Here is a 230,686-nt window from a genome sequence, read left to right as displayed (position 1 = left end):
ATTATTCAACAAAAAAGTAGTAACATAACGCTGGGCAAACTTTGGCCCACAATTGCATTAACAACCTTCCAAAAGTGGATAAATCAATTTGACTTTCACTTTCATTAAAATCCTTCCAGTATTAGATAAACCACTTTAGCTTTGAAGGATTGAAACGGAAGCAACTACTGGCATTATTCAACAAAGAAGTAGAAACATAACGCTGGGCAAACTTTGGATCACAAATACGTTAACAACCTTCCAAAAGTGGATAAATCAATTTGACTTTCACTTTCATTAAAATCCTTCCAGTATTAGATAAACCACTTTGGCTTTGAAGGATTGAAACGGAAGCAACTACTGGCATTATTCAACAAAAAAGTAGTAACATAACGCTGGGCAAACTTTGGCCCACAATTGCATTAACAACCTTCCAAAAGTGGATAAATCAATTTGACTTTCACTTTCATTAAAATCCTTCCAGTATTAGATAAACCACTTTAGCTTTGAAGGATTGAAACGGAAGCAACTTCTGGCATTATTCAACAAAGAAGTAGAAACATAACGCTGGGCAAACTTTGGCTCACAAATACGTTAACAACCTTCCAAAAGTGGATAAATCAATTTGACTTTCACTTTCATTAAAATCCTTCCAGTATTAGATAAACCACTTTGGCTTTGAAGGATTGAAACGGAAGCAACTACTGGCATTATTCAACAAAGAAGTAGAAACATAACGCTGGGCAAACTTTGGCTCACAAATACGTTAACAACCTTCCAAAAGTGGATAAATCAATTTGACTTTCACTTTCATTAAAATCCTTCCAGTATTAGATAAACCACTTTGGCTTTGAAGGATTGAAACGGAAGCAACTACTGGCATTATTCAACAAAGAAGTAGAAACATAACGCTGGGCAAACTTTGGATCACAATTGCATTAACAACATACCGAACTCAATAAATCAATTTGGCTTTGAAGGATTGAAACGGAAGCAACTACTGGCACTATTCAACAAAGAACTTGAAATGCAAAGCTGGGCAAACTTTGGATCACAATTGCGTTAACAACCTTCCAAAAGTGGATAAATCAATTTGACTTTGAAGGATTGAAACGGAAGCAACTACTGGCATTATTCAACAAAAAAGTAGTAACATAACGCTGGGCAAACTTTGGCCCACAATTGCATTAACAACCTTCCAAAAGTGGATAAATCAATTTGACTTTCACTTTCATTAAAATCCTTCCAGTATTAGATAAACCACTTTAGCTTTGAAGGATTGAAACGGAAGCAACTACTGGCATTATTCAACAAAGAAGTAGAAACATAACGCTGGGCAAACTTTGGATCACAAATACGTTAACAACCTTCCAAAAGTGGATAAATCAATTTGACTTTCACTTTCATTAAAATCCTTCCAGTATTAGATAAACCACTTTGGCTTTGAAGGATTGAAACGGAAGCAACTACTGGCATTATTCAACAAAGAAGTAGAAACATAACGCTGGGCAAACTTTGGATCACAATTGCATTAACAACATACCGAACTCAATAAATCAATTTGGCTTTGAAGGATTGAAACGGAAGCAACTACTGGCACTATTCAACAAAGAACTTGAAATGCAAAGCTGGGCAAACTTTGGATCACAATTGCGTTAACAACCTTCCAAAAGTGGATAAATCAATTTGGCTTTGAAGGATTGAAACGGAAGCAACTACTGGTATTATTCAGCAAAGAAGTTGAAATGCAAAGCTGGGCAAACTTTGGATCACAATTGCGTTAACAACCTTCCAAAAGTGGATAAATCAATTTGACTTTGAAGGATTGAAACGGAAGCAACTACTGGCATTATTCAACAAAGAACTTGAAATGCAAAGCTGGGCAAACTTTGGATCACAATTGCGTTAACAACCTTCCAAAAGTGGATAAATCAATTTGACTTTGAAGGATTGAAACGGAAGCAACTACTGGCATTATTCAACAAAAAAGTAGTAACATAACGCTGGGCAAACTTTGGCCCACAATTGCATTAACAACCTTCCAAAAGTGGATAAATCAATTTGGCTTTCACTTTCATTAAAATACTTCCAAAACTGGATAAATCATATTGTTAGCAAATCAAACAAATATAAAATAACTCTAAATATACTTTTGGCATAGTTAGAATAACGTTGTTTTATGTTTTGATTTTTTAAAATATAGCTTAAATCTAATTGTATAAAATGTAATTGCTAACGATTGTAAACAAAGTAAACAATTGTAAAAGCATTTCAGTAATAATATTACAGAAATTTTAAAAGAATTAAGATATAAAAAATAGTTAAGTAGTTGTTTTTATTAGTGTTATGAATTATTTGTACATAATTAATTAAACCTACCTACTTTTTTTATAAAGGCAAAAGAATAAAATAATAATCTAAAATAAATAATTATGAAAACAACAATGTTACACGAAATTACTCCAGACGAATTAACCGAAAAAATTTTAAATGGTGTGAAAATTCAAATTGATGAATTTAAAAAAGACTTTGAAACTGGCTCAAAAACTGATTTTTTCACAAGGGATGAATTGGCAGCTTTTTTAAATATCAGCCTTTTTACAGTGCACAATTGGACGAACAAAAAAATTATTACGGCCTTAAAAATTGGTAATAGAACTTATTTTGAACGCCGAGCAATTGAAGAAATTTTACTTAAATCAAACACTACAACAAAATGAAAAACATCGTAATAAACAAAGGGAACATTCAAAAATATGGATTAAATTTTAATTGTAATATGGCTTCAATTTTAGGTGCGGTTAATCATCTTATTCAAAATAAATCGTTTTCACCTTTTGACTGTATTACTGATGATAAAGGGGTTTGGTATGGTGTAAGTCATAATGAAATTTTAAAAGAAATACCAATATTAAAATTAACAAAAGGCACGTGTCAAAAGTATATTTTAGACTTAATTAATATGGGTTTTATCGAAAGGCATTGGAATTGTGAGAGGTTATCAAAAACGTATTTAAAACCTTCACAAAATTTTAGATTGTATTTTGAAACCGATAAAAACGAAATCGTAATTAATCAAAATAATTGTGTAGATTTTGATATGAAATTAAGTTTAATTGATTGGATTGTTTTAAAAGTAATTGATAAAAACACATTAGGTAAATTTAATTCAAATTTTGTTTTTATTAATGAAACTGAAATTTTGAAAGAACTGAATATGTTTTTTAAAAGTAGAATAACACTAAATAAATATTTAGATAAATTTTTAGACTATGGATATATTGAACGGTCCGCAAATTACAGAATTGAAAAAGTATACTATTATAAAGCTGGTCCAAAGTATTTGGAATTTAAGGATCAGATGAAATAAAATCAATTAATTAATGGAAACAAATAAGGGATTTACAAAAATAAATAATGATATACTTAATTGGGAATGGTATACAGATGTGAACACAAAAGTTTTATATTTCCATTTATTATTAAGGGCAAACTTTGAAGTTAAAAACTGGAAGAGTATCGTTATTGAAAGAGGACAAACGGTTATTAGTCCCGAAGGTTTAGCGTATGAAACGGGGTTGACTATTAGTAAGATTAGGACCGCATTAGGCAAGTTAGAACGCACTAACTACATCATAAAACAATCGACAAACAAATATACTATGTTAACCCTTTTAAAATATGATGCTCATACGTGTAAAGATATAGTAATTGACAAACAAAGTACCAGTCAAAATAGCAATCAAATAGCAATAACTAAAGAATCTAAAGATAATAAGATAAAAAAGATAAAAGATATAGAGAGTATAAACAAAATTCCTCTCTCAAATTTTTTAAAGTTTTCTTTTCCTGAAAAATATTTAGAACTTGAAAATGAATTTAAAACTAAAATTCATAATTATGACGACTGCCTTGCTAAGTATTATGATACAAAACAACAATATCAAATTAATATTTCGAGTTTAAAATGGTGGTTTAAAAGCTGGATTGAAAACCAACCTAACAATAATAAAAGTAAGGTTTTAATTAATAATAACGAATGGATAAATACTGATCCAAGTAATTTTTTTTAATAAAATAAAAATTTAAAGAAGGTTAAATGTATTTTGATAATCTTTAAAAATAAAAATTTAAATTGTATTAAGGGGTATGGGGTAAAATCTCGATTAAAAAAGATATTCCTACATCGCTGTTTAGACAAGATTTTACTATTAGGCTTTTTTTTGGGGGGGGCTTTCACAACTCTACAAGATGCTTATAATTAACACTTTATATAAATAAAGATATTTATGTTAACAACACAATCTTTACGCCAAACTTTGGCTCACAATTGCGTTAACAATATACCGAACTGAATAAATCAGTTTGGCTTTGAAGGATTGAAACGGAAGCAACTACTGGCATTATTCAGCAAAGAAGTTGAAATGCAAAGCTGGGCAAAATTTGGCTCACAAGTACGTTAACAACCTTCCAAAAGTGGATAAATCAATTTGACTTTCACTTTCATTAAAATCCTTCCAAAAGTAGGTGAATCAATTTGGCTTTGAAGGATTGAAACGGAAGCAACTACTGGCATTATTCAACAAAGAAGTAGAAACATAACGCTGGGCAAACTTTGGCCCACAAATACGTTAACAACCTTCCAAAAGTGGATAAATCAATTTGGCTTTGAAGGATTGAAACGGAAGCAACTACTGGTATTATTCAGCAAAGAAGTTGAAATGCAAAGCTGGGCAAACTTTGGATCACAAATACGTTAACAACCTTCCAAAAGTGGATAAATCAATTTGACTTTCACTTTCATTAAAATCCTTCCAGTATTAGATAAACCACTTTGGCTTTGAAGGATTGAAACGGAAGCAACTACTGGCATTATTCAACAAAAAAGTAGTAACATAACGCTGGGCAAACTTTGGCTCACAAATACGTTAACAACCTTCCAAAAGTGGATAAATCAATTTGACTTTCACTTTCATTAAAATCCTTCCAGTATTAGATAAACCACTTTGGCTTTGAAGGATTGAAACGGAAGCAACTACTGGCATTATTCAACAAAGAAGTAGAAACATAACGCTGGGCAAACTTTGGATCACAATTGCATTAACAACATACCGAACTCAATAAATCAATTTGGCTTTGAAGGATTGAAACGGAAGCAACTACTGGCACTATTCAACAAAGAACTTGAAATGCAAAGCTGGGCAAACTTTGGATCACAATTGCGTTAACAACCTTCCAAAAGTGGATAAATCAATTTGACTTTGAAGGATTGAAACGGAAGCAACTACTGGCATTATTCAACAAAAAAGTAGTAACATAACGCTGGGCAAACTTTGGCCCACAATTGCATTAACAACCTTCCAAAAGTGGATAAATCAATTTGACTTTCACTTTCATTAAAATCCTTCCAGTATTAGATAAACCACTTTAGCTTTGAAGGATTGAAACGGAAGCAACTACTGGCATTATTCAACAAAGAAGTAGAAACATAACGCTGGGCAAACTTTGGATCACAAATACGTTAACAACCTTCCAAAAGTGGATAAATCAATTTGACTTTCACTTTCATTAAAATCCTTCCAGTATTAGATAAACCACTTTAGCTTTGAAGGATTGAAACGGAAGCAACTACTGGCATTATTCAACAAAGAAGTAGAAACATAACGCTGGGCAAACTTTGGATCACAAATACGTTAACAACCTTCCAAAAGTGGATAAATCAATTTGACTTTCACTTTCATTAAAATCCTTCCAGTATTAGATAAACCACTTTGGCTTTGAAGGATTGAAACGGAAGCAACTACTGGCATTATTCAACAAAGAAGTAGAAACATAACGCTGGGCAAACTTTGGATCACAATTGCATTAACAACATACCGAACTCAATAAATCAATTTGGCTTTGAAGGATTGAAACGGAAGCAACTACTGGCACTATTCAACAAAGAACTTGAAATGCAAAGCTGGGCAAACTTTGGATCACAATTGCGTTAACAACCTTCCAAAAGTGGATAAATCAATTTGACTTTGAAGGATTGAAACGGAAGCAACTACTGGCATTATTCAACAAAAAAGTAGTAACATAACGCTGGGCAAACTTTGGCCCACAATTGCATTAACAACCTTCCAAAAGTGGATAAATCAATTTGACTTTCACTTTCATTAAAATCCTTCCAGTATTAGATAAACCACTTTAGCTTTGAAGGATTGAAACGGAAGCAACTACTGGCATTATTCAACAAAGAAGTAGAAACATAACGCTGGGCAAACTTTGGATCACAAATACGTTAACAACCTTCCAAAAGTGGATAAATCAATTTGACTTTCACTTTCATTAAAATCCTTCCAGTATTAGATAAACCACTTTGGCTTTGAAGGATTGAAACGGAAGCAACTACTGGCACTATTCAACAAAGAACTTGAAATGCAAAGCTGGGCAAACTTTGGATCACAATTGCGTTAACAACCTTCCAAAAGTGGATAAATCAATTTGGCTTTGAAGGATTGAAACGGAAGCAACTACTGGCATTATTCAACAAAGAAGTAGAAACATAACGCTGGGCAAACTTTGGCTCACAAGTACGTTAACAACCTTCCAAAAGTGGATAAATCAATTTGACTTTCACTTTCATTAAAATCCTTCCAAAAGTAGGTAAATCAATTTGGCTTTGAAGGATTGAAACGGAAGCAACTACTGGCATTATTCAACAAAGAAGTAGAAACATAACGCTGGGCAAACTTTGGATCACAATTGCATTAACAACATACCGAACTGAATAAATCAATTTGGCTTTGAAGGATTGAAACGGAAGCAATTACTGGCACTATTCAACAAAGAAGTTGAAATGCAAAGCTGGGCAAACTTTGGCCCACAATTGCATTAACAACCTTCCAAAAGTGGATAAATCAATTTGGCTTTCACTTTCATTAAAATACTTCCAAAACTGAATAAATCAGTTTGGCTTTGAAGGATTGAAACGGAAGCAACTACTGGTATTATTCAACAAAGAAGTAGAAATATAACGATGGGCAAACTTTAGCTCACAATTACAACTTTTAAAAATAATACTACATTTATATAGAAATATTAATTTTTTTTGAAATGTTGATACTATGTTGTCACTCCTTATAACAAAAAAATCGTAACGTATTGTTTATCAATACCGTTACGATTGTCAATTGCAGAGAGGATGGGATTCGAACCCACGATGCAGTTACCCACATACTAGCTTTCCAGGCTAGCTCCTTCAGCCACTCGGACACCTCTCTATTTTGGTTTGCAAAGAACACGAAAAAAAATGAGGTAGAAAAGTAAAATCTAATTATTATACCATTTCTCCACGCAAAGATGTTTCGAAAATCTCTTTGAACTCTTTCGGAGCTATTTTTTGACCTAATAAATACATTAATTTGGAGATTGCTGCTTCGGTAGTGATATCTTTTCCGGAAATAACGCCAATTTCTTTCAAAGAGGTACTGGTTTCATATTGTCCCATACTCACACTTCCAGCAGAACATTGAGTAACATTAATGATGTGCAATCCTTTAGCAATGGCTTTTTTCAAAAGATTGATAAACCAATCTTCTGTAGGAGCATTTCCGGCTCCATAGGTCTCTAAAATAACACCTTTTAGACTTGGAACATTAAAAATAGCAGATAAAACTGCTTCGTTAATGCCCGGAAACATTTTAATAATAGCTACGTTGTTATCCAAATTTTTATGGACTTTCAATTGCAAATTGCTATTCAAAGGCAAAAACAATTCAGAATTCAGTTTTAGATGCACACCAGATTCTACCAAATCAGGATAATTTGGCGACGTAAATGCCTTGAAATGTTCGGCATTTATTTTTGTGGTTCTGTTGCCTCTATATAATTTGTATTCAAAATAAAGACACACTTCATTGATGACTGGTTTGCCATTCTCCCGCAAAGAAGCAATTTGAATCGCAGTTATCAGATTTTCTTTCGCATCAGTACGTAAATCTCCAATAGGCAATTGAGAACCCGTGAAAATTACCGGTTTTGATAAATTCTCTAACATGAAACTCAAAGCAGAAGCGGAGTAAGACATTGTATCTGAACCATGAAGCACAACAAATCCATCAAATGAAGTATACTTATCTTCAATGATTGTCGCAATTTTCGCCCATTTTTCGGGGTTCATATTCGAAGAGTCAATAGGAGTTTCAAAAGAAATCGTTTCTATCTCGCAGTCCAATTGTTTCAATTCCGGTATTCTTTGCAGCAATTTACTGAAATTGAAAGCTCTAAGAGCACCGGTCTCAAAGTCTTTTTTCATACCAATAGTACCACCGGTATAAATTAAAAGTATTTTGGCTTTAGACAACATTATGGTATTTCAATTTATTGACAACAGGATTCGCATACATTGCTAAAAATCCATCCAGAGCTACCGGATTGTCATGATCTATTCTCATTTCTAACCTACGCATAAAAAGTGATTTCTCATTTTCAGTGTGCAAATGGGCGTAGGTATTGGTTTTATTTACAATATCGTAAGCAATAAAATTCGTTGGCCATAATTTATAATTGCTCAAAATTGCATCATCAATTACTTGTGCTAAAGCTTGTATTTGCTTATTGGTACTGTCATTTTCTGCTGCAATTATATCAATTTCTTTATCTAAAACTTCACCAACATGAATATGAATTCTTTTCTTTTGCCCTAAGGCACCGCTAAGAATGGTCATGAAATCCTCATTTTTTTCCTTGATGTAAATTTCATTATTGGCTTCTGCCATCAATTGAGGCATTTTCAAAGCATCCGTTGGATCGTACTCATAGGAGATCGAAACGGGTACAATTTTGATTTTCTTAAAATAATCCATCAAATTTTTCTCATCAGAACCCATGCCAAGCATTTTTAAAACACCCGGATTGGTGGCATCATTCCCGTCTTTGGTTCTTCCTTCGCGTTGTGCGATCCATACCGAACGATTTTCATGTGTCAATAAATTACCAATATATTCCGATAATAATTTAGAGCTTTGAAGCATTTCTCTTGGACTTAAGCCACGAAGCACCAAGAAATTACGATTTAATTTAGCGAGAGTACTTAAGAATGCTTTTTTAACTAAATTATCTCCAATTGCCGAAGCTGTCATCCCTAACCCATGTTCAAATAAAGCTGTATTCAACAAAGTGGTATCTAAAAGAATATCCCGATGGTTTGAAATAAACAAATAAGAAGTATTTTTTTCTAAATTTTCGAAACCTGAAGTCGTTAAACCTTCAGAGCTTTTCTCTAGTACTTTTTGAACCGAATTATAAATGAAATTACATTGAAAATCACGGATAGAATGCGTTTTTCGGAGTTGTTCTTTCCAAACTTCGTCTTCTACCTCTGGAAAAGTAAAGTTCATTAATGCCTTCATCATAGGATGATGGACAACATTTTTAAGAGCCTCGTTTACTTCGGAATCGTAAAATGGCCGAATAGCGTCAAATTTTTGCATTTTGGTTCTCAATTTTATGTGCGCAAATGAACAAAAAAAATATTAAAATATTGTCAATTCTGTTTTAAATCCCAAAAACAGCTTTCGAATTCTGCGTTGTAACTTCCGCAATCTCATTTGCTGAAAGGCTATAAATCTGTGCCAACTTATCGACCACATGAACCAGATAACCGCTCTCATTGCGTTTTCCTCGAAAAGGGATCGGCGCCAGATACGGAGAATCCGTTTCCAAAACGATATGTTTTAACTCAATTTGATTCAGAAATTGGTCGATTTTTCCATTTTTAAAAGTTACTACACCCCCAATTCCAAGTTTCATATTATAAGAAATAACCCTCAAAGCTTGCTCATATGTTCCAGAAAAACAGTGAAAAATACCAAATAAGTCAGCTGATTGTTCATCTTCCAAAATTTGAAAAATTTCATCGAATGCTTCTCTACAATGTATTACAATGGGTAATTTATATTTTTTTGCCAATCGGATTTGGCTTCTAAAAGCAATTTGTTGCTCTTCTAAATGTGTTTTATCCCAATATAAGTCAATCCCAATTTCGCCAATAGCGTAGAACTTTCTTTTCTTTAATTCATTTTCGACATGCATTAACTCTTCCAAATAATTCTCTTTTACATACGTTGGGTGCAAACCCATCATTAAAAAGACGTTATCAGGATAATTTTTCTCTAAATCGTACATCGCTTTCGTGCAAGTAGAATCAATTGCTGGAATAAAAAAACGTGATACGCCATCATTTATCGCACGTTGTATCATTTCGTCTCTGTCTTGGTCAAATTCTTCGCTGTAAAGATGCGTATGTGTATCTGTGATTGTCATTTGTTTTATTTGAAAGATACAAAGTTACTGTTTTGATTGCTCAATTTTTAGAATCTTGGATTTTTAGATTACATTTGAATTTCATTTTTGATTTATGAAAAACCTGCACAATATTCTTAAAAAAGAAAATTACAGAAAAGTAAAGTTTAAAATTACCAAAACACAGCATCTTTTGATAAAGGCGAAAATAAATGGTGTAATTGGCAATTTTATTCTGGATACTGGGGCTTCAAACAGTTGTGTAGGATTTGAAAGTGTGGATTTATTTTTATTGGAAGCCAAAAAATCAAAAACTAAAGCTTCAGGGGCGGGCGCAACGGGAATGTTTACTCAACTGGCTTTAAAAAATCATTTACAATTAGGGAGTTGGAAAGACATTTCCTTTGATCTCGTAATTTTTGATTTATCCCATGTAAATGAAGCGTTAAAGCAACATAAATCAAAACCCGTGCATGGAATTATCGGTGCCGATGTTTTGATGAAAGGAAAAGCAATTGTGGATTACTATAACCATTATTTGTATTTATTGAAATAACAAAAAAAAAGCGTATCGAAAAACGATACGCTCTGATCCTACTACAAACTCAAAAAATTTACTCTTTAACTATTTTAGTGGTAATTACTTTTCCGTCAACATTCGTTCTAACGATATAAACTCCTTTTGAAAGTTCATTAGTTTGAATGGTTGCAGAATTGCTTTTTGGATTTTTAACCAAAATTTCCTGGCCTAAAACACTATATATACTCACTTTTTCAATTGTACTATTAGCTTCAATTGTTAAAACGTTTGAAACTGGATTTGGATACATTCTTACAGATGAATTGGCCTTGAAATTCGCAACTGAGAGATTTTTAGCACCAAATTTCATATCATCAAAATAATATGTTTTTTCGCCTGCTGTAGCTCCAGTAGTGCCGAAATTAAAGAAAATAGAGGCTTTGTTAAAAGCATATGCCAAATTTAATGCAGCTGTTCCAGTGGCTTGATTTGCAAAATTAAATTCTAATGTTTGCCATCCTGAAGCGGTTGTTACTTGTACCTCTGTTTCACAAGAATGTGTTGGATCATTTTTATCTTCTACCTTTAAACGGACTGCAATACCAGCATCTGGCGACCAAACACGAACATTCATTTTTGTCTCTGTTGCTGAAAAAGGAATATTTGTAGAAAATCCAACTGGGGCAGCAGCAGTAATGGTGGTTCCCGCCCATAATTCTGCTGTTCCGGATTTTATGACCTTAGCCACTTTATTTGATGAAAGTGTTGGATCAACTACTATTGAGGATGCCTCTGCTCCTCCAAAACCAACTAGACCATAATTTATGGTAGCATCATCAAAAGTTACTGGTAAAGTCATTTGCGTTAATGCTGAACCAACTGCGGCAGATTGCTTAACATCATCAAACAAATAAGTTGAGTTAACGCTTCCATCGCCTTGAGTTCCCAAGTCAAATATAAAGACAATATTGTTATTTAAATTATTGATACCGGCTACACCAGTAAAATCAAAAGTTAATTCCTCCCATACGTTGGCAGCAGCAATAGGCGACGATTCTTTTTCAAAAGCAGCACCAGCTCCTTCAAACTTCAACAAAAGCTTTTTACCAGCGACTGGCGAAAATACTTTAACTTTAAAAACTTTATTGGTCGAGAAATCAACTGCGCTTCCCATCAAAATTTTGCTTCCAGCCCATGGTTGACCTGCACCTTTTACCATTTTGGCAACTTTAGCGCTTGTATTAATTCCTGCCATTTGGGGATTTGTCACTACTGTTGCAGCACCTCCATCAAAATCAGTGAATGCATAAGTTACAGTTGACGACTCAAAATCAATTGGTAAAACAACGGCAGTTGAAGTAGGTGTGGTAACAGCAGCACCAAATTTCAAATCATCAAAATAATATGTTTTTTCGCCTGCTGTAGCTCCAGTAGTGCCGAAATTAAAGAAAATAGAGGCTTTGTTAAAAGCATATGCCAAATTTAATGCAGCTGTACCAGTGGCTTGATTTGCAAAATTAAATTCTAATGTCTGCCATCCTGAAGCGGTTGTTACTTGTACCTCTGTTTCACAAGAATGTGTTGGATCATTTTTATCTTCTACCTTTAAACGGACTGCAATACCAGCATCTGGCGACCAAACACGAACATTCATTTTTGTCTCTGTTGCTGAAAAAGGAATATTTGTAGAAAATCCAACTGGGGCAGCAGCAGTAATGGTGGTTCCCGCCCATAATTCTGCTGTTCCGGATTTTATGACCTTAGCCACTTTATTTGATGAAAGTGTTGGATCAACTACTATTGAGGATGCCTCTGCTCCTCCAAAACCAACCAAACCATAATTTATGGTAGCATCATCAAAAGTTACTGGTAAAGTCATTTGCGTTAATGCTGAACCAACTGCGGCAGATTGCTTAACATCATCAAACAAATAAGTTGAGTTAACGCTACCATCGCCTTGAGTTCCCAAGTCAAATATAAAGACAATATTGTTATTTAAATTATTGACACCAGCTACACCAGTAAAATCAAAAGTTAATTCCTCCCATACGTTGGCAGCAGCAATAGACGACGATTCTTTTTCAAAAGCAGCACCAGCTCCTTCAAACTTCAACAAAAGCTTTTTACCAGCGACTGGCGAAAATACTTTAACTTTAAAAACTTTATTAGTCGAGAAATCAACTGCGTTTCCCATCAAAATTTTGCTTCCGGCCCATGGTTGACCTGCACCTTTTACCATTTTGGCAACTTTAGAACTTGTATTAATTCCTGACATTTGTGGATTTGCAACTACTGTTGCAACACCTCCATCGAAATCAGTGAATGCATAAGTCACAGTTGACGATTCAAAATCTAAAGGCAGTGTTTGTGAAAATCCTATCGAATAAACCAACAGGAAAATGATTAGAGTAATTTTCTTCATAATTTTGAGTAAAAAGTTATTCTCAAATTTATGAATGTATTATGATGTAAGTTAAAATGTTACCTATCTAAAAACTATACAACATCCTAAAGAAATACCACAGTTAAAAATAGCCCTAAATCCTGCTATAACTGCTACTTACTTTTATTAAATGAGCTGCAAAGAAAGATTTGTACATCTGTTTAACGCGACAATGTTGTGGTAATGTTATGGTAAATCCTCGCTATAAGACCATTATTTTTAAACAAAATCTAATTTATTATAAAATAAAAAATCATAATCATAAAAAAAAGTAAAAATAATTACATATTTCTAAGTCAAGAATTGACCAAAAAAAATCCCGCAATGTTTCTGAACAAGGCGGGATTAAAATATTTCTCAGTAGGTTTGATAAATATCAATATTACAACTCTAATGCTTTTTTAGGATTGTTATCCATCAATAATTCTAATGGATTTTCTAACGCTTCTTTTACTGCAACTAAAAAACCAACAGACTCACGACCATCAATAATTCTGTGGTCGTATGAAAGTGCCACATACATCATAGGATGAATTTCCACTTTTCCGTTTACGGCAATAGGACGCTCGATAATGTTGTGCATTCCAAGAATTCCAGATTGTGGAGGATTGATAATCGGCGTACTTAACATACTACCAAAAACACCACCATTAGTAATCGTGAAAGTTCCACCAGTCATATCATCAACCGTGATTTGTCCGTCACGTGCTTTGATAGCTAATCTTTTAATATCAGATTCTACACCACGGAAAGTCAAGTTCTCCGCATTACGAACTACAGGAACCATTAAACCTTTAGGTCCGGAAACTGCAATTGAAATGTCGCAAAAATCGAAAGCAATCTTGTGATCACCATCCATCATTGAGTTTACATCCGGGAATAATTTTAAAGCTCTAGTTACGGCTTTAGTAAAGAACGACATGTATCCTAAACCAATTCCGCCATGTTTCGCTTTGAACGCATCTTTGTATTCATTACGCAAGTTGTTGATTGGCGTCATGTTCACTTCATTGAACGTAGTCAACATAGCTGTTTCATTTTTGGCAGCGACCAATCTTTCCGCTACTTTACGACGCAACATAGATAATTTAGTACGTTCAGTCCCACGAGATCCTCCTGTAGGAGTTCCCATAGATGGAACCGCATTTACGGCATCATCTTTAGTGATTCTTCCGTCTTTTCCTGTCCCTGACATGGAAGCAGGCGCTATATTTTTTTCGTCTAATATTTTTCTTGCTGCTGGAGATGGTGTTCCAGAAGCGTAAGTTGTTGCTGCAACTGGAGTTGCTTTTGGTTCCGAAGTCTCGGGAGCTGTTTTAACTTCCGGTTTAACTTCCGCCTTTGGTCCCGAAGTCTCGGGATCAACTGCTTTTGTAACCTCTGCAGCTGGCGCATCACCAGATGGTTTAGCAGCATCTGTATCGATAAGACAAACCACTGCCCCAACTGCTACTGCATCACCTTCTTCTGCTTTTAGTGTAATAATCCCACTAGCTTCAGCTGGCAATTCCAGTGTTGCTTTGTCAGAATCAACCTCAGCAATTGCTTGGTCTTTTTCTACATAATCTCCGTCTTTCACTAACCATGTTGCAATTTCAACTTCTTTTATTGATTCCCCTGGTGATGGAACTTTCATTTCTAAAATCATCTTTTATAATTTTATTTGTGTGTTATTTTATTCTAATAAATTTTCAATTGAAATATCTTCATCAATCTCTTCCCAATGAACGCCTTCTCCTTTGCCGATGAATCTCCATTTTTTTAGTTGCTCTTCGGTTGCTTTTCTTAATCTTGGAAACCATTCTAACGGCACAGCTAATTCACGTCCATCTTCTAAAAAAACAATCATTTTAGATTCTGAAAAAACAATGTCTATTGCATTTTTTGATTTGCTAATTACTGAAAAACTCATCCCATTTATATATTAAAAGTTCTTGATTTCGTTCTACTAAATTACGTATTGTTTTTAATTGAGTGGAATTAAATCCTGATGATTTTACTAATTCTATATTTTCTAAATTAAATTTTGCTATTTTTTCGGCGTTTTCAACATGAATATGCTTTGGCAAATGTTCATTACTGTAAAAGAAAAAACGGAACCCATCAGTTATTAATACAGTTGGCACTACCTAAATAAATTTTTATCAAAAACCATTCGTATTGCATCCGCCTGACGACGTTTTGCTCTTGTATAACTTCCTGCAGCTGGAGCAGCATATGCTTTTAGCGAAGCCAATCTCCATTTTACTAAATTGAAGTTCATCAACATAAAACTGTAGGCTCCCATGTTTTTTGGTTCTTCCTGTGCCCAAACGTAATCATCGGCATTTGGATATTTCGCAATAATGGCGCTTAATTGTTCTACTGGTAGAGGGAACAATTGTTCAATTCTCACCACAGCAACATCTTTACGACCATTGATTTCTCTTTCGGCAGTAATATCATAATAGAATTTACCGGTACAAAAAACCAATGTTTTTACATCCGCTTTATTCACCGTTTCATCATCGAATGTTTCTTGGAAAGTTCCATTTGCAAATTCTTCAACAGTAGAAACTACTCTTGGATCACGCAACAAACTCTTTGGAGTAAACACAATAAGTGGTTTACGGAAAGTCGTTTTCATTTGTCTTCTAAGCAAATGGTAAAAATTCGCTGGCGTTGTACAATCGGCGACAAACATATTTTGTCTGGCGCAAAGTTGTAAATAACGTTCCATTCTGGCAGAGGAATGTTCCGCTCCCTGTCCTTCATATCCGTGAGGCAATAATAAAACAATTCCGTTTTGATTGTTCCATTTATCTTCCCCACAAGAAATATATTGGTCAATCATAATTTGGGCTCCATTACTGAAATCCCCAAACTGTGCTTCCCAAATTGTCAATGCATTTGGATTTGTCAAGGCATATCCATAATCAAAACCTAAAACACCATATTCTGATAAAAGGGAGTTGAAAATATTAAATTTTCCTACTTTACCTTCTAAATTGTTTATCAAGACTACTTCCTCTTCGGAGTCTTCTACCTTAACTACAGCATGACGATGGGAGAAAGTACCACGTTCTACGTCTTGTCCGGAAATACGAACATCATATCCTTCTTGTAATAATGATCCATAAGCTAAATGTTCGGCCATTGCCCAATCCAACTTATTAGTTTCGAAAAACATTGTTTTTCTATCGTTGATTAGTTTTTGAATTTTACTAATAAACTTTTTATCCGCAGGCAAGTTACAAATCGCATTGGCCACTTGTGTAAGTCCTTCAATTGAATAAGTTGTATCTACTTTTTCAAGCATTTGTACGTCTGTAACCTGTTCAAAACCTCTCCATTCATTTTTCATAAATGGTGTGATAATTGTCAGGTCTTTTTTACGAGATTCTTCAAGGTTCACTTCTAAATTAGATTTGTATTCTTTCTCTAATCCATTTACATAAGTAACGTCGATTACTCCTTCTGACAACAATTTTTCAGCATAAATATCTCTAGGATTTTGATGCTTTGCTATCAGTTTGTAAAGTACAGGCTGTGTAAAACGAGGTTCATCTCCTTCATTATGCCCGTATTTTCTATATCCTAATAAATCTATAAACACATCACGGCCAAATTGCATTCTAAAGTCTAATGCAAATGACATCGCATGCACCACAGCTTCCGCATCATCTGCATTCACGTGCAATACCGGTGAAAGTGTTACTTTGGCAACATCCGTACAATACGTTGATGAACGAGCGTCAAGATAATTAGTGGTAAATCCTACTTGATTATTTATTACAATATGAATCGTACCTCCCGTTTTGTATCCATCCAACTGAGCCATTTGAACAATTTCATAAAGAATTCCCTGACCAGCGATCGCTGCATCTCCGTGAACGGCAATTGGCAATACTTTTGAAAAGTCATTAGGGAAATATTTATCTTGTTTTGCTCTTGTAATTCCTTCGATTACAGCACCTACTGTTTCAAGGTGTGAAGGGTTTGGAGCCAAATTAATATTTATATTTTTTCCTGACCTGGTTACTTTTTCAGCGGTAAGTCCTAAGTGGTATTTTACGTCACCATCAAAATATTCCTGATCGTAATCTTTACCGTCAAATTCTCCAAAAATATCTTGAGTAGATTTTCCGAAAATATTTGCTAAAACATTCAAACGACCACGGTGAGCCATTCCCATAACAAATTGTTCCACTCCTTTTTCAGCTGCTTTTTCAATTAAAGCATCAAGTGCAGGAATTATTGATTCTCCACCTTCAAGCGAAAATCTTTTTTGACCTACATATTTAGTGTGTAAGAAATTTTCGAAAGAAACGGCTTGATTTAATTTACCTAGAATTATTTTCTTTTCATCAGCAGAGAAGTTAGGTAGGTTGTCATTTATCCCTAATTTATCTTGCATCCATTGAATAACTTCCGGCTTTCTTATATACATGTACTCCACCCCAATATGTTGACAATAAATATTATCAAGGTGAACAATAATTTCTTTAAGCGTACATGGTTGAATTCCAATTACTTTTGCTGCGTCAAAAACAGTATTTAAATCTGCTGACGAAAGTCCGAAATTTACAATATCCAACGTTGGTGATGAAGTTCTTCTTTCTCTAACGGGATTTGTTTTTGTAAACAAATGTCCGCGCGATCGGTAGCTATCAATTAATTTCAATACGTTAAACTCTTTTTGAAGTTTATCAGAAACAGGAGCATGTTCAACATTACCAGCGGCAACATTTGCTATATAAGCAACTGGATTTTCATCATTATAGGTGGTCATTCCAAAGTCGAAACCTTGAAAAAAACTTCTCCAACTTGGCTCGACGCTATCTGGATTTTCTAAATATTGATCGTATAATTGTGCGAAGAATTCGGTGTGTGCTGCGTTTAAAAATGAAAACCTATCCATAATATTTGTGAATGTTTTTTTTTGTCAAATCGAGGGACAAAAGTACAATAAACCAATATATTTAATTCAGTTTTTTACGTACTTTTACGTTAATATTTGTTAAATTAACAACATAATCATGGAAAAGAATCAATTTCAGACTATTTATAAATATATTTTGATTTCTACAACCTTATTGTTTTCGAGTTTATTATTTGCACAGCAACAAACAGCATCTCCAAAAATGCAAAGTGATTTCTGGCGAAAAGTACAATTTGGTGGTGGAATTGGTTTGAGCTTTGGTTCTGGCTACACCGACATTTCTTTAGCACCAAGTGCCATTTATAATTTCAATCAGTATGTCGCTTTAGGCCTTGGTGCACAATATACCTACATAAAGCAAAAAAATTATTACGCGTCAAACTTATATGGTGGAAGTGTTATAGCACTGTTTAATCCAATAGAAGAAATCCAACTTTCGGCGGAACTGGAAGAACTGAGAGTTAATATAAATTTGATTGGCTCCAATAGCAATTCTCAAGATTACTGGAATACCGGTTTATTTCTTGGTGCAGGTTACAGAACTGGAAATGTGACTATTGGCGCACGCTACAATGTATTACGAGACACTAATGATGTTTATGGCAATGCATTCATGCCTTTTGTACGGGTTTATTTTTAAAAAACAAGGAAATTGGAGAAATGAAAAAAAATTCTCAATTGCTACTTCTAATATTATAACAGTTAATACTTATTGCGAAACCAAACTTTCTGCCATTCTCTTTTTAAAATTAAAAAAGCAACTTGCTCAGCCAAAACCACTAAATCCGAACCATCCAGCTTTTTTATTTGTTCTTCAGAAACATCAATTATATATAGCAGATTAAGATATTCGGCAAATTTATACTCAATCAGGCGATATATTTTGTCGTGTAATTGCAGTTTCAATTCAGCGGGAGAAATGCTTAAAGGAAAATCAATCGCTTCGTTGGCGAGGTTAAAATCCTTATTAAGTTGTTCAACTAACTTTAGATATAAGGTTTCTTTTCCGGCTTCCGATAGTAGTGAATCTGTATTTATTGGCGCTATGAACATTAGATTTCAGATTTTTGATTAACGAATTTAGATTTTTGATTTTAAGAAATTGCTCTAAATGTTTGATTTTTTTTTAAATTATACTGATTTTTGAAATTAACCATTATATATCCGAAGTAAAATTTCTGCAATCAAAAAATCTCTAATTTGAAATCAAAAATCTACACTTTTCGTCCCATTAAATTCTCCCCGAAGGCTCTCAATATTACTTTTTTATCTTCGTCAATATTCATTTTATCCACTATTTCAAATGCTTTAAAAGTGAATTCCTGTATAGCATCTTGCGTTGCTTTTGAGGCTCCAGAACTATTAAAAATTTCTTTTACTGCATTAATTTTATTTGAATTTTCGATAGGTTGATTGGAGAATAAATCTAATAATTGTTGGGCTTGCTCTTTTTTCGAAAATTCCAATGCTTTTAAATACAAATAGGTTTTTTTATTTTCAATAATATCTCCACCTACTTGTTTTCCAAAAGTTTCAGGATCACCAAAGGCGTCCAAATAATCATCTTGCAATTGAAAAGCCAAGCCTAAATTCAACCCAAAATCATAAATTAAATTAGCATTTTCTTTAGAAGTTTCGGCAATTATCGCACCCATTTTCATTGCTGCCGCTACCAAAACTGCCGTTTTATATTCAATCATTTTTAGATAATCGGCAATTGTAACATCGTCACGCGTTTCAAAATCAACGTCCCATTGCTGTCCTTCACAAACTTGAAGAGCCGTTTTGCTAAACAATTTTGCTAGTTTTCGAAATATCTTTGGTTGATATTGTTCAAAATACTGATAAGCCAGAATGAGCATCGCATCGCCAGATAAAATCCCAGTGTTTATATTCCACTTTTCATGAACGGTCGCCTGCCCTCTTCGTAGGGGTGCATCATCCATAATGTCATCATGAACCAACGAGAAATTATGAAAAACTTCAACGGCCAAAGCAGCCGGCAAGGCTTTTTTATAATCTGCACCAAAAATTTCAGTGGTCATCAAAGTAAGCACCGGACGGATTCTTTTTCCTCCAAGATCTAAAATATAATGTATTGGTTCATACAAATTTTTTGGCTCTTTAATTTCATATTGGGATTGCAAATAAGCTGAAATGAATTCCTGATACTGGTAAATGGTATGCATCATTTTTTTGTTTAAAGTTTAAAGTTTAAAAAGTTTTCATGAAAGTTCTGGCTTTTCGGACTTTATATACCACAAAGAAACTCAAAAAACTTTAAACTTTAAACTTTAAACTTTCTCAAATGTTAAATAAAAATAAAAACATTGGAAACTATTTTGGTATTCAAAGTTTCCGCTTTACATTTGCACTGAAAATTTTAACATCCTCTAACATATAATTATGACATTTCGAATCAATGCGAAATGAAATAATAATTACAAAATAATACTTAACCCATTATGAAAACAAAATGGACAATTGATTCAAGCCAATCCGATGTATTAATTAAAAACAGACACTCCACAATTGCGTTTATGGACGGTACAATCAACAAATTTACAGGTCACGTAGATATTGAGGATAATGAACTTGAAGATGCCTCGATCGAATTTGCTTTGGACGTAAATATTAAGCCAACAAAACTGGATCAAATTGACAGCTACTTGAAATTGAATGATTTTTTCAATACAAATGAATATCCAGTTATTAGTTTCAAGTCGACCTCATTTCAAAAAGTAAATAGAAACATTAATTTTTTGAAAGGGAATCTAACTATTAGAAACATCACCAAAGTTGTTGAATTAGATGCTGCATTTATTGGGATTAACACAGAAAATGGCGTTCAAAAAGCTGCTTTCGAAATAATTGGAAAGATAAATCGCAAAGATTTTGACTTACCGTTCAATTCCTATACACAAACCGGAGGTTTAGCAAAGGGACAAGATATCAACCTGATTGCTAATTTAGAATTCACCGCTTAAAAGACAAGGTTACAGAATTGTTAAATTTATGTCAATAATTTGGAAACTATTTTGGTGTTCAAAGTTTCCAAGTTATATTTGCATTCATAATTTTACTTATTTCTATAATTAACAGCAACTTACAAATCCCGGAATATTGGGAAAAGCACAAAAAAATGAAAGAAAAAATTATATCAAAAGCAAGCGACATGTTTTTAAAACTTGGTTTTAAAAGCATTACCATGGATGATATTGCAGGAGAAATGTGCATTTCTAAAAAAACAATTTATAAATATTTCTGTAATAAAGAAATCCTTATTGAAGAAAGTACAGAAGCAATTCACAAAGAAATTCATCAAATTATTGATAATATCATAGTTAAAAATTACAATGCCATTGAGGAAAATTTCGAGATAAGAAAAATGTTCAAAGAGATGTTTCAATCCTCTGATAATTCCCCTATTTATCAATTAAGAAAACATTATCCTGAAATATATGATAAGGTAATGGCACGAGAAATAAGCGAATGCAACAGTGTTTTTAGAATTAATATTGAAAAAGGAATTGAACAAGGACTGTACCGAGAAAGCATTCATATTGATCGCTACACCAATTTTTATTATCATCTTATTTTTAGCATTAAAGAAAGCACCAGTTCCGAAAAAGAATCACAAAAAATAGAACTTGAAGCTTTAGAATATCACACTAGAGCCATGGCTACACCAAATGGAATTATTGAATTGGAAAAAAATTTACTAAACCTTAATATATCATAATGAACAGATTAATATTAATAACCATCTTAGCTTTTGCGATTACAGCAAAATCTCAAGAAGCAAAGCCGTTGACATTGAAAGATGCAATCACCTATGCTTTAGAAAATAAATCAGATGCGAAAAAAGCGAAACTGAAAGTAGAAAACGGAGAATACCAAATACAAGAGGTACGATCTAGAGCATTACCTCAAATTTCGGCAAACGGAACATTAACGTACAACCCGATTTTGCAAACGACTTTTCTGGATGCAGGTTCTTTTGGTGGTGAAAAAGGAAAAACAATTCAGGCTACTTTTGGACAAAAATGGACTTCAACCGCCGGATTATCATTGACTCAAGCACTTTTTGATCAATCTGTTTTTACCGGTTTAAAAGCGGCAAAATCAACGAGGGAGTTTTATCAAATAAACGAACAGTTGACGGAAGAACAAGTAATTGAAAGAGTGGCGAATAACTATTATCAAGTATATGTTCAAAGACAAAAATTGACTGTTCTTGACAGTAATTATGTTAACACCAATAAAGTTAAGAACATTATTAAAGGACAATTTGATAATGGTCTGGCTAAAAAAATAGACTTAGACCGAATTTTAGTAAAAATATCGAACATCAGCACCCAACGCCAACAGGTTTTGAATGCCGTTCAGTTACAAGAAAATGCTTTGAAATTTTACATGGGAATGCCAATTGAAACAAAAATCATAATTCCCGTATCTCAATTTGAAGTTTCACCTCAAGCCTTATCTCAAGCCCCAAATACAGAGACTAGAACAGAGTATTTGCTTTTGAAAAAACAAGAACAGTTATTAACCTATCAGAAAAAAGCAGATCAAGCGGCTTATTACCCATCGCTTAACCTTTCTGCTGGTTACAATTACATAGGTCAAGGTCCAAAAATGCCTTGGGGTGCAAAACCAGCTGATGGCGTTTATTGGTCTGATTTCTCTTCGATTGGTTTGAACTTAAAAGTGCCGATTTTTTCAGGATTTGCAACACGAGCAAAAGTGAGACAAGCAGATGTAACTTTGAGATCTTTGAAAGAAGACATCGACGACACAAAATTAGGTCTTGATTTGGCTTATGAAAATGCCAAAATACAAATTGACAATAGCATAACTATCATTGCAAACCAAAAAGGTAATGCTCAATTGGCTCAAGATGTTTTAAACAATACCCGAAATAATTACGTGCAAGGATTGGCTTCTTTAACTGATTTATTGGATGCCGAAAACTCATTGACAGAAGCACAAAACAATTACACGTCTGCAATATTAGATTACAAACTAGCCGAAATTCAATTAATCAAATCAAAAGGAGAATTAAGATCACTTATAAATAACTAAGAAAATGAAAAAAAATATACTAACCGGAATAATCATATTAGGAGTACTGGCAATTATTGCTTTTACTTTAATGAATAATAAAAACGAGAATGAAGCAAAAACAGCCATTGTAGCAGAGAAAAACGCTACTGTTTCAGTTAAAACCGAAACCGTTAAAACGGAAGAAGTATCTCTGGATTTTACTGCTAATGGGAATTTTGAGCCACTACAGGAATTAAATTTTTCCGCAGAAAAACCAGGGAGAGTGGTTCGCGTTTTGGTTAAAGAAGGTGACAATGTTAGAATTGGACAAACTTTGGCAATTGTAAGAAGTGAACAAATTTCATCGGATTTGCAAACTGCTCAAGCTTCTTATCAAAATGCAGTAGCGGATTACAACCGTTTTGAAAATGCATATAAAACAGGTGGAGTTACAAAACAACAAGTAGATCAAGCCAGATTAGGCTTAGTGACTTCAAAATCAAGATTGCAACAAGCTAAAGTTAACATTGGCGATACAAACATTAAATCTACAATTAATGGGGTTGTAAATAAAAAATATATTGAGCCTGGTTCTGTACTGGGTGCTGCAACCCAAATGTTTGACATCGTTAATGTTTCAAAATTAAAATTGAAAGTTACCGTTAATGAAAATCAGGTTGCTCGTTTGAAAATAGGAAACAACACAAAAGTTACTGCCAGTGTCTATCCTGACCAAATATTTTCAGGTAAAATTACTTTCATCGCTCCAAAGGCGGATACTAGCTTGAACTTTCCTGTAGAAATAGAAATTGCAAATAATTCATCTAATGATTTAAAAGCCGGAATGTACGGGACAGCTAAATTTGCATCCAATCAACAAAAACAATCTTTGATGATTGTTCCTAGAAATGCATTTATAGGAAGTGTAAGCAGCAACCAAATTTTTGTAATTGAAAATGGAACTGCAAAACTGAAAACGGTAACAGCAGGTAGAATTCTTGGTGACAAAGTAGAAATTTTAAGTGGACTTTCTGAAGGGGAAACGGTTATTATTACAGGACAAATCAACTTGACTGACGGTACAAAAGTGGATGTTATTAAATAAGTCTTAAAGTCGAAAGTCTTAAAGTCATAAAGAAACAGCTTAGAGCTTAAAGCTTGAAGCCTAAAGCCAGATAAAAATATGAAATTAGCAGAAATATCCATAAAACGCCCTTCATTAGTTATCGTATTATTTACGATTCTAACATTGGGGGGACTGTTCAGTTACAGCCAATTAGGCTATGAGTTGATACCGAAATTTGAAACAAACGTAATTTCGATTGCAACTGTTTATCCAGGTGCATCGCCTAGTGAAGTTGAAAACACGGTTACTAAAAAAATTGAAGACGCGATTTCCTCCTTAGAAAACATCAAGAAAATCGACTCTAAGTCATTTGAAAGTTTATCCTCGGTTTCTATAACATTAACATCGAATGCTGATGTTAATATTTCGATGAACGATGCGCAGCGAAAAATAAATGCAATCATAAACGACTTGCCAGATGATGCGCAAGCCCCTTCCTTAAACAAATTTTCCTTAAGCGATTTACCAATTATGACAATTGGTGCCAATGGAAAAATGGACGAAGTTGAATTTTACGACTTAGTTGATAAAAAATTAGCACCAGTACTATCACGAGTGCCAGGAGTAGCACAAGTAAACATTACGGGGGGACAAGAAAGAGAAATACAAGTTAATCTCGATGCGGTAAAAATGCAAGCCTACGGACTTTCGGTCCCACAAGTACAGCAAAATATTTTATCCTCAAACTTGGATTTTCCAACAGGAAATATTCAAACCCGTGAGCAAAAAATATTAATCCGATTAGCCGGAAAATACAAGAATGTTGAAGAACTGAGAAACTTAATTGTTTCTTCTAGAAACGGTATTCAGATTCGTTTACGCGATATTGCTGATGTTCAGGATACTCAAAAGCTTACTGAAAAAGTAGCACGTGTCAATCAGAAAAGTGCCATTATTTTACAAATTATAAAGCAATCTGATGCCAATGCGGTTGCAGTAAGTGAAGAGTTAGTTAAGACAATTGCTAAATTAGAAGCGGAGTACAAAACGGAGGAATTAAAACTAAAAATTGCTAAAGACAGTACCATTTTCACCCTTGAAGCTGCTGATGCTGTAGTGCACGATTTGCTTATTGCCGTTCTTTTAGTGGCTTTTGTGATGTTATTTTTCTTGCACAGTATTCGAAACTCCTTGATTGTAATGGTTTCTATTCCTGCATCGTTAATTGCCACTTTTATTGGGATTTACTTAATGGGTTATACCTTGAACTTAATGAGTTTATTAGGATTGTCACTCGTTGTAGGTATTCTTGTGGATGATGCGATTGTGGTTCTTGAAAATATTTACAGGCACATGGAAATGGGCAAAAACAAAGTTCGAGCTGCCTATGATGGTACAGCCGAAATTGGTGGAACTGTAGTATCGATTACGCTTGTAATTGTGGTTGTATTTTTACCAATTGCATTGAGTTCTGGTCTGGTTTCTAATATTATTACGCAATTTTGTGTAACTGTAATTATATCTACTTTATTGTCATTAGTTGCTTCGTTTACTATTATTCCTTGGTTATCATCCAGATACGGAAAATTAGAACACATTGAAGGTAAAAACCTTTTTGGAAGAATCATTCTTGGTTTTGAAAGTTATTTAACCCGTTTCATCAACTGGATCTCTGGATTACTGACATGGTCTTTGGATCATTATAAAACAACACTTGCCATTGTTTTAGTTTTATTCTTCAGTTCAATTGCATTGGTACCAGCAGGATTTATTGGGGGTGAGTTCTTTGCAGCATCGGATAGTGGTGAGTTTTTAGTTCAAATCGAAATGCCAAAAGATGCTTCGCTAGAACAAACCAACTTCATGACGCAAAAAGCAGAAGCCTTTTTAGAGAAAGAAGATTTTGTTCACAGTCAATTTACTATTGTGGGTCAAACTAGTGGTGGTATGGGGGCTTCACAATCAACTGCATATAAATCAGAGATTAACGTAAAAATGGTTGAATTAGACCAGCGCGATGAACCTGCAAATGTGTATGCCGCAAAAACAAAGCGCAAATTACAAAAAATATTAGTTGGAGCCAAAGTAAAAACGGTTCCAGTAGGTATTTTAGGAACAGCTGAAGATGCTACTTTAGGACTTATTGTAACGGGTCCAGATGTAGAAAGTGCTATGAAATTTGCTATTGCTGCCGAAAAGGAATTGCGCACAATTCCCGGTGCAACAGAAATTGAACTATCGGTAGAGGACGGAAATCCTGAAGTAAGCGTAAAAGTAGACAGAGATAAAATGGCCGCACTTGGTTTGAGTTTACAAACCGTAGGTATGACTATGCAAACTGCTTTTAGTGGAAACACAGACGGGCGTTTTAGAGCTGGAGAATACGAATACGACATCAATATTAAGTATAATGCTTTCGACAGAAAAAGTATTGCTGATGTAAGCAACTTGATATTCATAAACGACTCTGGTCAACAAATCGAGTTAAATCAATTTGCAACTGTAACTGAAGGTTCTGGTCCAAGCCAATTAGAGCGAAGAGACAAAACAGCATCAGTAACGGTTAAAGGCCAAAATGTAGGTATTTCTTCTGGAACGATTGTATCACAATGGGAAGAAAAAATTAAAAAACTTAAAAAACCAGTTGGTGTAGACTATATCTGGGGTGGACAAAAAGAGAATGAAACCGAAGGTTTTGGAACATTAGGAATTGCTTTATTGGCTGCTATTATCTTGGTTTACCTAGTAATGGTTTCGTTGTACGATAGTTTTGTACACCCATTCGTAGTATTATTTGCTATACCGCTTTCGTTTATTGGAGCATTATTAGCCTTGGCATTGACGAATAATACGTTGAATATATTTACTATTCTTGGGGTGATTATGTTAATTGGTCTGGTTTGTAAAAATGCGATTATGCTTGTGGATTATACCAATCAGCGAAGAGCCGCCGGGGAAACAATACGAACTGCTTTGATTCAAGCGAATCACGCTCGTTTACGTCCAATTCTTATGACAACTATTGCGATGGTATTTGGTATGTTCCCAATTGCGTTAGCTTCAGGAGCCGGGGCCGAATGGAAAAATGGTTTGGCGTGGGTAATCATTGGAGGATTGATCAGTTCACTATTCCTTACCTTGATCATTGTTCCTGTGATTTATGAAATCATGGAGAAATTAATTTACAAATTCACAAAAGGAGAAAAAACAGATTACGAAGCTGAAATGGTAGCTGATTATGACCATAAAGAATTGAGCGAAGATGGATTTAATCCAAAACACACGATTTAAAAACTGAATTTATTATCAAAGACAAAACCTGTTCATTAATTTGAACAGGTTTTTTTGTTTTAACGTAATGCAGAAAAGGAATTAGAGCTAATAAACAAGATACTATAATTTTTTAAAACCGACGTTAAGCATCTTCTTTTTCCTTTCATATTAAAGCGAAAATCTAATTTTAATCAAAACTTGTCTTGGTCTTAGATCAAAGTTAGTTGCTACAAAACTAAAATCATTTGCGTTTACGGTTCTAAAATTCTTGGTGTCAAAAATATTAGAAACTTGCATTTCAAGATCAATCTTTTTCTTCTGAATTGTGTACCTGTATATCAAATCTGCAAATACGTTTTCATTTTTAACATTGAGCAGACTACTACTAATGAATTCTGATTTTAAACCAAGATATTGTTTGCTTTTCAGGTTAAAATTTAGATTCAAATGATGATTTTGTTGCGTAATATTAGCTTGTTTTTGGCTTTGAATTTGGTTGTGAGATAACGTCCAAGAACTCTCGTATTCTACATTGAACCAATCGGTAATATCGGTGTCTATTTTATTCCCAAAAACCCAATTTTGATTGGTGATAGTCGTTAGTTGGGAATTAATAATTTGCTGAAACTCTTGCATAGCAAAACTACCATTGAGCGTCACATTAGTCTTTATTTCAGAAATGTATTTGCCCATACGCGTAGAGAAATTATCTGATTTTCTGGTATTAGTTTGTTCAATTGCCTCTAGTGTGGTTGCTCCGTTTGCCATAATCGAGCTTTGATAAAGCAAATTATACTCACTTTGTACACGACCGTAACTCGCATTAAAAAAGAGCGCTTTTACAGGATTTCTATACGATAATCCAATGGAGTAATTCGCGACAGTTGATTGTGGAAGCGGAGAATTTACTCGCTTGATACTGCGGTAATTTTGCAAAATGTAACCATAATGCAATTGATTTATGGTGCCAAATTGATTCGAAATTCCTGCGGAAGTAGTAATTTTCCAATACGCACTCCAATCATACACTACTAATAAACGAGGTTCGAAAGTGGTTTTGTTGACATTTTCAGCTTCTTGCAATGGGCTGTCTTTTATTTTGTACGAATGCAAATTTATTGGGGTCGAAAGTTCGATACGCCAATCGTCTTTTTTAAACTGCGTTTGTAAATCAACATATCCTTTAGAACGCATCCAATTTAAGGTATTTGAAAATTCAGTACTTAAATCCCTATTCTCTGAGGTGAAAATGTCACTTTCTAGCTTTTGATTTTCTAATTGCAACCCCACTTTTGACTCGAATGTAAAATGTTTTACCGCCTTGGCCACCGAAAAAAAGTTGTTACTGTAATAAGTTAGTAAATCTATGTTTTGCGTTACAGCTTCGTACGGTATATTAGAATTGAGTAAATCTTCAAACTGTCCCGGATTTACCTGAAGTACTTGTGGTGTTTTGTTGAGTCCAACATACGAATTTAGTGTAACCATTTGTTTGCCAACAGGAAAAACCGATTTTAAGGTATTCGACAATCGAAAGAATTCATTGCTTAATTCTTGCTGAATCCCTTGGCTGTTTAAAACTATATTTCCGCGCTGACTATCCCAAAAACCTTGAAATTCGATACTATTCTTGAAGTAATTTTTAGAAACGTTTTTTTGTACAGTAAAATTGGTTTGCACCGAATTAAAAAAGGTTTGATTGTACTTTTCTTCCAATAAATCAATCCTGCCAGTTGGCGTTACAAACTGCGTATTGGTAAATCCTTTTTGTTGCTGATAATCATTTAAATAAGAGGTATTAATTCGCAGTTCATAGTCTTTTTTCAACCGCTGTAAATAGTTTGAAGACAGCAAATGAATGGAATTATCCAACCATCTTTTTTCATAAAATTTAGGATTCGTTATTTCTTGAATGGCAAGCCAATCTATTTTTTCGGAATTATTTTCAAATTGGTTTAGTACATCTTCAAGTGTTAATTTTTTGAGTTGCACAGCCACATTATCTCCCATATTATTCGTTTGATAGGTGCTTAACATCTGCCTTTTTTTTGTAAAAAGCATTGGCGTAACATTGACATCCCAAAGCAACGGATTAAAGCCACTACCCACACGTGCTTGACCTGTAAAAGTATAGGCTTTCCTAAGTTTGATATTAAGCGCCGTTCGATCCGAAAACTGCAAACTATCTAATGCTTTTATTGGTTGATGATTTTCTAGAATTTGCACTTGACTTACGGCCTGCAAAGGCAAGTTATCATTGGCTAGATTGTATTTGCCTTCTAACAAATCTAAACCCTCGATATAATATTTGTTGATGGCTTTGCCTTGATATAAAATTTTACCATCAGGAAGCACTTCAATTCCAGGCATTCTTTTTAACACATCACCAATACTTCTGTCCTGCACTTTCGAAAATGCATTTACGGAGTATTGCAGCGTGTCGCCTTTTTGAGTTATGGGCGCCGCTTTTACGGTAACTTCCTTAAGAATAAATGACTTTTCAGCAAGAACAAAATTCTTGGTTTGCGATGTATTTGTAATGGTATTCAAAGCAGTTTCGTAACCCATACAGCGTATCTGTAAATCCAGTTCAGCTTCGGGACTGTTGAACGAAATAGTGTAGAACCCATTACCATTCGTTATGGAATAAGCAATAATTGAAGTTGATGATTTTTTTTGAATCGAGACACTGGCGTTAGCAATTACTTTACCTCGCACATCTGCAACTTGTCCTTTGACAATAGATTGAGCATAAATACTTTTGCCAAGAAATAAAAGCAGCCAAATGATATTTCTCATTAATCAATCAGTTCCATCGGATTGTTCTCAAACTTCATTTTTTCTTTCGCTCGTTGATCGGCTAAATCAAGCATTTCCTTTGGAAAAGTCATTCCACCCGAATTAATCAAGGTCGATGGTTTTTCTTTATATCTCTTTCTTAGTTGTTTATACTCCTCGTAAGTTATTTGAGTAGGTTTTGGTAATTGTTCCCCTATATTACAAAAACTGGAACTATTTTTTATACTCGAAACAGTAAACTGAAAATGTTTATTGGTATCATAAATTGACAAAATTAAACCCGGTAAACCATGAAATTTGTATGGCCCATCGGCTATACTAATTTCTGTGGTATACCATGCCACATAGGTTCTGCCGGCAAACTCAGTAGTTGCTTTTTTACAGTTATAACCCAATATTTCTTTTTGCTCTTCTGTAAGTTTCCAGTCAAACTTATCTAAATTTTGATTGTATCTGTAAGTAATTTGTCCTATTTTATCACAAAAAATAATTTGGTCCTTAACATACTCTTTTACAATAGTATAATACAGTTTTGTTTTAGGTAACGATTTTCTATCAGGAAGACCATCGGACTCTTTCCAATTTTTCTCCAAATCCATTAATTTCATGCTATTCAAACTAACGTAAAAAGAAAAATTTTTAGCAACTTTCAATACCATTTGCTCCTTTTGTTTGCTGAGAGTATCCTCCTTGTTAACTTGATATGAATAATCATAGGTAATTTCATAGCGTAAAGTATCTTTTGGGAAATTTTGAGCGAACATTAAGTTTCCTATACCCAGATAAATAATTACTAGCAAAAGTGATTTTATCTTCATTTTTTTATTTTTTAAAAAATATGGCTGAAAAACAGCCATATTTCATCTTCTTTTCTTAACAACCTGAGATTTCAAAAATTAACTCTGACGCAGCACGGAACGCTGTGTATGGGGTATAATAAGTACTGTCATAACTTACTATCCACTCATTTCCGCAATCGTCAATAAACAAAAAAGATTTATCAAGTCTTACTAGAGAAACAATTTTTAATTTGCCCCTGTTTACCATTTCTGTAAATGTTATGTAATCAATTTTTGTAGAAGTTTTAGAATCTAAACTTTTTTCATTTTGTAAACTACTAACTAGTTTTTCATTGATTGTGCCATTATTTGCAAAAGCAAATGATCCGATCATAGCAAATGCTAATGTAAAAATTAATTTTTTCATAATGTATAGTTAAATAGATGCTCCATTAAGGACTTGAGCGGTTAGTTTGCGTCCTCGTAGGCAGTTTTTCGTGCTTTCCTCTCACTATTTTATTTTTATTTTCTTTGGAGAAACAAACAAACCTCCGCAATTCGTAGCTACTGAATATTTTTAAAACACTATAATTTAATATAATAGCGCCTTATTTGTCAGACAAATATGAAAAAAAAAAAACGATTTAAAAGATTAATGTAAAAATTAACAAATATTTAACAAGTTTAATACTTCTTTATATGTAATTGCCTTTTATAGAAAAGCCTACTATTTTAGTTTATGTGGAGGGGACTGATCCTGAAATAACATTACACAAAAAGCTTTTTAAAGAATAAGTGATTTCTCTTCTCTTGGAACTTTTTCTTGGTCAAAACCAAAAGAAAAACCATAAAACAAAACAGCAATCGTTTTAAAAAAATCTTACTATTAGCTGCTCAAAAAAATATTTTTTTTCTTTTTTTAATGAAATAAAATATTGGTTTTTAGCACTTTGAAAACAAAAAATCATTCCGTAATCCAAAAACCTAAAACCACACTATAAAACTTTGGCATACTACTTGAATATACCTAATCAAATAAGTAAAAAAGCGTAAGCCGAAAAGCTAAAGAGTAGGCAAAAAACACAAAATACATTTATCATGAAAAAAATTACCTTTTTAGTAGCTAGTATCCTTTTATTTGGAGGTGGTGTAGCGAATGCAACAGAGAAAAATAATTTTTCTCACGAGAGAAGATCTCCTGTTGATGTTAGAAATGCTGAGCCAATTGTGTTTACTGAAAGAGGAGTCGAATTCTTCGTGTTTCCTGACGGACAATTTGATTTTAATACGCGCCCTTCAACCGGCAACATGTACTACAAACAAAGTAGAACAAGTAATGTAAACAAGACCTATGGTGCGCCTTCCTCTTTTCGAGACCGAAATTATGGTGTGAAAGTAGAGCACGATAATATGGGTAAAGTAAGACGAATTGGAAATGTGTTTATCAACTATGATTCGGATGATAGGATTAAGCGAGTTGGTTCTGTATACATGACTTACAACCGTTACGCCTTGGAACAAGTTGGTGGATTGCAAATTATCTACAACCGTCGTGGTCAAATTATTGATATGATTGGAAATGTAAAAGGTGGAAGAGGTTATGAAAACGGCCCAAACAACAACTACAATAACGATTGTGATGATGATCATAACCACAATTCAAACAATCACAATAGTGATTATGATAGCGATCACAACTCAAACGACAAGGATCAATACTATTATAAAAACAACGGTGCTAAAGACCAAAAAGAAGAGGTTAAAGTAGTAGGAAGTTTAGATACACGAATAGATAGAAGAAATTAGTTTGTTATAAATGGTTGGTTAGAAAAAATCCCGTTGGTATTCGTATTAACGGGATTTTTGTATGCCAATAACAACTTTTATTTCATTTTAGTCACAACCATTAATGTCGCAACTATTCCCGGATGTAGTATCCAGCAAAGTCACTTTCGAATCAAATTTTCCTTCTTGCCATACTTTTTCTAAAGTTTCTAAAAAGGAAGTTGCCGGTTGCGCTCCGGAAATTGCATATTTATTATCGAAAACAAAAAACGGAACACCTTGAACGCCGATGGCATTTGCTTCTTCTTGGTCTTCTTTTACTTCTTCAGCATACTTATCAGAATTTAATACCTGCGCAATAGCTTCTGAATCTAATCCTACTTGTATCCCCAGTTCCGTTAAAGTATTGATATCATTAACATTTTTCCCTTCTGTCAGATAAGCTTTGAAAAGTAATTCTTCTAGATCATTAGCCAGACTGTGCTTTTTCGCCAAATGCAACAATCGGTGTGCGTTCAAAGAATTGGCAAGAACGGATTTTTCAAAATGAAAATCCAATCCAGCAGTTTTTGCGTTTTGGGTCATATTATCAAGCATATTTTGAGCCCAGTCATTATCTTTTCTGTATTTCGCTGCTAAATGTTCGACCATATTATCGTCCGTAGAGGCGATAAAGCTGGCATCCAGTTGATAACTTTTCCATTCAATTTCGACAGCCTCCTTATGTTCAAAAAGGTTCAGTGCTTCTTCAATTCTTCTTTTTCCTATATAACAAAACGGACACATAATATCCGACCAGATTTGTACTTTTAATTTATTATCCATTTTTAGTATTTATTTTGAAATTCTCAGTTGATTCTGTGATGCAAAAATAATCAATTCGGTTTTTAGCTGTTTTGGATTTAGGTTTTTATTGGGAATCCATTGAAACATCATTTAAGAACAGAACGGAATTCCTTACGATATAGTGAAGCGCTTTTTCCAGTAAATTCTTTGAATGATTTATTGAAATAGCTAAAGTTGTTGAAACCGCTTTCAAAGCAAATTTCAGTTATACTCACGGGTTTTTCTGCCAATAGTTTTGAAGCATGCACTAAACGATACTCATTTACGAACTTTGTGAATGTTTTATGAGTTATCTTTTTGAAATACCTGCAAAAAGAAGGCACCGTCATACTTACCAAAACGGCTACTTCATCTAGAGTTATTTGTTCTTGAAAATTATCTTTTACATAATTAAAAACCATGTTGATGCGGTCATTATCCTGCATTTGCATTTCCAAAGAAAACCCTACAGCATTTAACACTTTGAATTCCTCGGATAGTTCTAATTCATTAAGAATATCTAACATAGTCAGCAACCTTTCGAATGGAGACTGTTTGTCCATGATTTCTATTTTACTGCCTATTCTCTTTTTTGTTTCGCCTTCAAAGGCAATTCCTGCTTTGGCTTGACTAAAAAGATTATTAATATTTTTCATTTCAGCAATATCAAAAAACCCATCTCCTAGGAAATCAGGTCTCATCTGGATAACCGTTTCGTTTTTATTTCCAGTTTGTTCATTGGTAAACCCGCAGTGCGGCAGATTACTTCCTATTAATATCAAATCACCCTCCGTGTAATAAGAAATATGACTTCCTACTTGACGTTTTCCAGACCCGTCGTTTACATATACCAACTCTATCTCAGGATGGTAGTGCCATAAATGAGATTTACTATTAGCATTCTCTACATATTTAGAAAAAGAGAAAGAACTTCCGAAAGAAGGTTTTATAATTTCAAACGTAGGAAGTATCGTTTTCATAACAACATGCTTTATAATTAGCACAAAATTAACCTATTTAGACACTTAATTATCTTTTTTAACCTCTATCGATTTCGTAAAAGGTAATATAGAACACAAATTGGAAAATCCTGTGCCGTCCAACAACAGTGTGTTAGCGTAAATTTACCACAGATAAATATTATTATAAATCTAAAAACTACAATTATGAAAAAGATTTTAAAAGTAAGTTTAATACTAGCAGGAGTATTAGCTGCAATGAATGTAAGTGCAGGTGAAATAGATTTTTCACTTAATGTAAAAAAAGAACAAGGAAAGACTGTAACTTTTGTTTTAAATGACATAAATAAAATCGATTTATCTATTTATGATGCAAATGAAAAATTAATTCATACTGAAAAGGTAACTTCAAACGGCACAATCAATAGAACATATGATCTAAATGCCTTACCCGAAGGAACTTATTTCCTAGACGCTGAATCAGAAATGAAAATTGCGAGATATGAAATTTCAGTTGTTGGTAAAACGGCTACTTTAACCTCTAAAGCAATTTCCGAAGTGTACAAGCCAGTATTTTTGAACAAAAACGGTTTAGTATCAATAAGTGTATTAAATTTAGATAAGTCTCCAGTGAGCATTAAAATTTATACTGAAGACGGAACGGAGGTCTATGCTACTACTGTGTTACAAGAACAGAATGTGGCTAAGTTTTTTGATATTAAAAACTTTCCAAATGATAAATACGCTTTTATAATGACGTATGACAATAAAGTATTTGAAAAAATCGCTGCGGCCAAATAACAATTAAGCAAACCTAATAGTTTAAGCCAGTTCCACTTTTTGGAGCTGGTTTTTTTTTGCTTTCCTTTTAACAAAAAAAATATACCAATTAAAAAAAGAAAGCACGACTCACATTAATTTCATGAATTCCATTGATAAATGATCAAATCTTCTGTTTCTTACTATCTTTCCAAAAAATTAGGACTAATAAATTACCAATGATAAAGAAGAAATTCACAGAATGGTTTCATCGCTATAAATATCCCGAATTAGCTGCTAGTTCTACGATTATTTTCATGGCTTTTCTCACCGGATTCTTACACATCAACAAGGTTGTAGAAGCTTTTATGATAACCTGGTCTGAATACCTGGCTTTTTACGCTACCGTTTTATATTTTAGATTGAAAGAAAGTAAAACAAAAAATCTAATCTTAACTCTCAAAATTTTACAACAGGAAATAACGGGTCTATTGATTGAATTTGGTCCTTCGGCTATCACTGATGCTTTGTTTATTCGTCCATTTTTTATGTATTCGGCTCCTATATGGATTGGAAGTCCAATTTTGGGAGTTATAGTTGGTAAACTCTGTGCAGATTTTTTCTTTTATGCCCAAACTATTATGAGTTATGAATGGTTGAAAAGACGAAGAGCTAAGAAGAAAGCAATAGAAAAAGAAAATAACGAATAGCAACTTTCAATTTAGATAGAAAAAATTCCTTACTCCAACCTGATTATTAAAATTTTGAATGGAGTAAGGAACAATATCCAATAATTAATTATTGTGAGAACCGTCGCAATATGGCGGGTTTTTTGTTTGCTTGCAGGCACATAAATAAACCTCTTTGGTTTCTTCTTCTGAAAATCTCAATGGAGATCCTCCTTCAGTTTTGTGAGCTCCATTGCACATCGGTTGGTTTTCTGCATGCCCACAAGTGCACCAGCCGTATGTTTTCCCTCCTTCTAATGTCATTTTTATTGGCGCGTCGCCTGCTCTTTTTGGTGTACTCATTGAATCAGTTTTAAAATTAACTCCAAATGTAAAGACAATTTTCTTCTAAATAATAAAAACGAACATCTGTAAATTAAAAAACCATCAAGATTGCTCTTGCTGGTTCTTCTATAAATTACTGAAAAGATATTATGCTAATAAATCCAATACTAAGGACGGAAACAAACCTAATGCGATATTCAAAACAATCGCTAGAATTGCAACCGCGTAAATTAAAAATGGTGTTCCTTTTCTTTCTTCATTTGGTTCTTTAGAATACATCGCCAAAATCAATTTAAAATAGTATCCAACGCTTATAATTGAGTTGATAACCGCAACAATTACTAGTGCTAAATAACCTGCCTGAATCGTTTGATTGAACAAAACCAATTTAGCGAAGAATCCAGCGAAAATTGGAATACCAGCCATTGAAAGTAAAGCTGCAGTAAGAATAGCTGCTAACAATGGATTAGTTTTTCCCAGTCCATGGAAGTTAGTAATATCTTCGTTATTTCTATTTTTGCAAACGTATAAAATCACACAAAAGGCAGCAATTCCAGATAAGGAATATGCCGAAGCATAATACAATAAACTTCCTGCAGATGTGGAAAGACTTAACAAAGTCATCAACATAAATCCAGCATGAGAAATACCTGAAAAAGCAAGCATACGTTTCACGTTAGTTTGTCGCAATGCCATAATATTACCAACCGTCATTGAAGCCATAGATATCACAACTACAATTATTTTAAATGCTTCTGAAACATCAGCATTCATAACTGATAGCAGTTTGTATAATGTCGCCATTGCCACTACTTTTGCAAGAGTACTCATCAATGCTGTTGTCAATGCAGGAGAACCTTCGTAAACGTCCGGTGCCCAGAAATGAAAAGGAACTGCAGCAATTTTAAATAACATTCCAATGGTTACCAAAACAACCCCGATAGGAAACCAAACCGGCAATTCAGCGGATTGTGATAATGCGCTAATTTCGGAAACATCAAAACTTCCCATGGCACCATAAATCATACAAATACCAAACAAAATAATTCCTGAAGCAAAAGATCCCATAAGGAAATACTTCATTCCCGCCTCGTTACTTTTTAAGTTCATTCGATCGCTTGCTGCAAGAATGTACAGTGAAATCGACAATACTTCTATTCCTAAAAAGAACATCGCTAAGTTTCCGAAGGAAACCATTGCAACAGCTCCTGACAATAGGAAAATTTTTATGGCGATGAAATCAGAAATTTTAGATTGATGATTTTCGTAAAAATTATGACCTAAAGCAACCAAGAATATAGTAAGTACAATAAACAAACAGGAAAACGTACTTGAAAATTTACTCACAACAATCATATTGTTATAGTAACTTTCTGTTGAATTAAATTCAGATATGGTTAGACCAAGAACCCCCAACAACCCAATGATTGTTATAGGCACAATGGCTTTTCTTAAATTAAATATTTCAAATAAAAGGCATAAAACACCTAATCCTATTATAGCTATTAATGTATTCATTGTTTTATTTGACTAGTTAATTCTATTAATTTGAGTTAAAATTTCTTGAAGACTTGGTGTTATCAAATCTGTAATTGGTTTTGGATACATCCCAAAAAAGAATAAAACAGAAATGACAATTACCAAAGTTATTCCTTCGTTGATGGTTACATCTGCGAATATTTTCGAATTAGTTTCACCTAACATCGCATGTTGAAACATTTTCAACATATAATAAGCTCCCAAGATTATTGTGGTACCCCCTAAAATGGCAAACCATATATTGATTTGAGAAAGGCTGTATAAAACGGTAAATTCTCCAACAAAGTTAAAAGTAGAAGGCAACGCAACCGACGCCAAAACCAAGATTAAAAACATCGAAGTGAACTTTGGTGTCTGAGAACGAATCCCTCCCATTTCAGCAATTACTCTAGTTTCATATCTTCTGAAAATAATTTCAGCAACAAAAAACAAACCAACCACTACAAAACCGTGCGCAATCATTTGTAAAACAGCTCCACGAAATCCGTCTAATGTTAATGTATACGTTCCTGCAGCAATTAATCCTACGTGAGCAAGAGAAGAATAGGCTAATAATTTCTTTAAATCCTTTTGTCTCAATGCCACGATTGAACCGTAGATTACTCCCGCAATTCCAATGGCAATAAAAATAAACATATATTCTTTCGCTGCAAGTGGAGCAAGCGGTAATTGCCAACGAATAACGCTGTACAATCCCATTTTTAACATGATACCTGATAAAAGCATGGTTCCAACAGTAGGTGCTTTTTGATACACATTTGCCTGCCAAGTATGGAAAGGAATTAATGGAATTTTGATGGCATACGCCAAGAAGAAAGCCAAAAATATCCATAATTGTTCAGTTGCAGATAAATTTACTTTATATAAATCTTCAATTAAAAAGCTTCCTGCTTTTTGATACAAATAAACAAAAGCCACAAGCATGAACAAAGAACCTGCAAGCGTATAAATAAAGAATTTAACAACTGCTTTTTTACGTTCTTCCGCATCTCCATTTCCCCAAATTAACGCAATGAAGTAAATAGGTATAAGAGATAATTCCCAGAAAATATAATATAAAAGACCATCCGATGCTAAAAAGGTTCCCGCCATAGCAAATGACATGAAGAGGATTAACGCATAAAATGATTTAGAATTTTTATAGTCATTTCCAAAAGAAGAGAAAATGATGATAGGAGTCAATACCGTAGTCAATAAAAGCATTGCCATAGAAAGCCCGTCAGCTTTTAACGCAAACGAAATATTTGGCTTTGAAATCCATTGGCAAACGAAACTAATGTTTTCACCTAAATTATAATGATTCAACAAAACAATCGAACAGCCTGCAGCAGCCAAGCCAAAGAACAACGCTACTTTTGAAGCTAGTTTATCGCCTGAAAGAAAAGTGGCAAAGGCACCAACAAAAAGTATAATTAATATTAGAGATACATTCATAGTATATGATTATTGAGCTAAAAATAAATAAGAAACAATGGCACAAAGTCCTAAAACGAAAGCTAAAAAGTAAAGACCAATACTTCCATTTTGTATTTTTTTCCCTTGAAAACTTATTTCGTTGGTTACTTTTCCAAATCCAAAAACCAAAGCTGACAATGCAGTTTCAACATCATCCCTGAAAAATTTGGACAATTCATTAACTGATTTTACGAATAAGTAATTGTAGAATTCATCTACATAATATTTGTTGTAAAGTACTTTAGAAAGGCCTGTAATTGCAGCATCTTCACTCGGAACTGTATTTTGCTTGATGTATTTGGCATAAGCCAGACCAATTCCCACTAATCCGCCAACAACAGCAATAGCCATCAAGATATATTCAGTAGTACCTAAATGATGTTCTGCATTCGCTAAACTTGGTAAAATTGGAGTTAAATAGTCATTCAACCAACTGTTCCCCGGTAAACTAATCAAACCACCAATAGTTGCCAAAATAGCTAAAACTATTAAAGGAAAAGTGATTAATGATGGGCTTTCATGCAAATGATGTTTTTGTTCGTCTGTTCCTCTAAAGTCATTGAAGAAAGTTAAAAACATTAATCTAAACATATAGAAAGCAGTCATTATAGAAGCTATAGAACCAATAGCCCAAAGCGGAATTGAATGTTCAAAAGCCACTAACAAAATTTCATCTTTCGAGAAAAATCCAGAAAATAATGGAACTCCAGAAATTGCTAATGAAGCGATTAACATCGTGATAAAAGTAATTGGCATTGCTTTTTTCAAACCGCCCATTTTTCGCATGTCTTGTTCTCCGTCCAAAGCGTGAATTACAGATCCCGAACCCAAGAACAAACAAGCTTTAAAGAAAGCGTGTGTGATTACATGGAAAACGGCAACTTCGTAAGCTCCTAAACCTAAAGCTAAGAACATTAATCCCAATTGTGAAACAGTAGAATAAGCCAATACTTTTTTAATGTCATTTTGAACCAATCCAATTGTAGCGGCTACCAAAGCAGTAACTGCCCCGACAATGGCGATAATAGTATTCACCAAATGCATACTTGGCAAATCAAGGCTGTATAAAAAGTTTAATCTCGTAATCATGAATATACCCGCAGTAACCATTGTCGCAGCGTGAATCAATGCTGAAACAGGTGTTGGACCCGCCATTGCATCCGGTAACCAAGTGTACAAAGGTATTTGTGCTGATTTTCCACAAGCTCCTATAAATAAAGCAAAAGCAGCTAATCCAATCCAATAATTATTTAAAGAAGTTGTACCGGCAATCGCTGTTTTTAATGTAGCAAAATCTAAAGTCGAGAATAACATTCCCAAAATAAAAATCCCAATCAACAAACCTAAATCACCAATTCTGTTCATGATGAATGCTTTCTTTGCTGCATCATTAAATTCTTGGTTTTTATACCAAAATCCAATTAACAAATACGAACAAAGACCAACGCCTTCCCAACCAATGAACATTACTAGTAAGTTACTTCCAATTACCAAAGTGATCATGAAAAACACAAACAGATTAAGATAAGCAAAAAAGGAATGCACTTTCTTATCATCATGCATATAGCTGATCGAATATAAGTGAATCAAAGATCCAATCCCAGTTACAAATAGCAACCATAAAATCGATAATTGATCTAAAAGAAAACCGAAACTTACTTTGAAATTGCTGATTTGAATCCAATCAAACAAATCAATACTGATGGCTTGTTTGGTTTGGTTTATTTGAAAGAAAAAATAAAGTGTTACAACAAAAGAAACCGCAACAGAAAGGGTTCCAATAATGCCAGACAGCGATTTTCCTAAAGTCTTTCCGAAGAAAACATTTAGTAAAAATCCTAAAAAAGGAGCAAATAATAAGACTAAAGCTAAATTGGTATCCATTGAAATTTATCCTTTTAAGTTTTTTAGATTATCGATAGTAATTGAGCCTAAATTTCTAAATATTGAAACTAATATGGCTAATCCAACAGCAACTTCAGCAGCGGCCACTGCCATCGAGAAAAACACAAAAACTTGTCCTTGCGCATCTTGATGATAAGTAGAAAATGCTACGAACAAAAGATTCACTGCATTCAGCATTATTTCGATTGACATAAATACGATAATCGCATTTCGTCTGTATAACACCCCAAAAACGCCAATACAAAAAAGTATTACGCTAAGGAATATATAATTTTCAATACCAATTTGGTTTAAAATATTGTTCATATTACTTTTCTAATTTTTCTTTTTTAGACAATAAAACAGTACCAATCATTGCAACCAAAAGTAATATAGAAGCAAATTCAAAAGGAACCATATATTCGTTTAGGAGTATTTTTCCCAATACTTTTATAGATTGGTAATCTTCGCCCGTTGAAGTGTATTCACCAACAATAGGTTTTGAGTTGATAAAAATCGTGATCAAAACTAAACAGATCAAACAAAAAGAAACAATGGCACCCAGTCTTGTAATCCTAGGTCTGTGAACTTCTTTTTGCTCATTTAAATTCATCAACATAATGGTGAATAAAAACAGAATCATAATCGCACCGGAGTAAACAATAATGTGAACTATTGCCAGGAATTGCGCATTCAACAATAGATAATGACCCGCAATCGAGAAAAAACAGATCACTAAATAAATGGCGCTATGGATTGGGTTTTTACTAAAAATGGTCAAAAATGCCGTTATTAATGTTATAAATGCTAAAACACAAAATATAATTTGTATCGTTGTTGCATTTGCAAAATCAGGTATGTGTATCATTAATTAGCGTTTTTTAATTGAGCATTTTTCATTGCGATATCTAAAGGCATGACCAATTTATCTTTTCCAAAAATAAAATCTTCTCTTTCATAACTGGAAGGAACCAATACTTTCGATGTAGTTAAATAAATCGCATCTTTCGGACACGCTTCTTCACACAATCCACAGAAGATACAACGCAACATATTAATCTCATATATCGAAGCATATTTTTCTTCTCTATATAAATGTTTTTCATCTGCTCTGCGTTCTTCAGCCGTCATGGTAATAGCTTCTGCAGGGCAAGACAAGGCACATAAACCACAGGCGGTACAGTTTTCACGACCTTGTTCATCCCGTTTCAACTGGTGTTGACCGCGATAAACAGGACTCATCTCCCGCACTTGTTCTGGATATTGAATCGTAACTTTTCTGGTGAATAAATGCTGAATCGTAATTATCAAACCTTTGACAATCGCAACAAGATACATTCTTTCCCAAAAAGTCATCTCCTTGTTAGAGACTTGCTTTTTTCTTCCCGATAAGGATATACTTTCTATTGACATTTTTTATTTTTATTTTAAGCTTAATCCTGCTATCCGTTTCAATCTTATATGTTTTTAAAGAAAAAACATATAAGGATTTCCACTGCTATCAGGGCTAGGCATTCGGGTATTTATTGAATTTTATGTTGAACTCGAATTTTAATTTTTATAACCAATCTTTATTCTTTCCACCTTGCTGTCTTGTTTTTCAATTAATTCATCCACATAATTAAAAACCAATTCAATATTCTTATCGTGATTGATTAACTTTTTCTTTATCTCCTCAATCTCTAATTTTGTACTCAAATTATCATTCAGAAACTCTCGCAAACTAACGAATATTTCAATAATTTTAATGCTCATTTGGGTTGCTCTTTCACTTTTCACCACATTTGCTAATTGCAAAACACCGTGTTCTGTAAAAACATATGGTAATTTTCGTGTTCCTCCCCAACTTGAAGTCGCAATTTGCGACTTCAAGTTTTGAAATTCATTTTCAGTTAATTGAAACATAAAATTTTCAGGAAACCTTGAAATATTTCTTTTAATCTGTTCATTAACCCTCTTTGTCTCAACACCATAAAGTTCAGCTATATCTTTATCAAGCATCACTTTTTGCTCTCTAATAAAATAGATTTTATTTGTTATTACTTCATTTGGAATAATAATTTTATTCATCTTGTTTACTTATTTAAGGTATCGCATTTTGCAATATCTCTATTTTTAAATGTAAATCTATTTTTATTTTGAGGTGGTCGCAAATTGCGACCACTTATTTTTTATTCCTATTCCTAATTCCCCCTTTGGGGGTTAGGGGGCTAGAACCCTAAATAAGTAGCAATATCTGCTCGCAAAATTACAATTCCGGTAATTATGATATTAATGATTGACAATGGAATTAATATTCTCCAACCCAAATGCATCAACTGATCGTATCTGAATCTTGGAATGGTCCAACGAACCCACATGTAGAAAAATATAAACCCGCATAATTTGATAAACAAAGCACCAAATCCCATAACATTAGCAATATTTACACCCCAATTTTCAACTACCCAACTCATTCCAGGATAATTATATCCTCCAAAGAATAAAACAGCTAAAATTGTGGATGAGATAAACATATTCGCATATTCAGCAAATAAATAGAATCCCATTTTCATCGATGAATATTCCGTGTGATACCCTCCAATCAATTCACTTTCGCATTCCGCTAAGTCGAAAGGAGTTCTATTCGTTTCTGCAAAAGCACAAATTAAAAATATAATAAAAGATAATGGCTGATAAAAAACATTCCAATTCATCCCTGATTGTTGTGCCGAAATCTCTCTTAAACTCAAAGTTCCGGTCATCATCAACAAAGCAATCATAGAAAGTCCCATGGCAACTTCATAAGATACCATTTGCGAAGCAGCACGAACCGCTCCCATCAAAGAGAACTTATTATTTGATGCCCAACCACCAATCATGATTCCGTAAACACCCACTGAAACAACTCCAAAAAAGTATAACAATCCAATATTTAAGTCGGTAGCTTGCAATAAAATATCTCTTCCAAACAAGTGTAACCTGTCTCCCCAAGGAATCACGGCGCTAGTCATTAATGCCGTACTCATTGCAATTGCCGGACCTACAAAAAACAAAAATCTGTTTGGTGTATTCGGTTCAAATTCCTCTTTCGAGAATAATTTTAAACCATCGGCAAGCGGTTGAAACAATCCAAAAGGACCCGCTCTGTTAGGACCAACACGATCTTGAAGCCAAGCGGCAACTTTTCGTTCAGCCCAAGTGGAATACATTGCCATCAACATTGTCAAAGCAAAAACTGCTACAATAATGATGCTTTTCTCTATTATAATAGTACTATCCATTATTGCCCAAACTTTTTTGATTTATAATATCTTCTTCGGTCAATGGAATTTCGGCCATACTAATTTTCTTACGGTCTTCCTCTCTACCAAGAAGAATATGTTCTTCGGTAGCGATTTCAACTTTCTCTAATTTTCTGTTGTATTTATTTTGGTTGATAACCGAATCTTTTTCGAATGCTCTCGGTCCTTCAATGGTCCAATCTGAAATTTCTTTGTGATCAAAACGACATCCATTACAAATAAATTCATCTACTTCATGGTATTCGTCTTTTCTTCCGGTAACACGCTGGATTTCATCACCAAACATCCAAACTGTAGTTTTTCCAGAACAAGTAGGACAATTTCTGTGTGCATTATAAGGCTTGCTGAACCAAACTCTAGATTTAAATCTAAACGTTTTATCCGTCAATGCTCCTACAGGGCATACGTCAATCATATTTCCAGAGAACTCGTTGTCGATTGCCTTAGAAATACAAGTCGATATATTTGAATGATCTCCTCTATCCATTACACCGTGCACGCGATCGTCAGTCAATTGATCTGCAACCATAACGCAACGATAGCAAAGGATACAACGATTCATGTGTAATTGAATGTTATCACCAATGTTTTCAGGCTCAAATGTTCTTTTTTCTTCTATAAAACGAGTTTCTGATTTCCCGTGTTCAAAGCTTAAATTTTGCAAATCACATTCACCAGCTTGGTCACAAACAGGACAATCTAATGGGTGATTGATCAATAAAAACTCTGTTACAGATTTTCTTGCTTCGGTTACCCTTGGCGAAGATTTGCTGTTCACTTCCATTCCGTCCATACAACCCGTTACACAAGATGCCATTAATTTTGGCATTGGTCTTGGGTCGGCTTCACTTCCTTTTGCAACTTCCACTAAACAACAACGGCATTTTCCACCGCTTCCTTTTAGTTTAGAATAATAGCACATCGCAGGGGGAACTACTTCTCCACCTATCATACGTGCTGCCTGTAGGATTGTTGTTCCTGGTTCTACTTCTATTGACTGTCCGTCTATTGTTACTTTCATTTTCTGAAATTCTTGACTTTATACGATTACTTTAGAAACCAAATGCTTTACTTTTTCAAAAGGTTCCGCAACGAAATGATCTCTATTTTTTATTTTTTCCGGGAAACGAATGTGGTATTCAAACTCATCTCTAAAATGACGAATTGCTGCTGCTACTGGCCAAGCTGCCGCGTCACCTAATGGACAAATGGTATTTCCTTCAATTTTACTTTGAATACTCAACAACAAATCGATATCTTCTTCACGACCGTGACCGTTTTCTATTCGGTGTAATACTTTTTCCATCCAGCCTGTACCTTCACGACATGGAGAACATTGTCCACAGCTTTCATGATGGTAAAAACGAGAGAAATTCCAAGTATTACGAACAATACAAGACGTATCATTATAAACGATAAATCCACCTGATCCCAACATAGAACCCGTTGCAAATCCACCGTCACTTAACGATTCGTATGACATTAAACGATCTTCACCGTTTGCCGTTTTATAAATTAAATGCGCAGGTAAAACGGGAACAGAACTTCCTCCCGGTACAAAAGCTTTCAAAGGTCTGTCAGAACTCATCCCACCTAAATATTCATCAGAATTCATGAATTCATAAACACTCAAACCCAATTCAATTTCGTAAACACCAGGGTTTTTGATATGCCCTGAAGCCGAAATCAATTTGGTTCCTGTTGAACGACCAATACCAATTTTAGCATATTCCGCACCCGAATTGTTTACAATCCAAGGCACAGCGGCAATAGTCTCTACGTTATTCACAACCGTTGGATTTGCCCAAAGTCCTGAAATCGCAGGAAATGGTGGCTTGATACGAGGATTTCCTCTTTTTCCTTCCAATGATTCAATCAAGGCTGTTTCTTCACCACAAATGTAAGCTCCGGCACCACAATGAACATAAAGTTCTAAATCGTAACCTGAACCCAATATATTTTTACCCAAAAATCCGGCAGCTTTTGCTTCATTTATGGCTCTTTCTAATATTTTATAAACCCACATGTACTCTCCACGAATGTAGATGTAGGATAGGTTTGCACCCAAAGCATAACTGGAAGTAATCATTCCTTCAATCAATAAATGAGGAATAAATTCCATCAAATAACGGTCTTTGAAAGTTCCTGGTTCTGATTCATCGGCGTTACAAACTAAATGTCTTGGTTTTCCTGATTTTTTATCAATAAAACTCCATTTCATTCCTGCCGGGAAACCTGCACCACCACGACCACGCAATCCTGAAGTTTTCACTTCTTCGACCACTTCGTCCGGTGTTAATGTTTTTAGGGCTTTTTCTACTGAAGCATAACCACCGTTTTGACGGTATACTTCGTAGGTTTTAATTCCTGGAATATTTATTTTGTCTAATAATATTTTTTGTGACATATTATTTATCGTGTAATAGTATTGTATCGTTTTTGCAATCTTCAATTAACTGGTCGATTTTTGCAGCCGTCAAATGTTCTTTATAAAAATCGCCTAATTGCATCATTGGAGCGTAACCACAAGCGCCTAAACATTCAACTCCTCTCACTTCAAATAAACCATCGGGAGTAGGTTCACCCACTTTTACACCTAATTTCTCACAGGTATAAACCATTAAATCCTCCACTCCATTCAAACAACATGGGGAAGTTTGGCAAAATTCGAACATGTATTTCCCAATTGGTCTTTGGTTGTACATCGTATAAAACGAAACAACTTCATATACCTCGATTGGCTTAATTTGAATAATTTCGGCTACTTTATCCATCAATTCGATACTCAACCAATTCTCGTGAGCATCTTGAACTTCATGTAAAACAGGCAACAAAGCCGATTTTCTTTTATCTTCAGGATAATGACTGATTAACTCATTGATGCGACTCATCAATGCTTCGGTTATATTTATTTCTTGTTTGTGATAGGTTCTTTCCATTCTTTAATTTTAGATTTTAGATTTTGGATTTTGGATTTTTCAATCCGCCTTCTTAAATCTGTATTCTGCAATCTTAATTTTTATGCGTCCAATTCTCCGGCTATAACATTTAAACTCGACAAGATAACAATCGCATCCGAGAGCAATGATCCTTTTATCATTTCTGGATACGCTTGGTAATAAATAAAACAAGGTCTACGGAAATGCAATCTGTAAGGAGTACGGCTTCCGTCAGTAACTAAATAAAAACCTAGTTCTCCGTTTCCACCTTCAACAGGATGATATATTTCAGCAACTGGAACAGGAACTTCTCCCATTACAATTTTGAAGTGATAAATTAAGGATTCCATATTATGGTAAACATCTTCTTTTGGAGGAAGATAATAATCAGGAACATCAGCATGAAAGTCATTTCCTTCCGGCATTTTTTCCAATGCTTGACGAATGATACTCAAACTCTCCCAAACTTCGGCATTACGAACACAAAAACGGTCGTACGTATCGCCTGATTTTCCAACAGGAATAATAAAGTCAAAATCTTCGTAAGAGGAATACGGTTGCGCAACACGAACATCATAATCAACACCGGCCGCGCGTAAATTTGGACCTGTAAACCCGTAAGCCATTGCTTGTTCAGCAGTGATAGCACCAACATTTACAGTTCTGTCAATAAAAATTCTGTTTCTTTCGAATAAGTTTTCAAATTCTTTCCAAGCAGCAGGAAAATCTGTTAAAAATGTGTTTAATAATTCAAATGCTTTAGGTGACCAATCTCTTTCGAAACCACCAATTCTTCCCATATTAGTAGTCAAGCGCGCTCCACAAATTTCTTCGTAAATCTCGTACACTTTTTCTCTAAATTGGAACACATATAAAAATCCGGTATAAGCTCCGGTATCCACACCAAGAATGGAATTACAGATGATATGATCTGTGATTCTCGCCAACTCCATTACAATTACTCTTAAATATTGCGCTCTTTTTGGAACTTCAATATCTAACAATTTTTCTAATGTCATCCACCAACCCATATTGTTTATAGGTGATGAACAGTAGTTCATTCTATCAGTAAGAGGTGTGATTTGGTAAAAAGGACGGTTTTCAGCGATTTTTTCGAAAGCTCTGTGAATGTAACCAATGGTTGGCTCCGCTTCTAGAATTCTTTCTCCATCCATCAACAAAATATTTTGGAAAATACCATGAGTCGCTGGGTGCGTAGGCCCTAAATTAAGAATCGAAAGCTCGCTTCCGTCTTCGTTTAGTTGGGCTGCAATTCTTTTAGCATATCGATGCTCTGGTGGTAATAATAGTTCTGACATTTATTTAATGTGAAAAATTATAATAGTTTTTATTTAATAATTGTCGGTCGTTCTTCCAAAGAAACGGTCATCTTTATCCGTTCTTCCGCTGTCTTCCATTGGAAATTCTTTTCGCATTGGAAAAGAAATCATTTCATCCATATTCAAAATACGTTTCAATTGTGGATGTCCAATAAAATCTATACCATAAAAATCAAATGTTTCTCTTTCCATCCAATTCGAACTTAAGAAAATATTAGATATGGTTCTAATTTGAGGCTTTTCGCCATCAATAAACGCTTTGATTTTTATACGTTTGTTTTCATACCAATTGTGCAAATGATAAACCACCGCAAATTGTCTATTTACTTCATTATCTGGATAATGAACACCACATAAATCAGTTAAAAAATGAAAACGCAATTCTGGATCGTTTTTCAAAAAAAGAATTACCGCAGTGATGTTATCAGCTGCCACTTCAAATGAAAAAATGTCTTTTTCTTGATTGTAATGAGAAACATTTTCTCCAAATGTTTCCGTTAGTTTATCTTGAATTTGTATCGTTTCTAAAGCCATTATTTATTTGATATTATAAGACGCTAATAATTCTTGATATTCAGGAGAACTTCTTCTTCGCACAGATTCGCTTCTTACTAATTCTTGCAATTTCATAACGCCATCAACTATTTGTTCTGGTCTAGGAGGACATCCAGGAACATAAACATCTACCGGAATTACTTTATCTATCCCTTGTAAAACAGAATAGGTATCAAAAATACCACCTGAACAAGCACAAGCACCAACAGCGATAACCCAGCGAGGTTCTGACATTTGCTCATAAACCTGACGTAAAATTGGCGCCATTTTTTTCGAAATTGTTCCCATTACCATTAACATATCCGCTTGACGAGGAGAAAAACTCACTCGCTCAGAACCAAAACGTGCCAAATCGTAATGCGAAGCCATTGTTGCCATAAATTCAATTCCACAACAAGAGGTTGCAAAAGGCAATGGCCATAATGAATTAGCACGAGCCATTCCCACAACATCATTCAGTTTTGTAGCGAAGAAACCTTCCCCAACAACACCTTCTGGCGGCTCAACCATTTTTATATTTGAATCACTCATTTTAATTTTAGATTTTAGAATTAGAATTTCAAACTTTTAAAGTCTAAAAAATTAATTCAATTTTAAAAATCAATATTTATCAATTTGAGAAATCGTAAATCATAAATCTCAAATCGTAAATCCTTTTATTCCCACTCTAAGGCTTTCTTTTTGATAATGTAGAAAAAACCTACCAAAAGCAATAGCATAAAAATCACCATCTTAACCATTCCTTCCATTCCTAACTCCTTGAAATTGATTGCCCAAGGATAAAGAAAGATTACCTCAACATCGAACAAAACAAATAATATAGCTACAAGAAAATATTTTACTGAAAATGGAATTCTAGCGTTTCCAACAGATTCTATACCGCATTCGAAGTTTTTATCTTTGATTTCCGACGATCTTTTAGGACCTAATTTTCCAGAAACTATAATTGTACCAACTACAAATCCCACAGCCAAAATGAACTGCATTAAAATTGGGATATAATTAAATTGATCGGATTGCATATTACGTATATTTATGAATGAGAATAAGCCACAAAGATAGGTTTCAAGTATTTAAAACACAAGTTTAAAACAATTTTTAGTTTAAACGAAAATACAATTGTTAACTAATTTTTATTGATTATAAATAAGGCAATTTGTTGTTAAATTCTCCTCAGCTACTTCCCAAACTAGTAAAAATAAAAAAAACGTTTCGAAATAAATCGAAACGTTTTAAACATTCTTAACAAAAAAATAAATTTTTCTGCTTAGATAACTGCTACTTTCGCAGCAACTTTTCCTTTTCTTCCTTCTTCTTCTTCATAGCTAACTCTGTCACCTTCGCGCAATTCTTCCGCGTTGATTCCTGATGCATGAACAAAAATGTCTTTTCCTGTTTCTTCGTCTGTAATGAATCCGTAACCTTTAGATTCATTGAAAAATTTAACTGTACCTGTACGCATTGTAATAGTAATAATAATTTATAATGGAGCAAATGTAATCTTTAATGTAATACGAAAGATACTATTCTATTTTTTTTTTGTAAAAATATTGATATTCAACGTTTTCTAACAAATTTTATCGACAAACTACAGAATGTCTAATTTAATATGCAGCTCATTTAATTGTGATTCATCAATTATTGATGGCGCGTCAATCATTACATCTCTTCCGGAATTATTTTTTGGAAAAGCAATAAAATCACGAATAGTCTCTTGTCCCCCAAGAATAGCTACCAATCTATCCAATCCAAAAGCTAATCCTCCATGTGGTGGCGCACCAAACTGGAAAGCATCCATCAGGAATCCAAATTGTGCTTTAGCTCCCTCTTCGGTGAAACCTAAATATTTAAACATCAATTGTTGTGTTGCTTTATCGTGAATACGAATAGAACCACCACCAATTTCATTACCATTCAAAACCATATCGTAGGCATTGGCCCGAACTTTTCCTGGATCAGTCTCCAATAAATGCATGTCTTCTGGTTTTGGAGAAGTAAAAGGATGATGCATCGCATGATAACGACCACTTTCTTCATCAAATTCCAATAACGGAAAATCAACAACCCAAAGTGGTGCAAATTCCGTTGGTTTTCTCAAACCTAATCGTGTCGCCACTTCCATACGCAAAGCACTTAACTGAGAACGGGTTTTGTCAGCCGGTCCCGAAAGAACAAAAATCATATCTCCCGGCAAAGCTCCAGTTGTTTTTGCCCAATTGCTTAAATCAGCCTGGTCGTAAAATTTATCTACGGATGATTTATAGGTCCCGTCTTCATTACATTTCACGTACACCATTCCTGATGCACCCACTTGAGGACGCTTAACCCAGTCAATTAATCCATCTATTTCTTTACGAGTGTAGTTACCAACTCCTGGAACAGCAATTCCCACCACTAATTCAGCCGCATTAAATACAGGGAAATCTTTGCTTTTTGCTACTTCATTCAACTCTCCGAATTCCATTCCGAAACGAATATCTGGTTTGTCATTACCGTATGTTTTCATCGCATGCTCATAGGTCATTCTTGGGAATTTATCTAATTCGATACCTTTTATTTCTTTTAGTAAATGTCTTGTCAAGCCTTCAAAAATATTTAATATATCTTCTTGTTCCACGAAAGCCATTTCACAATCGATTTGTGTGAATTCAGGCTGTCTGTCTGCACGTAAATCTTCATCACGGAAACATTTCACGATTTGGAAATATTTATCCATTCCACCTACCATCAATAATTGTTTGAAAGTTTGTGGTGATTGCGGTAAAGCATAAAACTGTCCTTCATTCATTCGAGAAGGAACAACAAAATCTCTGGCTCCTTCCGGAGTAGATTTTATCAAGTAAGGCGTTTCCACTTCACAAAAATCTAAATCCGAAAGATATTTTCTAACTTCCATAGCTACTTTGTGACGAAAAAGCAAACTGTTTTTTACAGGATTTCTTCTAATGTCAAGGTAACGGTATTTCATTCTGATATCTTCACCACCATCGGTCTCGTCCTCAATTGTAAAAGGAGGCGTAAGCGATGCATTAAGAATATTCAATTCAGTAACTAAAATTTCGATATCACCCGTGGCCATGTTTTTGTTTTTGGCTTCACGCTCAATAACAGTTCCTTTTACCTGAATAACGAATTCACGACCCAAAGTTTTTGCTAATTCAAATACTTCTTTTTTTGAACGCCCTTCGTCAAATATTAATTGTGTAATTCCATATCGATCACGTAAATCGACCCAATTCATAAATCCCTTATCGCGAGATTTCTGAACCCAACCGGCAAGTGTAACTTCTGTATTAATATGTGAGGCATTCAATTCGCCACAGTTATGACTTCTATACATGATCCAAATTTTAGATTATTTAGCCCTTTGGGGGCGGGTGCAAATTTAAGACTAATTATGAATAATGAATTGAGAATAGTAAATATTTAGTACATATATATAGTTTCCGTTTCTTTCCAATGTTAAGTTTTTATTCAATGTTATTAAATTGTTATGTAAATGTGTTGTAATTGTAAAATATTTTATAATTTTGAAGAATAAATATGTAAAACATTAAAAACTAACGATATGAAAAATTATGTAATTTTAGTTGCAATATTATTCACAGGAATACTATTTGCTCAAGAATCAAAACCAGTTCTTGAACCTTTCGGTAAAAAAGTAAAAGCGACTTATTTTTATGAAAATGGTCAAATGCAACAAGAAGGTTTCTTTGAAAACGGAAAACTAGAAGGATTTTGGGTTTCTTACAATGAGGATGGAAGTAAAAAATCATCGGGGTTTTATGATAAAGGAATTAAAACTGGGAAATGGTTTTTTTGGAATGATAACAATTTAAGCGAAGTAGATTATTCCAAAAGCCAAATTGCTTCCGTAAAAACTTGGAAACGAGAAAGCATTGCGAATGTTGATTAACACATATCCAATAATAAACGCAAAGAAAACATACCTTTAAGTTATTCGCATTTATAAATACAATCCACAAAAGCAGAGCCACTAATAAAAATTAGTGGCTCTGCTTTTTTAAAATCAAGAAATTAATAGCTATTAAAGCAATAGAATCAACCAATACGATTTATGTTAAACCAAAAAAAACCGCTTCTTTCGAAGCGGTTTTTGTACCCGGAGCCGGAGTCGAACCGGCACGGTTTCCCACAGGTGTTTGAGACCAGCGCGTCTACCAATTCCGCCATCCGGGCTTAGCAGACATGAAATAACGACAGTTATTTCAACGCAATAAAAGATGTGATTATGTTTAAATCAACCATCAATTCCTTTAACACGGTGCAAATGTAAAAAATAATATTAAATGTTCAACTAAAAATACTTAATTTTTTCCTTTCAGAGTTGAATAAATTTTATAAATTTGCACCTCGTTAAAAACACAACACACAACTAACTACAAAACAACAAATTAAATGTCACACCTAGAACCAGAAGCTAAAATTTTTGCTTGTTCACAAAGTGTATATCTTGCTGAAAAAATAGCGGAACAATACGGAATTCCGTTAGGGAAAATAAGCATGTCGAAATACAGCGACGGTGAATTTCAACCTTCTTATGAAGAGTCAATCAGAGGATTACGGGTTTTTATTGTTTGTTCAACTTTTCCTACCGCAGATAATTTGATGGAATTGTTACTTATGATTGATGCAGCAAAACGCGCTTCGGCTCGACACATAACTGCAGTAATACCTTACTTTGGTTGGGCGCGACAAGATAGAAAAGACAAGCCAAGAGTGCCGATAGGAGCAAAATTAGTAGCTAATTTATTGGACGCTGCTGGAGCTACTAGAGTAATGACAATGGATTTGCACGCAGATCAAATTCAAGGCTTCTTTGAAAAACCAGTAGATCATCTTTTTGCATCGACTATCTTTTTACCTTATGTAAAAAGTTTAGGATTAGATAATTTAACGATTGCTTCTCCAGATATGGGTGGTTCCAAAAGAGCGTATGCCTATTCTAAATTTTTAGAATCTGATGTGGTTATTTGTTACAAACAAAGAAAAGAAGCCAATATTATCGACACCATGGAATTGATTGGTGAGGTAAGAGGTAAAAACGTGATCTTAGTAGATGACATGATTGATACCGGAGGAACTTTGGCGAAAGCCGCTGACTTAATGATCGAAAAAGGAGCATTAAGCGTAAGAGCAATTTGCACCCACGCTATTTTATCAGGAGATGCCTACGAAAAAATAGAGAATTCTAAATTATTAGAATTAATAGTTACCGATTCTATTCCGTTGAAGAAAGAATCAAACAAAATAAGAGTGTTGAGTTGTGCACCACTTTTTGCAGAAGTTATGCACATGGTACACCACAACAATTCCATTAGTGGGAAGTTTATAATGTAATACACAAGTCTTAAAGTTGTAAGTCATAAAGTCGAAAGCCTTCATGTCCTAACGCTTAAAGCAATTAACAAGTAATATTATTTAATAACTATATTTTTTTTACAATGAAATCGATTACAATTAAAGGATCAGAAAGAGAAAGCGTGGGTAAAGTTGCGACTAAAGCCCTACGTAATGCTGGATTGGTTCCTTGCGTATTATACGGAGGAAATCAGGCAGTTCATTTCTCAGCAGAAGTTATGGCTTTCAAAAACTTGGTTTACACTCCAAACGCTCACACAGTTGAGATCGATCTTGGAAAAGGAAAATCATTTAACGCAATTTTACAAGACATCCAGGTTCACCCGGTGTCTGACAAGATTTTACACATTGACTTCTTTCAATTATTTGATGACAAGGAAATCACTATGGAAGTTCCTGTTAAAGTTGTTGGAACCTCTAAAGGTGTTCTTGCAGGTGGTGTTTTACGTTTGAACACTCGTAAACTTAAAGTAAAAGCTTTACCAAAAAATCTTCCAGATTTTATTGAAGCTGACATTACTCCACTTGAAATGGGGAACAAATTGTACGTTACTAAATTAGCAAACGACAACTACAAATTGATTCACCCTGACAACACTGTTGTTGCTCAAGTAAGAATCTCTCGTGCCGCTATGAAAGCAGCTCAAGAAGCAGCCAAAGCAGCGAAAGCTCCAGTAAAAGGAAAGAAAAAATAATCTTTTTTCCATCAAATTTAAAAGCATCAGTTGTAAAACTGGTGCTTTTTTTATTTAATCTGTCCCGAAAGCAATCGGGATTTTTCCCCATTCTTGAACTCGTTTCGCATTCTTGAATTTATTTCCCATCCTTAATAATTAGGAGCACAAACCCTCGTTTTACCACAGCAGTTGTCCCGCTTTCCATTGCAATCTTTTCATCTCGTTTTGACAACGAGATAAAAAGGATTTCCATTTCAATCACGGCTAGTTTAGAACATTTAGTTTGGTCAAGACAATTTCAAATATCGTAGCGACACAAAAAAAGGCATCTTTGTCAAAGTTTCGAACTTTGACAAAGATTAAAAAACCAAAACCTTTTATGAAAAACAAGGAAGAAATACATTTTAGGCAAAAACATAAAATATTTCACTAATACCAAATTATCTAATTGACTAATTATCTAATTAAGTTTACTTTTGCAGCATGATAAAATGGATATACAACCTGTTTTCATCAAAGAAAATAGAAGACAATACAGATTATATGAAACCGGAGGTTCACGAACACCAAAAAAACAATATAAAAAACGTGAGTAATAAATTTTTAATAGTTGGACTCGGCAACATTGGTGCCGAATATGTAAACACCCGACACAACATCGGTTTTAAAGTAGTCGATTTCCTAGCCCGAAAAGAAGGAGTCAATTTCGAAACCGTAAAACTGGGTTCCCTTGCCGAATACAAATTTAAAGGAAGAACACTTCTACTCCTCAAACCCAACACTTATATGAATTTGAGCGGTAAAGCGGTACAATATTGGATGGAGAAAGAGAAAATTCCGCTGGAAAACATCTTAATCATTGCCGATGATTTGAATCTTTCTTTTGGAAGTATTCGCATTAGATCTAAAGGAAGCGACGGCGGTCACAACGGACTCAAAAATATCAATTTGGTTTTAAATACTCAAAACTATGCTCGATTTCGTTTTGGAATTAGCGACGAATTCAAAAAAGGAAAACAAATCGATTACGTACTTGGAGAGTGGGATGATGCTGAAAAAACTGCACTTCCGGAAAGACTGGAAGTAGCTTCGGAGATTATAAAATCTTTCGGGACTGCCGGATTAGAAAATACCATGACGGCATTTAACGGGAAATAAAAAAAGGGAAACATGAACTCATGTTTCCCTTTTTGGTTATGTACTGTTTTTATTTATTCGACCACTATTTTCTTAATTTGTTTTCGTTCTCCATCCAAAACTGTCAATAAATAAATACCCGCTTGCGCATTTTTTAATTGAATATTTTCGTTGAAATTAGCGTTGTTTTCAAACTCTTTTTCAAATATTTTTCTGCCCAACAAATCATTAACAAGGACTTTTATTCCAGTAGAAGATTTACTTGTAAACTGTACATTAAAATTTCCTTTGTTGGGATTTGGATATAAAACAAAATCATTGATTTCAAATTCAGGCGCCGCAAGCGTATAGGTTTGCGTGCAAATAGTTATCGATGCTGAATTTAAGGTTCCGACATCCCCTTTGAACGCATCACGAATTCTGAAAGTCCAAACTCCCGCGGGGTTTTGTCCATTAAAAACTGCTAAAGGCTCGTAGGGAGTTACATTTTGAACTGCAGTTTCGCTACAAGAAAGTGCGTTGCCTTGATCATCATAATTCAATAGTAATGTATTACTAGTGGTTCCACAACTTCTTTCAAACAATTTTACGGTTGGACCTTGTGGGCCGACAACATCAATTTGTACATCTGACAAATAGGAGTGAGTAAAACCAACAGCCAAACTTACGTTAGCTATTGCGCCAGTGGAAGCAGGAACAGTAATCGCTCTTGTTGTGTAACTTGCAGATTCCGGTATTGCAAAAGGAGCATTGAAAGTATATGTATTACAAGAAGAAGTTACCGAATATCCAATAGCAAAAGCTTTGCTGTTTAAAGCATAAAATATATTCCCCGTTGGCTCAATCAAAATTCTACAATTTTTTTCTGTAATATTTGGTACGGTGATCGTTTGAGAACCATCATTGGGCGTGGCCCCAACCAAAGTAGTTGGAAAAGTCAAACCACCATCAGTAGAAAGTTTGATATTTACCGTAGAAGATCCGGTCAAAGCAGCTGAACCGTTTACACTCCAAGTTACCGTTTGTGAGGCACCTTGAAACCAACTTAAATTATCGGTGTTTTGTGAAGTAACGGCAAATGGACCTACCGTTCCACTAACATTTACGATCATTTCATCGGTATTGGTTTGTGCATTGCCTTGTGCAGCATTGTCTCTTCCGGTCAAAGTAAAATGTAATGTTCTTGCTACTGTAGCAACCGATTCCCATATTGTGGTTAATTTATTAGACAATACGGAACTGTAGGCAGGCATGTATCTAATTTTAGAGCTGCTAGGCAAGATTGACCTAAATAATGGACCGTTAGGTTTAGTAGGTATTGCTGTACTGTTCGCTCCACTTTGCGTAGTAGCAGAATCATTTTCTTCCCAGCAATAAGTCAATACATCACCATTAATGTCAGACCCAGTACCTTTTAAAATAAATGGAGTGCCATAAGGAATTGTCCAATCAAGGCCTGCATCAATAACAGGAGGACTATTTGTCGTTATTGTACTTACTGGACATGTTTTGGTTAAAAGATTCGTCTGGATTTGATTAATACTGGCATATGCAAAATAATCATCTGAATTAGGTTGAACATCATAATCAGTGGTAATTCCGGCATAACCCATAATAGTTGATCCACTTCCGGGTTCTACACTTACCCCAGTGTCTTCAATACTATAAGAAAAAGTATGATTTGCACCTAATTGATGTCCCATTTCATGAGCTACAAAATCAATATCAAAGGTATCTCCTTCCGGTTTTGAATCACTTGGCGATGTAAAAGCACTTCCTTTACCTAAGGGCACGTCCAATGTAGGATTAACACAAACGCAACCAATACAACCCGCGTTACCGCCCCCGCCAGCTGCGCCAAATAAATGACCTATATCGTACCCACCATTGCCTATAACGTTGCTTAAATTATCTTGCAATTCTTGATTCCAAGCCCCTCCAACACCTGCAGCTGAATCAGAATATGGATCTGTAACTGCATTTGTATACATTATGGAAGCATTATTGGAAATGATTTCTAATTTTACAGCTAAGTCTTTATTTAAGATTCCGTTTACTCTAGTCATGGTTTTATTCATACCAGCCAAAGCACCAGTGACAGTTCCTCCAAAATATGTAGCATACTCTCCAGTGCAGGACAAAGCAAGTCTTAAGGTTTTAAAAACTCTATTATTGGCTGATATTTTGCTCGCTTTATTTAGCAGTTCCTTGCTCAAAGCCTTATCTTCAGTTGTACAACTAAAAGGCAAATCTCCTCTATTTCTGTTTTTAGAATCAAAAAGCACGTACATACTCTTGTTCTCAGGATATGGTTCTATAAATTCAGAACCTTCATCAGCTCTTAAAACCATGGTTTGAATCCCATTTGGAGAGAAACTAAAATTTATCGAGGCTTTTTTGTCTGTGATACCAACTCCCGCATACGCTCTAATATCGGGATATTTAGCTTGCAATTCTGGTGCAAAATTAGAAGATTCCCACACTAAGAACTGTTCTAAGACTCCTTTTTTGTTCGGAATTAGTATCGTAATTCTATTTCCTTTCGCTATTTTATCCTGCAACGGAAGCAATGACTGCTTCATCGCCACCTCATCTAAAGAAAATAACAATTTATTATCGAGATTTGGCTTAACACCATTTCGATTTGAGATGGACAGCTTGTTCTGGTCCACTTTTTTCCAAGGAGAGTCGTTTTGAGCGTGGATTGTTGAACTAACAACTACAATCATCAGTAATAGTATAGTTTTTTTCATGGCCAAAAAATATTTAAACGTCAAAATTAAACCATTTATGTTAATGTATTAGTCCAAAGCTTAATAATTTAAAAGAATTAATACATTCGAACCGATGATTTTTTGTTTTTAAAGACTTTTTTGAAAATTCTATGCCAAATTCTATCGAAAATCAATTCCATTAGCGGTTGCATTTAAAATAGATAGTATAAATTTGCAGCATTATAAAAACAATTGCTTTGAAGATTTTTCATTCCATAAACGATTTCGCTTCCACAAAAAAAACAATCTTAACTTTAGGAACTTTTGATGGAGTTCATATTGGGCATAGAAAAATTCTGGAAAAAATAATTCAAAAATCACAAAACGGTACTTATGAAAGTCTGGTTCTTACTTTCTTTCCTCATCCCAGAATGGTTTTACAGGAACATTCCGATATAAAATTACTCAACACCATTGACGAAAAAATAGATTTGTTAAACCAAATTGGAATTGAGAACCTTGTTATCCATCCTTTTGACGAACAATTTTCCAGACTGACAGCAGAGGAATTTGTCAGTACTATTTTAGTTGATCGATTTCACATTCAAAAAATAATTATTGGTCATGACCATCGTTTTGGAAGAAATCGCACTGCAGATATTCAAGATTTGATCGCTTTTGGAGAACAATATGGTTTCGAAGTGGAACAAATATCAGTTCAGGAAATAAATGAGATTTCCGTAAGTTCGACCAAGATTAGAAAGGCATTATTACAAGGAGACATGGTTTTGGCAAATGAATATTTAGGATATGAGTATTTCTTGACCGGAATCATTGTTAAAGGAAAACAATTAGGCAGAACGATAGGTTTTCCAACTGCCAACTTAAAAGTTGAAGAAGATTACAAACTTATTCCACAAAATGGAGTTTATATTGTGAAAAGCCTAATCAATAATAAAACTGTTTTCGGAATGATGAACATTGGTTTCAATCCCACTGTTAATGGTCAAAATCAAACGATAGAAGTCAATTATTTTGACTTTAATGAAGATTTGTATGGTCAAGAAATCACCGTTTCTATTTTAAAAAGAATTCGTTCAGAACAAAAATTTGAATCTGTTTCTCTTTTACGAGAACAATTGCAAAAAGATGCAACAACCGCAAACACTTATTTGAACCAGCTATAATTTTAGTGAAAATTCTTTTAACACATTTTACGAAATATTACTATATTTTCTGTAAATTTGACATAATGTGATGTTTATCATACAGATATTTTTTTAATTGCTTAAAATCTAATCATATGAAACTACCAAAAGAAATTTCCAATGGCTTAATTATCTTCATCGGAATCGGAGCTTATTTTTTATTAATGGAGCTTTTGGGTTTAGCAGATCTGATTTTCTTACGATTATTTAATGTTTTATTTGTTATTTATGGTACCAATAGGACTTTACAATCCAATTTTATGGAAGGTGAAATAGCTTTGGTTTCCAATGGTGTTGCAGCACTTCTCACCTCTCTATCCGGAGTTTTTTTAAGCATCCTTGGACTCATTGGCTATAGTTATGCAAAAGGTGGCGACGCCTATGTGCAATCCTTATCTAAGACTTTTTTATTTGGTGGTAACCCGTCCGTTATGACGTATTCTATTTCTTTATTTTTTGAAGGAATCGTATCTGCGGTAATTGTTACCTTTATTTTGCTGTTAATCTGGGAGACCAAATACTCTTCTGATAAACATAAAATTTAAATATAAAATTCTTGTCTTTTTGGTCACTTTAAAAAAACAAGACGTTATTTTCTTGAAAATTTTCTTCATAAAATAAAAAAAGCACCATCTATGAAACTACCAAAAGAAGTATTAAACGGAAGCATTATTTTTATTGGAATTGGAATCTTTTTTTTACTAATGAACGTTTTAGGACTCGCTAATTTGTTTTATCTACGTTTGTTAAACGTTGTCTTCATTTTTTACGGTGTCAACAAAACCATCGAAATGAATATTGTTGAAGGCAAAAAAGAATTTGTTGCTAACGCTGTATCGGCTATGAAGACTTCTCTTGTCGGCGTGTTTTTAAGCATTTTGGCATTAATTATTTATAGCTACTCAAAAGGAGGTGATGCCTATGTTCAATCACTTTCAAAAACTTTTTTGTTTGGAGGAAACCCATCGGTAACTACATATTCCATTTGCTTGCTTTTTGAAGGAATGGCATCGTCAGTAATTGTCACCATGTTATTAATGTTATACTGGAACAATAAGCTTTCAACTGACTAATTTCCTCTTATAAAATTATTTTACATTGTCTTTTAAAAACTATTAAATTGATTCTTGGAACAATTTAACTACTTTTGGCGCATTAAAAAATTTGTATCAATGAGCATTACAAAACACAACTGGACGAAAGACGAAATTATCGCAATATATAAGAAACCTATGATGGATTTGCTTTTTGAAGCAGCTTCTATACACAGGGAACATCATGATCCTAATGTAGTTCAAGTATCTACCTTATTATCTATAAAAACTGGAGGATGCCCGGAAGATTGTGGCTATTGTCCGCAAGCAGCACGATATCATACTTCAGTTGAAGGGAATGACCTAATGTCTGTGAGTCAAGTAAAAGCTCAGGCTTTGCGCGCGAAATCAAGTGGTTCATCACGTGTATGCATGGGAGCGGCTTGGAGAAATGTAAAAGACGGACCTGAATTTGATCAAGTCCTTGAGATGGTTCGTACCATCAACAAACTGGACATGGAAGTGTGTTGCACGCTTGGAATGATTACCGAAAACCAAGCTCACCGTTTGGCAGAAGCTGGTTTATACGCTTATAATCACAATTTAGACACTTCGGAAGAATATTATAAAGAAGTAATCTCAACACGTGGATTTGAAGACCGTCTACAAACTATTGAGAATGTTCGTAAAACGAATGTTACGGTGTGTAGTGGTGGAATCATTGGGATGGGAGAAAGCATCGAAGACAGAGCAGGAATGCTAGTGGCACTTTCTACCTTAAACCCTCAACCGGAATCAGTACCAATTAATGCTTTGGTTGCAGTAGAAGGAACCCCAATGGAAGAAGAAAAACCAGTGGAAATTTGGGAAATGATTCGAATGGTAGCGACTACCCGAATTATCATGCCCGAAACGCAAGTACGATTATCAGCTGGAAGAATGAATATGAGCCGTGAAGGTCAAGCGATGTGCTTCTTTGCTGGTGCCAATTCAATTTTTGCTGGAGATAAATTATTAACTACCCCTAATCCTGATGTAAATGAAGACATGAAAATGTTTGAAATGCTAGGTTTAAATCCTCAAAAAGCATTTACAAAGGTTTCTCAACCGCAAACAATCGAAGCGGCAGATTCACAATTTGCACCACTTGGCGAAAAACCAAAATGGTCAAGACCAGGGCATGAAATAGAACGAAATGTGGAAGCATCAATAAAAGGAAAGTCATTATAAAAACTAATCCTGAATATTTCTTTACATTAACGTAAAGCTTTATTAACTTTGCTCCCAGTTTAAATACTGGGAGCAATTTTTTTTTAATACATATAATTTTAATTATGCCATTACAACTGAAAGAAATTGAACGTGTTAAAACTATTTCAAAAAAAGATTTCTACACCAATTTCGTCAAAAAACAAAAACCTGTTGTGGTAGAGCAGTTAACATCTGATTGGCCTGCTTACGAAAAATGGAATTTAGATTATATTAAAAAAATGGCTGGGGATAAAACCGTCCCGTTATATGACGACCGTCCCGTTTCCTTCAAAGATGGATTCAATGAAGCGCATGCCAATATGAAAATGGCAGATTACATTGACCTTCTCAAGTCTAAACCGACAAATTTTCGAATTTTTCTTTATAATTTAATGAAAGAAGTTCCTTTATTAAAAAAAGACTTCAAATGGCCGGAACTTGGATTAAAACTTGTCAAACAGCTGCCAATGTTGTTCTTTGGAGGCGAAAATTCAAGAGTTTTCATGCATTATGATATTGATTATTCTAATATTCTACATTTTCAATTCAATGGAAAAAAGAGATGTGTTTTATTTGCACCAGATCAAACACCTTATTTATATAAAGTTCCATTCTCTTTAATTTCAAGAGAAGACATCGATTTTGACAATCCTGACTTCGATAAATTTCCCGCTCTGAAGCAATCCCAAGGATATGTTACTGAGTTAAAACACGGAGAAATGCTTTATATGCCACAAGGCTATTGGCATTACATGAAATACCTTACTCCTGGTTTTTCTATGAGTTTAAGGGCTTTTCCAAGAAGCATTGTTAAACTGTCAAAAGCCGCTTATAATGTGTTTATTATGCGCCATTTTGATAATTTCATGAAAAAAAGAAAAGGACAAGAATGGATTGATTACAAAAATGAAAAAGCTTTAATTACAACCAATAAGAATCTTTCTTAAGAGTTTATCTACTTTTATAAATATCATTAAACACTAAAAAATCCCATCCTGTTATAAACAAAATGGGATTTTTTAATGCATTATTAAATTTTCAATTATTTTTAATAAATAACTTTTTTTGAAATCACCTTACCATTGTTCAAAGTTACTTTTACTACTACTGTTTGATTATTCAAAGCAATACTTGAGGTATGAAACTCATTACTATTTATAACATCTTTCTCAAATATTTTTCTACCCAGAATATCAAAAACAGTGATTCGTTTTATTGTTTCCAGTTCTGATTTTATTTTTAATTCATTTTTATCTTTCGAAATAACAATTTGGTTATCCAGTTTGTCAAAATTATTCGTTCCTAAAGTTTTATTGGTGTAACGCAATACAAAACGGTCGTTGAATGTTCCTGCAACGGTAGAAAAAGTGTAGTCTCCGCTTTTCAAATCAAAAAGGGTATTATTTAATTTATCTTCAATAAAAACAGCCTGATCGTAAAGAAAACCATCAGCTTGACTAATTCTTATGGTAAAATCTCCATCAATAATAGTGCGATAACCTAAAGGAACCGCATCTGTTTCATCAAATGGCAAAGCCCTACCTTGAATCACTAAGTTTTTATCTTGGTTGATACTATAAAAATCGACATACTTATTACCATCAAAACTTTCACCATCAAAATTGTTATCATAATTATTTGTGGCATCAGAAATATAGCCAATTAAAGCTTGCTTAAAAGCGCCTTGCTCATTGAAAAAATCCAACCAAATCCGATTTTTCTCCATATCAATGGATGTTTTTGCTTTGGTATTGTTAAGTTTAAAAAACTGAGAGTTATTTAATGTCCCATCTGGCCCTGTCCCAAACACTCGCATATCATTAGTGAATCGAACTGTCCCATTATCAATTGCTGTTGCAAAAAAACCTTGCCCTGCCGCAATTATACCAGAAGGAACAGCACCTATTGGCCCAATTCCAACTGATCCAGTCGTGTTATACGACGCATAATCAGCATCCGTATAAATATTATTAGCAATAGCGGGACTATGGGTCCAAAAGTAAAGAGTTCCATCTAAAATGGTATTTGCAGCTAAAAACAAATCTGCATCAATGGCAGATGGATAAGGGTTCCCTAGAAGATATAATTTTCCTGCATTTGGATCAGTTACAGGTAAAGGTGGTACACCTGTAATTGCGATAGGATAAGATCCATTATTTGGCGTCCCGATAAATGAGGCCTGGAAGAGACTTGGCGCCGAATTACTTTTAGGTCCAAGAATACTATAGCCCACACCTATGTCCATTAGCTTTGTTGGTGATTCTTGTTTCCAATTTTCTGTGGTATCAAAAGAGTAAAAAAGATTTGTATTAGGGGATACATCAGATAATTTTGGGCCTGAAAAGCCCGAAACTGTAACTGGTGAAGACCAAAAGACAGAATCACTATTAAGGATAGCGGTATTAGTTAGTCTTTTGTAGGTTATATTTCCCGTATTTGCTCCCGTATAAGTTGTTTGCACTAAACTGGCACTGTTTTCGAACGTAAGGCTTCCAGGAACCGTTACAGTGATTACATCATCTGCTGTAGTTACAACACCATCTTTTACTGTAACAGCACCATTAGTCACCGTAAGTTTGGTAACATTTATATCGTTAGCAATACTATAACTACCTCCAAGGCCCGAGAACAAAAGATTATTATAATCACCCCCAGCAACTGTTTGCGCTGCACCATAATAGTCAACCGTACCTGTAGGAACATAAAGTCCGTTTGTTGCACCAGAAAAGCGTACTGTTCCATTCATAGTAGATGCAGATAATACACTATTATCATATAGTAAATTTCCTGATTGCATGTCCAATACCGCATTTGTGGGCGTCATATTTAAAATCCCCGCAGCTAGATTAAATCCATTCATATTAAAAATAGGAGCACCTCCATTATCTATATTCAATTGATTGCCAACTGTTATATGGCCGGAAGCGGTTTGGGTCCCAGAAATATTATTGAGTTGCAGAGAAGGAATGGCATTATAAATTCCACCTACGATGGTTTGTCCTCCTGTTGAACTAGCATAATTGATGGTATTGGTCCAAATTTTACCTGAAGGAATTGGATTAGTTGAAAGGTTCGATGATATAATTTGTCCTGAACCTGAATTAGTAAAAGCAGCTCCTCCTGTCAATGCAAAAGTGGAGAGGTCAAATACAGAAGTGGCAGAACTGTTATTGAGTATGCCATTTACTATTATATCCTTTGTTGTATAAAGAGTAGAAAGAACATTGGAGTTACTAAGATTATTGAATGTATTGGTTGACAAACCTCCAATTGATTGATCTGCAGTCCCTGTAAAATTTACTGTACCAATACCTGCTGTAAAAATCCCATTGTTAATCCAGTTCCCGCTTACAGCTAGTGTAAAATTAGCTAAAAAGCTTAAAGACGCCCCATTATCAATAGTGATAGTTTGACACAAAGCATCGGCAAGAGTTATTATTGGCTTTCTAGTAGGTGCGGCTGGTATAATTACATCAGTCGTAGCGTTTGGAATGCTTAGTCCACACCAGTTATTAGCAACATTCCAATCAGAACTAATAAGACCAGTCCATGTGCCTGGAACACAAATTACACCAACATTTAACACACCAGTTGTTGTGTTGCCAAAGTAAGTCACGTTTTTATTGCTAGCTGAAGATAATGCTCCTCCATAAGAACCTAAAGGTTGAGAAACTGCTATAAAAGTAAGCGCTGTGGAAGTCGAAACAGACCCACCAGACAAAATCGCTACTGTGCCAGTACCTAAAGACAAATTACCCGAAATAACAGTTGCCCCTGCAAAAGTCTTATTGCCAATACCACTAAGTGCAAGATTCCCATAATTTTGGATGGCGACTGTTTGTCCTGTACCACTATACTTAACCGTACTCGTTGCGCCTAATGCATTTGTTGCAAAACCTGAGGGAAAAGTACTTGTTCCACTCAAATTTAAGGTTCCTCCATTAGCAAGGCTAAAAGTTCCTACTCCAGATAGTAAAAAACCACCATTATCTAAACTTCCGTTTGTGCCATTTCCAACAGTGAGAGGTACTGAAGCATTAAAAATTTTAGCACTATTAGCTGTGATTGTTCCTGTACTGATGACACGAACCCCACCAGTTGCTGTAAATGGAGTAATCCATTCAAAGCTTGATAATCTAGGTGTAGTTGTATTGTATTGTAGTTTAGCGGCAGGTCCATAAGTAGGCGCTGCAGAAACCGTAGCAGTTCCCTCCATAGAGAGCGTGCCATTAACTAAAGGGACTTTTGTTAAAGATTTAAGCCCTGATGCGGAAACGGTTAAGTTATTAAAGGATGTAACTAATGTCCCTGTAAGGAACTGGGCTCCTGCTCCCCCAAAATTTACTGTTCCTGTACCGGGAACAAATACTCCTGCCGTGTTCGTCCACGCTGGGTTAGCTACTAGATTTGCGTTGATAGTGCTTGAACCGGCATTCAGTGTTCCAGCAATAAGTGTGACAAGTCCTGAAAAAGTATGTGTTAATCCTATTCCTAAATTTAATGTACCTACAGATCCGTTAATGGTCAATAGACCTCCCGTTACATTACCTGTTAAAGTAGCAATACCTGCAGTTTTTGTCATACTGACAGTTCCTGCGGTATTAAAAGCACCAATACTTTGAGTTGCCAAAACATCCGTAATTGTTATAGGTGAAGCATTAGCAGTGAGGATACCTCCATTATTTATAAAATTACCTCCAAAAGTCAAGCCCCAATTACTTCCACTTGTATTTAATTTAGCATTCAGACCTATTGTTAATGGCGCTGTAGGATTAAAAACTTTAGCCTCATTCAATGTTATTATACCTGTATTAGCAATAACCACTCCGCCAGTTGAAGCAAATGGAGTAATCCATTCTTCTGAAGTAGCTGCATAAGCTGCGGCTTTGTTATATTGTAATGTCGCATTTGCTCCATAAGTCACAGCTCCTGTGGTAACAATAACTGCAGCAGTAGTACCTGCCATATAGAGAGTACCATTTACAGTTGGTGGCGTTGAAAATGTCTTGTTTTTTGTGCCAGAAATAATTAAATTATTATAGTTTACAACAGCTGCCGTTTGCGCAGCTCCATAATATTCTACTGTTCCAGTACCTGGGCTAAATGTTCCAACGCCAGTACCTGCTATGCTAGCTCCAATTCTTAACAAACTAGAACCACAATTAAGCGTTCCATTGGTTCTCGTCCAAGTTCCATTAAAGGTATGCGTCCCTGATACTAAATCTAAAGTCCCTCCAGCTCCACTTATAGTTAATCCACCGGCGCTGACATTTCCCGTTAAAGTAGCCGCCCCTCCTGTTTTTAGCATACTTACTAATCCTGTGGTGGTAAATCCCTGAATCGATTGATTGGCAGAACCTGTAAACTGAACTTGTGCTATGAATAGCGTAAAAATTCCTGAATAAGTGAAATTTCCTCCTAATTTTAAAAAACCTGCATTAGTAAATATAAATGAACTGGTACTATTAAAATTCCCTGTGGAAACAGCTACTTGACCTGTGGAAAGTGTAAACGTTCCGGTATTACTAAAATTACCTGTCGATAGATTTACTTGTGCCGTTGTTCCTGAGACCTTTCCATTATTGGTGAAATTACCGTTAACCGCAATTACCCTATTCATAGTACTCAATGTTGCGCCTACATTAACGGTCACATCAGTAACTATTGTATTTGCTCCAACAGTTATCGTATTTGTACTGACCCCATTACCAATTATAATAGAAGGCGGCACCCCAGTTAGTGTTAAAATTCCAAAGCTAGTTGTGCCGGTAAACAAAATCGTTCCAGGCCCGTTAACTCCATTAGTGGTAGTTCCACTATTTGCAAAAGTTCCGATAACGGTAAATGTCTGACTGCTGTTAATAATTAATTTACTAGTGGTTGTACTTAAATTAAGATTAGTAATACTCGCAGAAACTGTAACCGTAACGGCATGACCAGCGCCAATAGTTACATTATCTGAAGCCAAAGGAACAACACCTCCAACCCAAGTTGATGGCGTTGACCAAGAACCACTTCCTGCACTTATTATTGTAGCCGCATTAGTTAGAGAGAAAGAAAATAGGGCTATTAAAACAAAAATTACTTTAAATTCATTTAATTTACGAACCGAAAATGATTGGACTAATTTTAAATACGAATTTAAAAGCGTAGACGAATTCCTTTTTGATGATCCTTTATAAATGGCTTTTTGTGCCGTAATCCCAAATTGAAACAAAATTAGAAAAAAAGGAGTGAGTAGTTTTTTTATCATAATTTTTGGGATGTTAAAGAAAATTAGTAGGCATTAATCTGCAAAAACATCTAAAAACAACTAGAAAACAAAATAAAACCGTTTAAATGCATTTATATCTGTTTAAATACATCTTTTATTGATTTTAATTTTAAAATTTGTGGAGAATAACAAAAATTCTAAAAAACGAAAAGACACATACAAATGAAGGAATGCATAATTTGATGTTTTAAAGTCTTTTAATAAGCAATTTTATCAGTGAACGTCTGTCCATTTTGCAATAGAATCTTAACCAGTAAAGTTTGATGAGCAGAAGCTAAATTTAGAATGATGAATTCATTTGTATTCACGTTCGTTTTTTGATAAATGGATCTACCCCATAAGTCGTACACTTGAACTTTGTTAATCATTTCGACCGATGAGTTTATCTTTATTTGTTTATTTTTATTCGAGACTAAAACTGTATTGTCGAGTTTATCAAAATTATTGGTTCCTAAAGTTTTATTGGTATAACGCAACACAAAACGGTCGTTGAATGTTCCTGCTTCAGTACTGAAATTATAAGCTCCTTCTTTTAAATTTTTAATAATCTTGGCGTTTTTATCTTCAATAAATACATCTTGATTTACAAATAACCCATCTGTTTGATCAATCGCAATTGTAAAATCACCAACAATAGTAGATCTATAACCGATAGAAACAACATCAGTTTCATTAAAGGGTAAAGATCTACCTTGAATCACCAGGTTTTTATCTTGGTTGATACTATAAAAATCTAAAAACTCATTCCCATCAAATGTCTCTCCATCATATCCATTATCATAGTCATTTGTGGCTCCGTCCACATAGCCTACCAAAGCTTGTTTGAATACACCTTGATTATTGTATAAATTTAGCCATACTCTATTTTTTTCAAAGGAGTCAGCCATTTTTGATTTTGCGCTAAATTTAAAAAACTGCGAGTTGTTTCCCGTAATACCTCCTACTCCTACTCTCATATTATTATTGAATACTACAGTTCCAGCGGCAATACTAGTTGCAAAAAATGCCTGCCCTGATCCAATTTTCCCCGACGGAGCATCGATATTAACTCCTGTATTTACGGCACTAGTTTTAACTCCACCAACAAGGTTATAAGAAGCGTAATCACCCTGCGAATACAAATTACCAGTAATAGGTGTATTATGCGTCCAAAAATAAATAGTCCCATCTAATACCCCGCTATTTGCTATTAAAAACGCATTGGCATCTAAAGCGGAAGGATATGGATTCCCTAAAAGATAAGATGCTTCGACAGAGGGAATGATGGATACTGTTATATTTCCATTATTTGGCACTCCACTAAAAGACGCTTGATAAGGACCTGGAGGTAAAGGTGCCGTAAAATTCTGCGGTCCCCTAATGATATAACCAATCCCTTTCCCCATAACAGTACTTGAACTTTCCTGTTTCCAAGCATCGGCCACTGCATCAAAAGAAAAAAACTTGTCTGCGGCTGTATTCGAAGAAACATTGTATAATGTTTGTGGCGAAACTGGCGAAGACCAATAAGTATAATCAAATTTACTTATCGGCGTAGTTAATCGCTTGTAAGTAATATTGTCTGCATTGGCGACATTGTTTAGCTGTACCAAACTAGCGGTATCCTCAAAAGTTAAAGACCCTGAACTGGCAACAGTAACTTCATTTGCGACAGTCAGCGTATGACCAGAATTAATAATTACATTTGCACCACCCGAAACATAGCATGAACAACTCGAAAGGTCACCAGTTGAATTATAACTACTGTTAAAAATAATTTTTTGATTAATGGTTGGTACTCCATCTGACCAAGACCCACTCCAAGTTGTTGTCGCAGAAGATAAATTAACTGCGGTTGATGATGATATGCATCCCGCAATATTTTTTATTAGCACAATGTAATTTCCTGCCGCTAATCCTGATTTAGTATTACTTGATTGATAAGTCCCGCCATTATCAAAACTATAAATATCACTTGCGCTTTGAACTGTAATATCAATTGTTCCTGTCGGTGTTACACAATTAGGTTGCGTTATTGAAGTAATTGTCGGGGCTGTTAACAGCGGGAGAAAAGTGATTTGACGTTCTCTGGTTGAACTATCTACCGAGCATTGAGTCGTTGAATTATTAAAAGTGATGTATACACGGTATGCAGCAGATTCTGAAGGCGTTCCTCCCGTAATGTTTAATGAGGCTGTTGTCGCTCCAGAGTATTTTCCAACATTATCTACGACTGTCCAGACACCTGACGTAATAGATTTTTTCCACTGATAAGAAACAACATTTGGTATGGCAGTAACCGAAACTGAAGCCGTTAAAGCATAATTTGTTCCATAACATTGAGTAACTAATGGACTACCTGTTATTCCTGTTATTTCATTTACAGAAAGAGTCGCAATACTCGAACTAACACTACATGTGCCATTAAAAACAATTACTTGAAATTGTGTACCATCAGGAAATTGTGCACTACCCACTTTTGCTACTGTAATTTTGCTAATTGTAGGGTAAGTTACATTGGTAACCGGCATAGTAGCAAAACTTCCTCCAGGTAATTTGTACTTCCAAGTATAAGTCGTTGCTCCAGAGGCTACAACATTAAAACTAACAGAAGCCCCCTCGCAATCTAACTGACTTACCGGTTGTGAAGCAATAACTGGTAAAGAATTTACAGTGATTGTAATTTGAGAAGTAATTACGGTACATGTACTTTTTACTTTCAATCGATAATAAGTAGTTTGAGATAATGGGGCAGAGAAAGAATATGTTGGACTCGTTGCTCCGTTAATATCTGCAAATCCACCGCCAGAAATTATTGATGATTGCCATTGATACTCTGGGGAACTTGCATTCGTTGTACTAGATAATGTAGAAGGTGTTACATTTGAACAAACGGTTTGATTACTTGATATACTCGTTGTAAACCCACAAAGACTACCTCCACTACATGGTCCGGTAGAACAATTACCATCTGAGCCAAAAATGGCACCACTATTGTCTGTTATAATTGTACCAGTTGCTTCTAACGTCCCTGTACCAACAATTGTTGATCCATTCCCTCCAGTTACATTTCCAAAAATCTTAACCGTACCATTAAATGAAATACCAGTACTATTATTACTGTTGTTCAATAGACCATAAACAATTAACGTAGCTCCAGCATTAATAGTAACAATACTATTATTCGCGAAGTCAACTACTTGGTTTGAAAAAGCATTAGTTGAGATACCAACTGTTAATATATAAGGAGAATTAACGATTAAAGTGCCAGATCCCTTTACTGTAATTGTATTTAATTGAGCGTCACTATTTATAGTAAAAGTACCCCCACTTGCAATTATAATATCATCTCCAGCATAAATTGCATTATAAATCACCGCTGAGTTAATGGTGACCTGGGCTGCATCCATATTTCCGGAAATAGAAAAAAACATCAATGTGAAAACAAAATAATTAAATTTGTGTAAAAGTATTTTCATATTTATCTCGTAGGAATCTAATATAGGTTTTAGCCTACAAATAAAAATATAAAAAACCAAGATGCCAGCCAAATTAAGTCGATTAAGTACGCATATTTCAGTTATAATGCAGCAATCATATACTTCAAATCCTGTTTTTAGAAAAAATCATATGTTTTAGAAAATTTATACAGTGATGATTGGGTACTATTGTAAGTTAATTTCATTATTTACGCAATACTCTATGAATGGAAAATCTGCCGAAAAACATTAATTCCCACAATCAAATTTTAAACGTAATCTTTAAGCACCAAAAATTTTATGTCATCACATATTATCCAATGGATTCAAAAACAACAACTGGAAGATTATAAAAGCCATTGCGTTGCAACATACCGGCTTTTTAAAAACATAAATGTTTAAATTAACTTTAATAAACAATTTTATTTGCGACGATCTGCCCATCATGTAATAAAATCTTAATCAACAGAACTTGGTGCGTTAACCCTAAATTTTGAACAATAAAGTCATTGTTATTTACATTTGTTTTTTGAAATAGTACTCTTCCAAATAAATCATAAACTTGAATTTTATAAATCATTTCATTTGGCGAGTTTATTGTTATTTCTTTATTTGTATTATACACTAAAACTGTATTTTCGAGTTTTTTAAAGCTTTTAGTTTCTAGAGTTTTATCTGTATATCGCAATACAAAACGATCATCATATGTTCCCGATTTGGTGGTAAAACTATATGGAGATTCTTTCAGATTATGAATAACGCCAGTCAATTTATCTTCGAGCAAAACAGCATTGTTGATACTGCTAAACACTCCCTCTTTAGAGTCGATGTTTATATTGAAAATCCCATCAACGGCGCTAGAATAACCAAGACGGACCTCATCACTACTTTTGTAAGCTTCCCTCCCTTGTATTTTGTAGGCACTATCACCTATTAAAGAGTAAAAATTAACATAATTACCCCCATCATTTAGCATCCCGTCATAGCCATTATCAAAGTCATTTGTAGCATTCTTAAAATACCCAACGAGCTGTTGACTAAACATCCCATCTTTATTCTCTAAATTTAGCCAAATCCGATCTTTGACTTCGGTTATTTCTTTAACAGGCATCGTTCTGAAAAATTGTGTGTTCGATGTTGGTGTTGTAGAACCGACACGCATATCGTTATTAAAAAGTAAATTAACATTACCATTTTTTGCCTCGACAAAAAAACCTTGGCAAGACAAAATATATCCAAGCGGTACTGAATTTACGGATGAATCTGAACTTCCGGTTGTTGAAATCGTTTTAGCTGCCATTGTTGAAACGGTAGCCGTGCCTCCTGTCAAATTGTATATCGCGTAATCAGATTGAGAATAATTATATGCATCGGGACCAAGATTTGCACCACCTCCTAGATTAGCCTTATGAGTCCAAAAATATAAGGTACCGTCAATGTTTGCACTATTTGCATTAATGAATTTATTTGCATCGATTGCGCAAGGATACGGGTTACCTACCAAATTCCAATCATCATCTGCAATTGTTCCCGGAGTTAATTGTATTGGAACATTTATACTACCTGTGTTTACTTTATTTACGGTAGAACTAGCATTAAAAACTACAGATTCTACTGCAGGGTAAGAAGTTAACCAAGTTGGACCCATGATGATGTATCCCTTTCCTGGAACATCCATATTGCTAGCCCTTACCCAATCATCATGATTATCGTCAAAACCATCATCGTCTGAATCTAAAAAATTAGCAGGATTAAAATAGTAAGCATGATCAGTTCGCCAGTTTGCAAACGTAGTCCCTGCAGTATAAGAGATTGGTGTACTCGTAATTGGACTTGACCAATACGTATAGTCCGACTTTTCAAAAGGAGTGGTCGTTTTATTTACCCTCATGGTCCCGTTATTTATCACCGTGCCTGAATCACTTATCATTACTAAAGATCCTTGGTTTGCGATATTTAAGGTCCCATTAACAACTAAATTATTCTGAATAGTTACAAATTTTTGATCACTAATAGTAAGAACTTTTCCAGAATTTACCGTTAAGCTACACGCAGTAATATTAGGCAACAAATTGGTATCGTAGTCTGCTGCAATAATTACATTGGTGGTGATATCAGGAATACCGTTGCTCCAACTTCCAGACCATGTAGAAGACGATTTATCAGTAATTACAATACTCCCGGTTGTTGCTGGTGAAACACAACCAAATTGATTCGTCACAGAAAAAGAATAGGAATTGCCAACCATTAATCCAGTTACTGTTCCTGTAGAACCGGAACCCGTAATGTTTCCAGGATTAATTGTCCAAGTGCCTGATGGCAAACCACTGAGAACGACACTACCGGCTGAATTACAATCAATTGGCTTTATCGCACCTATTATAGGAACTGTTGGTGTGGGGTTCACTACTACATTAATGGTTTCGGAATTAGTATAGGAATTACTGCTATACGTGGACGTACATTTAAGTGTCGCCTTATAATTCCCAACAATAGGTGAATTGATAATTGGATTTCGTGCCGTAACTCCTGCAGTAACTATATTATTATTAGGATCAACAATTGTCCATAAATACGTGATGGCATTATTTCGCCCAAGCCCAGCATAATTTCCAAATAAATTAATAGGACTGCCTTGACAAACGGGAGTATTTGACGTAGGCACAGCATTAGGGGTACCTCCGTCAGCTTCTACATAGGCAAATTTTAAATTTCCTGAACAATCAATAGTTATAGGAGTAGTGTATCCCAGAATGATAGTCTGATTATTACTGCAATTACCACCATTCATTCCTGCGTTAGATGTTTCGATAACAGAATTATCGATCGGCACGTACAAGGTAACTTTATTTACCATTGATATTAAGCCGGCACCCAGAGTAACGACAATAAGAGGCGTTTTAATTGTACTGACGACCCCGCTAGTATCTCCTAAAAAATATAATGTACCAGTAATTGTTATAGTACCAAGTAATTGAGTTGAAATACCCGTCAAGCCAACTGAAATGGTATGACCTGATTGTATTAAAACAGACCCGGCCGTGACAGCATATTGACCGGGATATCCTTGCGGTGATGTAGTTAAAGGAGTAACCCAAGCAGTTCCATTGTAGTACTCCCAGCTTACCACACTATTCCATGGGCCAGAAGTTGTAGATCGGTAGTCTCCAGTAGTTTGCGAATACACCAAAGTTTGAGACAACACTAATAAAAGCGTAGGTAGTAATTTTATTTTCATAACATTTAAGATTTGGGGGAAATCATTTAAATATGTTACTCTAAGTAAATAATAATAAAAAACATACAAAAATTAAATCGATAACAAGCATCTATATCTGTTAAAATACTGTTTTTAAGCAATTTGCACATTCATTTTCGCAATAAACTAAAATATTAGGTAAAAAGTGGTCTTGAATCCATTACATTCATTTTCAATAATAAAATCCCTCTATAACTAATAATAATTACCTAAATTTCCAACTTTTAAAAAATAATAAATGAATCCAGTTTATTCCGTCAAAGAAGCTATTAGAAAAATCGAACATTTTTGCGCCTATCAAGAACGCTGTCACGAAGAAGTAGTGGCTAAATTGCGAACCATGAAAATGGACTCTGATGAAATTGATCAAATTTTAGTAAAACTTATCGCTGATAATTTTCTAAACGAAGAACGTTTTGCCTGCAGTTTCGCCCGAGGCAAACACCGTATCAAACAATGGGGGAAAATCAGAATTGTAAACGAGCTGAAGTCAAAAAGAATAAACCAAACATTAATTAATATTGCTTTAAAAGAAATTACTGCAGAAGAATATGCCACAACATTTCACAAGCTCGCCGAAAGACATTGGGAATCCATACGAGAAACAAATTCGCTAAAAAAGAGAAAAAAATTTTGTGATTATTTACTCCGTAGAGGTTTTGAGAGTAATTTGGTTTACGAAAAAGTAAAGGAATTGGAAGTTTTATAGAGGAACTATTTTAGAGGGACAACAAAACACTAACCGCATTTCCTCCAAAACCAACTGCATTTATCAACACTTTTTTGATAGGTTTTGTTTGAGTTTGTGCTTTTGCAAAAGGAACTCCAATGAAGGTATTGTGTTGCATCATCATCACGGCCAATTCTAAACTCAATATTCCAGAGGCGCCAAAAGTGTGTCCTATTTTCCATTTATTGGTAGTTAGCAAAGGAAGATTCGAACCAAAGACTTTTTCAATTGCGCGATATTCGGTTAAATCACCTTTTATAGTTCCGGGAGCATGCATAACGATTGCATCCACTTCAGAAGGATCTACATCTTGCAAAGCCATCTTCATTGATTTCTGGAAACAAGTCGCTTCTGCAGAAATCGAAATATTATGTTCCAGAATTTCTGTGGCATATCCTATCCCTTCGATATAAGCCAAAACGTTTTCACTTGCGCCTATTTCGAGACAACAAACTCCAGCACCTTCACCAAGAATCATAGTGCTTTGTTTTTTTTCTAAATCTAATGCGCGATTTGGGTACTTTTCCTCACTAGTGGAATAAATCTTTAGCGCTCGCATTTGAGCAATTGTAAAATCGGTTAACGGAGCCTCACTCCCTCCTACCAAAAATTTATCAGACATTCCGGCTTTGAGCCAAGCCACTCCATTTAATACAGCATGTAAAGCAGTCGAACAAGTAATAGAATGTGAAATTTCCGGACCTGAACTTTGTAAATCATGCGAAACCCAAGAAGAAATATTCCCCAAGGTTGTTGTAGGCGAAGCTAAAGTATGTGCTTTTCCATTTTCTAAATATTCCTGATGGTGTTTTTCGAATAAGTCAGTTGCACCGCGAGACGAACCAATATTGATTCCAAAAACATCATTTTGAGTCCAGCCCGCATTTTCTATAGCTTTACGCGAAGCTGCCATAGCATATAAAACCGATTTATCTAACGATTTATATTTATTATCTGATTGTCGCAAGGCTTCAATTATTTGTCCCGAATCAGTATCGAGCACAGCTACTAGTGTTTTTTTATGGTCTAAATTGTGTTCGGTAAAACAATGCTCGTTATTCAGATAATTTTCCCAAATAGTTTCTGGCGAATTACCTAATGGCGAAATGGAAGCAATAGCTGTTATTGAAATTTTTTTGGACAAGATGTTTTTTTATTTTACCGCAAAGGTCGCAAAGTTTTTCGTGAAATTGGCACACAGATATCACCGATAATACGGATAAAAACGAATTTTTATTCTTTTAAGCTGCGAAAAACCGTTTTGACCTGTGTTATCTACGGGCAATAACTAAACTACATCAAGCGCTTTTTCGACCACTTGATACACTTTTTGCAACTGCTCATCACTAATAACATACGGTGGCAAAATGTAGACAATATTACCAACCGGACGCAAAATCACTCCGTTTTCAATAAAGAAATCGTAGAGTTTATTGCGTAAGGTTCCATAATAACTGGCCGAACTTTCAGTTTTTATTTCTAATGCAAAAATAACTCCTAGCACTCGTGTTGTAGTAACTTTGGGATGTTTCTTTATTCTTTTTTGAAAGGCCAAATGGCTTTTATTTACCCGAGAAATATTTTCTTGCATTTCATTGGTTTGTAACAATGCTAAACTTGCTAGTGCTGCTGCACAACCTGTTGGATTCGCGGTAAAAGTATGTCCGTGAAATAATGCTTTATTAATATCATCATCATAAAAAGCATCGAATAAATCCTGAGTAAAAGTTGTAATTGCCATAGGAATTGTTCCTCCGGTCAACGCTTTGGACAGGCACATCATATCTGGTTTTTCCACCAAATAATCCGTTGCAAACGTTTTTCCCGTTTTTCCAAAGCCCGTCATAACTTCATCGGCAATGGTAAGGACATTATTCTCCTGACAAATTCTTATTAATTCATCCAAAGCTTCCGGTTCGTACATCACCATTCCTGCGGCTCCTTGAACCAAAGGCTCAAAAATAAAACCAGCACAATTGTTGTTTTTTATAACCGATTGTAACGTGTCATAACTTTCTTGCTCCATTCCTTTAACCGGAACCGGAATCCGCACCACTTCAATAAACATTCCCTGAAAAGCCTGGGTATAAAATGAAATTCCGCTTGCTGCCATCGCTGCAAAAGTATCACCATGAAAAGCATTTTCAAAAGCAATAATGGTAGTCTTCTTTTCTCCTTTATTGAAAAAATACTGCAATGCTACTTTTATCGCTACTTCAACTGCGGTAGAGCCATTGTCCGAAAAAAATATTTTTTGTTGGTTTTCTGGCAAAATTTCAATCAGCTTTTCAGCCAAAATAACAGCAGGTTCATGTGTAAATCCGCCAAATAAAACGTGCTCTAAAGTAGTGAGTTGCTTATAAATCGCATCGGCAATAAATTTATTCGAATGTCCGTACGGATTAACCCACCAAGAAGCAATTGCATCAATATATTCTTTATCATTTTCATCCCAAAGCAAAGCGCCTTTTCCTTTTTTGATGGCAATTGGTAAAGCTGCCGTTTTATGTTGGGTATACGGATGCCAAAGATATTGGCTGTCTCTTTCTATAAGCCCCCTAGCCCCCGAAGGGGGAATATTTGTACTACTCATAATTATAAACTCAAAAGATTTTCACGAAAATTGTCTGCATATTCTTTGATTACATTTGGATCAATATACGGCTCTTCTTCAATTCTACCGATGCATTTTACGCCGGTTTTACTCAAAATAATGCTTTCTGTAGCTTTATTTTCATCACCATTAAAAATAATTCCTGCGATTTTAATATTTCGGTTTCGCATGGCTTCTATCGTAAGCAATGTATGATTGATACTTCCCAAATAATGTCTGGAAACCACAATCACTTTATAATCGGGCTGTATCAGATCAATAACACAATCATTCTCATTTAATGGCACAAAAATACCTCCCGCACCTTCGATCACTAAATGATTAGCTGTTTTCGGTTCTACAATTTTCTTCAAATCGATGGTAATCCCGTCTAATTCTGCCGCGAGATGTGGACTAGCCGGTGTGTTCAAAGCATAGCTATTCGGATGAATCACCGTCTTTTTATTAGACAAAAACGATTTGACTTTATGACTGTCAGAATTTTCTAAATCACCCGCTTGTATGGGTTTCCAATAATCAGCTTCTAAAGCCTCTGTTATAATGGCCGAAGCAATGGTCTTGCCCACGTCGGTTCCAATTCCTGTAATAAATAGTTTCATAGTATTAGCCACGGATAAAACGGATTGAACGGATTATCGCTGATTTTTTATATTAATTTTTCTATCGTTTGTAAAGATTAGTCTTTTAAACTCCGGTTCTTCTCCAAAATTTAATAACAATCCAACTTCAATTGATGTTGCCTTTAAATAATTCATTATTTGAGCAATATGAATATTCATCAGTAATTCTGTTAGTTTCAATTCTACAATTACTTTGTCTTCAACAAGTAAATCAGAATAATATTCTCCAACCAATTGATTTTTAAAATATACTTTAATTTGTTTTTGAGCTTCAACTTTATATCTTAAAGATATTAATTCAAAATACATGGCATTTTGATATACTTTTTCGAGAAATCCGGAACCCAATTCATTATAAACTTCATAATAAACTTTTAAAATTACATTTGTAATTGATTCGTGAAGCAAATTTGCCATATTAGACATGTGTTAATCCGTTAAAATCCGTTTCATCTGTGGCTAAAAAACAAAAGTAATCAACAAAGCTAAGACTTCCGAAATTTCCTTCTTTGAATTATAGCTATGCAAACAAAAGCGCAGACGTTCTTGACCTTCTGGAACAGTAGGCGAAAGTATGGCTTTTACATCAAATCCTTTTTCTTGGAACTGGCTAGCAATTACTTTTACTTTTTCATTTCCAGGAATAATAGCTGATTGTATTGTTGATTTGCTTCTGACAAACAATGGCTTTAATCCAAATAAATTCTTCTCCTGATTGAAATGAATAATATTTTCTCTAAGCGTTTGAATATTTTTTTTATCTTTTTCTAAAATTTGATAAGCAACCAAAATCGTGGCAACCGAATGTGGCGACAGCCCTGTGGTATAAATAAAACTTCGGGCAAAATTTACTAAATAATCCCTCAATTCAACCGAGCCTAAAATCGCGGCTCCATGACATCCCAATCCTTTCCCGAAAGTCATAATTCGGGCAAAAACGTGATCGTGCAATCCCAGCATTTGAACGAATCCTTCGCCTGACGAACCAAAAACTCCCAAAGCATGCGCTTCATCAACAACTAGATAACATTTGTGTTTAGTTGAAACCGAAACCAATTCTTGTAGATTTGGACAATCACCATCCATCGAAAAAACAGACTCGGTGACGATATAAATAGTGGTGTCTGGATTCCTAGAAATCAATTTTTCTAAATCCTCAAAATCGTTATGATTGAACTTATACGCTTTCGCATTCGACAGTAAGATTCCGTCCCTAATAGAGGCATGACACAATTCATCGTATAGAATCAAATCTCCTTTTTGCGGAAGCGAACTAAAAAAACCAACATTGGCATCATAGCCAGAATTAAAAATTAAAGCCGATTCTGATTTGTGAAACTGAGCAATATAGCTTTCTGTCTCTTGATATAGGCGGTGATTTCCGGAAAGCAAACGCGAACCTGTCGCCCCATTTATTTTTAAATTCTTACCTAACAAATAGTGATGCGTTTCATCAAAAATGGCTTCCGACTTGGACAATCCCAAATAATCATTCGAAGCAAAATCAATTAAATCCGAAGTCAAAGACAATTGCCTCAAAGATTTATTTTCTTTTCGAGTTGCAAGTTTAGCGGATAGATTTTTTGGAAATTGTTTCATACGCATCAAAAATAAGCATCTTTTTCGGTTTATAAATTTTATCAATATTCTTTGCTGATTTTGGCAAATAATCAGCGATAAAGAATCATTTTAATTCTAAAAACAAAATTACACTTATAAAAACAAAATTCTCCAAAAATTAACAATCAAACCAATAGTAATCAAAATAATACTGATAAATTTTTACGAAAACGGTTTCGATTTTAACCATTGTTAAACTTATGTTAAAATCATCTTAATTTTTCAATTAAACCCATTTGAGTACAAAATAGTTTTCTACTTTCGGCACATATGAAACGAATTGCATCACTTTTCTTATTAGCTACGTTGTTTTACAATGTGCTTGGATACTATGCGATGTTTGCCTACCAAAAAGAGCAAACGTGGGTATCCAATATGGAAAAAATGCCCAGTTCAGAGCTTCAAGTAATTCAATTAAATGCCTCTTTATATTCGTTTGTTGAAGACACCGATTTTGAATACGTAAATGAAAATGTAATTATAAATAACAAAAGCTATCACATTTTTAAGAAAAGAATTCAAAACAACATACTGAGTTTATATTATTTACGTAATTCTTACGGCGACGTAATCGGCAAAGATTTAAAAGAAATTGTTGACAATCAATTATTCAATAGCGCACCTTCAAAAGAAGGGCCTTCAAAAAAACTACTCAAATCTTTTCTTCCAGATTATATCCCGAACAGCACGATTTGTGTCGATTTTTCAGCAAAAACAGATTTGAATTCAATTGCACTTATCATTACACCAAATAAGGCTTTGGATTCCGGATACCTTTCTTTATCGTATACTCCACCGGACGTCGCTTAATTCCACTTATTGTTTACGCAAAATCAAAACTTTTAGAAAACTGCAAATTCACGATAATTCATGAATTTTGTGAAGCTAAAACAAACGATTTATTCTAAAAATTTATTGAAATTTTTACTTTTAGAAATACAAAATAATATTTTGTGTTTATTTCCCAATCCATTATTTTAATGGAGGAAACGAAAGTGTATTTTTATATTTTTAATTAGATTATTGACCTTTAGCTTTTAAAATCAAGACTTATTTTGATTATACCTTTAAAATAGATTTTAAAAAGTAATATTTCAAATTCTATTTGTCTTGTAAAAATCATGATTCCCATTTTACGGCTTGCGCCAAAAAAAGCTCTGCCTTTTACAACAGTAAGATCTACAACTCACTTAATTTGATTGTGCACATCACCTTCTCTATCTTGAAGAAGTTGAGGTCATCCTTCTTTACATTCCATTTAACTATTAAAACAAAACCTTTGAAAACTTCATTCTCATTATATTCGGCATTCATTTTTATAGCATTCATTTTAATTACTCTTCAAACTGAAAAAATAACCGCCCAGGGTTGCGTCGCTGTTCGCCAAATGGGAGGCCAAAATATGAACTCCTCTAATTCTTATAATTTAGATAAAGGAGAATTCCAAGTAGGGGTAAATTATCGTTATTTTCACTCATGGAGACATTTTGTTGGGAAGGAAGAACAACCGCAACGCCAGTTAACCGGTGGCGGTTTTGATGAAAACGGAAAAGAGCGTGGTAATGCCGTAAATATATATTCCCACGCGGTCGATTTAAACATCTCCTATGGATTAACGGACCGCATTCAATTAAACGCCACATTACCATACGTAAACAATGAACGTTCACAAGTCTTAAAGCAAACAACGCCTGTAAAAAACACATTCCGTTATAGTGTATACGCGCAAGGTATTGCCGATGCTAGATTGAGCGTCAATTACTGGGTTTTTGACCCTAAAAAAAAAGAAAAAGGAAATATAATGGTTGGCCTAGGTGTAAAATTAAACACCGGTAATCATGACAAAACAGATGACGCTCCACAAGCAGACGGAACTACTAAAAATGTGGTTATGGACCAAGCCATTCAGCCCGGTGACGGAGGAATTGGTATCTCAGTAGAATTACAAGCATTCCGAAAATTAACAGGCTCTTTATATGGATTTGCAAATGGGTATTATTTATTTAATCCACGAGAATCCAATGGCAGTTTTAAATCGGCTCCAACAGTTGTTAAGGATAAAAACGGAAATACACTTGGGGTTTTAAATGGCTATAATATTTATGCTTCTCCAGATCAGTATTTTGGCCGTGCAGGATTAATGACCACAGTAGATAAGCAACAGAACTTAACCGTTTCGTTAGCAGGTCGTTTTGAAGGAATTCCTGCTTACGATGCATTTGGAGGACAAGTGGCTTATCGCCGTCCCGGATATGTAATTGCCGTTGAATATGGTTTTTCATATCGATTAGGCAATCATGGTTTCAGTTTGTTCATTCCTTACAATGTTGTTAAAAACCGCGTTCAAAGTGCTGCAGATATTGCAAGCCAGGATTTACAAAATTCCGTAATCACGGACCCAGCTAAATATGTTCATGTACAAGGTGATGCCGCTTTTGCTGATTATTCTCTAAATTTTGGATACACGTATCGATTTAGTTTAGCTAAAAAAATGAAAGTTACAATGCATCCAAAAATATAAATTAATTACTGAATTCTTTCAATTAATCCAAAAAGACAAAGGCAAAAATATTACAATACTAAATTTCAAGTAATTGCATTAAAATAGTCTAGTTTCTGTCACGGCGACGAAATACGATACGGAATAAAGTTAATTAATACGTTGATAATTTGTTCAAATGGTTTGTTTTAATTTATCAACAATAAACCTAACAGACGTTGGAAACCTGTTAGGTTTACTATTTAAAAAATGTCAATTATTAAATACAATAACTACTTTCATTTTTGATAAAAAATTTAATATGAAAATTTCTTTCCATTCTCTATATTTTCTATTTAGTAAAAAAATGGAAAAGCACAGCGTAAATTTTATGCGCATCGCACTGGCAGTAGTTTACATCTGGTTTGGCGGTCTAAAAATCTTCGGAATGAGTCCTGCCGGTGAACTTGTCGAACAAACCGTCTATTGGTTTCGACCAGAAATATTTATTCCAATACTTGGGGTGTGTGAAGTAATAATCGGACTTGGTTTACTCATAAAAAAATTCATCCCCTATGCTATTGTATTGCTATTGCTACATATGACAGTTACTCTTTTTCCAATCTTTATTTTAAAAACAATTTGTTTTGACACCTTTCCTTTTTGCCCCACTTTGATTGGACAGTATATCATCAAAAATCTCGTTTTAATTTCTGGAGCGCTCGTAGTTGCAGGAAAATACAATGAAAATTATTATGCTGAAACCAATTTAAAAATGGAAAGAGACTAAAAAAATTGCATTTTTTAGTATTTTCAATATTGCAATCTGACGAAAATTAACTAGTATGAAATCTATAATTTATAAAAGAGCCGCAAATCTAAACGAGTTGCAACAAATCAGAAGTTTACAATTAAACAACAGCTCGCAGATTATCACTACCGAAGAAAAGCTACGAGAAGGATTTGTTACCGTTCAACATACCGTTGCATTATTAGAACAAATGAATACTGCTTGCGCTCATATTATTGCCAAAGAAGAGGAGAAAGTGGTGGGTTTCGCATTAGTTATGCTTTCCAGTTTTAGAAATGAAATTCCAGTTCTTATTCCAATGTTTGAAAGAATTGATTCTTTATTACCAAGTGACAAATCATACGTAATAATGGGACAAGTTTGCGTAGATAAAAACTATAGGAAACAAGGAATATTTCGAGGATTATATGACTTTTACAGAACGCAACTTCAACATGAATTTGATTATTTAATCACAGAAGTTGCCGAGATAAATCAACGCTCCATGAAAGCCCATGAATCTATAGGTTTCAAAACGATAGAAAGTTATGAAGAAGAAGGTGTTATTTGGAATATTATGCTTTGGGATTGGACATAAAAAAAGCCCAACAGTAACGTTAGGCTTTAAATTTAAATTATCGAAATTATTTTAGTCGGCTAAAATAATAACTTTATTGTCTTTCATTTCAATTGTTCCTGAAACAATAGCCAGTGTGTAATTTTGCTCATCTATTTTAGTAAACTTACTAGCTACATCTTTGCCAAAATGAAAGCTTGAAGCTGCAATTTTAACTACTCCTTTTCCTAATATAGAAACAATTGGAGCATGATGATTCAATATTTGGAAACTTCCGTCGATCCCAGGTAAGGTAACTGAAGTTACTTCTCCTGAAAATAATTTTGCTTCTGGTGATACTATTTCTAATAACATAATTATGAGTTTTGAATTATGAGTTATGAGTTTTCAAAAATTGAAATAACTCATAACTCATAACTTATAATTTTTAAGCTTCCGCTAACATTTTTTCTCCAGCTTCGATAGCTTCTTCAATAGTTCCTTTAAGGTTGAAAGCTGATTCTGGCAAGTGATCTAATTCACCATCAATAATCATGTTAAATCCTTTGATAGTGTCTTTAATATCAACTAACACCCCTTTCAATCCTGTAAATTGCTCAGCAACGTGGAAAGGTTGAGATAAGAAACGTTGTACACGACGCGCTCTTGAAACGGCTAATTTATCCTCTTCTGATAACTCTTCCATACCAAGGATCGCAATGATATCTTGTAATTGTTTGTATTTTTGCAAAATTTCTTTTACTCTTTGAGCACAGTCATAGTGCTCATCACCTAAAATTTGAGGAGTAAGGATTCTTGAAGTTGAATCCAATGGATCAACTGCAGGATAAATACCTAACTCAGCAATTTTACGAGACAATACAGTAGTAGCATCAAGGTGAGCAAAAGTTGTAGCCGGAGCCGGATCCGTTAAATCATCCGCAGGAACGTAAACCGCTTGTACAGATGTAATAGAACCTTTGTTTGTTGATGTAATACGTTCTTGCATTGCACCCATTTCAGTAGCCAATGTTGGTTGGTAACCTACCGCAGATGGCATACGACCTAAAAGTGCTGATACCTCAGAACCTGCTTGTGTAAAACGGAAGATATTGTCCACGAAAAACAAAACGTCTTTCCCTTGATCAGTTCCTGCTCCATCACGGAAATATTCAGCGATAGACAATCCAGAAAGTGCTACACGAGCACGAGCTCCTGGTGGCTCATTCATTTGTCCGAAAACGAAAGTAGCTTTAGACTCTCTCATTCCTGGCATATCCACTTTAGATAAATCCCATCCTCCATTTTCCATAGAGTGCATGAATTCATCTCCGTATTTTATAATTCCTGACTCTAACATCTCACGAAGCAAGTCATTTCCTTCACGTGTTCTTTCTCCTACTCCTGCGAATACGGAAAGTCCACCGTGACCTTTTGCAATATTGTTAATCAACTCCTGAATCAATACTGTTTTACCAACTCCAGCACCACCGAACAATCCAATTTTACCCCCTTTTGAGTAAGGCTCAATTAAATCGATTACTTTAATACCTGTAAATAAAACTTCAGATGAAGTTGACAAATCTTCGAATTTTGGCGCTTGTCTGTGAATAGACATACCGTTTTCTCCTGTTTTTGGTAAATTACCTAAACCATCAATGGCATCTCCAATTACGTTAAACAAACGACCGTAAACATCGGCACCGATTGGCATTTGGATAGGATTTCCTGTTCCAACTACTTCATAACCTCTACTCAAACCATCTGTTGAGTCCATCGAAATGGTACGAACGGTATTTTCACCGATGTGAGATTGTACTTCAAGTACTAATAATGTACCATCTTTTTTTGTGATTTCTAATGAATCATAAATTTTTGGAAGTTCAACATCCTTACCGTTGAAAACAACGTCAACTACTGGGCCAATGATCTGGGCAACTTTTCCTATTACTTTTGACATTACTTATGTATTTATTAAATAGCTATTTAGGTTTATGAAATATAACCAATCGAAACTTATCGATTAGACGCTTTTTTCAGTTTGCAAAGATAATTTTTTAAAATAAAAAATCAACACCTTTTGCTATAAAAAACATGAAAAAATTAAAGGATTGTTTAAAAACCTATTCGAAACAAATAAAAGCAACGAATCAACACTAAAAATAAAAAACCACCACGTTTTAAAAACGGGTGGTTTCATTTAATTTAACAAAGCTTTTTTTATAAAGAAGCAGGATATAATATTGCGTATAACCCTAAATCCACTTTTGGTAATGTTGAAGAATATTTGGCATTAATGGCAGCACTAAAAGCATTTGCAATTAAAGCATATCCTCTTGGACTAGGATGTACCCCGTCAAGTGAAAATGATCCTCCAGTAACGTAGGTAGAAGTCAAAGTAAAACTGTTACTAACTATTCCAACAGTTGACAATTGCGTCATGATTGTTTTTGTGTCTACGAAAGCCAATCCTTTTGCATCTGCAATTGCTTTTATAGTTACATTATACGCATCCGTCGCTACTTTTATTTCCGCAACCTCAGTTGGTATTAAAACATGTTTGTCTTGAAGCGGGAAAGTAATTCCAAATTTATTTAACGGAGATGGCGGCGCAAAACCCACTCCTGAATCAGTAGCAGTTGGAGCAGCACCAATTGCAGATTGTGCTGGCAAAACCACTAAGTCAGTAGCGGTAGCTTGTCTAGCTTGACCGAAAACCGCTCCGTAAAACGCTGCTGTTTGAGCTCCAAGGGAAGGAGTAAAAGCAGCAGTCAATTGGGCTGATAAATTAGTTAATGATTCATCTTTAATCAACAAAGGATTCGCAGCAGTTGTTGAAAGTAAATTAATTCTAGTACCGGCACCAAAAGCGGTTAAGGCAGCTTTCAATGGCCCGTATAGTTGTGCATTAAGCGCATTTATAGTTGCATCTCCAACAGCAATACTACCACCACCTAAAACTTTTGATGTTAAAGGATTAAAAGGGACAGTAGTAAAGTAAGGAAGAGTATTCACATAAGGAAGATTAGCTACTACTCCTTTTGCACCATTCGCCGTTAAATTAGTAACCATTCCCGAGTAAACACTTGCAAAAACATTAGGATCTGTGATGTCATTTGCTCCATAAGTAGCCGGATTCAAATTTCCCGTTTGATTTACACCAATACCTCCTGAGGTAGCATAACCCAAAACATCATTCCCACCGATCCACAAGGAAAAGAAAGTAGGAGCTTGCACCAAAGCATCCGCAAGGACTGTTGTCCCGGAAGTTGTTGCAAATCTAGCAAAATATGGATTTGCAGCACCAGTCGCCACACCAGCAACATTTCCATAACCTGGCGCTACTAAATGATAACTTTTTGCGCCTGGAACTCCTAAATTATTAAAAGGTCCCGTAATGCGTGTTGTTACTTCAGTTGTTGGAGTACCGCTAACAGCAACTGGTCCAACACCATTAAAATACAAGCGTGTTCCTGCAATTACATTCCCGCCAAGAAGCAACCCTCCTTTATTATCCGACGTAAGAGGAGTTTTAAAGTCTCCTCCTCCTGCCAATGCAAATTGTTGCGACAATATATTAGCATAAGAGCCTTGTTGCCCTTTGATAAAGAGTGCTCCATCGCTGTATCCCGCAGCAAATGAATCTCCTAATGCAACATATTTAGTAAAACTTGCTGTACCGGATGTTACAGCTACCTCTGCAGGCGCCATGTTTTCATCATTATTACATGCTACAAAGCTTAAAGAAACTAATAGTAGCCATTTGAAATTTTTTATCATCGTTATATGTGTTTTTTATTAATGACTCTATTTATTAAGGGTTGATAGTCCAAGAAGCAAAAAATTGCTGTCCAATTAATCCAGCTCCTAATACTTGAGTATACTCTTTACCACCAATGTTTGAAGCTCCTAACTTAATTGTTGATTTCAATTTTAAAATATTATAATTGATTTGAGCATCAATAACCGTTGCAGCAGCTATCATACCATCAACCATTGTAGATTGCCATAAATATTCGCTATTCCATCTTCCGCTTACATTAAATCCAAAGTTGTCAAATAATTTTTCGTTTCCGAATGACGCTTTTACTCTATGTTTTGGAGTGTTGAAACCTGCTTCAAAACTTGGATCTTTTTCTTGATCAAATTTAAATTCAGCAAAATTATAATTCACACCTACTTCAAAATCTTTATATACTTTTTTAGAAAGCCCAACACCAAAACCAAGAGATTTAATTTCTAGGTTAGTATTTGTATATAGTTGAAAAGCTCTAAAATTTCCAGTAGAAAGTGCATGTACAGTTTGAAAGCCAGGATCAGCACTAGGAGTCATACTTGGAGAATCTTGTGCTGTACCATATAAAGGGGCTACTACATTTAAATTTCCAATAAAATCATTATAAATGTTATAATAGCCGTTCAAATCAACTGAAAAACCATCAATAAAAGAACGGTATCCTAATTCAAATGCTTTTACTTGCTCTGGTTTAACATAGTCAATGTTTGTTTTTCTTAAAACCGAAGCGTTTCCAGTGGCTGAAAAAGCGCCAACTGATGTAGCCGTATAGGAGTTATTGTAAGCATTCAAACCATTTATTGTTACGGAAGTTCCTCCTGCAAAAGCCTGCCCAACAGCAGTAGAAACAGGCAAAACTTCAGTATATCGAGTTAAATTATCAGGAGCTGATCCTAATAATATTGCACTCCCTACATTAAATCCAATGTATTGATCTTGAGTTGAAGGATTTCTGAAACCAGTTTGATAAGATGCTCTGAAATTATGATTTTTTCTTTCTCCTCCTGAATACACAAATGATACTCTTGGCGAAATATTACCGTCGAAATTTTTTGATTTATCGTAACGAACAGAACCTGTAAATTTCAATCTGTCATCCAATAATTTTTTTGTTATTTGAGTATATGCTCCATAGTCATTGTAATGTATAGGACCATTGGCATCAGTATAAATTCTTCCATGAGAATTCAATTCATATTCTCTAAATGAACCTCCAACTTGAATTTCAGCAAATTTTATAAGATCTCTAAAATTATAATTCACATCTGAATGGTATATTTTAGAATTATCAACCAATTTCGAACCCGAAAGTACACTTTCTTCATCAATCACTTTATTAAATGCCGATGTAAATCCTGGAGTTCCCGGAATCAATCTACCAGTATCAGCTACATTTCTAGCAGCAATATGTGCTTGCTCTGGAGTTGCTCCTCCTAATGTAGATGAAATGTATTGACCCGCATATTGACCAAACCATGTTTTGTCATCTTTCCATGCTCTGTTAATGTTGATACCAGTAAAAAGCATGTCATACGATTTTCCGCCATCTTCGTTTGTTGTATAGCCTCTAACGAAAAAGTTCTTTCCTTTAATTTCTAATTTATGCTGTTGCATAAAAAAATTGTTCAGGTAATATCTGTTGGCACCTTGATAAACTGCGTTTCCAAAACCAAATTTACTTTGCCAAATAATTTCGAAATCATTTACAAAAGGCTTGAAATGAAGCGAGAAGTCAATTTTTGTATTACTAGCTTTATTATCCGTCAAATTCACTTCATTATATCCCGTTCTACTTACGTTATAGTTAGGTAATAAATTTACAGCTCCAGCTGGTATTAAACCTAAAGAAGCCAAAGATTGCCCAACTCCCTTAATGTTTGTAGATACTTCATCGCCATAAACATTTATCCCATCATAATTTGGGTTACTTCTATCCCTTCCTTGAACAGTTTTATCATTATAGTTTGTTGCAAACCAATCTGTTCCGTGCATGTAAGTAAAGTTTGCTTTCCCAGCGAACCAAGGAGCAAATGCATGCGCAACTCTTACGCCATAATCAACAAAATCATTTGTTCCTGCTGCTTCTTGGCTAGTTTTACCATACTTTGCATAAGCCGTAATTCCCTGACTAGTAAATGGACTTTTACTATTCATAAATAAAATACCATTGAATGCATTTGCGCCATACAAAGCCGAAGATGCACCTGGCAATAGCTCCACACTTTGAACATCAATTTCTGAAACTCCAATCAAGTTTCCTAACACAAAGTTTAACAGTGGAGAAGAATTGTCCATTCCATCAACTAATTGCATAAAACGAGTATTCGCAACAGTAGCGAATCCACGAGTATTAATAGATTTGAAAGACAAACTACTGGTGTTCATTTGTACCTCTTTCAAATTTTCTAAACCATCATAAAAGGAAGGAGAAGCTGTCTTTTTAATCTCAGCGATACCCATTCTTTCAATAGTTACTGGCGATTCTAAAACTCGCTCAGGAGTTCTTGAAGCCGAAACCACTATTTCATTTAATTTAGTTTCTTCGTCAACAAGTTTAACCGATACTTTCTGGTTATTCGATGAAACGGTTACTTTTTGCGATCCATACCCCACACTAGTGACATTGATAGCATAAGGAGGTTTTTTTGATGATTGTAAAGTAAACGCACCATCGACACCAGTAATTGTACTAGCGGTTTCACCAACAATTTTTATGTTGGCCCCAGGAATAGGTTGATTGTTACTATCTGTAACAATACCTGAAATTGTATTTTGAGCAAATGTTAGGCTACAAAAAAACAATGACAAAAAAAGTAAATACATTCTCATTTGGTTAAAATTTTTTGATTTATGTTGCCAAAGTACAATTAATTTTAATATTATTAAAAAATGGCGTTAAATTTTTCATAATTATCAATGAATCCGCATCAATCAGTGCAATTCCTTATTTAATATTTATCATATTGTGTTAAATTTTAAGTCTAAATAACAAAAATTCACTATGCATGCATATTAAAATTGCATTAATCTCAGAATTTTTATTAATTTTTAGATATTTAATAAAAGTTAATAAAATCCAAATTTTTAAATGAATTTCTTATTAAATCTAGCAATTTTTAAAGCAAAACTTGTCCAAAACAAAAAACCCCGAAAGAAAAATCTTTCGGGGTTGTACTATATCTTTTCGTTCAATTATTCCACAGTAACAGACTTAGCCAAATTACGGGGTTGATCAACATTACACTCTCTCATGACAGCAATATGATAAGACAAAAGCTGCAAAGGTATAGTAGTAATTAGCGGAGACAAAGCGTCTGAGGTTTCAGGAATTTCAATCACATAGTCTGCCAGATCACGAACTTGAGTATCCCCTTTAGTAACTACTGCAATAATTCTTCCGCTTCTGGACTTAATTTCTTGAATATTACTAACTATTTTATCATAATGACCTTGTTTTGGAGCAATAACCACAACTGGCATATGTTCATCTATCAAGGCGATTGGACCATGTTTCATTTCAGCAGCTGGATAACCCTCTGCGTGAATATAGGATATTTCTTTAAGTTTCAAGGCGCCTTCTAATGCTACAGGGAAATTATAACCTCTTCCAAGATACAAACAATTAGGAGCATCTTTAAATGTAGCAGCAATTTCTTTTGCTCTATCGTTCGTTTCCAAAGCTTCTTTAACTTTCTCGGGAATTAACTCCAACTCTTGCAAATACATATGAAAATCAGAAAGAGATAATGTTCCTTTGGCTTTAGCCAAACGCAAAGCAATCATTGTCAACACGGTAATTTGAGTAGTAAATGCCTTTGTTGATGCAACACCAATTTCTGGTCCTGCATGAGTATATGCCCCTGCGTGAGTTTCTCTTGAAATAGAGGATCCAACTACATTACAAACACCAAACACAAATGCACCATTTTCTTTGGCCAACTTAATAGCTGCCATAGTATCAGCAGTTTCACCAGATTGCGAAATCGCTATTACTACATCTTTACTGTTTATAATTGGATTTCTATATCTAAACTCAGAAGCATATTCTACTTCAACCGGAATTCTCGCAAATTCTTCAAATATATATTCAGCAACTAAACCAGCATGCCATGAAGTCCCACAAGCCACAATAATAATCCTATCTGCGTTCAGAAATTTCTCTAAATTATCTTCAACACCAGCCATTTGGATTATTCCTTCGTTTGCATGAAGTCTTCCACGATAAGTATCTTTTATAACACTTGGTTGTTCGTAAATTTCCTTAAGCATAAAATGGTCATATCCTCCCTTTTCAATTTGCTCTAAGTTCATTTGAAGTTCCTGAATAGTAGGATTAACTAAAGTATCATCTTTAATCTTACGAACTTTCATTTGTTTATGCAATCTAATAATTGCCATTTCACCATCTTCTAAATAAATGGCATTAGACGTATATTCTATAAATGGAGATGCATCAGATGCTATAAAAAATTCTCCTTCACCAACACCAATTGCCAACGGACTTCCCAAACGGGCTGCCACAATTTCGTCTGGATTATTTTTATCGAAAACTGCTATAGCATAAGCACCTACCACTTGGTTTAATGCAATTTGAACCGCCTTCCCTAATTTTAGTTTTTCTTTTTTCTGTACTTCTTCAATAAGATTGACTAAAACTTCCGTATCTGTGTCAGAATAAAAGACATATCCTCTTTTAATCAACTCTTCCTTCAAGGGTGCATAATTTTCAATAATTCCATTATGAATTATTGCCAAATTCCCTGAATTGGAAAGATGGGGATGAGAATTTACATCGTTTGGAACTCCGTGTGTAGCCCAACGTGTATGTCCTATTCCGATAGTTCCATTTGTAGTAATATCCTTGGCTGCTTTCTCTTCAAGATCAGAAACCTTCCCTTTGGTTTTGCAAAGTTTTATGTTCTCACCATCATACAACATCACCCCAGCACTATCATAACCTCTGTACTCAAGTCTCTTCAGACCTTTAATAACTATAGGGTACGCTTCTCTATAACCTATGTATCCAACAATTCCACACATAATTTCTACTTAATTAGGTTTTGTATAAAAAATTTCAAGCTTCAATCTTTTGTCCTCAGGAACTGTAGATTTTCCTCCATAAAGAATAGTCCCTAAAGGATTCATAACACTAGCTTTTGGTACTTGAGAGCTAAAAGAATTTGGAGTTTTCAAATAATGCGAAGTGCTTGTATTTATATCTTCTGTAACTACAAGACCTAACTTTACATTTGTTGAATCTGCATTTTTTATCAAATTTCTGATCTGATTCGTAATTCTGATTTTATAAGTCAATCCCTTACCGCTAGTTTGTTTATTTATATAACCGCCGTAAATAGTTTTTCCATTTTTTGCATTGGTACCAGTCGTCGCATCATTAAAATAATCAACAACCGGTCTATTATTAGTCAAGTCATACAAATAAATCCGGTTAGGTTCAAAACTATTCGCCATTGCAGCGGCATCAATATGAAACACAAGATTTGCTTCATTAATTAACCAATTGTTGGCTCTTATGGTTGCAAGTTCCCCTGGAGTACTAAATAAATTTAAAATTGCCATTGAACCTTCTCCTCCTTTTAAATATAACTTTTCGTCACCAAGAGTAGCATCCGGAGTAGCTGTCGCGTTAGCATATGCTGTATTTGTATTACTTTGCTCCAGCAGACTTACTGAATTTCCAGTCATGTTAAGCACAATTGACTTATCCACTCTTGTAGGTGCTCCGCCTACAGTTGTTGATGCTAAATCTTCCTTGTATTTAATGGTAATTTTTCCTAATTTAAAATTAAGCATCGCTAAGTTACCAGTACTTCCCGAGTTTTCTACTTTAAAATACAAACCTCTAAAATAATTTTTAAAAACATCATTGGTAGCTAACTTGTCAGCTGATGCATGTATAATTTTTGCGTCAAAAAAACTTTTATTTAAGCTCAATCGCATTCCAGGAGCCGTACGCGTAGTAGTTTCTACATTTGTAGTTGCATCTTTAGTGGTCTCTGTAAATTCATTAGCATCAAAAGAAAAAGCATCGTTTTGACCAACACTGCTATCATCGTTCAAGCGATTTCCAACTTTTACATCGTTAAAATCAGTACTTTGATTGGTGTAATATCTTTGTGCTTGTTGAAATCCACCGGCAGGATCTAAATCCCTCATATAATATCCAGATTCGTAAACACTTAATTTAATTTTTGCATCACTAGGTCCGTAGATAGAATCTAACTCATAAACATGGCTGCCATCAGTATTAGTAGTTTTTATAGTGCTATAATACGGAACTGTCAAAACAACACTTTCAATTACCGGATTAGCTCCAATTACAGGGCTTAAAGTTCCCAAACCTAATTGGGTCACAAAACTAGCAGTTGTTGTACCAAAAGCAGGATTTGCATATATTCCCAACCCGTTTACAGCAAGATTATTAGACTGAACAGCGGTGATTTTCTGATTGAAAGCTGTTACATTTGATGTGTAAGTGCTAAGATCAAAATGATTATCCCCAATTAAATCTCCACCAATCGTATTGTAATCTTTATCACACGAATACAAAAAAATTACGCTTGTTAAAACTAGCATTTTCTTAAAAAAAGAAGTATTGTACATATTTATTAATAAAAGTTGAATTTAAAGAACCTCGTTTTTGTAGAAATTAGTATACGCTTCCGCGAATTTATCTTTCGGGGCGAAAGGTAAAAAAGGTTTCCCTGAAGATTCTATAAATTTTGTTAAACTTGAAGATAGGTTTTCTGAGGCAATAATTACAGCATCAGAATGCAAAATCGTCGCCTTCATAATGTGTTCGTAATCTGGAACTTCTAACTCAACGACTGCTTCATTGGGAATGCCGTCAAATTTCACTTTATTGATCATTTCAACATCCAAGACTCCTTCAAAAGACTGACTATAAACTGAAGTAACTATCTTAGTTTCGGAAAACAAAGCTTCATTTTTATAATAATGTTTCAAATAAATAGGCAACATAGCTGCCATCCATCCGTGAACATGAATAATATCAGGAACCCAATTCAGTTTCTTAACGGTTTCCACAACTCCTTTTGCAAAGAAAATCGCACGTTCGTCATTATCCGGGTACATCACACCTTCTTCATCAGCAAAGGTTGCTTTTCGCTTGAAATATTCGTCATTATCGATAAAATAAACTTGAATTCTTTCTTTTGGAATCGAAGCCACTTTAATAATCAACGGCATATCCAAGTCGTTCACTACCAAATTCATCCCTGAAAGTCTAATTACTTCGTGTAATTGGTGTCTTCTTTCATTAATATTCCCATATCTCGGCATAAAAATTCTTATCTGTCCTCCTTGATCATTGATCATTTTCGGAACGTCATAAGACATTAAAGAAACCTCATTTTCAGCGAGATAAGGCACCACTTCAGATGATACATATAATATCCTCTTATCTTTCATATTATAATTTACTTAGTTTATTGGTAATAAAAACCACGCAAAATTACAAAAATTTATGCAGTTATTAACTAAAATATTATGTTTGCATTTAATTTTAATAATACCATCATGCATATATTCTACGGAAAAGCAGCTTTGATAGACTTTTTGGAATCTATTAAAACTACTCATTCCACTATTGGGTTTGTTCCAACAATGGGCGCTCTGCATCAAGGTCATCTGGCATTAATGCAAAAATCATTATTGGAAAATGAAAATACCGTTGTAAGTATTTTTGTAAATCCAACCCAATTTAACAATCCGGAAGATTTAGCAAAATATCCAAGGACATTAGAAGAAGATGTAAAAAAACTTACAGCTTTAAGTCCAAAAATTATTTTATATGCTCCAACGGTGGAAGATATTTATGATGGACAACCCGTTTCTCACTCTTTTGATTTTGATGGATTAGAAAACCAAATGGAAGGAAAATTCAGACCTGGTCATTTCAATGGTGTTGGCACCATCGTAAAACGTCTTTTTGAGATTGTAGAACCTACTAACGCTTATTTTGGCGAAAAAGATTTTCAACAATTGCAAATTGTAAAAAAAATGGTGGCTAAAAACAACTTAAATGTCAATGTTGTTGGTTGTCCAATTTATAGAGAATCCAATAATTTGGCCATGAGTTCCAGAAACGAGCGCTTATCAATCCAAGAAAGACATGAAGCCGCCATTATCTTTCAAACATTAAATATTGCTAACGAAAAATTTAAAAAGAATAGCGCCACTTCAGTAAGTGAATGGGTACAAAAATCATTCGAAAAAAATCCAATTTTTACTTTAGAATATTTTGTAATTGCGGATGAGGCCACGCTATTGCCTTGTGTAAGAAAAAATAAAAATAAAAAATACCGTGCTTTTATCGCTGTGCTTGTCAATAACATTCGTTTGATTGACACCATATCATTAATTTAATTTACTTTTGTCGCATGCAAATTCAAGTCGTAAAATCAAAAATTCATCGAGTAAAAGTAACTGGGGCCGATTTAAATTATATCGGAAGCATTACCATCGATGAAGCCTTATTAGATGCTTCTAATATAATTGAAGGTGAAAAAGTTTCTATCGTAAACATTAACAACGGAGAACGTTTTGACACCTACGCCATCAAAGGCGAAAAAAATTCTGGCGTAATAACCCTAAATGGTCCGGCAGCAAGAAAAGTTCAAAAAGATGACATCATCATCATCATTTCGTACGCTACCTTAGAATTTGAAGAAGCAAAAACCTTCAAACCTTGGATTATTTTCCCTAATGAAAACGACAATTCTTTAACGTAATATTTTAGAAATAAAATTTTACATTAAGAATCTCATTCCATATTTTTAGAAGAATTCGATTGAATCACTTTATAAAATTTAGCGCTTTCGGCATAAATTTCATAATGCGTGTTTTTATGTGTCCTGTTTTTAATAAAAGTAAATAAAGTATTATATTGGTACTCCCTTTAGAATTAATATAATTCCTAAAACAACTAAAATTATGAAACAGATACTACTCTTGTTATTCTTTTCTATTTCAGTATTTTCACAAAAAACCGTAGAAGCATTCGATTCAAAAAAATTAGGCGAAAGTCGGGAAATCACAATTGGATTGCCCGCATCCTATGAAAAGAATCCAAACAAAAGATATCCAATTCTCATTTTACTAGACGGAGATTACCTTTTTGATCCTTTTTATGGCGCTTTGAGTTACGGCGCTTATTGGGACGATTTACCGGAAACTATAATCGTTGGGATCAATCAAAATAAAAAAGACGAACGAGTAAATGACAGTAATTATGATGAAACCGATGCGATTCCCTCTGGAAAAGGCGCGCAGTTTTTCGAATTTATAGGAGGTGAACTACTGCCATATTTAGAGAAAAAATATCGGGTGGCACCTTTTCGAATTATCGCTGGACACGACACTACTGCAGGTTACTTAAACTTTTTTCTTTACAAAGATTCGCCACTATTTAACGCCTATATTTCATTGAGTCCTGAACTTGCCCCAGAAATGGAAAACCGTATTCCGGAAAAACTTTCTAAACTTAAACAACCTATTTTTTATTACCAATCCACATCGGATGGTGATGTAAAAAAGCTGCAAGAACCTATAAAAAAACTAGACGAAAACATAAAACTGGCAAACAATCCTTTACTCAATTATAAATTTGATTACTTCAAAGGAGCTTCCCATTATTCTTTAGTTTTATACTCCATTCCGAGCGCATTGTATCAGTTTTTTGATTCTTACAAACCAATTTCATCAACTGAATATACCGATAAAATTGCAATACTCCCATCTGGACATGTTGATTATCTGACTACTAAATACGATTTAATAGCAAAGAATTTAGGGCTAAAAATCCCCATTCGAATAAATGATTTCAAAGCAATTGAAGCTGCTATTTTAAAAAATAAAGACTATCAGGAATTAGATAAATTAGCTGCTATTGCCAAAAAAAACTATCCTAAATCGATGTTAAGTGATTATGAATTAGGCTTGATGTATGAAAAAACAGGCGATGCTAAAAAAGCAGCAAAAATGTATCAAAACGCCACCCAATTGGAAGAAATTGGAAATTTAACCAAAGACATGATGTTTCAAAAACTTGATGACATGAAAAGTCTAACACCAAAAAAATAATGTCAAAAGTAAAAACTACTTTTTTTTGTCAGAATTGTGGAGCTCAATATTCCAAATGGCAAGGACAGTGCAATTCCTGTAAAGAATGGAATACTATAGCGGAGGAAATTATTCAAAAACAAGAAAAAGTGGCTTGGAAGAGCGAATCCGTTTCTAGCAGCAAAGCACCGAAGCCTTTACGAATAAACGAAATTGATTCGGCTCAAGAAATCCGGATGGACACAACAGATGGCGAATTGAATCGTGTGCTTGGCGGAGGAATTGTTCCCGGTTCCCTAATCCTTTTGGGCGGTGAACCCGGCATTGGAAAAAGCACCCTTTTGCTTCAAATTTCTTTAAAATTACCCTATAAAACCTTATACGTTTCCGGTGAAGAAAGCCAGAAACAAATAAAAATGCGTGCCGAAAGAATCACTCCCAGCGGAGACAATTGTTACATCCTTACCGAAACCAAAACTCAGAATATCTTCAAACAAATTGAAGCTATCGAACCTGAAATCGTCATTATCGATTCAATTCAGACACTTCACACGGATTATATTGAATCCACACCCGGAAGTATTTCACAAATACGTGAAACCACTGCCGAACTGATAAAATTTGCCAAAGAAACTAATATTCCCGTAATTCTTATTGGGCATATTACCAAAGACGGAACTATTGCCGGTCCCAAAATATTGGAACACATGGTTGATACCGTTCTGCAATTTGAAGGTGACCGAAATCATGTGTACCGGATTTTAAGGTCTTTGAAAAATCGTTTTGGCTCTACTGCCGAAATAGGAATTTATGAAATGCTAGGAAGCGGATTGCGAGAAGTTTCGAATCCTTCGGAAATATTAATTTCACATAAAGACGAGGAATTATCCGGAACTGCCATTGCTTCCACACTAGAAGGAATGCGACCACTGATGATTGAAATCCAATCGCTGGTAAGTACCGCCGTTTATGGAACTCCACAACGCAGCACAACGGGTTATAATGCCAAACGATTGAATATGATTTTGGCGGTTTTGGAGAAGCGCGCCGGTTTTCGCTTGGGAGCAAAAGACGTTTTTCTAAACGTAACTGGAGGAATTTCCGTAGACGATCCCGCAATAGACTTAGCGGTTGTAGCGGCCATTTTATCCTCTAATGAAGATATTCCGGTGAATAAAGATTTCTGTTTTGCAGGCGAAGTTGGACTATCAGGCGAGATTCGTCCGGTAAATCGCGTGGACCAGCGTATTCAGGAAGCAGAAAAATTAGGTTTCTCTACCATTTTCGTTTCAAAATACAATAAAATCTCGTTAAAAAACACAGGAATTAAAATACGATTAGTTGCAAAAATTGAAGATGTAGTCAGCGAACTGTTTGGATAGCGTAATTAGAACCAAACTACGCAAACGAATCTCTAATCATTTGTAATGAGCACTTTATATTCAAAAGTCCGACCAGATTTATAACTTAATCTGCTCGGGCTTTCATTATTTTTTTGTAAATTTATAAAACTCAAAAATTATCTATAAAAATGAAAAAATGAAGCCATCCGATCAAACAATGATTCATTTCTACCAACTACTCGGTAAACTGTTTTATAGCATTGCATCCATAGATAAGACTGTCCGAAAAGAAGAAATTGAACAGCTTAAAAAAATTGTCAAAACCGAATGGATTCCGCTTGAAAATGCTTTGAATGAATTTGGCGATGATGCTGCTTATCAAATCGAGATTATTTTTGACTGGTTATTAGAAAACGAATGGGATTTTGAACAAGCGATTCCCGACTTTAAAATTTTTAGAAAAGAACATGAGCGTCTGTTTACTCCAGAAGTACGGATTTTAATTCTAAAAACAGCAATTGCTATTATTGCCGCATTCTCGGGGGAAAACAAATCGGAACACATTATAATAAGTCAACTAAAAAGTATTCTGCAACCATTAAATTAATAGCTTATTCTAATTCAAAAATCAAGGTTCTTTAAAATAATTTATTTACTATAAAAATATAAAAACATGAAAAGACAAACCGGCATTTGGATAGACACCTCAAAGGCAATTATTGTAACTCTTGAAGGTGGTAAAGATGAAAAAATTTCCGAAATAGACTCTGACGTTGAAAACCGTGTTTACCACGACAAGGAAGGCAACAAAGGAACCTTTTCTGGCGTTCATCATGGCAGCAGCGAAACAAAATTTGACAACCGAAAAAAACAAGAAATCGATTTTTTTGTCAAATCAGTGCTAGACTATGTGAAAGGAGCGGATGAACTCTTCGTCTTTGGTCCAGCAGAAACAAAAATAAGACTCGAACAAAAAATTCAAGATGAAAAATTATTTGCTCATAAACTAAAAGCAGTTGAAACAGCAGACAAAATGACCTTAAATGAGATTGTTGCCAAGGTTAAGAAATTCTATGTGACTCCAAAATAAATTTCAGTACTTTGGGTTACTTAATGAGAGTATTATTAATTTACAAAACCATAATTCAAACATTATGGTTTTTTTATGCTTAAAATAGTACGAAACACTTAAAAAAGTGATAAATAATAACGGATAAAGATTCGACTGCTCCTTTTTTCCTTTCCTTTACCGATAAAACAACAAAGAGATTACTATCAAATGACCCACTATTCATGAGGACTGGAAAACAAAAAATAATTCTAGCAGTAAAAGTTCTTGCTGTGCTTTTTGTAATTATGGTTATTACTTTTTTTGTTTTTAGGAAGTCTCTCTTACAACAGGTAATCACAAAAACGACCACCAAATTAAGCCGAGATTACGATAGTGATTTTTCGGTAAAAAAAGCTTCTTTTGACGGGTTTTCGGGTGTGAATATGTCTGAAATAGCATTAGTTCCAAGAAATGCCGACACGCTTTTTAAAATACAAAAATTGAAAACTAGTATCAATTTCTGGCGTTTATTAGTTGGTGATGTTCAATTAGGAACTTTAGAAATTAAAAATGGATATGTTCAGTTGGTAAAAAAAGGCGAAGTAAAAAATTTCGAAGCTTTTCTAAAAAAAGATAAGAACTTAAAAACATCCAACGACAAACGAGATTATGCCGAGTTTGCCTATCGAATTATCTCAAAAGCACTGAATTTAGTACCGACAGACATGAGTCTGGAAAATCTTTCTTTCCGCTTGGATGATAACGGGAAAAAAGCGACCATCAATTTTCAAAAACTGCGATTGGTCGATAAAGAACTCGAAACTTCAATAAAGGTTCAAACTAATACTTTTACCCAAAGATGGAAAATAAAAGGTTTTGCTGATCCAAGAAATAAAAAAGCGGACATTCGGTTCTTCAATATTGATACCGGCGCCATCAAAGTCCCTTATTTTGATGAACGTTATAACCTGAAATCGAGCTTTGACTCCATTCGATTGAATATTCAAAACATAGATCGAGATGGGGATAAACTGCATATCGATGGTTTCACTTCCATTAAAAATTTAAAAATCAACCATCCAAAAATTGCCAGTAAAGATGTAGTAATTAAGAACGCTCGTTTTGACTACCGATTCTTGCTGGGTTCTGATTTTATTTCGATTGACAGTAGCTCAACCGTTCAATTTAACAAAATAAAATTCCATCCTTATGTGGCTTATGAAACCGAAAAAGATACGGTTTACAAGCTCAAAGTAGCTATTCCAAAGATGAAAGCACAGGATTTCATCTCTTCGCTTCCTGACGGTTTGTTTACCCATTTTCAAGGAATGGAAGCCGAAGGTAATTTTGATTACAATTTGAACTTTTCTTTCAACAAAAACAAACCTGATCAACTCGTTTTTGACAGCAAAATAAACAAAGAAAATCTAAAAATTATTAAATATGGCGAAGCCAATCTCAACAAGCTAAATGGCGAATTTATTTATCGCGCTCTAATAAAAGATGTGTTGCAACGTCCTATTTTAGTTGGCTCAGCCAATTCAAACTATACTCCTTTAAACCAAATTTCGCCTTATTTAAGAAAATGTGTTTTGACGACAGAGGATCCTTCGTTCTTTTCGCATCACGGTTTTATCAATGAAGCGTTCAAGCAATCCATTATAAAAAATATCAAAACCAAAAAATTCTCTCGCGGTGCCAGTACCATAAGTATGCAGTTAGTGAAAAATGTTTTTCTGACCAGAGAAAAAACTTTGTCGCGCAAACTCGAAGAAATACTGCTGGTTTACATCCTTGAAAACAACAGAATCGCAAGTAAAGAACGCATGCTTGAAGTGTATTTTAATATTATTGAATGGGGTCCAAACGTTTATGGAATAGGCGAAGCAAGTCGGTTTTACTTCCAGAAAAGCCCATCTGAATTATCGCTAAATGAGTGCTTATATCTTGCCCGAATTATCCCAAGTCCAAAGAAATTCATGTATCAGTTTAATGATCAGGGAATGCTAAAAGAATTTGCTACAAGACAAGAATCTTTTTTAACGAATATCATGTTTCGAAGAGGACTTCTGAGCACTGATGACACTATTTATAAATCACAACGCATCATTATTTCTGGGCCGGCAAGATCTTTTATTAGAATAAGAGCACACTAACTACAGAATTAAAAATAGATTCAACAGCAGTTGATGAAGAATTTGATCTTTAACCCAATAAATCACCAAGTCAATTTTTGAAATTCACAGCACTATATTTTCATTCCGACGAATGAGGAATCTATTGCTGAGATTCCTCATTCGTCGGAATGACAAATAGTATGGTTAGTTTTCCTTATGGTGCCGGATCTGGAATTATAGCCTGCACTTCGTCAATTGCTTTTAGAATTTCCTCCGAAAGTGATACCGTAGTAGTATCAATATTTTCAATTAATTGCTCCATTGTTGTTGCTCCAATAATTGTGCTGGTCACAAACTGCTGTTGCTCTATAAATGCTAATGACAATTGGGTTAAAGTCAATCCGTTTTTCTTTGCGATTTCCTGATACAATCTTGTTGCTTCCGTACATTGCTCGCTATTGTATCGCGAGAACTGCGGAAACAATTTAATCCTGGCATCTGGATGACTTTCACCCGTTAGAAATTTGCCGGACAAAACACCAAAAGCCATTGGAGAATACGCCAATAAACCCACGTTTTCTCTTAAACAAGCTTCGGCAGAACCGTTTTCAAAAAGTCTATTCAATAAGGAATAAGGATTTTGAACCGTTTTAATTCTTGGCAAATTATTGTACTTACTTTCTTCCAGAAAACGCATGATTCCCCATGGAGTTTCATTTGAAAGTCCAATGTGATTTATTTTTCCTTCTTTCACGAAACCATCTAAAGTCTCCAGAACGTTATGAATATTATCTTCCCAGGCATCGTCTTGCACTTTGAAACCGCGTTGTCCAAAAAAATTAGTTTTGCGCTCCGGCCAATGCAATTGATACAAATCGATATAATCTGTTTGCAGTCGTTGCAAACTTTGGTCTAAAGCAAATTTGATACTTGCAGGCGAGAAATCATTTTTTTCACGCATGTAGGTGAAATTGGGATTTGGTCCGGCAATTTTTGAAGCCAAAACTATTTCCTCTCTTTTTCCTGATTTTTTGAACCAAGTTCCAAGAATTTTCTCGGTACTTCCGTAAGTTTCTTGACGTGCAGGAACAGAATACATCTCGGCAGTGTCAAAAAAATTGATTCCATTTTCGAATGCATAATCCATTTGCGCATGACCTTCAGCTTCTGAATTTTGTTGTCCAAAAGTCATCGTGCCAAGGCAAATTTTACTCACTTTTATAGCGGTATTCGGTAAAGTCGTGTATTTCATATTTAAGGAAATTGTATTTTATTTTTTCGAAAACAAAGATAAAACTTGTTTGCTGTTTAGATTTACTGTTAACAGAAAATTGAGAAACGTTTACAGAATGTTAAAGAAAAATATAACCGCTAATTCGCGAATTAAAAACCCCTCAATTGAAAGATAGAATTAGCGTATTAGCGGTTAAAAAAAGGTTTTTTAAAACCATTAAGAAATTAAGCTTTTTAAGAATCAATACTTAATTTGATGGTGAAACTTATAATTACTGGATATTTTAACCTTAATTAATCTCATTCAACATTTTAGAAATTTCATCTAATCTTGGGGTGAGAATAATCTCGATTCTACGATTTTTTGCTTTTCCTTCGGCAGTTGCATTACTTACTAAAGGGGAGAATTCCCCTCTTCCGGCAGCGGTAAGATTTTGTTTGTTGATTTTCTTGTTTTCACTTAAAATAGCAACAATTGCAGTAGCTCTTTTAGTAGATAAATCCCAGTTGTCAGTAATAGGACCAGCAGCTGCAAAAGCATCATCATCAGTATGTCCTTCTATTAGTACTGAAATATCAGGGTTGTCACCCAATACTTTTCCTACTTCAATAACCGCTTTTTTCCCTTCAGAACCTACTGCCCAACTTCCTGAATTGAAAAGTAATTTGTTTTCCATGGAAACATACACTTTTCCGTTTTTTTGTTCGACTGTCAACCCTTTACCTTCAAAACTATTCAAGGCTTTTGACAGCGTTTCTTTTAGTTTTTTCATGCTGGCTTCTTTGGCGGCAATCAAATTTTCTAATTCTTGCAAACGTTGTGCGCTTTTATTCAAACTTTCTTGTTCTAATGCCAATGCTTTGCCTTTCTCTTCTAACTGTTCCAATAAATCACGGTTTTTCTTCATGTTGCTTTGCAAAGCATCGCTACTGTTCTTCTCTAATGCAACGTAAGAATCTTGTAAAACCTTAAATTTATTTTGAGCGGACGCATAGTCCATTTTCTGTTTATCCAGTTCTGATTTTGATTTATTTAAATCTGATTTTAAAGCTTCGCGGTCTAATTCCAACTGACTTTTTGCTTTTAACAAATCGGTATTTTCATCCGATATGCTTCTGTTTTCTTTCTTTAAATCGGCGAATTTACTTTCTAAATCATTGTATATTTTTTTAGATACACAAGAAGTTGAAAGTGCTACTACTAACAATCCGATGGAAATTCTTTTTATCATTTTTGTTTCTATTTATTGTTATTTCTATTTTCTATTTTTAATTCAAAACTTGAATTAGAATGGGATTACCTAGCCCTGATAGAAGCGACATCCTTTTCTTGTCTCGTCTCGTCTTTTGGGACGAGACGAGACAAGAAAAGATATAGCGAATAGCAGGAAAAAGCTCCAAATACCGCTATAAATTCAGCATAAACTACTACTCGATTTCTACCAAAATAGGGCAGTGATCCGAGTGCACGGCATCTGATAAAATAACGGCTCTTTTGAGTTTATGTTTTAACGAATCGCTGACTAAATTGTAATCAATACGCCATCCTTTGTTGTTGCCTCTTGCTCCGGCGCGGTAACTCCACCAGGAATACTGATGTGGCTCGCTGTTGAAATGACGGAAACTATCTACAAATCCAGACTTCATAAATCCATCGAGCCACGCTCTTTCCTGTGGCAAAAATCCGGAAACGGTTTTGTTTCGGACTGGATCGTGAATATCGATTGCTTCGTGGCAAATGTTGTAATCCCCGCAGATAACAAGATTTGGGATTTCTTTTTTCAATTCGGTAATATAATTTTGAAAATCATCCATGAACATGAATTTATGATCCAATCGATCAATATTTGTTCCGGACGGTAAGTACAAACTCATTACAGAAAACGCATCAAAATCAGCCCGGAGGTTTCTTCCTTCAAAATCCATGTGGTGAATTCCAGTTCCCTGAACCACATTGTTGGGTTTAATTTTAGAAAGTATAGCCACGCCGCTATATCCTTTTTTGGTCGCTGAGTAATAATACTGATACGGATAGCCTGCTTTTGTAATAGCATCTACCGGGATTTGGTCTTCGGTCGCTTTGATTTCCTGCAGACAAATAATATCTGGATTTGCTAGTTGCAACCAGTCGATAAACCCTTTTGAAATGGCGGCTCTGATTCCGTTGACGTTATAGGAAATAATTCTCATTAATTTTATTTTTGTGTTCCAAAAGTAATAAAAAAGTATAAGTTTGATTCAGAAAAACAAAGAAAATGGAGTTTTTTGCTATCTTTGTTTCTTGCTCTAAAAACAATAAATTACATGGGTCTAGTTACCGCTAAAGAAGTTGCGAAGGCAATAAATACTGACAAGTACGGAGTTTTAGGTACTTTTTCAGGCTGGTTGCTTATGAAGGTTCTAAAAATTTCTACGTTAAACACCGTATACGACCGAAATAAACACTTGAAGGATGTTGCCTTTTTAAATGGCATATTAGATGATTTACAAATAAAATTCGAAATTCCGGAAGAAGACCTAAAACGTTTACCCAAAGAAGGTGCTTATATTACCATTTCTAACCACCCTTTGGGAGGGATTGATGGTGTTTTGTTGTTGAAATTAATGCTCGAAAGAGAACCTAATTTCAAGATTATTGCTAATTTTCTTTTACATCGAATTGAGCCACTGAAGAAATACATCATGCCGGTAAATCCATTCGAAAACCACAAAGATGCAAAATCGAGTGTCGTTGGGATCAAAGAAACATTGCGTCATTTAAGTGACGGAAAACCTTTGGGGATGTTTCCTGCAGGAGAAGTTTCTACCTATAAAGACGGAAAATTAGTTGTAGACAAAGCATGGGAAGAAGGCGCCATTAAAGTAATCCGCAAAGCACAAGTGCCCGTTGTCCCTATTTATTTTCATGCCAAAAACAGCAGGTTGTTTTATTTGCTTTCGAAAATCAGTGGAACTTTGCGAACTGCCAAATTACCTTCGGAAGTATTCAGTCAAAAGCGACGCGTAATAAAAGTTCGTATAGGAAAACCAATTTCAGTAAACGAACAAAACGAATATAAAACTATAGAGGAATACTCTGAATTTTTGAGGAAGAAAACCTACATGTTAGCGAATCCTTTCGAAAAAGAAAGTAAACTATTGAATACTCCAACTTTAAAAATTCCGAAAAGTCCAAAGACAATCGCAACACCGGCTAATCAACAAAAAATGATTTCCGAAGTGGACTTTTTAAGAGACCATGATTGCCGACTTTTACAGAGTAAAAATTATGAAGTCTTTTTTACCGAAGCCAATAAAATTCCAAATGTACTGCACGAAATTGGTCGATTACGAGAAATTACTTTTAGAGAAGTAGGAGAAGGAACCAATGAATCTATAGATCTTGACAAATTTGACAAGTACTATCACCATATGTTTTTATGGGATGATGATGCCAAAAAAGTTGCCGGCGCTTATAGAATGGGGTTGGGTTCTGAAATTTATCCAAAATATGGAATGGACGGTTTTTACCTGAACGACCTTTTCCGATTTGAACCAGAATTGCACGATATGATGCACAAATCGATTGAAATGGGTCGTGCCTTCATCGTTAAAGAGTACCAACAAAAACCAATGCCCCTTTTCTTGTTGTGGAAAGGAATCATTCACACCACACTTCGGTATCCTGAGCATAAATTCCTGCTCGGCGGCGTGAGTATTAGCAATCAATTCTCTGATTTTTCGAAATCGCTGATGATTGAATTTATGAAATCAAATTATTACGATCCATATATCGCACAATACATCCATCCCAAAAAAGCATTTAAGGTAAAACTGAAAGATGCCGATAAAGATTTTATTTTTGATGAGGCCGAATCTGATTTGAATAAATTTGACAAAATCATTGATGAACTGGAGCCAGGAAGTTTACGTTTGCCGGTTTTGATTAAAAAATACATTAAACAAAACGCGAGAGTAGTCGCTTTCAATGTGGATCCTTTATTCAACAATGCCGTTGATGGTTTGATGTATATTCGGATTGCCGATATTCCGGAAAGCACCATGAAACCTGTTATGGAAGAATTTCAAGCAGAACTGGAGCGAAAATTAAATGAAAAAGAAGAAGCCGAAAATGAAGAATTGGAATAATATCCAAATTTTATAAAAGACAAAAATCCCGTTTGCTGGGCAAACGGGATTTTTTTTATGTTTTAAAACCAGCCTTTTTTACCAACCTGATAGGTCTGGTAAAACTCTTCGTCTGATTTTGTTAAATATATTACTCCTTCAATAAGACCTAATATAGCGGTTACCGTTCCACAGGTACAAAGACTGATGATTAACCATATTATTCCTTCCGACGTATAGCCTAAAAGAAATTTATGAATACCGAATGGACCTAAAAGTATGGCCAAAATACCGGCTGGTAATTTTTTATTATCCCGGTAAACTGGCTGGGGATTATTCCATGCTTCTTGTTTTGAATTTTCCATTAGTTGATAGTTATATAGTTGGTTTAGTTAATAACAGTTGATTTAAATTATTATAATGCATTGTCAATTGGCTCCCAAAGTTCGATTTTGTTTCCTTCGATATCCAAAATCATAAGACTCTATTTCAACAAAAATGTTACATTGACTGTAAATAAATTTAATCCTACACAACTTATATTTTGGCTTGACCAAAATAAACAGATTTAATTTTGTCGACAATTACCTGTGCCAATCTTTCATGGCTTTCGAATGTCCAACCGGCAATATGTGGCGTCAGAATCACATTCTTGGCATGCAACAAATATTGAAATGCTTCCGGAGTATTCCCATCATGGAACAGCGTTTCAAAAGATAATTTCTCGTATTCCAATACATCCAAACCAGCGCCAAGAATTTTCCCGGATTGCATTGCCGCAACTAAATCAGCCGTCACAATGTTTTTGCCTCGAGACGTATTTATAATCCAAAATGATTTTGCAAAAGCGTTGATAAATTCCTCATTTACCATTTTATCAGTTTGTGGTGTCCAAGGAATATGTAAACTCAGCACTTCCGCTTTTAATTGCAATTCTTCTAAAGAAACCTGCTTGGCATTGTTATCGCCCACATTTTCCAAAATATCATAAAATAATACCTCAACATCAAAACCGCGAAGTTTTTTGGCAAACCATTTTCCCATATTTCCGTAGCCAATAATCCCAACGATTTTACCGTCCAGCTCATGACCCCGATTACTTTCTCTATTCCAGTGGCCGGATCGTATCTCCTGATCTGCTTGGTTCAATTTATTAAAAAGCGACAAAATCATACCCAAAGTATGTTCAGCAACTGCATTTCTATTGCCTTCGGGTGCGGCAATAAGTTCAACGTTTTTTGACAATGCATAGTCACAATCAATACTTTCCAGTCCTGCTCCAACACGTGCTATGAATTTCAAATTTGTCGCTTTATCTAGAAATGTTTTATCAATATTAAATCGGCTCCGAATGACAATTCCCTGATAATCCTGAATTTTAGCTTCGATTTCTTCTTTTGAGGATGAAAAATCTTCGTGGTTTGTAAACCCCGCTTGTTGCAATTGTTCCATAAGAATAGGATGATTGCTATCGATATGAAGTATTTTGATATCCATAAATAATTATTGTTTTTGCTATCCAAAATTAACAAAAAAAGATGGTATTTTATTTTAAGAAAAAAGATTCCATCAAAAAGTTGTAAATTTGCATCCTTAAGAATTTGCTACTTACTGAAGCAATTTATTACAAATGAAATCCAAAATGAAATTATCGAAACCTTTTAAGGCCTTTTTCAATAGTGAGAAAGCAGGAGGACTCCTTTTGCTCTTTGCGACCATTCTCTCTTTATATCTCGCCAATTCCCCAATGCAAACACAATATATTGCCTTTTGGGAAACCCAAGTTAGCCACCACTCGATTACCCATTGGATTAATGACGGGCTAATGACGATCTTTTTTCTATTAATAGGTTTAGAATTAGAGCGCGAAATTTACAATGGGGAGTTATCCAGTATTAAAAATGCGGCCTTACCCATTTTTGGTGCCGTAGGCGGAATGATTGTTCCAGCTGGAATCTTTTTATTATTAAATTTTGGGACGAATACACAAAATGGAGCAGGAATTCCCATGGCAACAGATATTGCATTTGCTATTGGGATTTTATCTCTCTTAGGAAATAGGGTTCCTAAATCTTTAAAAATATTTTTGACTGCGCTAGCAGTAATTGATGACTTGGGTGCCATCATTGTCATTGCTATATTTTACACCTCAACTATAGCATTTGTGAATTTATTCATTGCTTTAGGTATTCTTGGTGGTTTATTTATTTTGAATCGAATGAAAGTCCATAGCTTATTTCCTTACCTGATTGGCGGAGTTCTGATGTGGTATTTCATGCTTAATTCTGGCGTTCATGCTACTATAACTGGCGTACTATTGGCTTTTGTTATTCCGTTTGGTGACGGAGGTAAAAAAACATCGTCCTATAAAATTCAACATTTTTTACACAATCCCGTTGCATTCTTTATTCTGCCTGTCTTTGCGATGGCCAATACTTGTATCGCTATCAGTTCAGACTGGCAAGACGGACTGAATCATCCCAATACCATCGGTATTATACTAGGATTAGTTATAGGGAAACCATTAGGGATTTGGCTTTTTTCATTCTTAGCTGTTAGTGTAAGAATTTGTGCATTACCTGATGAATTGAAATGGAAAAACATTCTAGGCGCAGGAATGCTAGGTGGAATTGGTTTTACCATGTCAATTTTCATAACCTTACTTGCTTTCAAAAATGATGGAGAAGAAGTAATTATCTATTCAAAAATTGCCATTCTTATTGCTTCTGTAATTGCTGGACTAGTTGGTTTCATTTGGCTAAAATTCACTTTTAGACGATCAAAAAAAGTAAAGAAAGAGATTGCGTAATATAAAAAACTTATGTTTTTTTTGAAATTTCACCTATTGTAATTCGCTACAGAAGGGGTCAAAATGTAAAAACAATATGCCTCTTTTAACTTCTATATGGTGGAAAATAAAAAAACCCATTTCTAGATTAAAAAATTAGAAATGGGTTTCTTATTAAACAATTTGTGTAAAGTAGTGTTTTTTCATACGTTTTTTTTAAAAATTACAGTTTTCAGTTAAAACGGCAACACCTTTTTGCCTCCGAATAAAAAAATTGAAATTTTGTCGTAAAAATTGTAAAATAGCTTTTTCATAATAATGTTTATTAATCGTTAGACTTAATTTAACACATTACTAGGTAAAAACAGTAGAATTGGATTGCTATACAAAATTACGTATAATCGGTCTTAATATACAAAAAAAATCCATTTTTTTTTTCGACTAACTACATATAAATCAGTGTCCTTGTACAAAATAGACTACGTAAATTATTTTTAAATAAACTTCTTAATAGGTTTCGAAAAATAAAACATTTCAATGATTCAGAATTTGAAACTATCCTTTTATTTGCTTCAAAGAAGTTTTGATTCCTCGTATCAAGGATGAACTGAAGCCGTGCATTTCCATTTCGTTCAATCCCGCGATGGTGCAGCCTTGTGGCGTGGTGACACGATCAATTAATTGTTCTGGGTGAATTTGTTCTTCCATAATCATTTCAGCAGCACCTTTTACGGTTTGTGCTGAAATGGCTAGTGCAGTTTGCCAGTCAAATCCTATTTCGATTCCGGCTTGCATCGACGCCCGAATGTAACGCAAGGCAAAAGCCGTTCCGCTGGCCGCAAGAACCGTTGCCGCATCCATCAATTTCTCGTCAATAATAGGAGCGGTTCCTAAATCTTGGAAAAGAGCTACCACGTTTTGCACTTTCTCTTTGTCTTTTTCATGAAAAGCAATACAGGTTGCCGATGCGCCAAATTGTGATGCGATATTCGGCATGATTCGGATAGCGCTATTCGAAGCACCTATCTTATTTTGTAAATTTTCAATAGACAATCCACTCACCGCCGAAGCGATTACTTTATTAGAAATCACAGGAAGGATTTCGGTTAAAACGGTCTCTACCTGATACGGTTTTATGGTAAGAATAATAATATCTGCATCTTGAATTTCATGTTTATTATCTGTGGAAACCGTTACGCCTAATTCCTCTAAATAAAGAATGCTCGTTGTATTTCTTCGGGTTATGGTGATTTGATTTCCTTGCGAAAATTTCGACAATCCTTTTGCAATAGCGACACCTAGGTTACCTCCGCCAATTATGTGAATTTTCATTTTATTTTTAGTTGTTGTGGTTATTTAATAGCTCGAATGGTGGTTATTCATTCGGTTTTTTCTAAAATTAAATTCCTAAAATCAGATTTGCAATTCCAAAATAAATCATAATTCCAAATACATCATTTGTTGTTGTGATAAATGGCCCTGTGGCAATAGCGGGATCAATGTTATTTTTATGCAGAAAAAGAGGCACCAAGGTTCCTAAAATTGCTGCAAATAAAATGACTACCACTATCGATATTGATATTGCCATTCCTACTTGAAACTGCCCGTACATAAACGTATGATAGCCCAAAACCATCATAGCGATTATAGTTCCGGAAATCATGGCAACGGCTATTTCCTTACTAAAATAACTACGACTAAATTCTTTCAATGTACCATTAGCCAACCCTTGAACAATAATTGCCGATGCTTGAACCCCAATATTTCCAGCCGTTGCCGATAGCAAAGGCATAAAAATAATAAGTGTGTAAAATTTTTGAGAAGTAGCTTCATTACCTTTTATAACATAAGATGCTATCAGCTCAATTAACATACCCATCAACAACCAAGGCAAACGCGCTTTAGTATGCTCATAAATACTGTCATTCGTTTCAACATCCTGGGTAATACCCGCGGCCAATTGGTAATCTTTATCGGCTTCGTCCTTGATTACATCTATAATATCATCAATCGTAATTCGACCAACAAGTCGCCCCAATTCATCAACCACAGGAATCGCCTCTAAATCGTATTTCTGCATGATTCGGGCAACCTCTATATCTTCAGTATCTACATTTACTGAGTTTAGTTTTCGAATATAAATATCATTAATAGGCGTTTTTGTTGACGTCGTCAATAAATCCTTGAGCGACAAACGTCCTTTTAACCTATTTTCATCATCTATCACATATATAGAATGTACTCTGGAAATATTTTCTGCTTGAATACGCATTTCTTTTACACAAGTAAGGACATTCCAATTTTCATTGACCTTAACCATTTCCTTGTGCATGATTCCACCAGCGGTGTCTTCTTTATAACGAAGCAAATCAACAATATCCTTGGCATGCTCAACATCTAGAAGTTCTGATATTACCTCGGCTTTCAAATCTTTCGAAAGCTCTGCGATAATATCTGCCGCATCATTCGTCTCTAATTCATCCAGCTCTTCAGCGATTTCCTTTGGCGAAAGCCTGCTTAGGATATTTTCACGCAAATCATCTTCTAATTCAAGAAGAATTTCGGCGGTTTTATCACTGTCTAATACTTTAAAAATATAAGTTGCTTCGTCAAAATCAAGCTCGTCCAGAATTTCGGCAATATCAGCGTGGTGCATATCATTCAGTAAAACCTCCAATTGCTTGTCGTTTTTACTTACAATAAGTTGCTCCAATTCATGGATTAGTTCTTTGCTGATTTTAAACTCCATCGGCTTCTATTTTTTGGGTAAGTTCTATGAACTGTTCTACATTAAGTTGTTCTGGTCGAAGATCAAAAACAGGGTCTTCTCTCAGTTTATCTGACAAATTTAAGGTTTTTAAACTGTTACGCAAAGTCTTTCTGCGTTGTTGAAAAGCAGTTTTAACCACCGTGAAAAATAATTTTTCGCCACAAGGTAAACTGTAATCCTTCTTTCTACGCAAACGCAAAACCCCTGATTTTACTTTTGGTGGCGGTATAAAAACATTTTCATCCACCGTAAATAAATATTCAGCGTCATAAAATGCCTGAACTAAAACCGATAAAATCCCATACGCTTTAGTTCCCTTTTTTTCACAAATACGCTGCGCCACTTCTTTCTGGAACATTCCGGCAAATTCCGGAATTTGATTGCGATATTCCAACGCTCTAAATACAATTTGAGTCGAAATGTTATAAGGGAAATTCCCAATTATTGCGAATTGCTTTCCTTCAAAAATTTCGTTGATGTTGTATTTCAAGAAATCTTTAGAAATGATTTTATCCTTTAATTTTGGATAATTTTCATCTAAATAAGTCACTGATTCCGGATCGATTTCTATAACGTAAGTATTGATTGGCTTGTCCAATAAATATTTCGTCAAAACACCCATTCCCGGTCCTATTTCCAATATATCATCGTATCCTTCTAGATTCAAAGTGTCGGCAATATCCTTAGCGATGCTTTCATCTTTCAAGAAATGTTGTCCGAGGTGTTTTTTGGCTTTTACTTTTTCCATTTTTATGCTGAATTTATTTCAGTATCTTTTTATTTTGCCATGAATTCCGAAGTTTCGGAAACAAAGGCGCAAAGTATTTTTTATATTTTGTTTTGCCAAGAAGGCGCACAGACACAAAGTCTGTTTATATATTTTTTAAATTGGAACTTGAAATCGCAAATTGTGATTTCAAGATTGTGATTCAAAATGGTAACCTGAATGTGATTGCTTCGTTCCTCGCAATGACTCTAATAATCCGAAATCAATTCCAATTCCGTTCTAAAAGCAAGCATTTTGTCTCCAAATAATCGCGAACCTTCTTCACGAAAACCTGGTGCATCTTCCAGATAATATTTCTCCAAAGTTTCCTTACTGTCCGTGGTATACTGAACTGAATAGGTTACTCCTCCCATTTCTTCTTCAATTAAAACCCTAACCATTCTTGCCGATGAGAATTTCCCCGTAGCCAGAATTTCAGGAATGTGTTTGTGTTGCATCCAAATCATCCATTGATCGTGAACGCTTTCATGTATGTTTGTGGTAACATTGTATATTATCATTATTGTTAATTTGGTTATTCGTCTTTTCGGTTAATCGGTTAAACATTTAACCGATTAAACATTTACTTATAAATTCGTATCGCCTCGTAATTGCCTGAATGTCTTTCTGGCATCAACAAAATAAATACTGTCCTGATGACTGAAAATTATCTTTTCGTATAATGGTTTTGCCTTTTCAGGTAACTTCAATTGCTTGTTATAAATTTCTGCCGAAAAAAACAATGCTTCATCAATATAAATTCCGTCGCTGTGATGGTCTATAATATTTTGGTATTGGCTTAAAGCCAAATTAAAATCTCCCAGTTTTTCATAAACCTTTCCTAAACGCAACAAGGTTACCGCCTCAATTTCCTGTCCCTTATAATTCTTCAATATCAACTGGAATTGAGTCACCGCTTCCTGATTTCTATTTTGATATAAAAGATAATCGCCTTTTGCAAATTGTTTCAATGCCGTTTGTGTTGAATCGGCAACCGTATTGTCATTTATTAGAAGAAAATATTCCAAAGCATCATTGGCAATCAACTGTGTATTCGCCGATTTTAATTCCTTGAATTGTTTCAATGCCCAGGCAAAATCAGTTTTGAAATAACTCGTTTTAGCCGATTTCAAACTTGCTTCATGAGCCACCACATCATTTTTTAAATCCAATTCTATCTGCGAATAATAAATCAACGCTTGATTAAATTTTTCTTCGTAAAGCAAAATATCCGCCAATTCCATTTTGGCTTCAGCCACTTGATAATCGTCCAATTGCAATTCGAGGGCTTTTTTAACTATTGCCTTCCCATCTTCCGGTTTTTTTAAATTAAAAGCAACAAAATGGGCTTGAATTAGCTGCAAAGATAAGGTAAAAGGACTTATTTCATATTGTTTCAACAAACCGACTAATTCTGTATTGATGGTGGCAAAATCTTTTTCCTTAGCTTTCTCTATTTTCATCTTCATCAAATAGGAATTTGCTTGCACCAGAAGTTCCAATTCTTTGGTGTTTTCCAGAACAAAACCCAGTATTTCCTTAGCGGCTTCTTGATTGTCTTCCTCAATGGCAAGCTGTCCCAAATTCACGATGTTAGAAAGTGATTCCGGATCGCGTTTATAAATGGCTTTTTCTTGAATAAAGGCTTTTTCAAATTCTTTTTGCTGCACATAATACCAACTCAAATAACGATTCCAAAAAATATCTTGGTTTTTTTGAGCCCTTATAATTAGTGCCTTTCGCAAGGTTTCATTAAAGTTGGCGTCTCCCTCATCAACCATAAAACGAGCCAATTGATTCTGGATCATTATCGAATTCTGAGGATTTGCAGACGCTTCATTCAAAAATGTCGCAATCATCATTTCAGTATTACCCAATTGTCCGTAGAGCAGTGCTACTTGATAATTAAAATTAAAATTTGGGTCTAATTGAGAAGCGCTTTGATAGGATTTCAAAGCATATTCCAGCAACACTTTTCTCTCAAAAGAGCTCGCAATACCATAAACCTCGTTTGGATTTCCCTTGATGCGTTCCAGTGCCTGATCGTAGTAATTTTTGGCTTTGGCCTCATTTTTTTGCAATTGAAAATTATAGCCTAATTCCACCAGAAGATTTCCTTGCTTGTATTTATCAAATCTCGACTGAATTGCTCTCTCGGCAACATCAAATTGTTGTAACTGCTGATAACAGTCGACCGTTCTGAGAAAATATTGGGTGTTTTGAGGAACATTTTGCAGTAATTCCTCATAGCTAATTTTAGCTTTTTCAAAATCACCTTTGTCATAATAATATTGCGCCAATTGCTCGTTTTGGGCGAAAGCAAATAGCGAGAAAAACAAATTGATATAGAGAAAAAAGTGCTTCATGTTAAAAGTGTTCAGTATTCAGTGTTCAGTTTGCCAAACGGTGTGTTGTCCAAAAAGCTAACTGAACACCGATCACTGAGGACTGAACACTAGTTAGTCTATAATATCAAACCCACAATACGGACGTAAAACCTCAGGAATTACAATCCCTTCTGGAGTTTGGTAATTTTCTAAAATTCCCGCCAAAACTCTTGGCAAAGCCAATGCACTTCCGTTAAGGGTGTGTGCCAATTGGTTTTTTCCGTCCTTATCTTTGAAACGCAATTTCAAACGATTCGCTTGAAAAGTCTCAAAGTTAGAAACCGAACTGATTTCTAACCAACGATCTTGCGCCGTAGAAAAAACTTCGAAATCATAAGTCAAAGCAGAAGTGAATCCCATATCTCCGCCACAAAGACGCAAAATACGGTACGGTAATTTCAGTTCCTGCAAAATACTTTTTACATGTTCTACCATTCCGTCTAAAGCTTCATACGATTTATCAGGATGTTCTACACGAACGATTTCGACTTTATCAAATTGATGCAAACGGTTTAATCCACGTACATGCGCACCGTACGAACCCGCTTCACGACGGAAACATGGTGTGTAAGCCGTAGTTAAAACCGGCAATTCATTTTCGTTTAAAATGACATCACGAAATAAGTTGGTTACTGGAACCTCAGCCGTTGGGATTAAGTATAAATCATCGGTTTTATCATGGTACATTTGCCCTTCTTTGTCCGGCAATTGTCCCGTTCCATAAGCAGAGGCTTCGTTTACCATGTGCGGAACCTGAACTTCATTGTAACCGGCTGCCGTGTTTTTATCCAAGAAATAATTGATCAAGGCGCGTTGTAATCTCGCCCCTTTCCCTTTGTAAACCGGAAATCCTGCACCAGTGATTTTTACACCCAATTCAAAATCGATGATGTCGTACTTTTTTACCAATTCCCAATGCGGTTGCGCGCCTTCATGCAAAACTGGAATTTCACCTTCTTCAAAAACATTCAGGTTTTCCTCTGGTGTTTTTCCAACAGGAACAATATCAGCAGGAAGATTGGGTAATGTATATAATTTTTCTAAAAGTTCTGCGGCAAGCACATCAGCAGTTTCGGCTAATTTCTTGCTTTTCTCTTTTAGTAAAACTGTTTTTTCTTTTAGAATTGCGGCTTTCGATTTCTCTCCTGCTTTCATCAATTCGCCAATATCTTTGGATAATTTATTAGATTCGGATAAAATTCCGTCTAACTCCACTTGCGTAGCGCGACGTTTTTCATCCAGTTGTACCACTTCTTCAACAACACTTGTAGCATCGATGTTTCTCTTTGCTAAAGCGGTGATTACTTTTTCTTGATTCTCTCTAATAAATGCGATTTGTAACATAGTTGATTTTTTTAACGCTAACTTATATAATTATGGAAGCAAATTTAAGGAAATGTTTGGGACTTATAAGACAAAGTTTTAAGGAAAAGGAGAATATCCTAATTCAAATGCATTGGGCTTTTTTTAAACACATAGAATCATAGAAAAATTAAGAGTGAGAAGAATTTGATAGCATTTCATTTTCACATAGCTATGCATTCTAGCTAAAATGAAATGCCTTTTTAATAAACTCAAAACTATGATTCTATGCGTTTAAAAAATAAATTTGCTATTCTCTTTTGATTTCATGCCCCACAAACTCTTCTAAGACAGCAAACATATCGTCTACGGAAAGAGCTTCGAAATCTGGATGTGATTTTAAGAAATCAGCGTTCAAGGTAACTAGATTTTCTTCAATTTCAAAAAAAGTATCGTTGTTGAGCAAATCTCGCGTTGGATTTACGCCATCTAATTTTCCTTTCAAAAACTTATTCAGCTTTACGCTGCTCATTAATTTAATTTTTTTGGATTGCTGTTGGAACAATTCCAGATGCTTTTCTGCACCAACTAATGCCAAAGCTTCTTCTAATAATTCATTTAATTCTTTATCCCAACCAGAATTATATACAAACTGCGCAAAATTGCCTTCCGTATATTGAGAAGTATAATAATCTAAATAATAACTCATCAAGGCATCCTCGTGAATCAAATCATCGTCAATTTTTTCCTCGCGCATTAAGTTAATCACCGAAATATTAGAGTTGATTACATCTTGCGGGTTTTCGCTAATCATCGCGGTTTCTGAAATAATTATTCTACCAAATTCCATGGGTTTTGTGTTTAAGGAGTTTGAGGCAAATTTCGGGGAAAATAATGAGAGATAAATGTTTTTAAACACGGATTTCACAGATTAGCACAAATTATTTTTGTGTTACAGATAACGGTTTACGAGTCACATAGGAATAATGAAACCCGAATAATTTATTCTCAAAAAAATAAGTAACTTAGCAATATGAAAATGAAAGAGGCAATACAAATGAAATATGCTGAGTTTTTAACCTTATGCAAAAGCCATAATGTTAAAAATATTTATGCTTTTGGCTCTGCTGTGACGGAAAATTTCAATGATGAATCCAGCGATATTGATTTATTAATCGAAATTGACACTGAAGACCCTATTGAGCGTGGCGAAAACCTAATGAATCTATGGGACAAACTGGAAGATTTTTTCCAAAGAAAAGTTGATTTATTGACCAATTCATCCATTAAAAATCCAATTCTCAGAAAAAATATAGACTCTACAAAAATTTTACTTTATGACGGAAAAGAGCAAAAAGTATCTTTCTGATGTCTTGATGGCGATAACCTTAATTCGCGAATTTACTGCTGACATTACTGATTTCAATGCGTATGATAAAGACCGAAAAACTCAAAGTGCCGTTGAAAGACAGCTTGTAATTATTGGAGAAGCGCTCAATAAATTAAGATTGATTGAGAATGAATTTGTAATTAAAAATGACAATCAAATTATCGGTTTTCGTAATCATTTGGTTCATGCTTATGACAGTATTGATAATTCGATAGTTTGGGCTATTTTAAAGCGTCACTTAGAAAATTTAAAAATTGAAATCGAAAATTTAGAATACTAAAATTGTAACGGCAGCCAATCAAAACAAGGTCAAGCTTTTATTACCCAAAAATTTCACTAATTATCAAAAAAATTTTGTGATTTCTGTAGCCTCAGATTAGTCATTATTCTTTTTCTGATTCATTTTTGTAACCAAAGCTTTCAAACGTGCTGCTTTTTCTTTTTTCTCTTCTTGTAGTTTAGACTTTTTTCTATTGAGCAATTTGGTATGTAAAGCCTTGTTTTTAGTGTTTTTTTCGGGTCCTTTTGCCATAATATACAATCTTCTTTAATTAGGTTTATAGTTTGAGACTGAAATCACATCTTCAACGTTGGAAACTTTGCGGAGGAAACCATTCTTTCTCGCTTTATATTCCGAAGAATGAGGAATCTCATCAAGTTGCTCACGTAATGGAGATTCTTCCTTCGTCAGAATGACACGTTTGGGGATAAATATTTTGGAAATAATGAATCCCTTATAATCGATAAAAGTGAAAATCCTCTTTCGTACAGTTCTATTTTTTTTCTGACAGAAAAGAGCGACCAAAGGAAGCTCCTTTTATGCCTTGAAAAAAAAGGGTTGCGGGTGAGAGATTGCAATGAATAGCGGGATTAGCTCCCTATAAAAGCCCTAAATAAACTTACGAAGACTCATTATAATCCCGATATGTAGCCCTTCATGAAAATAGTTAAAAGCCATAGCGTCAGCAGCACTTTTTAAAACAAAACCGGTCGATGTGGGATATTCACTGTAATTTTTGAAGTATTCATTACTGAAATCCGCTTCGGTCTGGTCGATTGTTTGAGAAAGCAACGATAGAATTTCATCTACCTCGGCTTGAGTAGCGATGTGTTCCGGTTTGGTTCCTTTTTTGTATTTTTCTACCATTTCGTCCGAAATCATCATTGGCAAACCCGATAATTTGTACGTCAACATTTGCTGCACGACAACGACGTGGGCGATATTCCAGATGAGATTATTGTTATATCCTTCCGGTATTTTATTTAATTGTTCCAAAGTGTAATTTTGCAACATTTGGGACAAGATTTTTCTACTTGTTCTGGTAATATCGAATGTTTGATTCATTTTTATATGATTTGGAATTTTTTGATAAAAATAATCATTTTCCGCATCAAATGATTTTTCTTTGCACAAAGAAATCATACTCTATTATGGATAAAATATATTATCTCGCTTCCTGCGATACGTGTCGAAAAATTATAAAATCATTACCGAAAGAACATGAATTTAAGTTTCACGACATCAAACAAGATCCAATTACTGTGGAAGAGCTGGAACAAATGCGTGAGCTTTCTGGAAGTTATGAAGCGCTTTTCAGTAAAAAAGCAGTCCTTTATAAATCGATGGATTTAAAAAATAAATCCTTGACCGAAGATGATTACAAAAAATACATTCTGGAACATTATACGTTTTTGAGTCGTCCCGTTTTCATCATCAACGATAAAATCTACATTGGAAATACCCAGCAAAATATGCTTCAGGTAACGAAAGCTTTGAGTTAATGTCAAGAAGAAATCTCGCGCTGCTTGGCGCCACATTAGTTTCCTTGATTTATGGCGTTACGTTTACTATCGCCAAAGATGTGATGCCATTGTATATTGACGCCTACGGCTTTATCCTATTACGTGCTGGTGGTTCCATGATTTTGTTTTGGCTGGTTTGGCTTTTTATGCCAAAAGAAAAAATAACACTCAATGATTTTCCTCGAATTATTGCCGCTGCATTCTTTGGTGTGGCTTTTAATATGCTTACTTTTTTCAAAGGGTTAAGCCTTACTTCTCCTATTAGCGCTGCGGTAATTATGGTTTCAACACCAATGATTGTTTTAGCGCTTTCGGCAATTATCATGAAAGAACGCATGAAAAACCGTATGGTTTTGGGAATCGTTCTTGGCTTAATAGGAACGGCTTTTCTTATTCTTTATGGAAAATCCATCGGCAGCGCCACCAATGCAGGTTTGGGAAATTTCCTGGTTTTGGTCAACGCTATTTCCTATGGATTTTACCTGATTATCGTCAAGAAATTAATGGATAAATACAATGCATTTACCTTTGTGAAATGGATTTATTTATTCGGATTTATTATGGTTTTACCTTTTGGCTGGAGCCAATTTGATGCTGTAGATTGGGCAATAGTCCCAACAGTTATTGGCTGGAAAATAGCATTCGTAGTAGTTTTTTCTACCTTTCTGACCTATCTGCTCAATTTGCTTTCGATGAAAGAATTAAAACCAACGACTGTTGCCGTTTTTATTTATTTACAACCGCTCTTCGCAACTATTTTTGCGATAAGCTTGGGCAAAGACGAATTGAGTTGGGTGAAAATTGTTTCGGCTGTTTTAATATTCGCGGGAGTTTATCTGGTATCCTCCCCACAGTCCCCTGCGAACGAGGGGAGACTGGACGTGAAAACTGAGACTGCGACTGAAAACTGAGTACTGAACACTGAATACTTTTCATTATCTTTGACCTCTTTTAGAAAATTATATGATACAATCAATGACGGGTTTTGGGAAAGCAACTTTGCAATTACCAACCAAAAAAATCACAGTAGAAGTAAAATCCTTAAACAGTAAAGGTTTGGATTTGAATGTGCGAATGCCTTCACTGTACCGCGAAATGGAATTGGGTTTAAGAAACCAAATAGCCTTAAAACTGGAAAGAGGAAAAGTAGATTTTTCTATTTTTATCGAAAGTACCGCGGAACAAACTTCTACGAAAGTGAATGTGCCTATTGTAAAAGGCTATATCAATCAGTTGAGAGAGGTATATGCTGACGCTGATGAAACCGAATTGATGAAAATGGCAATTCGCATGCCGGATACCATGAAAATAGAACGTGATGAAATCGATGAAAACGATTGGATACAAATCCAAACCGTTATCGAAGAAGCGTTGCAAAACATCTTGACTTTTAGAAGAGATGAAGGAATGTCATTAGAAAAAGAATTTCAATTGCGAATTGGCAACATTCGTCAATATATGACGGAAGCTTTAGCTCTTGATCCAGAACGCGTTCAAGCGATAAAAGACCGTTTGCAAACTGCAATCTCAGAACTTAAAGTGAATGTAGATGAAAATCGTTTCGAACAAGAACTGATTTATTATTTAGAAAAATTAGACATCACTGAGGAAAAAGTGCGTTTGACGAATCACTTGGATTATTTCTTGGAAACCATCAATGGAACCGAAGCCAATGGTAGAAAATTAGGTTTTATAACCCAAGAAATGGGACGTGAAATCAACACTATGGGTTCTAAATCCAACCATGCACAAATGCAGAAGTTAGTCGTTCAGATGAAAGACGAATTGGAAAAAATCAAAGAACAGGTTTTGAATGTTTTATAAAAATAGTAAGTAGAGACGCGATTCATCGCGTCTTTTTGCATAAAAATTAGAAGTGATTGATCACATCTAAAAAAATAACAACAATGAGCACAGGAGGAAAATTAATAGTGTTTTCGGCACCTTCGGGGTCTGGAAAAACGACCATCGTTAGGCATTTATTAGAAAAAGAAGATTTGAATCTGGAATTTTCGATTTCGGCAGCATCGCGCGAATCGCGAGGTGAAGAGGTAAACGGAAAAGATTATTATTTCATGTCTACCGAAGAGTTCAAAAAACACATCAAGAACGAAGACTTTCTGGAATGGGAAGAAGTGTACCGCGATAACTTTTACGGAACGCTAAAAAGTGAAGTGGAACGCATCTGGGCCAAAGGAAAAAATGTAATTTTTGATATTGATGTATCTGGCGGATTGCGAATTAAACACAAATTTCCTGATGAAACGTTAGCCGTTTTCGTTAAACCACCAAGCATTGATGAATTGAAAATTCGTTTGAAAAAACGCTCTACTGAAAGTGACGATAAAATCAACATGCGAATTGCTAAAGCCTCTGTTGAATTGGCAACTGCCCCTCAGTTTGATGTTGTCATAAAAAACTACGATTTGGACATTGCTTTAGAAGAAGCCTATCAATTGGTGAAAAACTTTGTGAAAGAATAAACACGACTTTCACCAGTTAACACCGTTTTCTTTAATTTGTGGAGATCTGTGATATTTCAAATAAGGATTGTTTATGAAAATAGGACTTTATTTCGGAACGTTTAACCCCATTCATGTTGGGCATCTCATTATTGCCAATCACATGGCAGAGCATGCGGATTTAGACCAAGTCTGGATGGTGGTTACGCCGCACAATCCTTTGAAGAAAAAAAGTACTTTGCTCGACGATTACCACCGTTTACAAATGGTCTATCTTGCCACAGAAGATTTCCCGAAAATTAAACCTTCGGACATTGAATTTAAGTTATCGCAACCTAATTATACGGTGAATACATTAGTTCATTTGCAGGAGAAATATCCCAATTATGAATTTTCCTTGATCATGGGCGAAGACAATCTGAGGTCGTTGCACAAATGGAAAAACTACGAAGCTATTTTAGCCAATTACGATATTTATGTTTATCCTAGACTCGACGCCAAAGTACGAAAAGGTGAAGCAATATCATTGGAAACAGAAAATTTGGAATTCAGAAACCATAAGAGAGTTCACATGATTGATGCTCCTGTTGTAGAGATATCATCCACTTTCATTAGAGAAAACATTAAAAACGGGAAAAATATTCAGCCGCTTTTACCTAATAAAGTTTGGGAATATATTGACCATAATAATTTTTACAGGAGGTAACTATTTCAAAGTATCTTTTAATTCCACTTCAATTTTTTCGAAAATCGCACTTAAATTATCATTTTTACCAGATAATAGGAAAACTTCCGTGGTAGGCATTTGCTTGCTGTTCCACAACAATTGTATTTTTTTATCTCGAATAAAAGGTTGTGCATTAATATCCCAAACAACTGCAATTCCTGTATTTTCAGCAAGTATGTTTATCATTTCGTATTCAGAAGGAATAATATAATTTGGAACCATCGAAGGTCTTTTTTTGTTAAACACATGCAGCCAAAATAATTTGATATGCGGAATTCTGGCATCATAACTAAACCATTTTTGTTCGTTTAACCATTGTTCGATGGCTACAAAATCTTTACTTCTGATTTTTGTTTTTAATTCCGAAGCATCAATATTGCTAGAACCCACGATAATTTGTTTGATTTCACCGACTTTTTTTTGAATGGTGTCAAAAGTGTCGTATTGTTTAGTAACTATGGCAAAATCGAGTTTTTTAGAATCGACCAATTCAAAAAGCGTATCGTTTTCATGAAAACTGAAATCTATAAATTCAAATTTTGAAAGCAAGGCACTTCCTAAGCTAATCATGAAATGTTTGGAGATTCCGATAGAAATTAATCTGTTGGCATTGAACGCTTTGGCCCGAAAACCGTTTTCTACATTTTCTAATCGGTCTAATGCCTCAATGATTAAATTATTTAGTAACTTAGCGTATTCCGTTGGTTCAACGCCTTTAGACTTTCGATTGAAAAGTTTATAACCTACATGCGCTTCCAACATTGATATTTGCTGACTAACAGCAGGTTGACTAATAAAAAGTTCTTTGGCTGCCAAAGAAAAATTTCCATTTTTATAAACTGATTTAAATGTTCTGTACCATTCCAAATTGACCATGATATAAATATATTTATCACAAACATAATTTAAATTATTTTTACTAATAACATATTCGCCGTAAATTTGTATAAACATAATAAGAAATGAAAAAAATTGCATTATTTACCATTATAACATTAACCGTAAGTTGTATCACTGCAACTGCACAGAAACAAAATAAAAAAGTTATGAAAAAAGTATTATTTGTTCTTACCAGTCACGATAAACTAGGTAACACAGGGGAAAAAACAGGATATTGGACAGAAGAATTTGCAGCTCCATATTACGAACTAGCCGATAAAGGAGTTTTGATTGATATTGCAACTCCACTAGGAGGACAACCTCCAATCGATCCAAAAAGCGAAGATCCATCTGCAGCAACAGAAGACACAAAAAGATTGGATAAAGACACAGCAGTTCTTGCTAAACTGAAAGACACAAAAAAATTAGCTGATGTCAATCAAGCTGATTACGATGCTGTTTTTTATCCTGGAGGTCATGGACCACTTTGGGATTTAGCCGAGGATAAAAACTCAATCGCATTAATTGAATCTTTTTATACTAACAAAAAACCAGTGGCTTTTGTTTGTCATTCCCCAGGAGCGCTTAAAAATGTAAAAGTAAATGGCGAATTCTTAGTAAAAGGTAAAAAAGTAACTGGTTTTTCTAATACAGAAGAAGAAGCAGTTGGATTAACTAAAGTTGTTCCGTTTTTATTAGAAGATGCATTACAATCGAATGGGGCGACTTATTCAAAAATAGGAGATTGGCAGCCTTATGCAGTTGAAGATGGTTTATTGATCACCGGTCAAAATCCAGCTTCCTCTAAATTAGTAGCTGAGAAATTATTACTACAATTAAATTCAAAAAAATAATACCATGTTAAATTTCGAATTATACAATCCTACCAACTTGGTTTTTGGGAAAGGGCAGATTGAAAAATTATCGACTTTAGTTCCAAAAGGAGCAAAAATATTATTGGCGTATGGTGGTGGAAGCATTTTTAAAAATGGAATCCACGAACAAGTACTTAATAATTTAAAAGGTTTTGAAATCGTGGAATTTAGCGGAATCGAAGCAAATCCTCATTTTGAAACATTAATGAAAGCGGTAGCAATTGTTAAGGAACAAAAAATTGATTTTATCCTTGCTGTTGGTGGTGGTTCTGTAATTGACGGTACGAAATTCATTTCGGCAGCTGCTCATTTTGAGGGTAATCCAATGGATATTCTTCAAAAAAGATTGTTGATTAAAGACCTATCTAAAGTGATTCCGTTTGGAACAATTCTAACTTTACCGGCAACGGGGAGCGAAATGAACTCTGGAGCGGTTGTAACTATTGAAGCGACACAAGAAAAATTAGCGTTTGGCGGAAGTGCTTTGTTTCCGAAATTCTCGATTTGTGATCCAACAGTTATTGCTTCGTTACCAAAAAGACAATTGCAAAATGGTGTTGTTGATGCTTACACACATGTTTTAGAACAGTACTTGACTTATCCGCATGAAGGTTATCTTCAGGATCGATTTGCTGAAGGAATTCTACAAACTTTGATCCAAGTAGGTCCAGAAGTGGTGAGAAACCCAACAGATTATGCTTTAGCTTCTAATTTTATGTGGAGTTGTACCATGGCTTTAAATGGATTAATCCAAAAAGGAGTTCCTCAAGATTGGGCAACACATATGATTGGTCATGAACTAACGGCTTTATACGGAATCGACCACGCCAGAACTTTAGCAGTAGTTGGACCGAACTTATACCGAGTAATGTTTGAAACCAAAAAAGGAAAATTAGCACAATACGGAAAACGTATTTTTAATTTAACTGGAACTGACGATGAAATCGCTAAAGAGGCAATCAATAAAACAGTTGAATTTTTCCATACCATGGGAATGGATACTAAATTATCAGACTACACAAAAGACTTTGAAAAAACAGCTGATTTTATTGTAAATCGTTTTGAACAAAGAGAATGGAAAGCTTTAGGTGAAAAACAGAATGTCACTTTAGAAAAAGTAAAAGAAATTGTGGAAATGAGTTATTAATTCTATTGCATAGAGACTGATTTAACTTTAATCAGAATCAAATTAAAAAGGCGTTCTCCTATATAATGGGGAACGCCTTTTAAAATAATAAAACAAAACTAACTAACTCAATTTTCATTATATTCGTTAAATAACTAATTTATAATTACTTATAACGAAAATTTGTTGCGCATATTGCGTTAAAAAATATAAATGTTTTGAATAATTCTAAGTTGTTGTGATTGCTACATCCTGAAACCGCTAAAACTCTAAGGTTTCTGTTTAAATTTTATTTGCTTAATCAATGGTTTTTTAAGTACTTTTGATTAAATTTAATAAAAAAGATGGCCGAAAGTATAAAATTCGCAGTGATTGGTGGTGGAAGTTGGGCAACAGCGATTGCAAAAATGTTGTGTGTAAATCTTTCAGAAATTTCGTGGTACATGCGCAATGATGCTGCTATTGAACACATTAAAACCTACAAACACAATCCAAATTACTTAAGTTCAGTTGAATTTGACACCAAAAAACTTAAACTTACTAATGATATAAATGAGGCTGTAGCTTACGCTGATTATATCATTTTTGCTATTCCGTCGGCATTTTTAAATGCAGAATTGGAAAAACTAACCGTTTCTTTGAAGGATAAGATTATTTTTTCAGCGATTAAAGGAATTGTTCCTGAAACAAGTTTGATCGTGGGCGAGCATTTTCATGTACAATATGACATTCCTTATTATAACATTGGCGTTATTACTGGACCTTGTCACGCAGAAGAAGTGGCTATGGAGCGATTATCTTATCTTACCATAGCTTGCGGTGATGAAGAAAAAGCAAAAGTTGTGGCTAAAAATCTATCAGGAAATTACATAAAAACCAAGATCACTGACGATATTATAGGAACGGAATACGCAGCCATGTTAAAAAACATTTATGCTATTGCAGCAGGAATGGCACATGGTCTGGGTTATGGCGACAATTTCCAATCGGTATTGATGAGTAATGGAATTCGCGAGATGAAAAAATTCATTAAGAAAGTCCATAAAATGAAACGTAACATTAATGATTCGGCTTATTTAGGCGATTTATTGGTAACGGGTTATTCCATTTTCTCCAGAAATAGAATGTTTGGGAATATGATTGGTAAAGGGTATACCGTGAAAGCGGCGATGATGGAAATGAGCATGGTTGCCGAAGGATATTATGCCGTAAAAAGCGCTTATAAACTCAATCAGGGTTATGGCGCCAAAACTCCAATTATAGATGCCGTTTACGCTATTTTATATGAGGGTCAGGATGCGAAATCTGTGTTTAAAAAACTGACTGACAAACTGGATTAACTTAGCTACCAATTTAATAAGTAAACAACAAGCAGTTCATGAGCGAAAGATGGAAATATCAGATTAAAACTGGAGGTGGTTGGGGAGTTTTTATGGCGCTTGCAATGGATTTGGTTGACTTAACCGGAATGCCTTTTCAAGATGTTTTTTTTTCTAAAGTAAGCATCGTTAGATTCACGTATTTTCTCTTGGCTGGTATTTTCATAATAGGTTACATTAAATGGAAGAAAAAAGCAACAAGTGAAAAAATAGCAGTATGAGCGAAAGATGGAAATATCAGATTAAAATGGGTGGGATTTGGGGTGTATTTATGACGGTTTTCAATGTCTTATTCGAAATTAAAGAAATCCCTTTTTTAGAACAAGTATCTAAGCCTGGTTTTTATATTCGTGCCGCGGCCTATATAGTTGTAGGGATATTTGTTTTAGGATATTTTACTTGGAAAGCCAAACTAAAACAACAAAATCAATAAGTCAACCACTATAACCAAAAGATGGAAATATCAGATTTTAACAGCTTGTGGCTGGGGGATTTTTACAACCGTTTTTACGATTCTATTTGAAATAAAAGAAATCTCTTTTTAAAACAGGTATCAAAATCGGGTTTTTTTATTCGTGCCGTTAGTATATTTATTATGGGTTATTTTAATTGGAAAGCCAAAAATAAAAGACCCAACAATCACTAATTTACCTCATAATAACGCCGTCAACAAATAAAATAGGTACTTCTTCAACGAAGTCCTCGTTGATGGAATGCGCTTTGAAAATATATTTTTTATCGTATAATTTGTCTCCAATGAAAAAAGTCAACATGAATTCATTGTTGAGTGCCAAAACACTTTTTTCAATCATTTCGATCTTCATCACAGAAACCGGCGGAACCTCTACAAAAGCATGACGTAAAAGCGATGTTTTTTTCATTTCGCCGTCAATAGTTCCAAAAGCTTTGGAAACCACCATAACACTTTCAATCAGAAAATCACTGTCATTTATCAAATAGGCGTACCAGACTTTTTCCATGAAATCGTCGCTCCATTCTTGAACTGCAGCTAGGAAAACGTTTTCCACTTCGGGGATGACGATGTCTTTTTTCATGTTATTGCCAAGAATGAAGCAATCTCTTCATTCATTTTTTATTAATATTTAGTATTAAAAACTTAAATTTCTTGTCAACCTAAATGCATAGCCCAGATAGCAGTGAAAATCCTTTTTCGAGGCTTTTTGCCTCAAAAAAGATTGCAACGGATAGCTGGAAATAGCTCCTAAAAATATAATTTATAACTCTTATATACTTGATTTGAATTGCTCAAGGAAACGAACGTCATTTTCGTAGAACATACGGATATCGCCGATTTGATATAGCAACATTGCGATTCTTTCGATTCCCATTCCGAATGCAAAACCATTGTATTCATCAGGATTGATGCCACAGTTTTTCAAAACATTTGGATCGACCATTCCACAACCCATGATTTCTAACCAACCGGTTCCTTTGGTGATTCTGTAATCGGTTTCGGTTTTTAGTCCCCAATAAATATCAACCTCAGCGCTTGGTTCCGTAAATGGAAAGTAAGATGGGCGTAAACGGATTTTTGATTTTCCGAACATCTCTTTGGTGAAATACAAAAGCGTTTGTTTCAAATCAGCAAAAGAAACGTCTTTATCGATGTATAATCCTTCCACTTGATGAAAAATACAGTGCGAACGGGACGATACGGCTTCATTACGGAAAACTCTTCCCGGAGAAATCGTTCGAATAGGCGGTTTGTTGTTCTCCATGTAACGTACTTGTACGGATGAAGTGTGCGTGCGCAACAAAATATCGGGATTTGTTTGTATGAAAAACGTGTCCTGCATGTCACGCGCCGGATGGTATTCCGGTAAGTTTAATGCGGTGAAATTATGCCAATCGTCTTCAATTTCCGGACCTTCAGAAACGTTAAAACCAATGTTTGAAAAGATATCTATGATTTGGTTTTTTACCAATGAAATGGGGTGACGGGAACCAATGGTTATCGGCTCAGAAGAACGCGTTAAATCGCCATAAAACCCTTTACTTTCTTCTTTACTTTCTAAAGATTCCTGGATGGTTTTTACTTTTTCTTCGGCAGATGTTTTTAGCAAGTTAATTACCTGTCCAAATTCTTTTTTCTGGTCATTAGGAACATTCTTAAATTCGGCAAAAAGTTCTTTTAAAAGTCCTTTGCTTCCTAAGAATTTGATTCGGAATGTTTCTAATTCTGCAGTATTTTGTGTTGTAAAAGCTTGTGCTTCGCCGATATATTCTTTTATCTTGTCTATCATTTTCATCCAATAATTGAGAGTGCAAATCTAGTTAATTTTTAGTTGAAAGTAAACAGTCGCAGTCGCAGTTTTCAGAACATTGTGACTGAAAACTGTGACTGCGACTAAAAACTATTCTATAAGTTCTCTTTCGAGGAAATAATTAACAATGGCTTCCTTCATTAAAACCGATTGTTCCCCCGCTTTTAGTGGTGGCAACTCCTCTTTGACCTTGTAGTGTGGCCAACCGTCCTCATCAAAAAATTCGAATTCATAGAAACCGTAGGGCTCTAATAATCGACAAATTGCGATGTGCATGAGGTTTAGTTTCTCGTCTTTTTTGTATTCATTGTGCACTTTCCCTAGTTCCTGCACCCCGATTAAGTAAATAATGGAGTCTAAATCTAAATCTTCTCCTTGTGAAAATTGATCGGAAAGTATCGTTACAAGCTGTTCCCAGCGTTCTTTAAGTTGTGTGTCTCTTGACATTTTTTAATTTAGGATTTTAGATTTTAGATTTTAGATTTTGAGCTGAAGTCGCAATTAGGATGTTTTTAAATCACAACTCTGCAATCTGAATTCTAAAATTATTTTGGCAAAGATAAGAACTTGAAAATTGGCAATTGATAATCACAATTCTTTTATATTTGTACTTTTATTTATTTTACTACATCACCATGGAATTCATAGATATTATTTTGGGGGCTTTATTCGCTTTGGCTTTGTTTAAAGGAATTAGAAACGGTCTTTTTATCGAATTGGCTTCACTGCTTTCATTACTGATTGGAATTTATTTTGCAGTAAAATTTTCTTCATTTATGAAAAATATACTTGAAGGGTTTGTGCACTGGAATCCGCATACTATTCAGGTTGCTGCCTTTGTCTTTACATTTATTGCCGTTGTGATTGGAATTTCAATATTGGCAAAAGTCCTTACTCAAGTCAACAATTTAGCTTTTCTGGGGTGGTTAAACAAATTGGGTGGTGGTGTGTTTCGAGTACTGAAAACCGTGTTGATAGTTAGCGTTGTTTTTACTATTTTCGAAAAAATAAACTTCCATAACTATTTGGCCAAGAAAGAAGCTTTGGATCGTTCCTTATTTTACAATCCAATTCAAAAAACAGCTGGCTATATTTTTCCTTCACTAGAAAAATGGTATGATGACTTGAAGAAGAAAGGTTAGCCTAATAAAAATGCTTGGGCTTAAAACTTTCAATAAAGACTGAAAGTTGTCTAATTATTAAATGCAAATCAACAATCTTTTTTAATCAAATAAAAAATAACTATTTATTTTCTTTTTTCCAACTATCAGGTTCTTGAGAAGTGTGAAATATAGCATTCAAAAAAACAGTTTTCGATAATTCATCTACAATGAAAAAAGCCACATAAGGAAATTTACTAAAAGGTAGGAATCGGTAATTAACATCATGAAATTGATGCAACGGATTAATTTTTAATGCTTGGTATGTTTTTCTATAATCTTTCAAAAAATCAAGAGCTACTTTTTTACTGGCTTTATAGATGTAAAATTCAACTGCATCTTCTATGTTTTTTTAGGCTATTGGCGAAACAATAATCTTATAACTCATACTTGCTTTTTAAATCAGAAAATAATTTATCTGCATCATTATAAAGGCTTTTGTCTGAGTTTAATTGACTGTCAAGAATTTTTTGTTGTGTTTTAGATATAGTATATGATTCTTTATTTTCTATATCAATCAGCGCATCGACATATCCCATGACTCTTTCTAAGATGCTTTGAGGTGCATCTTTTAATTTTTTAGTCAACAATTCTAAGGTTGGTGTTACCATCTTTATTCCAATTTAATATTGTTCTTTCCTAAAAAAGCTGACAATTTTTTTGTTATTCTGTATATCCAAATTTACAAAAAGGAATCCAAAAAATAATTCATTTTAGAAATATTTATAAAGTCTCACCGTCGAAAAAAGTACAAGAACTTAAATTTGCAATCCAGAAAAACTGAAACTGTTCTAGAAGATTTGGGAAAAAACCCTAATACTACTTCACTTCCTTAATGGTATTGCTTTCAATCCAACCTTCAGTACCATCCGTTAACTGCACTTTTTTCCAATTATCTGCTTTTTCCTGTAAAAAGACTTTTGTTCCTTCATGCAACACAATAATAATGGAACTAGCCTTTTGCGGCTCGGTTCTGACCTCAGCAATTTCGGCAAAAACAATAGCGGGTTTTTCATTATCAAAATGGCTTTTTTCAAAAATAGCCCCGAAAATACTGATAAAAACCAGAAAAACAAGTACAAACATTCCCAAAAAGAAAATTCTTTTGAGCATCGTCGTTTGTGAAAAATAGTAACCCACAAAAAACAATAGAAAAGAAGTCGCTAATACTACTGAAATCCAAGCCCAAGTATTGTAATGCCAGATTCCAGTGAAATCACGAAGCAACTTTCCAAAACCTACTTTTGGCACTGTTTTAATTTCGTCAATAGTTCTTTTTTGAGCAAATTTAAGGTTGTTAGCGCTTTCTCTATCACTGGGATTAAGCACTAATGCTTTTTCATAATTATAAATCGAGGGCGCCACTTTATTCAATTTATAGTAGGTATTCCCAAGATTGAAATACAGTTCCGCCGATTGTTTATTGTCTTTCAATATGCTTTCATAGGCTATGGCAGCCTGTTCGTATTTCCCATTTTTATACAATTCATTCCCTGTATCAAAACCGCTTTGGGCAAAGAAAATCTGGGTTGTCAGTAATAATATATAAACTATGTTTTTCATTTTAATGGTATAAGTTGTCGATAAACTATTCGTAAATCTAAAATCGTAAATCTAAAATTATATCTGTTTTTCTAAGTCTGAAATAATTAAAACGGCTTTGTCAAAATCCTGTTGTATAGCAACACTTGACGATGGCGCATAACGTGCCACTTCGCAGTTTTCAGTCAATGCAATGAAATCATTTACCGCTCCGGGATTAGCATTTCTAGACAATAAAAGTTCCTGAATGTTATCCTTACTCATTTCTGAGGTTTCAATATGCAATTTAGCTTTCAAGAAGTTATGCATGGCTTTTTCAAGAGCTATGTAAAACAATTCTTTGTTGTTGATTTGTTTTTTGGCTTCCGATAAATATTTTTTGGCCAATTTATTATTCATTCTTATTCTGTTACCAGTAACATCTCCATCAAGTGCTTCTTTTTTCTTTTTAAGCAATACAATCACAGGAAGAATTAAAAAAGGTAAAAATAACAAGCCTAAATATAAATTAGAGCCAAAGAAATCTTGCTTATTTATTTTTAAAATCTTCGTTTTTAACTTGATATCTTTAAATTGTTCAACTTTATCAATTTTATTTTTGTCACTCCCTGAATTTGAAGCTACAGCAGCGGTTGGTCCATCGAGAACATTAATCATTATTTCGGAAGAACTTAGGGTTTTATATGTTTTTGACCCCAAATCAAAATAAGAAAATTTTAATGGTTTTATTGGATAATTCCCTTTGTATTGTGGGACAATGGTATAACTGTCTGAAACCTTCCCAACCATTCCTGAAAGCGGCGTGTCAACTTGTTCGCTATGAACGGCGTCATACATTTCGAGCGCATTAGGCACAATTGGTTTTGGCAAACTGAATAATTTCATATTCCCTTTTCCAGTTACACTGACAACCAAATCAAGACTTTCTCCATTTTTTAAATTGGTTTTTGTTGGCGTTACTTTGAAATCAAAATTACCAACAGCGCCAGAGAAATCTTCTGGTTTTCCAGCTTCTGGGAGTGGCTTAACATTTATTATTTTTGTTCCTGCAGAAACTCTTTTATTTCCTTCAGTAACAACTACACGACCAAACATATCTCTTTGGTTTGAAGGTAACTGTACAGCAATATCCAGCGACAAAGGCTCAATAGTGAGTTTCCCTGATTTTTGAGGGTATAACACAATTTTTTTCAAAACAATATAACGATATTTTTCCCCTTTAAAAAGTCCTTCTTCTGCAACTAATTGTTTTATTGGTATATCCTGACTCCAAAAATCATTGTATTTTGGCTTGCTAGCTTCTGTAGAATTAGAAATCCCAATATTGTTAAAATACAATTTATAGATAACCGTAATTGGTTCATTGATGTACGGATTAGTTTTAGAAACATCAGCAATAAGATAAAGATTGCCTTCTGCCGAAACCTGAGTGTCATTTGGATCTCTAGGTTGCGCGGTCGCTGCCGTAACATTTATTCTAATAGCCGCAGTTCTATAAACTTGTCCATTGAATTCTATCGTAGCTGGCCTAATTACTAATGTACCTTTTTGATTTGGCAAAAGGTAATACGAATATACTTTCTCAAAAGAACTTCTTCCGTTTACCCACGATTGACTCACCTGCTGGCTTGGACCTGCAATAATTCTAAATCCATCAAAATTTGGCTGCACAAAATTATCCCCATCAACATTCATTATAAAATCGATACGAAGTCTTTCGTTTAGGCCTAGCGTAGTTTTACTTACTTTGGCTTCAAATTGTACTTGAGCGCTCAGTGAGGTGCCTATTATTAAAAGAATCGCTACTATAAATCTTTTCATTTTAAAATATCTTAATTGACTTACCAATCTTTATCCGTTTGAACTGATTTTCCTTTTACTTTTTGGGCATTAACTTTATCTTGAACTTTTTTCTCTTCCTTATTCACCGCATTCAAAAGACTTTCTAACCTTTGTTTAGATATTCCTCCGGGCATCGGTTTTGGCTCCCCTTTTTCATCCTGTTTTGGATCTTTCTTGTCTTTATCTTTGTCTCCTTTATCGTCTTTCTTGTCCTTATCTTTATCCTTCTTATCGTCTTTTTTATCTTTATCCTTTTTCTTGTCGTCCTTTTTATCGTCTTTCTTATCCTTTTTCTTGTCGTCTTTCTTATCATCCTTAGGAGGATTTTCCTTTAGCATTTTTTTTGCCAAAGCATAATTATAACGTGTTTCCTCATCCGAAGGATCGTTTCGCAAGGCATTTTTATAAGCGTCCACCGCTTGAGTATAATCCTTTTCTTTCATGAAAACATTTCCCAAATTGTGAAATGCTTTGTGTTTTTCTGTTCTCGATTTTGAGTTTTTCAATGCTTTGGCAAAAGCAAATTTGGCTTCTGATGGCTGGTTTTGCTTATAAATTGAATTCCCTAAATTATAAGACGCCGCACTTCTATTCGGAAATTTTGAATTTGAAATTCTATAATCCGCTTCAGCATCGACAAACTTATTTTCGGCATATTCCTCGTTAGCTTTAGGCAATATCCTATCCTTTTGTTGCGCGTTTGCAACAAAAGAAAAAAGCAGTAACAGATGTAAAATTATTTTCTTCATTTTATTTTTAAATGTAAATGTCTGCGTAAATTTTTTTAACAGCATCGGCGATGGAGCCATTTTTAACTACGCGGCACTTTATATTTTATTTATTTTCGTTAAATAAATTCATTTTATTTACCCAACTTGTTTTTCTGTCTAAAAGGAAAATATCAACAAATAACAGCAAAAAAGCGAATGCTAAAAACCATTGAAATTGCGATTGAAAATCAGCCATTTCCGTAGCTTCAAATTCTGTTTTTTGGATTTTATCCAAAGTGTTTTTGATATAATCAATCACGTCTTTGGTACTATTCCCATTTACGTAGCCGCCTTTAGTAGCTTTTGCAATGGCAATCAAAGCCGCTTGATTCAATTTAGTTATAACAACTTGATTGTTATTGTCTTTTTTAAAGCCTTCAACAACGCCATTTCTTTTCAATGGAATCGTACTTCCTTTTTCAGTTCCAACACCAATGGTAATAATTTTTATCCCTAATTTATTGGCCTCCTCTGCAGCAGCTGCAGCTCCGTCAGAATGATCCTCTCCATCTGAAATCAAAATTAGCAGCTTACTGGTTTTTTTATCATCATAATACGTGGACGATAATTTTATCGCGTCATCCAATGAAGTCCCCACAGATGAAACCATATCAGTGTTCATACTTTGCAAAAACATTTTGGCTACGCTGTAATCCGTAGTAACAGGCAAAACGGGAAAAGCACTTCCGGCATACGCCACTATTCCTATTCTGTCACTTCCCAGCTGATTAATAATTTGAGAAACGATTTGCTTACTTTTTTCCAATCGGTTAGGCGCTACATCCTCAGCAAGCATACTTTTGGAAACATCCATTGCAAAAACAATATCAATTCCTTCTCGTTTTACGGTTTCCATTTTAGTCCCTATTTTTGGATTTACCAATCCAAAAATAATTCCAACCAACGCCAAAAGCAGCAATACCAACTTCAAAACAGGTTTAAAAACAGAGCTTTCAGGGCTAAGTCTTTTTACCAGTTCCAAATCACCAAATTGACGCTGTTTTTTTCTTTTCCAATATAAATTAACTAGAAAAACCAACACTACGAAGGGTAGTATAAAAAGTAGATATAAATATTTTTTTTCGTCTAATTCCATTTTTTACTATTAGTCGCAGTTTTCAGTCACAGCTTTCAGTTTACGACTGAAATGCGACTGCAACTGTCATTATATAAAGCTTTTAAAAACTGTTTTTCTCATTCCAATTTCTGCCAATAATAAAAAACCGGCAAACCATACAAATGGTCTAAATTTTTCATCATAATCGTAGAATTTCAACTCTTCAATTTCTGTTGTTTCCAGTTTATTGATGGAAGCATAAATTTCGGCCAATTTAGTATTGCTTGTTGCTCTAAAATATTTTCCATCCGTTTTTCTGGCAATACTTTTCAATAAGGCTTCGTCGATTTCCACTTTCATCATTTGAAATAAAAACTGGCCATTTGGAGCGACAGCGTAAGGAAACATCGCCATTCCGTTACTACCAATTCCTATGGTATATACTTTAATCCCATATTGTTTCGCAATATCAGAAGCCGTTTCTGGTTCGATAAATCCTGCATTATTTACACCATCGGTTAAAAGAATAACAACTTTGCTTTTGGCTTTACTGTCCTTTAAACGATTTACGGCAGTCGCCAATCCCATTCCAATTCCAGTTCCGTCTTGCAAAACAGTATCATACTTAATCCCGTTGATGGCGTCCAAAATGACCGCTTTATCACTCGTCACCGGAGTTTTTGTATACGCTTCGGAAGCATAAACCACCAAACCGATTCTATCATTTGGTCTTTCTTCCACAAAGTCAGCGGCCACTCTTTTCAGCGCTTCCATTCGGTTTGGTTTCAAATCTTTGGCAAGCATACTTCCGGAAACATCGACTGCCATAACAATGTCAATTCCTTTAGTAGTTTTTGTTTTATTGCTTATATCAACAGTTCTAGGTCTTGCCATAGCAACAATTAATGACGATAAAGCCAACAGTCGAAACACGTTCAAAATTGGTTTTAGCTTCACTAAAAAAGAATCGGAGTTCTTAAATCCTTGAATGGAACTGATCTTTAAAGTGGCGGATTGCTGATTTTTTTTCAAAAACAACCAAGCAATTGCAACTGGAATCAGAAGAAACAACCAAAAAAATTCTGGGTTTAAAAAAGTGATTTTATCCATTATTTACTTGCTTGTTTTAGTTCAACTGATCTCAAAACCCGTTCTGATATTTGGTTGGCATAATCATCCCCTTCTTCATGGAAAATAATAATTTGCTGCAATCCGCCTTCCTGACTAAACAGTAATGCTTCATAATATAATTTAGCACTGATGCCTTTATTGCTATCTATTTTCGAAAATGTTCCGTATGCTTTGAGTCCCTTAATTCCTTCTTTGGTTTCAAAATCTTCCTGTTTGACAATCATGTTTTGAGCTCCTTGAGATTCTAAGGATTGCAACGCACCATCCATTGATTTTGCCAAATCAATTTCTCCTTCTTGTTTGTATTTTAAAGTAGAAACCATAAGGTAGAAATTGTCTTGAACACTTCCGTAAGCAAAAGATTGCATTTCTTTAATCAAAGCCATTCCATCTTTGGGTAATGTCTTGGTCAAATCTACTCTCTTGAGCACTTTTGGTGTTTCTATAATTATTCCAGGATTTCCATAATCACTTTTTACCCATTCGCCTTCCAATAATTCTTTAGTAGGATTACCAATAATATTATCTTTTACATAATCGAATCCCTTCAAAATGATGAAAAAAGCGGTGGTTGCCACCAATATAAAAGCAACCGAAGAAATAGTGAGAACAATACGTTTCTTTCTCTTTTTTCGCAGTTGAATTTCGATTTGTTTTTGTCTTTGTGCTTCATTCAACAAAGTATCTTCTTCAACTGGAACCTCAACCGGAATCGAACTGTCTAAAGTTAAAATAGCTTTTTGAATTTTATTTCGATCTTCGGTAATTTCAAAATCCAATGGTTTTGACTTAGCAAATTTCACTAAATCCGCTTGTTTCAAAACTCTTTCCAGATTTACAATCGTTTCTTGAGAAAGTGCCATTTTCTTTTTAACAGATGCCATTCTTAACCCTTCAATCAATTCAGAAGTCGTGCTTTCCATGGCTGGAATTTCAATCGCTTCCTCGATATAATTTCGTGCAATATCGGTCAATTCACTATAATACGCCTTAACTTCTCCTTTTTGCCAAAGTTCTTTCTTTTCCAAAGTATTCAGCAAGCTGGTCGCTTTTTCAATTGGTGTTTTGAAAATTTCTGCTTCTAATTTTTTCTTTTGATGTTTTTTAATATACCAATAAATGAAGGCTCCAAGACCGATAATCAACCCTACTATAAGAAGGTATTTCCACCAATTTCCTAATGAATCATCCGCAGCAGCAATGCCCTTGATATCGAACATTTTTTGTTTTAAAGTATCCACTTTAACATTAGCAACTTCAACCAAAAGCGAATCCGTCATAAACGGCTTACTATTGATAAAAATCTTTATACTCGGAATAACATATCTACCGGAATCAAATTGGGTTAAACCGTATTTTTTTATTAATTCATAACGACCATCCATTTTAACGGTGTCAATAGGATACGACTGAATTACTTCCAGCGCGCCAAAATTTTTCAACTTAGGGAAAATCACTTTAGCCGAAGTATCTACAGTAGTTTTTATTGATAGTTTGAATTCGGCACCAATTTTATTTTTAATCGTATCTATACTTGTAATCACCTGCTTTTGTTGTGCAAAAACAGCCGTTGAAAGCAGTATAATTAGTAGGTATAATTGTTTTTTCATCTTTTATTATTGAACCCTTTATCTCGATTTAAAATAGCTTAATAATTTAGTCACATAACTTTCGTCCACTCTGGTATTTACAACCCCTGAACCTGATTTACTGAATGTTTCTTTAAAAAAGGTTACTTTTTCCTGATACAGTTTCTCATAATTCATTCGCACGGATTTAGAACCTGTGTTTACTAATTGTATTTCTCCAGTTTCGGCATCTAGCATGGAAACCATTCCTAAATTTGGCATCTTTTCTTCTCGAATATCATATACTCTTATTCCTGTGATATCATGTTTTTTAGAAGCGATTTTCAAGACATGTTCGTAATCCTCCGACATGAAATCGGAGATAATAAACACAATGGCTTTCTTTTTTTGGGTTCCCGATAAAAATTTCAAAGCCTGAGCAATATCTGTTTTTTGACTTTTTGGCTGAAATTCAATCAATTCACGAATGATGCGCAATACATGCGACCTTCCCTTTTTGGGCGGGATATACAATTCGATTTCATCTGAAAATAAAATCAAACCTATTTTATCGTTGTTTTGTGTAGCTGAAAAAGCCATTGTCGCCGCAATTTCAGTAACGATATCTTTCTTGAATTGGTTTTTAGAACCAAAACTTTCCGAACCTGAAATATCCACCATCAACATCATCGTCAATTCGCGCTCTTCCTCAAAAACTTTTACATGCGCTTCATTATAACGTGCGGTCACATTCCAATCGATTGCACGAATATCATCTCCATATTGATACTGACGTACTTCGCTGAAAGTCATTCCCCGTCCTTTGAAAGAAGTGTGGTATTCCCCCGAAAAGATATGATCACTCAATCTTCGGGTTTTGATTTCTATTTTTCGTACTTTTTTTAAAAGCTCTTTTGTATCCATTTTTAATTTGTTTAAAGTTTAAAAATTTAACGTTCCAAGTTCGTAATACAACAACTTGAAACTTTAAACATTAAACAAACTTTAAGGTACTTCAATCTCGTTTACGATTTTGTTTATGATATCTACTGAAGTGACGTTTTCGGCTTCCGCTTCATACGTAATTCCAATTCTATGACGCAATACATCGTGAACCACGGCGCGAACATCTTCTGGGATTACATATCCACGACGTTTGATAAACGCGTAACATTTAGCCGCATTGGCTAAATTTATACTTCCACGTGGCGAAGCTCCAAAACTGATTAACGGTTTCAATTCGGCTAATTTGTATTTCTCCGGGTAACGTGTCGCAAAAATAATATCAAGAATGTATTTCTCAATTTTTTCGTCCATATAAACTTCACGAACCGCTTCTTGCGCGCGTAAAATTTGTTCGACAGTAACAACAGGATTTACTTTTTCATAACTTCCTTTTAGGTTTTGACGAATAACTAAGCGTTCGTCCTCCATTTTTGGATAGTCGATAACTGTTTTCAACATGAAACGATCGACCTGCGCTTCCGGAAGTTGGTATGTTCCTTCTTGTTCAATTGGGTTTTGAGTAGCCAGAACTAAAAATGGTCGGTCCAACTTGAAAGTGGTATCCCCTATAGTTACTTGTTTTTCCTGCATGGCTTCTAATAATGCTGATTGCACTTTGGCAGGAGCACGATTTATCTCATCCGCTAGGACGAAATTAGCAAAAATTGGTCCTTTTTTAATCGAAAATTCATTTTGCTTTATGTTATAAATCATCGTTCCCACAACATCTGCAGGCAATAAATCAGGAGTAAATTGTATTCTGCTGAAAGATCCATGAACAGCTTGTGAAAGTGTATTAATGGCCAAAGTTTTTGCTAATCCGGGAACCCCTTCCAACAAAATATGTCCTTGACCCAAAAGTCCAATTAATAAACGTTCCACCATGTGCTTTTGACCCACAATGACTTTGTTCATTTCCATGGTGAGGAGGTCTATAAAAGCACTCTCTCTTTCAATTTTTTCATTGATTGCTCTAATGTCTAAAGTCGCTGTATTTTCTTCCATTTTATTATTTTTAAAACCTTGTATTTAATGCCTTGCTTTTGAGAGTGCAAATTGAAATTTTTTTTAGAGGTAAGATGTTAAAAAATGGTTAAAACTTCTAGAAATACCCTAATTTTAAGGACGAATTATGATACAATTTTCTTATTTTTAAGAACTTTGAAAAATATACTTTGAAATCGCAGATTCACCGATTTCATTAAAAAATTAAAACCATGAGTAAAACAACATTATCACCAATTGTAGCTGGTGTCATGAATTGGGGAATTTGGGATAAAAATCTCAATACCAAAGAAATGGAAAACATGATTAATATTTGTTTAGAAAACAAAATTACCACTTTTGACCACGCTGATATATATGGTGATTATACTACCGAATCCGAATTTGGAAAAGCATTTGCGTCAAGCAAGATTGCAAGAGAAAAAATGCAATTGATATCTAAATGCGGCATCCAAATGCTGACCGAAAATCGTAACAATACCATAAAACACTATGATTATTCAAAAGACTATATTATTTGGTCCGTTGAAAATTCATTGAAAAATTTAAAAACAGATTATCTGGATGTGCTTTTGCTTCACAGACCCAGCCCTTTGATGCAGGCGGATGAAATTGCGGAGGCTGTTCTAAAATTAAAATCGGATGGGAAAATTATAGATTTTGGTGTTTCTAATTTTACTTCTTCGCAAACCGAATTAATCCGTCAAAAAACTGAAATCAGCTATAATCAAGTGCAATTTTCGGCGACTAATTTTGAACCTATGGTTGACGGAAGTTTTGATTACATGCAAGTCCATAACATTCGTCCAATGTCATGGAACCCTCTAGGATTTGTTTTCAGAGAAGACATTCCTCAAACCCACAGATTGAAAAAATTATTGGCAACTTTAGTTTCGAAATACCATTTGGGTTCCGACACGATTTTGCTTTCCTGGATTTTACAACATCCGGCAAAAGTTATTCCAATCGCTGGAACGGTAAATGTGGCTAGAATACAATCGCTGATGAAAGCTGTAGAACTAAAATTAGAAAAAGAAGATTGGTTTGCAATATGGACCGAAAGTATGGGTAATACTGTAGCTTAATCAAAATTCGGATTGTAGAATTTAAATTTAAAAACACAAGAAATCTAAGATTCACGATTTCAATTACAAACAATAAACCATGAGTAAAATAGCATTAATAACTGGTGCAACTAGCGGAATTGGCAGAGCAACAGCAAGAATATTAGCCAATAACAACTATAAAATCATTCTTTGCGGACGTCGTGAAGACCGACTAGCAGAACTGAAAAAAGAACTTTCGGAATTTACAGAAGTTCATACTTTATCATTTGACGTTCGAGACAAAAAAGCCGTTTTTGAAAGTATCAATTCTTTGCCTGAGGCTTTTTCGAAAATTGAAGTTTTAATTAATAATGCCGGAAATGCACACGGTTTAGATTCAATTCAAAATGGGGATTTAGACGATTGGGACGCGATGATTGACATCAATGTAAAAGGACTTTTATATGTTTCAAAAGCAATAATTCCGAAAATGATCGAACAAAAATCTGGACATATCATTAACATTGGCTCCATTGCCGGAAAAGAAGTTTATCCAAACGGAAACGTATATTGCGCCTCGAAACACGCCGTTGACGCCTTGAATCAAGCCATGCGAATGGATCTGAATCCTCATGGAATTAGGGTGGGGGCTATAAATCCAGGAATGGTGGAAACCGAATTTAGTGAAGTACGTTTCAAAGGTGATGCGGAGAGAGCTGCCAATGTTTACAAAGGAATCAAAGCGTTGCAACCAGAGGATATTGCTGACATCATCCATTTTGTAGTTTCCAGACCATATCACGTGAATATTGCTGATTTAATTGTATTTCCTACGGCACAAGCCTCGGCGGGGATTTTGAATCGCTCTTTAGATAATTAATCCCAATGATCAACAAACGTATTTTAATTAAGAACCTTCTCGCTCACAATGATGAGAGCAGTTTTTATGATAAAAAACGGCAGTTGAATTTGCATACGCGAGAGGGAAAAGCCAAGTTTTTGAAACACATCTGCGCCTTGTCAAATTCTAATCCTACGAACAATTCTTATATAGTTGTGGGGGTTGAAGATCATGACAATGCCATTGTGGGGGACGATTTTTTTGATGATAGCCGAATTCAGAATTTAGTGAATGCGTTTCTGGAAAATCCACCGAAAATTCAATATGAAAATGTGCCTTTCCCGAACTTGCCGAAAGACAAAGTCATTGGACTCGTAACGATAAAACCCAAAAGTAAAACCTCCTATTTCAAAAAAGGAATTCACACCATTACTGCCAACTCCGTTTTTATAAGGCGAGGCAGTAACACAATGCCCGTGGATGGTGAAGTGGAAAAGAATTATCAGAACACCGAAACCGTAATTGGTATCGAAAACAATTCCAGAAACAGTATCGAATACACGCTTGATGGCGTAATTGATTTCATGAATTTCAGGCATAAAGATATGTCGCCAAAATATAAAGTATTCAAAGAATTATTTGTGATTTGCTGGGCTGGAATTGCTAAAAGATCTCGAGACAAAACCTATTTATCCCGTGTTGACATCGAACTGATAAACGAGCAAATTAAGCTTTTTTACTCTGCTCAAGATGTGGTTGAAATCATTTATGACGAAGATAGTTTCACGATTATTGAATATGTTCCATTAGGATTGAATGACAAAACAAGTTATTATCCTTTAGAGAAACAAACCATTCATTTTCATGACAATGGCTATTACAAAATTGATAGGGAAATGCTTTTTCAGCCACCGGAATTCAACAGAAAAATGTTGTTTCATATTTACAATACGAATCTTTCACTGCTAAACAAACTCCAAAAGGGATTTTCTTTATCTGAACGCGAACACAAAGATTTAGAGAATTTGCCTTCTACATTTATGATTTGCTACCTCAACGGTTTTGAAGATGCCAAACAAAAACTGATTGACGCCAAACCACTTTTGAAACCTTTCACGCCTATTTATTTATCTTTTAAAGAAGCATTACGGATTTTACGAAAAATGAAATACGATGTACAATAAATTCTTAACATCATTCTGATTTGGTTTTACCCAAATATAATTTTCAATATATAAAACACAAAACCAGCAAGAAGCAGCGATAAAGCAATAATTACATTCATTTTGAAAGTATTTTAAATTCGTTGTAAAACTACCTTGAAAAACAATACCAAACAATCACCTAAAACAGTGATTTTTTGTTTTTTTTAAAAAAAATAATTTGAGTTATAATTTACCCAAATTGTATTATGAAATTTAATTTTAGATTATGAAAAAAACACTGATTTTCTGCTATTTTTGTAAAACAATAAATTGATACAACATTAAATGAGAACACTCGTCATAGGCGATATACACGGTGGATTACATGCGCTACACCAAATTATGGAAAGAGCAAAAATCACTACTAAAGACACCTTAATTTTTTTGGGAGATTATGTAGATGGTTGGAGCCAATCCCCTCAAGTAATCGATTTTTTAATCGAATTAAACAAAACAAATAATTGTGTTTTCATCCGCGGAAATCATGATGAGTTGTTGCGCACCTGGCTCGATGAAAGCAGAGACAATCTATTATGGTATAAACATGGCGGTGAAGCCACGGTTTTGGCGTACGCCGATGTAAGTGTAGCGACCAAACAAAAACATATTGAATTTCTACATGCATTGGAAGATTATTATCTGGACGAAGAAAACCGTTTGTTTATTCATGCTGGTTTTACCAACATGAACGGGATTGACTTTGAATATTTTCCAAAACTTTTTTATTGGGACAGAACATTATGGGAAACGGCTTTGGCATTGGACAAAAACATAAAAATAGGCGATTTAATGTATCCAAAACGCTTGACGCTTTACAAAGAAATCTATATAGGCCATACACCAGTATCCAGAATTGGAGAAACTATTCCGGTTCAAATGGCTTGTGTTTGGAATATTGATACTGGTGCCGCCTTTAAAGGTCCATTAACTATTATGGATGTTGACACAAAAGAATTTTGGCAAAGTGAACCATTACCGGCTTTATACCCGTATGAAAAAGGTAGGAATTAGTTTATTTAAACTATTTTTGTATAAAATTATAAAAATTTAAGAGTATGAAAAAGAGTATTACATTGTTATTATTATTGTTAGCTGGTTTCGTAAATGCACAAGCTTACAAAGGAAAAGGAGACGTAAAATTTAACGTTGGGGCAAATATTCAAAACGGTGGATCTGGAATTGGTATTTCTTCAGATTTTGGCCTTGGAGAAAATATGTCATACGGTTTTGCTGCTTCTTATCTATTATCTGCTAGCTCAGATGATTTAGGAAACAAACCGGATTTTGGAGATAGAATTGATGCAAAATTTAGATTCAATGCTAATTTAGGAAATGTTCTTAAATTAGATCCTAAAATGGATGTTTATCCAGGACTTGACCTAGGTTTAAGAAATTTTGGAGCGCATTTAGGCTTCCGTTATTTCTTTACTGAAGGTTTTGGAATTTTTACTGAAGCTGGAGTTCCAATAGCTAGTTATAAAACGAACCCAATAGGTTTTGATAAATTAAACAACCAGTTTGTGTTTAATATTGGTGCTTCTTTCAATTTATAATATTTGTTAGAACACGAAATTCACAAGAATTTTTAAAATAAAAAGAGGCAATTTGAAATATTCAAATTGCCTCTTTTAGTTAATGATTTTTAGTACTTAGAAACCAAACTGAATTCCTTGTGCAAACGCAATTTTGCCCTGTAATTGAGGGTATTCGCTTATCCTTTATTAATTAAATTATCAATAAAGACTTGCTTTAACAAATATTCTTTTCAAAACTCCATTTTTTTCAACTCCTTGAACAACTAATTTAAATTTTTTTTGAGTTTTATGAAACACTTTACAATGAATAAGTTTAATATGTCCTAAATAAAAATCGTCTTTAAATACTTTAACTGCATTTTTATCAAAGGGATTTTCAGGCTCTAACTGATAATTTAAAACATCTCCTATTGAAATTTTATAAGAAGGAATTTTAGCTTCACTTAATCCTGTTATTTCCGTAACAAATGACAAATCGTCTTTTGGATTGAAATCAGCTAAAAATTCAAAACTATCTGTAGGCAGTAAACCTTGTGTAAAAGCCAGCATATAGTATTTGTCTTCTTTCTTTTTTAAATCGATACCCCAAAAATCATAAAAATCTTTTAAATCAGGTCTCTCACTTCTCATTAAACGTTGTCCAAAAATTTCTATTACATTTTCAGAATAGATTATATTTGTCTCAGGAAACCCTTCATAATGTATAAATCCCAATTCTTGTGCTTTGACTAAACCTTCTTTATTATATTGAAAGCGAATTCCTTCTGAGGTACTTTTTTTAATTGTACCAACAGATATCCGACTACCGCCTTTACCTGGTCTCCAGATAAGGTGTATGTTTCCTATCGCTTTCATAAAAGTTTAATTAAATTTTTGATGCGCAAAGTTATCAATTTAAACATCAATTGCTTTCTAGTTTCCGATAATTTAAAGTTAACTAAATTTCCAGGAAGATTTATATCAATATTGTCTATGAGTTCTTGTAACAATTCAGGCTTATATCTTTCTTGAACTCTTAAAATATAATTTCTAGTTTCATTTGGATACTTTTGTAATAAAAGTGATACTAACTCTAAATGTTTTCTTTTTGCTAAACCATCTTCCCAGTGAATTTCAGATTCCCCTCTATTAATGTAAGCATTTAGCATTTGAGAATCATTTAACATCTTTATAACTCTTTCATCCGTATGTTCCCTTCCTAAACAACAACCGCTATCGTAAATTGGAGCAAACTTATGTAATCTCTCAATTTTGACGTTAAAATTATTGTCGCTGATTACTCGTTCAAATTCTTCGTTTTCGTCAGTGAAAAATCTCCGAGATAATCTTCTAATTTTTCTAAATAAACTGCGTTCTTGTGGTTTATATGAAATGTCGTTTTCTACTTTTTTTTCTACGAATATTTTATGTTTCGTTATGATCCCCCAATTTTCTTGATGTCGATCTGAATTTCCAATTATGCTGTCGAAAACAATAATCTCGACAATGTTTTTAATATAATCATCTAAAGAAAACCGTTTCAAAGCATTGCAAATAAATTGAAAAGTATAATCTTTTTTATCTGTGTCAGGATCGTATTGTGCATTAAACCCTGTTAAGTACGTTTTCCCCTCTGTCAATTTATTGTTCGAGCTTAAAACCATTGATTTTGAAAGGCAACCAATCTTTTGTCTATGATTTTTATTAAATGCTATATTATAATCCAACATTGGGAAACCCAAAAATTGGCCAATTTTAGACGAAGCAATTTCAGACCAAAATTCAGTAGGATATCTAATTTCTCCACTTGGTGTTTCTTTAGATCCTTTAAAAAAGTATTCATCATTTGTCTCTGGTTCTAGAGTAATATATTTACTTCTTGTTCCACCAGTGCTATAAAATTCATTTTTATGCCAGTTGGAAATATTTGTAAATGTTGCTTGAAATTGATTCATTAGATAAATTTAGTAATAAAAAAACGCTTAATCTAATATAGAAAAAGCGTTTGATATAATCATTCTTTTTATTTTGTTACTTAGAACCCAAATTGAATTCCTTGCGCCAATGGCAACGATGTCCCATAGTTAATCGTATTGGTTTGACGACGCATATACACTTTCCATGCATCAGAACCTGATTCTCTACCTCCTCCTGTTTCTTTTTCACCACCAAAAGCACCACCGATTTCCGCGCCGGAAGTTCCGATGTTTACATTAGCAATACCACAATCAGAACCTACAGCAGATAAGAAATATTCTGCTTCTCTTAAATTGTTAGTCATAATCGCTGAGGACAATCCTTGAGCCACTCCGTTTTGAACATCAACAGCATTTTCTATAGTACCCGAATATTTTATTAAGTATAAAACAGGAGCAAAAGTTTCGTGTTGCACGATTTCGAATGAGTTGTCTGCTTCTGCAATCGCAGGTTTCACATAACATCCGCTTTCGTAACCTTCACCAGAAAATACGCCACCTTCAACAAGGATTTTTCCACCTTCTGCAACTACTTTAGTCAAAGCTTTATTGTACATTTCAACTGCATGTGTATCGATTAGCGGTCCAACGTGATTTTTTTCGTCCAATGGATTTCCGATATTCAATTGTTTGTAAGCGGCAACTACTGCATCTTTTACTTTATCGTAAACACTTTCGTGAATAATTAAACGACGAGTTGAAGTACAACGTTGTCCTGCAGTTCCTACTGCTCCAAAAACAGCGCCGATAACGGTCATTTTAATATCAGCATCCGGTGTTACAATAATCGCATTGTTTCCGCCTAATTCCAATAATGATCTTCCTAAACGACCCGCCACCGTTTGCGCAACGATTTTCCCCATATGAGTCGAACCTGTAGCAGAAATCAACGGCACGCGTTTATCATTAGTCATCATCTCTCCCACTTTATAATCTCCGTTTATCAAGCAAGAAATCCCTTCTGGCAGGTTATTTTCTTTGATTACTTCAGCAATTATATTTTGACAGGCAATTCCACAAAGTGGTGTTTTTTCTGAAGGTTTCCAAACACAAACATCACCACAAATCCATGCTAAAGCGGTATTCCAAGCCCAAACCGCCACTGGAAAGTTAAACGCTGAGATAATCCCAACAACTCCCAAGGAGTGATACTGCTCGTACATTCTGTGTTGTGGACGTTCAGAATGCATGGTTAACCCGTGCAACTGACGAGAAAGACCGACTGCAAAATCGCAGATATCAATCATTTCCTGAACTTCTCCGTATCCTTCTTGTAATGATTTCCCCATTTCATAGGAAACCAATTTACCCAAAGCTTCTTTGTTTTTACGTAATTTTTCTCCAAACTGACGCACGATTTCACCACGTTGTGGTGCTGGCATCAATCTGAATGTTTTAAAAGCTTCGGTTGCGGTTTGCATTACTTTTTCGTAATCGGCAGCGGTACTTGTTTTTACTGATGCGATTAATTGTCCGTCAACTGGCGAATGACTTTCAAGAATTTCTCCGTTTGAAAAATGGTTTACACCTGTTGAAGTTCCTTCGTTTATGGCTTTTACACCCAATTGCGCCAATGCTTCTTTCATTCCAAATTGATCTGCTATTGTTATCATTGTAACTTTTTTAATTAAAATTGTTATATTTTTTTGTAAAGATATTATTTCAAGTTGAATTTCTAACGAATTAAATTATTAAAATCGAAGTAAATTTAGACGAATTTAATCAGTTGGTATCGATTCTACAAAATAAATGCTCCAAGTCCAAAAGAAGAAACTAATTTTATGCTCTGAAAATTAATTCAAAATTTAAAACTATGACATTATTTAATCGGCTCTGGATTTGTTTGTTTTTAATTTCAATAAGTATAACTGCACAAAAAGAACAAAAATCAGCATTTCAGGTAATTCCTTTGGGTGTAAAAGGAGGTACTGACGAAAAAAATCTTTCGGCTTACTTGCTTGCGCCGTCAAATACCAACGATTTTATTTGCCTTGATGCTGGGACAATATATTCCGGAATTGAAAAAGCGATTGAAAATAAAGTTTTCAAACTCTCTGCAACTGAAGTTTTAAAAAAATACATCAAAGGCTATTTTATTTCACATGCGCATTTAGACCATGTCTCTGGTTTAATTATTAATTCGCCTACAGATTCATCAAAAACAGTTTACGCCATCAAGAGCTGCATGGAAATGATGGACAAACATTATTTTAATGGACAAACTTGGGCAAATTTTGGAGATGAAGGAACTGGATTCCAAATAAAAAAATACCATTTTCAAACATTAAATACAGGAAAAGAAACGTTGATTACAAATACAACAATGACCGTAAAAGCGTTTGCGCTAAGTCATGGAAGTCCTTATGAAAGTACCGCTTTTCTAATAAAAAATGGAGATGCCTATGCTTTGTATTTAGGCGACACCGGACCCGATTTTGTTGAAAAAAGTAACAAATTGAGTTTGCTTTGGACCGAAATTGCGCCTTTAATTAAAAACAAACAATTAAAAGGAATTTTCATTGAGGTTTCGTTTCCTAACGAGCAACCCGATTCTCTGTTGTATGGCCACTTAACGCCTAATTATCTTTTAAAAGAACTTCATACTTTAAGTGCGCTTAATGGAAAAGATGCTTTAAAAGATTTTAAAATAATTGTTACACATTTAAAACCGCCAGTTGAAAATATGTTGAAAATTAAAGCGCAGTTAAAAAAGCAGAATGATTTGGGCCTGAAACTTATTTTTCCTGAACAAGGCAAACGATTTGAATTGTAGATTATGTTTTGTTAATATACCTTCCATTTTCCAATTTAAATTATACTTTAAACTCGTTTTTTACCTACTTGAAAAGCATATTCAAACATGAAATCTATTTCTTTTTTAAAATGTGTTCCAATATTTATTTTAAAAAAAAATATCATTTATATCAACCAACCCTAGCCCCGGTAGTAGCGGTATCCTTTTGTGGTCTCGTTCTTTAACGAGACCAAAAAAGATATAGCGAATGACGGGAAATTGCTCCTGAATATTATTTTTTGGCTATGAATGTTGGGTCAGCCTCCATTACGGTTCCGCAATTCTCGCAGGTTCTCAACTTTTCTGAATTGTAAAAATGCTCAAAATGAGGCAAAAAATCATTTTCGATGTTGTGAAGCTCGAAATAAACTTCATACAATTTATGATTGCAGCTATCGCAAAACCATAATAAACCGTCCTTATAGCCTAGTCCAGCGCGTTTACGTTCGATTACTAATCCTATAGAACCTTCGGAACGCACTGGTGAGTGGGGTGTTTTGGCCGGATGAAGGTACATATCGCCTGCATGAAGTTCCATTTCTTTTCGCTCGCCGTTATCTTGAACGATTACTTTTATCGAACCTTCGAGTTGGTAAAACAATTCTTCGGTTTCGTTGTAATGATAATCTTTCCGAGCATTGGGACCAGCGACAATCATGACGATATAATCCCCCGATTCAGTATATAGATTTTTATTTCCTACCGGCGGTTTTAGAAGATGACGGTTTTCGTCTATCCATTTATTGAGGTTGAAAGGTTTTGCTATTGCCATGTTTTCTAATTTTAGTGTAAAGTTATGAAATAAAAAAATAGGTAGAGAGGCACTAGTTAGAGATGCACTGCAGTGCATCTCTACAAGATCATTTTTTTTCTTTGATCAAATAAATATAGACTGGAAAATGGTCGCTGAAGCCAATTTCTGTCGGCGAGTGTCTCAAAGGATATCCTTTGTATTGTCCACTGGTTTGTATCAAAAAAGCTTTGTTATAAATCCCGGCTTTCCAATAGGAAAAAGAAGTTTTACTAGTTGCCAATAAAGATTCGGAAACCATTATTTGATCGAAAATATCCCATGCGTCGCGAAAAGCGATAGTTCCCATTCCGTTTTTGGCCATTTCTTCAAATGGATTGTAAATACCGAGTGGCTGGACATCTGCTTTTTTGGCTTTGGCACCAAGCGCAATTTTAACGCTCCTATTATATGGACCATCATTCAAATCGCCAAGGGTTATGACTTTTGCATTTGGGTTTATTCTTTGCAAGGAATCGATTATTTTTCTATTTAATGCTCCCGCCGCTTCTCTAAAAGGACTGGTTTTTTTCTCACCGCCAGAACGGGATGGCCAGTGATTTACAATGATATTAATTTCTTCTCCATCGAGAAAACCAGTTACCAGAAGCTGATCTCTGGTGTAAATACGATGATTTTGATTGCTTACTTGCAAAACATCATCGGTCTTTTCTTCCGATTCTGTTTTTAAAACTTCCTTCGTTTTTGAGTCATTCTTATAAACAAACAAAGGAATATTTGAAAAACTGGTGGGTTGAAACTGCTTTTTTTGATACAACAAGGCGACGTCAATTCCTCTTTTGTCAGGAGAATCAAAATGAATAATTCCATAGTCTTTATTAATCAGTTTGGGTTGTTTGATTAAATCTTCCAAAACTCCTCTGTTTTCAATTTCGGAACCGCCTATGAATGTGGGAGAATCTGAATTTTCCCCTGACCCAATTTCAGATAAAACTCTTGCTAAGTTGGCAAGTTTATGATGATATTTTGTAGAATTCCAGCGTTGCGCTCCTGTTGGCGTCCATTCATCATCATTGGTAACTGGGTCATTTATAGTGTCGAAGCAATTTTCGAAATTATAAAAAGCCACCGTATGAATGATATAATTTTTCTGTTGTGCCGATGAAGTTGCATTGGAGAAAAATAAAATAAACAGGAGAATCAAAGGAGTTATTCTCATAAATTTTTTAAATTATACAATTAAATTGACTTGTTCGCTATTTGTAAAAATACTCCATTTAAATATGGAACTCTACATTATTTTCAAAAAACCTATCTTTGTGTTCGTTTATACTGACGCTTACTTCTTAGAATTTGATATATTTATAAAAAAAACAAAAATGCATTCGAATCGATCCACTTTTATAAACATCCATTTTGTTTTATATAAATTCCTATTTCTTATTTTTGTTTTACAATCCTTCAACTGCAAAGCCGAAACACCGATGATTACACCACCTATTTTACAAAAAGGAGATACAATAGCCATTTTGGCAACAGCCAGAAAAAATATAGACGATAACCTCAAACCTGCGATAGATTTAATGCACAGTTGGGGTCTTGAAGTCGTTATTGGCAGTACAATTGGTTTAGATGACAATCAATTAGCCGGCACCGATGAACAACGTGCAGCCGATTTTCAGAAACAATTAGACAATCCAAACATCAAAGCGATTTGGTGTGTAAAAGGCGGATATGGCACGGTGCGAATGATTGATTTATTGGATTTTACCAAGTTTAAACAAAATCCAAAATGGATTATAGGTTTTAGCGATGTTACCGTTTTGCACAATCATTTGAATACTTTAGGTTTCAAATCCATCCACGGTATTATGCCAATAAGCATTCCCAGAGCAACAAAAGAAGCTATAGAATCGTTACGCATTGCAATGTTTGGGCGACCTCTTGCTTATAAAGTGCCCCCATTTGCAATGAATAAATTGGGGACTGCGACGGGTCAATTAGTTGGCGGAAATTTATCCATTTTATACAGTTTATTTGGTTCTAAATCAGCTATTGATTGCACGGATAAAATTTTATTCATCGAAGATTTAGACGAATATTTATATCATATCGACCGCATGATGATGAACTTGAAACGCAATGGCTGTCTGGAAAGCATAAAAGGAATTGTGGTGGGTTCCATGACAAAAATGAAAGACAATGATATCCCATGGGGGAAAAATGCCATTGAAATTATTGATGATGTCACAAAAAAATACAACATTCCCGTTTTGTATAATTTTCCTGCAGGTCATATTCAAGACAATAGAGCTTTGGTTCTAGGAAGTAAAGTGACGATTGATGTAAATGATAAATTGAGTACTGTTACTTTTGAATAAGAAATCCCTTTTCCCGAAAAAGTAGAGAATAGACTGAAGTAGTTGGAGAATGTATATTGAAAACTGAATACAATTTTTTTGATTTTCGATTGTAGATTAACGATTTTTAATTTCAGAAGTTTGGAAACTGAGCACTATATATTGAACACTGAAATTGATTGCAGATTGAGGATCAGCGATTTTTGATTTCAGAAGTTTTTAAAACCGGATAGAAAACACTATTTTTAATCGAAAGTCTATTCAAACTGGATACTGCTCCCGAAGCTTCGGGATGAACACTTAAATTGATTGCAGATTGAGGATTAACGATTTTTGATTGCAGAAGTTTTGAAAATGAGCACTTTAAATTGAACACTGAAATTGATTGCAGATTGAGGATTAACGATTTTTGATTTCAGAAGTTTTTAAAACCGGATAGAAAACACTATTTTTAATCGAAAGTCTATTCAAACTGGATACTGCTCCCGAAGCTTCGGGATGAACACTGAACAATATTCTCATGGCAGAACACAACGAACTTGGAAAACTTGGGGAAGAAATGGCAGTCGAATTTCTTCGGAAAGACGGCTACACTATTCTGGAAACCAACTGGACTTTTCAAAAAGCGGAAATTGATATTATTGCCCAAAAAGAAAACACGCTTGCAGTTGTGGAAGTAAAAACCCGTTCTTCCTTAGAATTTGGATTGCCACAAGATTTTGTGAAACCAAAAAAAATTCAACTTCTTGTAAAAGCGGTAGATGCTTTTGTAAATGCAAAAGATTTAGACATTGAAGTTCGTTTTGACATTATCGCCATCCACAAAGAAGGCAAATCTTTTGTAATTGAGCACCTTATGGATGCTTTTTACCATTTTTAAATAAATTTTAATGTGTTATATTTGTAACAAATTGTTTTTTTATTATATTTGCAGTAGTTTTTAACACAACTATTTACTAACTACAACCTTTTACAACAAAAAACTAAAAACTTATAGCTATGAAAACTGTTTCTTCTATTGTAGAAAATTACATCAAAACCAAGCCTTTTTTATTGAATGCCTTATCGCTCGGAATTATTAATCTGACTTCACTATCGCGTAATATAATGACCGAATTGGAAAGTGAATTTGGCAAAGAAGTGAAGCAGGGCGCAGTTGTCATGGCATTAAAAAGATTAACCGAAGAATTAGATTTTCGACTAAATCATAAAATCAATAAAGTCATAAAAAACATTGGAGAAATTACCGTTCGCTCCGCGTTGACCGATTATACTTTTGCGGCGTCAGACACCGTTTTAAACAAACAAGCTGATTTAATTACTGATATTAATTCGTTTCCAGATATTTTTTATACCTCATCAAGAGGCGTTAATGAAACTAATATTGTGGTAAGCAACAGTGTAACCCATTTGGTTGATAAACACTTTGCATCCGAGAAATTAATTCAAAAACTAGACAATCTAGCTTCAATAACTGTAAAATTACCAAAAGAAAACATCGTTGTTCCAGGGATTTATTATTTCATTTTCCAGCGTTTGGCTTGGGAAGGAATTATTATCAATGAGGTGATTTCGACCTCAAATGAATTTACCATTTTGGTAAGTGAAGAACAAGTGGATGTGGCTTTTAAAGTGATTAAGGATTTGAAGAATTAGGAATCCTCCCCCTGCCCCCTCCGAAGGAGGGGAGACCAGGTGGAACTATATTTACTGTAATTAATTTACTAAAATTTAATTTCATTCTACTTCCCTCCCAACATCTCCATCAATTCCAAAGCTGTCCTCGTATTCTTCACATTGTCAAAAGTCAACAATAACCTTAAACCCGCTGGTGTTTGTTTTTCTTTCATTTTACAAATAGAACTGTGTTTTTGTACAAACTGCAACACGTCTTGAAAACGGTTCGACTGGTAATAATCCGATTGTTGGTCGGATATGAAATACCCAATCATTTTGCCTTGTTTCATCACCAATTTCTCGATTCCAATGCGAGTGGCAATCCATTTTATGCGAATACTATTCATTAACGCTTTGGCGCGTGGTGGCATAGGACCAAAACGGTCAATCAATTTATTTTGGAAAATAATGAGTTCTTCTTCATTTTTTACACCGCCCAATTCATTGTATAAACTCAATCGCTCGGAGACATTATTGATGTATTCGTCCGAAAACAACAACTCAAAATCGGTATCGATTTGAAGGTCTTTTACATATTCTTTGGTTTCCAAATTGTTTTCTTCAGGATATAAATCCTTGAATTCATTTTCCTTCAATTCATCAATAGCTTCGTTCAGAATTTTTTGGTACGTATCAAAACCTATCTCATTGATAAAACCACTTTGTTCACCACCTAATAAATCTCCTGCACCACGAATCTCTAAATCTTTCATCGCAATATTAAAACCGCTTCCCAATTCACTGAATTGTTCCAAGGCTTGAATTCGTTTTCTCGCATCATCAGTCATGGCAGAATAGGGTGGACAGATAAAATAGCAAAACGCTTTTTTATTACTACGCCCTACTCGACCTCGCATTTGATGCAAATCAGACAAACCAAAATTATTGGCATTATTGATAAAAATCGTATTGGCATTAGGAACGTCCAGTCCGCTTTCGATGATGGTGGTTGCCACCAAAACATCAAATTCACCGTTCATAAAAGCCAACATCAACTCTTCCAGTTTTCTGCCTTCCATTTGTCCGTGACCAATTCCCACTCTGGCATTGGGAACCAAACGCTGAATCATTCCGGCCACTTCTTTTATATTTTCGATTCTGTTATTGATGAAAAATACCTGCCCGTTACGCTGAATTTCATATGAAATCGCATCCCGAATCAACTCTTCACTGAAGCCCACCACATTGGTTTCGATAGGATAACGATTGGGCGGAGGCGTTGTAATTACTGATAAATCGCGTGCAGCCATCAACGAAAACTGCAAAGTTCTCGGGATTGGAGTTGCTGTTAAGGTCAGCGTATCTACATTGGCTGCAATGGTTTTAAGTTTGTCTTTTACGTTGACACCAAATTTTTGTTCCTCGTCCACAATCAGCAATCCTAAATCTTTGAAAACCACATTTTTATTGACCAATTGATGTGTTCCAATAACAATATCCAGTTTTCCTTCGGCTAATAATTTTAAGGTTTCCGCTTTTTGTTTGGCAGTTCTAAAACGGTTTAAATACCCCACAGAAACCGGCATATCTTTCAATCTTTCGGTGAAAGTACGGTAATGTTGGTAAGCCAAAATCGTTGTTGGTACTAAAATGGCCACTTGTTTACTGTTATCAACCGCTTTGAAAGCCGCACGAATAGCGACTTCGGTTTTACCAAAACCCACATCACCGCAAACTAAGCGATCCATTGGGCGGTCACTTTCCATATCGGCTTTTACTTCTGCCGTCGATTTAGTTTGGTCGGGCGTATCTTCGTATATAAACGAACTTTCCAATTCGTTTTGCAAATAGCTATCCGGCGCAAACTTGAATCCTTTATCCAATCTTCTTTTGGCATACAGCTGAATCAGGTTGAAGGCAACATGTTTAACGCGTGCCTTGGTTTTTTGTTTTAAAATCTTCCAAGCATTCGAACCCAGCTTGTAAATCTTGGGTGGCGCACCGTCTTTTCCGTTGTACTTTGAAATTTTATGCAGCGAGTGAATGCTCACATACACAATATCATTATCGGCATACACGAGCTTTATGGCTTCTTGAGTCTTGTTTTCGACTTGTATTTTTTGCAATCCGCCAAATCGTCCAATCCCGTGGTCAATATGTGTTACATAATCGCCAACGGATAAAGTTGTAAGTTCCTTTAAAGTAATATTTTGCTTTTTCGAATAGCCGCTTTTAATGTTGAATTTATGGTAGCGCTCAAAAATTTGATGGTCGGTGTAACAAGTGATTTGGTTTTCTTCGTCGATAAATCCTTGGTACAAAGGCAAAACGATTGTGTTGTATTGCTTTCGGATATTCTCCGCATTCGCTTCATCCAAGGTTTTTCCCCCTTTTTTAATTGTTTTTAAATGGTGGTCAAGAACCGTCTCACTAGTATTTCCCTTCGAATTAAAATCTTCACTTAAGACGGTTTCGAAAATATCATGAAACCGCTTCGCCTGAGCTTCATTTGAACAAAACAAATAGTTTTTATATCCGTTAAAATGATTCTCGTTCAAGTTATTCAACAACAAATCAAATTGCTTATTGAATGACGGTTGCGGCTTAATGTGATACTCGAATTTTTTAGTGGTTCTAAAAATGGGTTTCGAATTCAATTCCACAATCGAAAAGTCCAACGCTCTTTTTATAAAACTCGCTTGATTCAAGAATAATTGTTCGGGAGTGGAATGTTTTATGTCTTTTGACAATTTTTCAAAAGCTTCTTCTGCTTTGGCAAATTGTTTGTCTAATTGTGATAAAAAATATTCCGTGTTTTGAATAAAAATAACCGTTTTCTCCGAAATATAATCCAAGAAGCTTTCTCTGTTTTCCTGAAAAAATTTATTCTCGACATTCGGGATTATTGTAATTTTTTTTTGTTTTTCCAATGACAATTGCGTCGCAACATCAAAGCTGCGAATGCTTTCCACTTCGTCTCCAAAAAATTCTATACGGTACGGATTATCATTCGAAAAAGAAAACACATCGACTATTCCTCCACGCACCGAGAATTCTCCTGGTTCTGTTATGAAATCAACCCTTTTGAATTCATATTCGAATAAAACTTCGTTGATAAAATCGATAGATATTTTGTCGCCTACATTTACTTTCAGCGTGTTATTGTCTAATTCTCTTCTGGTTACCACTTTTTCAAAAATGGCTTCGGGATAAGTGACAATAATGGCCGGTTTTTTGCGGGAATTAATTCTGTTGAGGACTTCGGCGCGAAGCAGAACATTAGCGTTATCAGTTTCTTCAATTTGGTAGGGACGACGATACGAACCTGGATAAAACAACACATCCTGGTCGCCAATCATTTGTTCCAAGTCATTCAAATAGTAAGCTGCCTCTTCTTTATTGTCTAAAATAATTAAAAAAGGCTGCTCTGCTTTTTTAAAAACAGCTCGGATAACAAATGAAAGTGCAGATCCTAACAATCCATTAAGATGTATTTTCACCTGATTATTTTCGTGCAACCGGGCAACAATTTGCTCTGTTTTAGGCGAATTATCGTAACTGTTGTATAAGGCTTTTTTACTCAACTTGAGGGGTATTTGGGTCGACTGGCGTGTTTGGAATTGCTCTCGAGGCATCCATCATTTTCTTTAATTCAGATTCTCCTTCTTCGACAGGAATTTTACTTTTTTCCACAATTTTGTCCATTTGTCTTTGCAAGGACACCAATTCTAAATTAATTTCTGAAACCAAAATAGTCACTTTTTTATCAGGGATATTATCCAAGTTAATGAATAAATCCAGCATTTGAACTTTTGTGATTAAAGTGGATACTCTGCTTTTTATTTGTGGTTGGTTGAATTGACTCGGAATGTTGTCATTTAAAGCCATTACTTTTTTAGTCAATGCTTTTGATTTTTTTTGAAAAGCTCCTAAGGTTTTTTTAGGTTTAATAGCTAATTCAGCTAGAAAAATTCTCCATTCGTTCCAAGTTGATATCGATGCCTCTGAAGTTGCATTAATAGGTGTGTCGTAAAAAACCCAGCCTTTGTTGATATTTGAAAAAATAACTTCGTTTTTCTTAGCTTGTTTTTGATTTTCTGCCAGTCGTTTTTGATTATCATTTTTGCATGAAGAAAGAATGATAATCAGAAAAAAGAGGCATGATAATTTATATTTCATAGTTGAATATATTAAAGGACAAAGTTACAAAGTAAATTTATAATAACGAATTACAGTTCAGGAATAACAATCTAATGTCTTAGAAGTGCTTTTATGTATTAAAAAACATAAAAATTAAGAAATAAACCAACTTTATAAATGCTTTTTCAAGAAATTTCATACTTTTTTTTCAAAATAATAATATATACGAAAACGTTATATTTGCATTTCTAAAACAGACAAAATGAGTACTAAAATATTGATTATAGGCGCTTGCGGACAAATTGGAACGGAGCTTACCCATAAATTACGAAAGATATATGGAACTGAGAATGTAATTGCTTCCGATATTCGAAAACTGAACAATGACGTAGTGAATTCAGGCCCTTTTGAAGTAGTAAATGCATTGGATTTCAATCAAATTGAGCATCTTGTCGAAGTGCATCAAATTGATGAAATTTATTTAATGGCTGCCTTATTATCTGCAACAGCGGAGAAAAACCCAGCATTTGCTTGGGATTTGAATATGAATTCGTTGTTTCACGTTTTGAATTTGGCTAAAGCCAAAAAAATAAAAAAAATATTCTGGCCATCAAGTATTGCTGTTTTTGGTCCTACAACACCTAAAGAAAATACCCCTCAATATACAATCATGGAACCTTCTACGGTTTACGGAATCAGTAAACAATCTGGTGAAAGATGGTGTGAATACTACCATAACATTTTTGGAGTTGATGTGCGTAGCGTGCGTTATCCGGGATTAATTAGCTGGTCGTCCCCTCCGGGCGGTGGAACCACTGATTATGCTGTAGATATTTATCACAAAGCTTTAAGCGATGGAAAATACGAATGTTTTTTATCCTCTGAAACTAAGATGCCAATGATGTACATGGATGATGCCATTGCCGCAACAATACAAATTATGCAAGCACCAGCCGAACAAATAAAAATTCGTTCTGCTTATAACCTGGCCGCAATGAGTTTTACCCCAACTGAAATTGCCGCTGAGATTAAAAAACACATTCCAGAATTTACTATTTCTTACGAACCAGACTTCCGTCAAAAAATAGCCGACAGTTGGCCAGCAAGTATCGATGACGCCGAAGCCAGAAAAGATTGGAAATGGAAACACGAGTTTGATTTAGAATCAATGACAAAAGATATGCTGGAACATTTGAAATAATTTTTTGTCTATTCTTTTAGGTGATTAAAGCCGACAGACATTGAAATAAAAAATGTCTAATTGTACAAACCCAGGAATCCAACCTGTTTTTACAATTAGACATTTTTACGTTAGTGGATATTATGGTACAATTCTGTTAAATAAATAAAAACCATATTGTTATAAAAATTCTTACTTTTGATTAGCTATAATTTTAATCGGAATAATAGCAATAAACAAACCGCTGTTTTAATCTTAACTTCTTCGAATATGAAAAAAATTATTCTATTACAATTCGTTTTTATCTTTACTTTAATTGGTTGCAACCAAAATAAAAAAAGTGCTGCCTCAGGCGATACTGTTTTTGAAAAACTTTCCGAAGACTACCTGAATGGATATTTAGCCTGGCGTCCACAAATGGGAGTGGCTCTGGGACTTCATGAATATGACGGGAAAATTACTGATTTCAGCAAAGCTTCATTAGATAAGGAAGTAGCAAGACTAAAAGAGTTTGATAAGAATCTTTCGCAAATAGATTCCGCTTCTTTAAGTAAAAAAAATTATTACGATTGGAAAATGATGCGTTCCAACATAAAAAACGAGTTGTTTTCTTTTGAAGATTTGAAAATATACACTAAAAATCCCATGACCTACGCCGGATTAATCGATGTGAATATTTATATCAAAAGAAATTTTGCCCCAATAGAACAGCAGATCAAATCCATCATTGCTATTGAGAATGAAGCACCAAAGATTTACGAAGCAGCAAAGGTAAATCTACAGGATTCATTGGCATTACCACACATTCAGTTGGCAATTGAAATTGCAAAAGGCTCCGCTTCTTTCCTTGGAACCGATCTTTTAATTGCATTGAAAGACGTTAAAAATGATACCTTAATGAAGGCTTTCAATAGTGCCAATAAAAAAGCCATAGATGCCATAAACGATTATGCTTCGTTTTTGGAAAAAGAAAAATTAGCCAAGGCAAACAATAAATATGCGATTGGCAAAGCTAATTACCAAAAAATGCTGTTGTATGGCGAAGGAATCACCATGTCAGCAGATGATATTTTAGCTGTTGGAATGAAAGAATTAAAGAAAGAGCAAGAATCGTTTAATGCGGCTGCAAAAATCATCAATCCAAACAAAAAACCCCTTGATGTATATAACGAAATGCAAAAGGAACATCCTACAGCAGCAAGTTTAATACCAGATGCGAGAAAAAATTTGGAATCAATTCGCCAGTTTTTGATTGACAAGAAAATCGTTACCATGCCTTCTGAAGTGCGCGTAATGGTGAAAGAAACGCCAACTTATGCGCGTTCAACCAGTACGGCATCGATGGATACTCCTGGTCCTTTTGAAACAAAAGCTACGGAAGCTTATTACTATATAACACCGGTCGATCCAAAATGGACCCCAAAACAACAAGAAGATTGGTTGGCACAATTCAATTTTTACACGACGGATGTGGTTTCAATTCATGAAGCTTATCCGGGGCATTACACGCAATTTTTACATTTAAATGCTTCGGATGCCTCCAAGATTCAGAAGATTTTTGGAAGCTACGCTTTCATTGAAGGTTGGGCGCATTATACTGAAAAAATGATGCTAGATGCCGGTTTTGGCAACACAGGTGATCCAATTAAGGCGGCAAAATATCGTTTAGCCCAATCTGGAGATGCATTGTTGCGCATTTGCCGTTTGTGCGTCTCGATTAACACGCATTGTCACGGAATGAATGTTGATGACGCCACCAAATTTTTCATGAACAACTGGTATCAAGGCGACAAACCATCTCGACAAGAAGCGTTGCGTGGAACCTACGACCCCGGTTATTTATTCTATACTTTGGGTAAATTACAAATCCTGAAATTACGCGAAGATTACAAAAAACAAGAAGGCGACAAGTATAGCTTACAAAAATTTAACGATGCGATGATGGATAACGGTATGCCACCAATTCAAATTATGAGGGAAGTATTGTTGAAAGACAAAAAAACATGGAGTAAAATTTTATAAAATGTTTGCATGGCCAATTTCACTAATTTAGTATGAATCAATAATTTACTTTTACTGGAATTTACTTTTGGAATGTCAATCTATTACCAAATTTGGCTAAAGCCACAATCACAATCTTAACCCAAAAAATGAAATTAGCATTCTATAAAGGCTATCTTTAAAAAAAATAAAATTATTATGTCAGAAAAAAATAAAAAACAGTTTGGTGTTTGGATGGATTCTAATCATGCAACCATTGTAGGAAGAGAAAATGTTGATAACGGGGATTTCGTAGTCTTAGGTCATGTAAAAACCGAAGATCCAGGTCATAATTCAAGTGAAAAAACAGCGAACAATCAAGAAATTGGCTTAACGCAAAAATTTTTCAAGGACATTGCCAGCAAAATGCCAAACGTGGATGAAATTCATCTAACTGGAACAGGCCAAGTTCAAGAACAATTCACAAAGTTTCTTTCTGAAACTGCTCAATATAAAAATGCAGTATCGACAGATAGCACTTCTAATAAAATGAGTGATGAAAACCTGATTACTTATATTAAGAATTATTTCGAATAGTTAAATCAGAACATTGAATATAAAAACCCCCGAAAACTCTTGTTTTCGGGGGTTTTTTGTTTGAAATCTGAGATGTGAAAATTAAAAGATTCACTTCGTTTTTTAGAATCAGACTTTTTTAATCTTAACGAAATATTACTTAATCTCGTATGTATTATTAGCTGATTTGACATCTGCCATTAAACCACTTGGATCTATGGCGATTTTCTTTATGGAAGTTCTAGGCTTTGAAATAGCAAACTCATACTTAGGATGTGCCCAAGTCCAATCCTTTAAAACTGTTCTTTTTATAGCTGGATTTGGATTCTCTTTTTCAAAACTCATCATGCGCAACGGGATGTAAAAACTTTCTGTACTTCCATCTGTATATTCGACCGTCAAATCAATTGGCATTGGCATTCTACCAATTCTTTCCAAAGTAACTAGCGTTTGGTCTTTATTTTCTTTTACGTCTTTAATTCCGTAATCAATTGTATTAGTAGTTTCAGCCCAATCCACCAAATACCAATCTAAATTTGCGCCAGAAACTCTTTCAGCAGTTCTTTTGATATCATTTGGAGTCGGGTGCTTAAACTTGAAATCATGAAAATATCTTTTGATGGTTTCCGCTAATTTATCCTTACCAATCACGTAATTTAATTGCGACAAAAAGAGACTTCCTTTTACGTATGAAGAAATACTGTACGGCCTATTTTCATCATAACGATCTCCATGAGTGGTTTGCGGTTGTTCCTTGCCTGATTCAACCAATTTATAGTACGCGTTATAATTCCCTTGGAAAGGGTTTTCCACTTTTTTAGTGCCTAATTCATTAAGCGCCCAATCTTCAACATAAGTTGTAAACCCTTCATCCATCCAAGGATGTTTTGACTCATTTGAAGCCAAGATATGTTGAAACCAAGAATGTCCCAACTCATGCGTAGCAGTACCTAAAATTCCTTCTAAAGTTCCGTTTCCTAACATCAAAGTACACATGGCATATTCCATTCCACCATCACCACCTTGAATAAAAGAGTATTGTTTATAAGGGTAATTTCCAATTTTCTTATTGTAAAAATCCATCACATTAACCATTAAAGGTTCTAGCTTTTTCCAATTTTCTACTGTCTTTGGATTGTTTTTATACAAGAAATGCAAATCAACATTATTTGGTCCTTTTACCACATCGTGCATATAATTTTTATCGGCAGCCCAAGCGAAATCATGTACCATAGGCGCTATAAAATGCCAAGTCAATGTTTTCATTTTCTTTGGCGTAGTCACGGTAACACCTGCATCTTGGTAACCGTGTCCTATTTCATTTTGGTTTTGCAAATAGCCTGAACCTCCAAGTGTGTACCCTTTATCAATGGTAATATTCACATCAAAATTCCCCCAAACACCGTGAAATTCTCTGGCGATATAAGGATCTGCATGCCAACCTTCGAAGTCAAATTCGGCCATTTTAGGATACCATTGTGACATTGATAATTCCACTCCTTCCACATTATTTCTTCCTGAACGACGAATTTGTACTGGAACCTGACCGTCAAAATTCAATGTGAAAGTGCTTTTTGAATTAGGTAATATTGGCTTTGCCAAAGTAACTTCAAGAATAGTCCCCACTTCTTTGGCAGTTGCATCAACACCATCTTGCTTGAAATTTGAAATTCGCAAATAGCCAATTTCATTTGGCTTCAAAGTTTTGATGCGGCTTTCTTTTACGTCTTTACCATCCACTTTCATTTTGTTGACCATTCTCGCGTCTGGATCTATAATCTTCTGAATTCTGGCGTCCATTTCACTTCCGGGTTGGAATGCATTTGGAAACAAATGATAAAACACTTTTTTCAAAGTATCATTAGAATTATTGGTGTAAACCAATTCCTGTTTTCCTTTGTATTGGTAGTTCTTAACATTCATGTTCACATCCATTTTGTAATCGACTTGTTGTTGCCAATAACCGGTGCTTTGGGCCGATGCAGCACAAAAATTAAGTGTGATAAAAGATAGTAAAAAGAGTTTTCTCATCATTTTTGTAATAAAAAATGGAAGAACATTGTGCCCTTCCATTGGATTAGTAAATTAATTTATTTTAAATGCTTTTAGATAATGTTTCTGCAAGAATCAAAGCATTGTAGGCGTTGATCATTTTTCCTGATTTTGAAGTATCAGTTGCCGATTTTTTTTCATTATTTTCCCCTAATTCTACTGACGCCGGAAGTGGTGTTCCAGAATCCATTAGGATTTGTTTCACTTGCTTTGCAGATAATTTTGGATAATAGGACCGAACTAATGCTGCAACTCCGGCTGCATTTGGCGAAGCCATAGAAGTTCCTTGTTCGTATTTGTATTTATTATTTGGAACAGAAGCATAAATTTCCATTCCTGGAGCATATACATCTACATTAATAGTTCCATAATTAGAAAATGGCGCAACCACCGTTTGTCCGTAAACATCATTCAATGCCCCAACAGTAAGGACATTACTCGCAAATTCTATTTTATTGTCTTCTGAATCATTTGGAAAATTGATGTTTTTCGCTACATCAATATCATTTCCATCGTTTCCTGACGCATGTACAAATAAAACGTCTTTCTTTTCCGCATATTTTATTGCATCAAATACCCATTGCTTGTGTGGAGAATAACTTTTTCCAAAACTTCCATTGATTACTTTTGCTCCATTATCTACGGCATATCTTATTGCCAAAGCAATATCTTTATCATACTCATCACCATTAGGAACGGCTCTTACGGACATAATTTCCACATTATTTGCAATTCCGTCTCCACCGATATTGTTATTTCTAACTTGGGCTATGATTCCGGCAACGTGCGTTCCATGCATTGCTTCTTCTTTATCCGGTCCATACACAATGTTATTTCCGTATTTAGTGTCTTTGATGTCATCCGGATTATCGCCAACCACTTTTCTTCCATTGAATTCTTTGTTCAAATTGTAATTCAATTGGTCATAGATATATTTTCTATATTCTTCGATGTCTGCGTTGAAATTTGGACCTCCTTGTGCAATAACACTAGTCATAATCGTTTTACTTCTATTCAATTTATCGTCAGAAGTGACAATTGCTTTCAATTCGTCTAACGTGTAATTGTCCTTCTTCAAATAAGTCTGAATAGATTTATTTGTGCTCATTAGAAAGTCCACTTGTTGCTTTCCTTCTAATGCTTTTTTGTATTTATCTTCGTAATCCGCTTTAGCTGCTTTATAAGCCACAGATCCATCGTCTGCTTTTTTCAGCATTCTAGTCATTTCCAAATTTTCAAATCCGGAATCGCCAAGGAAATTCCACCCGTGAATATCATCGATAAACCCATTTTTGTCATCATCAATTCCGTTGCCAGAAATTTCTTTTGCGTTGGTCCAAATTACCGATTTAAGATCTTCATGGTCAATATCTACACCCGAATCAACAATTCCTACAATGACTTTAGTGCCTTTTTTACCTTTCAATAATTCAGCATACGCTTTATCAACGCTCATTCCTGGGATAGTATCTTTTACCAAATCTAAATGACTCCATCGTTTCAAATCGTTTTCACTAATAGGAGCAATTTTCTTAATTATTTGGGGAGTAGTTACCGTCATTGGAGCGGCAGTATGAGAAACTTTCTTTTGAGCACTACAACTTACTAATGCAAAAAGCGCAAAAGCCGAAAAGTAGATAGGTTTAATATGATTCATTTATGATTTTTTAAAATTAAATGCGCGCCTAAATTATGTTTTTTTGCTACAAAAATTAAATAGATTAACACTCTATTATGATTTGCGGACAACTGTTTAAAGAAATAAATTTGAGGAAAAGTTGTTTGGTTCAAAATAATAAATGGAAGGACAATTTGCCCTTCCATTTACAATTAAGTTAAATTATTTACTATTTAGACATTTTTTCTGCCATCAATATCGCATTGTAAGCATTTACTATTTTTCCAGATTGAGACAAGGCAGTAAAAGATCGAGTGTCATTTGGTTTTCCTCCAACAATAACATCTGCTGTAATCGCTACTCCTGAATCCATCAAAATATGTTTTACTTGTTTTGCAGATAATTTTGGATAATAAGAACGAATTAATGCTGCAACTCCGGCAACATTTGGCGAAGCCATTGACGTTCCTTGTAAATATTTATACGTATCGTTTGGTGTGGTGGCATAAATTTTCACTCCAGGTCCAAAAGTGTCAACATTGATTTTTCCATAATTAGAAAAACGCGCCACTACTTTGTTTCCGTATTCAAAATTCAATGCTCCAATTGTGATTACATTATCAGCAAATTCAGTTACTTTATCATCAGAATCGTTCGGGAAATTATTCTCTGTATCGATGTTTTTCGCATCATTTCCAGCTGCATGGACAATCAACACATCCTTTTTCTCGGCATATTTGATAGCGTCGTAAACCCATTGTTTGTGTGGTGAAAAGCTTTTCCCAAAACTTCCGTTAATTACTTTAGCACCATTATCAACTGCATAACGAATTCCAAGAGCAATATCTTTGTCGTATTCATCACCATCTGGCACAGCGCGGACGGTTAGAATTTCAACATTATTTGCTATTCCGTCCCCACCTAATTGATTGTTTCTAGTTTGAGCAACAATTCCGGCAACATGGGTTCCGTGAAGTATTCCATTTTTATCCGGACCCATTACGTTATTGTTTCCGTATTTTGTATCGGTAATATCTTCTGGGTTATCGCCTACAATTTTTCTGTAATCGGCTTTTAGGTTGTCTCCTTTTAAAGTCGCATCAAAACCATCCAATTGTTTTTGAACTGCGATTTTCAAGTCTGCTACAGGCATGCCATAAGAAAGCATTTGTTCCATTGAAGCCTTGCTTTTTTGCATTAATGGTTCTTGTGAAACAATTGCTTTAACTTCTTCCATGGTGTAAACTGGTTTTCCAAAATGCTTTGCCAAAGTAGCATCACCATCTTTTAGAGCTGCTAACATTTGCTCAGAGCGTGTTTTCCCCGAAGCTGCATCAGCAACTTTTTTATCATTTAATGCTTTTGCAGCCTGATAAGTTACGCCATCAACTAAGTTTTTATTCTTTAAAATTCTCTCGTATTCCAAATTCTCTTTGGTAATATCTCCAAGAAAATTCCAACCGTGAATATCATCAACATATCCGTTTTTGTCATCGTCAATACCGTTTCCGGCAATTTCCTTTTTATTGGTCCAAACCACAGATTTCAAATCTTGATGCTCGATATCCACTCCTGAATCTACAATTCCCACGATAACTTTTACTCCTTTTTTATTTTTCAATAATTCAGAATACGCTCTATCAACGCTCATTCCCGGAATGGTATCGTTTACGATATCTAAATGACTCCAACGTTTTAGATCGTTTTCAGTTATTGGTGCCTTTTTTTTAATGTTTAATGGGGCACTTATGGCATTAGTATTTGCCATAGAATTAGAAACTTGTTTTGAAGCGCCACATCCTGCCAAAACTAATAGGGCAAATGCAGATAAATAAATTGGTTTAATGCTATTCATGAATATTATATTAAATTTTAAGTGTTTGTCTAAAAAAAACTGTTTTGTTACAAAAATTTTTATGACTGATATTATTTTAGGATTTGTTCACAACTGAAAACTTCCTTCAATCTAACCCCTTTTTCCGTTTTTTCAACGGTAATGATTTCGTTATGCGCATCGTGTTCCAAGAATAAATAGTAATTATTTTCGGCAGCGGCATTTAGAAATTTTGCTTTTTCTGGCATGGTCAACAAAGGTCTGGTATCATAGCCCATCACATAAGCAATAGGAACGTGTCCGGCTGTTGCCAATAAATCAGCGCAGAAAACAATCGTTTTATCCTTATATTGAATGTGTGGAATCATTTGTTTTTCGGTATGACCATCGGCAAAGAAAATACCAAATCCCAACTCTGATTTTTCAAGGAAATCGCCCTCGGGTCTTTGGATAAAATTTAGTTGCCCGCTTTCCTGCATCGGCAAAATATTTTCAGACAAGAATGACGCTTTCTCTCTCGGATTTGGTTTTGTAGCCCATTCCCAGTGATTTTCATTAGACCAGAATTTAGCATTTTTAAAAGCCGGTTCGTATCCTGTTCTATCAGCGTTCCATTGCACGCTTCCACCACAATGGTCAAAATGTAAGTGCGTCATAAAAACATCGGTAATATCATCCCGATGAAACCCATGTTTCGCCAAAGATTTATCCATCGAATGGCTTCCCCAAAGTGAGTAATACCCAAAAAATTTCTCGGATTGCTTGTTACCCATTCCGGTATCAATCAAAATTAATTGGTTTCCATCTTCAATTAATAGACATCGGGCAGCAATGTCAATTAAATTGTTTTCATCGGCAGGATTGGTTTTATTCCAAATGGTTTTTGGTACAACGCCAAACATAGCGCCACCATCGAGTTTAAAATTTCCGGTTTCTATAGGATATAGTTTCATGTTCTTTATGTTTTTTGACAGGTTCCAAAGTTAAGGAATTCAAATGCTTTTAGTCGTTTCAAATAGCTTTTTTCTATTTTGACATTGGTTATAAAAATGTTATCAATTATGGAAAAAGGTTTTTATATAGTATCTTTGCGGTTAATTTAGACAAAATCAAAATAACGATATGATAAAAGTTTCTGATACTGCAAAAAAGAAAATCATCGACCTTATGAAAGATGATGGTTTTGATGCTGCTGTCGACTACGTTAGAGTTGGCGTGAAAAGCGGCGGATGTTCTGGATTGTCTTATGATTTAAAATTTGATAAAACAAAGAGCGAAGATGATAAAATCTTCGTTGATAACGATATAACGATTGCTGTTGAAAAAAAATCTTTCCTTTATTTAGCCGGGACCATATTAGAATTCTCAGGAGGAATAAACGGAAAAGGGTTTATTTTTAATAATCCAAATGCCAACAGAACTTGTGGTTGTGGAGAATCATTTTCATTATAGTCGAATGTCGAAAGTCATAAAGTCGAAAGGCTTGTAATGACTTTAAAACTTTAGACTTTAAAACTTTAAGACAAAAAATATGTCAAAATACACAGAAGACGACTTAAAAATCGAACTCGAAACTAAAGAATACGAATACGGATTTTACACTGAATTAGAATCGGAAACGTTTCCTATTGGTTTAAATGAAGATATCGTTCGCGCTATTTCGCAAAAAAAAGGAGAACCACAATGGATGACCGATTGGCGTCTGGAGGCTTTTCGTGCTTGGGAGCAAATGACCGAGCCAGAATGGGCTAATGTTCATTATACCAAACCTGATTTTCAGGCCATCTCCTATTATTCAGCGCCAAAAGCGGTAGATCCTAATAAAACATTGGACGATGTAGATCCGGAACTTTTAGAAATGTACAAAAAGTTAGGCATCTCTGTCGATGAGCAAAAAATGATGAATAATGTGGCTATGGATATCGTAGTCGACTCCGTTTCAGTAGCGACAACATTCAAGAAAACATTGGGCGAAAAAGGAATTATCTTTATGAGTATTTCTGAAGCTATCAAAGAACATCCAGAATTAGTTCGTAAATATTTAGGAACAGTTGTGCCGCAAAAAGATAATTTCTATGCCGCATTAAATTCGGCTGTTTTTTCTGATGGTTCTTTCTGTTATATTCCAAAAGGTATCCGTTGTCCGATGGAACTTTCGACTTATTTTAGAATCAATCAAGCAGGAACAGGACAGTTCGAGAGAACCTTATTAATCGCTGACGAAGGCAGTTACGTAAGTTACCTAGAAGGTTGTACCGCTCCAAGTCGTGATGAAAATCAGTTGCACGCTGCTGTAGTGGAACTAATCGCTTTGGACGATGCCGAAATCAAATATTCTACTGTTCAAAACTGGTATCCTGGAAACAAAGAAGGTAAGGGTGGCGTTTTCAATTTTGTGACTAAAAGAGGAATCTGCGAGAAAAACGCAAAAATTTCTTGGACACAAGTAGAGACCGGTTCTGCCATTACTTGGAAATATCCTTCCGTAATATTAAAAGGAGACAATTCAACAGGCGAATTTTATTCGATTGCTGTTACTAATAATTTCCAACAAGCCGATACGGGAACAAAAATGATCCATTTAGGTAAAAACACTAAATCGACTATTATTTCTAAAGGAATTTCTGCTGGAAAATCACAAAACAGTTACCGTGGTTTAGTAAGAATTTCACCAAATGCAGATAACGCCAGAAACTTTTCTCAATGTGACTCGTTACTTATGGGAAATAATTGTGGCGCGCATACTTTTCCTTATATCGAAAGTAAAAATCCATCAGCCAAAATAGAACATGAGGCTACAACAAGTAAAATTGGCGAAGACCAAGTTTTCTATTGCAACCAACGTGGAATTCCTACTGAAAAAGCCATTGCTTTAATCGTAAACGGTTTCAGTAAAGATGTATTGAATAAATTGCCAATGGAATTTGCTGTAGAAGCTCAAAAATTATTAGAAATTTCTCTTGAGGGAAGCGTTGGATAATTTGAATATGGGAAACAAGAAAGTTATTATTGTCGGTTCTTCCAGAAGCAATGGAAATACTTCAAAAATAGTTGATAAAATTTCCACACAGATAAATGCTGATATTATTGATTTAAGAGATTATTCGATTTCCTATTATGATTATGAAAGTCATAATAGAGCCGATGATTTTTTGCCTTTAATAGCTTCAATTATTGAAAAATATGACACACTGGTTTTCGCAACACCCGTTTACTGGTATAGCATGAGTGGGATAATGAAAGTATTTTTTGATCGCTTTTCTGATTTAATTAGAATCGAAAAAGAATTAGGTCGAAAATTAAGAGGTAAAAATATGTTTGTGATTTCAAATTCTGATGATGATACATTAGATTATGATTTTCAATTGCCCTTCCGATTATCCGCAGAATATTTAGGAATGAAATATTTAGGAGAAAAGCATTTATCCTATCAAACAATAAAAGACCACGAACATATAAATAGTATTTTAGAATAAAAGAGAATTTAAATCCTTTTAAAATTAAAGAAAACATGTTAAGTATAAAAAATTTACACGCCTCCATTGGAGACAAAGAAATATTAAAAGGAATTAACCTTGAAGTAAAAGCGGGAGAAATTCATGCGATTATGGGACCAAACGGTGCCGGAAAAAGTACGCTCTCAGCAATCATTGCAGGAAATGAGAATTACGAAGTAACCGAAGGGGAAATCCTTTTAGAAGGCGAAGATATTTCTGAATTGGCTCCCGAAGAGAGAGCACATAAGGGCGTATTCTTATCGTTTCAATATCCAGTGGAAATCCCAGGAGTTTCTGTGACTAACTTTATGAGAACAGCAATAAACGAAACTCGTAAAGCACAAGGTTTAGAGGAAATGCCTGCGAATCAAATGCTGAAAGTGATTCGTGAAAAATCAGAATTATTAGAAATTGACAGAAAATTTTTGTCCCGTTCTCTTAACGAAGGTTTTTCTGGTGGGGAGAAAAAACGTAACGAGATTTTCCAAATGGCGATGTTAGAACCAAAATTGGCTATTCTTGATGAAACTGATTCTGGACTAGATATTGACGCACTTAGAATTGTTGCCAATGGAGTGAACAAACTGAAAAGTGATAAAAATGCTATTATCCTAATCACACACTACCAAAGATTATTGGATTATATCGTTCCTGATTTTGTTCACGTATTGTACAACGGAAAAATTGTAAAATCCGGCGATGCAAGTCTAGCATTAGAATTAGAAGAAAAAGGGTACGACTGGATTAAACAAGAACAAGAAGCTTAAAATTTTGTTTGAAGTTTAAAGTTTAAAGTTGCCATCAGATAACTTTAAACATTTAAACCTTAAACTTTAAACAATAAAGAAAATGGATTTAAAAGAAAAATTATTATCGTCTTTTATGGCTTTTGAAGAGCGCATCGATGTTCATTCAGAACTGCATGATGTGAGAACATCAGCTATAAAAAACTTTGAAGATAAAGGGTTCCCAACCAAAAAAGACGAAGCTTGGAAATACACTTCGCTAAATGCCATCTTGAAAAATGACTTTACCGTTTTTCCAAAGCACGAAAGTTCAATTGAATTTAACCAGGTAAAAAAATATTTTTTACACGAAGTAGATACTTATAAAGTAGTGTTTGTCGATGGTGTTTTCAATTCGCATTTATCGTCAACAACTCACGATGGGATTGACGTTTGCTTAATGTCTTCGGCATTGAACAAACCAAAATACAAAATGGTTATTGATACTTATTTTAACCAAATTGCAAACAAAGACGAGAGTTTGACTTCCTTGAATACGGCTTTCGCCAATGAAGGAGCATATATCAACATCCCCAAAAGTAAAGTTGCTGACAAGCCTATCGAGATTATGTATTTCTCAACAGGAAGTGAAGCAGCGCTTATGGTGCAACCAAGAAACTTGGTAATCGTTGGCGAGAATTCTCATGTTCAAATTATCGAACGTCATCAAAGTTTGAATGAAAATCCGGTTTTAACCAATTCGGTTACCGAGATTTTTGCTCAAAAACGCGCGATTGTCGATTATTATAAAATACAAAATGATACACTTGAAGCGAATTTAATTGATAACACCTACGTTTCTCAGAAACAGGAAAGTCACGTTTCAGTTCATACTTTTTCTTTTGGAGGAAACTTGACAAGAAACAACTTGAATTTCTATCACTTTGGCGAAAGATTGACAAGCACTTTAAATGGAATCACCATTATAGGCGAAAAACAACACGTAGATCATTATACTTTGGTGAAACATTCGACTCCAAATTGCGAAAGTTTCCAAGATTACAAAGGAATCTATTCGGATCGTTCTACAGGAGTTTTCAACGGAAAAGTGTATGTGGAGAAAGAGGCACAGAAAACAAATGCGTTCCAAAAAAGCAATAACATTTTATTGAGCGACAAAGCGACTATAAACGCCAAACCGCAATTGGAAATTTTTGCTGATGATGTCAAATGTTCTCACGGTTGCACCGTTGGACAACTCGATGAAACAGCAATGTTCTACATGCAACAACGTGGAATTCCACAAAAAGAAGCCAAAGCTTTGTTGATGTATGCGTTCACCAATGCGGTTATTGAAAACATCAAAATACCAGAATTAAAACAACGAATCACCAAAATTATCGCTACGAAATTAGGCGTGAAAATGGGATTTGATTTGTAGTATTTAACCGCAAAGGTCACAAAGTTATACGCAAAGGGCGCAAAGTTTATATAGCTTTGCGCCCTTTGTAATTTTACTTAGTGTGCTTTATGGAAGCGATTATCCCACTCAACATTCCATTAAAATCAAATTTTGGGTCTTCCACTAAACCCATTCGTACAATCACCAAATCCAGCGATGGAATAATAGCCACCATTTGACCTTGATAACCACTACAGAAATACATATCTCTGGGAACATCTGGAAATCTACCGCCGGCATTCAGCCAAAAATGGGCTCCATATTTTCCATTGGAACCGGCCGTAGGTGTTGCCACATATTTTGCCCAACTTTCGTCAAAAAGTGTTGTTCCATTCCAATTTCCTTTGTGCAAATACAACAAACCAAGTTTTGACCAGTCGCGCGTTGTAGCCCAACCATACGACGAGCCCACAAAATTCCCTGCCATATCCGTTTCAACTACCATAGAGTTCATTCCAATTTTATCAATCAAAGCCGAGTACCAAAAATCAAGATATTCCTGGTGTGATTTAAATTGCTTTCTCAAAATCCCTGACAACAAATTAGTCGTTCCCGAAGAATAATTCCAATGCGCATTGGGTTTAAAAGCTGTTGGTTTCTCCAATTGTATTCGGGTCATATCTTTCGCTTGGAAAAGCATGTTGGTAGCGTCACAAATCGTACTATAATTTTCTTCCCATTCCAGTCCTGAATTCATGTGAAGCAAATCATTTGTCGTGATTATTTTGCGATCGTCCTTTTGCCATTCCGGTATAGGAGCCGGTTTGTAAATATCATATTTTCCTTGTTTCTGAAGAATTCCAAAGAGAGTCGCCGTAACACTTTTAGTCATCGACCAGCCTAGAATTTTGCTGTCTTTATTGAAACCGGTATCATATTTTTCGGCAATAATTTTGTCTTTGTAGATGACTAAAACCGATCGGCTTCTTTTACTTAGTTCTCCTTTTTTATCGAAAGCATTGGCAACAGCCACATTCAATTTTGCATAATCGACATTGGTAAAAACAGTGTCCAAAGGGTCTTTATTCCCATAAGGAAAAGGTAAATTATTGTTTAATTTTGTTCTTTTGGGAACTTCATACGGTTTACTGACATCAAAATCATTCGTAATTAAAGTGGCCCCCAACCCTTCTCTGTAAATTGCTTTTCTTTCTTTCAAACCATACACTGAAGCCACAGCAAATTTTCCCGCATCATTTATACTATTTTCAGCATAATCGATCATTTTAATATCATTATCTCCTTTTTCAATTGTTGATTGTGAACGATGATCGATGAAATGTCCCGAAGCAATACTTTTGGCTGAAAAGCCAGAAATTAAATCCAGTTTTGGATAAGTAGTGAATCCCAAATAAAAAACACCAATAAAAGAAGCGAAACCAACAAGCTTGAAGAATTTTTTCATTTTGATAAGGAATTAATTTATTGCAATTTAATAAAATAAACAATCACTAATTCAATAAAATATTTCTATGAAAGCATAAGAAACAAGCATAAAAATTAATCGATTCGTTGCCAAAACGGTGTGGTTTTTCATTACTTTTGTATTTAGAACTTTTCTAAATAATTATGCTAGATATAAATAAAATTAGAGCCGATTTTCCCATACTTTCACAAAAAGTAAACGGAAAACCATTGGTTTATTTCGATAACGGTGCTACTTCGCAAAAACCACAAGTGGTAATTGACGCGATATCAAAATATTATCAGGAGATTAATGCAAATATTCATCGTGGCGTTCATACACTAAGTCAATTGGCAACCGATGCTTATGAAGCTTCTCGTGGTAAAATTCAAAATCACATTAATGCTAAATTTGCACACGAAGTGCTTTTTACTTCGGGAACAACGCACGGAATTAACTTGGTTACAAATGGATTCGCTTCTATTTTAAAACCGGGTGATGAAGTTTTGGTATCGGCATTGGAACACCACAGCAATATTGTGCCTTGGCAAATGTTATGCGAAAAAACAGGTGCAATTTTACGCGTAATTCCAATGAATCAAGACGGCGAATTAATCATGGCGGAATATGACAAACTGCTTTCGGATAAAACTAAAGTTGTTACCGTAAATCACATTTCAAATGCCCTTGGAACTGTCAATCCAATAAAATACATGATTGATGAAGCGCACAAATTTGGCGCTGCAGTTTTGATTGATGGAGCACAAGCGGTTCCACATTTAAAACCAGATGTTCAGGAATTAGATTGTGATTTCTATGCTTTTTCAGGACATAAAATTTGCGGACCAACGGGAACCGGGATTTTATACGGAAAAGAAGCGTGGTTGAATAAATTACCGCCGTATCAAGGTGGAGGCGAAATGATCAAAGAAGTAACCTTCGAAAAAACAACTTATGCTGAATTACCTCATAAATTTGAAGCTGGAACGCCTAACATTGCAGGCGGAATTGTTTTGGGAACAGCTGTAGATTATATGAACGAAGTTGGTTTTGACAACATTCAACAACAGGAATTAGAATTGCTAGAATATGGAACCAAACGATTACTGGAAATTGAAGGTTTGAAAATTTTTGGCACAGCCAAGGAAAAAACTTCCGTAATTTCGTTTAATATTGAAGGAATTCATCCCTATGATATTGGTACGATAATTGACAAATTAGGAATAGCCGTAAGAACGGGTCATCATTGTGCGCAACCTATTATGACTTTCTTCAATATTCCCGGAACGATAAGAGCTTCATTTGCTTTTTATAATACCAAGGAAGAAATTGATGCTATGGTCGCAGCAGTGAAAAAAGCGCAACTCATGTTATCCTAAAAATATAAAATTATGAAATTACCATAATTGAAAATCATAAACAATAAAGGAAGAATGGTGATACCATGTTCCTATAACCAACCAAATATTATCTACACATGAAAATACTTTCTTTATTATTCCTGACTATTTTTCTTGGAAAAGGTTGCGATAGCGCCAAAGCTCAAGATATTGAAACCGCTGTTATTGAATACACCGCCAATACCAGAGGTTTTTATCAAAAAATAACAGTCAAAAATCAAATGGTGACAGTTTCAAAAGACAGAAATGGAACTGACAACGCTGTCGCTAAGAAAATATCGGAGGCTGACTGGAATGAATTGGTGACTTGTTTTAAGAAAGTGAAATTGGATAGTTTGGCTAAATTAAAAGCGCCAACCGCAAAACGTTTATACGACGGTGCACCTATTGCCAATTTGAAAATCACCTATAAAGATAAAACCTATGAATCCATTAGTTTTGACCATGGTTTTCCACCAAAAGAAATTAAGAAATTCGTTACCAAAATTAATTCATTTGTTAAAAAAGAATAACACTGAAATAAATTCAGCATACTATGAAAATTAAAGAGATACAAGAAGAAATAGTTGACGAGTTTTCGATGTTTGATGATTGGATGGAACGTTATGAATACATCATCGAATTAGGAAAAAAACTTCCTTTAATCAAAGAAGAGTTCAAAACCGAAAACAATCTGATCAAGGGCTGTCAATCAAAAGTGTGGTTGCAGGGTGAACAAAATGATGATAAAGTTGTTTTTACCGCTGATAGCGATGCCATTTTAACCAAGGGCATTATTGCCATCTTGATACGTACTTTTTCTAATCAAAGTGCTAAAGATATTCTGGAAGCCGACATGGAATTTATTGACGAAATAGGTCTTAAAGAACATTTATCACCTACTCGAGCCAATGGATTGGTTTCGATGATAAAAAATATTAAGATGTATGCATTGGCATTCAACTCACAAAATTAAAGTTATTATTCGAATGGAAAAAATAATTTTTTTTATATTAATTTTAGTTGGTAATATTGCTTCTTCACAAAAAAGCATACCCGAAAGCTACTCAAAAATCAAATTCGTTTATGAGCAAAAATCTAACTTTTTCACTGTAGATAACAAAGTGTACGCCGATACATTATTGCTCAAAGTTGAATTTCCGAAAACAAAATTTACAAAAGTAGTAAGTCCTCAAGATTCTTTAAAGATAATTGGGTCCGTTAAAATAAAAAGTCTTAGTAAGGAAGAAATAAAGAGATTAGAAAGTCAATTATATCATAACACTCATCTTATACAAGGAATTCATAATCTAAAAACAAACAAGACAACGCTTTTTTTTAAAAGAGGAAGTGGAGAATTAATTAAAACTTTTAGAGAGAATTTCGGGCATAACTTTACGCCTTTTGCATATAAAATTATAATTGATTATAACAAAAAAACAATAAACACGAATTATCCTAAGGTTAATTATTCGAAATCATTTCAATCAGAATTAAAAAAAATCGACTTTGTTGATGCAGAGAAAGAAATGGGATCATGTAGTTACCAAACGGCTAACGGTATCATGACTGATATAGTTAATTTTAATAAGTTGTACAATATTAAAGTCGCTACTGATATGATATTTTCTAATAATGATTACGGAGTTGAAAAAATAGTTAGCTTTTTTCATACAACTACATTAACATCTGTAACCTACGAGTAAAACAATATAAATAGAAAAAAATGACACAAGAAATAGACACCACTGAATTAGGAGAATCAATCGTAAAAATATTAAAAACAATTTATGATCCGGAGATTCCTGTAGATATTTACGAATTAGGATTGATTTATGACGTAATGGTAAATACGGATTATGAAGTGAAAATTTTGATGACACTTACTTCTCCAAACTGTCCTGTGGCAGAGAGTTTACCTCGAGAAGTGGAAGAAAAAGTAAAATCGATTGAGCATGTAAAAGACGCCGAAGTTGAAATCACATTTGACCCGCCTTGGAGCAAAGATTTAATGAGCGAAGAAGCTAAATTAGAATTGGGAATGCTTTAGAAAGTATTCAGTTTGCAGTCGCAGTTTTCAGTTCTACAACTAAGACTGCGACTGCGACTGTAAACTAAAAAAAAAATGGAAGAAATAATAAATAAAGTTGCGAATAGTGTTTTGGTCGTATTTGATTTGGAGGATTATTATCCAAAGGAAATTCGTACGCAAATCGATATTTCTCAATGGCTTTTGGAAGGTTTTTTATTGAAAGAAAAAGACTTTAGAGAACATTTAAAAAATCACGATTGGTCACAATATCAAGATCAATATGTCGCGATTGGATGTAGCACAGATGCTATTATTCCGGCTTGGGCTTCGATTTTGGTGGCCATTCAATTAGCGCCATATGCAAAGAAAATCATCAACGGATCAATAGAAGATTTAGACGCTTCACTTTACGAAGAATTGCTGCCTAAAATTGATTACTCGGTATATGAGAATAAACCCGTAATTATAAAAGGGTGTTCTAGAAAACCAGTTCCAATGCGTGCTTATGTATTGGCTGCCAATTATTTACAGCCTTTCGCTAGAAGCATCATGTATGGAGAGGCTTGTTCTGCGGTTCCTTTATACAAAGCACCCAAAAAAGGATAATTAATCCCATTTTTTTCTTACTTTTATATTAGAATCTAAATAAAAGATTATGAAAAAAACAGTACTTTCAATCGTTTTTCTTTTGATTATAGTTTCTGTCAATGCACAAGAAACTTCAAATGACACCATAAAATTTTGGACAAAAAAAGGAAATATTTCTTTGCTTTTTAATCAAACTGCTTATAACAGCAAATGGTTGGGCGGTGGAACTTCAAACCTTGCAGGGAATTTTGGTTTGAATTATGATTTCAATTACAAAAAAGAAGATATAATTTGGGACAATAAATTCATCGCAGCCTATGGCTTAACCAAAGTAAAAGGTTCTAAAGTCGCAAAAACAGATGATAGATTAGAGCTGAATTCGCTTTGGGGTAAAAAAGCCAAAGGCGACTGGTACTATTCTATGTTTTTCAATATGAAAACACAAATGGATGTTGGTTATGACAACGACGGAAATGGCATTTCTCATTTCTTCTCGCCTGCATATTTTCAATTAGGGCCTGGTATGTTGTGGAAAAAAAGCAATAATTTAAGTGTGAATTTTTCTCCGGCAACTGCAAAATTAATTTTGGTACACAAGCATTTTACGGATTTCGGTTCTTCTTTTGGCGTATTACAAGGAGATAGCTCCCGTTTTGAATTTGGCGCCAGTATTTCCGCCTATTACAAACTCAATGTAATGACAAATATTTCTATTGAAAATCGATTGAATTTATATTCCAATTATTTAGACAAACCACAAAACGTTGATATCGATTATCAAATGAATGTGGTTATGAGAATCAACAAATATGTAACTGCGAATCTAGCAATACAGGGAATTTATGATGATAATACAATCAAAGCGGTTCAAGTACGAGAAGTGTTTGGCTTAGCGGCCAATTACGGTTTTTAGAAACAGGATTTTTAATAAAAAAGAACTTTAGAAAATAGTTTTCAAAAGGGATTTTTTTTAGTTTGTAATGTTTTGAAATGGAGCTTTTTAAGCTATCCGCGTTGCAAACGCTATGATTTGTCTCTTAATTTAAGTAGGTACTCGTCGCAGACGAGCACCAGAGGGGATTCCATTAAACCCACAATCTTGCTAAACGGCGGTTATGCTTAGCCTTTTTTATTTATTTTGGTTCGTTTTCTAACTTGATTTTTATTTTAGCTAATATTTCTTCTTCAAGTGCTTTTTTTATTTTTCTGTTTTCAAAATAGCCAAAATCATTATTTAAATTTTTCCATTCTGCATTATCATCTTGCATTCTGACAAAAGCAAATGTTGTACTATTTTTTCCATTCGGTCTTGTCCACGTTAACAGCATTTTGTTGTGAAAATTAAAATAAATATGATGCCAATGGTCAGTTGTGTCTTTATCTTCCCAACCTTTCCCAATATGTAAGTAGATATTTTCTTTTCTTACATTTTCAGCTGCTTCAATTACTTTTTCTTCAGGGTAGTTTAGCTCGTAATGTTCGGCATAAGGATAACTTCCAGGTGCAAATGCACTTCCTAATTTGTAAAAGAAAAACAGAAATAATATTAATCCTCCAATAATATAAATATTTTTTCTTTTCATTTAAGTTTCGTTTTTTTAAGGTTAAGCACAACGTTATGCCACTTTGAGATGGCTGGAAGTTCGTAACCACTCAATTTTCGGCTTAACGAAAACTTGATGCGAAACGGTAATTCCACTAAATTCCAGCTAGCTCAAAATGGCGGTTGGCATTAGTTATTTAGTATTTATCTTGAGTTCCGTTTTCTATTCTTTGTTGCTTAATTTTACCTTTGTTATTCGTGATATATTCAATTCCTTCCGCCAAATCATTTTCTTTATTAGTTTTCTCTATCTCAAGATTTTTTTCATCCACAAATTTCACTTTCTTATAAATGTCTTTGTATGATTGAATGCTTTTAACTTCGGCTTTTACTCTTTTATAAACGGCAAGTCCTTTCTCAACATCATTAAATCCATATCCATTCATATATTCTCCAATTAGTTGATTAAATGAATTAAAAAGTTGTTTTAATTCAAATGCTTCTGAACCAATGCCTCCCATTCTTTTTTTATCCAGCATATTCATAAATATTCTGGCTCTTGCTTGAGCGGTCATAAACCAATAAAAGGCATCATCTTTTTTCCCTAAATCGTATAGTCTAACCGATAAAATATAAAGGCTTGCAATGTCAGTATTGTTTAAATCATTTTTAATTTTTGTTTCTAATGTTTCTAATTCTGAAATATCGTTTGAGAGAAGTTCTTTCTGATATTTTCCAATAGTAATTGTTAATGGTTCGTAATTGTAATATGGCAATGCGTAAAATGGAATTCGTCCATTTTGACTTTGCCCATATCCAAAGGAGCTTATAAAAATAAAAATTATGAGAGGTAAAAGATTGTTTTTTGTTTTTATTAATTTCATTTTTCTATGTTTTCGATTGTTTATAATTACTGCCAACTTGTATATAGGTCTGACAAAATAAGACTTATCGCCCCAAAATTGGGTAGCTATGTCTGATAAACGTCAGAATTTATTTATGATCAAATGTATACTTTTTTAAACAAATGTGCCAAAAAACAATCTACTAGTAATTGTGAAAATCAATAGCAATTCTATCACCCAAATCCCGCATGAGGGATGGTCCCGAAGTGTCGGGATTCTGACGCAGCTGCAACGATAGTGAAAGCTGGGACATGACCCAAAAAAATCCCTCTTGAAATTCAAAAGGGATTTGGTGTGTTATAATGAGAGGAATTGCTTATTCTTCTTCGGTTTCTTCTTTGTCTTCTTTCTCAACCGCATCTTTATAATCCGGATACAAGAACTTATTATAAGGAAAACGCGTGATATGAATGTGTCTAACCGCTTCATAAACGCGTTCTCTGAATTCTTCGAAATTTTCTTTGTTTGTTGCCGAAATAAACAGTGCATTTTGTTCTCCAACCTTATTCATCCAAGTTGACTTCCATTCTTCCAAAGTAAAATGTCTTGGCGTTTTTTCGGTCATTAAATCATCTTCATCAATTGTCAATGGTTTGTAAGCATCGATTTTATTAAAAACCATAATGACCGGTTTGTCATTGCATTTAATGTCCGATAATGTTTTATTCACCGATTCGATTTGATCTTCAAATTCAGGGTGCGAAATATCAACAGCATGCAATAATAAATCGGCTTCACGAACCTCATCCAAGGTGCTTTTAAAAGAATCCACCAATTGTGTTGGTAATTTTCTAATAAATCCTACGGTGTCCGAAAGCAAAAAAGGTAGGTTTTTAATCACTACTTTCCGAACGGTGGTATCCAATGTCGCAAAAAGTTTGTTTTCTACAAAAACATCACTTTTCCCAACCGCATTCATCAAGGTTGATTTCCCAACATTCGTATATCCTACCAAAGCAACACGAACCATAGAACCGCGATTACCTCGCTGTGTACCCATTTGTTTGTCGATGCTTTTTATTTTTTCTTTCAATAAAGCAATCCTGTCGCGAACAATACGTCTATCGGTTTCAATCTCCGTTTCTCCAGGTCCACGCATTCCAATTCCCCCTTTTTGGCGTTCCAGGTGAGTCCACATTCCAGAAAGTCTTGGCAGTAAATATTGACATTGTGCTAATTCTACTTGGGTTCTTGCGTAAGACGTTTCGGCACGTTGCGCAAAAATATCCAAGATAAGGTGTGTCCTGTCCAGAATTTTACAATCTATAATTTTAGAAATATTTTTTTGTTGGGAAGGCGACAATTCATCATCAAATACCAAAGTCGAAATATCATTCTCTTTTACAAAAAGATTGATTTCCTCTATTTTTCCGGTACCCACAAAAGTTTTGGGATTTGGGCGTTCCATTTTTTGAGAAAAGCGTTTGATTACTTTCCCGCCTGCGGTAAAAGTCAAAAACTCTAATTCATCAAGATATTCGTTTAGTTTCTCTTCACTTTGATTTTGAGTTACTATACCTACAATGGCCGTTTTTTCGAAATTTATTACTTCTTTTTCTAACATGATTTTAAATAAGCTACAAATTTAATGATTTGCTTTGTACTTATGAAGTTCTGTGATTATAAAAAAGCAGAAGGTGTGAATAATGATAATTTCACGATCCCATTTAAGATTTTTTTTAATTGCAATACTATAAACGGATTCCGCATTTAGTTGTGGGGATTGAAAGTTAATTTATATTTTTAGTTAATTTTACAGGAACTTAAACCTAAATTAATGCATCGATTTTTGCCTTTCCTTTTTGTGTTATTTTTTCCAATATTAATGTTAGCTCAGGATAATTCTGAGTCTTTATTGAATCAGTTGGACCAAACAATCGAGAATCACCAAGTGTATTCGGACCAAAAAGAGAATAAAATAAATTCATTCAAAAAACTTTTGAAATCTAATTCGAATGACCTTCAAAAACTTGAAATTTACGGCAAACTCTTCGACGAATATCGATTATATAAATCGGATTCTGCATTAGTTTTTGCACGAAAGAGTTTGCAGATAGCCCTTAAACTAAAAGGTCAAAAAAAAAGCAGTCTTGCAGCACTCAATCTAGCCTCGATAATGGGTACTTTGGGAATGTATAAAGAAGCAATTGATATTCTTTCAAAAAACACGTTTGCTGATTCTCCCGAATTAAAAGGTTCTTATTATAGCGTAAATCGAATTATTTATGGATACATGAATGATTATGCCACGTCTAGTTATGAGAAAAATAAATATGCTTTATTAACAAAAAAATATAGGGATTCCGCGTTACAGTATTTTCCCAAACAATCTTGGGAATATAATATTACCCAATCGGAAATATTAATTGATACGGGTCATTACGACCAATCCTTACAATTATTGCAAACTATTTTCCCGACTATTCCTCTCACGGATCCAAATCGTGCGGTCTTTGCTTATATAATTTCTCATGTGTATCATCAAAAGAAAGACAGAGAATCCGAAAAAAAATGGCTTACTATTTCTGCTATTTCCGATTTGCAACTGGCTAAGAAAGAAAATATTTCCCTACGGAATTTGGCTTTTTTATTATACGAAGAAGGGGAAATTGATCGAGCCTACAAATACATACAGCGTTCTCTTGAAGATGCACTTTTTTGCAACGCACGTTTAAGAACCTACGAAATATCCAAAATGATGCCTATCATCAGCGAAGCGTATCAACATCAAAATCAAACCAATCAAAGACAACTTATACTGTTTTTGATTAGTGTGAGTGTATTAACCGTTATCTTATTAGTGGTTATGATACTGCTTTTTAAGCAAATGAAAAAATTAAAAATAGCACAAAAGGATCTAAATCTGGCAAATGAACAATTGTCGGAACTAAATGTTGCCCTGCAAGCTTTTAATTTAAAACTAAATGAAACTAACAATACACTAACCGAAGCTAATCTTTTAAAAGAAATATTTATTGGTCGATACATGGATCAGTGTTCGGATTATATTGGTAAACTGGAAGGCTATCAAAGTAAATTAAATGTAATGGCGACCGCCGGTAAAATGAATAATTTGGTAAACGCGATAAAATCGAAACAGTTTATTGAAGACGAATTAAAAGAGTTTTACACCAATTTTGACAAAACCTTTTTACAACTCTTTCCCAATTTTATTAGTCAATTTGAAGATTTGCTAATCGATACTGAATTAACCCAATTGAAAGACGGAGAACTTCTAAATACGGAATTAAGAATTGTTGCATTGATCCGTTTGGGCATAAAGGATAGCAATAAAATAGCTGTATTTTTAAGATATTCCATATCTACAATTTATAATTATCGTTCGTTATTAAAAAATAAAGCGAAAGGACCAAGGGAGGAATTTGAAGCAAAAGTGATGTCAATAGGGACCAACACGCCATAAAATAATCCTTTTATTGCAGCATTCAAGGCTAAAAAAGATAATTTTACTTTCATAAAAACTACTTTTTTTTATTTCAAATACTGTATAATTCACTATCTTACAACACCTTAAATCCATTTTTAGAATTCAAAAACCTACTATTTTACAGTACTGGTTAAAGACAAAAGGGAAATCGCTTATTTTTACTTTCTGTAGATTTAATTATCCTGATTGCGCTTGGTAACAAGTGTGAAATTTCTAATTTTTTCTAGTGAACCCAAAAAACTATTAATTATTAATTCAATCAAAAAAATGAAGCATTTAATTTTCACTGCCTTATTCTGGCTTTCATTATTTAGCACGGCCCAAGCACAACAACTAAAATCACCCGATGCAGCACTCGTAATGGGATTTTCGTTGCAAAATGACGGAACTCCTACTTATACGTTGAAATATAAGAACAAAGAGGTCATAAAAACCAGCAAATTAGGTTTGGAACTAAAAAACGACAAAAAATCGTTGCTAAATGACTTTACGATTATAGATACTAAAGCCACTTCGTTTGACGAAAACTGGAAACCTGTTTGGGGTGAAGTAGCCGAAATTCGCAATCATTACAACGAACTTGCCGTTACTTTAAATCAAAAAGGAACCGATAGACAAGTTGTTATTCGTTTTCGATTATTCAATGATGGTCTTGGATTTCGCTATGAATTCCCTTCGCAAAAAAACCTTACTTATTTTGTAATCAAAGAAGAAAGAACGCAATTTGCCATGACGGGCGACCACACCGCATATTGGATTCCTGGAGATTACGATACGCAAGAATACGATTACACGACTTCAAAATTATCTGAAATCAGAGGGTTAGCTGAAAAAGCAAAAACTGCGAATGTATCGCAAACTTCTTTTTCTACAACAGGAGTTCAAACTTCATTGATGCTGAAAACGAATGATGGAATTTATATCAATTTACACGAAGCTGCATTAATTAATTATTCTTGTATGCATTTGAATCTTGATGATAAAAACATGGTTTTCGAATCATGGCTTACACCTGATGCAATAGGAGACAAAGGAAATATGCAGGCTCCAAATCACTCGCCTTGGCGCACGATTATGGTAAGTGATGATGCCAGAGATATTTTGGCTTCAAAAATCACTTTAAACTTAAACGACCCTTGTAAAATAGAGGATACTTCTTGGATCAAGCCCGTAAAATATATTGGGGTTTGGTGGGAAATGATTACTGGTAAAAGCTCTTGGGCGTACACAGATGATTTCCCAACGGTACAACTTGGCGTTAGCGATTTTTCAAAAGCAAAACCAAATGGCAAACACGGTGCAAATAATACCAACGTGAAGAAATACATTGACTTTGCTGCCGCAAATGGTTTTGATGGTGTTTTGGTTGAAGGTTGGAATGAAGGTTGGGAAGACTGGTTTGGTCATTCTAAAGATTATGTTTTTGACTTCGTAACTCCTTACCCAGATTTTGATGTGAAAGGTATCGAAGCTTACGCAAAATCTAAAGGAGTAAAAATGATTATGCACCACGAAACTTCGGGATCTGTTCGTAACTATGAGAGACACATGGATAAAGCGTACCAATTTATGAAAGACAATGGATATGACGCTGTAAAAAGCGGATATGTTGGTTCTATCATTGAAAACGGGGGAAATCATTATAACCAATTCATGATTAACCACTATCAATATGCAGTTGAAAAAGCAGCCGATTATAAAATTATGGTTAATGCGCATGAAGCAGTTCGTCCTACGGGAATTTGCAGAACGTATCCAAATTTAATTGGTAACGAAGCAGCCAGAGGAACAGAATATCAATCTTTTGGAGGTTCAAAACCAAACCACGTAACGTTATTGCCATTTACACGATTAATCGGTGGACCGATGGATTACACTCCAGGGATATTTGAAATGGATTTAACAAAATTGAACCCTGACAATCATTCGCATGTGAACAGTACCCTTGCCAATCAACTGGCTTTATACGTAACAATGTACAGCCCGCTGCAAATGGCAGCAGATTTACCGGAAAATTACAACCGCTTTTTGGATGCTTTTCAGTTTATTAAAGACGTTGCTATAGATTGGTCTGAAAGTAAATATCTTGAAGCAGAACCTGGTCAGTACATTACTGCCGCCCGTAAAGCAAAAGGAACCAACAACTGGTTTATAGGAAATGTAAATGGTGAAACCCCAAGGACTTCAAACATTAAATTTGATTTCTTAGAAAAAGGAAAAAAATACACGGCTACGATTTATGCAGATGCGAAGGATGCCCATTATAAAACAAATCCACAGGCATACATGATTAGAAAAGTAACAGTGACTAACAAGTCTAAATTGTCACAACTCTCAGCGCCAGGTGGAGGTTATGCTGTTAGCATTATAGAAATCAAAAAGTAATTACTTTATAAAAGTAGAAAAGGCTGTCTAGAATTTTAGAAAGCCTTTTCTTGTTTTTGGAATGAACGTAAACTAATTTACTTTGATCAATTTAACATCAAAAAGAATAACAGAACCACCCGGAATTGGTCCGCTGCCATTACTACCATAACCCAAAGCAGACGGGATTAATAAAATACCGTTACCGCCTTCTTTAAAATAAGGAATTCCTTCTGTCCATCCTTTGATTACTTGTTGCAAACCAAACGATATACCAGCGTCACCGCTTTTGTCAAATACATTTCCATTCGTAAAATATCCTTTGTAAGCCACTGTAACATTAGAAGAAGCTGTTGGTTTAACACCCGTTCCTGCTTCATTAATCACATAATATAAACCTGAATCGGTTCTTGTAGCGGTTAATTTATTTTTGGCAATGTAATCTGTAATTTCTTTTTCATTTTGAGCTGTATAATCAACAGCCGCTGTTGGTTTTTCTGTATCCGATAAGCAAGAAACGAACAATAAAGAAACAAGTGATAATAAAATAGATTTCATAATTTGATTTGATTTTAGAGCTGCAAATATATAAAATTCCTTCTGTAGCCTTAGCGAAAAATTATATCATCTCGGATTCAAATAGTTTCCATTTAAATAAAAACAATTAGTTCCCAAACACTTGCACATCATCCACTTGAAAAGCACCATCTAACGCCAGGTTTTTTCCAGAACCGGTATATTTAAATGCGATGTTTATTTTACCTTTATAAGAAGATAAATCCACTCCGCCAGAACCCACAAACTGATACCATGGTGTGGCTTGTTTAGGTAGTTTAACCGTCACAGGAATCCAAGTTGCTGTTGCCACATTCAATCCGTCAAAATCACTAGAGACATAGACTTCAAGCGAATTTAGTTGAGAATCAACATCCAAATGATGCTGTGCTGCTCTAAAAGTCAATATTTCCTTGGTGTGGGTATCCATGTCAATTTTCGGGGAGATTAACCAGGCCACATTAGCAATTACTTTTGCTCCTGTGGTGTTGAATTCAGCACAACCGTTGCCTGAATAGAAGGTTCCTTTCCAGAAAATAGTACCTTTTTGAGCAATGTTTACCCAACCGGGAAGGCTGAGATTTGTTTTGTCCACCACGGTTTGAAAATCTTGGGAGAAAAATGGCGCTGCTCTTGTTGCTGTCATGACCACATCTTTTGCTGAACGTGGTAAAAGTTGGTAATCGGTTCCGTATTTAGTCAAAACACCTTTTACTTTTCCGCTTCCGTTTGGAACTAAATTCCCTGCAAAATCACTAAAACTACTGGTTCTGAAATACACTTGATTTCCAAATTTGTCCTCCAAACTCCAATTGGTCGCTCCACCTACATTATTCGTATCTTCAAAATAATGTCGTCCGGCTGCAGCCGCCGTAAACTGAACATCGGATAGTTCAACCAGCGTATTTAAGTTCGAATCATTGGTTAAATCAGCAATCGTGATGGCTTTTACTAGTTGCGTTTCGGCTATGGTCGTGCAGGATGCATGAAGAACGTTTTTATAGTCATTTTGCGAAAGCCTTCCCACTGATCCCTCATTATACGAATTCACATAAATACTGCCTATTCGCAGTCCGCCAAAGGAAATATCCGTGTATTGATCTTTTAATTTTAGATACACTTTGTTGCCTAATCTGTAATCTATATAGGTATTAGATGCATCAACGGGAACACTAAAACCTATTGCAGGCGTTGTGGCTGTTGCCAAAGTTTGGAAAGAAATCGACTTGAAAAAATTACCGTTTTCGTCACTTGAAACGACATAAGCCTCAATAATATCATCGTATTTGTATTGCGTTACAATTGCATTGGCATTTGTCCGAACTTCTGCAACGCTTCGGTTTATGGTAAAATCAGGTTGCGTACACTTTAATTCCGGGACGGGAACCTCCTCTTTTACACAACTGGAAAAAGTAACGGCGATAAGTATAACAGCAAAAATTAGATGGTAAAAAGTCGTTTTCATAATGCGTTTATTTTTCGAATTTAAAAATTGATATTAAGATTTACGAAATAGGTTCTTCCGTAACCGTAAAAATATTTGTTGCCAAAAGAGGGCGTAGCACTAGAAACATCCTGATTGCGTTGTCTGAAATTGGCATTTCTTGCCTGTTCATAACCGCCTGTTTTGTAGGTGGTATTCAGGACATTATTTGTACTCACAAAAAGCCCCACATTCTTGCCATAGATTCTCCAAGATTTACCGCCGGTTAGGTTTAACAAAGTCGTGGGATCAAATTTTTCCTGCTTCAATAATTCCTTAGCCCTTTCCTCCGTTGCTTCGGGGAAGTTGAAACCACTGGCCGGATTGGTATAAAAATGATTTGTTCTGGCTATTGGAGAAACATCAAGATAACTGTTATCCAAATAATTTATGTTGGCTCCAATCCACCAATATTTAGGATCGCGATACTCGATTCCTAACGCAAACGCCTGTTGTGGCATTCCCGCTTGTTTGTAGTTTTTTAATAGTGCCGTTCCAAAATCGAAAACGGGATTGGTATTTTCCAGCGAAGCCTCGGCATCATTCGTCACGGTAACATTTGGATTACTGTCATAAGTATATTGGCCAAAAGCCGCCGAAAAAGTAGTTTTTAAGGTGGGGTTAATTTGGTATTCCAGACTCAATTCGGCACCTAAATTCCTCTTGTTCAAATGTGTTAACGTCTGGCTCACAAAGGCGCTCGTGTTCGTATAACCCGCACCATCATCAAAAATCCCGTCGGCATAAAAGAAAGAAGTTTGGGTTGCATTTTTTATCGAGGTATAATACGCCGTTAATCTAGCTTTGAAAATGGGAGAACGGAAAACATAGCTCGCATCCAAACTGCTGATATTCTCGCTTTGCAGTCCGTCAACAACCACATTATTTAATCTCGAATTAGGAAAAGTATTTCGAATGGTTGGTGCTTTTGTCAAATGTGCTCCGTTAAAAATTAACAATTGCTTCCCTGAAATTTTGAAGGTAATTCCTCCTTTGAATCCAAAGTTTTCAAACAACACTTTTTCGCTTTTACCAAAAGAATTGGTTTCATATATTCCATTTTTATACAAGCCTTCCCTTTGATAATTGGTACTCGAAAAACTTTGCGCCAGATAAAATTCTACTTTATTATACGAGAATTTGAATTGGGTAAACGCGTCTAATGTGTTCGCCACATAATTGTAATTATAGCCATACTCATCTCCTACAACCACTTGCCTGTTTGGATTATTCAAATCCGATTGCGATTGATTTCCATTGTAAAATCCATCGATATCATCAAAATACAGCCCTCCCAATACATCTAAAACTTTCTGGTAATTATGAGATTTCAAGTTTTTAAAAGAACCTCCTGCATTCATGAAAACGGTCTCATTCAATTGCGTATTGAATATCGAAGTTGCCACCATCGTTTTATCATCATTTCGATCTTCGTAAAAAATATACTTACTTTTGGCCGGTTCATATCCAGAGATAGTGCCGTTTGATGCTACAATCGGACTTTGATTGGCCTGATACATGGCATTCCAATCGACTTGTGAGTTGGCTAAAAACAACGCTTTACTTTTCTCGGCATTCTGATAATCCGGCGTAAACTCTCCAGAAAATTCGCCATTATCTTTCGCATACATCGAACTGTAATAACTCGGCATTTTCCTGTAATACGTTGGATCCGGACTATTCGCATTTTGATAATCGAGATTAGAATTTCCTATTTTTCCAAATTGATACATCAAACTGGAATTCAAATTGGTATGGTCATTAATTTTAAAATAATGATTCAACATCACAATAGGTTCTTCGATAGTTTTCTTTCTCGAATTTCGCTTTTTCCCATTTTGAAAACCCCAATAAGAATTGTATTTTTCGCTTGTTAATTCACTGACTTCAGCTGTATTTGGAGAATTTTTTCCACGGGTATTTGGCGTATAAAAGGCCGTTACATTTAGCGAATTGGAATCGTTTAATTTTTTTTCGACACTTAAAAAAAGAGAATTTGCATCGTAATTTGTTCCTTCAAAATAGCCTTCGGTCGCCAAACGTTTTCCTGCCGAAACCACGAATGCCCAACCTTTATCACTCATTCCCGAAGCGCAAGTTCCCATCATGCGCCAACTGTAATTGGTATTAGTTCCGGAAAATGAAATTCGGGAACCGGGTCTGTAAATGGAGGCACGCGTATTGATTTCCTGTGTTCCAAGAATCCCTCCAAAAGTATAATCGGACGGAGAAGTGCCTACAGAAAATTCCTGATTTCGGGTTGCATCGTTTAATCCGCCCCAATCGCCCCATTGCGGTCTGCGATCGTATAGTTTATTCATCACCACACCATTAATCATCATCGTGGAATGCTCGCTGTCTAACCCCCGAATCCTGAATCGGGCCTGACCCCAATTGAACGCAGCCGCCTGTTGAAAAGCATCTTTGGAGGATTGTAAAAGCCCTGAAGTATTTTCGGAACCGCTATTGTCATCGCTAAAATCGCTTTCCGTCAGCGCGATTAAACTCCCTTGTTGTTCTATTGATTGGTCATCCTCTAAAGGTATTGTCCCCAGATCAAGCATTTGTCCTTCCTGTATTTCCACCGGATATAAAGCCTCTTTGAAACCCTGACTGTGAATAAGAATAAAGAGATTACCGCTCGGGATTTTTTCAAATTTAAAATTCCCATCGGCAGTTGTGAGTTGCATTAAATTAGTATTTTGGATAGTGACAACAACCAAACCTAAAGGGTTTTGGGTTTTGGAATCTATAATCTTTCCAAAAATTCCCGTTTCTTGCTGTGCAAAAGCAAATTTCATCTGTAGTATAAAGAAAAGCGCAACGTAAAATTTATTCATAAATATTTTTTGTTGAAATAAATGCATTGGAAAATATCCTTAAAAAGGAATAGCTGATTTGTTTTTGGTTCAATAAAAACCATAGCAAGAGCGTTCCAAATAGGAATAACAAACTGAAATTATCGGAAAATGAGTTTTGGAAAAATGTGGTGTTTTAAAATTCTAACAAAGTGTAAATTACTAATTGCTTGAATTCTAAGGCTAAAAATAGGAAAAAAACTATAGGTTTCTCAGATTTGGTAAAATAATTCTCATAAAAAAAATCCGAAGCATTTAAAAACGATTCAGATTTATGAAAATAGGCACGATAAAAAGAGGCTTTATTTTTATTGAATTGCTTTAATCCGGGAAACCATAAATGCAATCAGAATTCCAAAAACTCCAATGAAAGCAAATGAAAATCGCAAACCAAATAATTCGGCAATGTAACCAATAACTGGCGGTCCCATTAAAAAACCAAGGAAACTAACGCTGGAAACTATGGTTAATGCTTCTCCGGGAGGAACTGTTGGGTTTTTTCCCGCAATACTGTAAATCGTAGGAACAATAGTGGAAACTCCGAGTCCTACAAACATAAAGGCAATAGTAGATGGAATTAAATACGGAAAAAATACTGAAGTAAAAAGTCCTGCTGAAATCATGATGCCGCTAATTTGCATTACCGGTTTTCTTCCAAATTTATGAATCAAACCGTCTCCAAAAAATCGTCCTCCAGCCATCATAATCATAAACGAAGTGTACCCCAAAATCACTAACGGTCCTGGCGCTTTAATGACATCTTTGAAATAAACACCACTCCAATCAAACATCACGCCTTCGCTTGCCATGCAACAAAAACCAATTACACCCAACCAAATCAAGGCACTATCTGGTTTTGTGAATAATTTTTTCTTTTCGGTTTTGATGGTTTCCTTCGCTTTTATCAAAAATTTAAAGTTAAAAACCATCAACAAAAGAACGATTCCGCCAACAATCATAAAATGAATTAAGGGCGTGAGTTTTAATGCCAACATTCCTATTCCCACCAAGGCACCCAGAAATCCGGCCAAACTCCACATACCGTGAAACGATGACATTATTGTTTTTTTAAAAAGCTCTTCGGTGTAAACGCCTTGCGTATTTACTGCAATATTTGACAAGTTTCCAAAGATTCCAAAGAATAATAATCCCAATGACAGTTGCCAAGAAGTTATAGCCAACCCTAAACTAGACAAGGATAAAACATATAATAAAAGGGAAAAAATAAGAATGCGGTGGCTTCCAAAACGGGTGACTAATTTTCCTGAAAAAGGCATAATAATTAATTGTCCCAATGGAATTGCAAATAAAATCGTTCCTAATTCTCCTGATCCTAAATGCAACGCGGTTTTTATATCCGGAATTCTGCTGGCCCAAGTGGCGAAACACAAACCCATTCCAAAATAAAACATCGAAACAGCCCATCGGATTCTGTTCAAGTAGGAAAGCTTCGCGTTTTTATATGTTTTCTTGTATTTTGCTTTGGTTTTAAACCGAGATATAAAATTTAAATCTATCAAAAGAATTTGTTTTATGATTGATGGAGCAAAAATACAAAAAGCAATGATTCAATTTATATCAGGGTTTGTTTACCCAATAAATACATCGTTATTGTTTATAAAAACCACGAATTAATTCTGAAAAGTAATCTCTGCAAATTCGCGGTTAATTTTATAAATCAATTGCTTTTTTCTGGGCATTGCTTTGGATTGCCGCTTCAATAATTTGCATGACACGAACTCCATCCTGAGCCGTTACCGGTTCTTGTGTATCATTTGAAATAGATTGATAAACCCCTTCAAAAAAATCATAGTAATTCCCTTGAAGCGTTTCAATATTGGCAATAAAGACATCGTTATTAATCTGCGTATGGAGAATCCCTTCTTTGCTCTTGGATTCTGTTCCCCAAGTATCGAGGTTTGGTTTTTTTCCCAATTTCAAATCATCTTCCTGCACATCGCCACGCGGCTTCAGGAAAGATCCTTTTTTTCCATGAATCACATAAGATGGAATAGGTTCTCTGACAAAAAAACCCGCTTTTAATCGGACTCTAAAATCAGGATAATAAAGCAAAATATCGATGTAATCATCCACCAAAGAATGTTCTCTCGTGATTCGGATATCGGCAAAAACAGCTTTGGGTAAACCAAATAAATACAACGCCTGATCAATTAAATGCGGACCTAAATCTTTTAGAATTCCTGCACCGGAATTGGCACTTTCCTTGTGCTGCTTCGGACTTAAAAGTGGATTGTATCGGTCAAAATGGAATTCGGCTTCCACGATTTCGCCAAGAACCTCATCTGAAAAAATTTTCTGCACGGTTTTGAAATCACTGTCCCATCTCCTGTTTTGGAAAACCGCTAATTTCAATCCTTTTTCTTTGGCCAATGCCGCTAATTCCTGCGCTTGAGCGACTGTTGTTGTAAATGCTTTTTCGACAATGGCATGTTTTCCGGCCAGCAATACTTTTTTAGCATATTCATAATGCGTTTCCACCGGCGTATTTACGATGACCAAATCAACATCGTCTTCGAGTAAAGCTTCAATCGCGAAATAACTTTTAACCGTTGGGTAATCCTCGCGTATCAGTTTTTTAGTTCTTTCCCAAGCACCTACCAGTTCAAATCCCGGGTGAAAATTGATAAACGGCGCATGGAATACTTTTCCGGACATCCCGTAAGAAAGCAGGGCAGTTTTTATTTTTTGCATGGTACGGTAATTAATACTAATTTGAAAAGTTAAACACGAATTTCACGAATTTACACTAAATAATTGGTGCAAATTCGTGAAATTCGTGTTGAAATATTGTACTACTAAATTTTGGCTCTATCATATTGTTTTGGCCATGACACATCAGCATTAAGTGCTGTCGCAAATGTCAAACCTAAATTTGGATTTCTTAGCGATTCTCTGGCAAACAAAACCAAATCCGCTTTTCCTGATACAATGATTTCTTCTGCCTGAGTGGCTTCGGTGATCAAACCCACGGCTCCAGTCATTATTCCAATTTCCTTTTTTATTTGTTCTGCAAAAGGCACTTGATATCCAGGTTCCAGCAGAATTTGTTGGTATGAAACTGCTCCACCGGAAGAAACGTCGATTAAATCCACGCCTTTTTCTTTTAGTATTTTCGAAAGCTGTACTGATTCTTCAATATTCCATCCGCCTTCAGCCCAGTCTGTAGCTGAAATTCTAACAAATAAAGGCAAATCTTTTGTCCATTTCGATTGTACCGCTTCGACTACTTCAAGCGTTAATCGGATTCGGTTTTCAAAACTTCCTCCGTATTCATCGGTTCTAAAATTGGACAAAGGCGAAAGAAACTGATGCATTAAATAGCCGTGTGCCGCATGAATTTCCATTACTTGAAAACCCGCTTCCACTGCTCTTTTGGTAGCCGATTTAAAATCAGAAACTACTTTTTGGATTCCTGTTTTGTCCAATTCTATTGGTGGTTTTTCATTATCATGATATCCCACAGCACTTGGTGCTACGGTATCCCAACCGCCTTGATCAATTGGCACCTTACGTCCACCGTTCCATGGGGATGCTGCACTGGCTTTTCGTCCGGCATGCGCCAATTGTATTCCCGGAACCGAGTTTTGGCTGATAATAAATTGATTGATAATTTTCATTTTATCCATTTGCTCGTCTTTCCAAAGACCTAAATCTTCGGGGGAAATTCGACCTTCAGGGGAAACCGAAGTCGCTTCCTGAATTATCAATCCCGCACCGCCACTGGCGCGACTGCCTAAGTGTACGAGATGCCAATCATTGGCAAAACCATCAGTTGCTGAATATTGACACATTGGAGAAATAGCAATTCTATTTTTAAGGGTAATGCTTTTTATTTGAAGAGGAGAAAATAATTTTGAGGACATAAAGTAGGTTTTAAAGTGACGATAACGAGAAATATTCGTTTCAAAAAAGTAAAGTTAAGGTACATAGACGAAAGTAAAAATTGAAATTCTATTAATTAACAAACATTTAAAACGCTATGGAACAATTATTGTAAATTAAACAAATAGAAAACCTTACTTTTGTAAGTTGTAAAAGAACTAAAATTAAAAAATGGACATATTTATAAAGCTTTCTCAATTTTTATTGAGCTTATCATTACTTATTATACTTCACGAATTAGGACATTTTATTCCTGCTAAATTATTCAAAACCAGAGTCGAAAAATTCTACTTATTTTTTGACGTTAAATATTCCCTTCTAAAAAAGAAAATTGGCGAAACCGAATACGGTATTGGTTGGTTGCCTCTAGGTGGTTATGTGAAAATATCCGGAATGATCGACGAAAGTATGGACAAAGAACAAATGGCTTTGCCTCCACAACCTTGGGAATTTCGTTCTAAGCCGGCTTGGCAACGTTTGATTATCATGCTAGGTGGTGTTACGGTAAACTTCATATTGGCCTTTATAATTTATATTGGAATGGCATTTGCTTATGGCGATACGTATATTGCCAATGCGGATTTGAAAGACGGTCTTTTGATTGAAAATAAAGCCATGCAAAATGCAGGTTTCATGACAGGAGATAAAATCCTAGCCGTAGATGGTGAAAAAATAGCCAAATTTGACAATGAGATCAATGCCAAAATTGTAATGGGTAAACAAATTCTTATTGAAAGAAATGGAACCCAACAAAAAATAAAAATGCCCGCTGATATTATCGATCAATTGTCAAAATTTGAAAAAGGACCTATTGTTTCTATTAGAATTCCTTTTGTCATTGGAGCCGTTGCCGCTGAATCTAAAAATACGATGTTGCAGCCCAAAGATATTTTTATCTCGCTTAACGGTGAAAAAACAAAATACCTTGATGAAGCCAAATTAGTTTTAGCAAAAAACAAAAACAAAACCATTCCTGCCACTATCATTAGAAATCAAAAAGAAGAGCGCATCAATGTGGTTGTTTCCAAAGAAGGAACTTTAGGTGTACAATTAGGAGGCTTAGGCATGGACTCTTTGGAAAAACTTGGGTACTACAAAGTGAGCAAGCAAGAATTTGGTTTCTTGGAGTCTTTTCCTGTTGGAATTACAAAAGGTAAAAACCAATTAATAGGATACGGAAAACAGTTAAAAATGATTTTCAGTCCAAGTACCGGCGCTTACAAACAAGTAGGTGGATTTAAAGCAATATTTGATATTTTCCCTAGTTATTGGAGTTGGGAAACTTTTTGGTCCATAACGGCAATCTTATCAATAATGCTTGGAGTTATGAACTTATTGCCTATTCCTGCACTCGATGGAGGTCATGTAATGTTTTTGTTATATGAAATTGTAAGCGGTAAAAAACCAAGTGACAAATTCCTAGAGAATGCACAAATGGTTGGTTTCGTATTACTTATCACACTGTTACTATTTGCTAACGGAAATGACATTTACAAGGCAATCGTTGGGAAGTAAAAAAAATTAAAAAAAGTTGGGTTTTTATTTGCACAAACCAAATGATACTCTATCTTTGCACCGCTTTAGAAATGTAACACACGTTACTTTTTATCGCTCAGTTTCCTTCTTAGCTCAGTTGGTTAGAGCATCTGACTGTTAATCAGAGGGTCCTTGGTTCGAGCCCAAGAGAGGGAGCTTTTTAAAAAGACTTTACAGCAATGTAAGGTCTTTTTTGTTTTATATACTTTACGCAAAATATTTTGATAAAATATAGATCACCATCCAGTAAGACAGAATTTCTAATCTGTTAATTCTAAGCAAATTTAAAATACTACCTTGTCTTTTTAAATCCTCTTTTACTATCTTTAAATCAGCATAACTTTTTTCTAAAGATAAAAATCATACTCATGAAGAAAATCACCCTAGTTTCTCTTTCAATTATATCCTTCCTATCTTTCAGTTGCGATGCGCAGTTAAAATCTAATGACATCCCCATAAAAGACGAAGTAAAAAACTATAAACTCCTAACCGTGGCCTCCGATATTGCTATTCCTTGGGGAATGACTTGGTTGCCAGACGGCAGCATGTTAGTTACCGAAAAAAGTGGTATTTTATATCACATCAAAAATGGTACAAAAACAGAAATCAAAAATGTTCCAAAAGTATATTCTCGTGGACAAGGCGGATTGTTAGATATTGTTTTGCATCCTGATTATGCTACAAATGGCTGGCTTTATATGACGTATGCTTCCGATGAAGGCGAAGGTACCGGCGGCAACACTAAACTCATTCGAGCAAAATTATTGGACGAAAGTCTAACCCAAATCGAATCACTTTACAAAGCCACTCCCAACACTACAAAAGGACAACATTTTGGATCCCGAATTGTATTTGACAACGATGGTTATTTGTATTTCTCCATTGGAGAGCGCGGTGAGCATTTCGTAAATCCGCAAGATATTAAACGCGATGGCGGAAAAATATACCGTTTAAATGACGATGGAAGCATTCCTAAAGACAATCCATTTGTTGGCTTGACCGGAGCAAAAGAAGCTGTTTTTACCTATGGAAATCGAAATCCGCAAGGAATGGCAAAAAATCCCGTAACAGGAGCAATTTGGGCACATGAACACGGTCCTCAAGGTGGAGATGAAATCAACATCATAAAGAAAGGGGCTAATTATGGATGGCCTGTTGTTACTTATGGCATCGATTATGACGGAACAACAATTAGCAAAGAAAACGAAAAGCCAGGCATTGAAAAACCTATTTATTATTGGCTGCCTTCCATCGCTCCAAGCGGAATGGCTTTTGTTACCAGCGATAAATATCCGGACTGGAAAGGACATTTACTGGTAGGATCTTTGAAATTTCAATATCTTGAATTGGTAAAACTGAAAGGAAACGAAGTTATCGGCAGACAAAAAATAGCAACAGACATTGGCCGAGTGCGTAATGTGGCAGAAGGTCCGGACGGCTATATTTACATGGGTGTGGAAGGAAAAGGAATTGTCAAAATTATACCAAATTAAACGATGCTAACAACGAAATTATTTTTGGGATTTGGAGTATTTGTATTGGGAAGCATTTCATTCGAAAACCATTTTCAACATGAAAAGTATATTGACTTGAATACTAAAACGGCTATTATTTCAAAATTTCAATCAACCGGAAAAGAAATTTATGCTGATTTTTGTATGCAATGTCATGGTGCCAATGGCAAGGGCGATACTAAAAACTTCCCTCCTCTCGCTAGTTCTGATTGGTTAAAAAAGAAAAGAAATCAAAGTATTGCTGCTGTGAAATTTGGACAAAGTGGCGAAATAACTGTCAATAAAATTAAGTACAATAGCAGCATGCCAGCCATGGGACTTTCGGATCAGGAAGTTGCCGATGTGATGAATTACATCATGACTTCTTGGAGCAATAAACAAACGAAAGTCGTTACAGCGAAAGAAGTCGCTGCCATTAAAAAATAAAACACGGACTTGGGATTGCTATCTAAAAAAGATATGCGACTGAAAAACCTCCATAATAATTGACGGGATTTCCGGGATAAAAATAACGTGGAGCAGCAGTACCAAAACCTATAGCGTTAGGCAAAATATTAGCTGCATATTTCGAGTCAAATACATTATTAATTCCGGCATTCAACTCTGTTTTCAGGATTTTAAGAATCGTAAAAACGTACGTCGTTTTAATATCAAGCAACGAATACCGTTCACTGTATTTTGTATTGGAATCATTCAACGGAATTTTGCCCATCGTTCGGAAAGAGGTGTTGACACTAAATCCGTTTTTTGTGGTTAAATCTACTCCAAAATTAAATTGCTTTTCGGGAACGCCCGTAAGTTGGTTTCCCGAATAATCAGCATCACCATCCAAAAATTCTTTGAATTTAAAATTATTCACCGATGCTGAAAAATAAGGAGTGATTTGAAGTTGGGTCAGTTCTAAAAGTTTATAATTCACCAATAATTCTAACCCTGAGTGGGAACTACTTCCCGCATTAATCCCCACAAACTGATCATTGGCAGTGCGTCGTGCCACCAATAAATTTTTAATTTGTGCGGTATAAAACGTTACTTCGGTGTATAGTTTATTTGTAAGCCAATTTCCTTTGAAACCCAATTCATAATTCCAACCTATTTCTGGTTTCAAATCGGTGTTTATTTGACCTTCAGGAGTCAATGTTTCAGCGACTGATGGAACCGAAAATCCTTTGCTGATTGATGTAAATATATTTTTTCCTTTGCTTGCTTGATACGACAAACCAACTCTTGGTGACCAAACATTTCCAAAAGTAAATGGCATTTTTTGACTATTAGCATTATTTTCGAAAACATCTTCTAACGAATATTTAGTAACGTTGAACGCCATACCCGTTTCTAAATGTAGCTTTTCTGAAATCCAAAGTTCCATCTGTAAAAAGTAGTTTCCGTACTGTCTATTTTGCTTGATAGTGCTGAACGCATCGCCTTTTATACTGCCTTGACCCGGTTGCGATTGGTACAAATTTTTAAAAAGGGAATACTCGTATTTTTCAGTTAGCAATTCGGTACCTAAACTCATTTCAAAGGGTAACGAAAAAATTTCGTCTTTAAAATTGACATGGGATCGAAAACCTACCGCACTTGTTTTATCATCTAAAATATCAAAAGGTCTGGGTTCGTAAGCGTCTTTAAAATTAGAAAAAACACTAGTTTGTAGCGACCATTTTTCGGAAAATTGATGGTCGTATTTCAATCCGAGTAGCAATTTATCATACGACTCAAAACCTTGTGCCGCTGCCCAAGTGGCGGCTGCCTTCTCCGGATTATTTTTCAAATCGGTTTCATTAATAGAACTCGGAATAAATGCTTTCAAACGGGTGAAAATGCCTAAAAAGGACAAATTCCCTTTGGAACTTATTTGTTGCTTGCCGTGTAGGTTGAATGTTTTCCGTTTATAGGAACTGTTGGCTCTAAATCCATCCGTTTCTAAATCCGCGTAACTGGCAAATAGATTTACTTTAGCATCACTGTATCCTGCCGAAAGTCGTTGCTGTAACAAACCAAAACTTCCAAAAGTAACCGTAGATTTGCCAAAGGATTCTAACAAAGGAGTTTCTTTTGAAAACAATTGAATCACTCCACCCAAACCAGAACCAAAACTAGTGGAATTTGGTCCTTTTATAATTTCCAGTTTTTCGACTGAGGCTAAATCAATATCGTCAATTGTGGTTTCGCCTTCACCGGAACTCAATGGAATCCCATCAAAATAGGCTTTTATTTTATTAGTTCCGTATTGCGATCGCGCACCTATGCCACGAATAGTAATCCTGTTGGTATTCAAAGCACCTTGCTGCATGGTAACGCCGGGGATTTTGTTTAAAACCGGAGTCAATATAATTCCGTCACTTTTATTGATATCAGCCGCAGTAATCACCGAAACGGAGGAAGCAGCATTTTGAAGCACATTCTTGATAGGCGAACCCTTCAAGGTGATTTCTGAGAGTGTTATAGTATCTTTTTTTATTTGCCCCAAAACAGCAGTAGCACTACATAAAAAAAGAAGCAAAGAAAGGGAGTTTTTGAACAATTGTTTGGTATTTAGATACATAAAAACTTTTATAAAGTTAGCGTTTTCTTTTATCTTACAAAACAGCGTACAAGTTGAAATTCGGTTTGTGGAAGCAACGATTAATTTATACTTACCCAAAAAGCATCACAAGACTACCAGCATTGATGGTCTTTGTTTCTGACTTTTACCACTTCATTCCTATATAATTCCAAAATAAAATCACTTCATCACATTTGCATTTAAGACTTGATTTTATTCTTTTACTCTTGCCTTAGCATTTAATTTAAAAAAAAATCAACCCTTTACGGTTTCCCGTAAAATACCTACAATCGAGTACCTTATGTTTGTAACGATTTAAGCAATTGGTTTTGAAAAAATTCCAATAAATCAGAAAAATAAACCGATAAAACTTTGGAAACAGCGTGCTGATTTAGGGAAGTTCCAAAAACCGAATTCATTTGTAATTTGTTCTTGAGTGAAACATTTTGCTGACCAAATCCGGTAGAGCTTCCCTCCAAAGTTTATTTTAAAATATTTTATTGCTTTTCGGCTTACCATTGTTATGATGGGGTTTTGGTTAACAATTGTCGTAAAGTGAAAAAGAGACTATCGGAAACGGTGGTCTTTTTTGCTTTTAGGACATTCCAGTCGCCAAAAAATAATTAGGAGCTACTCCCGCTCTACGCTGCACTCTTATTCCTATCCTTGTTTTTTCTACGGCCAAAAAGGAGCTTCCGTTGGTCGCTCTTTTAGCCAAAGAAAAAATTCAAGGCTATTTCATAAGGAGTTTCACTGCGATCAGGGCTAGGGGATTTGAGTTTCAAAAGAATTATTGATTCCCGAAAACAGCCTCTTTTTCCAATACCAAGTTACATTTAATTTAACTACAAAATTTGTTACAACATTTCTCGACGTGACTCATAAGCCGTTGTACAAAAAGTAACATTCAGATAGATTTGTTTCACTCTCAATTAAAAAATAATAATGGATATAAACATCAAAATTGGTGATAGGATTCGAGAATTGCGCAAAGAAAAAAACATTTCTCAGGAAGCTTTAGCCAATATTGCAGAGGTAGATAGAACTTATATGACTGGAGTAGAAACCGGAAAAAGAAATGTCACAGTGAAAATATTAGAGAAAATAATTATTGCTCTCGATACTGATTTCATGGCATTTTTCAATGATAATAATTTTAAGAAATGAAAATGACAGAGAAAGTATCGATTGATGAATTTGACGGAAAAAAATTCAAAATAAGATTTACAGTAGAAGTTGATAATAAAAAAGCTGTTCTAACTCATTATCTACAAAACCGTCGTAATGGGATACAAACTCACTTTGAAGAAGAAGCTACTCAATATTTAAAAGAAATTACTACATACAAAAATGAAGTAGAGAACATAAATCTAGTTGAAGATACAGCTGAACAACATTTACTTTTTGAAATTGAAACTGTACCTTTTCCTGCACCAACAAATCCTACTTTTACATTTATAGATTTATTTGCAGGAATAGGTGGTTTCAGACTGGCATTGCAAAATTTAGGAGGCGAATGTGTTTTTACATCGGAATGGGATAAGTTTTCACAAACAACTTACAGAGCAAATTTTGGGCAGGTTCCTTTTGGTGACATCACAAAAGAAAGCACTAAAAGATATATTCCTGCAGAATTTGATGTTTTGTGTGGAGGTTTTCCTTGTCAACCCTTTTCACATGCTGGTTTAAAAAAAGGATTTGAAGACACACGCGGTACTCTATTTTTTGATGTAGTTGATATCATAAACAGTAGAAGAGAAACTGAAAATCCTGTAAAAATTGTATTCCTTGAAAATGTTAAAGGATTAAAAAACCACGATAAAGGGAATACTTTAAAAACTATAATCAAAACTCTTGAGAAACTTGGTTACGAAACGAAATATGAAATTCTTAATTCTAGAAATTTCGGTGTCCCTCAGAATAGAGAAAGAATTTTTATAATTGGTTGGTTAAAAGACGATACAAAATCTTTTAACTTTCCTCTTGGAATCGATAGAGATAATGAAATCATCTACAAAAAAGAAGACTTAAAAGATATTAAGGAAACAAATGTTGGTTCCATACTTATCAATAAACCCGAAGAAAAATACACTATTTCAGACAAATTGTACGCTGGTCATATTAGAAGAAGAAAAGAACATAAAGAAAAAGGTAATGGATTTGGATTTTCATCAGTCAATGAAAACTCAACTTACACAAGCACAATTTCTGCAAGGTATTATAAAGATGGAAGTGAAATTTTAATTGAACAAAAAAACGCAAACCCTAGAAAGTTAACACCAAGAGAAGCTGCGAATTTACAAGGATATCCAAGTGATTTTCTTATTCCAGTATCAGACAATCAAGCATACAAACAATTCGGAAACAGTGTATCTGTACCAGTAATACAGACTGTTTTTAATGAAATACAAAAACAATTAATGTAATATGTTAGAAAATCTTAATCAATTAGCACAAGAGGCTAAACAAAAAAGTGATAATTACGATAAAAATGAATTTGTTTTTTCAGATAAATTCAAATCAACTTTTAGAAAACTACTTCCTAATTACAACATAAAGTTTTATAACTATACCTCTGTTGTAACTACCTCAACTAATTTGTTAATCATTGTTCCCAATCAATGGTTTGTAATAGCATCCTTTTTTAATAATTACATTTCAGCTTTAAAGACATATAAGAACAAGGTAAATGAATTAGGTATTAGCAAAGAAACAATTAAGCAGATTAGGGAAGATGAAATCATTGACCATGGCACAGAAGCTAAAATTACTGCCGCAATCAGTGAAAATAATGACTTAAGTAGATTTAATCAATTCTTAACCGATTACGATTGGTGGTATGGAAGTAAAACTATAGACAGAGGTGATTATTTCGTATCTGCAATTTTAAATCTAGCTAGTGTAATTCACAATTCACAATCATATATTGCTGATTTAGCATATTCTTTGAGTGAGCATCAAGATTTAGTTAAAATTCTAGAAGATGATTATAATTCGTTAAGAAGCAACTCTATAAATGAAACTTATACTACCATTTTAGAAAATAAAATTTTAAGAACAATAATTTTTGACAGCTTTAAATTTATTTTAAATAAATATGGAGAAGATAAGGTCTTAATGAATCATGAAATCAAAGACACAAAAATCGAAGATAGAAAATATAAAGGTTTCTCATTGAATAGCTATTTTGGTTTTGAAACATTACTCGGACTTTTTGACAAAGAACAAACTATTGATGGATTAAAATCAAGTGGAACACCTCGATTTATAGAAGAAAAAATAAAAGTTTTGGGAAATGAAAATTCTTATTTTACCACTCAATGGAACGGTGCTGATAACGGTAGAGGATTATCGCTCGAAAATTTCAATAGATTACTTTCTCATGTTTCGAATAATAAACTGAAAATTGTAAAGAAAGATAGTATTTATGAACTGCTTGAAAAATCTTCATTAAATGAAATATCTTCATTAACAAAACCTGAAAATATAATTTATTATGGTTCGCCAGGAACGGGTAAATCATACAAAGTTGAACAAACTTTGAAAGATTTAGATCAAAAATATTATGAAAGAATAACTTTTCATCCAGAGTTCGATAATTCTTCTTTCGTTGGAGGTTATAGACCAGTTTCTGAAAGAATTAATCATAAAGATGAAGACAATAAAGATTTTATTGAAAACGTAGTGAACTATAAATTCGTTCCTCAGGCATTTACAAATATTTATGAAAGAGCATGGAATGACCGCAGAAATCAATATTATCTAGCTATAGAAGAAATTAATCGTGGCAATTGTGCTGAAATATTTGGAGATATTTTTCAGTTATTAGATAGAAATAGTAATTATACTGTTTCTCCTTCAAATGAATTACGTCACTATTTAGAAAGCAAACTTGGTAAAAACCACGATGGTATAAAAAACGGCTTAAAATTACCTACAAACTTAAGTTTATTAGCTACGATGAATACTTCTGACCAATCATTATTCCCTATGGATAGTGCTTTTAAAAGAAGATGGGATTGGGAATATATCCCTATTTGCTACGATAAAAATGAGGCCAATAAATCTTCAAATTATTTTGTGAAAATAGACGAAACCAATTCTTTCAATTGGATCGAATTTATTAAAGCAGTTAATCAAAAAATAAAAGGAAATAGAAATCTCGGTCCAGATAAATGTATTGGAAACTATTTTATAAAACCGGAAGAAAATGAAATAAGTTTAAAAGAATTTGTAAATAAAGCTGTTTTCTATCTTTGGAACGATGTTTTTAAAGATGAAGATCAAGCAGATTCTATATTTAAAGAAGGAATGCATTATGAAGATTTTTTCCCAATTGAAACAAAAGGAAAAGAATTGATTTTAGAAATCTTGAAAACTAATGATTTTAAGGGAGTATTAAAACCTGAAACAGAGTAATGAAAGTTCTAATTGAAGGCGAAAAATATCCTGTTTCGGACTTAGAAACTATTCTTGACGATTCAAAATTTTATATTCAAAAAGGAATTGAAGGAGTTATCAATTCTGTAGGATATTATCATTCTTTTGATAAAAATGAATTGGTATATTTTTTGCCAAAAGTTTTTATGAAGGATGATTGTGGTAATACTGTTTTTGGTATTTCGAAAGATGATTTGTTTAATTTTCAAGCCAATGAAACTTTTAAACTTAAGGAAGAATACCGCTGGATTCGCCAACTTTTAATATATTTCTACAATAGTCTAAAAGAATATAAACGGAGATATTCAGACAATATAATTATAGAAACAAGTCATAGTTTTGAATTGAATACCACCCTTGGAAATAATGAATACACTTATTTAGACTTGCTTTTGAGTTTTGTCAACTTTTACAAGAAAAACAAAACCACTATTTTATTTAAACATATTGAATTCAAATCGAACCAAGCTAAAAAACCAAAATGGGAGAAAACCTTTAGAAAATCTTTGCCATTTTTAGATTCTTCTAACACACCGTTTTATCCAGAAATTAGAAACAAAAAGAAAATAATAAATTCTGAAGAAGAGTTAATCATTTACTTTTTCTCAATATTAAATCGCTTTAACAACGAACATGAACTTCATTTAAAGATAGATCCAAGTTATACTTTAATAAAAGCAAGTGCTTTTGAAAATCTTCAAAAATCAGGATTATCTAAACTTAGAAAAATTAAACATCGTTATTTCTCTGACATACTCAAAAGAATGTATTCCCTCTGTGAAATCTATTTTCAGCAAACAGATACAAGTAGTTATAAAAGAAAAAAAGAGGAGTTTATTTCCGTTAAAAATTATAATATCGTATTTGAAGATATGGTTGATAAATTATTTTCCGACAAATTAGATGAGAAAAAGGAAATTGACCATGAGAAAATTTCATTAGATGATTTAAAATACAATAATGACGGTAAAATCATCGATCATATTTATGAAGGCCAATCTTTGATAGACACTTCAAACATCTTTTACATTGGAGATTCAAAGTATTATAAATCAAACTCAGAAGCTGGTAACTTATCAAAATACAAACAATTTACTTATGCTAAAAATGTAATTCAATTTAATATTGATTTACTAAATGATGGTAAAGTTTACAAGAAAAACATAAGATACAGAGATGAGATAACAGAAGGCTATAACCTAACGCCTAATTTTTTTATCTATGGCTACATTGAAAATGTAAATGATTTTGATGAAACTAATTTAACACGCAAAAAAGAATTTCCTATTAAATCGTTTCATTTTGATGATAGATTATTTGATAGAGATACATTATTTGTCCATCAATATAAAATCAATTTCTTGTATGTTTTGAAATCTTATTCAACTTTTAACGAAAGCAGAATTAAGGAGTTTAGGCATAAAACTAAAAAGGATTTTAGAAAACAGTTTGTTGATTTTTTTAATGACAGCAGTAAGTCTGGCTTTCAAATTTATGAATTAGAAATTGTGAAGAAAAAAGCAGGAGCAATAGTAAATAATAATTTCAAATTACTAAATGGAAAATGTTTTTATACTTCTGATAATAAATTGCTGATTGCAAAATTCAATGAAGATGAAACACTTAACGAATTTATTAAAAATCCTTCGATTATAATTAAAACTTTGAGCGCAGACCTTGCTGAGTAATCTAGAGGTCATCTTCGATAGACAATAAGCTTTTGCTTTAACAATTCATTAAAGCATCGGTTTCTCTATTTACCACTTTATCATAAAAATTATGGCGCCAAAAGGGCGCCACAATGTACTTGATTATTTAAGGCTTTTTTTGAGTTTCGCTGCAGCATTTTCAAGCATGATGCGAGTGGTAGGCAATTCAGCAAGGGCATTTAACATTCCAAAATCGTGAATCACCCCATTATAACGTATCGTGCTGACATCGACACCTGCTTCATCCAGTTTTCTGCCTAATGCTTCTCCTTCATCCCGTAGAATATCATTTTCGGCCACGTGAATCGATGTTGGAGGAAGTCCTTGTAACTGTTCCACTGTGGCCTGTAAGGGCGACACATATATTTCTTTACGTTGTTTAGGATCAGTGGTATATTGGTCAAACATCCATTTCATTAACGGTGCGGTTAAAAATCGGTCCTTGGCATACATTTTATACGAGTCCGTATCAAATCCTGAATCGGCAACAGGCCAAAGCAATACCATCAATTTTATTTCTGGACCTTTTTTTTCTTTAGCCATCAAACCAGTAGCGATTGCCATATTCCCTCCTACACTATTCCCTACAACAGCTAGTTTTTTACCATCAACATTTATTTCATCCCCATGCTCGGCCACCCATTTAGTTGCCGCATAGATTTCATTTAGCGGCTGTGGGTATTTAGCTTCGGGTGAGGGCGTATAGTTTACAAATACCGCGGCACATCCGGAAAGTACAACCAGGTCGCGAACTAATCTTTTATGAGTAGGATAATCTCCTAATATCCATCCACCACCATGGAGAAATATAAAAACCGGTAATTTTTCTTTGACACCTGCAGGACGTACAATGTTTAGTTTTACAGTATGCCCGTCTGCAGTAATGGTTTTTTCTGATTCATCAATTCCTGAAACATCCACTTTCACGGATGCTTGTGCTTTTACAAGAACATTTCGTGCGTCTTCTTTAGAAAGTTGCTCCACAGGCGTTCCGCCCGTATTTAAAACTTTCAAAAATTCCTTTGTCCCTTTATCGATATGAGGGTCTGTTGCAAAATCTTTTACTTCCATTGTTTCTGTTGTTGTTCCCATGTTCTCTTTTTTGGTTTCATTAGACAAATTAGCTGATTTATTACAGGATGATAATGCAATTGTCATACAAAAAAATCCTGCTGTTAGCTTTAAAAATGAGGTTGTTTTCATGTTGGTGAATTTTAGATTAATCAGATTTTATTTGTTATTAAAATTAGTATGGTCATCTCCCCTCATTTTCGGGTATTGTTTGCGGGACTTTTGCAGTTTCTCGAACTCACCTACTAAATGCTGATTATAAAGCATTTAAATAAAATTAACGGAATATAAAGTTAGGAAATTAAAATCGATAGTAACATCCGTAATAGCAGAAATTACTAGCAAATTTTTGAAAAGACTGATTTTAATGCCAAATGAAACTGCTATTAAACCTATTCTTCTTACTAATTTTTACAATTCTGCAAATCAAAGGAATGCTGCATGGATAACATATCCTACGGAAAATGAAACTCATTATCAAAATCCGTAAATTATATAAAAAAATCCCCTTTGAATACTATTTTAATGGACCAAGCGTTCTTAAAAATACTTTATATTTGCATTGAAAATCAAAGAGAATTAATTTATGAAAAAGCCGGTTATTGCATTCCTTATCCTTCCAGTATTATTATTTGTTTCGAGTTGCAATTTTAGCAAAGCGGCTGACAATGAAAAAGCAGAAGGAAACACAAAAGAAAAAACAACAGATGTAGCAGTTGATTCTGTACAAAAACCAGTAGCCACAACTATTGACACCGCCGATTACAACAAGCGTATGTTGGCTTTAAGCAATAATGACACAACCGGAAGATGGCCTGTAAAAACACCTTACCCTTTGCCTGGTGCAGTGTTACCGTACAACCGTATCATTGCTTTTTACGGAAACTTATATTCTAAGAGAATGGGGATTTTAGGAGAAATTCCTAGAGCCGACATGATTAAAAAATTACAAGGCGAAGTAGCTAAATGGCAAAAAGCAGATCCATCTGTTAAGGCGATTCCGGCTTTGCATTACATCGCTGTTACCGCTCAAGGCGCTGCAGGTAAGGACAATAAGCACCGCATGAGAATGCCATTTAAACAAATTGACACGATTATAAGTTGGGCAAAACCTATTAATGCTTTGGTTTTTGTTGATATTCAAGTAGGACACAGTAATGTAAAAGACGAAGTTACCGCACTGGAAGAATATCTTGCAAAGCCAAATGTTCATTTAGGAATTGATCCTGAATTTTCATTGAAACACGGAGAGATTCCTGGTTCAAAAATTGGAACTTTTACTGCAGATGATATCAATGATGCCATCGATATTTTGGCCAACCTTGTTCGTAAAAACAAATTGACTCCAAAAATACTTATCGTACACCGTTTTACCCAAGGAATGGTAACCAACTATAAAAAAATAAAAACAGTACCAGAGGTTCAAGTGATAATGCACATGGACGGATTTGGTGATAAAGTACTTAAGAAGGATTCTTACATGAGTTATATTTATAGAGAACCGGTTCAGTTTACTGGCTTCAAATTGTTTTACAAAAATGATATCAGAAAAAACTGGGTGATGTACACTCCGGATGAATTGGTTAAATTCACTCCAAAACCTAGCTACATCCAATACCAATAATTCCTTTAAATTAATTTTCGATTTATGAAAAAGAGTGCTTTTTTAGTTTTTGCCAGTATTTTTTTATTGGTGAGCTGTAACACAAAATCTGATAAACCCAAAACTGAAGCTGCTGAAGCTACAGAAACTGCGGCTGCTGTAACAAAAACAACACCGCAAAAAACGACTGCCAATGACGCGGTGAAGATTCTTTCCAAAAAAGAAGTGCCTATTTTATGCTATCATAATATTAAAGAACTTAAAGCAGGTGATGGTGAAATGACAAAAACATATACTGTTTCACCAGCCAATTTTGCTCAGCAAATGAAAGCCTTATCAGATGCCGGTTACCATAGTATTTTGCCCAATCAACTGTATGACTATCTTGTATATGATGCCCCATTGCCTTCAAATCCGGTAATGATCACCTTTGACGATACTCGAGGAGAACAATTTAGCATTGGTGCTGCCGAAATGAAAAAATATGGTTTCAAAGGAGTATTCTTTGTAATGACCGTTTCAATTAATCGTCCTAACTATTTGAGTAAAGAGCAAATTAAAAGTTTATCCGATAGTGGAAATGTTGTTGCAGCCCATACTTGGGATCATCATATGGTGACTAAATATGCTGGTGACGACTGGAATACACAATTGGTCAAACCAAAAGCTAAATTGGAAGAAATCATTGGCAAGCCAGTGACCTATTTTGCATACCCATTTGGCTTGTGGAATAAAGCGGCGATTCCTGAGATAAAAAAGAGTGGATACCAAATGGCCTATATTTTAGCAACAAAAAGAGATTCTGTTAATCCTTTGTATACGATTAGACGTATTATTGTTGCTGGTCAATGGTCTACGCCAAGCACTATGGAAGCTATAAAATCTTCTTTTTACTAATAATTATAATGAATGCGCAAGTTAGTTTTCATTCTAGCTTATAAAAAAGTAACGCCCTATTCTCATCATAAGAATAGGGCGTTTTTTTATTCGTTTCACTTGCAAATGAAACCTAGTTATCAGTAATGAATATATCCATTTTTTAAGTGTACAAAAAAACAGCTTCCTGAATTGTATAATCCCGAAATGCTGTTTGTTATTTGGAAATAAAAAAGGAAGTGTATCCAATAGATTCACTTCCCTTGTTCTTTATTATTGTGATTACCTTGGTGACAACCAACTCTGTGGATTATTGTAAGTTGTGTTTTGCAGGATTAAAAATTTGATAATTGTTTTTCCTGTTTCACTGTTAGTTCTTACTCTACCTAAACTTTGCTTAATGCTCACTTTATCCCCTTTACTCACCGAAACGGAACTCAAGTTTTGATATACCGTAAAGAAATCTCCGTGTTGTACCATTACTGCTTTGTTTAAAGGCGATATTACAATAACACTTGTTACTTCTCCTCCAAATACCGCTCTGGCATTAGAACCCTGCTCTGTTGTAATTTCAACACCACTGTTGTGAATTGTCAACGTACTAAAAACAGGATGAGGCTGGTCTCCATAACCCAATGATATAAATCCTTTTTCTACCGGATAAGGCAATCTACCTCTATTGGATCTAAAGTTATCCGCAATTAATTTAGCTTCTGGGGTCAATTCTATTTTTGTACTGGAAACTGGCGCTCTAGAAACCGGTGCACTTGGATTGGCCTTCGCTCTTTCCAATGCTGCTTTTCTATTGGCGGCTGCAATGGCTTCACGCACTATTCGATTCACTTGTCTGTCGATTAAACGAGACTCTTGCTGTTTTTTTCTAATTTCAGCCTGAATTTTAGTTTTATCCTTTTTAATAGAACTAACTACTTTTTCTTGCTCTCTTTTCTCTTTTTCTAGAGATAAGCGTTCCTTTTCTTTTTCGGCAATCAGTTTTTGTTTGGCTGTTTTTTGCACATTCAATTTACCATTGTAATCAAGAAGTTGATCGGATTTTGATTTTATTTCCTCTCCTTGCATTTTGCGATAATTGGTGTACTGCTTCATGTATTGCGCTCTTTTGTAAGCCTGCAAAAAATTCTCAGACGACAAAATGAACATTGCTCTACTTTCTTCAGAGCGACTTTTATATGATTTTACAATCATCTTAGCATAATCTGCTTTGAGGACTTCCAATTCCCCTTTTAGCTTATTGATCTTTACTTGATTAACATACATGTCATTCCCCAAAAGCTTCGTTTGCTTTTCGGTAGTGGCAATTAGTTTTTCCTTTAGCTTTATTTTAGTGCTTTGGATTACAATGACATTTACGGCACTTTTTTCTTTTTTCTTAACGCTCTGCAAAAGCTTTTCGTTTTCGCGGATTTCTTTTTGAATTTGAGCTTTTCGTGCTTCTAATTTTTCTTGTTGTGATTCTTGGCTCCACAGCAGTGAAGTAGTGCATATTAAAATTAGGCTTAGGAGAAATTTTGGCATACTAAAAAAATATTTTTACAAATTTACTTAATTATAATTCTTTTATACCCATTTGGAACACTATAAGGAAAAGAAAGTTCTTCATTGAAGGATACGGTGTTGTAATCTAAATTTATTTCGGTTTTACCTTTCTTCTGAAAAGTGTTTATTAGAACATTCGTGGGCAATGTAGCCTCATTATACACTTTGCTGTCTGCATACGCTACTTTTATCATTCTGTTTTCGGCAGTTTGCGTTATTTCCTGACTTTTAACCAAGAATTTATCAGCATCAAAGAAGAACGATTTTTTAGTATTATTACTCGAAATATCGTCTAATCTGTACGTTTGTTCTATCAGTGACTCCGTGTATTTTCCTTTATTCAAATCATCAATTGCATCTCCTATCAACATGTTTTGAATTTTATTAAAATCCAAATCAGTACCTAACCATTGACTCAAACCACTGAAATTACCTTCAAAATAACTGCTGTTGATTTTCTCGTAATAACTAACTGATGTTGGTGTTATCAATGCTTTTGCCATTGTAATTCCCAGAAAACGAATGCTTATCAAAATCTGTTCGTCTTTCTTGATTTTTATTTCGGCGGTAACGTTTTGTGTCTGTTTGTCATCGGCATATCGCGCATTTGACTTAATATATAATGTAGAAAAATTGTTTTTATTGTTGTAATGATTTTCTATTATTTTTTTAGCCGTCATCTTGTTAGCCGCAGTGCTTGGCTCATTGCTTGCCGCTACTGCAATGGCTTTCGTTTTGCATGACGCCATCACGAGGACAAGTACTACTAGTATTGAAATTTTTTTCATTGTTTTTTTTCTTTTAATAATTGATTGGCTTTAGAAAAATACAGTTCTTTTTTTGTCGCATCTCCTAAACCATTGTATGCTTCACCAAGCTGAATATTGAAATTTATCTCCAGTGTTTTGTCGTCTACTAAATAATCCATTCCCATTTCCAAAATCTCTTTCGCTTTTTTAAATTGCTTCAATTGGTTATTTGCCAAACCCAAATAATAATAAAATTGGGGCTGTGATGGAAACGACTCGATCATCGACATGGCTTTTTTGGCGACTAATTCAAATTGTTTTACTTCGGTATATGCTTGAAGCAAAAGCAAATTCGTTTCGATTTCTTCTGAATTTCCGTTTTTTAAAGCTTTTTCATAATATTTAATGGCTTTATCCCATTGTTTTTTAATTTGATAAAACTTCCCAATCTCCTTTGCCACATTAACTTCTTTATCCGAATCAAAATAACCGATTGCCTTTTCTAAATCTGCGGAATACTGAGGGTTTTTATCGGTAAAAATCAAAAACTCATTCAACATTCTATGCTTAATTTTTGAATCTATTTTGCCACTGGACAAAGCGATATTCATTGCATTTATTGCTTTTTGAGCTTCGTTATTGTCTAAATAAATTTTAAACAAACTCACTTGCGCCCACTCCGATGTTGGGATTGCTTCTGCTAATTTTCTGGCGGTATCAAATGCCTTTTCCTCTTCGTTATTTCTGGTATATATATTTATTAATGCAATGTAATTAGATTCTTCTTTGGGGTTTTTCTCAATTTGGGTTACCAGATTTGATATTTCCGTGTTTTGATATTTCCCTTCGGATAAAATCTGCATTTTGTATAACTCTCGTCTTTCCGTTTTACCGGAAGTGTCATTCAATTCATTAATGAGCGCTAACGCTTTGTCAAACTGATTGGTGGCCATATAAAGCGATGCTAAATCCTCCTTATATTTGACATCGAATGTAACCAGTTTATTGATAACAGTTATAGCCTGACTGAAATTCCTGGTTGCATAACTCACATCATACATTCCCACCCAAAACCATTCATTGGTGGGGTCAATTTGGGTGGCATGTTCAAATGAACTGTAAGCATTTCTATAATCCTTGGATGCTAAATAATTTTTTCCCAATTCAAAATATACCGTTGCATTATTGGGCTGTAATTTTACACATTTATCCAAAGCAACAATTGCTTTGTCGTAATTTTCAATTCCTTTTTGAATCAATGACTCATAAAACGAATCCTCAAACTGGTCCTTATCCAGTTTAACTTCCTCGGGTTGAATTTGTGCCAATAGCAAAGCGGAATTGCATTGCAAAACGAAAAACATAAATAAAAATGAAAGTTTCTTCATTTGTTTCTATTTCCCCCTCTTTGGGATTATTAAGCAAAATCTATTCCAATACCGAATAATCTCCAATACTGATACTCGTAAAATTACCATCAAAACTGGCATGATTCCCGATCATGGCGTTATCCAAATTGGCATTTATTATATGCGAATGAGTTTGCACCAAACTATTTTTTATGGTGCTGTTTTGCACATGACATCCGTTTCCTAATGACACATTGGGTCCAACGGTTGCATTAATCAACACCACATCTTTTCCAATGTAACAAGGCGGTATAATGGTTGAATTTTCGAGTTTCACGTCAAAGTCCACTAAATGCGCCCCATCATTATGTAAAAAACCCAACATTCTGGAATTAGTTTCAACGGTCACGTTCTTGTTTCCGCAATCCATCCATTCGTCTACTTTACCCGGTACAAATTTCATGCCCTTTGCCATCATTTGCTTAATTCCGTCATTTATTTGATATTCGCCGCCGTGAATAATGTTATTATCTAACACCAATTGCAACTCGTTTTTCAACACGGCAATATCTTTGAAGTAATAAATCCCAATCACAGCTAAATCCGAAACAAATTCTTTTGGTTTTTCTACTAATTCTACTATTTCATTTAAGTCGTTTAACTTGATTACACCAAAAGCTTCTGGTTCATCCACTTGTTTTACCCAAATAACACTGTCGGCAGTGGTGTCTAAATCGAAATCGGCACGAATTAAAGTGTCAGCATATGCAATAACCGCCGGTCCACTTAAGGAATCTTTGGCACACATAATGGCATGTCCCGTTCCAAGTGCTTCATTTTGATAATAAATAGTTCCTTTGGCTCCTAATTTCTCGGCAATTGCAACTAATTCTTCTTCTACTTTTTTACCAAAACTTTCATGAATTATAAAGGCTACTTCTTCAATTTCTTGATTCAGAACCCCTGCAATATCTTCCACTAATCTATGGACAATTGGTTTTCCTGCGACTGGAATTAATGGTTTTGGAATAGTTAAGGTATGTGGTCTAAGGCGAGATCCACGTCCTGCCATTGGTACTATTATTTTCATTGTTGTTTTTTTTAATGATTGAATAATTTAAAAAATGATATGATTTTTAATCACTTTTAAACCTTTCAAATTTTATGATTTTTTGATTTTATTTTTTATAAAAAATTTGTCCGACTCGGTTGATATGTTCTAAAAGTTTTAGATTATTTATTTCGGAAATGTCCTGTAAATCTATTTTAAAAGGAAAATCTGAATCACTAATTTCTAATGAAACAGCTCCTATTAAATGTCTATCAATACCATTGCCTTTAACTGCTAAGTCAATATCGCTTCTATCTGAATAATTCCCTTTTGCTCGCGAGCCATAAAGAATAACCTCTTCGATAGTATCATACTTCTCGAATATATTTTTCAACAGATTTAAATTCTCATCACTAATCCCATATTTCATTAGATTCTTTTTTCTAATAATTTAAAATAAAATTCATCTAATACAGCAAGATATTCCTCTTTAATAGAGTTAATTATTTTTTCGAATGTGGCAAAATTATACGTATGACTCATTAAATTTCTATCATTAATCATTTTCAGCCATACTGCTATGTTATTGATATATTTAGCTTGATAGGCATCTTTAAGCACTCCTTTTGGAGAAATGGTATCTAAAAGGAGTCCATCGTTTTCCATATAATCTTTTAAAGTTTTCCATGCCAACTCGAAAGTAAATTCAAAACGTTGAATTATTCCTTCTTTCTCGAGTTGAGACAAAGTTGACAGATCCTTTTCAAACGGCTCTCGTAATAGATTAATTGCTCTGCTAAAATTATCAAAGCGTTGTTTCCATCTAATATCTTGATTCTCCATGTAGCTTATTTTAAAGACTGCCTTTAATAATTTCTATCCAAAAATTATGTTTCTGATCTAAAATCTGATTACTTCACTCCCGTGCTTCCAAAACCGCCTTCACCTCTTGACGTTTCATTTAATTCCTGAACTTCGAACCATTCGGCTCGTTCGTGTTTGGAAATAATAAGTTGTGCGATGCGTTCTCCATTTTCTACGACAAATGGTACGTTGGATAAATTTACTAAAATTACTCCTATTTCGCCACGATAATCCGCATCAATAGTTCCGGGTGAATTAAGAACGGTGATTCCGTTTTTGGCAGCGAGTCCGCTTCTTGGGCGCACTTGTGCTTCGTATCCTATCGGTAATTCGATGAAAAGACCTGTTTTTACAATTGCTCTTTCTAATGGTTTTAGTATAATAGAATCGGTTAAATTGGCTCTTAAGTCCATTCCTGCCGAAGCTTTGGTTTCATAATTTGGCAAACTATGATTTGATTTATTGATGATGTTTATTTTCATTGTTTATTTATTTAAAAGGGACAAGTGGCGACTTGTTCGATCATATTATTTTGTTTTTTTAAACCTGATAGCAGTGAAAATCCTTTCTAATTCTGAACTTTTTCTAGAATACAAAGTTTGTAATGTTGTCTTCAGTACGAGACCGGAAATTACTCCTAAAATTCATTACTATAAATTTAATTCTTTTTACTGTTTAAAATTCGGGTTAAGGTTTCTTTTTCATTGTAATATATGAAATATAGGAATGCCAGTAATAATGAAATTCCAACATAATAATTCTCTCTGAATCCATAGAATGAAACTGCCGAAAATCCTATTGATAAAGCAAGATAACCTCCTATTTTTTTGGCATCATAGGGAATCGGGTAGTATTTATTTCCTAGGTAATAAGAAATTAACATCATGCTTCCGTAAGCCGCAATTGTAGCAATAGCAGACCCCATATAACTCATTGTGGGGATTAAAAGGTAATTCAGTACCAATGTCACAATCGCGCCAACAATGGAGATATAAGCCCCGATATATGTTTTGTCGATTAGTTTGTACCAAACGGAAAGGTTCGTGTAAATTCCCAAGAAAAAATTAGCCAAAATAATCAGCGGAACGACTTTCATGGCTTCCCAATACGAAGAATCCCGAATCATAAATTGTTTAAAAATATCTGCAAAAACAATTACCGATAATAAAATAAAAGAACCAAAAATCACAAAATATTTGGTTACCGTGGCATAGGTTTGAGGCGCATTTTTATCAGAAGAATGACTAAAAAAGAAAGGTTCAATTCCTAAAGTATACGCGGTTCTATACAAAACCATAAACAATCCAAGTTTATAACAGGCGGAATAGATTCCAACTTCGGTTGCAGCAATGTTTGCGGGCAACCATCTTCCAAGAAGGATTTTATCAAACTGTTCATTAATGGCAAAAGCGATTCCAGCTATCATTATTGGCAAACCATAACGCATCATCTTCTTCCACAGTTCAAAGTCGAATTTCCATTTTAATAGAAAATAATCGGGTGATAGAACAATAAATGTTAATAAACTGGCAATGATATTTGCTAGGAAAATATAACCTATTTGGAAATTATCTATAAATAAAGAACCTAAAAAACTAGCAGGTGCAGCTTCAGCAATCTTGGGCAAGTACAACAAAAAGAAAACGCTTAAAGTAAGATTGACAAGAACATTTCCAATTTTTATTGCGGAATAAACCATTGGTTTTTGATAAGCACGTAACCTAGAAAACGGCACGATTACCAAAGCATCCAACACTAAAATCCAAATCGTGTAAGTTATATATTGTACATCTATCCCTGACCATTGAGCTAAAGTGTTTCGATATACAATTCCAAGCAGTAAAAACGAAATTGAGGTCCAAAAAATAGAAACCATTGTGGTTTCTACAACTACTTTTTTATCTGCTTCTTTATTGTAAAACCTGAAAAAAGCGGTTTCCATTCCATACGCAAGAATGACATTGAAGAAAATCATATACGCAAAAATTATGGATACTTTTCCATATTCTGCAGTTGGCAATAAATCGGTGTAGAGTGGGACTAAAAGAAAACTGAACATTCGAGGAATGACAGTCGCTAATCCATAAATAACAGTCTGTTTAAAAAGATTTTTATATAATCCCAAAATAGTATGTCTATTAATATTAAGAAAACAAAAATAACTATTTCTTTGGTTTAATCATACTTGGATCGCTAATCATTGGCTTTTCTTTGGGGTTGTTGAGTTTGAAAAAACGGGCTTTTCCGTTACTTTTATATTCCAATAGTGCAGCAGTTGGTTTCAAAGCAAATTTTGGCTTAGTAATAGTAGGAGCTTGATTCCCGTATTCTTTAATGCTATCACTGTCTAAAATCAAATCTGGCATTCTATTTTTTGAATACAAATGAGCTACAAAACTAGTTCCATTTACTTGTTCAAAACTAACCTCCTGATTTTGAAAATAGATTTTAACCAACTGAATATCTTTGGACAATGGAACGTAAAATTCGATATAAAAATTAGTTCCGTTTCCTGCTTGCTCCCGCCCACCAATTATTCTTTGGTAATAAACCGATTTTATTTTTTGTGGAAATATAGTTTGCAAATCACCTTTTGAAGCGCAAAAAGCCAAACTAATTACAATTAATAAAAAAAATAAAATATTTAAATAAGTTTTCATAGCTCGGAGCTTTAGCTTAATCCTTCTTCATTTAATATTTTTAAGAAATGAAACCCTTTTGGAACATAGCCTTGGTTGTAATAAAAACGGTGTGCCGTGTAATTTCCAGTAAAAGCATCCAAAACAATCATCGTACAGCCCGTCTCTTTTGCCTTAGCATCAATATAATCGGTCATCATTTTACCAATACCTTTCGAACGATGATCAGGATGAACAATGAAATTATCTATTTCTAAATACTTGCCCGACCAGAGTTTAGTTCCCGACCATAATCCCGAAATACCGACACAAACATCACCTTCAAAGACAGCTACTTGCTTGTAATTATGCGGAATCATCTCAGTAAGGTAGGATTCATACTTTTCTAAAGTAAATTTGGTATATAAATGCTGCATTACTTCAAATTGGGCTAGCATTTCCTCTTTTGTAGTCAGTTCTTTAATTTCTAATTTCATTCTAAATCTACTATTGTTTTACGCTATAAATTTAATCAAAAAAAAAGAGGTACGCCTTAGCATACCTCTTAAATATATTAGATACTATTTTTCTTATCCGTTCAATGCTTCCGCTCCACCAACAATCTCTAGGATCTCATTAGTAATCGAAGCCTGACGCGCTTTATTGTAAGTCAGTTTTAATTGATTTCTCAATTCAGTTGCGTTATCCGTTGCTTTGTGCATTGCGGTCATACGAGCGCCGTGTTCTGATGCAAACGAATCACGAATCCCTTTGTACAATTGTGTTTTCAATGATTTTGGAATCAAAGTCAATACAATCTCTTCTTTTGAAGGTTCAAAAATATAATCTCCAGTAGAAACTGGTTTATCCGATTTAATAGGTGCAAGTGGCAAAAATTGTTCTGTTTGAACGATTTGTGTCGCTGCATTTTTAAACTGATTGTAAATCAATTCGATTTTGTCATATTCACCAGAAACAAACTTCTGAGTCAACATGTCTGAAATTAAAGCTACATTGTCAAAAGTCAAGGTGTCAAAAATAGCACTTTGATTATCAACAACTGAAAGCGTTTTACTCAAAACATCATTTCCTTTTTTTCCAATAGCAAAAATATCCACTTGTTTACCTTCGTAAAAGGCTGCACGATTTTTAGCTTCTTTAATTGCATTCGTGTTAAAAGCACCTGCCAAACCTCTATTAGAAGTTACTACAACAAGTAATACTTTCTTGATTTCACGTTGTGTTGTAAACTCTCCGCCCGCATCACCTTCTAGTGTAGCAGAAAGATTTTGCAATAATTCCGTTAATTTTTCGGCATAAGGGCGCATTGCTGTGATTGCATCTTGTGCTTTCTTTAGCTTTGCTGCAGAAACCATTTTCATTGCCGATGTAATTTGCATCGTAGATGAAACGGAAGTAATTCTATTACGGATTTCCTTTAAATTTGCCATTGTTTTGTAAGTATGAAGATTTAAGTATTAAGTATTAAGTACCTAGAAAATCTAGATACTTAATACTCCTTACTTAGTACTTTTTAGTTATATTTTGCTGATAATTCTTTTGCTACAGTTTCGATTACATCTGTAATTTCGTCTGTTAATTTTCCTGCTTTCAACGCATCAAGAGTAGCTCTGTGTTTGTTGTTCAAGAATTCCAAGAAATCTTTCTCAAATTCTCTTACTTTGTTCACAGGAACATTTCTCAATAAGTTTTTAGAACCAGCATAGATAATTGCAACTTGGTCTTCAACAGTATAAGGATCGTTCAAACCTTGTTTCAAGATTTCAACGTTTCTTTTTCCTTTTTCAATTACGTTTAAAGTAACAGCATCTAAATCAGAACCAAATTTAGCAAACGCTTCCAATTCACGGAATTGTGCTTGATCTAGTTTTAATGTACCAGCCACTTTTTTCATTGATTTAATTTGTGCATTTCCACCAACACGAGATACCGAAATACCTACGTTAATCGCTGGACGAACCCCAGAGTTAAACAAATCTCCATCAAGGAAAATTTGACCATCTGTAATCGAAATTACGTTTGTTGGGATATATGCAGAAACGTCACCAGCTTGAGTTTCAATAATTGGTAAAGCAGTCAATGAACCACCACCTTTTACAATTGATTTCAATGAATCTGGTAAATCATTCATGTTTTTAGCAATTCCATCATCTGCGATTACTTTACAAGCACGCTCTAATAAACGACTGTGTAAGTAAAAAACGTCTCCAGGATATGCTTCACGTCCCGGTGGTCTTCTCAATAAAAGAGAAACTTCACGATACGCAACCGCTTGTTTAGATAAATCATCATAAACAATTAAAGCTGGACGACCTGAATCTCTAAAATATTCTCCAATTGCAGCACCTGCGAAAGGAGCATACACTTGCATAGGAGCTGGATCAGAAGCGTTAGCTGCAACAATTATGGTGTAAGCCATTGCACCTTTTTCTTCTAACATTTTAGCAATTCCTGCTACAGTTGAAGCTTTTTGCCCAATTGCAACATATATACAAAATACAGGTTTTCCTGCATCGTAAAATTCTTTTTGATTTAAGATAGTATCGATACAAACAGTTGATTTACCTGTTTGACGGTCACCAATAACTAGCTCACGTTGTCCACGACCAACTGGAATCATAGCATCTACTGCTTTAATACCTGTTTGTAATGGCTCAGTAACTGGTTGACGGAAGATAACTCCAGGAGCTTTTCTTTCCAAAGGCATCTCGTATAAATCTCCACCTATTGGTCCTTTTCCATCAATTGGAAAACCAAGAGTGTTTACTACACGACCTACCATTTGTTCTCCTACTTTAAGAGAAGCAATACGTTGTGTTCTTTTAGCAGTTGAACCTTCTTTGATTCCTGTTGATGGTCCTAAAAGTACCACACCTACATTGTCTTCTTCAAGATTCAAAACAATAGCTTCTAATCCATTGTCAAACTCTACTAATTCTCCGTATTGAACATTAGAAAGCCCGTAAACACGAGCAATACCATCTCCAACTTGAAGTACTGTTCCTACTTCTTCTAGTGTAGCACCAGATTCAAAACCTTCTACTTGCTTTCTTAATATTGCTGAAATTTCAGCAGGTTTGATTTCCGCCATCTTAATTTATAATTTAGACACTTAAATGTGCAATAAAACTAATTACTTAACTCTCTTTTTAATACTTGTAATCTGTTGGCAATTGAAGCATTATACTGCTTGTCGCCTATTCTTAGAATAAACCCTCCTATGATAGAAGCATCTACTATATTTTCAATTGTAATTTTCTTATCTGAAAGGGTTGCAATTTTAGCTTTAACTTTAGCTTCTAATGCATCATCCATAGGAATGGCTGTAGTAACTTTAGCTACTTCAATACCGTTCATCACGTCAGATAATTTACTGTATTCTGTAGCGATACCTTCTAGAATTTCGAATCTTTTGTTTTCAAATAACAAATGAAATAACCCCTGAGTAACTACATCAATACCTGCAAAAACTTCTAAAAGTGCTTTCTCTTTAACCTCAACTTTCAAAGTTGGATTTTGAATAAAAGTACTCAATTCCAAGTTCCCGTTGATTGTTGAAGCAATCAATTTCATATCGTTATTCACAACTTCAGCAACACCTTTTGAGTTTGCCAAATCTAAAATTGCTGTTGCATAACGAATTGCTGCTCTTGTACTTGCCATAATTAGTTCAGTTTTACGTCACCTAACAGTTGAACAACTAATTTAGTTTGAGCTTCTTTGTTAGACAATTCGTCTTTCAATAATTTTTCTGCAATACTCAATGACAAAGTAGAAACTTGTAATTTCAATTCAGCCATAGCTGCATTTTTTTCACCTTCGATTGCTGCTTTTGCTTGTTCAATCATTTTCAGACCTTGAACTTGCGCTTCATTTTTAGCATCAGCAACCATTTTCTCTTTCATTTCACGAGCATCTTTAAGCATGTTGTCACGCTCTAATCTTGCTTCTTGTAAAATACGTTGATTGTCAGCTTGAAGATTTTGCATTTCTTTTCTAGCATTTTCAGCAGAAAGTAGTGCATTTTTGATTCCTTCTTCTCTATCATTAACTGCATCAAGAATTGGTTTCCAAGCGAATTTTTTCAATAAGAATATTAATCCAACAAATATTAATACTTGCCAAACGAACAAACCTAACTCAAACTGATTTATTAACTTATCCATTATATATAATTATAAATTTTAAATTATGATTTTTTAATTGCTCATAAAAAAGCAATTGGTAATGTTTTAATTTTAAAAACAATAGTTACAACCAACCGTTGCAACTATTGTTTTTTAAGTTTTAATTAAGATGCGAACAACGCAGCGAAACCAATACCTTCAATAAGTGCAGCTGCGATAAGCATAGCTGTTTGGATTTTTCCAGAAGCTTCTGGTTGACGAGCAATAGCGTCCATTGCTGAACCACCAATTCTACCAATACCTAAACCTGCTCCGATTACAATTAACCCTGCTCCTACAATAGTTGGAATTTGCATAATATATATATTAAAAATTAAACATTCTTTTTTTGAGTCTAAAGTTGTAATGTCTTAAAGTCTAAAGTCCATTATTACCGTGACTTTTAAACTTTCGACATTTGACTTTCGACAAATTAATGAGCTTCCTCGTGATGATGCTCTTCTACAGCTGAACCAAAGTACAAAGCAGATAACATGGTGAAAATATACGCTTGTAAAAAAGCTACCAATATTTCAAGTATGGAAAGCACGAATGACAATCCAAAAGACAAACTACTTCCTAACCAGCTTTTGAAAATAAACATTAAACCAATAATACTCATCAGTACAATATGACCTGCAAAAATATTTGCATACAAACGTATCATCAATGAAAAAGGTTTAATAAAAATTCCTAACAATTCAATAGGAGCCAAAATTATTCGCATCGCTTTAGGCACTCCAGGCATCCAGAAAATATGACCCCAGTAATTTTTATTTGCCGTAAGGTTTGTAATTAAAAATGTCAGGATTGCCAATGCAAATGTAACGGTTAAATTTCCAGTTACATTAATTCCGAAAGGCATCAATCCAAATATGTTCAAGAATAAAACAAAGAAAAATATGGTCAATAAATAACTCATGTATTTCTTATAGTGTTTTTCACCAATGTTTGGAATAGCAATTTCATCACGGATGTATAAAACAACCGGCTCAAATATTCTTCCAACTCCAGAAGCAATTCCTTTGTTTTTGGAATATGATTTTGCTAAACCAGTGAATAATAAAAACATTATTAGGGAAGCCAATAGTATAGAAAAAACCGTTTTTGTAATAGAGAAATCGATTGGACGAACGTTTGTTGGATGACCTGTTTCTTCGTTCTCAGTTATTGTTCCCGAAGCATCAGTTTTGTATATTTTACCGTCGTGATGGTTTATTTTGTAGAAATTCCCATTGGACTCAGCTACTGCTTCACCATGTTCAAATTTAGAAGAGGAGAAAAATTGCAATCCATTATCCCAAAGAATAACAGGTAAAGAAAAACCGTAATGTTTTCCTTCTACTTCATCTGAAAAGAAAGTAAAATCATGAGAATCTAAAACGTGATGACCAATAAATGCTCTGATTTTAGATTTAACATCCGTTGGTTCAGCATGAGCTTCTTCCTGGCTTTTTTCCGTTGCTGAAAGAGCAACTTCCGTTTGTACTTTCACAGAATCCACTTGCGGATTTGCAAAACTAATTAAAGGAAGACAGGCTACTAAAGTCGCTATTATAAATCTAAGCGGTTTGTTTGAAATCACCATAACAGTTAAATATCTTAATTTATTACGTTTCTAAAATTTGGTGCAAAGGTACATTTTTTATTAATATTCAAAAGCATATAAAAAATTATTTTTCGGACATTCTGCTTATAAAACTCCTTGTTTATTGATTTTTGTTTAATATTCGTATTGTAAGAATGGTTTCCATTGCTAAAAAGAGAATAAACATTGCGAAAAAATTCTTTTTCTCAATGCCATTATTCTGACTTGAGGCTTGCAATACCGGCCTTAAAATCAAATAACAAACCACCATTTTAACACTTGTGCTGAGTAGAAATGACATTCCAACATTGTCAAAACTTCGTTCTTTTACCTTCAACAAAACGACAAGGACAATAATGGATAACACTGAAAATATTAAATAAAGCGTTTCTAGCGAATAATGAAATGCTGCATCATATATATTGAAACTATAAAAAATAGTTTTATGGAGTGCATAAGCTACCACTGTTAACAACAATAAATTCAGTACCGGTTTGTAATTTTTAAAATTCATTAGATTATATTTTACCAAAAAGTCAAAACGACTCTTGGTCTTCTGGGGATTTAGATTTGTTCTATGGGGATTTACTCTGATTTGTTGATTTCCTTTACTTGTCGTATAACATTGTATAAGGCTAATGCGACACCAATCATAATCAGAATTTTATTGTAATATAATTTAGGACTAGGATGATTTTCATCTAACCAATTCCCAAGGTAAGAAAACAGAAAGATGATTACCCCCATTTGAATTGGGATATTAATCAAGGCAATCCATTTACTAGCTTGTTTTTTGTTGGGTTTGTTGTCCATCATTTAGCATTAGATTTTTTATATTGGTTTTCATGGTACAAGAGGCGCTAAAATCAGCACCAGGCTCTACTGCTAATTTCCCACAGATGACTTCGCCGTGAATACTTGCTTTAGATTTTACATTCAGGATTTCTGTCACTTGAATCTTGCCGTCAAATTTACCTTCAATGTCTGCATTTTTGCAAATAATATCTCCTGTAACACTTCCTGCTGGCCCAATAACTATTTTTCCGCTGGATTGAAAATTTCCGTTTAATGCTCCATCCAATCTAAAATCTGCCTGAGAAACAATATCTCCATTTATAGTGGTTCCTTCCACTATTCTGTTGGTTTTTCCTAAAAGATCCGTGTACGATTTTGGTTTTTTATCAAACATGGCTAAGGATTTTTGGGTGCTAAATACACTTCAAGACTTTTCTTGATTTGAATTACTTTGTAGTTATCATTAGAAACTACAATAGCAGGTTCCTCCAGCTTATATTTTTTATCTTCTTTTAAAGTTCTAGTTATTGCATTTGCATAAACTTCAGAATTAATCCCATGAATGGTTATGAAATTTTCTTTTTCGGTATATACATCATACGAATAAGTCAGGTTTTGATAATTTTCGTCTGAGATTAATTTCTTGATTTTTTCTTCTATTATTTTAGTGTTTTTATCTTCTCGATTCCCAACTTTATAAAGAATTTTCCAGTTTTTGGTATCCGTGGTATTAAAACTCATTTGTTCCAAAAATGGGATTTGAGTCGTCACTATTTCTTGTGCATTTTTGCCTTCCTCACTATTTGGATAATTATCCGCCACATATTGCAATGCGTTTTTATAGGCAATTAATCCTCTTAGTTTTCCAATAGTATTTGCTTTAAGCAATTCAAATTTAGACACAATTTCGTCCCCGGAAAACTGACTAATCAGTGCATCTGATTTTTCTAAAACAACAGCATAGTTTCCTTCCTTATATAGCTTATACCATTTGTTATATTCGCTTTCTGGAGTTGCATTGGCTGCAGCCTCATTCAAATTTGTATTGTTTATAATTTGCGCATAGCGAGAATCCGGGTATTGAGAAGATATTCTTTTTCTCATTTCTTCGGCTTTGTTTGCATCAGTAATCTGGTAAATTTTAAACAAGTTGTACATCGAAGGAAGCACTAGTTTTTCCTCCGGATTGTACGTCAATAATTGCTCTAATTTACTGCTCGCTAAATTGTATTCTTTGAATTTTTCTTTATAAACAACACCAAGTTGGTAATAGACAAAATTGCGTTCTTTTACAATACTGTCTAATTCCGCTTTTGATTTTGGAAGTTGTTTTATATAAAAATCAGTCGAGTATTTTTCAATTATATTTTCCGCTGCTACTTTATTATCTGTCGGTATTTTATTCCCATTTAAAGTGTCATTCACGGTTACACTATTTTTAGTGGTGGACAATCGCCAATTTCCACCCAAAGACCGTTCTCCCCATAATTTTTTAAATTCCACTTTTCCAAAGGATACGGTGGTAGGATTATAAAAATAGAATGCGCTGGCTTGATTACTGGCAACATCCGCAATGGAAGGAGGTGACAAGGATGCTTTTTTGGGCTTTCCTATATCTTGCCCCGCAACAGCTGCATCAATTGTAGTGGGTTTAGTATTTCTTTCTATCGTTTCAATTCTTACTTTTTCTTTCTCTTCTGAAATTTTCTTCTTTTCATCCGATTTTTTTAAAGTATCAATGTATTTTTCAAAATATAAAACACGATCCGTTTCCGACAAAGAAGCGACGTTAATAATACTGTCATTTCTTTTGGCAATAGATTCGTATTCTATAACTTCATCTAAATTTTTTCTGGTTTTTTGAATCGAAAGGTATTCTCTAGTTTTAATATCCAGTTTTACTAACGTACTGTCGTAATATTTAGCAGCCACAGGATAATCCGTATTTTTGAAATACATATTTCCTAAATTTCG

Annotated in this window: 203 protein-coding genes and 3 tRNA genes (1 of these 206 running past the window's edge); 85 read left to right on the top strand and 121 right to left on the bottom strand. The window is 34.6% G+C overall.

The genetic code is table 11. The features are described from left to right. Positions 1-2,411 precede the first annotated feature (2,411 nt). From H4V97_RS10845 to H4V97_RS10835, 3 genes are read left to right on the top strand one after another with little or no spacing between them, the layout of a single operon-like run. Positions 2,412-2,699, top strand: coding sequence for a helix-turn-helix domain-containing protein (locus tag H4V97_RS10845; protein ID WP_209549713.1), 288 nt, complete (start codon positions 2,412-2,414; stop codon positions 2,697-2,699). After that, on the top strand, positions 2,696-3,349 hold the full coding sequence (locus tag H4V97_RS10840) for a hypothetical protein (RefSeq protein WP_209549712.1): 654 nt from the start codon (positions 2,696-2,698) through the stop codon (positions 3,347-3,349). Before H4V97_RS10845 ends, H4V97_RS10840 begins: the two co-directional genes overlap by 4 nt. A 13-nt stretch (positions 3,350-3,362) precedes the next feature. Further along, a complete protein-coding gene (locus H4V97_RS10835; protein WP_209549711.1) occupies positions 3,363-4,052 on the top strand; it encodes a hypothetical protein in 690 nt (229 codons plus the stop codon). 3,108 nt (positions 4,053-7,160) lie between these two features. Here the strand turns inward: H4V97_RS10835 and H4V97_RS10830 are convergent. The 4 genes from H4V97_RS10830 to H4V97_RS10815 all read right to left on the bottom strand — a co-directional run bounded on the left by H4V97_RS10830 (position 7,161) and on the right by H4V97_RS10815 (position 10,290). Beyond that, positions 7,161-7,247 (bottom strand) — tRNA-Ser (locus H4V97_RS10830). Positions 7,248-7,303: 56 nt separating this feature from the next. Next, entirely contained in the window at positions 7,304-8,332 is a 1,029-nt protein-coding gene (locus H4V97_RS10825) for an asparaginase (RefSeq protein WP_209549710.1), read from the bottom strand. Next, positions 8,322-9,458 carry a 1-acyl-sn-glycerol-3-phosphate acyltransferase gene (locus tag H4V97_RS10820; RefSeq protein WP_196851255.1) on the bottom strand — a complete coding sequence of 379 codons (1,137 nt, stop codon included), beginning with the start codon at positions 9,456-9,458 and terminating at the stop codon, positions 8,322-8,324. Before H4V97_RS10820 ends, H4V97_RS10825 begins: the two co-directional genes overlap by 11 nt. Before the next feature lie 64 nt (positions 9,459-9,522). After that, complete coding sequence (locus H4V97_RS10815; RefSeq protein WP_209549709.1) at positions 9,523-10,290, bottom strand: TatD family hydrolase; 768 nt, start codon at positions 10,288-10,290, stop codon at positions 9,523-9,525. Between the two features lie 94 nt (positions 10,291-10,384). Here H4V97_RS10815 and H4V97_RS10810 point away from each other — a divergent pair, with 94 nt between their 5' ends. Then, positions 10,385-10,825: a retropepsin-like aspartic protease gene (locus tag H4V97_RS10810; RefSeq protein ID WP_209549708.1), complete on the top strand. Its 441-nt coding sequence runs from the start codon at positions 10,385-10,387 to the stop codon at positions 10,823-10,825. 58 nt (positions 10,826-10,883) lie between these two features. Here the strand turns inward: H4V97_RS10810 and H4V97_RS10805 are convergent, their stop codons facing one another. From H4V97_RS10805 to H4V97_RS10785, 5 genes are all read right to left on the bottom strand, one after another. Beyond that, positions 10,884-13,211, bottom strand: a complete 2,328-nt coding sequence (locus H4V97_RS10805) for a T9SS type A sorting domain-containing protein (protein ID WP_209549707.1) — start codon at positions 13,209-13,211, stop codon at positions 10,884-10,886. A 403-nt stretch (positions 13,212-13,614) separates the two neighbouring features. Next, on the bottom strand, positions 13,615-14,880 hold the full coding sequence (odhB, locus tag H4V97_RS10800; RefSeq protein WP_209549706.1) for a 2-oxoglutarate dehydrogenase complex dihydrolipoyllysine-residue succinyltransferase: 1,266 nt from the start codon (positions 14,878-14,880) through the stop codon (positions 13,615-13,617). A 27-nt stretch (positions 14,881-14,907) separates the two neighbouring features. Next, entirely contained in the window at positions 14,908-15,144 is a 237-nt protein-coding gene (locus H4V97_RS10795) for a DUF2442 domain-containing protein (protein ID WP_196850260.1), read from the bottom strand. Next, complete coding sequence (locus H4V97_RS10790) at positions 15,125-15,358, bottom strand: DUF4160 domain-containing protein (protein ID WP_196850261.1); 234 nt, start codon at positions 15,356-15,358, stop codon at positions 15,125-15,127. Before H4V97_RS10790 ends, H4V97_RS10795 begins: the two co-directional genes overlap by 20 nt. Further along, complete coding sequence (locus tag H4V97_RS10785; RefSeq protein WP_196850262.1) at positions 15,358-18,132, bottom strand: 2-oxoglutarate dehydrogenase E1 component; 2,775 nt, start codon at positions 18,130-18,132, stop codon at positions 15,358-15,360. Before H4V97_RS10785 ends, H4V97_RS10790 begins: the two co-directional genes overlap by 1 nt. Before the next feature lie 118 nt (positions 18,133-18,250). Here H4V97_RS10785 and H4V97_RS10780 point away from each other — a divergent pair, with 118 nt between their 5' ends. Continuing rightward, complete coding sequence (locus H4V97_RS10780) at positions 18,251-18,793, top strand: hypothetical protein (protein WP_196850263.1); 543 nt, start codon at positions 18,251-18,253, stop codon at positions 18,791-18,793. A 62-nt stretch (positions 18,794-18,855) separates the two neighbouring features. On the opposite strand, the gene H4V97_RS10775 is transcribed toward H4V97_RS10780, so the two are convergent. Beyond that, positions 18,856-19,206 carry a hypothetical protein gene (locus H4V97_RS10775; RefSeq protein ID WP_196850264.1) on the bottom strand — a complete coding sequence of 117 codons (351 nt, stop codon included), beginning with the start codon at positions 19,204-19,206 and terminating at the stop codon, positions 18,856-18,858. Between the two features lie 161 nt (positions 19,207-19,367). Then, complete coding sequence (locus H4V97_RS10770) at positions 19,368-20,342, bottom strand: polyprenyl synthetase family protein (RefSeq protein ID WP_196850431.1); 975 nt, start codon at positions 20,340-20,342, stop codon at positions 19,368-19,370. A gap of 276 nt (positions 20,343-20,618) precedes the next feature. On the opposite strand from H4V97_RS10770, the gene H4V97_RS10765 reads away from it, so the two are divergent. The 5 genes from H4V97_RS10765 (at position 20,619) to H4V97_RS10745 (ending at position 27,556) form a co-directional block, all read left to right on the top strand. Continuing rightward, the gene (locus tag H4V97_RS10765; RefSeq protein WP_209549705.1) at positions 20,619-21,140 is read left to right on the top strand and encodes a YceI family protein; all 522 of its coding nucleotides are present in this window, start codon (positions 20,619-20,621) and stop codon (positions 21,138-21,140) included. A 155-nt stretch (positions 21,141-21,295) separates the two neighbouring features. Continuing rightward, a complete protein-coding gene (locus H4V97_RS10760) occupies positions 21,296-21,895 on the top strand; it encodes a TetR/AcrR family transcriptional regulator (protein WP_196850266.1) in 600 nt (199 codons plus the stop codon). Further along, positions 21,895-23,238 (top strand): TolC family protein, encoded by a 1,344-nt coding sequence (locus tag H4V97_RS10755; protein WP_196850267.1) that lies wholly within the window; start codon positions 21,895-21,897, stop codon positions 23,236-23,238. Before H4V97_RS10760 ends, H4V97_RS10755 begins: the two co-directional genes overlap by 1 nt. 4 nt (positions 23,239-23,242) lie before the next feature. After that, a complete protein-coding gene (locus tag H4V97_RS10750; RefSeq protein WP_209549704.1) occupies positions 23,243-24,304 on the top strand; it encodes an efflux RND transporter periplasmic adaptor subunit in 1,062 nt (353 codons plus the stop codon). A gap of 78 nt (positions 24,305-24,382) precedes the next feature. After that, positions 24,383-27,556 (top strand): efflux RND transporter permease subunit, encoded by a 3,174-nt coding sequence (locus H4V97_RS10745; protein ID WP_196850269.1) that lies wholly within the window; start codon positions 24,383-24,385, stop codon positions 27,554-27,556. A 150-nt stretch (positions 27,557-27,706) separates the two neighbouring features. Here the strand turns inward: H4V97_RS10745 and H4V97_RS10740 are convergent, their stop codons facing one another. From H4V97_RS10740 to H4V97_RS10730, 3 genes are read right to left on the bottom strand one after another with little or no spacing between them, the layout of a single operon-like run. Then, the gene (locus H4V97_RS10740) at positions 27,707-30,337 is read right to left on the bottom strand and encodes a carboxypeptidase-like regulatory domain-containing protein (RefSeq protein WP_196850270.1); all 2,631 of its coding nucleotides are present in this window, start codon (positions 30,335-30,337) and stop codon (positions 27,707-27,709) included. Beyond that, positions 30,337-31,155 (bottom strand): GLPGLI family protein, encoded by an 819-nt coding sequence (locus H4V97_RS10735; RefSeq protein WP_196850271.1) that lies wholly within the window; start codon positions 31,153-31,155, stop codon positions 30,337-30,339. The genes H4V97_RS10740 and H4V97_RS10735 overlap by 1 nt, the downstream gene beginning before the upstream one ends. Positions 31,156-31,210: 55 nt before the next feature. Beyond that, positions 31,211-31,543: a hypothetical protein gene (locus tag H4V97_RS10730; RefSeq protein ID WP_196850272.1), complete on the bottom strand. Its 333-nt coding sequence runs from the start codon at positions 31,541-31,543 to the stop codon at positions 31,211-31,213. Positions 31,544-32,214: 671 nt separating this feature from the next. On the opposite strand from H4V97_RS10730, the gene H4V97_RS10725 reads away from it, so the two are divergent. Next, the gene (locus tag H4V97_RS10725) at positions 32,215-32,922 is read left to right on the top strand and encodes a hypothetical protein (protein WP_196850273.1); all 708 of its coding nucleotides are present in this window, start codon (positions 32,215-32,217) and stop codon (positions 32,920-32,922) included. An 87-nt stretch (positions 32,923-33,009) separates the two neighbouring features. On the opposite strand, the gene H4V97_RS10720 is transcribed toward H4V97_RS10725, so the two are convergent. Then, entirely contained in the window at positions 33,010-33,726 is a 717-nt protein-coding gene (locus tag H4V97_RS10720) for a DsbA family protein (protein ID WP_196850274.1), read from the bottom strand. 107 nt (positions 33,727-33,833) lie between these two features. Continuing rightward, positions 33,834-34,706, bottom strand: coding sequence for an AraC family transcriptional regulator (locus tag H4V97_RS10715; protein WP_209549703.1), 873 nt, complete (start codon positions 34,704-34,706; stop codon positions 33,834-33,836). Positions 34,707-34,892: 186 nt separating this feature from the next. Between H4V97_RS10715 and H4V97_RS10710 the strand changes: the two genes are divergently transcribed. Next, positions 34,893-35,486 carry a hypothetical protein gene (locus H4V97_RS10710; RefSeq protein WP_196850276.1) on the top strand — a complete coding sequence of 198 codons (594 nt, stop codon included), beginning with the start codon at positions 34,893-34,895 and terminating at the stop codon, positions 35,484-35,486. 197 nt (positions 35,487-35,683) lie between these two features. Further along, positions 35,684-36,154: a hypothetical protein gene (locus tag H4V97_RS10705; RefSeq protein WP_196850277.1), complete on the top strand. Its 471-nt coding sequence runs from the start codon at positions 35,684-35,686 to the stop codon at positions 36,152-36,154. 84 nt (positions 36,155-36,238) lie between these two features. Here the strand turns inward: H4V97_RS10705 and H4V97_RS10700 are convergent, their stop codons facing one another. The 18 genes from H4V97_RS10700 to aspS all read right to left on the bottom strand — a co-directional run bounded on the left by H4V97_RS10700 (position 36,239) and on the right by aspS (position 52,793). After that, positions 36,239-36,475: a CDGSH iron-sulfur domain-containing protein gene (locus H4V97_RS10700; protein WP_196850278.1), complete on the bottom strand. Its 237-nt coding sequence runs from the start codon at positions 36,473-36,475 to the stop codon at positions 36,239-36,241. A gap of 129 nt (positions 36,476-36,604) precedes the next feature. Continuing rightward, the gene (locus tag H4V97_RS10695) at positions 36,605-37,975 is read right to left on the bottom strand and encodes an NADH-quinone oxidoreductase subunit N (RefSeq protein ID WP_209549702.1); all 1,371 of its coding nucleotides are present in this window, start codon (positions 37,973-37,975) and stop codon (positions 36,605-36,607) included. 12 nt (positions 37,976-37,987) lie between these two features. Next, positions 37,988-39,430 carry a NuoM family protein gene (locus H4V97_RS10690; protein ID WP_209549701.1) on the bottom strand — a complete coding sequence of 481 codons (1,443 nt, stop codon included), beginning with the start codon at positions 39,428-39,430 and terminating at the stop codon, positions 37,988-37,990. 9 nt (positions 39,431-39,439) lie between these two features. After that, positions 39,440-41,335 carry an NADH-quinone oxidoreductase subunit L gene (nuoL, locus tag H4V97_RS10685; protein ID WP_209549700.1) on the bottom strand — a complete coding sequence of 632 codons (1,896 nt, stop codon included), beginning with the start codon at positions 41,333-41,335 and terminating at the stop codon, positions 39,440-39,442. 6 nt (positions 41,336-41,341) lie between these two features. After that, complete coding sequence (gene nuoK, locus H4V97_RS10680) at positions 41,342-41,662, bottom strand: NADH-quinone oxidoreductase subunit NuoK (protein WP_073205053.1); 321 nt, start codon at positions 41,660-41,662, stop codon at positions 41,342-41,344. 1 nt (position 41,663) lies between these two features. Continuing rightward, a complete protein-coding gene (locus tag H4V97_RS10675; protein ID WP_196850283.1) occupies positions 41,664-42,203 on the bottom strand; it encodes an NADH-quinone oxidoreductase subunit J in 540 nt (179 codons plus the stop codon). Next, positions 42,203-42,748 carry a NuoI/complex I 23 kDa subunit family protein gene (locus tag H4V97_RS10670; RefSeq protein ID WP_196850284.1) on the bottom strand — a complete coding sequence of 182 codons (546 nt, stop codon included), beginning with the start codon at positions 42,746-42,748 and terminating at the stop codon, positions 42,203-42,205. Before H4V97_RS10670 ends, H4V97_RS10675 begins: the two co-directional genes overlap by 1 nt. 138 nt (positions 42,749-42,886) lie before the next feature. Then, complete coding sequence (locus tag H4V97_RS10665; RefSeq protein WP_209549699.1) at positions 42,887-43,405, bottom strand: ORF6N domain-containing protein; 519 nt, start codon at positions 43,403-43,405, stop codon at positions 42,887-42,889. Between the two features lie 140 nt (positions 43,406-43,545). Then, on the bottom strand, positions 43,546-44,598 hold the full coding sequence (gene nuoH, locus H4V97_RS10660; protein WP_209549698.1) for an NADH-quinone oxidoreductase subunit NuoH: 1,053 nt from the start codon (positions 44,596-44,598) through the stop codon (positions 43,546-43,548). Then, positions 44,591-45,640, bottom strand: coding sequence for a 2Fe-2S iron-sulfur cluster-binding protein (locus H4V97_RS10655; protein WP_196850286.1), 1,050 nt, complete (start codon positions 45,638-45,640; stop codon positions 44,591-44,593). The genes nuoH and H4V97_RS10655 overlap by 8 nt, the downstream gene beginning before the upstream one ends. 18 nt (positions 45,641-45,658) lie before the next feature. After that, positions 45,659-47,026, bottom strand: a complete 1,368-nt coding sequence (nuoF, locus tag H4V97_RS10650) for an NADH-quinone oxidoreductase subunit NuoF (protein WP_209549697.1) — start codon at positions 47,024-47,026, stop codon at positions 45,659-45,661. 1 nt (position 47,027) lies between these two features. Further along, the gene (locus tag H4V97_RS10645) at positions 47,028-47,558 is read right to left on the bottom strand and encodes a complex I 24 kDa subunit family protein (RefSeq protein ID WP_209549696.1); all 531 of its coding nucleotides are present in this window, start codon (positions 47,556-47,558) and stop codon (positions 47,028-47,030) included. 80 nt (positions 47,559-47,638) lie between these two features. Beyond that, the gene (locus tag H4V97_RS10640; RefSeq protein WP_209549695.1) at positions 47,639-48,877 is read right to left on the bottom strand and encodes an NADH-quinone oxidoreductase subunit D; all 1,239 of its coding nucleotides are present in this window, start codon (positions 48,875-48,877) and stop codon (positions 47,639-47,641) included. Positions 48,878-48,910: 33 nt separating this feature from the next. After that, a complete protein-coding gene (locus tag H4V97_RS10635) occupies positions 48,911-49,432 on the bottom strand; it encodes an NADH-quinone oxidoreductase subunit C (RefSeq protein ID WP_196850290.1) in 522 nt (173 codons plus the stop codon). Between the two features lie 3 nt (positions 49,433-49,435). Further along, positions 49,436-49,984 carry an NADH-quinone oxidoreductase subunit B gene (locus H4V97_RS10630; RefSeq protein ID WP_196850291.1) on the bottom strand — a complete coding sequence of 183 codons (549 nt, stop codon included), beginning with the start codon at positions 49,982-49,984 and terminating at the stop codon, positions 49,436-49,438. 125 nt (positions 49,985-50,109) lie between these two features. Beyond that, a complete protein-coding gene (locus H4V97_RS10625) occupies positions 50,110-50,475 on the bottom strand; it encodes an NADH-quinone oxidoreductase subunit A (protein WP_196850292.1) in 366 nt (121 codons plus the stop codon). Positions 50,476-50,720: 245 nt separating this feature from the next. Further along, positions 50,721-50,915, bottom strand: coding sequence for a cold-shock protein (locus tag H4V97_RS10620; protein ID WP_007137066.1), 195 nt, complete (start codon positions 50,913-50,915; stop codon positions 50,721-50,723). A 126-nt stretch (positions 50,916-51,041) separates the two neighbouring features. After that, positions 51,042-52,793, bottom strand: coding sequence for an aspartate--tRNA ligase (aspS, locus tag H4V97_RS10615; protein ID WP_196850293.1), 1,752 nt, complete (start codon positions 52,791-52,793; stop codon positions 51,042-51,044). Between the two features lie 228 nt (positions 52,794-53,021). On the opposite strand from aspS, the gene H4V97_RS10610 reads away from it, so the two are divergent. Beyond that, positions 53,022-53,369, top strand: coding sequence for a toxin-antitoxin system YwqK family antitoxin (locus H4V97_RS10610; RefSeq protein ID WP_196850294.1), 348 nt, complete (start codon positions 53,022-53,024; stop codon positions 53,367-53,369). Positions 53,370-53,573: 204 nt separating this feature from the next. Here the strand turns inward: H4V97_RS10610 and H4V97_RS10605 are convergent. Next, positions 53,574-53,653, bottom strand: a tRNA-Leu gene (locus H4V97_RS10605). Positions 53,654-53,872: 219 nt separating this feature from the next. Between H4V97_RS10605 and H4V97_RS10600 the strand changes: the two genes are divergently transcribed. From H4V97_RS10600 to pth, 3 genes are all read left to right on the top strand, one after another. Then, on the top strand, positions 53,873-54,814 hold the full coding sequence (locus tag H4V97_RS10600; RefSeq protein WP_196850295.1) for a ribose-phosphate pyrophosphokinase: 942 nt from the start codon (positions 53,873-53,875) through the stop codon (positions 54,812-54,814). A gap of 104 nt (positions 54,815-54,918) precedes the next feature. Then, positions 54,919-55,530, top strand: coding sequence for a 50S ribosomal protein L25/general stress protein Ctc (locus H4V97_RS10595; RefSeq protein ID WP_196850296.1), 612 nt, complete (start codon positions 54,919-54,921; stop codon positions 55,528-55,530). 465 nt (positions 55,531-55,995) lie between these two features. Beyond that, positions 55,996-56,670 (top strand): aminoacyl-tRNA hydrolase, encoded by a 675-nt coding sequence (gene pth / locus H4V97_RS10590; protein WP_209549694.1) that lies wholly within the window; start codon positions 55,996-55,998, stop codon positions 56,668-56,670. Between the two features lie 53 nt (positions 56,671-56,723). Here the strand turns inward: pth and H4V97_RS10585 are convergent, their stop codons facing one another. Continuing rightward, positions 56,724-59,402, bottom strand: a complete 2,679-nt coding sequence (locus tag H4V97_RS10585; RefSeq protein ID WP_209549693.1) for a reprolysin-like metallopeptidase — start codon at positions 59,400-59,402, stop codon at positions 56,724-56,726. A gap of 218 nt (positions 59,403-59,620) precedes the next feature. Between H4V97_RS10585 and H4V97_RS10580 the strand changes: the two genes are divergently transcribed. The 5 genes from H4V97_RS10580 (at position 59,621) to H4V97_RS10560 (ending at position 63,803) form a co-directional block, all read left to right on the top strand. After that, a complete protein-coding gene (locus H4V97_RS10580) occupies positions 59,621-60,550 on the top strand; it encodes a bifunctional riboflavin kinase/FAD synthetase (protein WP_196850299.1) in 930 nt (309 codons plus the stop codon). A 116-nt stretch (positions 60,551-60,666) separates the two neighbouring features. Continuing rightward, on the top strand, positions 60,667-61,116 hold the full coding sequence (locus tag H4V97_RS10575; protein WP_196850300.1) for a hypothetical protein: 450 nt from the start codon (positions 60,667-60,669) through the stop codon (positions 61,114-61,116). A gap of 90 nt (positions 61,117-61,206) precedes the next feature. Continuing rightward, complete coding sequence (locus H4V97_RS10570) at positions 61,207-61,644, top strand: hypothetical protein (RefSeq protein WP_196850301.1); 438 nt, start codon at positions 61,207-61,209, stop codon at positions 61,642-61,644. Between the two features lie 99 nt (positions 61,645-61,743). Then, on the top strand, positions 61,744-62,835 hold the full coding sequence (gene bioB, locus H4V97_RS10565) for a biotin synthase BioB (protein WP_196850302.1): 1,092 nt from the start codon (positions 61,744-61,746) through the stop codon (positions 62,833-62,835). Between the two features lie 104 nt (positions 62,836-62,939). Further along, complete coding sequence (locus H4V97_RS10560; protein WP_209549692.1) at positions 62,940-63,803, top strand: cupin-like domain-containing protein; 864 nt, start codon at positions 62,940-62,942, stop codon at positions 63,801-63,803. 101 nt (positions 63,804-63,904) lie between these two features. On the opposite strand, the gene H4V97_RS10555 is transcribed toward H4V97_RS10560, so the two are convergent. The 3 genes from H4V97_RS10555 to H4V97_RS10545 form a co-directional block, all read right to left on the bottom strand. Beyond that, complete coding sequence (locus H4V97_RS10555) at positions 63,905-69,109, bottom strand: T9SS sorting signal type C domain-containing protein (RefSeq protein ID WP_209549691.1); 5,205 nt, start codon at positions 69,107-69,109, stop codon at positions 63,905-63,907. Between the two features lie 218 nt (positions 69,110-69,327). After that, the gene (locus tag H4V97_RS10550; RefSeq protein ID WP_209549690.1) at positions 69,328-72,588 is read right to left on the bottom strand and encodes a T9SS sorting signal type C domain-containing protein; all 3,261 of its coding nucleotides are present in this window, start codon (positions 72,586-72,588) and stop codon (positions 69,328-69,330) included. Positions 72,589-72,997: 409 nt separating this feature from the next. Further along, entirely contained in the window at positions 72,998-75,826 is a 2,829-nt protein-coding gene (locus H4V97_RS10545; protein ID WP_209549689.1) for a T9SS sorting signal type C domain-containing protein, read from the bottom strand. 259 nt (positions 75,827-76,085) lie between these two features. On the opposite strand from H4V97_RS10545, the gene H4V97_RS10540 reads away from it, so the two are divergent. After that, on the top strand, positions 76,086-76,556 hold the full coding sequence (locus H4V97_RS10540; RefSeq protein WP_196850307.1) for a regulatory protein RecX: 471 nt from the start codon (positions 76,086-76,088) through the stop codon (positions 76,554-76,556). A 10-nt stretch (positions 76,557-76,566) separates the two neighbouring features. Here H4V97_RS10540 and H4V97_RS10535 read toward each other — a convergent pair whose 3' ends face one another. The 5 genes from H4V97_RS10535 to H4V97_RS10515 form a co-directional block, all read right to left on the bottom strand. Continuing rightward, complete coding sequence (locus H4V97_RS10535) at positions 76,567-77,721, bottom strand: beta-ketoacyl synthase N-terminal-like domain-containing protein (RefSeq protein ID WP_209549688.1); 1,155 nt, start codon at positions 77,719-77,721, stop codon at positions 76,567-76,569. A gap of 144 nt (positions 77,722-77,865) precedes the next feature. Then, entirely contained in the window at positions 77,866-79,170 is a 1,305-nt protein-coding gene (bioA, locus tag H4V97_RS10530; protein ID WP_209549687.1) for an adenosylmethionine--8-amino-7-oxononanoate transaminase, read from the bottom strand. Positions 79,171-79,172: 2 nt separating this feature from the next. After that, positions 79,173-79,790 (bottom strand): dethiobiotin synthase, encoded by a 618-nt coding sequence (gene bioD, locus H4V97_RS10525; protein WP_196850310.1) that lies wholly within the window; start codon positions 79,788-79,790, stop codon positions 79,173-79,175. 33 nt (positions 79,791-79,823) lie between these two features. Then, a complete protein-coding gene (locus H4V97_RS10520; protein ID WP_209549686.1) occupies positions 79,824-80,228 on the bottom strand; it encodes a GxxExxY protein in 405 nt (134 codons plus the stop codon). Between the two features lie 42 nt (positions 80,229-80,270). Further along, a complete protein-coding gene (locus H4V97_RS10515) occupies positions 80,271-81,410 on the bottom strand; it encodes an aminotransferase class I/II-fold pyridoxal phosphate-dependent enzyme (RefSeq protein WP_196850312.1) in 1,140 nt (379 codons plus the stop codon). A gap of 291 nt (positions 81,411-81,701) precedes the next feature. Between H4V97_RS10515 and H4V97_RS10510 the strand changes: the two genes are divergently transcribed. The 4 genes from H4V97_RS10510 (at position 81,702) to H4V97_RS10495 (ending at position 85,298) form a co-directional block, all read left to right on the top strand. Beyond that, positions 81,702-82,241, top strand: a complete 540-nt coding sequence (locus H4V97_RS10510) for a hypothetical protein (protein WP_196850313.1) — start codon at positions 81,702-81,704, stop codon at positions 82,239-82,241. A 469-nt stretch (positions 82,242-82,710) separates the two neighbouring features. Continuing rightward, positions 82,711-83,952 (top strand): hypothetical protein, encoded by a 1,242-nt coding sequence (locus H4V97_RS10505; protein ID WP_196850314.1) that lies wholly within the window; start codon positions 82,711-82,713, stop codon positions 83,950-83,952. Between the two features lie 325 nt (positions 83,953-84,277). Beyond that, positions 84,278-84,700 (top strand): DoxX family membrane protein, encoded by a 423-nt coding sequence (locus H4V97_RS10500; protein ID WP_245345226.1) that lies wholly within the window; start codon positions 84,278-84,280, stop codon positions 84,698-84,700. 55 nt (positions 84,701-84,755) lie between these two features. After that, positions 84,756-85,298: a GNAT family N-acetyltransferase gene (locus tag H4V97_RS10495; RefSeq protein ID WP_196850316.1), complete on the top strand. Its 543-nt coding sequence runs from the start codon at positions 84,756-84,758 to the stop codon at positions 85,296-85,298. Positions 85,299-85,349: 51 nt separating this feature from the next. Here the strand turns inward: H4V97_RS10495 and H4V97_RS10490 are convergent, their stop codons facing one another. The 7 genes from H4V97_RS10490 to H4V97_RS10460 all read right to left on the bottom strand — a co-directional run bounded on the left by H4V97_RS10490 (position 85,350) and on the right by H4V97_RS10460 (position 96,504). Further along, on the bottom strand, positions 85,350-85,631 hold the full coding sequence (locus H4V97_RS10490; protein WP_196850317.1) for a FoF1 ATP synthase subunit delta/epsilon: 282 nt from the start codon (positions 85,629-85,631) through the stop codon (positions 85,350-85,352). A gap of 73 nt (positions 85,632-85,704) precedes the next feature. Then, entirely contained in the window at positions 85,705-87,216 is a 1,512-nt protein-coding gene (atpD, locus tag H4V97_RS10485) for a F0F1 ATP synthase subunit beta (RefSeq protein ID WP_073204939.1), read from the bottom strand. A gap of 260 nt (positions 87,217-87,476) precedes the next feature. Beyond that, positions 87,477-89,036, bottom strand: coding sequence for a G-D-S-L family lipolytic protein (locus H4V97_RS10480; RefSeq protein ID WP_196850318.1), 1,560 nt, complete (start codon positions 89,034-89,036; stop codon positions 87,477-87,479). Between the two features lie 34 nt (positions 89,037-89,070). Then, the gene (locus H4V97_RS10475) at positions 89,071-91,881 is read right to left on the bottom strand and encodes a TonB-dependent receptor domain-containing protein (RefSeq protein ID WP_196850319.1); all 2,811 of its coding nucleotides are present in this window, start codon (positions 91,879-91,881) and stop codon (positions 89,071-89,073) included. A 363-nt stretch (positions 91,882-92,244) separates the two neighbouring features. Then, the gene (gene glmS, locus H4V97_RS10470) at positions 92,245-94,092 is read right to left on the bottom strand and encodes a glutamine--fructose-6-phosphate transaminase (isomerizing) (RefSeq protein WP_196850320.1); all 1,848 of its coding nucleotides are present in this window, start codon (positions 94,090-94,092) and stop codon (positions 92,245-92,247) included. A 9-nt stretch (positions 94,093-94,101) separates the two neighbouring features. After that, positions 94,102-95,649 carry a DUF4270 domain-containing protein gene (locus tag H4V97_RS10465; RefSeq protein ID WP_317196496.1) on the bottom strand — a complete coding sequence of 516 codons (1,548 nt, stop codon included), beginning with the start codon at positions 95,647-95,649 and terminating at the stop codon, positions 94,102-94,104. 48 nt (positions 95,650-95,697) lie between these two features. After that, positions 95,698-96,504 carry a glycogen/starch synthase gene (locus tag H4V97_RS10460; RefSeq protein ID WP_209549683.1) on the bottom strand — a complete coding sequence of 269 codons (807 nt, stop codon included), beginning with the start codon at positions 96,502-96,504 and terminating at the stop codon, positions 95,698-95,700. Positions 96,505-96,582: 78 nt separating this feature from the next. Between H4V97_RS10460 and panC the strand changes: the two genes are divergently transcribed. The 7 genes from panC (at position 96,583) to H4V97_RS10425 (ending at position 103,706) form a co-directional block, all read left to right on the top strand. Continuing rightward, complete coding sequence (gene panC, locus H4V97_RS10455) at positions 96,583-97,461, top strand: pantoate--beta-alanine ligase (RefSeq protein ID WP_209549682.1); 879 nt, start codon at positions 96,583-96,585, stop codon at positions 97,459-97,461. A gap of 14 nt (positions 97,462-97,475) precedes the next feature. Next, positions 97,476-97,826, top strand: coding sequence for an aspartate 1-decarboxylase (gene panD / locus H4V97_RS10450; protein WP_209549681.1), 351 nt, complete (start codon positions 97,476-97,478; stop codon positions 97,824-97,826). Between the two features lie 202 nt (positions 97,827-98,028). Further along, a complete protein-coding gene (locus H4V97_RS10445) occupies positions 98,029-99,177 on the top strand; it encodes an alpha/beta hydrolase (protein WP_209549680.1) in 1,149 nt (382 codons plus the stop codon). Then, positions 99,177-100,538, top strand: a complete 1,362-nt coding sequence (radA, locus tag H4V97_RS10440) for a DNA repair protein RadA (RefSeq protein ID WP_209549679.1) — start codon at positions 99,177-99,179, stop codon at positions 100,536-100,538. The genes H4V97_RS10445 and radA overlap by 1 nt, the downstream gene beginning before the upstream one ends. A 157-nt stretch (positions 100,539-100,695) precedes the next feature. After that, complete coding sequence (locus H4V97_RS10435; protein WP_245345225.1) at positions 100,696-101,106, top strand: hypothetical protein; 411 nt, start codon at positions 100,696-100,698, stop codon at positions 101,104-101,106. A gap of 66 nt (positions 101,107-101,172) precedes the next feature. Further along, a complete protein-coding gene (locus H4V97_RS10430) occupies positions 101,173-101,589 on the top strand; it encodes a hypothetical protein (RefSeq protein WP_196850327.1) in 417 nt (138 codons plus the stop codon). A gap of 203 nt (positions 101,590-101,792) precedes the next feature. After that, entirely contained in the window at positions 101,793-103,706 is a 1,914-nt protein-coding gene (locus H4V97_RS10425; protein WP_245345224.1) for a transglycosylase domain-containing protein, read from the top strand. A 175-nt stretch (positions 103,707-103,881) separates the two neighbouring features. Here H4V97_RS10425 and H4V97_RS10420 read toward each other — a convergent pair whose 3' ends face one another. The 3 genes from H4V97_RS10420 to H4V97_RS10410 form a co-directional block, all read right to left on the bottom strand. After that, positions 103,882-104,919: an aldo/keto reductase gene (locus H4V97_RS10420; protein ID WP_196850329.1), complete on the bottom strand. Its 1,038-nt coding sequence runs from the start codon at positions 104,917-104,919 to the stop codon at positions 103,882-103,884. 271 nt (positions 104,920-105,190) lie between these two features. Next, positions 105,191-106,132, bottom strand: a complete 942-nt coding sequence (locus tag H4V97_RS10415; RefSeq protein WP_209549678.1) for an OmpA family protein — start codon at positions 106,130-106,132, stop codon at positions 105,191-105,193. Between the two features lie 196 nt (positions 106,133-106,328). After that, entirely contained in the window at positions 106,329-107,090 is a 762-nt protein-coding gene (locus tag H4V97_RS10410) for an exodeoxyribonuclease III (protein ID WP_209549677.1), read from the bottom strand. A gap of 114 nt (positions 107,091-107,204) precedes the next feature. Here H4V97_RS10410 and H4V97_RS10405 point away from each other — a divergent pair, with 114 nt between their 5' ends. After that, the gene (locus H4V97_RS10405) at positions 107,205-109,028 is read left to right on the top strand and encodes a GNAT family N-acyltransferase (RefSeq protein ID WP_196850332.1); all 1,824 of its coding nucleotides are present in this window, start codon (positions 107,205-107,207) and stop codon (positions 109,026-109,028) included. A 62-nt stretch (positions 109,029-109,090) separates the two neighbouring features. On the opposite strand, the gene H4V97_RS10400 is transcribed toward H4V97_RS10405, so the two are convergent. Both H4V97_RS10400 and H4V97_RS10395 read right to left on the bottom strand, forming a co-directional pair. After that, positions 109,091-109,372, bottom strand: coding sequence for a TM2 domain-containing protein (locus tag H4V97_RS10400; protein WP_196850333.1), 282 nt, complete (start codon positions 109,370-109,372; stop codon positions 109,091-109,093). A 172-nt stretch (positions 109,373-109,544) separates the two neighbouring features. Next, positions 109,545-110,504, bottom strand: coding sequence for a 2-hydroxyacid dehydrogenase (locus H4V97_RS10395; RefSeq protein ID WP_209549676.1), 960 nt, complete (start codon positions 110,502-110,504; stop codon positions 109,545-109,547). A 145-nt stretch (positions 110,505-110,649) separates the two neighbouring features. On the opposite strand from H4V97_RS10395, the gene nhaA reads away from it, so the two are divergent. Next, the gene (gene nhaA, locus H4V97_RS10390; RefSeq protein ID WP_209549675.1) at positions 110,650-111,816 is read left to right on the top strand and encodes a Na+/H+ antiporter NhaA; all 1,167 of its coding nucleotides are present in this window, start codon (positions 110,650-110,652) and stop codon (positions 111,814-111,816) included. A 534-nt stretch (positions 111,817-112,350) separates the two neighbouring features. On the opposite strand, the gene proC is transcribed toward nhaA, so the two are convergent. From proC to H4V97_RS10355, 7 genes are all read right to left on the bottom strand, one after another. Beyond that, on the bottom strand, positions 112,351-113,127 hold the full coding sequence (gene proC, locus H4V97_RS10385; RefSeq protein WP_209549674.1) for a pyrroline-5-carboxylate reductase: 777 nt from the start codon (positions 113,125-113,127) through the stop codon (positions 112,351-112,353). 67 nt (positions 113,128-113,194) lie between these two features. Then, positions 113,195-114,544 (bottom strand): magnesium transporter, encoded by a 1,350-nt coding sequence (mgtE, locus tag H4V97_RS10380; protein WP_209549673.1) that lies wholly within the window; start codon positions 114,542-114,544, stop codon positions 113,195-113,197. Then, positions 114,534-115,313 carry a 16S rRNA (adenine(1518)-N(6)/adenine(1519)-N(6))-dimethyltransferase RsmA gene (gene rsmA, locus H4V97_RS10375; RefSeq protein ID WP_196850338.1) on the bottom strand — a complete coding sequence of 260 codons (780 nt, stop codon included), beginning with the start codon at positions 115,311-115,313 and terminating at the stop codon, positions 114,534-114,536. Before rsmA ends, mgtE begins: the two co-directional genes overlap by 11 nt. Positions 115,314-115,540: 227 nt before the next feature. After that, positions 115,541-115,852, bottom strand: a complete 312-nt coding sequence (locus H4V97_RS10370; protein WP_209549672.1) for a DUF4286 family protein — start codon at positions 115,850-115,852, stop codon at positions 115,541-115,543. A 66-nt stretch (positions 115,853-115,918) separates the two neighbouring features. Beyond that, positions 115,919-117,697: a tetratricopeptide repeat protein gene (locus H4V97_RS10365; RefSeq protein WP_209549671.1), complete on the bottom strand. Its 1,779-nt coding sequence runs from the start codon at positions 117,695-117,697 to the stop codon at positions 115,919-115,921. Positions 117,698-117,790: 93 nt separating this feature from the next. Next, a complete protein-coding gene (gene serS, locus H4V97_RS10360) occupies positions 117,791-119,062 on the bottom strand; it encodes a serine--tRNA ligase (RefSeq protein WP_209549670.1) in 1,272 nt (423 codons plus the stop codon). Positions 119,063-119,330: 268 nt separating this feature from the next. Further along, on the bottom strand, positions 119,331-119,870 hold the full coding sequence (locus H4V97_RS10355; protein ID WP_209549669.1) for a DUF4375 domain-containing protein: 540 nt from the start codon (positions 119,868-119,870) through the stop codon (positions 119,331-119,333). 189 nt (positions 119,871-120,059) lie between these two features. On the opposite strand from H4V97_RS10355, the gene H4V97_RS10350 reads away from it, so the two are divergent. Both H4V97_RS10350 and H4V97_RS10345 read left to right on the top strand, forming a co-directional pair. Next, complete coding sequence (locus tag H4V97_RS10350; protein ID WP_245345223.1) at positions 120,060-120,389, top strand: nucleotidyltransferase family protein; 330 nt, start codon at positions 120,060-120,062, stop codon at positions 120,387-120,389. Continuing rightward, positions 120,358-120,690 carry a DUF86 domain-containing protein gene (locus tag H4V97_RS10345; protein WP_209549668.1) on the top strand — a complete coding sequence of 111 codons (333 nt, stop codon included), beginning with the start codon at positions 120,358-120,360 and terminating at the stop codon, positions 120,688-120,690. The genes H4V97_RS10350 and H4V97_RS10345 overlap by 32 nt, the downstream gene beginning before the upstream one ends. Positions 120,691-120,786: 96 nt before the next feature. Here H4V97_RS10345 and H4V97_RS10340 read toward each other — a convergent pair whose 3' ends face one another. Both H4V97_RS10340 and H4V97_RS10335 read right to left on the bottom strand, forming a co-directional pair. After that, a complete protein-coding gene (locus H4V97_RS10340; protein ID WP_209549667.1) occupies positions 120,787-120,942 on the bottom strand; it encodes a hypothetical protein in 156 nt (51 codons plus the stop codon). 357 nt (positions 120,943-121,299) lie between these two features. Beyond that, on the bottom strand, positions 121,300-121,755 hold the full coding sequence (locus H4V97_RS10335; protein WP_196850346.1) for a DinB family protein: 456 nt from the start codon (positions 121,753-121,755) through the stop codon (positions 121,300-121,302). 86 nt (positions 121,756-121,841) lie between these two features. Here H4V97_RS10335 and H4V97_RS10330 point away from each other — a divergent pair, with 86 nt between their 5' ends. The 5 genes from H4V97_RS10330 (at position 121,842) to nadD (ending at position 125,381) form a co-directional block, all read left to right on the top strand. After that, on the top strand, positions 121,842-122,192 hold the full coding sequence (locus tag H4V97_RS10330; protein WP_196850347.1) for an arsenate reductase family protein: 351 nt from the start codon (positions 121,842-121,844) through the stop codon (positions 122,190-122,192). Further along, positions 122,192-123,124: a DMT family transporter gene (locus tag H4V97_RS10325; protein WP_209549666.1), complete on the top strand. Its 933-nt coding sequence runs from the start codon at positions 122,192-122,194 to the stop codon at positions 123,122-123,124. Before H4V97_RS10330 ends, H4V97_RS10325 begins: the two co-directional genes overlap by 1 nt. 52 nt (positions 123,125-123,176) lie before the next feature. Next, positions 123,177-124,037 (top strand): YicC/YloC family endoribonuclease, encoded by an 861-nt coding sequence (locus tag H4V97_RS10320; protein WP_209549665.1) that lies wholly within the window; start codon positions 123,177-123,179, stop codon positions 124,035-124,037. Between the two features lie 83 nt (positions 124,038-124,120). Then, positions 124,121-124,696, top strand: coding sequence for a guanylate kinase (gmk, locus tag H4V97_RS10315; RefSeq protein ID WP_209549664.1), 576 nt, complete (start codon positions 124,121-124,123; stop codon positions 124,694-124,696). Positions 124,697-124,769: 73 nt separating this feature from the next. Then, positions 124,770-125,381, top strand: a complete 612-nt coding sequence (nadD, locus tag H4V97_RS10310) for a nicotinate (nicotinamide) nucleotide adenylyltransferase (RefSeq protein WP_209549663.1) — start codon at positions 124,770-124,772, stop codon at positions 125,379-125,381. On the opposite strand, the gene H4V97_RS10305 is transcribed toward nadD, so the two are convergent. Further along, on the bottom strand, positions 125,382-126,356 hold the full coding sequence (locus H4V97_RS10305) for a LysR family transcriptional regulator (protein WP_231385450.1): 975 nt from the start codon (positions 126,354-126,356) through the stop codon (positions 125,382-125,384). An 8-nt stretch (positions 126,357-126,364) separates the two neighbouring features. Here H4V97_RS10305 and H4V97_RS10300 point away from each other — a divergent pair, with 8 nt between their 5' ends. From H4V97_RS10300 to H4V97_RS10280, 5 genes are all read left to right on the top strand, one after another. Continuing rightward, the gene (locus H4V97_RS10300) at positions 126,365-127,135 is read left to right on the top strand and encodes a type 1 glutamine amidotransferase domain-containing protein (RefSeq protein WP_196850352.1); all 771 of its coding nucleotides are present in this window, start codon (positions 126,365-126,367) and stop codon (positions 127,133-127,135) included. Between the two features lie 4 nt (positions 127,136-127,139). After that, on the top strand, positions 127,140-128,303 hold the full coding sequence (locus H4V97_RS10295; protein ID WP_209549662.1) for an iron-containing alcohol dehydrogenase: 1,164 nt from the start codon (positions 127,140-127,142) through the stop codon (positions 128,301-128,303). A gap of 323 nt (positions 128,304-128,626) precedes the next feature. Beyond that, a complete protein-coding gene (locus H4V97_RS10290) occupies positions 128,627-129,622 on the top strand; it encodes an NAD(P)H-dependent glycerol-3-phosphate dehydrogenase (RefSeq protein WP_196850354.1) in 996 nt (331 codons plus the stop codon). 38 nt (positions 129,623-129,660) lie between these two features. Next, complete coding sequence (locus tag H4V97_RS10285) at positions 129,661-129,882, top strand: hypothetical protein (protein ID WP_209549661.1); 222 nt, start codon at positions 129,661-129,663, stop codon at positions 129,880-129,882. Then, positions 129,879-130,094 carry a hypothetical protein gene (locus tag H4V97_RS10280; protein WP_209549660.1) on the top strand — a complete coding sequence of 72 codons (216 nt, stop codon included), beginning with the start codon at positions 129,879-129,881 and terminating at the stop codon, positions 130,092-130,094. The genes H4V97_RS10285 and H4V97_RS10280 overlap by 4 nt, the downstream gene beginning before the upstream one ends. A 214-nt stretch (positions 130,095-130,308) precedes the next feature. Here H4V97_RS10280 and H4V97_RS10275 read toward each other — a convergent pair whose 3' ends face one another. The 3 genes from H4V97_RS10275 to H4V97_RS10265 all read right to left on the bottom strand — a co-directional run bounded on the left by H4V97_RS10275 (position 130,309) and on the right by H4V97_RS10265 (position 132,393). Further along, positions 130,309-130,716, bottom strand: coding sequence for a hypothetical protein (locus tag H4V97_RS10275; protein WP_209549659.1), 408 nt, complete (start codon positions 130,714-130,716; stop codon positions 130,309-130,311). A gap of 189 nt (positions 130,717-130,905) precedes the next feature. Then, complete coding sequence (gene pheS / locus H4V97_RS10270) at positions 130,906-131,925, bottom strand: phenylalanine--tRNA ligase subunit alpha (protein WP_196850357.1); 1,020 nt, start codon at positions 131,923-131,925, stop codon at positions 130,906-130,908. Between the two features lie 111 nt (positions 131,926-132,036). Continuing rightward, on the bottom strand, positions 132,037-132,393 hold the full coding sequence (locus H4V97_RS10265; protein WP_209549658.1) for a hypothetical protein: 357 nt from the start codon (positions 132,391-132,393) through the stop codon (positions 132,037-132,039). A 188-nt stretch (positions 132,394-132,581) separates the two neighbouring features. On the opposite strand from H4V97_RS10265, the gene H4V97_RS10260 reads away from it, so the two are divergent. Beyond that, complete coding sequence (locus tag H4V97_RS10260) at positions 132,582-133,088, top strand: CvpA family protein (protein WP_209549657.1); 507 nt, start codon at positions 132,582-132,584, stop codon at positions 133,086-133,088. A 395-nt stretch (positions 133,089-133,483) separates the two neighbouring features. Here H4V97_RS10260 and H4V97_RS10255 read toward each other — a convergent pair whose 3' ends face one another. The 9 genes from H4V97_RS10255 to H4V97_RS10215 form a co-directional block, all read right to left on the bottom strand. Next, positions 133,484-133,717: a hypothetical protein gene (locus H4V97_RS10255; protein ID WP_196850361.1), complete on the bottom strand. Its 234-nt coding sequence runs from the start codon at positions 133,715-133,717 to the stop codon at positions 133,484-133,486. A gap of 208 nt (positions 133,718-133,925) precedes the next feature. Next, positions 133,926-134,669, bottom strand: a complete 744-nt coding sequence (locus tag H4V97_RS10250) for a tetratricopeptide repeat protein (RefSeq protein WP_196850362.1) — start codon at positions 134,667-134,669, stop codon at positions 133,926-133,928. A gap of 57 nt (positions 134,670-134,726) precedes the next feature. Next, positions 134,727-136,469 (bottom strand): BatD family protein, encoded by a 1,743-nt coding sequence (locus tag H4V97_RS10245; RefSeq protein ID WP_209549656.1) that lies wholly within the window; start codon positions 136,467-136,469, stop codon positions 134,727-134,729. A 20-nt stretch (positions 136,470-136,489) separates the two neighbouring features. Continuing rightward, positions 136,490-137,239, bottom strand: a complete 750-nt coding sequence (locus tag H4V97_RS10240) for a tetratricopeptide repeat protein (protein ID WP_209549655.1) — start codon at positions 137,237-137,239, stop codon at positions 136,490-136,492. A gap of 85 nt (positions 137,240-137,324) precedes the next feature. Next, positions 137,325-138,356, bottom strand: coding sequence for a VWA domain-containing protein (locus tag H4V97_RS10235; RefSeq protein ID WP_209549654.1), 1,032 nt, complete (start codon positions 138,354-138,356; stop codon positions 137,325-137,327). Between the two features lie 69 nt (positions 138,357-138,425). Further along, positions 138,426-139,427 (bottom strand): vWA domain-containing protein, encoded by a 1,002-nt coding sequence (locus tag H4V97_RS10230; RefSeq protein ID WP_209549653.1) that lies wholly within the window; start codon positions 139,425-139,427, stop codon positions 138,426-138,428. After that, positions 139,427-141,058: a hypothetical protein gene (locus H4V97_RS10225; protein WP_209549652.1), complete on the bottom strand. Its 1,632-nt coding sequence runs from the start codon at positions 141,056-141,058 to the stop codon at positions 139,427-139,429. The genes H4V97_RS10230 and H4V97_RS10225 overlap by 1 nt, the downstream gene beginning before the upstream one ends. A gap of 18 nt (positions 141,059-141,076) precedes the next feature. Further along, positions 141,077-141,940, bottom strand: coding sequence for a DUF58 domain-containing protein (locus tag H4V97_RS10220; protein WP_196850368.1), 864 nt, complete (start codon positions 141,938-141,940; stop codon positions 141,077-141,079). Positions 141,941-142,021: 81 nt separating this feature from the next. After that, positions 142,022-143,026 carry an AAA family ATPase gene (locus tag H4V97_RS10215; protein WP_196850369.1) on the bottom strand — a complete coding sequence of 335 codons (1,005 nt, stop codon included), beginning with the start codon at positions 143,024-143,026 and terminating at the stop codon, positions 142,022-142,024. A 212-nt stretch (positions 143,027-143,238) separates the two neighbouring features. On the opposite strand from H4V97_RS10215, the gene H4V97_RS10210 reads away from it, so the two are divergent. The 5 genes from H4V97_RS10210 (at position 143,239) to H4V97_RS10190 (ending at position 147,671) form a co-directional block, all read left to right on the top strand. Continuing rightward, positions 143,239-144,111 (top strand): aldo/keto reductase family oxidoreductase, encoded by an 873-nt coding sequence (locus tag H4V97_RS10210; protein WP_196850370.1) that lies wholly within the window; start codon positions 143,239-143,241, stop codon positions 144,109-144,111. Between the two features lie 79 nt (positions 144,112-144,190). Continuing rightward, a complete protein-coding gene (locus H4V97_RS10205) occupies positions 144,191-144,952 on the top strand; it encodes an SDR family NAD(P)-dependent oxidoreductase (protein ID WP_196850371.1) in 762 nt (253 codons plus the stop codon). 5 nt (positions 144,953-144,957) lie between these two features. Further along, positions 144,958-146,097 (top strand): ATP-binding protein, encoded by a 1,140-nt coding sequence (locus H4V97_RS10200; protein WP_196850372.1) that lies wholly within the window; start codon positions 144,958-144,960, stop codon positions 146,095-146,097. A 306-nt stretch (positions 146,098-146,403) separates the two neighbouring features. Beyond that, entirely contained in the window at positions 146,404-147,129 is a 726-nt protein-coding gene (locus tag H4V97_RS10195; protein WP_196850373.1) for a metallophosphoesterase, read from the top strand. 44 nt (positions 147,130-147,173) lie between these two features. Continuing rightward, positions 147,174-147,671, top strand: a complete 498-nt coding sequence (locus H4V97_RS10190; RefSeq protein ID WP_196850374.1) for a DUF6646 family protein — start codon at positions 147,174-147,176, stop codon at positions 147,669-147,671. Positions 147,672-147,851: 180 nt separating this feature from the next. On the opposite strand, the gene H4V97_RS10185 is transcribed toward H4V97_RS10190, so the two are convergent. From H4V97_RS10185 to H4V97_RS10175, 3 genes are all read right to left on the bottom strand, one after another. Next, positions 147,852-148,508, bottom strand: coding sequence for an HIRAN domain-containing protein (locus H4V97_RS10185; protein ID WP_196850375.1), 657 nt, complete (start codon positions 148,506-148,508; stop codon positions 147,852-147,854). Then, positions 148,505-149,587: a hypothetical protein gene (locus tag H4V97_RS10180; protein WP_196850376.1), complete on the bottom strand. Its 1,083-nt coding sequence runs from the start codon at positions 149,585-149,587 to the stop codon at positions 148,505-148,507. The genes H4V97_RS10185 and H4V97_RS10180 overlap by 4 nt, the downstream gene beginning before the upstream one ends. An 80-nt stretch (positions 149,588-149,667) precedes the next feature. Then, complete coding sequence (locus tag H4V97_RS10175; protein ID WP_196850377.1) at positions 149,668-151,221, bottom strand: aldehyde dehydrogenase family protein; 1,554 nt, start codon at positions 151,219-151,221, stop codon at positions 149,668-149,670. 200 nt (positions 151,222-151,421) lie between these two features. Between H4V97_RS10175 and H4V97_RS10170 the strand changes: the two genes are divergently transcribed. After that, positions 151,422-152,381: an MBL fold metallo-hydrolase gene (locus tag H4V97_RS10170; protein WP_196850378.1), complete on the top strand. Its 960-nt coding sequence runs from the start codon at positions 151,422-151,424 to the stop codon at positions 152,379-152,381. A gap of 253 nt (positions 152,382-152,634) precedes the next feature. Here H4V97_RS10170 and H4V97_RS10165 read toward each other — a convergent pair whose 3' ends face one another. Both H4V97_RS10165 and H4V97_RS10160 read right to left on the bottom strand, forming a co-directional pair. Further along, positions 152,635-153,174, bottom strand: a complete 540-nt coding sequence (locus H4V97_RS10165; RefSeq protein WP_196850379.1) for a 3-hydroxyanthranilate 3,4-dioxygenase — start codon at positions 153,172-153,174, stop codon at positions 152,635-152,637. 88 nt (positions 153,175-153,262) lie between these two features. Next, positions 153,263-154,372, bottom strand: a complete 1,110-nt coding sequence (locus H4V97_RS10160; RefSeq protein ID WP_196850380.1) for an endonuclease/exonuclease/phosphatase family protein — start codon at positions 154,370-154,372, stop codon at positions 153,263-153,265. Between the two features lie 265 nt (positions 154,373-154,637). Here H4V97_RS10160 and H4V97_RS10155 point away from each other — a divergent pair, with 265 nt between their 5' ends. From H4V97_RS10155 to H4V97_RS10145, 3 genes are all read left to right on the top strand, one after another. After that, positions 154,638-155,534 carry an LD-carboxypeptidase gene (locus tag H4V97_RS10155; RefSeq protein ID WP_245345263.1) on the top strand — a complete coding sequence of 299 codons (897 nt, stop codon included), beginning with the start codon at positions 154,638-154,640 and terminating at the stop codon, positions 155,532-155,534. 499 nt (positions 155,535-156,033) lie between these two features. Further along, on the top strand, positions 156,034-156,393 hold the full coding sequence (locus tag H4V97_RS10150; RefSeq protein WP_209549651.1) for a YraN family protein: 360 nt from the start codon (positions 156,034-156,036) through the stop codon (positions 156,391-156,393). Positions 156,394-156,512: 119 nt separating this feature from the next. Further along, on the top strand, positions 156,513-157,169 hold the full coding sequence (locus H4V97_RS10145; RefSeq protein ID WP_196850382.1) for an aspartate kinase: 657 nt from the start codon (positions 156,513-156,515) through the stop codon (positions 157,167-157,169). A gap of 86 nt (positions 157,170-157,255) precedes the next feature. Here the strand turns inward: H4V97_RS10145 and mfd are convergent, their stop codons facing one another. After that, positions 157,256-160,714, bottom strand: coding sequence for a transcription-repair coupling factor (gene mfd / locus H4V97_RS10140; RefSeq protein ID WP_196850383.1), 3,459 nt, complete (start codon positions 160,712-160,714; stop codon positions 157,256-157,258). Next, entirely contained in the window at positions 160,707-161,309 is a 603-nt protein-coding gene (locus tag H4V97_RS10135) for a hypothetical protein (protein WP_196850384.1), read from the bottom strand. Before H4V97_RS10135 ends, mfd begins: the two co-directional genes overlap by 8 nt. Positions 161,310-161,532: 223 nt before the next feature. On the opposite strand from H4V97_RS10135, the gene H4V97_RS10130 reads away from it, so the two are divergent. From H4V97_RS10130 to H4V97_RS10120, 3 genes are all read left to right on the top strand, one after another. Continuing rightward, positions 161,533-162,471 carry an L-threonine 3-dehydrogenase gene (locus H4V97_RS10130; RefSeq protein WP_196850385.1) on the top strand — a complete coding sequence of 313 codons (939 nt, stop codon included), beginning with the start codon at positions 161,533-161,535 and terminating at the stop codon, positions 162,469-162,471. Between the two features lie 249 nt (positions 162,472-162,720). Beyond that, the gene (locus H4V97_RS10125) at positions 162,721-164,472 is read left to right on the top strand and encodes a DUF885 domain-containing protein (RefSeq protein WP_209549650.1); all 1,752 of its coding nucleotides are present in this window, start codon (positions 162,721-162,723) and stop codon (positions 164,470-164,472) included. Positions 164,473-164,649: 177 nt separating this feature from the next. Then, positions 164,650-165,027 (top strand): hypothetical protein, encoded by a 378-nt coding sequence (locus H4V97_RS10120; protein WP_209549649.1) that lies wholly within the window; start codon positions 164,650-164,652, stop codon positions 165,025-165,027. A 135-nt stretch (positions 165,028-165,162) separates the two neighbouring features. On the opposite strand, the gene H4V97_RS10115 is transcribed toward H4V97_RS10120, so the two are convergent. From H4V97_RS10115 to H4V97_RS10100, 4 genes are all read right to left on the bottom strand, one after another. Continuing rightward, positions 165,163-167,037 carry a M1 family metallopeptidase gene (locus H4V97_RS10115; protein ID WP_209550295.1) on the bottom strand — a complete coding sequence of 625 codons (1,875 nt, stop codon included), beginning with the start codon at positions 167,035-167,037 and terminating at the stop codon, positions 165,163-165,165. 64 nt (positions 167,038-167,101) lie between these two features. After that, entirely contained in the window at positions 167,102-168,715 is a 1,614-nt protein-coding gene (locus tag H4V97_RS10110) for a S8 family peptidase (protein ID WP_209549648.1), read from the bottom strand. Positions 168,716-168,905: 190 nt separating this feature from the next. After that, positions 168,906-170,531, bottom strand: a complete 1,626-nt coding sequence (locus tag H4V97_RS10105) for a S8 family peptidase (RefSeq protein WP_209549647.1) — start codon at positions 170,529-170,531, stop codon at positions 168,906-168,908. Between the two features lie 71 nt (positions 170,532-170,602). Beyond that, the gene (locus H4V97_RS10100) at positions 170,603-171,463 is read right to left on the bottom strand and encodes an MBL fold metallo-hydrolase (protein WP_209549646.1); all 861 of its coding nucleotides are present in this window, start codon (positions 171,461-171,463) and stop codon (positions 170,603-170,605) included. A gap of 169 nt (positions 171,464-171,632) precedes the next feature. Here H4V97_RS10100 and H4V97_RS10095 point away from each other — a divergent pair, with 169 nt between their 5' ends. The 5 genes from H4V97_RS10095 to sufD all read left to right on the top strand — a co-directional run bounded on the left by H4V97_RS10095 (position 171,633) and on the right by sufD (position 176,173). Further along, positions 171,633-171,962, top strand: a complete 330-nt coding sequence (locus H4V97_RS10095) for a HesB/IscA family protein (RefSeq protein ID WP_196850391.1) — start codon at positions 171,633-171,635, stop codon at positions 171,960-171,962. 79 nt (positions 171,963-172,041) lie between these two features. Beyond that, a complete protein-coding gene (gene sufB / locus H4V97_RS10090; RefSeq protein ID WP_209549645.1) occupies positions 172,042-173,490 on the top strand; it encodes a Fe-S cluster assembly protein SufB in 1,449 nt (482 codons plus the stop codon). A gap of 7 nt (positions 173,491-173,497) precedes the next feature. After that, entirely contained in the window at positions 173,498-173,986 is a 489-nt protein-coding gene (locus H4V97_RS10085; protein ID WP_196850393.1) for a flavodoxin family protein, read from the top strand. A 35-nt stretch (positions 173,987-174,021) separates the two neighbouring features. Further along, complete coding sequence (sufC, locus tag H4V97_RS10080) at positions 174,022-174,774, top strand: Fe-S cluster assembly ATPase SufC (protein WP_196850394.1); 753 nt, start codon at positions 174,022-174,024, stop codon at positions 174,772-174,774. Positions 174,775-174,856: 82 nt separating this feature from the next. Continuing rightward, entirely contained in the window at positions 174,857-176,173 is a 1,317-nt protein-coding gene (gene sufD, locus H4V97_RS10075) for a Fe-S cluster assembly protein SufD (protein ID WP_209549644.1), read from the top strand. 73 nt (positions 176,174-176,246) lie between these two features. Here sufD and H4V97_RS10070 read toward each other — a convergent pair whose 3' ends face one another. Next, positions 176,247-177,599 carry a serine hydrolase domain-containing protein gene (locus tag H4V97_RS10070; RefSeq protein ID WP_209549643.1) on the bottom strand — a complete coding sequence of 451 codons (1,353 nt, stop codon included), beginning with the start codon at positions 177,597-177,599 and terminating at the stop codon, positions 176,247-176,249. Positions 177,600-177,763: 164 nt separating this feature from the next. Here H4V97_RS10070 and H4V97_RS10065 point away from each other — a divergent pair, with 164 nt between their 5' ends. The 7 genes from H4V97_RS10065 to H4V97_RS10035 all read left to right on the top strand — a co-directional run bounded on the left by H4V97_RS10065 (position 177,764) and on the right by H4V97_RS10035 (position 182,511). After that, entirely contained in the window at positions 177,764-178,978 is a 1,215-nt protein-coding gene (locus tag H4V97_RS10065) for an aminotransferase class V-fold PLP-dependent enzyme (RefSeq protein ID WP_209549642.1), read from the top strand. A gap of 98 nt (positions 178,979-179,076) precedes the next feature. Next, on the top strand, positions 179,077-179,511 hold the full coding sequence (locus H4V97_RS10060) for a hypothetical protein (protein WP_196850398.1): 435 nt from the start codon (positions 179,077-179,079) through the stop codon (positions 179,509-179,511). Between the two features lie 23 nt (positions 179,512-179,534). After that, complete coding sequence (locus H4V97_RS10055) at positions 179,535-179,954, top strand: SufE family protein (RefSeq protein ID WP_209549641.1); 420 nt, start codon at positions 179,535-179,537, stop codon at positions 179,952-179,954. Positions 179,955-179,967: 13 nt separating this feature from the next. Then, positions 179,968-180,684, top strand: coding sequence for a hypothetical protein (locus tag H4V97_RS10050; RefSeq protein WP_209549640.1), 717 nt, complete (start codon positions 179,968-179,970; stop codon positions 180,682-180,684). A gap of 20 nt (positions 180,685-180,704) precedes the next feature. Beyond that, positions 180,705-181,028 carry an SUF system Fe-S cluster assembly protein gene (locus H4V97_RS10045; RefSeq protein WP_126455787.1) on the top strand — a complete coding sequence of 108 codons (324 nt, stop codon included), beginning with the start codon at positions 180,705-180,707 and terminating at the stop codon, positions 181,026-181,028. A 75-nt stretch (positions 181,029-181,103) separates the two neighbouring features. After that, positions 181,104-181,616: a DUF2480 family protein gene (locus tag H4V97_RS10040; RefSeq protein ID WP_196850401.1), complete on the top strand. Its 513-nt coding sequence runs from the start codon at positions 181,104-181,106 to the stop codon at positions 181,614-181,616. Positions 181,617-181,665: 49 nt separating this feature from the next. Further along, positions 181,666-182,511 carry a DUF3078 domain-containing protein gene (locus tag H4V97_RS10035; protein WP_196850402.1) on the top strand — a complete coding sequence of 282 codons (846 nt, stop codon included), beginning with the start codon at positions 181,666-181,668 and terminating at the stop codon, positions 182,509-182,511. 220 nt (positions 182,512-182,731) lie between these two features. Here H4V97_RS10035 and H4V97_RS10030 read toward each other — a convergent pair whose 3' ends face one another. The 3 genes from H4V97_RS10030 to hflX form a co-directional block, all read right to left on the bottom strand. Continuing rightward, positions 182,732-183,181 carry a hypothetical protein gene (locus tag H4V97_RS10030; RefSeq protein ID WP_196850403.1) on the bottom strand — a complete coding sequence of 150 codons (450 nt, stop codon included), beginning with the start codon at positions 183,179-183,181 and terminating at the stop codon, positions 182,732-182,734. Between the two features lie 157 nt (positions 183,182-183,338). After that, entirely contained in the window at positions 183,339-184,025 is a 687-nt protein-coding gene (locus H4V97_RS10025; protein WP_209549639.1) for a hypothetical protein, read from the bottom strand. 337 nt (positions 184,026-184,362) lie between these two features. Then, positions 184,363-185,610, bottom strand: coding sequence for a GTPase HflX (gene hflX / locus H4V97_RS10020; RefSeq protein WP_209549638.1), 1,248 nt, complete (start codon positions 185,608-185,610; stop codon positions 184,363-184,365). A gap of 213 nt (positions 185,611-185,823) precedes the next feature. On the opposite strand from hflX, the gene H4V97_RS10015 reads away from it, so the two are divergent. Both H4V97_RS10015 and H4V97_RS10010 read left to right on the top strand, forming a co-directional pair. Further along, entirely contained in the window at positions 185,824-187,470 is a 1,647-nt protein-coding gene (locus tag H4V97_RS10015; protein ID WP_209549637.1) for a DUF6377 domain-containing protein, read from the top strand. A gap of 291 nt (positions 187,471-187,761) precedes the next feature. Next, positions 187,762-189,879 (top strand): glycoside hydrolase family 97 protein, encoded by a 2,118-nt coding sequence (locus tag H4V97_RS10010; protein WP_209549636.1) that lies wholly within the window; start codon positions 187,762-187,764, stop codon positions 189,877-189,879. 72 nt (positions 189,880-189,951) lie between these two features. On the opposite strand, the gene H4V97_RS10005 is transcribed toward H4V97_RS10010, so the two are convergent. The 6 genes from H4V97_RS10005 to H4V97_RS09980 form a co-directional block, all read right to left on the bottom strand. After that, positions 189,952-190,416: an FKBP-type peptidyl-prolyl cis-trans isomerase gene (locus tag H4V97_RS10005; protein WP_209549635.1), complete on the bottom strand. Its 465-nt coding sequence runs from the start codon at positions 190,414-190,416 to the stop codon at positions 189,952-189,954. Positions 190,417-190,522: 106 nt separating this feature from the next. Beyond that, positions 190,523-191,878, bottom strand: coding sequence for a DUF5689 domain-containing protein (locus H4V97_RS10000; RefSeq protein ID WP_209549634.1), 1,356 nt, complete (start codon positions 191,876-191,878; stop codon positions 190,523-190,525). 20 nt (positions 191,879-191,898) lie between these two features. Continuing rightward, complete coding sequence (locus H4V97_RS09995) at positions 191,899-194,736, bottom strand: carboxypeptidase-like regulatory domain-containing protein (RefSeq protein WP_209549633.1); 2,838 nt, start codon at positions 194,734-194,736, stop codon at positions 191,899-191,901. Positions 194,737-195,062: 326 nt separating this feature from the next. Beyond that, entirely contained in the window at positions 195,063-196,274 is a 1,212-nt protein-coding gene (locus tag H4V97_RS09990) for an MFS transporter (RefSeq protein WP_209549632.1), read from the bottom strand. A gap of 151 nt (positions 196,275-196,425) precedes the next feature. Continuing rightward, complete coding sequence (locus tag H4V97_RS09985; RefSeq protein WP_209549631.1) at positions 196,426-197,466, bottom strand: Gfo/Idh/MocA family oxidoreductase; 1,041 nt, start codon at positions 197,464-197,466, stop codon at positions 196,426-196,428. Positions 197,467-197,570: 104 nt separating this feature from the next. After that, positions 197,571-198,638 (bottom strand): NADH:flavin oxidoreductase/NADH oxidase, encoded by a 1,068-nt coding sequence (locus tag H4V97_RS09980; RefSeq protein ID WP_209549630.1) that lies wholly within the window; start codon positions 198,636-198,638, stop codon positions 197,571-197,573. 190 nt (positions 198,639-198,828) lie between these two features. Here H4V97_RS09980 and rseP point away from each other — a divergent pair, with 190 nt between their 5' ends. The 4 genes from rseP to H4V97_RS09960 all read left to right on the top strand — a co-directional run bounded on the left by rseP (position 198,829) and on the right by H4V97_RS09960 (position 202,133). Beyond that, positions 198,829-200,172: an RIP metalloprotease RseP gene (gene rseP / locus H4V97_RS09975; RefSeq protein WP_209549629.1), complete on the top strand. Its 1,344-nt coding sequence runs from the start codon at positions 198,829-198,831 to the stop codon at positions 200,170-200,172. A 103-nt stretch (positions 200,173-200,275) separates the two neighbouring features. Next, positions 200,276-200,349: transfer RNA gene (locus tag H4V97_RS09970), tRNA-Asn, on the top strand. A 212-nt stretch (positions 200,350-200,561) separates the two neighbouring features. Beyond that, positions 200,562-201,686 (top strand): PQQ-dependent sugar dehydrogenase, encoded by a 1,125-nt coding sequence (locus H4V97_RS09965; protein ID WP_209549628.1) that lies wholly within the window; start codon positions 200,562-200,564, stop codon positions 201,684-201,686. Between the two features lie 3 nt (positions 201,687-201,689). Continuing rightward, complete coding sequence (locus H4V97_RS09960; RefSeq protein ID WP_209549627.1) at positions 201,690-202,133, top strand: c-type cytochrome; 444 nt, start codon at positions 201,690-201,692, stop codon at positions 202,131-202,133. Between the two features lie 22 nt (positions 202,134-202,155). Here H4V97_RS09960 and H4V97_RS09955 read toward each other — a convergent pair whose 3' ends face one another. After that, entirely contained in the window at positions 202,156-204,255 is a 2,100-nt protein-coding gene (locus H4V97_RS09955; RefSeq protein ID WP_209549626.1) for a TonB-dependent receptor family protein, read from the bottom strand. Positions 204,256-205,200: 945 nt separating this feature from the next. Between H4V97_RS09955 and H4V97_RS09950 the strand changes: the two genes are divergently transcribed. Genes H4V97_RS09950 through H4V97_RS09935 form a run of 4 tightly spaced genes read left to right on the top strand, consistent with a single transcriptional unit; the run spans position 205,201 to position 210,383 of the window. Beyond that, the gene (locus tag H4V97_RS09950) at positions 205,201-205,422 is read left to right on the top strand and encodes a helix-turn-helix domain-containing protein (RefSeq protein WP_209549625.1); all 222 of its coding nucleotides are present in this window, start codon (positions 205,201-205,203) and stop codon (positions 205,420-205,422) included. Then, entirely contained in the window at positions 205,419-206,681 is a 1,263-nt protein-coding gene (locus H4V97_RS09945) for a DNA cytosine methyltransferase (RefSeq protein ID WP_209549624.1), read from the top strand. Before H4V97_RS09950 ends, H4V97_RS09945 begins: the two co-directional genes overlap by 4 nt. A gap of 1 nt (position 206,682) precedes the next feature. After that, entirely contained in the window at positions 206,683-208,674 is a 1,992-nt protein-coding gene (locus H4V97_RS09940; protein ID WP_209549623.1) for an McrB family protein, read from the top strand. Then, complete coding sequence (locus tag H4V97_RS09935; RefSeq protein WP_209549622.1) at positions 208,674-210,383, top strand: hypothetical protein; 1,710 nt, start codon at positions 208,674-208,676, stop codon at positions 210,381-210,383. The genes H4V97_RS09940 and H4V97_RS09935 overlap by 1 nt, the downstream gene beginning before the upstream one ends. A 123-nt stretch (positions 210,384-210,506) precedes the next feature. Here H4V97_RS09935 and H4V97_RS09930 read toward each other — a convergent pair whose 3' ends face one another. Continuing rightward, the gene (locus tag H4V97_RS09930; RefSeq protein WP_209549621.1) at positions 210,507-211,607 is read right to left on the bottom strand and encodes an alpha/beta hydrolase; all 1,101 of its coding nucleotides are present in this window, start codon (positions 211,605-211,607) and stop codon (positions 210,507-210,509) included. Between the two features lie 454 nt (positions 211,608-212,061). Here H4V97_RS09930 and H4V97_RS09925 point away from each other — a divergent pair, with 454 nt between their 5' ends. After that, the gene (locus H4V97_RS09925; protein ID WP_209549620.1) at positions 212,062-213,099 is read left to right on the top strand and encodes a hypothetical protein; all 1,038 of its coding nucleotides are present in this window, start codon (positions 212,062-212,064) and stop codon (positions 213,097-213,099) included. Between the two features lie 24 nt (positions 213,100-213,123). Beyond that, entirely contained in the window at positions 213,124-213,975 is an 852-nt protein-coding gene (locus H4V97_RS09920; protein ID WP_209549619.1) for a polysaccharide deacetylase family protein, read from the top strand. A 261-nt stretch (positions 213,976-214,236) separates the two neighbouring features. Here H4V97_RS09920 and H4V97_RS09915 read toward each other — a convergent pair whose 3' ends face one another. From H4V97_RS09915 to H4V97_RS09820, 20 genes are all read right to left on the bottom strand, one after another. Further along, positions 214,237-215,490 carry a murein hydrolase activator EnvC family protein gene (locus H4V97_RS09915; RefSeq protein WP_196851128.1) on the bottom strand — a complete coding sequence of 418 codons (1,254 nt, stop codon included), beginning with the start codon at positions 215,488-215,490 and terminating at the stop codon, positions 214,237-214,239. Between the two features lie 23 nt (positions 215,491-215,513). Continuing rightward, entirely contained in the window at positions 215,514-216,299 is a 786-nt protein-coding gene (locus H4V97_RS09910; RefSeq protein ID WP_196851129.1) for a DUF4292 domain-containing protein, read from the bottom strand. After that, on the bottom strand, positions 216,296-217,648 hold the full coding sequence (locus H4V97_RS09905) for a tetratricopeptide repeat protein (RefSeq protein WP_196851130.1): 1,353 nt from the start codon (positions 217,646-217,648) through the stop codon (positions 216,296-216,298). Before H4V97_RS09905 ends, H4V97_RS09910 begins: the two co-directional genes overlap by 4 nt. Positions 217,649-217,688: 40 nt before the next feature. After that, positions 217,689-218,699, bottom strand: a complete 1,011-nt coding sequence (locus H4V97_RS09900; RefSeq protein WP_196851131.1) for a sugar phosphate nucleotidyltransferase — start codon at positions 218,697-218,699, stop codon at positions 217,689-217,691. An 88-nt stretch (positions 218,700-218,787) separates the two neighbouring features. Then, positions 218,788-219,090, bottom strand: coding sequence for a nucleotidyltransferase domain-containing protein (locus tag H4V97_RS09895; protein WP_209549618.1), 303 nt, complete (start codon positions 219,088-219,090; stop codon positions 218,788-218,790). Beyond that, positions 219,090-219,503, bottom strand: coding sequence for a nucleotidyltransferase substrate binding protein (locus H4V97_RS09890; protein ID WP_209549617.1), 414 nt, complete (start codon positions 219,501-219,503; stop codon positions 219,090-219,092). Before H4V97_RS09890 ends, H4V97_RS09895 begins: the two co-directional genes overlap by 1 nt. Before the next feature lie 68 nt (positions 219,504-219,571). Further along, on the bottom strand, positions 219,572-220,006 hold the full coding sequence (dut, locus tag H4V97_RS09885; RefSeq protein WP_196851134.1) for a dUTP diphosphatase: 435 nt from the start codon (positions 220,004-220,006) through the stop codon (positions 219,572-219,574). Between the two features lie 176 nt (positions 220,007-220,182). After that, on the bottom strand, positions 220,183-221,649 hold the full coding sequence (locus H4V97_RS09880) for a lipopolysaccharide biosynthesis protein (RefSeq protein ID WP_209549616.1): 1,467 nt from the start codon (positions 221,647-221,649) through the stop codon (positions 220,183-220,185). Positions 221,650-221,686: 37 nt separating this feature from the next. After that, the gene (locus H4V97_RS09875) at positions 221,687-222,184 is read right to left on the bottom strand and encodes a hypothetical protein (RefSeq protein WP_209549615.1); all 498 of its coding nucleotides are present in this window, start codon (positions 222,182-222,184) and stop codon (positions 221,687-221,689) included. An 11-nt stretch (positions 222,185-222,195) separates the two neighbouring features. After that, positions 222,196-222,639 carry a GNAT family N-acetyltransferase gene (locus H4V97_RS09870; protein ID WP_209549614.1) on the bottom strand — a complete coding sequence of 148 codons (444 nt, stop codon included), beginning with the start codon at positions 222,637-222,639 and terminating at the stop codon, positions 222,196-222,198. Between the two features lie 93 nt (positions 222,640-222,732). Beyond that, a complete protein-coding gene (gene atpG / locus H4V97_RS09865; RefSeq protein ID WP_196851138.1) occupies positions 222,733-223,593 on the bottom strand; it encodes an ATP synthase F1 subunit gamma in 861 nt (286 codons plus the stop codon). Between the two features lie 83 nt (positions 223,594-223,676). Beyond that, positions 223,677-225,254, bottom strand: coding sequence for a F0F1 ATP synthase subunit alpha (gene atpA, locus H4V97_RS09860; protein ID WP_073209437.1), 1,578 nt, complete (start codon positions 225,252-225,254; stop codon positions 223,677-223,679). Between the two features lie 38 nt (positions 225,255-225,292). Beyond that, the gene (gene atpH / locus H4V97_RS09855; RefSeq protein WP_209549613.1) at positions 225,293-225,826 is read right to left on the bottom strand and encodes an ATP synthase F1 subunit delta; all 534 of its coding nucleotides are present in this window, start codon (positions 225,824-225,826) and stop codon (positions 225,293-225,295) included. A 2-nt stretch (positions 225,827-225,828) separates the two neighbouring features. Continuing rightward, on the bottom strand, positions 225,829-226,329 hold the full coding sequence (locus H4V97_RS09850) for a F0F1 ATP synthase subunit B (RefSeq protein WP_209549612.1): 501 nt from the start codon (positions 226,327-226,329) through the stop codon (positions 225,829-225,831). A gap of 125 nt (positions 226,330-226,454) precedes the next feature. Beyond that, complete coding sequence (atpE, locus tag H4V97_RS09845) at positions 226,455-226,646, bottom strand: ATP synthase F0 subunit C (protein ID WP_007136870.1); 192 nt, start codon at positions 226,644-226,646, stop codon at positions 226,455-226,457. 116 nt (positions 226,647-226,762) lie between these two features. Then, positions 226,763-227,917 carry a F0F1 ATP synthase subunit A gene (gene atpB / locus H4V97_RS09840; protein WP_196851141.1) on the bottom strand — a complete coding sequence of 385 codons (1,155 nt, stop codon included), beginning with the start codon at positions 227,915-227,917 and terminating at the stop codon, positions 226,763-226,765. Positions 227,918-228,038: 121 nt separating this feature from the next. After that, positions 228,039-228,431: a hypothetical protein gene (locus H4V97_RS09835; RefSeq protein ID WP_196851142.1), complete on the bottom strand. Its 393-nt coding sequence runs from the start codon at positions 228,429-228,431 to the stop codon at positions 228,039-228,041. 71 nt (positions 228,432-228,502) lie between these two features. Beyond that, positions 228,503-228,730, bottom strand: a complete 228-nt coding sequence (locus H4V97_RS09830) for an AtpZ/AtpI family protein (protein ID WP_196851192.1) — start codon at positions 228,728-228,730, stop codon at positions 228,503-228,505. Beyond that, positions 228,699-229,106 (bottom strand): polymer-forming cytoskeletal protein, encoded by a 408-nt coding sequence (locus H4V97_RS09825; RefSeq protein ID WP_209549611.1) that lies wholly within the window; start codon positions 229,104-229,106, stop codon positions 228,699-228,701. Before H4V97_RS09825 ends, H4V97_RS09830 begins: the two co-directional genes overlap by 32 nt. 2 nt (positions 229,107-229,108) lie before the next feature. Further along, a protein-coding gene (locus H4V97_RS09820; protein ID WP_209549610.1) for a tetratricopeptide repeat protein crosses the window boundary here: on the bottom strand, positions 229,109-230,686 show its 3' portion. 1,047 nt of this gene lie beyond the right edge of the window; only the last 1,578 of its 2,625 coding nucleotides appear in the window; its start codon lies off the right edge, out of view; it ends in the stop codon at positions 229,109-229,111.

The sequence above is a fragment of the Flavobacterium sp. CG_23.5 genome, assembly GCF_017875765.1.
Classification (GTDB): Bacteria; Bacteroidota; Bacteroidia; order Flavobacteriales; family Flavobacteriaceae; genus Flavobacterium.
The sequence above is the reverse complement of the archived record's forward strand: the minus strand, read 5'-3'. Positions and strand labels throughout refer to the sequence as shown.

Coding starts and splice junctions, on each gene's coding strand:
- proC (WP_209549674.1), bottom strand. CDS start 113,127: ATGAAAATTCACATAATTGGCGGAGGTAACCTAGGTGTCGCTATTGCA.
- H4V97_RS10840 (WP_209549712.1), top strand. CDS start 2,696: ATGAAAAACATCGTAATAAACAAAGGGAACATTCAAAAATATGGATTA.
- H4V97_RS10215 (WP_196850369.1), bottom strand. CDS start 143,026: ATGGAAGAAAATACAGCGACTTTAGACATTAGAGCAATCAATGAAAAA.
- H4V97_RS10125 (WP_209549650.1), top strand. CDS start 162,721: ATGAAAAAAATTATTCTATTACAATTCGTTTTTATCTTTACTTTAATT.
- panD (WP_209549681.1), top strand. CDS start 97,476: ATGCAAATTCAAGTCGTAAAATCAAAAATTCATCGAGTAAAAGTAACT.
- H4V97_RS10670 (WP_196850284.1), bottom strand. CDS start 42,748: ATGTCAATAGAAAGTATATCCTTATCGGGAAGAAAAAAGCAAGTCTCT.
- H4V97_RS10765 (WP_209549705.1), top strand. CDS start 20,619: ATGAAAACAAAATGGACAATTGATTCAAGCCAATCCGATGTATTAATT.
- H4V97_RS10415 (WP_209549678.1), bottom strand. CDS start 106,132: ATGATAAAAAGAATTTCCATCGGATTGTTAGTAGTAGCACTTTCAACT.
- H4V97_RS10700 (WP_196850278.1), bottom strand. CDS start 36,475: ATGAGTACACCAAAAAGAGCAGGCGACGCGCCAATAAAAATGACATTA.
- H4V97_RS10400 (WP_196850333.1), bottom strand. CDS start 109,372: ATGGAAAATTCAAAACAAGAAGCATGGAATAATCCCCAGCCAGTTTAC.
- H4V97_RS10635 (WP_196850290.1), bottom strand. CDS start 49,432: ATGGCTTTAGAAACGATACAAATTCAAGATAAACTAACGGAAACATTT.
- H4V97_RS09925 (WP_209549620.1), top strand. CDS start 212,062: ATGAAAAAGCCGGTTATTGCATTCCTTATCCTTCCAGTATTATTATTT.
- H4V97_RS10435 (WP_245345225.1), top strand. CDS start 100,696: ATGAAGCCATCCGATCAAACAATGATTCATTTCTACCAACTACTCGGT.
- H4V97_RS10005 (WP_209549635.1), bottom strand. CDS start 190,416: ATGAAATCTATTTTATTATCACTTGTTTCTTTATTGTTCGTTTCTTGC.
- H4V97_RS10815 (WP_209549709.1), bottom strand. CDS start 10,290: ATGACAATCACAGATACACATACGCATCTTTACAGCGAAGAATTTGAC.
- H4V97_RS10740 (WP_196850270.1), bottom strand. CDS start 30,337: ATGAGAAATATCATTTGGCTGCTTTTATTTCTTGGCAAAAGTATTTAT.
- H4V97_RS10040 (WP_196850401.1), top strand. CDS start 181,104: ATGGAAGAAATAATAAATAAAGTTGCGAATAGTGTTTTGGTCGTATTT.
- H4V97_RS10060 (WP_196850398.1), top strand. CDS start 179,077: ATGAAAATACTTTCTTTATTATTCCTGACTATTTTTCTTGGAAAAGGT.
- H4V97_RS10655 (WP_196850286.1), bottom strand. CDS start 45,640: ATGAAAGTAACAATAGACGGACAGTCAATAGAAGTAGAACCAGGAACA.
- aspS (WP_196850293.1), bottom strand. CDS start 52,793: ATGTATAGAAGTCATAACTGTGGCGAATTGAATGCCTCACATATTAAT.
- H4V97_RS09980 (WP_209549630.1), bottom strand. CDS start 198,638: ATGTCCTCAAAATTATTTTCTCCTCTTCAAATAAAAAGCATTACCCTT.
- H4V97_RS10725 (WP_196850273.1), top strand. CDS start 32,215: ATGAAAAAAATTACCTTTTTAGTAGCTAGTATCCTTTTATTTGGAGGT.
- H4V97_RS09870 (WP_209549614.1), bottom strand. CDS start 222,639: ATGAAATTAGAAATTAAAGAACTGACTACAAAAGAGGAAATGCTAGCC.
- H4V97_RS10795 (WP_196850260.1), bottom strand. CDS start 15,144: ATGAGTTTTTCAGTAATTAGCAAATCAAAAAATGCAATAGACATTGTT.
- H4V97_RS10195 (WP_196850373.1), top strand. CDS start 146,404: ATGAGAACACTCGTCATAGGCGATATACACGGTGGATTACATGCGCTA.
- atpA (WP_073209437.1), bottom strand. CDS start 225,254: ATGGCGGAAATCAAACCTGCTGAAATTTCAGCAATATTAAGAAAGCAA.
- nadD (WP_209549663.1), top strand. CDS start 124,770: ATGAAAATAGGACTTTATTTCGGAACGTTTAACCCCATTCATGTTGGG.
- H4V97_RS10065 (WP_209549642.1), top strand. CDS start 177,764: ATGCTAGATATAAATAAAATTAGAGCCGATTTTCCCATACTTTCACAA.
- H4V97_RS10570 (WP_196850301.1), top strand. CDS start 61,207: ATGAAACTACCAAAAGAAGTATTAAACGGAAGCATTATTTTTATTGGA.
- H4V97_RS10305 (WP_231385450.1), bottom strand. CDS start 126,356: ATGTTTATACAAATTTACGGCGAATATGTTATTAGTAAAAATAATTTA.
- H4V97_RS10405 (WP_196850332.1), top strand. CDS start 107,205: ATGGGTCTAGTTACCGCTAAAGAAGTTGCGAAGGCAATAAATACTGAC.
- H4V97_RS10255 (WP_196850361.1), bottom strand. CDS start 133,717: ATGGTAACACCAACCTTAGAATTGTTGACTAAAAAATTAAAAGATGCA.
- atpE (WP_007136870.1), bottom strand. CDS start 226,646: ATGCAAATTCCAACTATTGTAGGAGCAGGGTTAATTGTAATCGGAGCA.
- pth (WP_209549694.1), top strand. CDS start 55,996: ATGATAAAATGGATATACAACCTGTTTTCATCAAAGAAAATAGAAGAC.
- H4V97_RS10135 (WP_196850384.1), bottom strand. CDS start 161,309: ATGAAATATAAATTATCATGCCTCTTTTTTCTGATTATCATTCTTTCT.
- pheS (WP_196850357.1), bottom strand. CDS start 131,925: ATGATAGACAAGATAAAAGAATATATCGGCGAAGCACAAGCTTTTACA.
- H4V97_RS09830 (WP_196851192.1), bottom strand. CDS start 228,730: ATGGACAACAAACCCAACAAAAAACAAGCTAGTAAATGGATTGCCTTG.
- H4V97_RS10805 (WP_209549707.1), bottom strand. CDS start 13,211: ATGAAGAAAATTACTCTAATCATTTTCCTGTTGGTTTATTCGATAGGA.
- H4V97_RS10620 (WP_007137066.1), bottom strand. CDS start 50,915: ATGCGTACAGGTACAGTTAAATTTTTCAATGAATCTAAAGGTTACGGA.
- H4V97_RS10600 (WP_196850295.1), top strand. CDS start 53,873: ATGTCACACCTAGAACCAGAAGCTAAAATTTTTGCTTGTTCACAAAGT.
- H4V97_RS10425 (WP_245345224.1), top strand. CDS start 101,793: ATGAGGACTGGAAAACAAAAAATAATTCTAGCAGTAAAAGTTCTTGCT.
- H4V97_RS09910 (WP_196851129.1), bottom strand. CDS start 216,299: ATGAAAAAAATTTCAATACTAGTAGTACTTGTCCTCGTGATGGCGTCA.
- H4V97_RS09940 (WP_209549623.1), top strand. CDS start 206,683: ATGTTAGAAAATCTTAATCAATTAGCACAAGAGGCTAAACAAAAAAGT.
- H4V97_RS09920 (WP_209549619.1), top strand. CDS start 213,124: ATGAAAAAGAGTGCTTTTTTAGTTTTTGCCAGTATTTTTTTATTGGTG.
- atpD (WP_073204939.1), bottom strand. CDS start 87,216: ATGTCAAAAGTAATAGGAAAAGTTGCCCAGATCATTGGCCCAGTAGTT.
- H4V97_RS10705 (WP_196850277.1), top strand. CDS start 35,684: ATGATAAAGAAGAAATTCACAGAATGGTTTCATCGCTATAAATATCCC.
- H4V97_RS10820 (WP_196851255.1), bottom strand. CDS start 9,458: ATGCAAAAATTTGACGCTATTCGGCCATTTTACGATTCCGAAGTAAAC.
- H4V97_RS10785 (WP_196850262.1), bottom strand. CDS start 18,132: ATGGATAGGTTTTCATTTTTAAACGCAGCACACACCGAATTCTTCGCA.
- H4V97_RS10025 (WP_209549639.1), bottom strand. CDS start 184,025: ATGAAATTAATAAAAACAAAAAACAATCTTTTACCTCTCATAATTTTT.
- H4V97_RS10395 (WP_209549676.1), bottom strand. CDS start 110,504: ATGGATATCAAAATACTTCATATCGATAGCAATCATCCTATTCTTATG.
- panC (WP_209549682.1), top strand. CDS start 96,583: ATGTTTGCATTTAATTTTAATAATACCATCATGCATATATTCTACGGA.
- H4V97_RS10165 (WP_196850379.1), bottom strand. CDS start 153,174: ATGGCAATAGCAAAACCTTTCAACCTCAATAAATGGATAGACGAAAAC.
- H4V97_RS09835 (WP_196851142.1), bottom strand. CDS start 228,431: ATGAATTTTAAAAATTACAAACCGGTACTGAATTTATTGTTGTTAACA.
- H4V97_RS10280 (WP_209549660.1), top strand. CDS start 129,879: ATGAGCGAAAGATGGAAATATCAGATTAAAATGGGTGGGATTTGGGGT.
- H4V97_RS10045 (WP_126455787.1), top strand. CDS start 180,705: ATGACACAAGAAATAGACACCACTGAATTAGGAGAATCAATCGTAAAA.
- H4V97_RS10745 (WP_196850269.1), top strand. CDS start 24,383: ATGAAATTAGCAGAAATATCCATAAAACGCCCTTCATTAGTTATCGTA.
- H4V97_RS10510 (WP_196850313.1), top strand. CDS start 81,702: ATGAAACGAATTGCATCACTTTTCTTATTAGCTACGTTGTTTTACAAT.
- H4V97_RS10220 (WP_196850368.1), bottom strand. CDS start 141,940: ATGGATACAAAAGAGCTTTTAAAAAAAGTACGAAAAATAGAAATCAAA.
- H4V97_RS10300 (WP_196850352.1), top strand. CDS start 126,365: ATGAAAAAAATTGCATTATTTACCATTATAACATTAACCGTAAGTTGT.
- H4V97_RS10175 (WP_196850377.1), bottom strand. CDS start 151,221: ATGATAACAATAGCAGATCAATTTGGAATGAAAGAAGCATTGGCGCAA.
- radA (WP_209549679.1), top strand. CDS start 99,177: ATGTCAAAAGTAAAAACTACTTTTTTTTGTCAGAATTGTGGAGCTCAA.
- H4V97_RS09995 (WP_209549633.1), bottom strand. CDS start 194,736: ATGAATAAATTTTACGTTGCGCTTTTCTTTATACTACAGATGAAATTT.
- H4V97_RS09895 (WP_209549618.1), bottom strand. CDS start 219,090: ATGAAATATGGGATTAGTGATGAGAATTTAAATCTGTTGAAAAATATA.
- glmS (WP_196850320.1), bottom strand. CDS start 94,092: ATGTGTGGAATTGTTGGATACATAGGTTATAGAGAAGCGTACCCTATA.
- H4V97_RS10430 (WP_196850327.1), top strand. CDS start 101,173: ATGAAAAGACAAACCGGCATTTGGATAGACACCTCAAAGGCAATTATT.
- H4V97_RS09960 (WP_209549627.1), top strand. CDS start 201,690: ATGCTAACAACGAAATTATTTTTGGGATTTGGAGTATTTGTATTGGGA.
- H4V97_RS10355 (WP_209549669.1), bottom strand. CDS start 119,870: ATGGAATTTGGTAGAATAATTATTTCAGAAACCGCGATGATTAGCGAA.
- H4V97_RS10335 (WP_196850346.1), bottom strand. CDS start 121,755: ATGAATCAAACATTCGATATTACCAGAACAAGTAGAAAAATCTTGTCC.
- H4V97_RS10250 (WP_196850362.1), bottom strand. CDS start 134,669: ATGAAAAACATAGTTTATATATTATTACTGACAACCCAGATTTTCTTT.
- H4V97_RS10115 (WP_209550295.1), bottom strand. CDS start 167,037: ATGAGAAAACTCTTTTTACTATCTTTTATCACACTTAATTTTTGTGCT.
- H4V97_RS10835 (WP_209549711.1), top strand. CDS start 3,363: ATGGAAACAAATAAGGGATTTACAAAAATAAATAATGATATACTTAAT.
- H4V97_RS10120 (WP_209549649.1), top strand. CDS start 164,650: ATGTCAGAAAAAAATAAAAAACAGTTTGGTGTTTGGATGGATTCTAAT.
- H4V97_RS10460 (WP_209549683.1), bottom strand. CDS start 96,504: ATGAAAGATAAGAGGATATTATATGTATCATCTGAAGTGGTGCCTTAT.
- H4V97_RS10190 (WP_196850374.1), top strand. CDS start 147,174: ATGAAAAAGAGTATTACATTGTTATTATTATTGTTAGCTGGTTTCGTA.
- H4V97_RS10500 (WP_245345226.1), top strand. CDS start 84,278: ATGGAAAAGCACAGCGTAAATTTTATGCGCATCGCACTGGCAGTAGTT.
- H4V97_RS10155 (WP_245345263.1), top strand. CDS start 154,638: ATGATTACACCACCTATTTTACAAAAAGGAGATACAATAGCCATTTTG.
- H4V97_RS10545 (WP_209549689.1), bottom strand. CDS start 75,826: ATGAAAATAAAATTACTACCTACGCTTTTATTAGTGTTGTCTCAAACT.
- nuoF (WP_209549697.1), bottom strand. CDS start 47,026: ATGTCACAAAAAATATTATTAGACAAAATAAATATTCCAGGAATTAAA.
- H4V97_RS09905 (WP_196851130.1), bottom strand. CDS start 217,648: ATGAAGAAACTTTCATTTTTATTTATGTTTTTCGTTTTGCAATGCAAT.
- H4V97_RS10200 (WP_196850372.1), top strand. CDS start 144,958: ATGATCAACAAACGTATTTTAATTAAGAACCTTCTCGCTCACAATGAT.
- H4V97_RS10675 (WP_196850283.1), bottom strand. CDS start 42,203: ATGATACACATACCTGATTTTGCAAATGCAACAACGATACAAATTATA.
- H4V97_RS09965 (WP_209549628.1), top strand. CDS start 200,562: ATGAAGAAAATCACCCTAGTTTCTCTTTCAATTATATCCTTCCTATCT.
- H4V97_RS10575 (WP_196850300.1), top strand. CDS start 60,667: ATGAAACTACCAAAAGAAATTTCCAATGGCTTAATTATCTTCATCGGA.
- H4V97_RS10495 (WP_196850316.1), top strand. CDS start 84,756: ATGAAATCTATAATTTATAAAAGAGCCGCAAATCTAAACGAGTTGCAA.
- H4V97_RS10110 (WP_209549648.1), bottom strand. CDS start 168,715: ATGAATCATATTAAACCTATCTACTTTTCGGCTTTTGCGCTTTTTGCA.
- H4V97_RS10540 (WP_196850307.1), top strand. CDS start 76,086: ATGAATCCAGTTTATTCCGTCAAAGAAGCTATTAGAAAAATCGAACAT.
- H4V97_RS10030 (WP_196850403.1), bottom strand. CDS start 183,181: ATGAAAAGAAAAAATATTTATATTATTGGAGGATTAATATTATTTCTG.
- H4V97_RS10095 (WP_196850391.1), top strand. CDS start 171,633: ATGATAAAAGTTTCTGATACTGCAAAAAAGAAAATCATCGACCTTATG.
- sufD (WP_209549644.1), top strand. CDS start 174,857: ATGGATTTAAAAGAAAAATTATTATCGTCTTTTATGGCTTTTGAAGAG.
- H4V97_RS10210 (WP_196850370.1), top strand. CDS start 143,239: ATGAGTAAAACAACATTATCACCAATTGTAGCTGGTGTCATGAATTGG.
- nhaA (WP_209549675.1), top strand. CDS start 110,650: ATGAAATTATCGAAACCTTTTAAGGCCTTTTTCAATAGTGAGAAAGCA.
- H4V97_RS10035 (WP_196850402.1), top strand. CDS start 181,666: ATGAAAAAAACAGTACTTTCAATCGTTTTTCTTTTGATTATAGTTTCT.
- H4V97_RS10845 (WP_209549713.1), top strand. CDS start 2,412: ATGAAAACAACAATGTTACACGAAATTACTCCAGACGAATTAACCGAA.
- H4V97_RS10010 (WP_209549636.1), top strand. CDS start 187,762: ATGAAGCATTTAATTTTCACTGCCTTATTCTGGCTTTCATTATTTAGC.
- H4V97_RS10550 (WP_209549690.1), bottom strand. CDS start 72,588: ATGAAAATACTTTTACACAAATTTAATTATTTTGTTTTCACATTGATG.
- H4V97_RS10160 (WP_196850380.1), bottom strand. CDS start 154,372: ATGAGAATAACTCCTTTGATTCTCCTGTTTATTTTATTTTTCTCCAAT.
- dut (WP_196851134.1), bottom strand. CDS start 220,006: ATGAAAATAAACATCATCAATAAATCAAATCATAGTTTGCCAAATTAT.
- H4V97_RS10810 (WP_209549708.1), top strand. CDS start 10,385: ATGAAAAACCTGCACAATATTCTTAAAAAAGAAAATTACAGAAAAGTA.
- H4V97_RS10730 (WP_196850272.1), bottom strand. CDS start 31,543: ATGAAAAAATTAATTTTTACATTAGCATTTGCTATGATCGGATCATTT.
- H4V97_RS10225 (WP_209549652.1), bottom strand. CDS start 141,058: ATGAAAAAACAATTATACCTACTAATTATACTGCTTTCAACGGCTGTT.
- nuoH (WP_209549698.1), bottom strand. CDS start 44,598: ATGGATAGTACTATTATAATAGAGAAAAGCATCATTATTGTAGCAGTT.
- H4V97_RS10340 (WP_209549667.1), bottom strand. CDS start 120,942: ATGGCAAAAGGACCCGAAAAAAACACTAAAAACAAGGCTTTACATACC.
- H4V97_RS10000 (WP_209549634.1), bottom strand. CDS start 191,878: ATGAAAACGACTTTTTACCATCTAATTTTTGCTGTTATACTTATCGCC.
- bioB (WP_196850302.1), top strand. CDS start 61,744: ATGAGCATTACAAAACACAACTGGACGAAAGACGAAATTATCGCAATA.
- H4V97_RS10295 (WP_209549662.1), top strand. CDS start 127,140: ATGTTAAATTTCGAATTATACAATCCTACCAACTTGGTTTTTGGGAAA.
- H4V97_RS10775 (WP_196850264.1), bottom strand. CDS start 19,206: ATGTTCATAGCGCCAATAAATACAGATTCACTACTATCGGAAGCCGGA.
- H4V97_RS10330 (WP_196850347.1), top strand. CDS start 121,842: ATGGATAAAATATATTATCTCGCTTCCTGCGATACGTGTCGAAAAATT.
- H4V97_RS09900 (WP_196851131.1), bottom strand. CDS start 218,699: ATGAAAATAATAGTACCAATGGCAGGACGTGGATCTCGCCTTAGACCA.
- H4V97_RS09985 (WP_209549631.1), bottom strand. CDS start 197,466: ATGCAAAAAATAAAAACTGCCCTGCTTTCTTACGGGATGTCCGGAAAA.
- H4V97_RS10585 (WP_209549693.1), bottom strand. CDS start 59,402: ATGAAAAAAACTATACTATTACTGATGATTGTAGTTGTTAGTTCAACA.
- H4V97_RS10665 (WP_209549699.1), bottom strand. CDS start 43,405: ATGAATAAAATTATTATTCCAAATGAAGTAATAACAAATAAAATCTAT.
- sufC (WP_196850394.1), top strand. CDS start 174,022: ATGTTAAGTATAAAAAATTTACACGCCTCCATTGGAGACAAAGAAATA.
- H4V97_RS09915 (WP_196851128.1), bottom strand. CDS start 215,490: ATGCCAAAATTTCTCCTAAGCCTAATTTTAATATGCACTACTTCACTG.
- nuoK (WP_073205053.1), bottom strand. CDS start 41,662: ATGAACAATATTTTAAACCAAATTGGTATTGAAAATTATATATTCCTT.
- H4V97_RS10755 (WP_196850267.1), top strand. CDS start 21,895: ATGAACAGATTAATATTAATAACCATCTTAGCTTTTGCGATTACAGCA.
- H4V97_RS10230 (WP_209549653.1), bottom strand. CDS start 139,427: ATGGATAAAATCACTTTTTTAAACCCAGAATTTTTTTGGTTGTTTCTT.
- H4V97_RS10610 (WP_196850294.1), top strand. CDS start 53,022: ATGAAAAATTATGTAATTTTAGTTGCAATATTATTCACAGGAATACTA.
- H4V97_RS10475 (WP_196850319.1), bottom strand. CDS start 91,881: ATGAGAATGTATTTACTTTTTTTGTCATTGTTTTTTTGTAGCCTAACA.
- H4V97_RS10185 (WP_196850375.1), bottom strand. CDS start 148,508: ATGAAAGCGATAGGAAACATACACCTTATCTGGAGACCAGGTAAAGGC.
- H4V97_RS10290 (WP_196850354.1), top strand. CDS start 128,627: ATGGCCGAAAGTATAAAATTCGCAGTGATTGGTGGTGGAAGTTGGGCA.
- H4V97_RS10265 (WP_209549658.1), bottom strand. CDS start 132,393: ATGTCAAGAGACACACAACTTAAAGAACGCTGGGAACAGCTTGTAACG.
- H4V97_RS09930 (WP_209549621.1), bottom strand. CDS start 211,607: ATGAAAACAACCTCATTTTTAAAGCTAACAGCAGGATTTTTTTGTATG.
- atpH (WP_209549613.1), bottom strand. CDS start 225,826: ATGGCAAGTACAAGAGCAGCAATTCGTTATGCAACAGCAATTTTAGAT.
- H4V97_RS10770 (WP_196850431.1), bottom strand. CDS start 20,342: ATGCATACCATTTACCAGTATCAGGAATTCATTTCAGCTTATTTGCAA.
- H4V97_RS10365 (WP_209549671.1), bottom strand. CDS start 117,697: ATGAAGCACTTTTTTCTCTATATCAATTTGTTTTTCTCGCTATTTGCT.
- H4V97_RS10100 (WP_209549646.1), bottom strand. CDS start 171,463: ATGAAACTATATCCTATAGAAACCGGAAATTTTAAACTCGATGGTGGC.
- H4V97_RS09850 (WP_209549612.1), bottom strand. CDS start 226,329: ATGGATAAGTTAATAAATCAGTTTGAGTTAGGTTTGTTCGTTTGGCAA.
- H4V97_RS10205 (WP_196850371.1), top strand. CDS start 144,191: ATGAGTAAAATAGCATTAATAACTGGTGCAACTAGCGGAATTGGCAGA.
- H4V97_RS09875 (WP_209549615.1), bottom strand. CDS start 222,184: ATGAAAACTTATTTAAATATTTTATTTTTTTTATTAATTGTAATTAGT.
- H4V97_RS09945 (WP_209549624.1), top strand. CDS start 205,419: ATGAAAATGACAGAGAAAGTATCGATTGATGAATTTGACGGAAAAAAA.
- H4V97_RS10285 (WP_209549661.1), top strand. CDS start 129,661: ATGAGCGAAAGATGGAAATATCAGATTAAAACTGGAGGTGGTTGGGGA.
- rseP (WP_209549629.1), top strand. CDS start 198,829: ATGGACATATTTATAAAGCTTTCTCAATTTTTATTGAGCTTATCATTA.
- hflX (WP_209549638.1), bottom strand. CDS start 185,610: ATGTTAGAAAAAGAAGTAATAAATTTCGAAAAAACGGCCATTGTAGGT.
- H4V97_RS10150 (WP_209549651.1), top strand. CDS start 156,034: ATGGCAGAACACAACGAACTTGGAAAACTTGGGGAAGAAATGGCAGTC.
- H4V97_RS10260 (WP_209549657.1), top strand. CDS start 132,582: ATGGAATTCATAGATATTATTTTGGGGGCTTTATTCGCTTTGGCTTTG.
- H4V97_RS09950 (WP_209549625.1), top strand. CDS start 205,201: ATGGATATAAACATCAAAATTGGTGATAGGATTCGAGAATTGCGCAAA.
- H4V97_RS10780 (WP_196850263.1), top strand. CDS start 18,251: ATGGAAAAGAATCAATTTCAGACTATTTATAAATATATTTTGATTTCT.
- H4V97_RS10130 (WP_196850385.1), top strand. CDS start 161,533: ATGAGTACTAAAATATTGATTATAGGCGCTTGCGGACAAATTGGAACG.
- H4V97_RS10320 (WP_209549665.1), top strand. CDS start 123,177: ATGATACAATCAATGACGGGTTTTGGGAAAGCAACTTTGCAATTACCA.
- H4V97_RS10245 (WP_209549656.1), bottom strand. CDS start 136,469: ATGAAAAGATTTATAGTAGCGATTCTTTTAATAATAGGCACCTCACTG.
- H4V97_RS10410 (WP_209549677.1), bottom strand. CDS start 107,090: ATGAGAATTATTTCCTATAACGTCAACGGAATCAGAGCCGCCATTTCA.
- odhB (WP_209549706.1), bottom strand. CDS start 14,880: ATGATTTTAGAAATGAAAGTTCCATCACCAGGGGAATCAATAAAAGAA.
- H4V97_RS10560 (WP_209549692.1), top strand. CDS start 62,940: ATGCCATTACAACTGAAAGAAATTGAACGTGTTAAAACTATTTCAAAA.
- atpG (WP_196851138.1), bottom strand. CDS start 223,593: ATGGCAAATTTAAAGGAAATCCGTAATAGAATTACTTCCGTTTCATCT.
- H4V97_RS10105 (WP_209549647.1), bottom strand. CDS start 170,531: ATGAATAGCATTAAACCAATTTATTTATCTGCATTTGCCCTATTAGTT.
- H4V97_RS10345 (WP_209549668.1), top strand. CDS start 120,358: ATGACGGAAAAGAGCAAAAAGTATCTTTCTGATGTCTTGATGGCGATA.
- bioD (WP_196850310.1), bottom strand. CDS start 79,790: ATGAAACTATTTATTACAGGAATTGGAACCGACGTGGGCAAGACCATT.
- mgtE (WP_209549673.1), bottom strand. CDS start 114,544: ATGGAGTTTAAAATCAGCAAAGAACTAATCCATGAATTGGAGCAACTT.
- H4V97_RS10465 (WP_317196496.1), bottom strand. CDS start 95,649: ATGCTAGTTTTAACAAGCGTAATTTTTTTGTATTCGTGTGATAAAGAT.
- H4V97_RS10235 (WP_209549654.1), bottom strand. CDS start 138,356: ATGGAATTAGACGAAAAAAAATATTTATATCTACTTTTTATACTACCC.
- H4V97_RS10630 (WP_196850291.1), bottom strand. CDS start 49,984: ATGAGTGATTCAAATATAAAAATGGTTGAGCCGCCAGAAGGTGTTGTT.
- H4V97_RS10145 (WP_196850382.1), top strand. CDS start 156,513: ATGAAAACTGTTTCTTCTATTGTAGAAAATTACATCAAAACCAAGCCT.
- H4V97_RS10085 (WP_196850393.1), top strand. CDS start 173,498: ATGGGAAACAAGAAAGTTATTATTGTCGGTTCTTCCAGAAGCAATGGA.
- H4V97_RS10055 (WP_209549641.1), top strand. CDS start 179,535: ATGAAAATTAAAGAGATACAAGAAGAAATAGTTGACGAGTTTTCGATG.
- sufB (WP_209549645.1), top strand. CDS start 172,042: ATGTCAAAATACACAGAAGACGACTTAAAAATCGAACTCGAAACTAAA.
- H4V97_RS10370 (WP_209549672.1), bottom strand. CDS start 115,852: ATGATAATATACAATGTTACCACAAACATACATGAAAGCGTTCACGAT.
- H4V97_RS09890 (WP_209549617.1), bottom strand. CDS start 219,503: ATGGAGAATCAAGATATTAGATGGAAACAACGCTTTGATAATTTTAGC.
- H4V97_RS10050 (WP_209549640.1), top strand. CDS start 179,968: ATGGAAAAAATAATTTTTTTTATATTAATTTTAGTTGGTAATATTGCT.
- H4V97_RS10720 (WP_196850274.1), bottom strand. CDS start 33,726: ATGGATAATAAATTAAAAGTACAAATCTGGTCGGATATTATGTGTCCG.
- H4V97_RS10715 (WP_209549703.1), bottom strand. CDS start 34,706: ATGAAAACGATACTTCCTACGTTTGAAATTATAAAACCTTCTTTCGGA.
- H4V97_RS10640 (WP_209549695.1), bottom strand. CDS start 48,877: ATGTCAGAACTATTATTACCACCAGAGCATCGATATGCTAAAAGAATT.
- atpB (WP_196851141.1), bottom strand. CDS start 227,917: ATGGTGATTTCAAACAAACCGCTTAGATTTATAATAGCGACTTTAGTA.
- gmk (WP_209549664.1), top strand. CDS start 124,121: ATGAGCACAGGAGGAAAATTAATAGTGTTTTCGGCACCTTCGGGGTCT.
- H4V97_RS09825 (WP_209549611.1), bottom strand. CDS start 229,106: ATGTTTGATAAAAAACCAAAATCGTACACGGATCTTTTAGGAAAAACC.
- H4V97_RS09955 (WP_209549626.1), bottom strand. CDS start 204,255: ATGTATCTAAATACCAAACAATTGTTCAAAAACTCCCTTTCTTTGCTT.
- H4V97_RS10240 (WP_209549655.1), bottom strand. CDS start 137,239: ATGAAGAAAATAATTTTACATCTGTTACTGCTTTTTTCTTTTGTTGCA.
- H4V97_RS10520 (WP_209549686.1), bottom strand. CDS start 80,228: ATGGCAAATTTGCTTCACGAATCAATTACAAATGTAATTTTAAAAGTT.
- H4V97_RS10695 (WP_209549702.1), bottom strand. CDS start 37,975: ATGAATACATTAATAGCTATAATAGGATTAGGTGTTTTATGCCTTTTA.
- H4V97_RS10480 (WP_196850318.1), bottom strand. CDS start 89,036: ATGATAAAAAATTTCAAATGGCTACTATTAGTTTCTTTAAGCTTTGTA.
- H4V97_RS10760 (WP_196850266.1), top strand. CDS start 21,296: ATGAAAGAAAAAATTATATCAAAAGCAAGCGACATGTTTTTAAAACTT.
- H4V97_RS10625 (WP_196850292.1), bottom strand. CDS start 50,475: ATGCAATCCGATCAATTTAATTATATCCCAATTTTAATGCAGTTCATT.
- H4V97_RS10750 (WP_209549704.1), top strand. CDS start 23,243: ATGAAAAAAAATATACTAACCGGAATAATCATATTAGGAGTACTGGCA.
- H4V97_RS10735 (WP_196850271.1), bottom strand. CDS start 31,155: ATGAAGATAAAATCACTTTTGCTAGTAATTATTTATCTGGGTATAGGA.
- H4V97_RS10350 (WP_245345223.1), top strand. CDS start 120,060: ATGAAAGAGGCAATACAAATGAAATATGCTGAGTTTTTAACCTTATGC.
- H4V97_RS10445 (WP_209549680.1), top strand. CDS start 98,029: ATGAAACAGATACTACTCTTGTTATTCTTTTCTATTTCAGTATTTTCA.
- nuoL (WP_209549700.1), bottom strand. CDS start 41,335: ATGGATACCAATTTAGCTTTAGTCTTATTATTTGCTCCTTTTTTAGGA.
- H4V97_RS10170 (WP_196850378.1), top strand. CDS start 151,422: ATGACATTATTTAATCGGCTCTGGATTTGTTTGTTTTTAATTTCAATA.
- H4V97_RS10555 (WP_209549691.1), bottom strand. CDS start 69,109: ATGATAAAAAAACTACTCACTCCTTTTTTTCTAATTTTGTTTCAATTT.
- H4V97_RS10070 (WP_209549643.1), bottom strand. CDS start 177,599: ATGAAAAAATTCTTCAAGCTTGTTGGTTTCGCTTCTTTTATTGGTGTT.
- H4V97_RS10015 (WP_209549637.1), top strand. CDS start 185,824: ATGCATCGATTTTTGCCTTTCCTTTTTGTGTTATTTTTTCCAATATTA.
- H4V97_RS10180 (WP_196850376.1), bottom strand. CDS start 149,587: ATGAATCAATTTCAAGCAACATTTACAAATATTTCCAACTGGCATAAA.
- H4V97_RS10515 (WP_196850312.1), bottom strand. CDS start 81,410: ATGAAACAATTTCCAAAAAATCTATCCGCTAAACTTGCAACTCGAAAA.
- H4V97_RS10275 (WP_209549659.1), bottom strand. CDS start 130,716: ATGAAAAAAGACATCGTCATCCCCGAAGTGGAAAACGTTTTCCTAGCT.
- H4V97_RS10595 (WP_196850296.1), top strand. CDS start 54,919: ATGAAATCGATTACAATTAAAGGATCAGAAAGAGAAAGCGTGGGTAAA.
- serS (WP_209549670.1), bottom strand. CDS start 119,062: ATGTTACAAATCGCATTTATTAGAGAGAATCAAGAAAAAGTAATCACC.
- H4V97_RS10825 (WP_209549710.1), bottom strand. CDS start 8,332: ATGTTGTCTAAAGCCAAAATACTTTTAATTTATACCGGTGGTACTATT.
- rsmA (WP_196850338.1), bottom strand. CDS start 115,313: ATGGAAAAAGTAAAAGCCAAAAAACACCTCGGACAACATTTCTTGAAA.
- H4V97_RS10490 (WP_196850317.1), bottom strand. CDS start 85,631: ATGTTATTAGAAATAGTATCACCAGAAGCAAAATTATTTTCAGGAGAA.
- H4V97_RS10325 (WP_209549666.1), top strand. CDS start 122,192: ATGTCAAGAAGAAATCTCGCGCTGCTTGGCGCCACATTAGTTTCCTTG.
- H4V97_RS10690 (WP_209549701.1), bottom strand. CDS start 39,430: ATGAATGTATCTCTAATATTAATTATACTTTTTGTTGGTGCCTTTGCC.
- H4V97_RS09935 (WP_209549622.1), top strand. CDS start 208,674: ATGAAAGTTCTAATTGAAGGCGAAAAATATCCTGTTTCGGACTTAGAA.
- H4V97_RS10645 (WP_209549696.1), bottom strand. CDS start 47,558: ATGGAAAGAACCTATCACAAACAAGAAATAAATATAACCGAAGCATTG.
- bioA (WP_209549687.1), bottom strand. CDS start 79,170: ATGAGTAGTACAAATATTCCCCCTTCGGGGGCTAGGGGGCTTATAGAA.
- H4V97_RS10420 (WP_196850329.1), bottom strand. CDS start 104,919: ATGAAATACACGACTTTACCGAATACCGCTATAAAAGTGAGTAAAATT.
- H4V97_RS10710 (WP_196850276.1), top strand. CDS start 34,893: ATGAAAAAGATTTTAAAAGTAAGTTTAATACTAGCAGGAGTATTAGCT.